Below are 225,747 nucleotides of genomic sequence, written 5' to 3' on the forward strand. Positions count from 1 at the left end.
GAGGGCTGGTACCCGCTGTTGCTCGGCGCCGCGTTCACGGTGACCTGGGTGCCGGCGGTCATCGAGTCCGGGAGCGTCGCACGTGTCTGGACCGGTCGGAGTCCGTCCACCGTGCTGCCGCTGCCGCAGAAGTTCGACGTGCCGTCGGCACACGCCACCACGGTCACGCTGACCGCAGACCCGAAGGCCACGCCACTCACCCACGAACCGTTGGCGCCGAACGACACGAGGCCGCCGCCGTTCACTGAGTACGCGAAGTGGTCGATCGATCCGTTCGGGCTCGCCTGGGCGCGCGGGTTGCGGATCCGGATCGCGTAGGTGCCGTCGTCATCGCTGAACTTCTCCACGGCGATGTCGGCGGACGCGGTACCCGGTGCCGCGTACCCCTGGACGGACGCCGCACGGCTCGGCGTGCAGAACAGCCCGTTGTCGGCCAGTGCGACGTACTGGAAGTTCCCGTTCGAGCTCAACGTGTCCGTCGCGCTGCTGCCGTCCCACTTCTTGTCCGAGCCCGTGGTCGTGCAACCGCCGGGGATGTCGACGCCCGGCGGGTAGCGGACGATCGTGAGCGTCCGACCGCTGCCGGCCCAGTCGCTCTCCGTCGCGCTCAGCGAGACCGTCGTCTTCCCCGGGGACTGGTCACGCGTCGCGTTCAGCGTCGGGACCGAGGGCGTCCCGACGGCCGTACCCGTGGCCGACGCCGAGTTCCACTGCACGACGGTGCCGTTGCGGTCGGCGTCGTTCCGGGCCGAGATCGTCACCTTGTACTGCGCGGCGCTCTGCGCTCCGGTGAACGAGGTGCTCGTCGCCGTGCCGGTGTGCCGGGTACCGGACAGCCCCGGTCCCTCGATGGTGACGATGTAGTCGTCGACCGCGCTGCCCCGGTTCGGAGCGGGAACGGCCTTCCACGCGACGTCGAGCTGGTTCGGCGTCGACCCGTTCGGCGTGACGGTGATGCCCTTCGGCGGTGCCGGCACGAAGTCGGCGCTGATCGGCGCCGAGCTGCCCGACGGCTTCGAGTCGCCGATCGCGTTGGTGGCGATGACCTGGAAGCGGTACGACGCCTTCGGGTCGAGGCCGGTCAGGGTGCAGACCGTGGCGGTGCCGCAGTTCTTCGCGACGCCGTTCGTGCCGGTGACGCGGTACCCGGTGATCGGCGAGTTGTTGCCCTGCGGGGTCGACCAGGTCAGCGTGGCCTGGCCACCGTCGTAGGACCCGGTCCGGGTGGGCGTGCCGGGGGCGTCGGGGACGTCCTGCACCGAGATCGTCACGTCGCCCCAGACGTAGCGGTCCGGGTCGTTCGTGGCGTCGGCGACCTGGTACTGCAGGTGGGCGTCCACCGGCTTGGCGCTGTCGGAGACGCGGACCTGGAGACGGGTGCGGTCGCCGCTCGGGGTCACGGAGACGCCGCTCGGCAGCCCGCCGGACAGACCACGGATGTTCACGACGCGCAGCCGCTGTCCGGGGAACGGGTTCGTCGGTTGGTCGTTCGTCAGGACGTCGATGGTGGTCGTCGCACCGCGCTTGGTGATCGACCGGTCGGCGCCGGGTTGCACGAGCGGACGCGTCGAGGCCACGACCCCGACGGTCACGGTGCCGGCACGTCCGGCGTTCGCGTCGTCCTGCACCCCGATGCCGATCGACGCCGTGGTGTTCTTCTTCGCGGTGTCGGCGACCGTGATGGTCAGCTGCTGCTTGGAGATCGTGGCGGTGGTGCCGGCCGCCGGACGACCGACGACGGAGTAGCGCAGCTCCGGCAGGTCCTTCGGGTACGGGTAGTCGGTGAGCTTCGTCAGGTCGACGGTGCGCGTCTCGCCCGGCTGCATCTCGACCGCCGAGCCGGTGAACGCCGGCGGCTGGTTCGACCGCGGCGTCACGGTGACCGGGAGCACGAGCGTCGCGACCCGGCCCTTCCCGCCGTTGGCCGCGGAGCCGTCCGTGACCTCGAACGAGATGGACGCGTTGCCGTAGTACAGCTTCGACGAGGTGAACTGCAGGGTCGACGAGTCCACGACCAGGCTCTGGCCGTTCGCGTGCGTCGCCTTCACCGTGCCGCGGTCCGTGATCTTCGCCGTCTGGCCGTTCGCGGTCACGACGTAGTCCTCGAGCGGGATCCGGACCGTCGCCTCACTCTTCACGGTGACGGCACCGGCCGAGCGGTTGATCTGCGGCAGGGCGTCGTCGAACCCGGGGACGTTGATGAAGCCGTAGGACACGATGTCGGGGTGGTCGACCCGTGCGACCGAGAACGGGATGACCTGGGACTCGTCGGTGAGCCGGACCGTGATCCGTCCGTCGTCGGTGAGCCGTGCGGTGTCGCCGTAGCCGTCGACGATCCCGACCTGCAGGTCGGCAGCGGTGCCCTCGGCGAAGAAGACGTTCTCGAGCACGTCGACGGTCACGCTCTCGCGCCGCAGGATGTCCTGCAGGTCCAGGGTGGTGTCGTCGACCTCGGGGCGGAGGGGCTGCGCGTCCGGGTCGACCGTGACGGTGAGGAACGCGGTGCTCGATCCCCCGCTGGCGTTCGCCACCGTGTAGAGCACGGCGTAGTCGCCCGACTTCGCGGTCTTCGGGGGTGTGACCCGGATCTGCTGCTTCCGCAGGATCTTCGCCGACACGTCGTCGGCGGTGGGCTCGGCCGCCGACACGGTGAGCTGGCCGCCCTCGGGGTCGGAGTCGTTCTGCAGCACACGCACGGTCACCGACCCGCCGGGGCGGATGGTCACGTGGTCGGCCTCGGCGACGGGGTTCGACGCCTGTTCGGCCCGGGGGGCGATGCCCACGCGGACGGTACCGGTGGCACGTGCGCCGAGGGCGTCGACCACCGTGTAGGTGAACTCGTCGGTGCCGGCCGAGTAGTCCCCCGCCTCGTAGGTCAGCGCGTCGGAGGCGACGTCGGTGACGGAGCCCTTGTCCGGGTTCGACCCGACGCCGACGAGCTGCACCGAGTCGCCGTCCGGGTCGATCCCGTTCAGCGGCACCGAGATCCGCACCGACGAACCCGCCACGACCCGCGCGGTCACGGTCTGCGGGACCGGCGGGTTGTTCGTCGCCGCGTCCCGTTCGCGCACCGAGATCGAGACGGCGGCGTCGGCGTACTGGCCGTCCGGACCGGCGACCCGGTAGACGGCGGTGTAGTTGCCGGGGGTCTTCGGCGCGAGGTAGCGCAGGTGGTCGCCCGAGGCGAACAGCAGACCGCCGTCGCCGGGCACGTTCTGCACGAGCTCGGGCTCGAGGGTCAGGGGCTCGCCCTCGGGCTGGGTGTCGTTGTCGAGCACGTCGATGTTCGCGACGTCGCCGACCCGGACGGTCGCGCTGTCGGGCTGGGCGACGGGCGGCTGGATCCGGTCGGGCTTGGGGATCTCGACGACGGTGATCGTGCCGGTGGACGACGCCAGGCCGTTCGTCTCGGTGTAGCCGAACGACACCGGCCCGTCGAGCGGTGCGGTCAGCGTGACGCGCACGGTGTGCTGGTCGAGGATGCTCGCCTGGACCCCGCTGCCCCGCACCGGTCCGTCGAGGGCGGTGACGAGCAGCACCCCGCCCGCCGGGTCGATGTCGGTCGCGGTGACGTCGGTGTCCTTGCTCGACAGCGTGTTGACGAAGACCGTCTTCGGGGTCGTGATGGGCGCGGTCGAGGCGTCCGGCGGCGCGAGGATCGTGACCCGGACGATGCCGCTCGACGTCTTCACACCGTCGGTCACGGTGTACTCGAGCTGGTGGTCGCCGGCACTCGCCCCTTGCACCCGGAACGTGCCCGCGTCGTAGCTCGGGGTGACCGTCAGCCCCGCCGACGACGACACACTCGTGAGGGTCACGGTGCCGTTGCCGCCGCGGACGTGGTCGAGCGGCTCCACCGTGAAGGCCTTGCCGGCGTAGCCCTGCACCGGGAACGGGTCGGCACGCAGCGGCACACTCCCCTGCTTCGCCACGCGCACCGTCACCGAGCCACGGCCGTCGGCGCGTCCGTCGCTCACGACGAGCTGCACGGCACGGTCACCCGTCCGGCCGCTGTCCGCACGGAAGTCGAGCAGGCCGTCCGGGGTGGTCGACACCCGGTCGCCGTCCGAGGCGGTGGCGGACTTCAGGTACACCGGGTCGCCGTCGGGGTCGACCCAGTCGCCGAGCACGCTGCTGACGACGTGTCCGTTCTGCACCACGTCCGCCGAGGTGTCGCGCACCTGCCGCGGGGCCTCGTTCTGCGACTCCGGCCGCACCGTGACGCGGACGGTCGCCGTGTCCGATCCGCCGTTGCCGTCGGTGATCGTGTACGGGAAGGTCACGGTGCCGGTCGCGCGCGACGACAGCGTGACCTGCAGCCGTTGGCCGTCGGCGACGATGGCGACGCGGCCGGCGGACTCCGAGATGGACCCGACCTCGCTCACGATGATCGGGTCACCGTTCGGGTCGTAGTCGTTGAGCAGGACCGGGAGGCTCGTGGTGCGTCCCGGACGAGCGCCCAGGTCGTCGTCCACCGCCACCGGCGGCTTCTGGTCCTTGTCGACCTCGGGGTCGTCGTCGGAGACCTGCTCCTGCTGCTGCTCGTCGTCCTGCTTGATGAGGTCGGCCCAGTTGTCGATGAGCTGGCCGCTGCGGTCGATCGCCCAGGAACGACCGCTCGACGGATCGTTGGCGACGACGGTCTGCCCGTTGTGCAGGATCTGAATCGTGCTGGTCCCGCCGGTGCTCGCGAGCCGCTGGAGCGCGTTGCCGTCGCAGGTGTCGATCGCCTGGCCACCGGCCCACGCCGCGTAGGTGCAGGACCCGTCGACGTAGGGGCGCGCCGCACGTCCGGACACCTGGAGCGCGGTGGCGTCGACGGACCCCGAGGCGCTGACCCGGACGAGTCCGGCGGTACCCGCGACGGTGACGTCGGACGAGGTGTCCGACGATCGCTGGAGCGCGGGTGACGCGCCGACCCGGTCGCCGAGCTCCACGGTGCGGCCGTCGATCGACAGGGCGCCGCTGGTGCGGTCGAGCACGGCCAGGTGGCCGTCGAAGGTCGCGACCTGGAAGTCGTCGGTGCGGTCCATGTCGACCTTCCACCGCTGGTCGACGGACAACGTCGACCCGACGTCGACGAGCGATGCCGTGCCGGTCTTCGCCGAGTACACCGCGACGTGTCCGTCCGAGGCGTCGAAGACGGTGTCCGCCCCGAGCGTCAGGTCGGCCTTGGTCGAGGCGTCGAACTCGGCGAGGTCGGCAGCGGGCGTCGCCCACAGCTCGCCGGTGTCCTGGTTGCCGATCACCGCGGTGTCCCCCGCGAAGAAGACCTGGGGTGTCCCCGCGGGCAGGGTCACGGCGTCGCCGACGGTGGCGTCGGCGACGTCGACCTTGGCCACGGTCCCCTTGGTCTGGTCGACGCTGTAGACCATTGACCCGCGCTGCAGCACCGCCAGGTCGTCGCTCGCGGTCTCGACGGCGGTGTTCAGCTGGAGGACCCCGGTGTTGGCCCGGCCGACCGCTCCGTACTCGGCGGAGGGCACCCAGACGGTGCCGTCCCCGAGGTCGACTCGTTGCGTGTGGTACCCGGTCGAGACGATCGCGGTCGTCGCGACGACCGCGGCGACCAGGACGGAGACCCCGGTGGTGACGGCGGCGGATCGGTGCTTCGCGACGAGCGCGCGGATCACCCGGTGCTCCCGACGGTCGCGCACTTCTGCGCGCTCGCTGCACCGGTCTTGCCGTCGCGGTTGACGGCGACCGCGATGCACTCCTCGTCGCCGCGCTGCCCGGAGACCACGAACGTGGTGCCGGTCTGCTGGCTGGACGCGCCGTTCGACGAGATGACGTAGGTGTCGCCGCTCTTGAGACCCGGGTCCGCCCACGAGAACGACACCGACTGCGCCGACGGCTGTGCGCGGACGTCGGCCACCACGGGGATCGCCCCGGCGCCGAGCCGCCCGACGACGACCACGGTCGCGATGGCGAGGGCGGCGACCACGACGACGGCGAGGGACGTCGCCCAGACGAGTGTCGACCGGGTGCGTCGACGAGCACGTGTGACCGATCCGGTGCGGTGGACGGTGCCGACGCTCTGCGAACCGCCGGCGACGACGCCGCCCTGGACCGCGCGACGGGTGCGGCGACGGGTGCCGACCCGGGACGGCGGCTGGAGCTCGCGGATCATGGTCCGGTCGCCCTCCGGGGTCGGGGTCGCGATTGCCCACGCCTCGACCGCGACGTCGGCAGCGGTCTGCGGGATCCCGAGCTCGGCCTCGACCTGCTGGAACCCGCGCACGAGTTCGAGCACGGTCGTCGGGCGCGACGGCACCTTGCGGGACAGCGCGGTGGCGAGCAGGCGCTCGAGCGACGGTGGGACGTCGGTCCGACCGGTGGGCTTGACGCCCCCCTTGTCGATCCGGCTCATGAGGTCGCTCGCACCGTTCTTGCCGCCCCGGACCTCGAACGGGCTGCGACCGGCGAGCAGGGAGTACACGGTGGCGGCGAGCGAGTACACCTCGGACTGGATCGTGCCCCGGGACTCGTCGATCAGGACCTCGGGCGCCGACCACGGGATCGACATGCCGATGGGCTCGTCCGGGTCGGTCCCGCCGATGGTGGCCGCGATGCCGAAGTCGGACAGCACGGGGTTGCCGTACGCCGTGAGCAGGATGTTCGACGGCTTGATGTCACGGTGGAGCACGCCTTCGCGGTGGGCGGTCTCGAGGGCCGACCCGATCCGGACACCGATCGAGAGCACCTCGGACACCGGGATCGGCTCCCGCCGGTACCGCTCGCTGAGCGATGAGGAGCACAGCTCCATCACCAAGTACGGACGTCCGTCAGCCGCGACGCTCGCCTGGAACACCGTCAGGATCGACGGGTGGGTGCTGAGCCGCGCCATCAGGTTGGCCTCGGCCTGGAACATCTGCCGGACGCGGTCGTCGACGACCTCGTCGAGCAGCACCTTCACCGCGACCTGACGACGCGGCATGTCCTGCTCGTAGAGGAAGACGTCGGCGAAGCCACCGGAACCGAGGACGTGCACGGGGCTGAAGCCGCCGATCACGGGCGGGTTGGACGGCAGGCGACGCGCCATCGACATCTCCTCCCCGGCCGAGCGGCCAACTCTCTCGTCGTGGCACAGTCATTGTACGAAGCGCCGGTGACCGTCGATCCGCACACCGACCACCTGTGGACGGGCGCACTCCCCCAGTTCGGGGGGTCCTGTGCCGGCGGTCAGTGCCGCGGCAGGGTGTCCTCGAGGTCGCCGTCGTCCGGGGCAGCGTCGACCTGGAGCACCACGACGGTGACGTTGTCGCGGCCCCCGGCGACGACCGCGTCGCCGACGAGGCGTTCGGCGAGTCCCTGCGCACCGGCTTCCCGCGCTGCGATGCGCGCGATGCCGGCGTCGCCGAGCTCCTTCGTCAGGCCGTCGGAGCAGACGATGTACCGGTCGCCCGCGCGGAGCGGCAGGGTCCACCAGTCGGGCGCCGGCGGTTCGCCGAAGCCGACCGCGCGGGTGATGACGTTGCTGTCCGGGTGCTGTTCGGCGTCCTCGGCCCGCAACAACCCGGCGTCGACCATCTCCTGCACCACGGAGTGGTCCACGGTGACGCGGCGCAGCACGCCGTCCTCGATCCGGTAGGTCCGGGAGTCGCCGACGTTGAAGACGAGGGCCGCCGGCTGGCCGAGTGACGCGACCAGGGCGATGCCGGTGACGGTCGTGCCCGCTCCGATCGCGTTGCCGCCGGCTGCGCGCTCGATGTCGGCCGTGGCGAGCAGCAGCGCCCGCTGGATGCCCTGCCGCGTGGTGAAGGGCTCCTGCGTCACCTGCTCGAGTCGACGCACGACGGCGTCGCTCGCGCGGTCGCCGGCGAGGTGTCCGCCCATGCCGTCGGCGACGACGAAGAACGGCGCCCCGACGATGTAGCTGTCCTCGTTGTGGTCACGGCGACGACCGACGTCGGTCGCGGCTCCCCACGAGAGCGTCAGGGTGGCGCCGTCGGCACCGGGGACGTCGATGGCGTGCGCAGTCGCTGCTCGGCCGAGTTCGGTCACGTTTCAGGATCGCTCTCTGGGGGTTCGGGGCGTGCCGTGTGCTGTCTGGTCGGTGGGCCACGGGGGAACCGGTGGGAACCCGTCCGCCGTCGGTGCGACCCGGAGGTACGGCGAGAGGACCTCGATGGCGTTGCCGTCACCGACCTCGACTACCGTACCCGTCAGCGCGACGATCGACGCACCCGATGCCATGCGGTACACCGGCGCGCCGGCCGGTCGGACGACGGTGCCGTTCGTGGACCGCAGGTCCTGCACCACCACGGCTTCGCCTTCGGCGTGGATGCGGACGTGCGAGGACGACACCTGCCCGTTGGCAGACCGCACCGTCACGAGTTCCGGTTCGGGGCCGCTGGTGATCCGCGGCAGCGACGGACGCCGTCCGATGACGACCGGGTGGTCCAGTCGGAAGGTGCGGTCGCCGATGCGGATCGACGGCACGCGCGCCGCGGGCGCGGCAGGGACGGACGGGAGGCCCGTGGCGGCTCCGGCGGGCACGCTCGGTCCGGCGGCGCTCCGGACACCGGCGCGGACGACCGTGTCCTCCGGGTCGGCTCCGTCGTCGGCGCCGTCGTCGGCACGGTCACCGACCGGTTCGGACGGCTCCGTGCGCGGCCGGATGACGGTGTCACCGAGCACGTCGTCGAAGCGATCGCCGCCCCCGGCACCGCGGGGTCGCCGGATGACGGTGTCCTCGATGTCGTCGTCGCGCAACCGGAGCCCTTCGGATGTGGTGTCCTCCACCGTAGACGATCCGGTCGACCCGTCGCACCGCACCGACGGCCGTCCGCGCCGGTCACGATCGGTGCCGGTCACGACGGGGCCCGGCCCACGTCGGCGCACTGCCGGCCAGGACCGACCGCAGGACCAGCCCGGCGAGCGGGTCGTCGGCACGGGTCTCGAGGGCGTAGCGCGCCCGTGTCTCGGCGCGGGCGGACGACCCGAGCGCCCACGCGCACCAGGCCCCGAGTGCGAGCGCACCTGCGGCTCCGGCCGTACAGTCCACCTGACCACCCTCGGCGCGCCAGACCCGCCAGGCCTCGGCACACCGGTCGCCGGCCGTGCGCAGCCGAGCACGGTCCGGTTCCGGTCCGAGGCCGTGCAACGCCGGCGGCGTCGGGTCGTCGAACGGGTCGAACCCCCGGATGGCCCGCGGATCCGGCTGGTCTCGAGCGGCGAGGAACGGGATGAGCGCCATGCGGGTCGACAGCGCACCGCAGGCGGTGACGATCGCGATCGCGCCGACGCGGGAGCCAGCGCCGACGCCGGACGTGACCAGCGCTGCGGCCGCTGCCGGGAGGGTGACCGCCGCCGCGATCTCGCGAGGGAACCGGACTGCGGTGTGGTCGGGGGTGTGTGCCGTCAAGGGGATCATGCACGCCATCGAAGCGTGATCCGGGCCTCCAGTCAGGCACGAACCGACCACCTGTGGACAGCAGCGCCCCGGCCCGACCTGTGGAGGACGGACCGGGGCGATGATCAGACGGTGACGGGTTCCAGGCTCTCGGCGACCAGGTCCCAGCCGGAGTCGCTGCGTTCGACCACGACACCGTTCGCGGCGGCCCAGTCGACCAGGTCGTCCATGGTCGCGACGACCGCTCCGGTGCGCGCGAGCAGCGCGACGAGTCGGCCCTTCGCCGTCTTGTTCCAGTGGTTCAACGCCCGCCGCCGACCGGAGCCGTCGATGCTCACGACGCGCGGGGCGACCGCGTCCGGGACGGGACCGAGCTGGCGGTAGCCCTCGGACCGGAGGTCGAGCACCAGGCCGTCCGCCCGATCGGCCAAGACCCGGGACGAGGCCGCGGGCCAGTGCGACGCCAATCGGATCGTCCCGAGCCGGGAGTCGTGCGACAGGCGGTACGCCGGGATCGGGTCACCAGCACCGATCGGTCCGAACATGGCCGACTGCACGACCACGTGGTCGTGCCACCACGCCCGCGTCGACGCGTCGGCGGTCTGCGCGCCGAGGGGGTCGTAGAGCACCCCCGTGTAGCGCTCGATCGCCGGCATCGTGCCCGACGTGTCGAGTTCGAGGTTGCGGAACCGTTCGGCGATAGATTTCGGGCCGAGCTTCAGAGCCGTCCTGGCCGAGGACTCCTCGGAACTGACAGAGCGGGCCGCGGTGATCACCGCGGCCCGCTCTTCGGCCAGTTCCGGGAACGTGAGTGCACGCAGATCGAGCGTGCGGCTCGTGTCCCCACCCTCCCGCTTCGTCTCCGAAGGCGGGAGGAGGACGGTCAGTCCGGTCAGGACGCCAGCGCGGCCTGCCGCGCGACGATCGTCACCGTGTCGTGCTCCACCGACAGGAAGCCGTCTTCGGCGTCGACCGCGACGGTCGACCCATCGGCCCGCGTGATGCGGACCTGACCCTGCGCGAGGATCGCGAGCATCGGCTCGTGTCCCGCGAGGATGCCGATCTGGCCCTCTGTCGTGCGTGCGACGACCATGGTGGTGTCGCCCGACCAGACCTCACGGTCGGCCGAGACGACGCTCACGTTGAGACCCGCCATGTCAGCGGTTCTCCTTCTGGATCTGTGCCCACTTCTCTTCCACGTCGTTGATGCCACCGACGTTGAAGAACGCCTGCGTCGCAACGTGGTCGAACTCGCCGTCGGCGATGGCGCGGAAGGACTCGATGGTGTCCTTGAGCGGCACCGTGGAGCCCTCGACGCCCGTGAACTTCTTCGCCATGTACGTGTTCTGCGAGAGGAACTGCTGGATACGACGAGCGCGCTCGACCGTGATCTTGTCCTCTTCGGAGAGCTCGTCGACACCGAGGATGGCGATGATCTCCTGCAGTTCCTTGTTCTTCTGGAGGATCTGCTTAACGCGCGTGGCCGTCTCGTAGTGGTCGGCGCCCAGGTACCGCGGGTCCATGATCCGCGACGTCGAGGTCAGCGGGTCGATCGCGGGGTACAGACCCTGCGACGCGATCTCACGCGAGAGCTCGGTGGTCGCGTCGAGGTGCGCGAACGTGGTGGCCGGAGCCGGGTCGGTGTAGTCGTCAGCCGGCACGTAGATCGCCTGCAGCGAGGTGATCGAGTGACCACGCGTCGAGGTGATGCGCTCCTGGAGCACACCCATCTCGTCGGCGAGGTTGGGCTGGTAGCCCACGGCGGACGGCATGCGACCGAGCAGCGTCGAGACCTCGGAGCCGGCCTGCGTGAAGCGGAAGATGTTGTCGATGAAGAGGAGCACGTCCTGCTTCTGGACGTCGCGGAAGTACTCCGCCATCGTCAGCGCCGACAGGGCCACGCGGAGACGCGTTCCCGGCGGCTCGTCCATCTGGCCGAACACGAGGGCCGTCTTGTCGAAGACCCCCGCCTCTTCCATCTCACCGATGAGGTCGTTGCCCTCACGGGTGCGCTCACCGACACCGGCGAACACCGACACACCGCCGTGGTCCTGCGCAACGCGCTGGATCATCTCCTGGATGAGGACCGTCTTGCCGACGCCCGCACCACCGAAGAGGCCGATCTTGCCACCCTGCACGTACGGGGTGAGGAGGTCGATGGACTTGATGCCGGTCTCGAACATCGAGGTCTTCGACTCGAGCTGGTCGAAGGCCGGGGCCTTGCGGTGGATCGGCCAGCGCTCGGTGATCTCGAGCTTCTCGTCCGTGTTGAGCACGTTCCCGAGGACGTCGAAGACCTTGCCCTTGGTGACGTCGCCGACGGGGACCGAGATCGGAGCGCCCGAGTCACGGACCTCCTGGCCACGGACCAGGCCGTCGGTCGGCTTCAGGGAGATGGCACGGACCAGGTCGTCGCCCAGGTGCTGGGCGACCTCGAGGCCGATCTCCTGCGACGAGTCACCGATGGTGATGGTCGTGAACAGGAGGTTGTACATCTCCGGGATTGCGTCGTGGGGGAACTCGATGTCGACGACGGGACCCGTGACACGGGCGATCCGGCCGACACCGGGCGCCGACGACGTCTCGACCGCGGTGGTTGCGGTGTCGGTCATGGCTGGTGCCTTCCTGAGGGTGGGTATCTGTCCGCGAACGACGCGGACTACTTCTTCTTCGACGAGAGGGCGTCGGCGCCGCCGACGATCTCGGAGATCTGCTGCGTGATCTCCGCCTGACGCGCGTTGTTCGCGAGTCGGGTGAAGTCACGGATCAGCGAGTCCGCGTTGTCGCTGGCCGCCTTCATCGCCTTCTGACGCGCGGCGTGCTCGGAAGCAGCCGACTGCAGCATGGCGTTGAAGATGCGGCTCTCGATGTAGACCGGGAGCAGCGAGTCGAGCACCGCATCGGCGTCCGGCTCGAACTCGTAGAGCGGCAGGGGCTCGTTGCCCTCGGGCTCCTCGACCCCTTCGACGACCTCGAGGGGCAGCAGGCGAACGACCTGCGGCTCCTGCGTCGCCATGCTGAGGAACCGGTTGAACACGATGTGGATCTCGTCCACGCCGCCCTCTGCGGTGTCCTGGAGGAACTTCGCCACGACGGCGTCGCCGATCTCCTTGGCCGTAGAGAACTCGGGCTGGTCGGTGTTGCCGACCCACTGCTGCTCCGACGCACGCTCACGGAACGCGAAGTACCCGACGGACTTGCGGCCGACCAGGTAGTAGATGACGTCCTTGCCCTCGCTGCGGAGCAGGGAGGCGAGCTCCTCGCCCTGCTTGAGGACGTTCGTGCTGAACGCGCCGTTCAGGCCGCGGTCCGAGGTGAAGAGCACCACGGCCGCACGGGTCGAGGACTCCGGCTCGGTGGTCAGCACGTGGTCGACGTTCGAGAACGTCGCCACGGCCGACACCGCACGCGTCACGGCTCGCGAGTACGGGCCGGACGCAGCCATGCGGGCCTGCGCCTTCTGGATCCGCGACGCCGAGATCAGTTCCATCGCGCGAGTGACCTTCTTCGTGGTCTTCGCGGACTTGATTCGCTGTCGGTAGACCCGGACCTGCGCTGCCATCTAGCGACGACCCTTGACGATCTGCTCCTGGTCGACGTCCTCGGAGTCTGCCGCGTCGAACTGCTCGGAGCCGAGGGTCTTGCCGTCGCTCGTCTGGAAGCTCTTCGTGAACTCGTCGATCTGCTTCGACATCTCGGCGACGGTCTCGTCGCTGAGCTGGTTCGTCTCGCGCAGGGTCGTGAGGACCTCGGAGCTGCGACGCAGGTGGTCGAGCAGTTCGGACTCGAAGCGCAGCACGTCCGGCACCGGGACGGTGTCGAGCTTGCCGTTGGTGCCGGCCCAGATCGAGACGACCTGCTCCTCGACCGGGTACGGCGAGTACTGCGGCTGCTTGAGGAGCTCGGTAAGACGGGCACCACGGTCCAGCTGACGACGCGACGCCTGGTCGAGGTCGGACGCGAACATCGCGAACGCCTCGAGGGAGCGGTACTGCGCCAGCTCGAGCTTCAGCGTGCCGGAGACCTTCTTGATCGACTTCACCTGGGCGTCACCACCGACGCGGGACACCGAGATGCCCACGTCGACGGCCGGACGCTGGTTCGCGTTGAAGAGGTCCGACTGCAGGAAGATCTGGCCGTCGGTGATGGAGATGACGTTGGTCGGGATGTACGCCGAGACGTCGTTCGCCTTGGTCTCGATGATCGGGAGACCCGTCATCGAACCGGCGCCGAGCTCGTCGGACAGCTTCGCGCAACGCTCCAGCAGACGGGAGTGCAGGTAGAAGACGTCACCCGGGTACGCCTCGCGCCCCGGCGGACGACGCAGGAGGAGCGACACGGCGCGGTAGGCCTCAGCCTGCTTCGACAGGTCGTCGAAGATGATGAGGACGTGCTTGCCGGAGTACATCCAGTGCTGGCCGATGGCCGAGCCGGTGTACGGGGCGAGGTACTTGAAGCCGGCCGGGTCGGACGCGGGAGCGGCGACGATGGTGGTGTACTCCATCGCGCCGGCATCCTCGAGCGCACCCTTGACGGAGGCGATCGTGGAACCCTTCTGACCGATGGCGACGTAGATGCAGCGGACCTGCTTGTCCTCGTCGCCGGACTCCCAGTTGGCCTTCTGGTTGATGATCGTGTCGATCGCGATGGCCGTCTTGCCGGTCTGGCGGTCGCCGATGATCAGCTGACGCTGACCGCGGCCGACGGGGATCATCGCGTCGATGGCCTTGATGCCGGTCTGCAGCGGCTGGTGGACCGACTTGCGGGCCATGACGCCGGGAGCCTGGAGCTCGAGGGCGCGACGGCCCTCGGCAGCGATCTCGCCGAGACCGTCGATCGGGGCGCCGAGCGGGTCGACGACGCGACCGAGGAAGGCGTCGCCGACCGGGGCGGAGAGGACCTCACCCGTGCGGGTGACCTCCATGCCCTCTTCGATGCCGGCGAACTCGCCGAGCACGATGGCGCCGATCGAGTCTTCATCGAGGTTCTGCGCGAGGCCGAGCGTGCCGTCCGCGAAGCGGATGAGCTCGTTGGCCATGACGCCGGGGAGGCCCTCGACGTGCGCGATGCCGTCGCCGGCGTCGGTGACGTGCCCGACCTCGGCCGTGGAGGCCTTCGTCGGCTCGTAGTTCGAGACGAAGTCCTTCAGGGCATCACGGATCTCATCGGGGCTGATGGTGATGTCTGCCATGGGATTTTCCTTGTGGTTTTCCGGGGCCCTTCGGCTCCGAGAGGGTGACGCTGCCGGACTCGGCAGTTCCCGTTGTGGACTTGGGAGGAGCGGCTTCGACCGTACGCCTAGCCGGCGAGCTGGAGCCGGAGCTCCGAGAGCCGCGTGGACACGGTGCCGTCGATGACGTCGCCGCCGATCTGCACCCGGACCCCGCCGACGACCGTGGGGTCGACGACCTGGTTGATGCTGATGTCCTTGCCGTAGCGCTCGGCCAGCCCGCGTGCAACGCGTGCCGACTGGGCGGTCGTGAGTGCCGTGGCGGTGACCACGGTCGCGACGAGCTTGCCGTCCTGTTCAGCCACGATGCGCGAGGCATCGCGGACGAGTTCACCGATGCGGCGGCCGCGAGGCTGCTGCACGAGCGCGGAGACGATCGTCACGGTCTGCTGCGACGCCTTGGGGCCGAGGAGCCGCTCGACGAGCGCGCCCTTCTGCGCCGGGCTGCCGAGCTTCGTGCCGAGTGCCAGCTCGAGGCCGGCGTCCGAACGGACAGCGGTCTCGAAGGCGAACAGCTCGGACTCGATCGGCGAGTCGGTACCCGCGGTGGCGGCGACGGCGCGGATGCCCGCGTCCTCGATGCCGGCGAGCAGGTCCTGGTGCGAGGACCAGCGCGAGCCGGCCACCGCGGTCAGGACCGCACGAGTCGCGTGCGACTGACCGGCGAAGACGCGGTCGATGAGGACCTTCTTGCCGGCCGGGTCGGCCGTCGGGTCGGACAGCAGCCCGAGCAGCTGCGGCGCACCGGCGATCGCACGCCCGGAGGCGAGGATCTCGGCACCCACGGCCAGGTCGGCGCTCGAACCGAGGTCCGAGAGCACCGCCCTGGTGGACGCGAGTGCTTCTCTGGTAGCGCTGCGCATGCTCAGTGCTCCCCCGTCTTCGTGGCCTGCGAGGCCTCGAGGTCGGCGAGGAAGCGGTCGACGACTGCCGACGACTTGGCGTCGTCCTTGAGCGATTCGCCGATCACACCGGACGCGAGGTCGAGGGCAAGGGTGCCCACCTCGGACCGGAGGGACTGGACGGCGCTCTGACGCTCGGCTTCGATCTGCGCCTGGGCGTTGGCCGTGATGCGTGCTGCATCGGCCGCTGCCTGCTCGCGGACCTCGTTGCCGATCGCCGTTGCGTCGGCGCGGGCCTGCTCACGGATGCGGGACGCCTCGGAGCGGGCGTCGGCGAGCTGCTTGTTGTACTCGTCGAGCGCAGCAGCGGCCTGCTCCTGAGCAGCCTCTGCCTTCTTGATGCCACCCTCGATGGCCTCAGTGCGCTCATCGAGCATCTTCGTGATGCGCGGCGTGACGACACGCCACATCACCACGAGGATGATGAGGAAGGCCACCGCGGACCACACGATGTCGTACAGCGGCGGAATGAGGGGGTTGTGCGTCTCCTCCGCCGCGATGATGAGTGCGTTGTGCATCGAGGAACCTTAGTTCGTGAAGATGAAGTACGTGGCGATGCCGATGAAGGCCAGGGCCTCGGTGAAGGCGATACCGATGTACATGAGGGTCGTCAGGCGGCCCTGGAGCTCGGGCTGGCGGGCGACGGACTCGATCGTCTTGCCGACGACGATGCCGACACCGATGGCCGGGCCGATCGCAGCGAGGCCGTAGCCAACCGTCGCGATGTTGCCGTTGATCTCCGCGAGAACGGTCGTTGCGTCCACGTGTTTTCCTTTCGAGGTGCGGGTCCGACGGTTGCCGGTCCCGTAGGGGGTCAGTGAGGAATCAGTGCTCGTCAGCCAGCGCCAGCTGGATGTAGACGGCGGTGAGGAGCATGAAGACGTAGGCCTGCAGCAGCGCGACGAGGATCTCGAAGAAGCTGAACGCGATGCCGAACGCGAGGGTCCCGACGCCGAAGGCCTTGAAGCCGAGCGAAGCGTCGAAGAAGAAGAACTGCGTGGCCGAGAAGAACAGGACGAGCAGCAGGTGCCCGACGACCATGTTCATCAGGAGTCGCAGGGTGAGCGTCACCGGACGGAGCACGAAGGTCGAGACGAGCTCGATCGGCGTCACGATGATGTAGAGGAACCACGGCACCCCGGGCGGGAAGAGCGAGTTCCGGAGGAACGTGCCCGGGTGCTTGCGGAGGCCGGCGTAGATGAACGCGACGTAGGCGACGATCGCGAGGATCATCGGCATCGCGATGCGACTGGTGCCGGCGAGGTTCATGCCCGGGATCAGACCGGTCAGGTTCATGAACAGCACGCCGAAGAAGATCGTCGCCAGGAGCGGCAGGAATCGCTTGCCGTCCTTCTCTCCGAGGTTGTCGAAGGTGTTGCGACGAACGACGTCGAACGCGTACTCGATGAACGCCTGACCGCGGTTCGGGACGAGCTTCAGCGCGCGGGTTCCCACGAAGGCGAACACCAGGAGCACGGCGACGGCGAAGAAGCGGATGAGGACGACCCGATCGATCTCGAACGGCGTCCCTGCGAAGAAGATCGCATCCGGGAAGAACTCGTTGATCGACGGACCATGGAACTCGGCGGCCTTGCTGCTCCCCGCCGCAACGGTGTCAACCGCAGCAGAGAGGGACAGGGGAAGAGCGTGGGATAGCAGCGCTGTCTCCTGTGTCGGCGCGCGCACATCATGGCACGCGATGGTGGACGTTGTGGAGGCTTGCCCGCTCCGAGCGAAAGGCTCCGGTGGCGGACTCCGAGAAGCCTATCAGGTGCGAGAGGCTTCCCGGCTTCTCAGTTGCGGGGGGTCGGGTTCTCAGCGTCTGCGGAGCCACCCGACCCGTCACCGGGCAGCTGCACGCCGATCGGGATGCGGGCCTTCGCCACCGCGACGACGTCGATGACCAGGGACCCGACGACCCCCGCGATGATCACGATCGCGAGCACCGGGAAGTCCACCCAGGTACGGTCCTTCAGCGCCACCAGCAGCACGATGAACACGATGAACTTGAGCAGCCAGGTGCCCATCACGATGCCGAAGAAGGCCCCGGAGATCATCTGCCCCTTGGACACTCGTAGCGCGACGAGGACACTGACCGCGGTGAGGCCGAGGAACACCACGCTGAGCACGGCTCCGAGCAGGCCGCCGACGAGCCCGGGAGTGTCGGCGACGAGCAGTCCCACGACTCCCCCGACGATCGCCAGGGCGACCGCGAGCACGGCGCCCCACGTGATGATGCGGCGGAACACCGGCCGGACGTGGTCGAGCGCGTTCGGTGCGGTCACGTGATGTCTCCTGGGATCGTGCGGTCGTTGGCGGCCCGGTCGAGCGGGTCGAGGCTGGCGTCCACCACGGCGGCGGAACGGTTGGCGGTCTGGGCAGCGATCTCGGTGCGCTTCCGGCCGAGCGGCGCGAACGTGGCGACGGCGCACACGGTGAAGCCGACCGCGACGAAGGCGACCACCCAGTACCAGTCCACGAACAGGAACAGGAGGCACCCGACCGCGACGGTGGCGGTCCACGCGTAGAAGATCAGCACGGCGTGGAAGTGCGAGTGCCCCATGTCGAGCAGGCGGTGGTGCAGGTGCTTGCGGTCGGCCGAGAACGGTGACTTGCCGGCGCTGAGCCGACGGGTGACCGCCAGGCCGAAGTCCAGGATCGGCACGATCAGGATCGCGAAAGGCAGCAGGATCGGGATGAACGCCGGCAGCAGCGCCTGGCGTGTCTGCACTGCGGCGGGGTCGATGTTGCCCGTGACCGACACCGCGCTCGTGGCCATCAGGAAGCCGACGAGCAGCGCTCCCGCGTCGCCCATGAACAGCTTCGCCGGGTGCCAGTTGAGGATGAGGAACCCGAAGCAGGACCCGACGAGCACCGCCGTCAGCAGTGACGGCAGGTTGAAGAAGAACTCGGTCTGCACGACCACGCGGTTGATGAAGAACGTGTAGAGGAAGAACACCCCGCCGGCGATGATCGCGACCCCGGCGACCAGGCCGTCGAGTCCGTCGATGAAGTTCACCGCGTTCATCACGAGCACCACCGCCAGCACCGTGAAGATCAGGCTCATGTACGACGAGCCCACGCCCAGGGTGTTGCCGATCGGCAGCGACACGATCGCGACGCCCTGCCAGGCGAGGATGCCCGCAGCGATGATCTGCCCGGCGAGCTTCGTCATCCAGTCGAGGTCCCAGATGTCGTCCGCGACGCCGAGCACCACGATGATCGTCGCGCCCCCGAGCACCGCCAGCACGCGGCCCGGCTCGGAGAACACCAGCCGGAAGTAGTCGGTCCCCGCGATCGACGGGAACAGGAACCACGCCGCCAACAGCGACACGATGACGCCGATGTACATCGCGATCCCGCCGAGGCGCGGAGTCGGCGTGCGGTGCACGTCGCGCTCGCGGACCTGGGGGTACCACTTGTACTTCAGCCCGAGTTTCCACACCAGCACGCTGACCAGGAAGCTCACGACCGCGGCGATCGCCCCCGCCAGCAGGTAGTACTTCATCCGACGAGGTCGGCTCCGACGACCCGGATGATCTCGTCGTCGGAGATCACCCCGTGTCGGACGATGCGGAGCTTCCCGCCGTCCGACAGCCCCGTCGCGTCGACGATCGTCGAGCCGGTGGAGGCTTCGAAGCCCTCGTGCTCCCCGATCGCGCCGCCGTCCAGGTACACGGCGACGCTGTCGCCGAGCATCCGCTCCGCGGCATCGACGTCCATCGCGGCCGGGTCGCCGGTCGAGTTCGCGGACGAGACCGCGAGCGGACCGACCTCTTGCAGGAGCTCGAGCGCGATCCGCGAGTCCGGCATCCGCAGGGCGACCGTGCCCCGCGTCTCGCCGAGGTCCCAGTCGAGCGACGGCTGCGCGCGCAGGATCACGGTCAGGCCGCCGGGCCAGAACTCGGCGACGAGGTCGCGCACCTGCTGCGGCACGTCGCTCGCGAGCGCGTCGAGCGTCGGCGGGCCGGGGATCAACACCGGCGGCGGCGACTGCCGCGTCCGGCCCTTCGCGTCGAGCAGCCGCTGGACGGCGGCCGCGTTGAAGGCGTCCGCGGCGAGGCCGTAGACGGTGTCGGTGGGGACGACGACGAGGTCTCCGCGCCCGAGGGCGGCACGTGCGAGCCGCATCCCGGTCAGGAGCCCGTCGGAGTCGGTGCAGTCGTATCGGGATGCCATGACTCGACGATGATAGTGCGACACAATGGAGGACATCGTGAACGAGACCCCTGCGCCCCACCTCCTGTTCCTCTTCGACATGGACGACGTCCTGGTCCGGTACGACTGGCAGGTGCGGATGGCCGCACTCTCCGAGTTCACCGGACACGAGTTCGAGGAGCTCCGACGCCGCTGGTGGGACTGCGGCCACGAGATGCGTGCCGAGGCCGGCGACTTCGCCGACGGCGACGAGTACCTCGCCGCGTTCGAGCGGGCGATGGAGTGCGACGTTCCGGAGGCCGAGTGGGCGCGCATCCGCGGGTCCGCGATGACCGAGCTGCCGGAGCGCATCGAGGCCGTCCGGATCGCGAGTGAGCACGGGCGTGTCGGCCTGCTCACCAACAACGGGCCGCTCGCGGGTCGGTGGATCCACCAGTGGGCACCGTCACTGCCGGGGCTGTTCGGCGAGCACCTGGACACGTCGAGCAACTTCGGCGCCCGCAAGCCCGAGCCCGAGGTCTTCCTCCGCGCGATGGAGCACCACCGCGTGCCCGCCGAGCGCACGTTCTTCGCCGACGACATGCCGGAGAACATCGCGGGTGCCCGGAGCGTCGGCATCCACGCGGTCCTGGTCGAGCGCGACACCGACCTGCGCGAGCACGTCCGCGCCTTCGTCGCGCAGCAGCGCGAGGCCTCCCCCGTCGCCTGATCCTTCCCATCACGTTCGAGATGGCAACAAGCAACGGGCGTACCTGGTCGTTCTGAACGGCCAGGTACGCCCGTTTCCGCTCGGTACGGCAACGCACGGCACGGCAGACAGCTCGGTAACGCCAAGCACGCCACACCGACCGGGAGGCCCGGGGGGCGTCCGCCTACCGGGTCGCGGTGGTCGTGCGGTCGCGACCCGTCAGGTCGACGTGCGTCTCCGGGGTCCGGAACCCCCGTCGCGCCAGGACCTCGCGGACGCCGGCGCCCTGCGGCTCGGCGTGCTCGATGACGAGCACCCCGCCGGGCACGAGCAACCGCCACGCCGTCTCGGCCAGGGCGCGCACGGCGTCGAGGCCGTCCGGTCCGCCGTACAGCGCCATCGCGGGATCGTGGTCGCGGACCTCGGGGTCGATCGGGATTGCGTCGTCCGGCACGTACGGCGGGTTCGACACCACGACGGACACGGTGCCGTCGAGTTCGGGCAGCGCGTCGGCGAGGTCTCCCTCGACGAGTCGCACCGTGCCGCCGTGGGCGTCGGTGTTCCGGCGGGTCCAGGGCAGGGCCTCGGGCGACCGTTCGACGGCGTACACGACGGCGTTCGGCACCTCGGTGTCCATGGCGATGGCGATCGCACCGCTGCCGGAGCCGAGGTCGACCGCGATCGGCGCCGGCACCGCGACGGCTCGGAGCGCGTCGATGCCGAACTGCACGACGCCCTCGGTCTCGGGACGGGGCACGAACACGCCGGGTCCGACCGCCAGGGTCAGTGCCCGGAAGTACGCCTGCCCGGTGATGTGCTGCAGCGGCTCGCGGGTGCTCCGTCGGGCGATCGCGTGCCGGAAGCGCTCGACGTGCTCCGGAGCGATCGCGCCGCCGGTCATCGCGCGGGCCTGCACGGCACCGCGCGAGGTGTCGGTCGCCCACGCGAGCAGCAGCTCGGCGTCGACCTGGGGCGTCGGGACGCCGGACGCGACGAGCGCCGCGGCCGCCTGCTCGAGCAGGCGATCCGCGGCGTACGTGAGGGGCGTGTCGGACACGAGCCGGGCCTCCAGGCGGGGTGAGCGGTTACGCGTCCTGGTCGCCGATGGCGGCCAGACGTGCCTCTTCGTCCGCCTGGATGGCGGACTGGACGACGGGCTCGAGCGCACCGTTCATGACGCGGTCCAGGTCGTACGCCTTGTAACCGGTGCGGTGGTCCGCGATCCGGTTCTCCGGGAAGTTGTACGTCCGGATGCGCTCCGAACGGTCCATCCCGCGGATCTGCGACTTGCGCGCGTCCGAGGCGATCGCGTCGAGCTCCTCCTGCTGCCGCGCGAGGATGCGTGCACGGAGAACGCGCATGCCGGCCTCACGGTTCTGCAGCTGCGACTTCTCGTTCTGCATCGCCACCGTGATGCCCGTGGGCAGGTGGGTGATGCGGACCGCGGAGTCCGTCGTGTTGACGGACTGCCCGCCGGGACCGGAGGAGCGGTACACGTCGATCTTCAGGTCGTTCTGGTTGATCGCGACCTCTTCGGGCTCGTCGACCTCGGGGAACACCAGCACGCCGGTCGTCGAGGTGTGGATGCGCCCCTGCGACTCGGTCTGCGGCACGCGCTGCACACGGTGCACGCCGCCCTCGTACTTCAGGTGCGCCCAGACACCCTGCGACGGGTCGGTCGTGTTCGACTTGATCGCGACCTGGACGTCCTTGTAGCCACCCAGGTCGGACTCGGTGCGCTCGAGGAGCTCGACCTTCCAGCCCTTGGTCTCGGCGTAGTGCGAGTACATGCGCAGGAGGTCGGCCGCGAACAGCGCCGATTCCTCGCCGCCCTCGCCGCCCTTGATCTCCATGATCACGTCGCGCCCGTCGTCGGGGTCGCGCGGGATGAGCAGCCGGCGGAGACGCTCCTGGCGCTCCGCCAACTGCTCCTCGAGCTCGGGGACCTCGTCCGCGAACGCCGAGTCCTCACGCGCGAGCTCCTGGGCGGCGGCGAGGTCGTCCCCCGCCGCCTGCCAGGACTCGTACGCGGACTTGATCTGGTTGAGCTCGGCGTAGCGCCGGTTCACCTTCTTCGCCCGGGCCGCATCGGCGTGGAGCGCGGGGTCCGACAGCTGCTGCGTCAGGTCCTCGTGTTCCGCCAGCAGCCCTGCCACCGACTCGAACACGCGTTACTCCTGGTGACCGTTGTGGTGAGCGCCGCCGGTCGTCGGGACCGACTTCTGCACCTGCACCAGGAACTCGACGTTCGACTGCGTCTCCTTGAGGTTCCGCAGCACGATCTCGAGGGCCTGCTGCGGGTCGAGCCCGGCGAGGGCTCGGCGCAGACGCCAGGTGATCTTGACCTCGTCAGCGGAGAGCAGCTGCTCCTCGCGACGGGTACCGGAGGCGTTGACGTCGACGGCCGGGAAGATCCGCTTGTCCGCCAGGTGACGGTTCAGGCGGAGCTCCATGTTGCCGGTGCCCTTGAACTCCTCGAAGATGACCTCGTCCATCTTGGAACCGGTCTCGACGAGCGCGGTGGCGAGGATGGTCAGCGAGCCGCCGTCCTCGATGTTGCGCGCGGCACCGAAGAAGCGCTTCGGCGGGTAGAGCGCCGCCGAGTCGACGCCACCGGAGAGCACGCGGCCCGACGCCGGGGTCGACAGGTTGTAGGCACGACCCAGACGGGTGATCGAGTCGAGCAGGAGCACGACGTCGTGGCCCAGCTCCACCAGGCGCTTCGCACGCTCGATGGCGAGCTCGGCGACCGTGGTGTGGTCCTCGGCCGGACGGTCGAAGGTCGAGGCGATGACCTCACCCTTCACCGTGCGCTGCATGTCGGTGACCTCTTCGGGCCGCTCGTCGACGAGGACGACCATGAGGTGCGCCTCGGGGTTGTTCTTCGCGACGGCGTTGGCGATGGCCTGCAGCACGACGGTCTTGCCGGCCTTGGGCGGCGAGACGATGAGGCCGCGCTGGCCCTTGCCGATCGGCGACACGAGGTCGATGATGCGGGTGCTGAGCTTGCCCGGCTCCGTCTCGAGGCGCAGGCGCTCGTTCGGGTACAGCGGGGTGAGGTCCGAGAAGTCGACACGGGCCGCTGCTTCTTCGGCGGTCTGGCCGTTGACCGAGTCGACGGTCACGAGCGCGTTGTACTTCTGACGGCTCTGCTGCTCGTTGTCACGGGGCTGCTTGATCGAACCGACGACGGCGTCGCCCTTGCGCAGGTGGTACTTCTTCACCTGGCCGAGGGAGACGTAGACGTCGTTCGGTCCGGGCAGGTACCCGGTGGTGCGGACGAACGCGTAGTTGTCGAGGACGTCGAGGATGCCCGCGATCGGGATCAGGACGTCGTCCTCGGTGACCTCGGGCTCGAAGTCGTCGTTCTGGCCGCCACGGCCGCGCTTGCGGTCACGCTGGCGACGGCTGCGGCCGCCCTCGGTGTCGTCGGCGTTCTGCTGGGCCTGCTGGCCCTGCTTCTGCTGACCGTTCTGCTTCTGCTGGTTGGCCGCCTGCTGCTTCTGCTCGGCGCGGTCGTCCTGCTTCGCGTCGCGCTGCTTGGAGTCGCCCTGCTTCGCGTCAGCCTGCTTGGCGTCGGCCTGCTTCTGCTGGTCGCCACCGTTCTGCTTCTGCTGGCCGCCCTGCTGGTGCTGCTGGCCGTCCTGCTGCTCGCCGTTCTGCTCGCCGTTCTCGGCGTTCTGCCCACGGCCACGACCGCGACCACGGCTGCGACGGCCGCGACGCGAACCACCCTCACCGTTCTGGTCGTTCTGGTCGTGCTGCTCGCCGGAGTCGGCGGCACCGGACTGGTCCTGCGACTCGCCGTCGGTGCTCTGCTGCTCGGTCCGTGCCTGCTGCTCGGTCCGCGCCTGCTGCTCGGTCCGCGCCTGCTGTTCGCTGCGGGCCGGCTGGTCGGGTGCCGAGGTCGGCGTCTGCTGGTCGGCCGACTCGTTCGGCTGCTGGGCCTGCTGGTCGGCACCGCGCTGGCCGCGGCCGCGACGCTGCCCACCGGTCTGCGTCTGGGCGGCTTCCTGGGCGTCCTTCTCGGCACGCACCTGGTCGAGGCCCGCGAGCAGGTCCTCGGTGCCGGTGTGGCCGGCGTTGGTGTGCTCGGCGGCCGAGGTCGGGCCGGCGTTCACGGTGCCACCGGACGACGCGCGGCGCGAACGGCGGGCACGCGACGGCGCGGCCGGCTCGGACTCGACGGCTGGTGCCTCGGGGTCGGCGACCGGAGCGGTCGGTGCCTCGGCTGCGGGCTCCGGCAGCGTCGGCTGCTCGGTCACCGGCGCCGCGGCGGGGGTCGTGGCGGGCGCTGCCGCAGCGGGGACGTCGTCCGTGACGGGGCGCTTGTCCTCGATGGAGGCGATGAGGTCGCCCTTGCGGAGCTTGGAGAGCCCGGTGATGCCGAGCGAGGAGGCGATGCGCTGGAGTTCCGGCAGGCGGAGGGCGCGCAGGTCGCTGGGGATCTCCACCTGGGCGGAGTTGTTGTCGATCAAGGTCGGTGTTTCCTTTCGAACCGCAGAACGCGGAGAGTTTCCACCGTCCCGGATGCACGGGTATGCATCGACCGCCGTTCAGACGACGGACCGGGATTCGGTGATCAGAAAGAGATGCACACCCGCGCGCCGGACCCTGCGACGTCGCAGGCGCTGTCCTTGAGGACGGGCATACCGTGCGGTTACGCGGGTTCGGCTTCGAGCGCCGAGTGCGCCACCACTGTAGCACCACCGAGATCGACGGCCAGCATGAGCGCACGCCAGTCGGATTCTCCGTGTCGGGCGACGAGATCCGCGGCCGTGAGCCGTTGTGCCGGGTCGCTGCCGAGCACGAGCAGGCTCGGTCCCGCCCCCGACACGACGGCCGCGAGGCCGTGCTGCCGGAGCAGTCCGATCAGTGCGTCGGTCTCCGGCATCGCGCTCGCCCGGTACGCCTGGTGCAGGCGGTCCTCGGTCGCGGCGAGCAGGAGCTCGGGGCTCTGGATGAGCGCGGCGACGAGCAGCGCGGAACGGGAGACGTTGAAGGCGGCGTCGGCGTGCGGGACGTTCTCGGGCTGCAGGGAGCGGGCGAGCTTCGTCGACAGCGTGGACGTCGGCACGAACACGACCGGTGCGACGCCGCGGTGCACCAGGAGGCGCTTGTACGCGGGTCCCTCGGCCGTCATCCACGCGATGGTGAGCCCACCGAAGAGTGCGGGGGCGACGTTGTCCGGGTGCCCCTCCATCTCGGTGGCCAGGCTGAGCAGGGTCGAGGCGTCCAGGTCGACGATGCCCTCGAGCAGCCCGCGGGCCGCCATCAGGCCGGCGACGATCGCGGCCGCCGAGGAACCGAGCCCGCGGCCGTGCGGGATCGCGTTCGTGGCGTGCAGCTCGAGGCCGGGCTGGTCGACGCCGGCGTGCTCGAGGCCGCGGCGGACGGCGCGCACGACCAGGTTCGTGTCGTCGGTGGCGACCTCGCCGGCACCGACGCCCTGCACCGTGACGGTGGCGCCGGCTTCCGGTCGGACCCGGACGACGACCTCGTCGTACAGCGAGAGCGCGAGACCGAGCGAGTCGAACCCCGGGCCGAGGTTCGCGGACGTCGCCGGCACGCGGACGCGCACGGCCCGTCCGGCGGGCAACACGTGGGCCGTTCGCCCGGCGGGCACAGCGTGGACCGCCCGTCCGGCCGGTACAGCACTGTGGGCGGTGACGCCCTCCCCCGGTCCGGACGAGCGGTCGGGGCTCACTGCGCCGCGACCAGTCCGAGCACGTCCGCGATCGACTTGGTGTCGACCGGCACGCTCGTCGGGGTGACCTCGCTGCCGTCCTCGGTGCGCAGGGCCCACTGCGGGTCCTTCAGGCCGTGGCCGGTGACGGTGATGACGACCTTCGCGCCCTTCGGCACGATGCCGGCATCGGCGCGCTCGAGCAGCCCGGCGACACCGATGGCCGAAGCGGGCTCGACGAAGACGCCGACCTCGGCCGACAGGATGTGGTGCGCGGCGAGGATCGCCTCGTCCGAGATCGCGCCGAAGTAGCCGTCGGTCTCGTCGCGGGCCTCGAGGGCGAACTGCCACGAGGCCGGGTTGCCGATGCGGATCGCGGAGGCGATGGTGTCGGGGTTCTTGACGACCTCGCCACGGACGATCGGTGCGGAACCGGCGGCCTGGAACCCGAACATGCGCGGGAGCTTCGTCGTGCGACCGGCGGCCACGTCCTCGCGGTAGCCACGGGAGTACGCGGTGTAGTTGCCCGCGTTGCCGACCGGCAGGAAGTGGAAGTCCGGGGCGTCGCCGAGGACGTCGACGACCTCGAACGCAGCGGTCTTCTGGCCCTCGATGCGGTCGTTGTTGACCGAGTTGACGAGGTGCACCGGGTAGTTCGCCGCCAGGTCGCGGGCGATGTCGAGGCAGTCGTCGAAGTTGCCCTGGACCTGCAGCAGCTGGGCGTCGTGCGCGACGGCCTGGCTGAGCTTGCCCATGGCGATCTTGCCCTCCGGCACGAGCACCGCGGCGGTGATGCCGGCGTGCGTGGCGTACGCGGCGGCCGAGGCGCTGGTGTTGCCGGTCGAGGCGCAGATGACGGCCTTCGCGCCGTGCTCGACGGCCTTCGAGATCGCCATCGTCATGCCGCGGTCCTTGAAGGACCCGGTCGGGTTCATGCCCTCGAACTTGACGTAGACCTCGGCGCCGGTGCGCTCGGAGAGCCGACGAGCCGGGATGAGGGGCGTGCCGCCCTCGCCGAGCGTGACGATCGGCGTCGCCTCGGTCACGTCGAGTCGGTCGGCGTACTCGCGCAGGACTCCCTGCCACTGGTGGGCCATCAGGCTTCTCTCTCTGTCCGGTGGGTCGGTCTGGTGGTGGTTCGCGGTCGGCCTGGAGGCCCGTGGTGCGTCAGGCGCCGACGAAGCGCAGGACGCTGGTCACGTCCAGGACCACGTCTTCGCCGCGGAGCGTGCGGACGGTGTCCGCCAGGTCGGCTTCGCGCGCCAGGTGCGTGCCGATGACGAGCGCTGCCGTCCCCTCGGAGGCACCTGTGGTGGTCTGCTCGACGGTCTCGACGCTCACGCCGTGCTTCGCGAGCACGCCGGCGACCGTCGACAGCACGCCGGGGGCGTCCGTGACGTGCAGGGTGATCTGGTAACGCGTGCGGACGGTGCCGATCGGGAAGACGGGCAGGTCCGACTGGGTCGACTCCGCGACGCCCGGGCCACCGATGACGTGCCGACGTGCGGCGGACACCAGGTCGCCGAGGACGGCGGACGCGGTCTCGACACCACCGGCACCGGCGCCGTAGAACATGAGGTCGCCCGCGGCCTCGGCCTCGACGAACACGGCGTTCTTCGCGCCGTGCACGCTCGCCAGGGGGTGCGACTCCGGCACGAGGGCCGGGTAGACGCGGGCGCTGACGCCCTCGCGGCCGTCCTCGTCGGTCAGTCGCTCGGCGGTCGCCAGGATCTTCACGACGTAGCCGGCCTTGCGCGCGGCGCGGACCTGCTCGATGGTGACCGAGGTGATGCCCTCGCGGTGCACGGCAGCGAGCGGCACCGAGGTGTGGAACGCCAGCGAGGCCAGGATCGCGGCCTTCTGCGCGGCGTCGTAGCCCTCGATGTCGGCGGTCGGGTCGGCCTCGGCGTACCCGAGCTCGGTCGCGGTCGCCAGGGCGTCCTCGAACGTGGCGCCCTCGCGGTCCATCAGGTCGAGGATGAAGTTCGTGGTGCCGTTGACGATGCCCATGATCCGCTCGATGCGGTCACCGGCGAGCGAGTCGTGCAGCGGTCGGATGATCGGGATGGCACCGGCGACGGCGGCCTCGTAGTACAGCTGCGCACCGACCTGCTCGGCCACCGCGAAGAGCTCCGGACCGTGGGTCGCGAGGAGCGCCTTGTTGCCGGTCACGACGTCCGCGCCGGACTGCAGCGCCTGCAGCACGAGCGTGCGCGCGGGCTCGATGCCACCGATCAGCTCGACGACGATGTCGGCACCGAGGATGAGCGACTCGGCGTCGGTCGTGTAGAGGTCCTTCGGCAGGTCGACGTCGCGCGCGGCGTCGACGTCGCGCACGGCGATCCCGACGAGTTCGAGGCCGGCACCGGCGCGCGAGGCGAGTTCGTCGGCGTGCTCGAGCAGGAGCCGCGCGACCTGGGACCCGACCGAGCCGGCCCCGAGCAGCGCGACGCGGACGTTGCGGTATTCGATCATCTGGAGTTGGTTCCTGTTCGTCGGGTCAGCGACCGGTGCCGGCGTGGGGCACGGGGCGGACCCCGGTGTCGCGGGCGAGGAGGTCGTCGATCGACTCGCCCCGCACGAGGATACGGGTTGTGCCGTCCGCCACGGCGACGACCGGCGGGCGGCCCACGTGGTTGTAGTTGCTCGACAGCGCCCAGCAGTACGCCCCGGTGGCTGCGACGGCGAGCAGGTCCCCCCGCTGGACGTCACCCGGCAGGTACTCGTCGTTGACCACGATGTCCCCGCTCTCGCAGTGCTTCCCGACGACGCGGGTGAGGACGGCCGGCGCCTCGGACGCACGGGCGAGGCGAGCGGTGTAGTCGGCGCCGTACAGGGCAGGACGGGCGTTGTCGCTCATGCCGCCGTCGACGGACACGTAGGTGCGGGTGGCGTGGCCGGTCTCCGCGTCGCCGGTCTCGAGCGTGACGGGCTTGATCGTGCCGACGCGGTAGAGCGTGATGCCCGCCGGCCCGACGATGTAGCGACCGGGCTCGACCGCGACCTCGGGCACCGGGATGTCCCGCTCGGCGCAGGCCTCGGCGATGATCGCGGCGAGGGCGTCGGCGACGTCCTCGGGAGCGAAGGCGGAGTCGGCCTCGGTGTAGTCGATGCCCCAGCCGCCGCCGAGGTTCAGCTCGGGCACCGGACCGGTCTCGACGAGGGTGGCGTGCGCGTCCATCAGGCGTCGAGCGGCTTCGCGGAACCCGGACTCGTCGAAGATCTGCGACCCGATGTGCGAGTGCAGCCCGACGAACACGAGCGACGACTCGGCGCGCACCGCCTCGGCCGCGGCGACGGCCTCGGTGAGCGGGATGCCGAACTTCTGGTCCTCGCGCGCGGTCGCCAGGTACTCGTGGGTGGACGCGTGGACGCCGCTGTTGATGCGGATCCGGACGCGCTGCACGACCCCGGCGTCGGCAGCGGCACGGGCGACGCGCTGGACCTCCTCGTGGTTGTCGAGCACGATCGTGCCCACGCCGACCTCGACGGCGCGGGCGATCTCGGCGTCGGACTTGTCGTTGCCGTGGAAGCCGAGCATCGCCGGGTCGATCCCGGCGGCCAGGGCGACCGCGAGCTCCCCGCCGGTGCAGACGTCCACGCGCAGGTCGGCCTCGGCCATCCACGCCACGACCTGCGTCGTCAGGAACGCCTTGCCGGCGTAGTAGACGTGCGCCCGGGTGCCGATGCCCTCGAACGCCTCGGTGAACGCGTTCCGCACCCGGACCGCACGGGACTGCACGTCACGCTCGTCGACGACGTACAGCGGGGTGCCGTACTGCCGGACGAGGTCCGTCGCGGTGACACCGCCGACCGCCAGGTCGCCGTCGTCGGTCCGCGTCGCGGACGCGGGCCAGATCCGGTCCACCAGCTCGGAGGCGTCCGTCGGGAACCGCAGTCGCGGCGGTGCAAGGGGGTTCTCGCTCACGGGACCCGATCCTACCGACGCGGGGCGGGCCTCCCGTCCGTGTGACGCAGCCACGGGATCAGCCGCAGCTGCCGACCGTCTGCAGGCCCTGCTCGTTGAGCGGCAGCGCGTCCGCGGTGACGCGGACCGTCGCGTCGGCCTTCGAGACGTCGAGCGAGCGCACGCGGAGCGCCTCGGGCAGGAACTGCGCCGTGCACACCTGCACCGGCACGTTCGTGACGCCGGGGATCGAGTCCACCTTGAGACCGAGGTCGGAGTTCGTGATCCGCACGCTCTTCGGGGTGATCGTGATGCCGCGGCCGTCGTCCTGCGCGACCACGTCGCCCTTCGCCGCGTAGGTGATGTCGTAGCCGAGCACCGCCGTGGAACCGGACAGCTCGACGCCGCCGTCCACCAGGGACAACCGGTCGAACAGCGGGCTGTACTTCGACAGGTCCTTCACGCTCGACGACGCCAGCGTGACCGTGCCGTCGACGTCGTGCACATCGCCCTTGCCGTCCACGGAGACGTCCTTCGCGGTGACGTCGGCGGCGAGCGGGATGCCGTCGACGGTGAGCTTCTCGGACGTGATCTCGACTTGGTCGAGGGTGCCGCCGATCAGCTGGGGGATGACGATGCCGTCGGCGTGCGCCTCGACCTGGCCCGTGGTGCCGTCGGGCAGCGACTGCTCGACCTGCTGGGCGATGATGCGGTCGACGACCCCGCGGAGCACGAACTCGGCGATCACGACGAGGGCGGCGAGCACGACGACGACCACGATCAGGACGAGGGGCCAGCGGCGGCGCTTGCGTGGGCGTTCGGTGGCGGCGGACATGCGTCCCACCCTGCCAGGTGGTCCCGTCAGCCTGCCTGGAGGCGCGGGGTGCGTCCGGTGGGCGGGCGCGGCGGGGCGATGGGTTTCTTCCACACCGTGGAACGGACACAGCACCGCGGGATTCCGCGGTGCTGTGTCCGGAACCTGGTTCCGGAGGGGGAACGGCCGCTCCGCTACATGCGGGACGGAGCGCTCACGCCGAGCAGGCCGAGGCCGTTGCGGACGACCTGGCCGGTGGCGTCGTTCAGCCACAGGCGCGTGCGGTGCAGGTCGGTGACCGGCTCGTCGCCGAGCGGGGTCACGCGGCAGGCGTCGTACCAGCGGTGGTACAGGCCGGCGAGCTGCTCGATGTAGCGGGCGATGCGGTGCGGCTCGCGGAGCTCCGCGGCGTGGCGCACCACGCGCGGGTACTCGGCGAGGGCACCGAGCAGCGCGCCCTCGGAGTCGTGCGTCAACAGCGAGGCGTCGAACGCGGACCGGTCGACCCCCGCGGCCTCGGCGTTGCGGGCCACCGACTGGGTGCGCGCGTGGGCGTACTGCACGTAGAAGACCGGGTTGTCGTTCGTCCGCTTCGTGAGCAGGTCGAGGTCGATGTCGATCGCGGTGTCGCTGGCGAACCGGACGAGCGAGTACCGGCCGGCGTCGACGCCCACCGCGTCGACGAGGTCCTCCATCGTGACGATGGTGCCGTTGCGCTTGGACATGCGCATCGGCTCGCCGTCCTTGAGCAGGTTGACCATCTGCCCGATCAGGATCTCGAGGTTCGTGCCCGGCTCGTCGCCGAACGCGGCGCACATCGCCATCATCCGGCCGACGTAGCCGTGGTGGTCCGCACCGAGCATGATCAGGTTGCGCTCGAAGCCGCGCTCGCGCTTGTCGAGGTAGTACGCCAGGTCGCCGGCGATGTACGCGGGCTCGCCGTCGGACTTGATGACGACGCGGTCGCGGTCGTCGCCGAAGTCGGTCGTGCGGAGCCACTCGGCGCCCTCGGCCTCGTACATCACGCCCGCCGAACGCAGCCGGGCGATGGCGCGCTCGACGGCCTTCGACTCGTGCAGGGCGTTCTCGTGGAAGTAGACATCGAAGTCCACGCCGAAGTCGTGCAGCGACGACTTGATGTCCGCGAACATGAAGTCGACGCCCTCGCGCCGGAAGAGTTCCTGCGCCTCGTCGCGCGGCAGGTCCTTCACGTCGACCGAGGGGTCGAGTGTCGCGATGACGCGGGCCGCGATCTCGGCGATGTACGCACCGCCGTAGCCGTCCTCCGGCGTGGGCTCACCGAGCGCCGACGCGACGAGCGACCGGGCGAAGCGGTCGATCTGCGCGCCGTGGTCGTTGAAGTAGTACTCGCGGGTGACGAGGCCGCCCTGCGCCTGGAACACGCGGGCCAGGCTGTCGCCGACCGCTGCCCAGCGCACGCCGCCCATGTGGATCGGGCCGGTCGGGTTCGCCGAGACGAACTCCAGGTTGATCCGGACGCCGTCGTACAGGTCGCCGTGCCCGAAGGCGTCACCGCCCTCGACGATCGTGCGGGCGATCTCACCGGCCGCTGCGGCCTCGAGCGTGATGTTGATGAACCCCGGGCCGGCGACCTCGACCGAGGCCACGCCGTCGAGCTCGGTCAGCTCGCCGGCGATCTCCGTCGCGAGCTCGCGCGGGTTCGTGCCGATGCGCTTCGCGAGCTGCATGGCGGCGTTCGAGGCCCAGTCGCCGTGCGCACGGTTCTTCGGACGCTCGAGCACCACGTGGGAGTCCCCGATCGTCACGGTCTCGGACGCGCCTCGTCGCTCGACGATCCCGGTCAGGATCGACAGGTACGCGGCGGAGAGTTCGGCAGGAGTCACGGCGGACGAGTCTACCGGGACACCCAGGTGCACGCCGGACGATGGGCCATCATGTCGGGATGACCACCCGAAGCCGTGCCCGGGCGTGCTCCGTCGCCGTCGTCACCGCCGCAGCAGCACTCGCCCTGTCGGCCTGCTCGGGCAGCGGGGACAGCGACCCGACGCCCAGCGCGACCCCGGTGGGCAAGACGGTGTCGCAGACCTGCGCCGAGCTCCTGCCGACCGAGGCCCTGTCCGTCTACGGGACGACCTTCGCGCTCGACGACTCCTTCACGCCGGCGAAGGGCTCCCCCGCCGCCACGATCGCGAAGCAGCGGGGCCGCGTCTGCCAGTTCGTCGCCACCGACGACGACACCGAGACGATCACCCTGGCCGTCGCCGACCTGCCTGAGAAGTCGCTCACGAACCTGAAGGACGCCCTGTACGACCGGGGCGGATCGGTCCCCACCTACCGCGTCGAGGGCTACTTCGCGCTGAACGACGGCATCGGCCGCGCGGACGCCTTCGCCGACCCGTACTGGATCACCACGCAGTCGACGCTGTTCACCGAGCCCGGCGGCGCACAGCCCGTCGTCGATGCGGTGCGCGCAGCGCTGCAGCCGTCGGCGACGGCGACGGCGACGGCGACACCCGCGGGCTGACGCGACCGCGCACGCGCCGGCACGGTGCCGGGTCCGCCGCCCGGTGCGAGGTTGCACGCTTGGTGCGCGCTCACAAAGCCGCACGGGCCCGCGACGCGCGCACGGTGCGGACGGGAGGCCCGTGGCGGGCCCGCACCGTGCCTCCCGTCCGACGGCCACCACGCACAGTGCCGGGCCCGCCGCCTGGTGCGAGGTTGCACGTTTGGTGCGCGCTTGCAGCGACGCACGGAGCGCGCAAGCCCGCACGGGCCCGCGACGCACGCACGGTGCGGACGGGAGGCCCGTGGCGGGTCCGCACCGCGCCTCCCGTCCGCCCTGCGGCCGCGCCTCGTGCGCGACACGCGCTGTCCAGGAGCCCGCGCCGGACCTGCTACGGTTATTCCACCCCTTGGCCCCCATAGCTCAGGGGATAGAGCACTGCCCTCCGGAGGCAGGGGCGGAGGTTCGAATCCTCCTGGGGGCACTGTGACATTCCCGCGCAAGCAGTTGTCTTCGCTGCGCTCAGTCAGCTGCGCGCGATGTCGTCTGCGGCGACCTTCCCCCGTTGAGACTCTCCGGGATGGGTTGCGCACGTCGTGGCGGATGTTGGCGTTCGCGCGGATGATGAGCAGGAATGGTCGGGTCGGGGGAAGCGACTCGACAGTTTCTGCTCACGAAGCGCCCGCGCGCACCGCGCTACCCCGTGTTTCCCCGCGCGTCACGCGCACCCCCTAGGATCACGGGCCGGTCGTCCTGCACGCGACCGGGAAGAGGGAACCGATGACCACCGGCACCGGGAACGCGCAGCTCGAACTCGCACGCGGCGGGCACGCCCCCGCACCACGGACCCTGTTCGACGTCCTCGCGGCGACCGCGGCCACCCACCCGACCGCGACCGCGCTCGAGGACCCCGCCGGCACCGTCGACTACGCCGCCCTGCTCGACCTGGTGCGCGCGCAGGCCGACGACCTCGCCCGCCGCGGAGTCCGACGGGGTGACCGGGTCGGCGTGCGGATCCCCTCCGGCGGGCGGGACCTGTACCTGTCGATCCTCGCGGTGCTCGCCGCCGGAGCCGCGTACGTGCCCGTCGACGCCGACGACCCCGAGGAACGCGCGACCCTCGTGTTCGGTGAGGCCGGCGTCGTCGGCGTGATCGGGGCCGGCGGCGTCCTGCGCGACCGCGACGGCGGCGAGCTGCCCGTGACGGACCCCACGGCGAGCGCCGATCTCCCCCACCTGGACGACGACGCGTGGATCATCTTCACCTCGGGGTCGACGGGGGTGCCGAAGGGCGTGGCGGTGACCCACCGCAGTGCTGCGGCGTTCGTGGACGCCGAGGCGCGGATGTTCCTGCAGGCGGCGCCGATCGGTCCCGGTGACCGGGTGCTGGCGGGGCTGAGTGTCGCGTTCGATGCGTCGTGCGAGGAGATGTGGCTGGCATGGGGGCACGGTGCTGCGTTGGTGCCGGCGCCGCGGTCGTTGGTGCGGACGGGGGTGGACCTCGGGCCGTGGTTGATCGCGCACACGATCACGGTGGTCTCGACGGTGCCGACGTTGGCGGCGCTGTGGCCGGACGATGCGTTGGAGCAGGTGCGGCTGGTCATCTTCGGTGGTGAGGCGTGCCCGCCGGAGCTGGCGGCGCGGATCGCGAGTCGCGACCGTGAGGTGTGGAACACGTACGGTCCGACGGAGGCCACGGTGGTGGCGTGCGGGTCGCTGCTCGACGGCGGGCAGCCGATCCGGATCGGGCTGCCGCTGGACGGGTGGGACCTGGCGGTCGTGGACGGTGCCGGGCAGCGGGTGGAGCCGGGCGGGGTCGGTGAGCTCGTGATCGGTGGTGTCGGGTTGGGGCGGTACCTGGACCCGGCGAAGGACGCGGAGAAGTACGCCCCGTTCCCGGAGCTCGGGTGGGACCGGGCGTACCGGAGTGGTGACCTGGTGCGCTACGACCCCGAGGGGCTCGTGTTCCAGGGGCGTGCGGACGACCAGGTGAAGCTCGGTGGTCGGCGCATCGAGCTCGGGGAGATCGACGCGGCGCTGCAGGCGCTCGACGACGTGGCGGGTGGTGCGGCCGTGGTGCAGCGGACGCCGGCGGGCAACCAGGTGCTGGTGGGGTACGTGGCGCCGGTGGCGGGTGCCACGGTGGACGTCGCGGCTGCGAACGCCCGGTTGCGGCAGGAGCTGCCCGCGGCGCTCGTCCCGCTCGTCGCCGTGGTGGACTCGTTGCCGACGCGGACGTCGGGCAAGGTCGACCGTGCCGCGCTGCCGTGGCCGTTGCCCGGGGCCACCGACGCCGCGATGCTGCCGGACACGGTGGCGTGGATCGCTGAGCGCTGGGCGGCGATCCTCGGGGTGCCGGTGTCGAGCGTCGACGACGACTTCTTCGCGCACGGTGGCGGGTCGCTGACGGCGGCGCAGCTGGTGTCGGCGATCCGGGAGCGGTTCCCGACGACGACCGTCGCCGACGTCTACGACCATCCGCGCATCGGCGCGCTGGCGGCCGCGTTGGACGAGTCCGGTCCGGTGGCGGCCGCATCACGCGACGTGAGGCCGGTCCCGCCCACGACGGGGCTCGCGATGACGCTGCTGGGCTTGCCGGTGCAGGTGCTGCGCGGGTTGCGGGTCCTGACGTGGACGGCCCTGGTCGCGGCGGTGCTGCACGCGACGACGCTGCCGTTCCTGCCGGTGCTCCCCTGGCCGGCGCTCGTGGTCGCGCTGCTGGTGTTCGTGACGCCGATCGGCAAGATGGCACTCACGGTCGTGCTGGCTCGGCTGCTGCTCGTCGGGGTCCGGCCGGGCGACCACCCCCGGGGTGGCTCGGTGCACCTGCGGGTCTGGCTGGCGGAGCGGATCGCCGAGGCGGTCGACGGTCCCTCGACCGCCGGGGCGCCGTGGATCAGCTACTACGCCCGTGCGCTCGGGGCGCGGATCGGCACGGACGTCGACCTGCACACGCTCCCGCCGGTCACCGGGATGCTCACGATCGGCAAGCGTGCGTCGATCGAGCCCGAGGTGGACCTCGCGGGGCACTGGGTGGACGGTGACGTGTTCCGGCTCGGCCGGGTCCGTGTCGACGACGACGCCGTCGTGCACAGCCGCACCACGCTGCTGCCCGGTGCGCACGTGGGCGCGGGTGCCGAGGTCGAGGCCGGCTCGGCCGTCGCCGGCCGGGTGCCCGCCGGTCAGCGCTGGGCGGGTTCGCCCGCCGAACGCGTCGGGTCGGCCAGGCACGGCCGGGAGGCCCGTCCCCCGTCGCGTCGACGCTGGCTGCTGGCGTACGGGGCCGGCTCCGTGGCCGTGGCCGGGTTGCCGGTGATCGGTGTCGCGGTCGGGCTGCTGGTCGCCGTCGCCCTGGTCGGGCGTGCGTCGACGCTCGGTGACGCGGTGCTGCGCGCCCTCGCGACCGTGCCGCTCGCGACCGTCGTCGCCGGGGCCGTGTACGCGCTGCTCGTGGTGGGGTCGGTGCGGTTGCTCAGCATCGGGCTGCACGAGGGGCGTCACCCCGTGCGTTCGCGGATCGGGTGGCAGGCGTGGTCGACGGAGCGGGTGCTGGACGCGGCGCGGACGCTGCTGTTCCCGCTGTACGCCTCGCTCGTGACGCCCGTGTGGTTGCGGCTGCTCGGGGCGAAGGTCGGCCGGAACACGGAGATCTCGACGGTCCTGCTCATCCCCGCGCTGACGCAGATCGCGTCCGGCGCCTTCCTGGCCGACGACACCATGGTCGCCACGTACGAGCTCGGTGGTGGCCGGGTGCGGATCGGCCGGTCGAAGGTCGGGCGGCGGGCGTTCCTCGGCAACAGCGGGATGACGGGCGCCGGACGCTCGGTCCCGCGCGAGGCGCTGGTGGCGGTGCTGTCCGCCGTGCCGAAGAAGGCCAAGCGCGGGTCGTCGTGGCTCGGCTCACCCCCGGTGCGGCTGCGCCGTGCGGCGACGCAGTTCGACGAGGAGCGCACCTTCCGTCCGCCCGTCCGACTCAAGGTCGCCCGCGGCTGCTGGGAGCTGCTGCGGCTCGTCGCCCCGATGGTGTCCGCCGCGATCGCCCTCGGGGTGGCGGGCACCCTGCTCGCCCTGTGGTCGGCGGTCGGCGTCGGGTGGACGGTGCTGCTCGCCGGACCGGTGCTCATCGTCGCCGGGGCCGTCGCCGCGGTGGTGTCGACGATCGCGAAGTGGGCGTTCGTCGGCCGGATCACCGCCCGGGAGCACCCGCTGTGGTCGTCGTTCGTGTGGCGCAACGAGGTGCAGGACACCTTCGTCGAGACGGTCGCCCGACCCTGGTTCGCCGAGCAGGCCACCGGCACCCCGGCCCTGGCGGCGTGGCTGCGGAGCCTCGGCGCGACGATCGGCCGCGGCACCTGGCTCGAGACCTACTGGCTGCCCGAGGCCGACCTCGTCACGATCGGGGCCGGCGCCTCGGTGGCGCGCGGGACCGTCGTGCAGACCCACCTGTTCCACGACCGGGTGATGCAGCTCGACACCGTGCGCCTCGACGCCGGCGCGACCCTCGGGCCGCACAGCGTCGTCCTGCCCGCAGCCGGCATCGGCACGGGCGCCACGGTGGGTCCGGCCTCGCTCGTGATGCGCGGCGAGCAGGTGCCCACCGGGTCCCGCTGGTCCGGCAACCCCATCGCTCCGTGGACAGCCGAACCGGCCACCGTGGCGGACTGACCGGCGCCATGGGGTTGACTGGGACCGTGCCGAACACCCCCGCTGCCGACCCGTACACCCCGCACAGCGGCGACCGACGCTGGAGCGCCGAGCACTACGACCTCCGCCTCGACTACCGCGTGGCCACGAACCGCCTCGACGGCACGGCGACGATCACCGCCCGAGCCCACGAACCCCTCGACCGGATCGTCATCGACCTGCACGGCCTGAGCGTCGAGCGTGCCGACGTCGACGGCACCCGCGCGAAGAAGGTGTCGAAGGCGGTGCACAAGGTCACCGTCACCCCGGCGTCGCCGATCGCTGCCGACACCACGTTCACCGTGCACCTGCGGTACCGCGGCAACCCGCGCCCCGTCCGCAGCGCCTGGGGCCAGGTCGGCTGGGAGGAACTCACCGACGGCGTCATCGTCGCGGCCCAGCCGACGGGGGCGCCCTCGTGGTTCCCCTGCAACGACCGACCGGACGACAAGGCGACCTACCGGTTCGAGATCGCCGCCGAGGCCGCGTACGACGTCCTGGCGAACGGTGCACTGCTCGGCAAGGAACGCGACCGCATCGGCACCCGCTGGACCTACGCCACCACCGAGCCGATGGCGACGTACCTGGCGACGGTGCAGATCGGGCGGTACCGCACGACGAGGCTCCGCGGCGCCGTCGTCCCCGTGACCCTGCACCACCCCGCCGACCTGGCTGCCGCCGCGAAGACCGACTTCGGGCAGGTACCGGAGATGCTCGCGCTGTTCTCGGACCGCTTCGGCCCGTACCCGTTCGCGGCGTACGGCGTCGTGGTCACCGACGACGAGCTCGAGATCCCCCTCGAGGCACACGGGCTCGCGGTGTTCGGCCGGAACCACGTCGACGGCGAGCACGGCACCGACCGGCTCATCGCGCACGAGCTCGCACACCAGTGGTTCGGCAACTCGGTGACGGTCACCCGCTGGCAGGACATCTGGCTGCACGAGGGGTTCGCCTGCTACGCCGAGTGGTTGTGGTCCGAGCACCACGGCGGCGACACCGCCGACGTGCTCGCGGCGCAGTACCGGCAGGGGCTCCTCGACCAGCCCGAGGACCTCGTCGTCGGTGACCCCGGCGCGAAGGACATGTTCGACGACCGGGTCTACAAGCGCGGGGCCCTCGCCCTGCACGCCGTCCGCCGCACGTTCGGCGACGACGCGTTCACCGCCGGGCTCCGCAGCATCACCGAACGGCACCGGCACGGTTCGGTGACGGTGCCCGACGTGCTCGGGGCCTTCGCGGACGCCGCCGGCCGTTCCGTCGCGGACGTCCGGGCGGTGACCGGGCCCTGGATCGACGAGGCGTCGGTACCGGCGCTGCCCGCGCCGCGCGTCGACTAGCCAGCCAGCTCGCCGTCGGCCGGGTCGCAGCTGACCTCGGACCACACCGCGTCGAGCGACAGCCCGACCACGCCGGCGACGGACGCGATGGTCGAGAACGCCGGGGTCGCGATCCGCCCGGTCTCGATCTTGCGGAGCGTCTCGGGCGAGATCCCGGCGGCGAGGGCGGTGTCGACGATCGACCGTGGGCCACGTGCGCGGCGGAGCAGTGCACCGAGACGGCGACCGCGCGCGACCTCGTCGGGGCGGAGCGGGAGACGGACCATACCCACATAGTAATACCGGTATGATCATCCGCGTGATCGAGATCCTGACGCCCGCCGAGGTCGAGAAGGCCCGTGCCACCGGAGCCCTCGTCGGCACCATCCTGCAGACCCTGCGCGAACGGACCCGCGTGGGCACCAACCTGCTCGAGATCGACCGGTGGGCGAAGCAGATGATCGAGGCCGCCGGCGCGGACTCCTGCTACGTCGACTACGCACCGTCGTTCGGCCGCGGTCCGTTCGGCCACCACATCTGCACGGCCGTGAACGACGCCGTGCTGCACGGGCTGCCGCACGACCGGGCGCTGGCCGACGGCGACCTGCTCACCCTCGACCTCGCGGTGTCGCTGGACGGCATCGCCGCCGACGCCGCCGTGAGCTTCGTCGTCGGCACCCCGCGCGACGAGGACCTCGCCCTCATCGACGCGACCGAGCGCGCCCTGGCCGCCGGGATCGCCGCCGCCGGCCCCGGGGCCCGCATCGGCGATCTGTCGCACGCCATCGGGACCGTGCTCGAGGGTGCGGGCTACCCGGTCAACGTCGAGTTCGGCGGCCACGGCATCGGCTCGACCATGCACCAGGACCCGCACGTGTCGAACACGGGCCGCGCGGGCCGTGGCTACACGCTCCGGCCGGGCCTCCTGCTCGCGCTCGAACCGTGGGTGATGGCGGACACCGACGTGCTCGTCACCGATGCCGACGGCTGGACGCTCCGCAGTGCCACGGGAGCCCGGACGGCCCACACCGAGCACACCATCGCGATCACCGAGGACGGCGCCGAGGTGCTCACACTCCCCCGCTGAGCGTCCCCTCGACCACGACGGGCAGCCCGCCGGCCGCGACGACGAGCACCAGGTCGGGCGCCGGCCGGTGGATCGTCACCGGGTGGTCTCGCCCCTCGAACCGCGCGGTGCCGGCAGCGACGTCCACGTCGACCGACAGCGGATCGACGCGCAGGCCCCGACCGTCGCGCTTCAGCACGGCCTCCTTCGCCGCCCAGCAGGCCGCGAGCAAGTCGGCATCACCGGCCGAGCGCTCGCGTTCGCCGGACGTGAAGACGTCGAGGGGCGCTGCGCCGACGCGGGACACCCGCTCGAGGTCGACGCCGACCGGGCCCGGCGCGACCGCGAGCGCGAGCACGCCGGTCGTGCGCGACAGGCTGACGCCGACCGCGGTGCCGTGCACCGTGGCCCAAGGACGACCGTGGTCGATCCCGGCGCAGTGTGGGCAGACGCGCCCCGCGCGCACGGCAGCCGACTCGACTGCCGCAGCCGCCGCGACGGCGGCGACCAGGGCCTCCCGGTCGGCGGCACGGTCCGGACCCGGCGCGCACAACGTCACCACGACCGCCTGGAGGCCCGACTCACCCACGCACGCAGCCTACGGTGCGCGGATGGCCGGCCCAGGGCGGTGGTCGCTACGCGTGCGTGAGTGCGATCAGTGCGACGTTCATCGTGCTGTAGAGACCCTCGGATCGGGTCGCCTGGCGGACGCGTCCGCGCAGCACTTCGTAGCGGCCGTCGTGCTCGCGCACGAAGCCGATCACGCCGGTCGCCGGCGTCGAGACGCGGTGGTAGCCGTCCTCGAGCGGGACGACCTCGGTACTCGTGGTTCGCTCCATTGCTGTTCCCTTCCGTTCGTCGTCGAACAGTGGCGCCAGCCTACCCCGCTCCGGGGGACAAGACACCCATGGATCGGCTTGTCCACAGTGTTCGCCGAGAGTCCGTCCGTCGCTTGCGCGCCGTGGATAGACTCCGGGCGACGGCGCTCTCAGGGCGCCGTTCGGGACGGCGTCGACGGCGCCGACCGGTGACGGACGGAGGACGGATGCGAACGGTCCAGCGCGGATCGGGCACAGGCGGGTCGAGGACGGAACGGGGGACAGCGCGGCTCTGGGGTCGCGTCACGGCAGCGGCCGTGGCGATGCTGATCGTCCTGGCTCCGGCGGCGACCGCGCAGGCCACGGCACCCGTCGACCTGGGTGGGGCGTACGTCCTCGACGAAGCCGACGCCCTCAGCTCCTCGCAGCAGGCGCAGGTCGAACAGGCGGTGCAGGACCTGTACGCCGAGACCCAGACGCAGCTGTACGTCGTGTTCGTGCCGACGTTCACCGATCCGGCGGACCACACCGCGTGGGGCTCCGCGGTCATGGAGCAGAACCAGATCGACACCGACGGCATCCTGCTGTCGGTCGCCGTCGACGACCGCAACTACGACGTGCAGCAGACGAACGAGACCGCCATCTCCGAGTCCGACGTGCAGAGCGCCGTGGACGACTCGCTGCTCCCCGAGCTGAAGCAGGGCGACTGGTCCGGCGCGGCCGTGGCGTTCGCGAACGGGCTGACGGACACCCAGGCGCCGCCGAACCTGACCTGGCTCTGGATCCTGCTGCTCGTGATCGTCGTCGGCCTGATCGTCGTCGTGCTCGTCGTCCGCACCCGCAACAAGCGGAAGACCGCCGCGGCCACCCAGGCACAGCAGGAGTCCCTCGCCGACCTCGAGCGCACCGCCGGCGGCGCGCTCGTGACGATCGACGACGAGCTCCGCACCGCCGAGCAAGAGGTCGGGTTCGCCACGGCCCAGTTCGGTCCCGACGCCGCGAAGCCCTTCGCCGACGCCGTCGCCGCTGCGCAGCAGGCCGTGCGCAAGGCCTTCACGTTCCGGCAGCAGCTCGACGACGAGATCCCGGACTCCCCCCAGCAGCGTGCCGACTGGGCGAACCAGATCATCGCGATCTGCCAGCAGGCGCACGCCTCGATCGAGGAGCAGACCGAGTCGTTCGACAAGCTCCGGTCGCTCGAGGACGGCGTCGAGGAAGCAGCCGCCGCGCTGGCCCAGGCCGTCGCGGAAGCACCGGCGTCGGTCGGCGCAGCAGCAGCCGCGCTCGACCGCGTGCGAGCCAACTACACCGGCCGTACCCTCGCGACCGTCGCCGACAACGTCGACCAGGCACACCAGGTGCTCGCCTACGCCACCGAGCGCTCGAACGCGGCCACCGCGGCGATCGCGGCCGGCGACAAGGGCGAAGCGGTGGTCGCCGTGCGCGACGCCCAGCACGCCCTGGCCCAGGTGCAGCAACTCACGAACAGCGCGGTCGCGGCCGAGGGCACCTTCACCGAGGCCACCGCACGCGCCGAGGCGATGCGCATCGACATCGAGGGCGACGTCGCCGCGGCCCGGACCCTCACCGTGGGCGGGCCCGACCTCGCCGCGGCCGTGACCCGGGCGCAGACCGTGCTGCGGCAGGGGTTCGACCCGAAGGACCCGATCACCGCGGTCGACGCCCTCACGAAGGCGAACACCGAGATCGACCAGGCCATCGCGGCCGCCCGGGGTGCCGAAGAGCAGCAGCGCCGGGCGTCCCGCGCCCTCGACGACGCCCTGCGCGACGCCCGGAACCGGATCAGCCAGGCGCGCGAGTACATCTCGCTGCACCGTGGCGGCATCGGACCGACCGCTCGCACCCGCCTGTCCGAGGCCGAACGCGCCCTCGACGACGCCGTGCAGCTCGCCACCACCGACCCCGGACAGGCACTGCAGGCAGCACGGGCGGCCGAGCAGTACGCCGCCGCGGCGATGGACTCGGCGAACGACGACATGGGCGGCTGGGGCGGCGGCGGTGGCGGCTTCGGCGGTGGGGGCGGCAACGGCGCCCAGCTCGGCGGCCTCGTCACCGGCATCGTGCTCGGCGGCCTGCTCGGCGGTCGCGGCGGCAGCTTCGGCGGCGGCTCCTTCGGGGGCGGCTTCGGCGGCGGGGGCGGTTTCGGCGGTGGCGGAGGCGGCGGCGGAGGCGGCGGCGGAGGCGGGTTCTCCGGCGGCGGCCGCTTCTGACCCCGACCCACCCGACGACCAGACCACACACCCGACAGACCAGACACACCACGTCAGACCTTCCAGGAAAGGGAACAGCAATGGCAAAGCAGACGATCTTCGGCCGCATCTCCACCCTCGTGCGGGCGAACATCAACCAGCTCATCGACAACGCCGAGGACCCGCAGAAGATGCTGGACCAGCTCGTGCGTGACTACACGAACAACATCGCCGACGCGAAGACGGCGATCGCGCAGACGATCGGCAACGTGCGGCTGCTCGAGCAGGACCACGAAGAGGACAAGCGCGCCTCGTCCGAGTGGGGCCAGAAGGCCGCCAACGCCTCCACCGCCGCGGACAAGTACCGCGCCGAGGGCAAGACGGCCGAGGCGGACAAGTTCGACAACCTCGCGAAGATCGCGATCGGCAAGCAGATCGCGGCCGAGCAGGAGGTCAAGGACGCCGAGCCGAACCTCGCCTCGCAGAACGAAGCGGTCGAGAAGCTCAAGACCGGGCTCGCCGGCATGGAGCAGAAGCTCGAGGAGCTCCGTGCGAAGCGCGACAACCTCGTCGCCCGCTCGAAGACGGCCGAGGCGCAGTCCAAGGTCAACGACGCCCTCGGCAACATCGACGTGCTCGACCCGACGAGCGACCTCGGTCGCTTCGAGGAGAAGGTCCGTCGTGAAGAGGCCAAGGTCCTCGGGCAGCAGGAACTGCAGTCGTCGAGCCTCGACGCCCAGTTCGAGAGCCTCGAGGACGTCGGCAAGGACGCCGAGGTCGAGGCGCGACTCGCCGCGCTGAAGTCCGGCGGCTCGTCGAGCCTCTGACGTTCCCGGACGACCTTCCCGGACGACGCCGGACCCCAGCTGACAGACTGAGACGATGCAGTTCCTCGTGGTCGGTCAGTGGCAGGGTTCGGCGTCGTCGCGCGCGATGCGCCTCGGGGACGGAGCGACCGCGATCGCGGCCGACCTCCCCCGTGCGTCCACCACCGTGGTCGACGTCCCCGCCGGCGCGGGCGACCGGCTCGAGACAGCCGTCGCCCGCTACACCTCCGTGCTCGCCGTCGCCGACCGTGTGGCCGAGGAGACCGGCGTCGCCAGCGAACCCGTCCTCGTCGTCGGCGGGGACGGTGCGAGCGTCCTCGGCGCGACCGTCGGCCTCGGCCCGGACACCGCGTTCGTCCGCATCGCCGGGTCCAGCGGGTACCGCGCACTCAACCGCGCCCAGCCCGTCGCCGCTGAGACCGCAGCCCTCCGGATCCTGGTCGACCGCGCCGACGAGCTGTTCCCCGCGCTGCCGGTGCTCCCCGCCTCGTCGGTCGTGGTCGCGGGCGTCCGCGGGCTCGACGACGCCGAGGACGCCGCCCTCGACCGTGCCGGGATCACCCGACTCGACGTCGACGCCGCCACCCCGGACGCCCTCGCCGCCGCCGTCGACGCCACCGGAGCGACCTCGGTGTTCGTGCACGTCGACCTCGACGTCCTCGACCCGTCCGAGGTCGACGGCCTGCTCGAGCCGGTGCCGTTCGGACTCGACGGCGCGGGACTGGTCGAGCGGATCCAGGCCGCGACCCGCGGCCGCCGCCTGGCCGGCGCCGCGCTCACCGGCTTCGCTCCCGTCGACCCGGAGCGTGCAGTGGACGACCTCGGCGTGATCCTGCGCGTCGTCGGGGCGTTGACCAGCGCCTCCCGGGTGGCCTGAGAACCGACCCGGCGCGCCGGGCGCACCCCATGCCGGTCCGCGTACGCTCGGCCTCATGACGGACTACGACCTCATCGTGATCGGCGCCGGCGCAGTCGGCGAGAACGTGGCGGACTACGCCCACAAGCGCGGCCTGGCGGTCGCGATCGTGGAGTCCGAACTGGTCGGCGGCGAGTGCTCCTACTGGGCGTGCATGCCGTCGAAGGCACTGCTGCGCAGCGGCCACGCCCTGGCAGCGGCCAAACGGCTCGACGGCGCGAAGCAGGCAGTCACCGGCGAGCTCGACGCCGCCCACGTGCTCGCCCGCCGCAACTCGTTCACCTCGGACTGGAAGGACGACGGTCAGGTCTCCTGGCTCGAGTCCGCCGACATCGCCCTGATCCGCGGCCACGCCCGCATCACCGGCGAGAAGACCATCGAGGTCGGCGGCGAGACGCACACCGCCCGCGCCGCCGTCGCCGTCGTGACCGGCTCGCTGCACGCGCTGCCCGACGTGCCGGGACTCGCCGAGGCGAAGCCGTGGGGCACCCGCGAGGGCACCAGCGCCCAGCAGGTGCCGGAGAGCCTGCTCGTGATCGGCGGCGGTGTCGCCGGCTCCGAGCTCGCCACCGCCTGGGCATCGCTCGGCGCGAAGGTCACCCTCGTCGCCCGGCACGGACTACTCGGCGGCATGGAGCCGTTCGCCGGCGAACTCGTCACCGATGCCCTCCGCGAGCTCGGCGTCGACGTCCGCACCGGCGTGAACCCCGTGCGGGTCGACCGCGACGAGCACGGGCTCGTCACCACCACACTCGACGACGACACCACCGTCATCACGAGCGAGGTGCTGGCCGCCACCGGCCGCACCCCGCACACCGCCGACCTCGGCCTCGAGTCCGTCGGGCTCACCGCCGGCGACTGGCTCGAGGTCGACGACACGATGCTCGTGCACGGCACCGACTGGCTGTACGCCGTCGGCGACGCCAACCACCGCGCCCTCCTCACCCACCAGGGCAAGTACCAGGCCCGCGCTGCCGGCGAGGCGATCGCCGCCCGGCACCAGGGCACGCCGCTGCACACCGAACCGTGGGGCGCACACGTCGCGACCGCCGACCACGCCGCGGTCCCCCAGGTCACGTTCACCGACCCCGAGGTCGCGAGCGTCGGCCTGACCGAGAAGGCCGCGCGCGAGCAGGGGCTGAACGTCCGTGCCGTGGAGTACGACCTCGGCGGCGTCGCGGGTTCCGCGCTGCAGGCCGACGGCTACACCGGCCGCGCCAAGATGGTCGTCGACGAGGACCGCGGGGTCGTCGTGGGCGTCACCTTCGTCGGCCAGGACGTCGCCGAGATGCTGCACGCGGCGACGATCGCCGTCGTCGGCGAGGTACCCGTCGACCGCCTCTGGCACGCGGTACCGGCCTACCCGACGATGAACGAGATCTGGCTCCGTCTGCTCGAGACCTACGGTCGCCCGGCCTGAGCATGCGCGGACTGGCACACCGGGCGCTGCTCGACTCCCCCGTGTCGCGGGTGGGGTGGCTGTTCGCCACGGCGGTGGGCCTGGCGATCGGCGTGCCGCTGTCGACCGGCCGCGTCCGCGTGGTCGACGGGCTCGTCGTCTGCTCGGGGCTGCCGCGGTGGGTGTTCCGTCGTGGTGGCACCTGCGTCGGTTCGGTGTACCTGACCCGGGACAACGACGGGCCCCGGGTGCTGCGGCACGAGCGGGTGCACGTCGAGCAGTGGCGGCGGTACGGCATGCTCATGCCCGTGCTGTACGCCGTCGCCGGCCGAGACCCGCTCCGCAACCGCTTCGAGGTCGAGGCGGGGCTGGAGGACGGCGGCTACCGCTGACGGGTGTCCGTGCGCGGCGCTCTTCGCCTGTGCTGCGCCGCCGCGTGCCGATCGGTCACGACACCCCGTCGGGCCGGCGCCGAGTGGTCGCAGACCGTCGGCGGCTCTGGCCGCATCCGACGGTCAGCGACCGCGCAGCGCGGCACGCGCGGCGCGGCGTGACCTCCGGTGAGGGCCGGGCGGGCGACGAGACGTGACCGAACGGCGGACGGGAGGCACGGATCGCGGCCGCCACGGGCCTCCCGTCCGCCGTGGTCCGGCCTACCTGCCCGGCTGAGCAGCGCTGATCGGTCGCGACACTCCGCCGGGGCGGCGCCGAGCGGTCGCTGACCGTCGGTCGCACCGGCCGTGGCCGACGGCACGCGGCCGCTCAGACGCCCTCCACCCCTGCCGCCGAGGTTCCACGACATGCCGCGTGCGTTGCGCCGAGGTTCCACGGGCGGCCCGGATGCGGCGCGAGATGCCGAGATTTCGGAACCTCGGGGAGTCGGCTCGGCGGCACGTGGAGCGCACTCGCGACTGGACGGGTGGGTGGGGAGCGATGCGTCTCCGCCGCCGCGAGGTTCCACGACATGCCGCGTGCGTTGCGCCGAGGTTCCACGGGCGGCCCGGAGGTGGCGCGAGATGCCGAGATTTCGGAACCTCGGGGCGCGGGGGCGGGCGGGTCAGGCGGCGGGACGACGGGGGACGATGAGGGGCGTGCCGGTCTCGGGGTCGGGGACGACCACGCACGGCAGGCCGAAGACGTCCTCGACGAGGTCGGCCGTCAGCACCGCGGCCGGGGGCCCGGCAGCGACGATCGACCCGCTGCGCATCGCGATGACGTGGGTGGCGTACCGCGCCGCCTGGTTCAGGTCGTGCAGCACCGCGACGACCGTCCGACCCGCGGCGTGCAGGGCGGAGGCCAGCTCGAGCACGTCGTACTGGTGGGCGATGTCGAGGAACGTCGTCGGCTCGTCGAGCAGCACGATGTCGGTCTCCTGCGCCAGGACCATCGCGATCCACACGCGCTGCCGCTGCCCGCCGGAGAGCTCGTCGACGCTCCGGTCCGCGAGCTCCACCGTCGACGTCTGCTCCAGGGCGGCCTGCACGGCACGCCGGTCGGACCCGGACGACGGGTGCAGCAGGTCCTGGTGCGGGAACCGCCCGCGGGACACGAGGTCGCGCACGATGATGCCGTCCGGGGCGATCGGCGTCTGGGGCAGCATGCCGACCCGCCGGGCCACGGCCTTCGGGCGGTAGGAGTCGATCGGCGCCCCGTCGAGGTACACCGTGCCGGCTCGGGGCTTGAGGGTGCGCGCGAACGACTTCAGCAGCGTCGACTTGCCGCACGCGTTCGGACCGACGATGACGGTCAGTTCACCGTCGGGGACGTCCACGTCGAGCCCGTCCACCACGATGCGGTCGTCGTACGCGAGCGTCAGCCCACGCACGCCGAGCGCGGTCGTCGGGACTCCGACCACGCTGGTCGTCAGTCCGGCTGCGGCGTTCAGTTCTCGGCCTTGCCGTGCCGCCAGTACCCCATGAACGCGACCTGCTTGCGGTCGATGCCGACCCCGCGCACCAGGTGCCGTCGGAGCTCCTTGACGCAGCCGGCCTCGCCCGCGATCCAGGCGTAGACGGGGCGCGACTCCTCGGTGGCCGGCACGTCCCAGAGGACCTGCTCGTCGACGTCGACGTCGGTGAGTTCCGCGGCGTCGCCGCAGGCGGGACCGACGGCCACCGTCGACGCCCACGCGTGCACCTGGTCGGTCATGCGGACGCCGTGGGTCGCACCGTTCCGGGCGATCCAGCGGACCTCGACCCCGGCGGGCGCGGTCACGGGCAGCCGGTCGGCGTCGGTCGGCACCTCGATGAAGACGTGTCCGACGGTCGAGACGTCGAGCGCCTCGAGGATGGCGCAGATCGCAGGGGCGGCGGTCTCGTCACCGGCGAGCAGGATGCGGTTCGCGTGCCCGGGTGCGAACTCGGCGGCACCGGTCGGCAGGTCCTCGGGCGACTCCGGCACGCGGGGTCCGACGATCCGGAGTTCGTCGCCGACCCGGCAGGACGACACCCACCGGGATGCGGGTCCGGCGTCACCGTGTGCGACGAAGTCGATGTCGAGCTCACGGGCATCGGGCCGGAACGAGCGGACCGTGTAGGTGCGCAGCGGGTTGCGTTCCGCGTCCGGCAGCGCACGCCAGGCGGCGTACCAGTCGTCGTCCTCGGGCAGTTCGGAGAACCCCACGCCGTCGAGCGGCAGGACGACCTTGATCCGCTGGTCGAGCCCGACCGAGGAGAAGTCCGCCAGGGCATCGCCCGTCAGCGTCACCCGGACGAAGTGCGGGGTGAGCGACGTGACCGCTGCCACACGGACGGAGAAGACGCGGTACCGGGTTGCCACGGATCCGAGTATGGCATGCCTTACCTAACGTCTCCAGACCCCGCAGACGGTGCGAAGATCGGTTCCGTGCCCGATGCCCCCGACGACGAATTCGCAGACCTGGCCGCCCTCGCCCGCGCGAGCGGCGTGACGGAGCCGCTCCGCGCCTCCAGGCAGGTGGTCCGCACCGATGACGGGCAGGAGACGTCCGCCATCCGGTGGGGCGACCGGGAGGCCCGGATCACCTACCTGCACGGGCTCGGCATCGACGCCCACAGCTTCGACCAGACCGCGCTCGCCGTCGGCGAGCCGGCGGTCGCCCTCGACCTGCCCGGCCACGGCCGGTCGTCGTGGCGGGACGACGCCGACTACGGGGCGTCCGTGACGGCGCCGACCGTGCTCGCCGCGCTCGACGCGCTCGAGGTGCCGCCGGGGATCGTCGTCGGGCACTCGCTCGGCGCGATCCTGTCGGCACGACTCGCGGCCACGGCTCCGGAGCGGGTGACCGGGCTCGTCCTCGTCGACATGTCGCCGGACTTCGCGCAGCGGGCGGTCGACCGGATCGCCCGGGCGCTCGAGGCCGAGGAGCCGTTCGCCACCCTGGACCAGGTCGTCGACCGGGCGATCGAGGCACGCGTCGGCGACGACCGGCACGTGCTGCTGCGTGAGGCGCGCCACACCACGCGGCTCGGTGACGACGGAGCGCTCGTGCGGCGCCACCACTTCCCGCACCTGCCCGCCGGCCGCACGTCGTCGGTGGGGCGCTTCGCCGATGCGTGGCCCGACCTCGAGGCCCTGCGCGTGCCGATCCTGCTCGTCCGCGGCGACCGCGGGTACGTGTCCCCGAAGCTGCACGCCGCGTTCGCCGAGCGGCTGCCAGAGGCCGAGATCGTGACGGTCACCGCACGGCACGCGGTGCAGAACCAGGCGCCCCTCGAACTGGCTTCGGCGATCCGGGCATGGGCCGCACGTCACGGATTGTTGCACCGGATCGATGAACCGTCGCGGGACCGTACCGGCCCCCGGTAACCTCGTGCGAGCGCGAGCTGTGACCATCGCCCTCGCGTCCGGAAGGAACCCACACCCCATGAGTCCGCTCCTGTCCCGCCGTACCGCCCGGGCTGCGCGCACCACGCGCCTCGGACGTGCTGCCCTCGCCGCCACCGCGGTCGCCGTCGTCTCCGCCCTCGCGCTGACCGGCTGCTCCGGCTCGTCGAACGAGGACGGCGGCGCCGACGCCACCGTCCGCGTCGGCCTGGTGCTCGAACCGACCAGCCTCGACATCCGCACGCAGTCCGGTGCAGCGCTCGACCAGGTGCTCATCGACAACGTGTACCAGGGGCTCGTCGGCCGGACCGCCGACGGCGACATCCGCGACGTGCTGGCCTCCGAGCACGAGGTCTCCGACGACGGCCTGACGTACACGTTCACGCTGCGCGACGGCATCACCTTCCAGGACGGCAAGGACGTCACCGCGGCCGACGTCGTGTGGTCGCTGGAGCAGGTCAAGTCGAACGAGACCTACGTCGACTCCGCCAAGCTCGCGGGCGTCACCTCGATCACGTCCCCGTCGACCGGTGTGGTCGAGCTCAAGCTGGCGAAGCCCGACTCGGACCTGCTCTGGAACCTGACCGGCCGCTCCGGCCTGGTGCTCGAGAAGGCCGCGACGAACGACCTGTCGGACACCGCGAACGGCACCGGCCCGTACGAGGTCGCGAGCTGGAAGCAGGGCGACTCACTCACCTTCGACCGCAACGACGACTACTGGGGCACGAAGGCGAAGGTCGCGAAGATCGTCTTCCGGTACATCACCGACCCGTCGACGGCCGTCAACGCCATGGCGAACGGCGACCTCGACGTCCTCAACCCGGTCGACGGAACGCTCAAGAGCCAGCTCGACGGCAACTCGGACATCGCGCTGCACTCCGGCAAGACGACCGACAAGTACACGCTCGCGTTCAACGACCAGAAGGCGCCGTTCACCGACAAGAAGGTGCGCCAGGCGATCCGGCAGGCGATCGACCCGAAGGCCCTCATCAAGGCCATCGGTGGCACGGGCGTCGAGCAGGGCGGCCCGATCCCGGAGCTCGACCCCGGGTACGAGGACCTGACCGACATCGACGCGTACGACCCCGACAACGCGAAGCAGCTCCTCGCCGCCGCCGGTCAGGAGAACCTCAAGCTCACGCTGACGTACGCGAACATCTACCCGGCGACCATCGGCGACGTGCTCAAGTCGCAGCTCGCCGACGTCGGGATCACCCTGACCGTCAAGCGTGTCGACTTCGCCACCTGGCTGTCGACGGTGTTCCAGGCGCCGAAGTCGGGTGAGCGCGACTTCGACCTGTCGATGGTGGACCACGTCGAGGCCCGCGACTTCGGCAACTGGGCGAACCCCGACTACTACTTCGGGTACGACAACGCCGAGGTGCAGTCGCTGTACGCCGAGTCGATCGCGGCCACCGACGAGGACGCCAAGGTCGACGCCCTGCGGAAGGCAGCGAAGATCGTGAGCGAGGACGCCGCCGGCGAGTGGCTCTACACGGCCACCGAGATCACCGCGGTGCGCTCCGGCGTGACGGGCTTCCCGGTCGACGGCGGCAACTCACGACTCGACCTGTCGAAGCTCGCCGTCAAGTGAGACGACCCGCGCCCGGAGCTCCGAGCACGTGACCCGGTTCCTGGTCGGCAGGCTGCTGCTGTTCGTCGTCGGGCTGCTCGTCGCGAGCGTCATCATCTTCGCGACCCTGCGGGTGCTGCCCGGCGACGTCGCACAGGTCGTCGCCGGCACCCAGTCGACCCCGGCGCAGGTCGAGCAGCTCCGGCAGCAGCTCGGCCTCGACCGGCCCGTCGTGGTGCAGTACCTCGACTGGATCGGCGGGGTGTTCCGCGGCGATCTCGGCCGGTCCCTGGTGACCAACGGGCAGGTCGCGCCGGAGATCGCGCAGAAGCTGGCGATCACGCTGCCGCTCGCGGGCATGTCACTCCTCACCGCGCTCGTGGTCGGCGTCCCCCTCGGGGTCGTCGCCGCGGTGCTCCGCCGCCGACCGGGCGGCGCCGTCATCGGGTTCGTGGCGCAGGCCGTCGCCGCGATCCCGGTCGTCTGGGCCGGCATGCTGCTCGTCGCGCTGTTCGCCGTCACGCTGCACTGGCTGCCGACGCAGGGCTTCCCCCTCGACGGCTGGTCCGAGCCGGGGCGTGCGTTCGCGTCGCTCGTGCTGCCCGCCCTGACCATCGGCGCGGTCGAGGGCGCCGTCATCCTGCGCTTCACCCGCTCCGCGACGCTGTCGGTGCTCGACGCCGACCACGTCCGCACCGCGGCCGCGATCGGGCTGACGCGCACGCAGGCGTTGCTCCGGCACGGGCTGCCCTCGGTCGCCCTCACCGTGCTCGCCGTGCTCGGGGTGCAGATCGCCGGGCTGCTGGTCGGGGCCGTCGTCGTCGAGCAGCTGTTCTCGCTGCCCGGGGTCGGGCGCATGCTCGTGACCGACGTCGGTCGCCGCGACGTCACCAAGGTGCAGTCCGAGCTGCTCGTGCTCACCGGGCTCGTGCTGCTGGTCGGCTTCGCCGTCGACGTCGTGCACCGCGCCCTCGACCCACGCCAACGCGAGGTGTCCGGATGATCCGCCGCCTGTTCTCCCGCCCCACCGGGGTCTTCGCCGTCGTCGTGCTCGGCCTGCTCGTGGTGCTCGCCGCGGTGTCGCTCGTGTGGACGCCGCAGGACCCGTTCCGCGCCGATCCGTTCCACCAGTGGGAGGGCCCGAGCGCCGCGCACTGGTTCGGCACCGACGCCGCCGGCCGCGACATCGCGAGCTACCTGCTCGCCGGCACCCGCACCACCGTGCTCGTCGCCGTCGGGGCCGGGGTGATCGCGAGCGTCGTCGGCATCGTCCTGACCGCGATCGGGTCGCTCACCGCACGCTGGGTGCGCGAGGGCACGGCCGTCCTGCTCGACATCCTGGTGGCGTTCCCGACCCTGCTGACCGCGATGCTGCTGACCGCGGTGTTCGGCGGGTCGCTCGGGGTCGTCATCGTGAGCGTCGGACTGTCCTTCGGGGTCACGATCGCCCGGGTCGCCCGCGGCGAGATCCGGCGCATCGCCCGGAGCGACTACGTCACCGCGGCCCGGGCCTCGGGTGTCGGTGGTGTCGGGGTGCTGTTCCGCCACCTGGTGCCGAACGCCGCGCCGCTGTTCACCGTGCAGCTCTCGCTCGCGATGGCCACCGCGGTCCTCGCCGAGGCCGGTCTGTCGTACCTGGGCTACGGCGCCGGGTCGGACACGGCGTCGTGGGGCAACCTGCTCTCCGACCTGCAGACCTACATCGGCGTGCACCCGTGGAGCGCCACCTGGCCGGGAGCCGCGATCGCGCTGGTCGTCGCCGCGCTCTCCCTGCTCGGTGACGCGATCCGCGACGCCACCGACCCGCGGTTGACGACGAACGACCGCGCAGCGGGCGGCGACCGTCGCACCGACCCGGCCACGACCACCCCGGGGGTGACCGCATGACCGACCGCAGCCACAGCCACAGCCACAGCGACACCGACACCGACACCGACACCGACGGGCTCGCGGTGGTGGGGCTCTCCGTCCGCATCGCGGGGCGGACGATCCTCGACGACGTGACGTTCACCGTGCCTCCCGGCGAGCGCGTGGGCGTGATCGGCGCATCCGGATCCGGCAAGTCCATGACCTCGCTCGCCCTGATGGGCCTGGAGCCCGCCGGCGCGACCGTCACCGGCAGCATCCGCCTGGACGGCACGGAACTCGTCGGCCTGCCCGATCGGGAGCGCGCAGAGCACCGCGGCTCCGGCATCGGCATGGTGTTCCAGGAGCCCGGCACCGCCCTCGACCCGCTGCGCCGCGTCGGCGCGCAGATCGCGGAGCCGCTGCGCCTGCACCGCGGACTCGACCGGCGGGCGGCACGCGCCGCCGCGACCACCCTGGCGGCGGACGTCGGACTGCCGGACCCGGAGTCGCTGCTGCGGCAGTACCCGCACCAGCTGTCCGGCGGGCAGCGTCAGCGGATCTGCATCGCGATGGCGATGGCCGGGCAGCCCGCGTACCTCGTGGCCGACGAGCCGACCACGGCGCTCGACGTCACGACCGAGGCGCGGATCCTGGATCTCTTCGAAGGGCTACCCGCGGGCATGGTCTTCGTCACGCACGACCTCGCCGTGCTCGCGCGGATCGCCGACACCGCCGTCGTGCTCGACGGCGGACGGGTCGTCGAGCAGGGCTCGGTGGCGTCGCTGCTCGCCGCGCCGCAGCACCCCGCGACCGTCGCGCTCGTCGATGCCGCGCGCGCCACCGCCCGTCGTGCCCGTCCGTCCGGAGGCTCCGCATGACCGCCGTCCTCGACGGGGTCGGGCTGCACCGCGCCTACCGGCTCCCTCGCCGCGGGCCCTTCGAACCGGGCCCCGTCCGCACCGCCGTCGACGGCGTCGACCTGACGGTCGCCCCCGGCCAGCGGCTCGGGATCGTCGGCGAATCGGGGTCCGGCAAGTCCACCCTGGTCCGGCTGCTCGCCGGCCTGGAGGCACCTTCCGCGGGTTCCGTGACCGCCTCCGGTCGTCCGGTGGTGGCGTCCGGGTCCGCGGCCGCGATGCGCTGGTTCCGTCGCGAGACCGGGGTGGTGTTCCAAGACCCGTACGCGTCCCTCGACCCGCGGATGCGCGTCGGCGCGATCGTCGGCGAACCGCTGCGGGCACTGCGGATCGACGGGGACCACCGGGCGCTGGTGCGCGACGTGCTGGAACGGGTCGACCTGCCGGCAGAGGTCGTCGACCGGTACCCGCACGAGTTCTCCGGTGGGCAGCGGCAGCGCATCGCGATCGCCCGGGCCGTGGTGCACGGGCCGCGGATCCTGTTCGGCGACGAGCCGATGAGCGCCCTCGACGTGGTGGTTCGGGCACGGGTCATCGAGCTGTTCCGCTCGCTCGCCGACGACCTCGGGCTGACCCTGGTGCTGGTGTCGCACGACATCGGTGTTGTCCAGCGGCTGTGCGACACCGTCGCGGTGATGTCGGCCGGGCGCATCGTGGAGCACGGGCCGGTGTCGCTGCTCGATGCGCCGGAGCACCCGGTGACGCGGGCGCTGGTGGAGGCTGCGCCGACGCTGCCGTAGCGGCGGGGCGGGGCGGGCGGGGCGGGCGGCTCTGACTCGGAACGACAACATCGACGTCGTACGACATCGGGAGTGTCGTTCCACGTCGCCCGCAACAGTTGCACGCGCGCACCGACGACATCGTCGACGTCGTACGACATCGTGCGTGTCGTTCGGCGTCGCGAGGGGTGTGCGACTCCTGTTCGACTGGGCGGGACTCCTTGCCCACTGAGCGGGACGCCGGGACGATCGACCTGCACCGATCGCTTCTCGAAGGGGAGAACGCATGAGCAAGTCGCACGACATCACCAGGCGCACGGCACTCGGACTCGGCATCGTCGCCACCGCATCGGCAGCGAGCGGGGTGCTCGGCAGCACACCGGCGAGCGCCCACGGCCGCGCCGGCCCCGGCCCCGGCCACCCCGGTCGCCCGCACCTCGCCGCCGCGGTCGAGCGGGAGTTCGCCGCCGACACCACCACGGTCCTGCGGAACCCGCTCAACGGCTGGGCGCTGTACGGCTCGTCGGCACCGCCCGCGAACTACTGGACGCAGTACGACGACGTCCCACTGCCCGACGGCACCACGGTCACGGTGTCCGACCACGCCTCGGTCATGTACATGCGGGTCTCGTGGACGATCCTCGAGCCGTCCGAGGGCGTGTACGGCTGGGACACGAACGCGGCGTTCGCGGGCATCCTCGCCGAGGCCCGTCGCCGTGGGCTGCGGCTGGCCTTCCGCGTCGTGGTGGACAGTCGCGACAAGTCGTCAGACTTCACGCCCGCGTGGGTGCGTGCCGCCGGGGCCGCCGGGTACGAGACGCAGACCGGCAGCAAGACCGTGTGGAGTCCGTACCCGGACGACCCGGTGTTCCAGGCGAAGTACGCCGCGTTCGTCGCGGCCTTCGGCAAGCAGTACGACGACCCGGCCACGACGGACTTCATCGACGGGTACGGGCTCGGCAAGTGGGGTGAGGGCCACTCGATGCTGTACCAGGACGCGGCGAACCGCGAGCCGGTGTTCGACTGGATCATCGACCTGTACCAGGAGCACTTCACCCGGGTGCCGCTGGCGTTGAACTACCACCGGATGATCGGGGGCCCGAAGGACTGGGGCACCCCGGACCCCGAGAGCGAGCGGATGCTCGACGGTGCGTACGAGAAGGGCTACGTCCTGCGCCACGACGCCTTCGGCATGACCACGTACTACGCGGACTGGGAGAAGTCGATGGCCGCGAAGTGGCGGTACAAACGGCCGATCATCATGGAGGGCGGGTGGGTCACCGCCCAGCACGACGTCACGCAGGACCCGCGCGGGTACGTGACGACCGCCGACGTCCGTCAGGGCGAGTTCGACGACTCGGTCGAGGCGCACGTGAACATGATGGACCTGCGGAACGGCGAGGCCCTGTCGTGGTTCGCGGCGCAGACCTCCCCGTTGACGCAGCGGTTCGACGCCGAGGGCGGCTACCGCCTGCACCCGTCGCGCGTGGTCGTGCCCGGTTCGGCGTCCGCCGGCGCGACGGTCGACGTCACGCACGAGTGGACGAACACCGGTTGGGGCTACCTGCCCGACAACCTGCCGGTGTGGAACGGCAAGTACAAGGCGGCCGTCGCGTTGCTCCGTGCGGACGGCAGCGTCGCGAAGACGTTCGTGGACAGCGCGTCCGACCCGTCGACGTGGTTGAAGGGGTCGCCGACGTCGTACGCGTTCCGTCCGTCGCTGGCCGGCGTCGCGGCTGGCGCGTACCGGTGGGGCATCGCGATCGTCGACACCACCGCCGGCAACGCCCCCGGCATCGAGCTCGGTGCGCAGGGCACGCAGCAGGCGGGCTGGCTGGTCGTCGGCGACGTCACCATCGCCTGAGACGCGACTGCCTGGAGGCCCGGTGCCGGTCCACGAGACCGGCACCGGGCCTCCAGGCGGTCACCCCCACCCCGTCAGCGCAAGTGGAACGTCAGCACAGGAGGAACGCGAGGGCGCGCGTCAGGAACGCGCGGTGCTCCGGTGACGCGAACGACGCGGCGGAGTGGCCGAGCGCGTCGTAGACGGTGGTGCCGCCGCCGGGTCGTTCGTGCACCCAGGCGAGCGGGTGCCGCTCCTCCTCGTGCTCGTGGTCGAGCAGGACCCGCACCGAGGGCGAGACCCGCAGGTGCGTGTACCGCTCGTCCTCCACCGTGAAGTCCGGCAGGCCGGCGGTGATCGGGTGCGCCGCGTCGACCACCCGGACGGCCGCGGGCCCGAACGGCGGGTGCATCGTCGTGCCGCGCTCCCACACCCCGCCGAGGGCACGCTCCCAGTGCGGGTCGTCGGCGAACGACGTCGCGGCGACGTGCAGCACGAGCAGCGGCACGTCGCTCGCGAGCAGGCGGTGGAAGCCGGCCCGGGCGTCGCTGAGCGGGACGGGGCGGTCGTCCCGGGGCAGCCCGACGTCGACGACGACGAGCGCCGGCAGGGGTCCGGTCGCGCAGGCGGCCAGGGCGGTGTCGACGTCCTCCGGTTGCTCGAGCTCGACGCCTGCCGACGCAGCGAGCGCCGTGACCGCCGCGTTCGTCTCGGCGAAGGGGTGCCACGGGTCGGTCCAGCGTCCGGAGCCGCCGAGCAGGACCGCGCTCACGGTGTCGCCCGGGTCACGGTGAGCGCGTGCTCGCCGTCGGTGGACGCGTGCCGCGCGACGAGCCGCACACGGTGCACCGCCGGGCCCCAGACCCGCTCGAGCTTCGCGTCGTCGACGTCCCGCCGCTCGACGTGCACCGCGAACCGATCGATGTCGACGGACAGGTGGGCGGGGCCGACGCGCAGCCCGCCGTCGACGGGCACGGGTTCGTCGCGGGTCATGAGCACCAGGGTCATCGTGCCGGGCTCCGCGAACGTCCAGGTGTCGCGGACGACCACGCGTGCGGCGGCGCGGTCACGGGACACCGCCCGGTCGAGCGTCGCGGTGCGGTGGAGCGATCGCAGTCCGCCGGTCGCCGGGTACGCGGCGGTCAGGTCGGCGGACCACGACGCGACGTCGCCGTCGTCCTCGAACACGGTGTCGGTCGCGCGGAACGCGGCACCCTCGTGTTGTTCGACGCCGTTCGGCAGCGGGACGGTGTGCCAGGCACTCCGCATCGTCCAGATGCCGTAGCGGTGCTCCGGCATGAACGTCTCGCGGCGGTACACGCCCACCCCGACGTCGATGAGCACCGGTTCGCCGTCGAGCGAGACGATCACCCCGCCGGCGTCGTTGTGGTTGTGGCTGACGTCGTTGTGCCCGCCCTTCACCGCGAGGACGAACCCGTCCGTCGCGCCGTCGTGGGCACGGGCGACGGCGACCTCGGTGCCGGGCAGCCACAGCGACGCGGGCATCCCGGGCTCGGCCGGGCCGTCGGTCCACGAGGGGTCCCGCAGTTCGGCGAGCGTCCGACGGAACAGCGCGGCGAGCTGCCCGTCGAACCGCAACGCGTGCTGCCGGCCCATCCACCGGGCGTGCCGCACGACCCGGTCGTCGTCGACGCGCTCCCCGAAGCGGGCGAGCAGGTTCCAGTTCGCGTTCTCGGCCAGCGCCGGGGAGCCGTCGGAGTGGTTGACCTGCGTCGCGGCACCGATCTGCATGCCCATCGGGAACCGGGCCATCGCGGCGACCGGCTCGACCGAGAAGCCGTCGAACGCGCCACCGGTGAGCTCCTCGACCAGGTCCAGGGCCTCGAACAGGGTCGCGCCGGCCCACCACCAGTACGTGGCACCCTCGTCGCAGCTGCCGTCGGCGTCGTAGCCGGCGCGGAACCGGTCGAGGATCACGAGCGCGCGGTCGATCGTCGCGGCGAGGCGATCGCGGTCGGGCTCGACCACGGCGGCGCACACGAGCACGTTCGACACGATCCACGGCGCCCAGTTGTTCGGCGGCCCGTCCACCCCGTGCCAGAAGTACACCTCCTGCTCCCACGGGTCGAGCACGCGGCGGCGGATCTCGTGGTGGACGTGCGCGCGGATGCCGGGGCGGTCCTGCTCGAGGCGCTCCCCCGCGATCGCGTCGATCGCCGCGAGCATGCCGCCGACGTAGGCGTCCGACAGGTCGAGCACGTCCCGACCGGGCAGGGGCAGGAACGGCTGGCTGCCGTCCTCGGGCAGCGCGTAGTGCGATGGCAGGCACCAGGCGCGCAGCTCCAGGATCCGCCAGACCTGGTCGCCGAGCACGTCCGCCCACTCGGCGTCGCCGGTCACGCCGAGAGCCAGGGCCGCGGTCGCGGCGGACTCGAGCAGGTTCCGCTGGGCCCGCTCGTACGGCTGGCGGTTCCCGTCGCGACTGTACGTCGCCCACAGGGCGAGGGTCGGGAAGGTGACCGCCGCGGCGGCGCGACGGTCGTGCGCGACCGTAAGCAGGGCCTCCCGGTCGGCGTCCGCGACGTGCGCCCACGCCGGGCGGTCGCTGACGGGAGGCGCGGGTCGCCACGTGCGCGGACGGAGCGCCGCGCGCGCTGCCGGGGTGAACCGGTCGGTGAAGGACGGGGCGTCGACGGTGACGGTCATGGGGTGGGTCTCCGGGTGGTGACGGTGGTGGACGGGTGGCGGGCCTCAGGCCTGGACGGCGAAGCCGTCGGGGACGATGGGGTCGGTGAACGCGCCGGTGGCCGCGAACGCGATGGTCTCGCGCACCGCGTTGTCGGCGAGCCGACGCAGCTCGTTGCCCAGGGACCCGGCGATGTGCGGCGTGATGAAGGTGTTCGGCGTCGACCGCAGTCGGGCGTCCGGTGGCAGGCGTTCCGGCTCGGTGACGTCGAGGACGGCGGCCAGGTCGCCGCGGTCCAGGCGGTCGGCGAGGGCGTCCTGGTCGACGATCGCCCCGCGCGCGGTGTTCACGAGCGTGGTGCCCGGCCGCATCCGCCCGATCACGGCACGGTCGACGAGCCCCCGCGTCGACGGCAGCAGCGGCGCGTGCAGGGTGACGACGTCGCTCGAGGCGGCGAGGGTGCCGAGGTCGACGGCGGTGACGCCGAGCAGCGCGGCCTCGTCGTCGTCCAGGTACGGGTCGCTCACGAGCACGCGGACGTCGTAGTCACGGAGCCGTTCGATGACGGCCCGCCCGACGCGCGAGGCGCCGACGACACCGACGGTCACGCCGTGCATGCCGACGACCGGCCACGAGCCCTCGACGTCGACCGGGGTCTCGTCCGAACGCAGCGCGGCGGCGCTGGCGAAGGCCCGCTTGGCGGCGAGCACGATCACCGCGACCGTGAACTCGGCGACCGGGACGGCGTTCGCCGCGGCGCTCGACGCCACGGCGATCCGTCGCGCCCACACGTCGGTGTCGACGACCGGCTTGACCGACCCGGCGGAGTGCACGACGGCGCGGAGCCGCGGCATCCGGTCCAGACGGTCCGCGGACAGCACGGGGCTGCCCCACCCGGTGACGAGCAGCTCGGCGTCGGCGAGCAGCGGGAGGTCGCACGGGTCGTCCGGGTCGAGCGGACGGTCGGCGACCAGCCGGACGGCCTCGGAGGCGTGCAGGGCGGCGAGGTCGCCGGGGTCGAACACCCGGGTGAAGGTCGCCTCGGGCATCACGAAGGCGACGGGGACGGGCGAGCGGTGCGCGTGGCCGCGTGGAGCGGGGGGCACTGGCACTGCCGGGGGCGCGGGCTGCGCTCGGGGCGCGGGCTGCGCTCGGGGCGTGACGGGGCGTGACGTCATCGTCGGACGGTTCCTCTCCGGGGGTACGGCGTCCCCATGCCAGCGTTCGGCGGTGTGCGGAGTCAAGCCGCGGGGCGCAAACGCTCACGAAGTGAACACGACGGGCGCGCGGATCGCGCGGATCGCGCGCCGGCCGCTCACGGACCGGGGACGACCGCCGCGGTCGACGCCCGCACGCTCAACGTCGGCGCCAGGGTCATGTGCCGACGGGCGAAGCCGACCTGCGCCGTCGCCGAGATGCGCTCGAAGCACATCGTGGCAGCGAACCGGCCGACGTCGTTCTTCGGGGGCGCGACCGCGGTGAGCGGCACCCCGGCGAGCGCCGCGACCTCGTCGTCGTAGGCGACCACGGACAGGTCGTCCGGGATCGACAGGCCCATCTCGGTGACGGTCTCGACGAACTCGACGGCGTACTGGTCGGAGTGCACGAAGACTGCGGTGGTCCCGGTGGCGAGGCAGCGCTCGATGAAGGCCCTGGTCGCGGCCCCCACGCCCTGGTCGTCCGGGATGACCTGGACCGGGGCGTCGGGGTCGAGGCCGAGTTGCCGGACGGCGCGGTCGTACCCGGTGCGGAGCTGCGGGGTGGTCGGGGTGCCGAACACGGCCATGCCGATGCGGCGGTGCCCGAGTTCGGCGAGGTGGCGGACCGCGATGCCGGCGCCGGACTCGTGGTCGCTGCGGACGGACTCGAGCGCGGAGCCGACGGGGGCTTCGACCACGGAGCGTTCGACCACGACGACGGGCATCGGTGCGTGGTCGAGGAGCTCGAGGGTGGTGAAGGCGTCGGCGACGGTGGTGGTGACGAGCAGCCCGTCGACGCCGGCGGCGATGAGGCGTTCGACCTGCTGGCGTTCGCGGGCGGGTTCGTAGCGGGAGACGCCGAGCACGACGCGTCCGCCCAGGGCCTCGGTGCGTTCGGCGACGCCGGCGACGATCTTCGGGAAGTAGTAGCCGGGGTCGGGGACGACGAGCCCGAGGGTGAAGAGCGCGCCGCTGCCGTCGGTGGTGTCCCGGTCGGGGCGGGGTGCGGGTCGGTGTGGCGCGCCCGCGGTGGGCAGGGTCTCGACGGAGACGGCGCCGCCGTGCACGCGCCGGAGCACGCCGCGGTCGGCGAGTTCGGACAGGTCGCGGCGGACCGTCATGGCCGAGATCCCCTCGCGCTCGGCGAAGTCCGAGGCGGACAGGGTCCCGTGCACACGGAGCTCGGCGAGGATCCGTTCGTGGCGTCTGGTCGGGTGCATCGTCGCTCCCAGTGTTCGATTCGTGTGCGGGTGAATACCGCGGCTTGACCGTCATCATACGGACGCCACAGGATGACGAAACCCCCAGCCACGTGAGCAAAGGAGCCACATGAGCGCGACGCTGGTCGATCCGACCACCGAGCCCCGGACCACCCGGTCCGGCGGCGCCCCGGCCCCGCGGAAGGTCCCGTTCCTCGCTCGGCTGCGGCGCGACTACCCGCTGCTGCTCATGGTGGCGCCGGCGGTGGTCCTGCTGCTGCTGTTCGTGTACGTGCCGATGATCGGCAACGTCATCGCGTTCATGGACTACCAGCCGTACATCCCGATCGCCCAGAGCCCGTGGGTCGGGTTCACGAACTTCCAGCTGATGTTCGCCGACCCGGAGTTCTGGCGGGCGACGGTGAACACGCTGGAGATCACGTTCCTGCAGCTCATCCTGTTCTTCCCGGTGCCGATCGCGTTGGCCATCCTCATCCACTCGCTGGTGTGGCCGTGGCTCCGGGCGACCGTGCAGTCGGTGCTCTACCTGCCGCACTTCCTGTCGTGGGTGATCGTCGTGGGCTTCTTCCAGCAGTCGCTGGGGTCCGGCGGTGTGGTCAACCACACGCTGCGGCAGCTCGACATGGGGACGATCGGGATCATGAGCGACCCGGAGACGTTCAAGCTGTTGCTGACGTCACAGGTGATCTGGAAGGACGCCGGCTGGGGCACGATCATCTTCCTGGCGGCGCTCGCGGCGATCGACGACAACCTGTACGAGGCGGCCGCGATCGACGGGTCGGGAGCGTGGAGCCGGTTCTGGCACGTCACGCTGCCGGGCATCCGTCCCATCATCGTGCTCCTGCTGATCCTGCGGCTCGGCGAGGCCCTGTCCGTCGGGTTCGAGCAGATCATCCTGCAACGGAACGCCGTGGGGGCCGATGCCGCCGAGGTCCTCGACACCTACGTCTACTACCACGGCGTCGTCGACGGGAACTGGTCCACGGGCATCGCGGTCGGTCTGGTCAAGGGCCTGGTCGGGTTCGTCCTCATCATGGCGGCGAACAAGGCCGCCCACATGCTCGGTGAGCAGGGAGTGTATTCACGGTCATGAGCACCATCGCCCGTCCGGTCTGGGCCGGAAAACCCACACCCGTCGTCCTCGCACTCAAGGCCGTCGCGATCGTCCTGATCCTCGCCGTCGTGCTGTTCCCGTTCCTCATCGTCTTCTCGACGAGCGTGTCGAGCCAGGCGGACGTCACCGCTGCCGGCGGCTACGTCGTGTGGCCGCGGTCGTTCGACCTGTCCGCGTACGTGCAGATCCTGTCCGGCGGGGTCGTCACCCGCGCCGTGGTGGTCACGTTGCTCGTCACGGTCGTGGGCACCGTCATCAGCCTGGCGTCGACGGTGCTCGCCGCGTGGGCGCTCAGCCGACAGGGCTCGCTGTTCCAGCGGCCGCTGCTGACCTTCGTGCTCATCACGTTCCTGTTCGCGCCGGGGATGATCCCGCTGTACCTGATGGTGAAGCAGCTCGGACTCCTCGACAACTACTGGGCGCTGATCCTGCCGAGCGCGTTCAGCGTGTTCAACATGGTGGTCGTCCGCGGCTTCATGATGAGCATCCCGCAGGAGCTCATCGACAGCGCGAAGATCGACGGCGCCGGCGAGTTCCGCATCCTGTGGCAGCTCGTCCTGCCGCTGTCCCGCGCGGTGATCGCCGTCGTCGGCCTGTTCTACGCCGTCGGCTACTGGAACGCGTTCTTCAACGCACTGCTCTACCTGTCGGACTCGACGAAGTGGACGCTGCAGCTGGTGCTGCGCACCTACGTCCTGCAGGGCTCCAGCCTGGTGTCCGGTGCCGGGTCCGACGCCTCGATGCAGCCGCCGGCGGAGTCGATCCAGATGGCCGTCGTGATGATCGCGATCATCCCGATCCTCGCCGCCTACCCCCTGGTGCAGCGCCACCTCACCAAGGGCGTCCTGACGGGCGCCGTCAAGGGCTGACACGGCCCCACCACCCCACTGCCACCCGACGCTTCAAGGGAGAAGCCATGACCGACACCACGACCGGCGGCCTCAGCCGCCGGACCCTCATCTCCGGCGCCGCCTTCGGCCTCGTCGCCCTCGGCGCTGCCGGCAGCCTGACCGGGTGCTCCACCGGCGGCAACGCCGCGACCATCTCGGACCAGGTGGCGGCGCTGCCGACCTACGTCCCCATCACCAAGGGGCCGAAGCCCGACCTGCCCGGCAACGGCGTCGTCCAGCCCGTGTACTACTCGTACCCGCAGGACAGCGAGCTCTTCACCTCGGTCACCGGCAAGGTCGGCGACGGCGAGAAGACCACCGGGTTCGTCGTGACCTACGCGGCGCCGCCGCCGGCGCAGAACTCGTTCCTCGACTACGTCGGGGGCCTGACGGACACCGAGTACGACCTGACGTTCGTGCCCGGCGACTCGTTCGCCGCGAAGTTCGCGACGATGACCGCCGGCAACGACATCCCGGGCATCGTCGAGTTCCTGACGTTCGCGATGCCGCCCCGGTTCCCGCAGCTGCTCGACGCGAAGTTCGCGGACCTGTCGGAGCACCTCTCCGGCGACGCCGTCACGGACTACCCGAACCTGGCGAACATCCCCACCGCGTCGTGGCGGAGCGCCCGCATCAACGGGAAGATCTACGGCGTCCCCGAGCACCGGCCGCCGTTCGGGTCGGTGATGATCTGCCGCCCCGACCTCATCGAGCAGCTGACGGGCGCAGCACCGGCCCCGAAGGACAAGGACGAGTTCACCGAGCTGTGCACGGCCGTCACCGACGCCAAGGCCGGCCGGTACGCGATCGCCGGCCAGGGCGGGGCGAGCGGCGTCGACTGGGCGTACGACTTCATCGGCGCCACCTTCGGCGTGCCGAACCAGTGGGCGATGTCGAAGGGCGGCGAACTCACCCACAAGAACGAGACCGACGCGTGGCTCGAGACCCTCGCCTACGTCAAGAAGCTCTGGAACCTCGGCGTCTTCCACCCGGACACCCCGAGCCTCGAGAGCGCGAAGGCGAAGACGTACATCAACAACGGCACCGTGCTCATGCACCTCGACGGCATCTCCGCCCTGCTCGACGTGTCGATGCCGAAGGGGATCGTCACGGGCGGCATCGTGCCCTTCGGAGCGACGGGTGGCCCCGGTGCGAACTACCAGGGCACGTCGAGCTTCTCGTTCGCCGCCCTGAAGAAGACGACGCCCGAACGCATCAAGGCCCAGCTCCGGCTCATCGACTACCTCTCCGCACCGTTCGGGTCGAAGGAGGCGTTCACGCTGACCCACGGCGAGAAGGGCGTCCACCACACCGGCAGCGGCCCGGACGCGACGCTGACGAAGGCCGGCGAGCAGACCATCAACGCCAGCGCGCTGTACCGCCTCGGCGCCGGCCCGCAGGTGCTGAACACCGCGGTCCGCATCGACGAGCAGCTGCGGCAGTCGCACCAGTACCAGACCAAGACGCAGGACATGCTCGTGAAGAACCCGGTGGACGGCTTCTACTCCCCCTCGGCCGCGGCGACGGCGTCGGCGAGCACCGCGTTCAACAGCGTGTGCAACGACTACGTGCTCGGGCGGACGAACCTGGCGAAGGTGAAGGCCGCGCGGGCGACGTGGGTGTCGGCCGCCGGGGACAAGATGCGCCGCGAGTACTCCGAGGCGATCGAGAAGCAGAGCTAGCCCGGGCGGCGGCGGGTCTGGCCGACTCGGATCGACATCATCGACGTCGTACGACGACGATGGTGTCGTTCCGCATCGGTCTCCCCCACGCGGTCAGGCGGTCCAGGCAGCCGGGTGCCGCCGCTGCCAGCGCAGCCGCCGCTCGAGCTGGGCCCCGATCGCGAGCAGCACCCGCTCGCCCCCGGGTCGCCCGATCAACTGGACGCCCATCGGCAGGCCGCCGCCGTCCGGGTGGTCGTCGGCGGTGACCCAGACCGGCAGGGTGATCGCCGGCAACCCGGCGACGTTCGCCATCGAGGTCCACGGCGAGTACGCGCACTGGCGGCGGAAGTCCTCATCCGGGTCGTCGCCGTACCAGCCGAGCGGCCGCGGGGTCAGTGCGAGGGTCGGTGACAGGACGGCGTCGAACCGGTCGAACGCACCGATCAGCGTCGCCGAGAACGTGTCGAGCGCCGTCATCGCGTCGAGCACCTGCGTGCCGGTGAGCCGCCGTCCTCGCTCCACGAGCCACGCCACCAGCGGCGTGAGCGCGGTCAGGTCGATGCCGGGGACCATCGGCAGCCGCGCCGCGGAGCTCTCCCACGCCACCCGGAACGCGTCGGCGTACGGCGCCTGCGGCATCTGCACGTCCTCGACGCCGTGCCCCAGTTCGCCGAGCACCCGCACAGCGGTCTCGACGGCGGCGCGCGCCGCGGGGTCGACCACGACGTCGACGGTGTCGTCCCACGGTGAACCGTCGAGCAGCCCGACGACGAAGCGTCCCTCACCGCGGACGGCCGCCGCGGTGAACGGACCGTCACCGCGGGACGGCGTGACCAGGGCGTACGGCGACGGTTCCGGCAGGCCGGTCGGCGCGACGAGGGCGTCGAGCAGCATCCCTGCGTCCGCGACGGACCGGGTCAGCGGCCCGGCGACGGAGAGCCCGCCGACACCGGAGCGACCGGGCATCGCCGGCACCCGCCCGCGGCTCGGCTTCAGGCCGACGAGTCCGGTCGCGGCGGCCGGGATCCGGACCGATCCCCCGCCGTCGGACCCGACGGCCGCAGGAAGCAGCCCGGCCGCCACAGCGACCGCCGCTCCGCTCGACGACCCCCCGGGCGCGCGGGTCGTGTCGTAGGGGTTCCGCGTCACGCCGAACCGCGTCTCCGACGACGAGGACATCCCGAACTCCGGCGACGCCGTCTTGCCGAGGCTCACCGTGCCGGCGGCGTCGAGCGCCGCGACGAGCGGGTGGTCGGCCCCGGCAGGGCGCTCCGGCAGACTCGCGGTGCCGGAGCGCGTGGGGACCCCGGCGCGGTCGTACAGGTCCTTGTCGGCGGACGGGAGGCCCCACAACGGTCTGGACGTCGGCACCAGGTGCCCGAGACGGTCGGCTCTCGTGCGCGCGGCGTCCGCCGTGACCGTCACGAACGCACCGAGGGCCGGGTCGAGGCGCTCGATGCGGGCGAGGTAGTGCTCCGTCACCTCGAGCGCGGTCGCCTCCCCCCGGCGGATCCAGTCCCAGAGTTCCTGCGCGGCGAGGTGGTGGAGTTCGAACACGGTTCCCGAGCCTAGGCGGCGACGGTGCCGGTCGTGCGTCAGTGCTGGTCGTACGTCAGTGCTGGTCGTACGCGTAGAAGCCGCGGCCGGTCTTCACGCCCAGGTGCACCGCGTCGACGTACTGCCGGAGCAGCTGCCGTGGGCCCTCGGGCAGGTGCGGGTCCTCCGCCGCATAGTGCTCCTCGATGTCCAGGACGACGTCGAGCCCCACCTGGTCCATCATCCGGAACGGCCCCGCGGGCGAACCGGTGTTCACCGCGAACATGGCGTCGACGTCCTCCGGCGTGGAGACCCCGTCGGCGACGACGGCCAGGGACTCGCGCTTGATGGCCGCCCAGATGCGGTTGAAGATGAACCCGGTCGACTCCTTGCGGGCGACGAACGGCCGGACGCCGTAGGTCGGCAGGACCTCGAGCAGCAGGTCGATGACCGCGAGGTCGGTCTCCCCGTCGCTCATCAGGTCGACGGCGTTCTGCGTAGGCGGCATGTAGAAGTGCATGTTCAGCACGCGCTCGGGGTGCTCGACCTCGTCGATCACGAGTCGGCTCGCGTACGACGACGAGTTGCTCGCCAGGATCGTGTCCGCCCCGACGGCGCGGTCGAGCTGCCCGAACACCGTCGTCTTGAGGTCGAGGCGCTCCGGGATCGCCTCGACGACGAGCCACGCACCGGCGACGGCCTCGTCCAGGTCGTCGAACGCGCGGACGGTGCCGACCGCGCCCCCGTCCCGCGCCGCGGCGAGCGCCGGGAGCTCGCGCTCGACGTACTCGACGGCGGCCGTGCGGACCGGCTCGGCGAGGTCGTACACGCGGGACTCGCCGCCGGCGCTGGCGAACACCAGGGCGATGCGACGACCGAGGGTCCCACCGCCGATCACGGTGACGGGTCGGTTGCGGATGTCGGTCGGCAGGGAGAAGCCCATGGTGTCCTTCGTTCTCGGGTGTACGTTCGATACACAACGTACTCAGTACGGAACGTATCGCAACTCGACAAGGAGTTCCCATGCAGGCCTCGGACGTCCTCCGCCACGCCACCACCCCCCTCACCGGGCCGGTCTACCCGCTGCGCCCGACGCGCTTCACCGATCGCGAGTACTTCAACGTCGTGTACCGGACCGACCCCGACGCCCTCCGCGCCGTCGTGCCGGAGCCGCTGCAGGTCGACGCGCCGCTGGTCCGGTTCGAGGTCATGAAGATGGGTGACGTCGACGGCTACGGCCCCTACGTCGAGTCCGGTCAGGCGATCCAGGTCACCCACGACGGCGAGGTCGGCGAGTACCTGCACGCCATGTACCTCGACAACTCCGCGGCGACGCTCGCCGGTCGCGAACTGAGCGCCTACCCGAAGGTGCTCGGGACCCCGGGGTTGCGCGTCGACCAGGGCGCCCTCGTCGGCACGCTCGACCGCGGTGCCGAGCGCGTGGCGACGGCGACCATGGCGTACCAGTGGGAACCGATGGACCCGGTCGAGGCCGCGGCGCAGATCACGGTGCCGACCTGGATGGTGAAGCTCGTCCCCGACGTGACGACCCTGGGGCTGCGCGCCGCCGATCTCGTGCGGACCGAGATCACCGACATCGTCGTGAAGGGGGCCTGGACCGGGCCCGCCCGCCTGCAGCTGTTCGAGCACGCCCTCGCGCCGATGGCCGACCTGCCGGTGCTCGAGGTCATCAGCGCCTCGCACGTCCTGACCGACCTGACGCTCGCGCCGGTGCGGTCCGTGCACGACTACCTGGCCGACCCGCGCCGGTCGGACGACGCCTCCTAGGATGAGCCGATGTCCCCACGAGTGAGCGACGACACCGCCGCACCCGCCCGCCCCACCCGGCGGCGCAGCAGCACCCGCGCGGAGCTCGTCCGCGCGGCCGAGGCGCTGTTCGACGAGACCGGCTCGGCCTCGGCCAGCGTCGAGGCGATCGTCGCGCGTGCGGGGTTCACGCGCGGCGCCTTCTACTCGAACTTCGCGACGACCGACGAGCTCTTCTTCGCGGTGTACGAAGCGCAGGAAGCCGTGGTCGTCGAGCGGCTCGAGGACGGCTTCCGGGCCGCGCTCGGCACGACCGACCCGCAGTCCGTCGACGCGATCGTCTCCGGGGTCCTCGGCGGCCTGCCCCCCGAGGGCAAGTGGTACGCGATCCGCTCGGTCCTGCTGTCCCGGGCGCGACACGAACCCGAGCTCCGGGCACTGCTCCGAGCGCACACCGACGCCTTCCACGCGGCACTCGAACCGCTGCTCGTCGAGTCGGTCACGGCACAGGGCCGGCGACTGACCGTCGCCCCGGACGTCTTCACCCGGGCGGTCGTCGCCGCGCACGTCGGCGCGGTCAGCCAGACGGTGCTCTACGACGACGCCGCGACCATCCGCGTCGCCGCGGTGCGGGGCGCACTCCTCGGACTCAGCGAGCCGGCGCGCGAGCCCGACGGTGCCGACGACACCGACGACACAGGAGGTACAGCGTGATCGTCCCCGAAGCCGCGGTCCCGCTGTTCCTGCGGGCCACGCACGCGAACGCGCCGTTCATCACCGAAGCGGGAGCGCACCGAGCGGTCCGCCGACAGGCCCTCCGCCCCGAGCCGTTCGGACCACCGAAGCGCCTCCGGCCCGACGTGCGCGTCGACGTCCACCGGCAGGGCGGCACCCCGGTGTACACCGTGACGCCGAGCCGCCAGCCACCGCTCCGCGACGTCGTGTACGTGCACGGCGGCGGGTGGGTCCACGAGATCGCCCCGCAGCACTGGGCGCTCATCGCCCAGCTCGCCGCCGAGGCGCGCGCCACCGTGACCGTCCCGATCTACCGACTCCTGCCGGACGGCAACGCACGGCAGGCGCACGACCTGGTCCTCGACGTCGCACGCCGCGTCATCGACCGGCGCGGACGGGTGCAGCTCGCCGGCGACTCCGCCGGTGGGCAGATCGCGCTCTCCGTCGCCCAGACCTTGCGCGACCAGGGCGTCCGGACGCTCCGGACCGTCCTGGTGTCACCGGCGCTCGACCTCGGCTTCTCGAACCCGCGCATCCCCCAGGTCCAACCGAGCGACCCGTGGCTCGGTCGCGACGGGGGCCGTGTCCTCGGTCACCTGTGGGCCGACGGCCTGTCGATCGACGACCCGGTCGTCAGTCCCCTGGCCGGTTCGTTCCACGGCCTCGGCCCGATGCTCCTCCACACCGGGACCCACGACGTGCTGAACCCCGACGCGCACCTGCTCGTCGCGGCCGCCCGGGCCGCGGGCGTGGGCGTCACGCTGCGCGAGCGCCCCGGCGCCCTGCACGTGTTCCCCCTGCTGCCGACGCGCAGCGGACGAGCAGCACGGCAGGAGATCGTCAGGGCCGTCCGCGGCGCCTGACCGTCAGCGCAGGACCCGGCCGGCGCGTGCCCGTGACGGCCACGGCGGCGGACCGCCGGCCGTCCTGCGCGACGCGGGGCGGGCCTCCCGGTCAGACCATCAGACGCCCAGGTGGGCGGCGAGCACGTCGCGGACGCTCGTCCACCCGTGCGGACCGAAGCGGTCGTCGTCGACGTGGTGGAGCTCCGCCTCGCCGCTGAACATGCTCACGAAGTACTGCATGCCCTGCCAGGCCGGGAACGGTTCGGCGTCGTCCTTCGACAGCCGACGGCCGATCCGTGCCATCGCCGACAGCGTGCCGGTCGTCCCCGCCCACTGCAGCCGGAACGGGGTGCCGGTCAGTCGGGACATCGTGTCGGCGATCGACCGTGCCGTCACGCGGTCACCGGCGACCTCGACCACACGGGGTGCGTCCGCGTCGACTGCGACGAGCGCCGTCACGCGCGCGACGTCGTCCTTCGTGGTGAAGTCGAGGACCTGGTCGGCCGACGACCAGTAGAGCACCCGCTGGCGGTCGAACAGGATCAGCGGCGCCTGACCGGTGAGCATGTCCGTGAACGCCCCGTTCAGCACCGAGGTCGCACGGATCGGCGCAGCGTCGAGGGCGGCGGCGAACTCGCGGCGGAGCTCGAAGTTCCGGTTCGAGCCGGGCGTGATCGAACGGTAGTCGGCGGCGTAGTCCGAGGGGATGAACCGCGGGACGCCGGCCTGGACCGCGGCGTCGAGCAGGGCGCGCTGGGCGTCCACGATCACGGCGCGGGTGCCGCTGACCGTGGACACGACGACGTCGACCCCGGCGAGCGCCGTGACCAGCGCCGGTGCGTCCGTGTAGTCCGCGGTGACGACGTCGATGCGGTCGTCGTCGGCGAACTGCCGCTGGGCGCCGGTGCTGGACGGGCGGGTGAGGACGCGGACGCGGGTGTCGTGCTGCAGGAGCTCGCGGACGATGCGTCCGCCGAGGTCTCCAGTGGCGCCGGCGACGAGGACGGTGGTGGTCATGGCGGCCACGCTACGGGTGCGGGGGTGCGGCGGGCACAGGTGCGGAGTCCACGTATCCTGCGGAGGTGGACACGACTCTCCCCTCCGGCACGACGAAGCGCCGGATCGAGCTCCGGCTCGCTCGCCCCCTGCTCACCTGGTTCGCCCGCCCGACCGTCACGATCGACGGGGTCGGGCACCCGGCGCAGTGGGGCACCGGCACGTGGGCCGTGGCCGACGACGGCCGGACCGTGATCGGGGTGTACCTGTTCAACCGGGCATGGCGCTTCGGCACGGCGACGGTGACCGTCGGCGATGCCGACGTGCTCGAGTACCGCGCGGGTGTGCTGCCCGTCGGTGCGGGGCGGTTGGCGCCCGTGCCGGTGCCGGGCCTGCCGGGCCGAGATTCGCGCTGAGCGACACTCTTCGCGGCGTGGGGCCCGAGGAATGTCGCTGAGCCCGAGACCCGGGCCCGGCGCCCGGCCCGGCCCGGCCCTACTCGTGCTCGATGTCGGAGAACAGGCCGGTGAACGTGGCACCCGTGCCGCCGAGCTGCTGGAAGAACGCCCCGGCCTCGGCGGTCGCCACTGCGTCGGAGGCATCCCCGTACGAGGCGAAGTACAGGTCGAGGGTGCGGTGCGCCGGTGTGGGCGTGCCGTCCTCCTTCGGCCAGACCTTCGCCGCCTCGAGCCGCTGCAGGCCGGGCAGCTTCGCGGCGAGTGCCTCGAGCTCCACGTAGGACTGCTCGAACGCCGACGGGTCGGCCGGGTTGTCGATGATCAGGGTGATCTTCGTGGTCATGGTGTGCTCCTGCGGGTGTCGGTGGGACGGGTGACGGTGCAGCGCCCACTCCACTCCGTTCCGCGCACCGCTGCCCGGGATCGGCTACTCGAACATCTCGGCGAGGAGTGCGTGCGGGTCACCGTCGACGACGTGTGCCGAGGGCGGCTCCGGCCAGTGCGTCGTGCCGTCGTCCGGCCAGCGCGGCACGACGTGGAAGTGCAGGTGCCGCACGCTCTGCCCGGCATCGGCGCCGGAGGCCTGCAGCACGACGGTGCCGGTGGCGCCGAGTGCGCCCCGCATCGCCCGTGCGACACGCTGCGCGAGCGCGACGGTGGCGGCCAGTGCCACCGGGGCGGCACCGAGCAGGTCGTCGGCGTGCTCGACCGGTACGACGAGCGTGTGCCCGGGTGCGAGCGCGGACCCGGGCAGCGGCGCGAACGCGACGGCGTGGTCCTCGCGCTCGACCCACACGGCCGGTTCGTCGCCGGCGATGATCGCGCAGAAGACGCAGGATGCCATCCGTCCAGTGTGCTGCACCCGGAGCACCGGGCGCTCCGAGGGCGGTGCCGTGCGCGCGCCGCCGCGTGGGACGATTGGCGCATGACCGCCACGCTCGTCGCTAAGGGCCTGTCCGGCGGGTACGCCGCTCGCACGCTGTTCGACTCCCTCGACCTCACGGTGGCACCGGGCGACGTGATCGGCGTCGTCGGCGTGAACGGTGCCGGCAAGTCCACCCTGCTCCGACTGCTGGCGGGTGTCGACGAGCCCCTGGCGGGCACGGTGTCGCTCGCACCGACCGACGCGTTCGTCGGCTGGCTCCCCCAGGAACACGAGCGGATCGCGGGCGAGACCGTCGCCGCGTACATCGCCCGACGGACCGGCTCGGCCGAGGCGACCGAGGCCATGGACGCCGCGGCTGCCGCGCTCGGCGACCCGGACGCCGGCGACGCTGCCGCGGACCGCTACTCGACGGCGCTCGACCGCTGGCTCGCCGCGGGCGCCGCTGATCTGGAGGACAGGATCCCCGCTGTCCTGGCCGACCTCGGCCTCGAGACCGGAACCGATGACGACGGCGTCGGGCCGGACTCGCTCATGACCGCGCTGTCCGGTGGGCAGGCCGCTCGCGTCGGGCTGGCGGCGCTGCTGCTGTCGCGGTTCGACATCGTCCTGCTCGACGAGCCCACGAACGACCTCGACCTCGACGGGCTGGACCGGCTCGAGGGGTTCGTCCGGGGCCTGCGCGGCGGGGTCGTGCTCGTCAGCCACGACCGGGAGTTCCTGGCACGGTCGGTGACGAGCGTGCTCGAGCTCGACCTGGCGCAGTCGTCCAACCGGCTGTTCGGCGGCGGCTACGACTCGTTCCTCGAGGAGCGCGAGATCGCCCGGCAGCACAAGCGCGACGCGTACGAGGACTACGCCTCCACCAAGGCCGACCTGGTCTCCCGCGCCCGAACACAGCGCGAGTGGTCGAGCCAGGGCGTGCGCAACGCCATGAAGAAGGCCCCGGACAACGACAAGATCCGGCGCAAGGCCGCCTCGGAGTCGAGCGAGAAGCAGGCGCAGAAGGTCCGCCAGATGGAGTCCCGCATCGCGCGGCTCGACGAGGTCGAGGAGCCCCGCAAGGAGTGGCAGCTCGAGTTCACGATCGGCAGCGCGCCCCGGTCCTCGGCCGTCGTGGCCACCCTGTCCGACGCCACCTTCACGCAGGGCGACTTCACGCTCGGCCCGGTGTCGTTGCAGGTCGACGGCGGCGACCGCATCGGCATCACCGGACCGAACGGCGCCGGCAAGTCCACGCTGCTCCGGGCACTGCTCGGCAAGCAGGCGCCGACGACCGGCACCGCCTCGCTCGGGTCGAGCGTCGCCGTCGGCGAGGTCGACCAGGCCCGTGCGGCCTTCACCGGCGACCAGTCACTCGCCGCGGCGTTCGAGGCGATCGTGCCCGAGTACACCACTGCCGACGTCCGGACGCTGCTCGCGAAGTTCGGGCTGAAGGCCGACCACGTCGGACGGCCCGCGTCGGCGCTCTCCCCCGGCGAACGGACCCGCGCCGGACTGGCGCTGCTGCAGGCCCGCGGGGTGAACGTGCTCGTGCTCGACGAACCGACGAACCACCTCGACCTGGTGGCCATCGAGCAGCTCGAACAGGCGCTGGAGTCGTACGACGGCACCCTGCTGCTCGTCACGCACGACCGGCGCATGCTGGAGACCGTCCGCCTCGACCGGCAGTGGCACGTCGACGCCGGCCGGGTCACCGAACGCTGACGACACCAGGAGCACACACCCAGACGACGAGCGCACGCTGGACCAGGAGCACAGGGGGATGCCGATGCGACGCAGGGGCTGGATCGCCGTGGTCGGGGGTGCAGCGGCGCTCGCCGTCGCGGCCGCCGTCGTCGTCGGGGTGACAGCCGACCGTCCGGACACCGACCCGACCCACGTCGCACGGGCCACCCCGACCGCGACGCCGACGCCGACCCCCACCCCGACGCTCGCGGCCGTCCCCCGAGCGCCGTCGGCCGCCACCCTCGCCGCCCTGCCGTCGGCGTTCCACGACGGCGTCGTCCCCGAACTGCTCGACGGCGGGGACGTCCGCCCCGCGGACACCTGGCAGATCGCCACCCCGCGGCACGACCTCGTGGCCCTGTACGCCAGCCCGTCCAGCCGCGCCCGCCCGGTGGCCACGCTGTCGCACCTGGTGTCGACGATCGACCTGCCCGCCGCCACCGCTGTCTGGGGCCGGTCGCCCGGCGTCGACGGCGGCATGCTCCTCGTCTCGACCCCGGCCCGGAACCGCACCCCGGGCGTCGGCGGCGACCCGGAGGCGCCGAGCGCCACGTTCGCCTGGGCACGGGCCGCCGACTTCACGGTCGCCGACACCGACCGGATGATCCGCGTCGACGTCGCCCGGAGCACGGTCTCCGTCGTCACCCGGAGCGGCCAGGTCACCGCGACCGAGGCGGCCCGGCTCGGCACCCCCGAGGACCCCACGCCGTCGGACACCGCCACCTACGTCGAAGCGGCGTACGTGGACACCCGCGTGACCTACACGCAGGGCAACCCGATCATCCTGACCGGCGCGCACTCGTCGCGGATCCCGTCGTACGGCGGCAACGCGGCACTGACGGCGCTGCACTACTACCCCGACCCGACCGGCAGTTCGCACGGGTGCGTGCGGATCTCGGCGGAGATGACCCGCACCCTCGCCGCCCTGCCCGTCGGCACCCCGATCCGGTTCAGCTGAGGAGCGACCACGTGCCCGACCTGCAACTCGCCCTGAACGGCGACACCACCCACCCGGCGATGCCGCGCACACCGGACGAGATCGCTCGTGACGCGGCAGCGTGTGTGGCGGCTGGCGCGACGCTCCTCCACCTGCACGCCTTCGACGACGACGGCGCCGAGTCGCTCGCCGCCGGACCGGTCGGCCGGATGCTCCGCGCCGTGCGGGCGGCGTGCCCGGGGATCCCGCTCAACGTCACGACCTTCGCCGCGATCGTGCCCGATCCCCGCGAACGACTCGACCTCGTGTCCACGTGGACGGAGCTGCCCGACCTGATCGCCGCGAACCAGGGCGAGGACGGGATCGACGACGTGACCGATCTCCTCGCGCGACGCGGCGTCGGGGTCGAGGCGTGCGTGCTGAGCACCGACGACGCCGAGCGGTTCGTCCGGAAGGGCGGCCACGACCGGTTCGTCCGCCTCGTCGTCGAGCCGCTCGTGGACGACGCCGACGACGCGCTCGCGCTCGACGCCGAGATGGAGTCGATCGTCGCCGCCGCGGGGGTCCGGCTCCCCCAGTTGCACCACGGCATCGGCGCAGCCTCGTGGCAGGTGAGCCGCCGCGCCCTCGCGCGGGGCCACGCGATCCGCACCGGGCTCGAGGACACGAGCGTGCTCGAGGACGGCACGGCGGTGACGTCGAACGCACAGCTCGCCGCCGCTGCAGCGCGACTGGTGGCCGAAGCCAGCCGCACCGGATCCGCCTCGGACGCCGGCGGCAGCTAGCTAGCGGCCGCCGCCGAGCCCGAGCCGCTCGACGACCTCGGCGCTCTCCTCCTCCGGAGTGCGGTCGGCCGCGATCGTGAGGTGCGCCTCGTCGTCCTGCGGCGGCTCGAGGGTCGCGAGCTGGGACTGCAGCAGCGACGTCGGCATGAAGTGGCCAGACCGCTGCGACATGCGCTGCTCGATCAACGCGCCGTCACCGGCCACGTGCACGAACACCACGCCGGGCGCCCGCAGCACGTCGCGGTACGACCGCTTCAGCGCCGAGCAGGTCACGACACCGTGGGTGCCGGCGTCGAGGTGCCCGCGGATCCAGCCGGCGACGACGTCGAGCCACGGCCAGCGGTCCTCGTCGGTGAGCGGTGTGCCGGCGTGCATCTTGTCGACGTTGGCCTGCGGGTGCATGGCGTCGCCCTCGGCGAAGTCCCACCCGAGCTGCTCGGCGACCATCGCGGCGACGGTCGACTTGCCGGAACCGGAGACCCCCATGACGACCAGGACACGCGCATCCAGAGCGGAGTCGCTGCTCATCGGATGAACACCCCGGCCAGCAGCACCCCGAGCAGACCGAGCACCGAGATGAGGCACTCGAGCACCGTCCACGTCTTGAAGGTCTGTCCCACGGTGGTGTTGAGGTAGCCCTTGACGAGCCAGAACCCGGCGTCGTTGACGTGCGACAGGAACACCGAGCCCGCACCGATCGCCAGCACGAGCAGCGAGGTCATCGGCGTGGACAGGTCGGCGGCGATCGGGGCCATGATGCCCGCCGCGGTGACGGTGGCGACCGTGGCCGACCCGGTGGCGACACGCACCAGGGCCGACACGACCCAGGCGACGAGGAGCACCGAGACGCCGGAGTCCTTCACGGCGTCGGCGATCACCCCGCCGATGCCCGTGTCGATGAGCACCTGCTTGAACCCACCGCCGGCACCGACGATGAGCAGCACCCCGGCGACCGGGGGCAGCGCGCTCTCGAGCGACTTCGCCACGGCGGACCGGTCCATGCCGCCGCCGATCGCGAAGAAGACCATCGCGTAGATCGCCGCGATGCCGATCGCGATCATCGGCGACCCGAGGAAGTCGAGCAGGCTCACCCACGAGCCAGCGGCGTCGGGCATCGTGGCCTCGCGGACGGCCTGGGCGAGCATGAGGACGACGGGCAGCAGGATGCCGATGAGCGCGACGGTGAACGACGGGCTGCGGGGCTCGCTGATGACGCGCGTGAAGTCGCTCTTGCCGTTGGGAAGGGACGCGGTGTCCTGCGTGGCGGGGCCGCGCCGGGCCTCCCGTCCGCCCGAGGCGGGGTCCTGCGGACCGGACGCCGAGCCAGAGTCCGACCCACGCGACCCGAACATGTCGGGCGCGGGGATGTCGACCCAGCGGGCCGCGAACTGGGCGAACACCGGACCGGCCAGGATGATGACCGGGATCGCCAGCACGATGCCGAAGGCGAGCGTGGTGCCGAGGTTCGCGCCGACGGTCGAGATCGCGACGAGCGGGCCGGGGTGCGGCGGAACGAACGCGTGCATCGTCGACAGGCCGACCAGGGCGGGCACGGCGATCTTCATGATCGGCACGGAGCTGCGCTTCGCGACGAGCACGATGATCGGGATGAGGAGCACGAGGCCGACCTCGAAGAACATCGGCAGGCCGATCAGCGCACCGATCAGGGCCATCGTCCACGGCAGCGCCGCCTTCGACGACCTGCGCACCAGGGTGTCGACCACGCGGTCGGCGGCGCCGGAGTCGACGAGCATCTTGCCGAACATCGACCCGAGCCCGACCAGGATGCCGACGCTCGTCATCGTCGCACCGAAGCCGTTGCCGAAGCTCACGACGGCCTTGTCCGGTGCGAGCCCCGCACCGATGCCGACGCCCAGGGCACCGATCACGAGCGCGATGAACGGGTGCACCTTGAGCCAGGTGATGAGCGCGATGATCACGACGATGCCGACGAGGGCCGCGATGATCAGCTGCGGGATCGGCCCGGACGGGTCGACGGTCTCGGTGCCGCCGCCCTCGGCCGCGAGGACCGTGCCCACGGGGTGGGCGAGCAGGTGGACTGGAGCGTGAGGCATCGGTGCCCCTTCCTGGAGCCGCTGCCGCGCGGCTCCGTCGCCTTCGTGTCGAGGGGCGGCTGGCGCTGCACGCACCGACCCTCAATAATCTGATTAATCAGACTATACGACGATCCGCCGCGCGCCATCCGCCCTCGGACGCAGTCTGCCGTTTCGATGGGACCGACGTCACGCCGACCGCGCGACCCGTACTGCACGGAGGAACGATGCCCCCAGCCCGCGGACTCCACGCCCACGTGCTCGACACCCTCGGGCAGCGCATCGTCGACGGTGCGCTCGACCCCGGCACGGTGGTCCGCCCCGAGCTCGTGGCGGACGAGTTCGGCGTGTCCCGGTCGGTCGTGCGCGAGGCGCTCCGCGTCCTGCAGTCGCTCGGACTCGTCGAACCCCGGCAGCGCGTCGGCACGCAGGTGCTCGGCATCGGGTCGTGGGAACTGCTCGCCCCGACGGTCATCCGGTGGCGTGGCGCCTCGCCCGCCTACTTCGTGCAGCAGCGGGAACTCCTCGAACTGCGGCTCGGCGTCGAACCCGTCGCAGCGTCGCTCACCGCCGGCGGCTCCGGGGCGTCCGCCGTCCTCGACGCCGCGCAGGACATGCTCGCCGCCTGCGCGCGCGAGGACAGCCGCGCGTACCTCGAGGCCGACGTCCGCTTCCACCGCGCCCTGCTCACCGGCTCCGGCAACGCCGTCTTCGCGCACTTCGCCGGCACCGTCGAGGCGCTGCTGCGCACCCGCACGTCGGAGTCGCGCGACACCATCACGCGCTGGACGCGCGAGGCAGCACTCCGCCACGAGGCCGTCGGGCACGCGCTCGTCGCGGGTGACGGGGCCGCCGCGGCGGCCGCGACGACGGCGCTCGTCGGCGTCACGCGCGACGAGTTCATCGCGGAGGCCCCGCGGCCCTGACGGGGTGTGCGGGGGCCGGCGGCGGGCGAGGGCCGGCACGCCGGGCGCTGACCGCCGGGGTTCCACAACACGCCGTGCGCTGGTCGTCGAGGTTCCAGAACGCGCGCGATCGCACGCCGAGATGCGCAGATCTCGGAACCTCGGCGCGGCCCGAGACGAGACCGAATGACGGACGGGAGGCCCGTGGCGACGCGCCTACGGGCCTCCCGTCCGACAGACGCCCGGGTTCCACAACACGCCGTGCGCTGGTCGTCGAGGTTCCACAACGCGCGCGATCGCACGCCGAGATGCGCAGATCTCGGAACCTCGGCGAGGCCCACCGCGACCAGACGACGGACGACGGACCGACTACTTGCGCGCGAACAGGCGGGGACCGCGCAACCGCAGGCGCATCGTCACCGTGCCGAGCCACCGGTCGTACTTGTAGCCGACCTTGCCCATCCGGCCGACCTCCTCGAAGCCGAGCCGCTCGTGCAGGCGGATCGAGGCCTCGGCCTGCCGGTCGGCGATCACGGCGACGACCTCGCGGACCCCGGCGGACCGGCACTCGTCGAGCAGGGCTTCCATGAGCGCACGGCCCAGCCCCTTGCCACCCGAGGCCGCTCCGAGGTAGATCGAGTCCTCGACCACCCGGTTCGACCGGTCGCGCGGGTTCCAGGCGTCCACGAGCGCGTAGCCGAGGATCTGCCCGGCGGGGTTCTCGGCCACCAGGAAGGGCAGCTTGCGCTTCCGGATGTCGTCGTAGCGCTGCTTCCACCGGGCGAAGGTGAACGCCGACGGGTCGAAGGTCACCGACGAGTTGCGGACGTAGTGCGTGTGGATCTCACGGACGTCGGGCAGGTCGCTCGCCTCGGCGGCACGGATCCGGTACTCGAACGCGGTCTCGCTCGCCGGCCGGGCACGCAGGTGTCGCGGCAGGACCCGCCGTCGCTGGTATTCCTCCTCGAGCACGTGCCGAGCCTACTGAGCGGGCAGCGACCAGTCGACCGGTGTCGCGCCCTGTTCCTGCAGCAGCGCGTTGACCTGCGAGAACGGCCGGCTGCCGAAGAAGCCCCGCGACGCACTCAACGGGCTCGGGTGCGCCGACGCCACCACCGGGGTGTCGCCGAGCAGCGGCCGGACGGACGCGGCCTGCGCGCCCCACAGCACGGCGACGAGCGGGGTCCCCCGGGCGACGAGTGCGCGGACCGCCTGGTCGGTGACGGCTTCCCAGCCCTTGCCGCGGTGACTGCCGGCGTCGCCCGCACGGACCGTGAGCACACGGTTGAGCAGCAGCACGCCCTGGTCCGACCACGCACGCAGGTCACCGTGCGCCGGTGGGGTCACGCCGACGTCGGCGCTGAGCTCCTTGTAGATGTTCGCCAGGCTGCGCGGCACCGGACGAACTGCCGGGTCGACGGCGAACGACAGCCCGATCGGGTTGCCCGGCGTCGGGTAGGGGTCCTGCCCCACCACGAGCACCTTCACGGCGTCGAACGGCGTGGTGAAGGCCCGGAGCACGTCGGCGCCGGCCGGCAGGTAGGTGCGGCCGGCCGCTGTCTCGTCACGCAGCCAGGCACCCATGCGGTGCACGTCGGCCTCCACCGGAGCGAGCGCCGACGCCCAGCCCGGGTCGACCAGGTCGGCGAGCGGTCGTGGCTCCACGACGGCTACGCGCCCATCGTGGCGACGGCCACCGACTCCTCGCCGGCCATGACCCGCCAGACGCTGCCGGTTCCGCGGACCTCAAGCGCGCCCTCGCCGACGACGAGGGCGGTGTCCTCGTCGATCGCCAGGCCGGCGGTGACGAACTCGGCCTCGGCGCTCGCGATCAGGCGGGCGAGGGTGCCGGCCTGCACCGCGTGGACGTCGATGGTCAGGTCGACCAGGCCGAGCCCTTCGCGGAGTTCGACCTCGTCGAGGCCTTCAGAGGCTGCCTCGGGGCAGATCTCGACGCCGCCGATGCGCCAGCCGCCCACGAGCGCGCGGTCGGCGGCGATCATCGCACCGGCCGAGTAGCCCAGGTAGGGCAGGCCGTCGGCGACGAGCAGCCGAAGCTGGTCGACGAGTGGGGCGATCGCGCCCAGGTAGTCGGGGGTGACGCCGCCACCGACGACGAGCGCGTCGACGTCGCTCAGGACGGTCGTGTCGAACACCTGGCCGGCCGCGACCTCGGTGACGACGACCTCGGCCACGCGGGCACCGCCGAGCACCTCGGCGATGTCGGCGGTCGACGACGGACTGCCGCCGTCCGGGCCGGCGACGGAGAGCAGGGCGATGCGCGGGACCGTCCGGCCGACGGCGGCCGAGCGTGCGGTGGCCTCGGCGAGGAAGGGCGCTGCGGCGTCCGAGGCGGCGAAGAGTCCGCCGCCGACGAGGTGGATGCTCACGACTCGGCCGTCACCGGTGCGAGGGCGCTCCACGGGAACGTGATCCAGCCGTCGACCCGGCGCCACACGTGGTCGGGCTCGAGGACGGTGCCGGGCTTCGAGTACAGGCAGGCGCTGCGGACGTCGGCACCGGCATTCCGGATGATGTCGACCACCAGGCGCAGGGTCCGACCGGAGTCCGACACGTCGTCGACGACGAGCACGCGCTTGCCGGCGAGGCTCGGGGCGTCGAGCGCGGGTGCGAGCACGACGGGCTCGTCCAGGCGCTGCTCGACGTCGGTGTAGAACTCGACGTTGATCGAGCCGCACTCCTTGGTGCCGAGCGCGTAGGCCACGGCACCGGCGATGATCAGCCCGCCGCGGGCGACGGCGACGACGACCTCGGGCTCGAAGCCGGAGGACAGCACGTCCTTCGCGAGCAGGCGTGCGGCGTCACCGAACTCCAGCCATCCGAGCACCTCGGGCCCGCTCGTCACGGTCACGGTCGACTGAGCCGGGGCCGTGGGCTCGGGTTCGCTGCTGATCGGCATCCGTCCACGGTACCGGCAGGGACCCCGCGCCCGCGACCCGTGGCCACCGCCCGGGCGCTGCGCAGGCGATCAGCGCGGCGAGAGCGTCCCGCGCGCGAGCTTGTGCTGCGCCGACTGCGCGACCGGCCGGATCGTGACGAGGTCGAGGTTCACGTGCGGCGGCAGTTCCACCGCGTGCACGATCGCCTCGGCGACGTCGTCGGCCACGAGCGGGTCCGGCACGTCGTCGTAGACCGAAGCGGCCTTCTGCTCGTCGCCGCGGAAGCGGGTGAGCGCGAACTCGTCGGTCTTCACCAGGCCGGGGGCGATCTCGACGACGCGGATCGGTTCGCCGTTCAGCTCGAGCCGGAGCGCGCCGACCAGGGCGTGCTCGGCGAACTTCGCGGCGTTGTAGCCGCCGCCGTTCTCGTACGCCACGAACCCGGCCGTGCTCGTCACCGTGACGATGTCCGCTCCCCCGGTGTCGCGTGCACGGTCCCGCAGGTGCGGCAGCAGCGCGGCGACGACGCGCTTCGTGCCGATCACGTTCACCTCGAACATGGCCCGCCAGTCGTCGACGTCGGACTCCTCGACGCTGGCCGAGCCGAACGCGCCACCGGCGTTGTTGACGAGGACGTCGGCGCCGCCGAGCTCGGCGACGCGGGCGGCGAGCGCCTCGACGTCGGCAGCGCTCGTGATGTCCGCCACCAGGACCTCGGCCCCGGTCTCCGCGGCGAGCGCCTCGAGCTTGGACGCCCGGCGGGCGACGGCGAGCACGTCCCAGCCCCGCGAGCGGAACAGTCGGACGGTGGCCGCCCCGATGCCCGAGCTCGCTCCGGTGACGACTGCGCGCCGTGCTGCCATGTGATCTGCCTCCTGCGTCGGTGTCGGGGCAACGGATCGCCCCGGTGTCGGGGCACCGGATCGCCCCGGTGTCGGGACGACTGCTCGCCCCGGTGTCGGGACGACTGCTCGCCCCGATCCCCACCGTACCGACCCTCCCAGGTCACGATCCGGTAACGTGACCGACGATGACGACGGATGCCGCCCCTCCCGCACCCTCGGCCCCGGCGACGCAGCTCGAACCCGGCCGGGCACCGCGCCGTATCCCGATGTGGGACACCGCGCGGTTCGTCGCGGTGACCCTCGTGGTGATCGGCCACGCGATCCAGCGCCAGACGACGGCGAGCGAGCACGCCCTGGCGCTCTACACGTTCATCTACGCGTTCCACATGCCCGCGTTCGGTGTGATCAGCGGCTACTTCTCGTCGGCCGACACCCCGACGGCGAAGCGCATGCGCCGGACGATCACCGACATCGTCGTGCCGTACATCATCATGCAGACGATCTGGACCGTGGTGCAGGGCATCGTCGAGGGCGGCAAGGACTTCAACCCGACGCAGCCGACCTGGACCCTGTGGTTCCTGCTGGCCCTCGGCATCTTCAAGCTGATCCTGCCGTACCTGGCGCAGCTGCGGTGGCCGTTGTTCTGGGCCGTCGTGTTCAGCATCGGCGTCGGCTACTTCGACAACGTCGACTCCACGCTCTCGTTGTCCCGTGCGATCAGCCTGCTGCCGTTCTTCCTGCTCGGGTGGCAGGTCAAGCAGTGGGGGCTCTTCGACCGCTGGTACGAGGCCTCGCGCCGCACCGTGGTCCGGGTGCGCGTCGCCGCCGGCGCCGTGTTCGCCGCGTGGGCCGTGTCGTGCGCGGTGTGGATCCCGCAGTTCAAGGAGTTCGACCTGCACCACTGGTTCTTCTACGACGACTCGTACTCGGGTCTCGGCGAGGACGCGTGGTGGGCCGGCGCCGTCCGCTTCGGCCTGATGCTGCTCGCGACACTGCTGACCGCGTCGTTCCTGGTGCTCATCCCCCGCCGGAACATCTGGCTCACGCAGTTCGGTGCGGCGACGATGTACGTGTACCTGCTGCACACGTTCGTGCTCTACCCGATCCGCGAGTCCGGCGTGCTCGCCGGTCCGCACTCCGCGTGGCCGTTCGTGCTCCTGATGGTCGCGATCGCCTGCGCGGTGAGCCTCTTCCTCGCGCAGCCCTTCGTGCGGCGCGGGATGCGCTGGCTGCTCGAACCGAACGTCGGCTGGCTGTTCCGTCGCGACAATTGACATTTCCGCGCAAGCAGTCGTCTTCGCTGCGCTCAGTCGGCAGCGCGCGACGTCGCGGCAGGCCGCGACCGATCCCCGTGGTCGCCGCCGTCAGACGAGCGCGCAGGCTCGACCGGGAGGCCCGTGGTGCGTCGGGCGTGCGCGTTACGTCCCGAGGCGGGTGCGCTGGTACCAGCGCGACCACCTGCGTACCGTGACACCCGACGCACAGACGCGCCGCGCCTCCAGGCCGAGCGCAAGGCGACCCGACGACCAGCCGCACCGGACAGGAGCACCAAGATGACCGAGCACGACGCCGCGCAGTGGCGGTTCGAGACCACGCAGGTCCACGCCGGCGCACAGCCGGACCCGACCACGGGCGCCCGCGCCACCCCGATCTACAAGACGACCTCGTACGTCTTCGCGAACTCGGACGAGGCCCGCGACCTGTTCGCCCTCGCCAAGCCGGGCAACATCTACTCCCGCATCATGAACCCGACGAACGACGTCGTGGAGCAGCGCATCGCGGCACTCGAGGGCGGCAGCGGCGCACTCCTCGTGGCGTCCGGCCAGGCGGCGGAGACCTACGCCGTGCTGAACATCGCGGGTGCTGGTGACCACATCGTGTCGTCGTCGTCGATCTACGGCGGCACGTACAACCTGTTCAAGTACACGCTGGCGAAGCTCGGCATCGAGACCACGTTCGTCGAGGACCAGGACGACCTCGAGGAGTGGCGCCGCGCCGTCCGCCCGAACACGAAGCTCTTCTTCGCCGAGACCATCGGCAACCCGCGGATCAACGTCCTCGACATCACCGGCGTCAGCGACGTCGCGCACGAGTCCGGCGTCCCGCTGATCGTCGACAACACGATCGCGACGCCGTACCTGATCCGTCCGTTCGAGCACGGGGCCGACATCGTCGTGCACTCGGCGACGAAGTTCCTCGGCGGCCACGGCACGGTCATCGGCGGCATCATCGTCGACGGCGGGAAGTTCGCCTGGTCCCAGCACCCGGACAAGTTCCCGGAGTTCAACACGCCCGACCCGTCGTACCACGGCGCGGTCTTCGCCGAGGCCGTCGGCAACGAGCTCGCCTACATCGTGAAGGCCCGCGTGCAGCTGCTCCGCGACCTCGGCGCGTCGAACTCGGCGGACACCGCGTTCGCACTCCTGCAGGGCATCGAGACGCTGTCGCTCCGCATCGAGCGCCACGTGTCGAACGCCCAGGAGATCGCCGAGTGGCTCGACCAGCACCCGGACGTCGCGACCGTCGCCTACGCCGGCCTGCCGACGTCGCCGTGGTACGCCGCGGCGAACCGGTACGCGCCGAAGGGCGTCGGCGCCGTGCTGTCGTTCGAACTCAAGGGCGGGGTGCCCGCGGGCAAGGCGTTCGTCGACAACCTGCAGCTGTTCTCGCACCTGGCGAACATCGGCGACGTGCGCTCGCTCGTGATCCACCCGGCGTCGACCACGCACTCGCAGCTCACGCCCGAGCAGCAGCTCACCACCGGGGTCACGCCGGGCCTGGTGCGCCTGTCCGTCGGCATCGAGAACATCGAGGACCTGAAGGCCGACCTCGAGGCCGGGCTCGCCGCGGCCCGTGCGGTCTCGCAGGAAGGGCAGCGCGCCTAGCGTTCGCCCGGGCACCGAGGCACGGCGCGCTCGATGCCTGTGCATGGTGCGACGTCCCACGAGTCGATCGACTCGTGGGACGTCGCTCGTTGCGCACGCATCCGGTGCGTGCGCATGGTGCGACGATCCACGAGTCGAACAACGCGCACGATGTCGGAACATGCGCACGCACGCAAACGGCGAGCGCGGCCCGGGACCCGGCCACGGGGTGGGCGTGACGTAACACGGCGGCGGCGACCCGCGCCTCCCGGCAGACTGGACGCACCATGGACTGGCAGACGACCCCCGAGGACTCCGTGCCGTCCACCCTGGTGCCCGGCGCCGAACTCGGCACCATCGGCAAGCCGCCGGTCACCGGCGCCTGGCGCCCCGGGGACCACCCGGGTGCGCGCCACTTCGCGTCCCTCGGCGAGCAGTGGGTGCGTGGCGGACGGCTCCCGGCCGTGCGGGTGGCGTACGAGTCGTGGGGCACGCTCAACGCGGCGCGCGACAACGCCGTCCTGCTGTTCCACGCGCTGACCGGGGACTCGCACGTCGCGGGCGCACCCGGTCCGGGGCACCGCACCGCCGGCTGGTGGGGCGACGTCGTCGGACCCGGCCTGGCGATCGACACCGACCGCTGGTTCGTGATCGCGCCCAACATGCTCGGCGGCTGCCAGGGCACGACCGGGCCGTCGTCGGTGGCACCCACCGGGGTCGAGTGGGGCTCGCGGTTCCCGTTCGTCACCGTGAGCGACCAGGTCGAGGTGCAGCGCCAGCTCGCCGACCGACTCGGCATCGACGTGTTCGCGGCCGTCGTCGGCGGGTCGATGGGCGGGATGCACGCCCTCGAGTTCGCGGTGTCGCACCCCGCACGCGTCCAGCGGCTGGCGGTGCTGGCCTCGACGGCGCAGACCACGGCGGACCAGATCGCGGCGAACTCCCTGCAGCGCTCGGCGATCCAGATGGACCCGGCGTTCGCGGGCGGCGACTACTACGAGGCCGACGCCGGCGAGGGCCCGCACCGCGGGCTGGCGCTCGCGCGGCGGATGGCGTTGATGACCTACCGGGCGTCCGACGAGCTGAACGGCCGGTTCGCCCGGTCGTGGCAGAGCGACGTGTCCCCGCTCGGCGACGACGGGCGGTTCTCGGTCGAGAGCTACCTCGACTTCCACGGCAACAAGTTCACCCGGCGCTTCGACGCGTCGTCGTACATCACGCTCACGCACGCGATGGACTCCCACGACGTCGGGGCCGGGCGGGGCGGTGTCGCTGCCGCGCTCGAACTCGTGACGGCCCGCACGCTCGTCGTGGGGATCTCGAGCGACCGACTGTTCCCGATCGAGGACCAGCACCGGATCGCCGCCGGGGTGCCGGACACGCTCGACGGGGACACGGCCGCGGTGATCGAGAGCGAGTTCGGGCACGACGGGTTCCTCATCGAGCACGAGCAGGTCGGCGCGCACCTGCGGCGGTTGCTCGACGGCTGAGGGCGACACGGCGCGCGGCGGGGCGGCGGCACGCACAGGGGCCGCGGCACGCACCGGGGCGGCGGCGGCACGCACGGCACCCGCGGCGGCACGCACCGGTGTGTGACGGCACGCGCGGCACGGCGCGCCGAACACCCCCCAACGGGTGTCGCCCGTGGTTGGATGGCTGCGAGCCCGGACTGAACGAGGCTCGGTTTCCCCGCACGACCCGTCACACCAGCTCGTCACCAACCAGGACATCGATGGAATTCATCGCACAGGAACGCGACCGCTTGCTGCGGGCGACGACCCGTGTCGTGGGCATCGTCTGCGCGCTCATCAGCGTCGTCGGCGTGGTCTCCGCCGCCGCGGTCTCCGCCCTGCCGCTCGTGGGCGCCCTGCTGTGCATCGCCGCGATGGTCGCCGCGTTCGTGTTCTTCGGGCGCAGTGGCACCGTGTGGTGGACCGCCGCGATCCTCGTCACGGGCCTCGCCTCGCTCGCGCTGCTGTTCTCCGGCGTGGACGAGTCGGTCCGCCCGCTCGTCGCCAGCGCCGTCATGCCGCTCGCGGGCGGCTCGCTGTCCGCCCCGCTGATGGCGCAGCGCGGCCAGCCGTTCGGCCTCGGACTCACGATCGGCACCGGCGCGATCGTCGTCGTCGTGATGGTGTGGGCCACCGGCGGGCTCCTGTCGACGCCCGTCAGCGGCGCCCTGCTCGGCTGGGTGCTCATCGCGGTCGTGGCCGTGTGGATCTCGCGCAGCATCCCCCGCGTCGCCCGACGGATCTACAGCATCGGCACCGCGCACCGCGCTGAACGCCAGGCCAGCGAGACCGAGGCGCAGCGGCGGCAGGGGGCGCGGCTGCTGCACGACACGGTCCTCGCGACGCTCACGCTCCTCGCCCACTCCGGCGTCGGGGTCTCCGAGCAGGCCATGCGCGAGCAGGCGGCCGAGGACGCCAGACTCCTGCGCCACCTGCGACTCGGCGCGACCCCGCAGCCGTCGCAGTCCGGCGACTACTCGCTCACCCGCGAGGAGGAGTCGCCGCTCGGCCAGACCCTCGAGTCGGTGAAGCAGCGCTTCGGGCGGATGGGCCTCGAGGTCAGTTGGCACGGGACCGGTCAGGTGCTGCTGCCGTCGCACGTGCTCGACGCCTTCCTGCTGGCGCTCGGTGAGTGCCTCGAGAACGTCCGCCGGCACGCCGGTGTCGGCGAGGCGCACGTCACGATCGTCCACGACAACGACATGGTGCGGGCCATGGTCACGGACTCCGGCGTCGGGTTCGACCTGACCACCGTCAGCGCCGAACGCCTCGGCTTCAAGGAGAGCGTCGTGAGCCGGCTGCGCGAGGTCGGCGGCGACGCGAAGCTGTTCTCCGCGCCGGGCTCCGGCACCACCGTCGTCCTGGAGGCACCGCGATGACCCGGGTCCCCGAGGACACCATCAGCCGCGGCCTGCCCGGCGAGTCGACCGGCCAGCAGCCGCCCCGCACCCGTCGCGAGGCGCGCGAGCGCTACCGCACCAGCGAGCGTCGGCAGGCCCGTGGGCTCCCCTCGACCTCGACCGGTGCACGGTCGCTCCGCCAGGCGGCCAAGCCCGGCGCCTCGCTCGGAGCCGGGTACCTCGGCCTCGGCGCAGCGGTGCTCACCGCCATCGAGGCCGTCTCCGGCATCGTGTACTTCCTGGTCCGCTGGTCCGACTTCTCCGACCCGTGGTTGCCCGCAGCCGCCTGGATGCTCTACATCGTCGCCGCGGTCGGGGTCGGTCTGAGCGTGCTGACCTACGGCGAGCGGTTGACCGGGCTGGCCTTCGTGCTGATCTGCGTCGTGCTGGCGTGCGTCGTGACCCTCGACTTCATCGGCATCTGGCCCGAGCACGACATCGCCCACACGGCATCGGCGTCGATCGCCGCGGGCTTCGCGCTCCTGCCGATCGCCACGCTCCGGCCCGCCCGCGAGGTCGCCGCCGCCATCGCGGTGCTCGGCCTGGCGTTCGTCGGCATGAGCGTCGCCTCGACCCCGATCACCAACGACACGCTGCCGGGCATCGTGTCCCTGCTGGCCCTGGTCGTCGTGCCGCCGTCGATCGCCCTGTACGTCGTGCAGCGGTTCCGGCAGCTCGTGCAGCGGGAACTCGACCGGGTGCTCGTGCAGAGCAACGTGCAGGCGCCGCAGTTCGCCGTCGGCATGCTCGCCTCGGACGAGCTCGCCCGACTCGACCTGGCCGCCGAGAAGCTGCTCGACGCCGTCGCGAACGGCACCGATCCCCTGCCGCTGTCGGACGCCTCGAGTTCCGTCGCGGCCTCACTCGCGACCGAGCTCCGCCTGCACCTCATCGAGGGACGGCGCGAGACCTGGCTGTACCACGCGATCACGGAGTCCGACCACCTCGGGCGTTCGGTGAGCGTCGCCGACCCGGGCGCCCTGGCCGGACACCTCTCGCCCGCCCAGCGCGACGGACTGCTGCAGGCCCTGTGGCAGATGGTCGGCGACGGCCGCACTGCCACCCCTGGCCTGCCGGTCGTCTCGGTCACGCTCGGCCCGGTCGGGTCCGACGGCCACCCCGTCACCGACGAGCGGATGGACGTGCCGGTCGTGATCGAGTCCCGCGGCGTCCAGCGCCGACGCCTCGGCCCCACCGCCTGGAGTGCCCTGCAGCGCATCGGTCCGTACACCGAGACCGTCCGCGACGGCGCGCTCCACATCGTCGCCCACTGCGTCGTGGACCGACATCCGTCGATGTAGCTGCCGGACACCCGGACAGCCTGCCCGTGCCACGTGCCCCTCCCTCCTAGGATCGGGCACGAACTGCCCCCGAGAAAGGACGCCCGCATGGCGACTCCAGAGGAACCCATCCGACTCGCACTGGTCGACGACCACAGGATGCTCCTCGGCGCGCTCACGGAGTGGATCCGGAGCGCCGCCGACGACATCACGCTGGTGGCCGCGGTCACGACCTGGCCCGAGCTCCTGACGAGCCCGGCGTTCCCGGTGGACGTGGTGCTGCTCGACCTGGACCTCAAGGACTCCATCCCGGTGTCGCTGAAGATCTCGACGCTCAAGACCGCCGGTGTGAAGACCGTCGTGATGAGCACCTACTCGGAGCCGAACGTCGTGCGCGAGGCCCTGGCGGCCGGTGCCCTCGGTTACCTGGTGAAGAGCGAGGACGCCGACATGATCGTCGAGGCGATCCGCTCCGCCCAGCGCGGTGAGCAGTACGTCTCCGCCGAGCTCGACCTGGCCATCAACAGCGGCGACGTCGGTGGCGTCCCGAAGCTCAGCGCCCAGGAGCGCCGCGTCATGGCCCTGTACGGCGGTGGCGAGCCCGTGAAGAGTGTCGCGTACCAGCTCGGCATCTCCGAGGAGACCGCGAAGAGCTACCTCAAGCGCATCCGCGAGAAGTACCGCGTCGCAGGCTTCGACGTGGGCACGAAGGTGGCGCTCCGGAAGCGGGCGATCACCGACGGCATCATCGTGCAGGACGGCGGCCCGCTGGGCCTGTAGCGCGGCGAGCGCGGGCGCTTGCCCGCTTCGTGAGCACAAATGGTCGGGTCCTGTCACGGGACCCGACCATTTCTGCTCACCATGGGCGGTCTGCCGCACACCACGTCGGACGGGAGGCCCGTGGCAGCGTCGCCACGGGCCTCCCGTCCGATGGGTGGGCGCGCCCACTGCGCGCGGTCAGTGGATGGGGACCGGCCTGCGGTCTGTCCCGCCACAGCGACACGGTGCCGCCGATGCCCGCCGTCCGTTTCGCGGAAGCGACGCTCTGCCGCGAACAGTTCGCGGCAGACTGTCGCTTTCGCGAACCGCGCTGGCGGCGCCCGCTCGCGATCAGTGGATCGGGACGGGCGCGGTGATCGGGCCGGTGCTCGGCGACGGGGAGCGCAGCGCCGCACGGCGCGTGGTGCGACGCTCGACCGAGTAGCTGAACATCGTGACGAGGACACCGAGCAGCGCGAGGACGATGCCGAGCCAGCCCGGTGCGACGAACCCGAAGCCGGCAGCGATGACCGCACCGCCGAGTGCAGCGCCGAGCGAGTTGCCGATGTTGAACGCCGAGTGGTTGAGCGCCGCGGCGATCGTCCGGGCGTCGCCGGCGACGTCCATCAGGCGGGACTGCACCGCCGGCGGGATCGCCGACGAGGTCGCACCGAGCAGGAAGGCGCCGAGCAGCATGCCCCAGAGCCACTGCGCGGTCAGCACCGTGAGCAGCAGCGCGCCGATGAGCGAGAACATGCCGAAGTAGATCGTGCGCTTCACGCTGTGGTCGGCGAGGTGTCCGCCGAGCACACCGCCGACGACCATGCCGATGCCCACGACCACCAGGACGATCGGCACGAACGACTCCGGCATGCCCGTGACGTGCTGCACGAGCGGCGAGATGTACGAGTAGACGGCGAAGAACCCACCGAACCCGACGGCGCCGAGGCCCATCACGATCCAGACCTGCGGCACGCGGAAGGCGCGGAGCTCCCGGCCGATCGTCGCGTGCTCGTCACGGGCGCTCTTCGGCACGAAGGCCGCGACGGCGAGGAACGTGAGCGCGAACAGTGCGGCGACGACGCCGTAGGCGATCCGCCAGCCGGCGAGCTGGCCGACCCAGGTGATCGCGGGGACACCGACGACGTTCGCGACCGACAGTCCGAGCAGCACCATCGCGATGCCCTTGCCGCGCTTGCCCGGGCCCATCATGTCGCCCGCGACGATCGAGGCGATGCCGAAGTAGGCGCCGTGCGGCAGACCCGCCACGAACCGGGCGACGAGCACCAGTCCGAACGACGGCAGCAGCGCACTCGCGATCGTCGCGAGCACGAACCCGACGAGCAGCACGAGGATCAGGCCCTTGCGCGGGAACTTCGCCGACATCGCCGCGATGGTGGGAGCACCGACGACGACCCCGAGGGCGTAGGCGCTGACGAGCCAGCCCGCGTGCGCGATGCCGGCATCCGGGTCGAGGCCGTACTGCTGCGGCAGCAGCGCCTGCGCGATGTTCGGCAGCAGGCCCATCGCGACGAACTCGGTCGACCCGATGGCGAAGCCGCCGAGGGCGAGCGAGATGAGCGCGGCGGTGCGACGCGCAGGCGTGAGCTGTGACATGGGGCCTGTTCTCGGACGACGTCCTGCACGGGCGGCGTCGGATCGGGGTGTCGGCTGGACGGTGTCGGCGGGGGCGACCCGCGATCGTCGCGGTCCACGTGCCGATCGGCAGCGCGGCCACGCCCGAACGGGGTGCCGGTCCGGGTTCAGCAGCGAACGGGACGGTCCGGGTGGCGACGACCATCCGGTCCGAGCAGTGTAGACCGCTCCAAAGGACGAACGGAAGTCGCCGTGCGCGGCCAGCTCGGGTCGCACCGGGCTGGCCCGGTCGTACCCGAGGAGAACCGGGTCAGGCCGCCTGACGCTCCGTGTGGGCGGGAAGCGTCGACGCAGGGGCGAGTTCGGGCAGCTCGTCGCGGTGCGTCCAGCCGGCGCCGCACTCGGCGCACGTGGCCCAGGCGTTCTCGCCCTGTTCGTCCGTGTCGATGACGACCGTTCGCAGGTCGCAGTCGGGGCACCAGCCGTCGTGGGTCATCACGCGCTCCTCGTCGTCTCGGGGCCACCGGACGTGGCTCGACAGGGGCCATGAGACACCCGACCACCGACATCCGCGGGAGGGCGTCGGCGTGTCGCGCGGGCCCTCGTTGTTCAATGAGCACGTGACCCTCGCCGCCACCGTGCTCGCCTCGTGCCGTGCCGGCGCGCCCGTGAACTGCGAGGACGCCACCGACCCGATGGGCATGGTCATCGTGCTCATCGCGGTGCTCGCCGGCATCGCGCTGCTGACGGTGTTCGTGGTGCTCGGACCGGACCCCCGCCGTCGGACCCGGGCGCGGCGACGCGACAAGCGCTGAGCGCTGAGCGCTGAGCGCGAGCGCGAGCGCCGAACGACAGCGCCGAACGCGAGCGCCGAGCGACAGCGCCAGCCGCTGAGCGCTACTCGCCGAGCGCCGCTTCGAGCCGCTCGAGCTTGCCGTCGATCTCGCCGGTGTGCCCCGGTCGGATGTCGGCCTTGAGCACGAGCGACACCCGCGTGCCGTAGACGCCCACGGCCTCGGTGGCGCGCTTGACGACGTCCATGACCTCGTCCCACTCCCCCTCGAGCTCGGTGAACATCGACGACGTGCGGTTCGGCAGGCCGCTCTCACGGACCACCCGCACGGCTGCGGCGACGGCGTCGTGCACGGAGCCGTCCGCCTGTTCGGAGGGACCACCGGACGGAGCAACGGAGAAGGCGACGATCATGCGTCCATCCTGCCCGCGCGCCGCCCCATCCGCACCAGCTCGACCACGGTCCACACCAGGACCGCCACCTCGAGCACGTTCCGCAGCGTCAGCACCACGAGCATCCACGGCTGCAGCGCGAGCACCTGGTCGTAGTACGCCGGGTAGATCAGCTGCGTCAGCACGGCGGTGGGCAGCGCGGCGATCGCGATCGGCACGAACCGGCGCACACTCGGCGTCCCGGCGGCGAGCCCCCACACGATCGGCACGGCGAGCCACCCGATGTACTGCGGCGACCCGACCTTGTTGGTGGCGATGAGCGCGGCGACGAACAGCAGCGCGAGCACGGGAGCGAGCTCGGCCCGACGGGCGCCACGGCGTGCGGCCCACAGCGCGAGCACGACACCGGCGACGACCACGAGGGCCATCAGCGGCGTCGAGACCGCGGCAGCGGCGTGCGTGCCGGCCCCGGAGACCTCGAACGTCAGGATCTGCTGGTTGTAGAACACGGCCGCACCGGGAGCCCCGAACGCTGCCGCCCACATGAACGGCGTCGCGAGCGGTGACTCGATCTGCAGCGCCCGACCGGTCTGCTCCCCGATGAACGACAGCAGGTACGGCGCTCCGCCCCAGAGCACGTCGACGAGCACGATGAGCGCGCTGAGCACGAGGGCACCGGCCAGCACACCGCGGCGGTGCCCCTTGCGCAGGAGCAGCAGCACGGCGACGAGGGCGGCCGGCCAGACCTTCGTCCACGCACCGGCGGTGAACAGCGCCGAGGCGACCGCCGGCCGCGAGGCGACGAAGGCCACCCCGACCAGCGCGAACACCGTCGCCACCGTGTCGATGCGACCGAGCGCGATCGGCCCGAGTGCGAGCAGGAACGCGAGCCACCACCACACGACCCGCACGCCACGCGACGACGAGCCGTCCGCACGCGAGCCGAACGCACCGCGCGCCCGGAACCGCCACAGGAACGCACACGCGACGGCGTCGAGCAGCACCATCAGCAGCAGCCACCCGGAGCCGATCGACGCGATCCCACCGAGTGCTGCGGCGGCCATCGGCACGATCGCCAGGATCGGGTAGACCCACTCGCCGTCGATCCCGACCCAGAAGTCCGCGCTCCGCCCGGTCTCGATCCACCGGCTGTAGGTGATGGTGACGTCGCCGAGGGGCAGGTTCGCCGAGATCACGGTCAGCCACCACAGCGCCGCGTGCACGGCGGCGAACGCCAGGACGAACCCGACGCGTTCGATCCACGGGTTCCCGGTCCTGCGCACCGGACGAGCGTACCGGCAGCGAGCGCACCCGAACCGGCAGAGAATCCCAGGCTCCCCCAACCATGACGTGTCACCGTCTCGGTCGTGACCACCGAAACCCCGCGCGGGCGCCGCAAGGCCGTCATCTGGATCTCCGTCATCGCCGCCGTCGTCGTGCTCGGCGTCATCGGGGCGATCGTCGCGACGAACGTCTACACGAGCAACGAGAACGCGAAGGCGTCGGCGGCACCGTCCGTGGCCGCCAGCCGCGAGGCCTCCACCCTCGACGACTCCGACCTGTCCGGCGCGTGGACGGTCGGCGGCGACTCCGAGGCCGGCTACCGCCTGCACGAGGTCCTCAACGGCTCCGACGTCACCGTCACCGGCCGCACCGACAGCGTCTCCGGCAGCGCCACCGTCGACGGCACGAGCATCACGAAGGCAACGATCACGGTGCAGGTCGCCGACATCGCCACCGATTCGGACCAGCGTGACTCCTACTTCCGCGACTCCGCGATGGACACCTCCGCCTTCCCCGAGGCCACGTTCGAACTCTCCGAGCCGATCGCCGACGCGGTCCCGAGCGGCTCGGACACGACGAAGGTCACCGCTGCCGGCAAGCTCACGCTGCACGGCGTCACGAAGGACGTCACCGCCGACCTGCAGGTCGGCCTGAACGGCGACGGCGTCGACATCTCCGGCTCGATCCCGGTCACCTTCTCGGACTACGGCGTGCAGGCGCCGAGCCTCGGCTTCGTGAAGGTCGACGACTCCGGCACGGTCGAGTTCCTGGTGCACGCGACCCCCGCGAGCTGACGGCCGCGACGCGCGTCACGCCCGTGACGTGCGCGACAGGCGGACGGGAGGCCCGTGGCGGCCCCGCCACGGGCCTCCCGTCCGTCCCCGCTTGCGTCTGCAACAGGCGACACGATCGATGTCGCACGACGTCGACCTTGTCGTCACCTCGCGCCCGCAACCATGCGCGTGGGCAAAGCACGACGAACTCGATGTCGTACGACACCCATGCTGTCGTCACCACGCGTGTGCAACCACCGGCGCACGCACGGAACGACTTCTTCGTCGTCGTGCGACAACGAGGAAGTCGTCACGCGGCGTCCACAACAAGCGACATCACTGATGTCGTACGACGTCGACGCTGTCGTGCTGCGTCGCCGCGCACCGACCGCTACCCGCGCGCGTCGCCGTCGACGACCAGGTCCCGCACGACCCCGGGCAGCTCGGCGATGAGCCCGGTCATCGGGAACGGCCCGCCGCCGGACGCCCGCCGCGCCGCGAGCCCGTGCACCACCGCGGCCGACACGGCCAGGTGCGCGAGGTCCGACGGCGTCAGTGACGAACCAGCAGCCTCGACGGAGCCCTGCCGCGACGCCACGAGCGCGCCGAGCACCCCGCCGAGCACGTCCCCGGCACCGGCGGCGGCGAGCCACGGCGTCGCCGACGACGCCACCAACCGGACCGACCCGTCGGGCGTGACCACGTGCGTGCGCTCGCCCTTGAGCAGGACGACGCTGCCGGTCTGCTCGGCGGCACGGAGCGCTGCTGCGGCGGGATCCTGCTCGATCGACTCGCGGGAGACGCCGAGCAACGACGCGAGCTCCCCCGCATGCGGGGTCAGGACGGCGAGCGGGCCGAGGTCGACGAGCGGGATCGCGCCCGCGTCGACCACGACCGGGACGCCGTCGTCCGAAGCGTGCGTGAAGGCCGAGGCGGTCGTGTCGTCCAGGTCACCGAGCGACGACGCCGAGATGCCCGAGCCGACGAGCCAGGCCTGCACCCGACCGACGCCGGCGACGGACTCGGGGCGACGCGCCAGGACGTGGTCCGACGCCCGCGACGGCCCGACGTACCGGACCATGCCGACACCGGTGTGGACCGCGGCGTCGACCCCGAGCACCGCGGCACCCGGGTACTGGTCGGAGCCGGTCGCGATGCCGAGCACCCCGCGGCGGTACTTGGTGGACTCCCCCGTCGGCGCGGTGACCCACGCGGCGGCATCGGACGGCTGGACGGGCACGAAGTCGTTCACCGGCCCCACGTTACGGTGGAGCGCATGAGCCTGTTCCTGCCTGGTCGCGTGGTCGTCTTCGACTACGGCGAGGTGATCAGCCGGACGCCGCACGCGTCGCGCGATGCCCTCGTCGAGTTGACCGGGGTGCCCGCCGACGAGCTGTTCCCGGTCTACCAGGAGCTCCGCCACGACCTCGACCGCGGCGACCTGTCCGTCGTGGCGTACTGGCGGGCGATCGGCGAGCGCGTCGGGCGGACCTGGAGCATCACGGACATCCACCGGTTCTGGGCGGTCGACTTCACCGGGTGGTTCGAGGTCGAACCGGAGACCCTGGCGATCGTCGAGGAGCTGCACGACGCGGGGACCCGGGTGGCGCTGCTGTCGAACGCCGGCTTCGACTTCGGTGACCCGTACCGACGCTCCCCGATGGGCTCGCTGTTCGAGACGGTGGTGGTGAGCGCCGAGGAGCACGTCCTGAAGCCCGACGCATCCATCTACCGCGACACGTGCGCGCGTCTGGGAATCGAGCCGCAGCAGATGGTGTTCGTGGACAACAGGGCCGAGAACGCCACCGGCGCGGAAGCGATCGGGGCGGTCGGCCACCACTACACGTCGTCGGCGTCACTGCGGTCGTTCCTGGCGGAACTCGCGGCCGAGCCGGCGCCCGTCCCCTGAGGAGTCCCGCGTGACGCACGCCCTGTTCGAGCCGATCACCATCCGCGACCTGACGGTCCGCAACCGCATCTGGGTCTCCCCGATGTGCCAGTACTCGGCCGAGGAGCAGGACGGCGTGCCGACCGCGTGGCACCTCGTCCACCTGGGCGGCTTCGCCAAGGGCGGTGCCGGTGCGGTGGTCGTCGAGGCGACCGGCGTGGTGCCGGAAGGCCGGATCAGCCCGCAGGACCTCGGGCTCTGGAACGACCAGCAGCGCGACGCCTTCAAGCCGATCGTCGACTTCCTGCACGCGCAGGGCGCTGCCGCCGGTGTCCAGCTCGCGCACGCCGGCCGCAAGGCATCGACGTTCCGCCCGTGGGAGTCCACGCACGGTTCGGTCCCCGCCGACCAGGGCGGCTGGTCCACCGTCGCCCCGTCCGCCGTGGCCTTCGACGGCTACGCGGTCCCGCGCGAGCTGGAGACCGAGGACATCCGGGTCGTCGCACTGGCGTTCGCGCAGTCCGCTCGCCGCGCCGTCGAGGCCGGGTTCGACCTGGTCGAGATCCACGCCGCCCACGGGTACCTGCTGCACCAGTTCCTCTCGCCGCTGAGCAACCACCGCACGGACCAGTACGGCGGGTCGCTCGAGAACCGCGCCCGGGCACTGCTCGAGGTCCTCGACGCCGTCCGTGCCGAGGTCGGCGAGGGCTTCCCGATCGTCGTGCGGTTCTCGGCGACCGACTGGGTGGACGGCGGGCTCACGCTCGACGAGACCACGGAGGTCGCTCGGTGGGCTGCGGAGCACGGCGCGGACCTGGCAGACGTCTCGACCGGCGGCAACGTCGCGAGCGCACCGATCCCGGTCGGCCCCGGCTACCAGGTGCCGCACGCCGCGGCGATCAAGCGCGACGCCGGCATCGGCACCATCGCGGTCGGCATGATCTCCGAGGGCTTCCAGGCCGAGCAGATCGTCGCGACCGGACAGGCCGACGTGGTGATGGTGGGCCGCGAGTTCCTGCGCGACCCGGGCTTCCCGCTGCGCGTGGCTGTCGAGCTCGGCGTGACCGTCGACTACGAGCCGCAGCAGTACCACCGCGCGCGGGTCACGGCGTAGACGCGCGGCCTTCCTGAACGAGTTCTCGGTCGGCCCCTCGGGCAGGCAGTACGATTGGCAGCACTGTGGACGATCCCCCGAATAGTTCTTCGCCTCACTCATCCGCCGCTCACTCGGTGAGCTGCACGTCATCCCCGTGCGCGGACGGGGGTGAATCATGAGTCCGATCGACATCGTCATGCTCGTCGGCGGCATCCTGCTGACACTCGGCACCGGCGTCTTCGTCGCGTCCGAGTTCGCGCTGGTCAACCTCGACCGCGCCGACGTCGAAGCCCGTCGCGACCGCGGTGAGCCGGGCCTGGCACCCGTCATCGGGGCGTTGAAGGTCACCTCGACGCACCTGTCGAGTGCGCAGCTCGGCATCACGCTGACCACGCTGCTCACCGGCTACCTGCTCGAGCCGTCCATCGCGAAGCTGCTCGAAGCGCCGTTCCTGGCGATGAACCTGCCCGAGGGCATCGTCGAGACCGTCGGATCGATCATCGCGCTCGTCATCGCGACTCTGCTGTCGATGATCCTCGGCGAGCTCGTGCCGAAGAACTTCGCGCTCGCGCTGCCGCTGCAGACCGCGAAGCTCGTCGTGCCGTTGCAGATCGCCTTCACGACCGTGTTCAAGCCGGCGGTCGCGGTGCTCAACGGCACCGCGAACGCCGTGCTGCGGTCGATCGGCATCGAGCCGCAAGAGGAACTCTCCGGTGCTCGCAGCGCCGAGGAGCTCACCTCGCTGCTCCGCCGTTCGGCGTCCGAGGGGTCGCTCGAACAGGACACCGCGACGCTCCTCCAGCGGACGATCTCGTTCTCGGAGCTCAGCGCCAGCGACGTCATGACACCACGCCCGCGGCTCTCCACCATCCGGGTGTCCGAGTCCGCGCAGGACGTCATCGCCCTCGCCCGCAAGACCGGCTTCAGCCGCTTCCCCGTCATCGAGGAGGACGCGGACGACGTCGTCGGCATCGTGCACGTCAAGCAGGCCGTCGCCGTCCCCCGCGAGAAGCGCCCGGAGGTCCCCGTCGGAGCGCTCATGACCGACGCCGAACGCGTGCCCGAGACGATGCCGGGCGACACCCTGCTCGCCGAGGTCCGCGGCCGCGGCTACCAGATGGTCATCGTGGTCGACGAGTACGGCGGCACCGCCGGGGTCGTCACGCTCGAGGACCTCATCGAGGAGATCGTCGGCGAGGTCTCCGACGAGCACGACCGCGCGCGCATCGACGTGGTCCGCTCCCGCGACTGGCTGACCTTCCCCGGTCTGCTGCGTCCCGACGAGCTCGAGGACCGCGCCGGCGTGAAGGTGCCGGAGGACGGCCCGTACGAGACCGTCGGCGGCTTCCTCATGTCGACGCTCGGCCGCCTGCCCGTCGTCGGTGACGAGGTCCCGCTCGACAGCGGTGTCTTCCGGGTCGAACGTCTGGACGGCCGCCGGATCGACCGCATCCGCTGGACCCCGACGCCCCCGCCGACGGACACCGCGGCGACCGCCATCATCATCCCGGCCACGAAGACCGGCACCAAGACCGCGAAGCGGTCCGAGACGAAGGAGAGCACCCGATGAGCTCCGACTGGTGGGGGATCTTCTGGCTCTTCGTGCTGCTGCTCGGCAACGCGTACTTCGTCGCCGCCGAGTTCGCCGTCATCTCCGCCCGCCGATCGCAGATCGAACCACGCGCAGAAGAGGGCTCCAAGGCCGCGCAGATGACCCTGTGGGCGATGGAGCACGCCACCCGCATGCTCGCGACCACGCAGCTCGGCATCACGGTCTGCTCGCTGCTCATCCTGAACGTCTCCGAGCCGGCGATCCACCACCTGCTCGAGGTGCCGCTGCACCTGACGGGCTGGAGCGTCGAGGTCATCGGCACCGTGGCGTTCGTGGTCACGCTGCTGCTCGTCTCGTTCCTGCACGTGGTGTTCGGCGAGATGGTCCCGAAGAACATCTCGTTCTCGATGCCGGACCGCGCAGCGCTGCTGCTCGTGCCGACGCTCTGGTACATCGGCCACGGCCTGCACTGGGTCATCGTCGGCCTGAACGAGGTCGCGAACGCCGTGCTGCGCCTGTTCCGCGTCGAGCCCAAGGACGAAGCCGTCAGCGCCTTCACGGTGGAAGAGGTGCAGACCATCGTGGAGCAGTCCCGCCGCGAGGGCACCCTGACCGACGACGGCAAGCTCGCCCTGGCGTTCGAGTTCACCGAGAAGAAGGTCCGCGACGTCGCCGTGCCGATGGCCGAGCTCGTCACCCTGCCCGAGGACGCCACCCCGGCGGACGTCGAGCGTGCGGTGGCGCAGCGCGGGTTCTCGCGGTACGTGCTCGTCGGCGAGGACGGCTCCCCCACGGGCTACGTGCACGTGAAGGACGTCATCGACCTGCGGCCGGACGAGTTCGACGACCCGGTGCCGCCGAAGCGCATCCGCCAGCTCATCTCGCTCTACACGGAGATGGACCTGGAGGACGCCCTGGCCACCATGCGGGCCGCGGGTCGCCACGTCGCGCGGGCGTTCGACGCCGATGGCCGGACCCTCGGCGTGCTCTTCCTCGAGGACATCCTCGAGGAGCTCGTCGGCGAGGTCGAGGACGCGACCCGACGCCGGTAGCCGCACCGCCAGTCCCGCCAAAGCGACAGATTCCCGCGAACGTTCCGCAGGGATCTGTCGCTTTCGCGATGGCGGACGGGAGGCACGTGGCGGTCTCACCACGGGCCTCCCGTCCGTTCGTGGTCGCGACCAGGGCCGCGCCCGCCGGCGCGCTACCAGCTGACGGGGAGCGGCTTGCCCTCTTCGTAGCCGGCGGCGGACTGGATGCCGACCAGGGCACGCTCGGAGAACTCGGCCAGCGACGCGGCGCCCGCGTAGGTGGCGGAGCTCCGGACGCCCGTGGTGATCATGTCGAGCAGGTCCTCGACGCTCGGGCGCTCCGGGTCGAGGTAGATCGTCGACGACGAGATCCCCTCGGCGAAGAGCTCCTTGCGGGCCCGCTCGTACGGGTCGAGCCGCTCGAACCGCTCGCGGACGGCCTTGGCGGACGCCATCCCCCAGCTCTCCTTGTAGGCCTTGCCGGCGGCGTCGCGACGGAGCACGCCCGGCGCTTCGAGGGTGCCGGCGAACCACGAGCCGATCATCACGGCCGAGGCGCCGGCCGCCAGTGCGAGGGCGACGTCGCGGGGGTACCGGACCCCGCCGTCGGCCCACACGTGCGCACCGAGGGACCGGGCTGCGGCGGCGGTCTCGAGGACGGCGGAGAACTGCGGCCGACCGACGGCGGTCATCATGCGCGTGGTGCACATGGCGCCGGGTCCGACACCGACCTTGATGATGTCCGCACCCGCGTCGACGAGGTGGGCCACGGCGTCGGCGGTGACGACGTTGCCGGCGACGAGCGGGATGCCGAGCCGGAGCCCCGCGACGGTGCGGAGCGCGCGGAGCATGCTCTCCTGGTGTCCGTGCGCCGTGTCGAGCACGAGCACGTCGACCCCGGCGGCGGCGAGGGCCTGCGCCTTGGCGGCGACGTCGCCGTTGATGCCGATCGCGGCCGCGACGCGCAGGCGACCCGAGACGTCGACGGCCGGCGTGTAGATGTCCGAGCGGATGGCGCTGGTCCGGCTCGTGGTGCCGACGACCTTGCCGTGCCGCACCACGGGCGCGAAGTCGACCTCGGCGCCGCTCAGCACGTCGTAGACGTGGCGGGGCGTACCGGCGTCCTCGGCGTCGATCGCGGTCGACGCGCCGTGCAGCAGGTCGCCGAGCGTCGCGTCGGGACCGGCGTCGCCGAGCCGGCTGGCGGGGACGCACCCGAGGTACTCCCCGGCGGCGTCGCGGACCACGACGCCCCGACCGGCGACGGGCAGCAGCTGCTCGAGCGCCTCGGCGACAGTGGTGGACGAGCCCATGTCGTAGGCGGTGTCGTAGTCGACCGGCTGGTCCTTCACCCAGCGGATCGCGGCGTCGAGGTCCTGCAGGTGCATGTCCTGCGGCAGGACGCCGAGGCCCCCGCGCCGGGCCAGGGTCGCGGCGAGGCGCGGACCCGTGACCGAGTTCATGTTGGCGCTCACGATCGGGATCGTCGCACCGCTGCCGTCGTTCGACGCGAGGTCGACGTCGAAGCGGCTCGTCACGCCGGAACGGCTCGGGACGAGGAAGACGTCGGAGTAGGTCAGGTCGTGTGTCGGCCGCGTCTCGTAGAACCTCATGGGCCCCACTGTACGGCTCCGCCCGGAGGCCGGACCGGGCCCCGACTCGCGCCGCGGCTGACACCGAACGGACATGTGCGAGCGGCTAGGCTTGGCACCTGTGCGGGGCAGGGTTGCACCGCACGACACACACGAGCATCTATCGACGGAGAGTGGGCGATCGGCTGTGTCGAGCCATCTGACCGGAACGGACGAGACCGCGGGCGAATTCGGGGCGAACGAGTGGCTCGTCGACGAGCTCTACGAGCAGTTCGTCGCGGACAAGGAGTCGGTCGACAAGTCCTGGTGGCCGGTCCTCGAGAGCTACCACCGCACGCAGGTCGGCGGCGCTCCGGCAGCTGACCAGCAGTCCTCGACGCCCGCGCAGTCGACCACGCAGCAGCCCGCGACCGGCGACGCGCCGGCCCCGCAGCAGGCAGCGCAGGGTGGTCCGATCCAGGCGAAGACCACGTCGCGCCAGCCGACCCCGCCGCCGATCCCGGCCGAGGCCAACGACGCCGCCGACGACCACGAGGAGACCCACGAGGACGTGGCGACCCCGCTCCGGGGCATGGCGAAGACCCTGGCGTCGAACATGGACGCCTCGCTGACCGTCCCGACGGCAACGAGTGTCCGGACGATCCCGGCGAAGCTGATGATCGACAACCGGATCGTCATCAACAACCACCTGCGCCGTGCCCGCGGCGGCAAGATCTCCTTCACCCACCTCATCGGGTGGGCGATGGTGCAGGCGCTCAAGGACTTCCCGAGCCAGAACGTGTTCTACGAGGAGCGCGACGGCAAGCCGTTCGTCGTCGCCCCGGCGCACGTGGGCCTCGGCATCGCGATCGACGTCCCGAAGAAGGACGGCACCCGGTCGCTCCTCGTGCCGAGCATCAAGCGTGCGGAGACCCTGACCTTCGGCCAGTTCCTGTCGGCCTACGAAGACCTCGTCAAGCGGGCCCGCGACAACAAGCTGACGCCGGCCGACTTCCAGGGCACCACGATCTCGCTCACGAACCCGGGCGGCATCGGCACCGTGCACTCGGTCCCCCGCCTGACCAAGGGGCAGGGCGCGATCATCGGTGCCGGCGCCCTCGAGTACCCGGCGCAGTTCCAGGGCTCGGCGTCGAAGACCCTGGTCGAGCTCGGCATCGGCAAGACCATCACCCTGACCAGCACCTACGACCACCGCGTCATCCAGGGCGCCGGTTCGGGCGAGTACCTCAAGCACGTGCACGAGCGCCTCATCGGCGAGCACGGCTTCTACGACGGCATCTTCGCGGCGCTCCGGATCCCGTACAAGCCGATCCAGTGGGCGAACGACATCAACGTCGACCTGGCGCACCGGGTCAACAAGACCGCCCGCGTGCAGGAGCTCATCAACAGTTACCGCGTCCGCGGGCACCTGATGGCCGACATCGACCCGCTCGAGTACCGCCAGCGCACGCACCCCGACCTCGAGATCGAGAGCCACGGGCTGACGTTCTGGGACCTCGACCGCGAGTTCGTCACCGGTGGGCTGGCCGGCACGACGAGTGCTCCGCTGCGCGACGTCCTCGGGATCCTGCGCGACGCCTACTGCCGCACCGTCGGCATCGAGTACATGCACATCCAGGACCCGGAGCAGCGCCGCTGGGTGCAGGAACGCATCGAGGTCCCGTACTCGAAGCCGTCGAAGGACGAGCAGCTGCGCGTCCTCGGCAAGCTCAACGAGGCCGAGGCGTTCGAGACCTTCCTGCAGACCAAGTACGTCGGGCAGAAGCGCTTCTCGCTCGAGGGCGGCGAGTCCACCATCGCCTTCCTCGACACGCTCATCCAGCACGCCGCCGGTGTCGGCCTGGCCGAGGTCGCGATCGGCATGGCCCACCGCGGTCGCCTGAACGTCCTGACGAACATCGCCGGCAAGACCTACGGCCAGATCTTCCGTGAGTTCGAGGGCTCTTCCCTGCCGGGCTCGGTGTCCGGTCAGGGTTCCGGCGACGTGAAGTACCACGTCGGCACCGAGGGGCTGTTCCGCACCTCGGACGGCTCGAGCATCCCCGTGACGATCGCGGCGAACCCGTCCCACCTCGAGGCCGTCGACGGCGTGCTCGAGGGCATCGTCCGCGCCAAGCAGGACAAGCAGGGCCCCGGTTCGACGAACGTCCTGCCGGTGCTCGTGCACGGCGACGCGGCGATGGCCGGCCAGGGCGTGGTCGTCGAGACGCTGCAGATGTCGCAGCTCCGCGGCTACCGCACGGGCGGCACCGTGCACCTGGTCATCAACAACCAGGTCGGGTTCACCACCCCGCCCGAGTCGGCGCGCAGCTCGGTGTACTCCACCGACGTCGCCAAGACGATCCAGGCGCCGATCTTCCACGTGAACGGCGACGACCCCGAAGCCGTCGCACGCGTCGCCGACCTGGCGTTCGCGTACCGCGAGGCGTTCCACCGTGACGTCGTCATCGACCTCATCTGCTACCGCCGCCGCGGTCACAACGAGGGCGACGACCCCTCGATGACCCAGCCGCTCATGTACAACCTGATCGAGGCGAAGCGGTCCGTCCGCACGCTGTACACCGAGGCCCTCGTCGGCCGCGGGGACATCACGCAGGAAGAGTACGACGAGGCGCACCGCGACTTCCAGGACCGCCTGGAGCGGGCCTTCGCCGAGACGCACGAAGCCCAGACCGGCACCATCCCGGTGATCCAGGTTGACGACGACGGCGCCGTGCAGGGGCTCGAACGCCCGGCGGCGCAGCAGGACGACTCCGAGGTCGAGGTCCGCGAGACCGCAGTGTCGGAAGAGCTCGTTCGCTCCATCGGTGACGCGCACAGCAACCCGCCGGCCGGCTTCTCGATCCACCCGAAGCTGCAGCAGTTGCTGTCGAAGCGCACCGACATGACGCGCAACGGCGGCGTGGACTGGGCGATGGCCGAGCTCATGGCGATCGGTTCGCTGCTGGTGGAGGGCAAGCCCGTCCGGTTCGCCGGCCAGGACGCCCGCCGTGGCACCTTCGTCCAGCGCCAGGCGGTGTTCCACGACCGGTCGAACGGCCAGGAGTGGCTGCCGCTGTCGAACCTCACCGAGGACCAGGCCCGGTTCACCATCTACGACTCGCTGCTCAGCGAGTACGCGGCGATGGCGTTCGAGTACGGCTACTCGGTCGAGCGGCCCGAGGCACTCGTGCTGTGGGAGGCGCAGTTCGGCGACTTCGCGAACGGTGCCCAGACCGTCATCGACGAGTTCATCTCGTCCGCCGAGCAGAAGTGGGGGCAGCGCTCCGGCCTCGTCCTGCTGCTGCCGCACGGCTACGAGGGCCAGGGACCGGACCACTCGTCCGCCCGCATCGAGCGCTACCTGCAGCTGTGCGCCGAGGACAACATGGTCGTCGCCCGCCCGTCCACTCCGGCGTCGTACTTCCACCTGCTGCGCCGCCAGGCGTGGGAGCGTCCGCAGAAGCCGCTGATCGTGTTCTCCCCGAAGGCCATGCTCCGCCTGCGCCAAGCGACGAGCGCGGTCGAGGCCTTCACGAACGGCACCTTCGAGGAAGTCATCGACGACGACCGCGTGGCCGACAAGGCGGCGGTGCGTCGCGTGGTCCTGCACTCCGGCAAGGTGCACCACGACCTGCGCGCCGAGGCGGACAAGCGCGGGGTCACCGACGTCGCCCTCGTCCGGCTCGAGCAGCTCGCACCGCTCCCCCTCGAGCGGATCCTCGAGGTGCTGGCCGGCTACCCGGACGCCGACGTCGTGTGGGCGCAGGAGGAGCCGGAGAACCAGGGCGCCTGGCCGTTCGTCTGCATGAACCTGTCGCCGCACCTCGACGGTCGACCGCTGTCGGTCGCCGCCCGTGCCGCGAGTGCAGCGCCGGCCACCGGGTCGTCGAAGCGCTCCGCGCAGGAAGCCACCGAGGTCATCGAGAAGGCGTTGAGCGCGTCGGCCTGAGTGTCAAGAAGCGCCCCGTGCGGGAGTCCGAGGGGCTCCTGCACGGGGCGCCTCGACGTTCGCGAGGAACGTGACGGCTACGCGATCTTCGTGTAGCGCACACCTGCGTCGTGGTACCCGCGCTTCTGGTAAAACCGGTGCGCGCTGTCCGTCGCGGCCGCACTGACGGCGCTCAGGCGACGCGCGCCCTGCTCGACGGCCCACGCTTCGAAGGTGCCGATGAGCGCCGAACCGGTGCCGAGCCTCCTGGCCGTGTCGTCGACCACCAGCAGCAGGAGCTGCGCCGTCGGCTCGTCGCTCGCGTACGCCCAGGTGACCTGCGCGCCCGCGACGGCGACCGGCCGTCCGTCGTCCCCACGCACCACCCAGGTGCGGTGTCCGGCCTCGGGCGTGAGCCGTTCGAGGCGTGCGCGCATCGCCGCGTCGTCGACCTCGTGGCCGAGCAGGCGGACGAGGGCAGCGACGTCGGAGACGTCCGTGTCGGACCAGGTGGTGATCGACTCGACGAGGAGGGTCATGTCCGTGACACTACCGACCCGACCCGTCGTGTGACGACGGAGCGGAGGACCTCAGTGGGTCGACTGCTCCAGCCGGATGCGCGCGAGGATCTCGCCACGCAGTTCTTCCGGAGCGGTCTCCTTGCACGCGCGGCGCACGGTCTCGATCAGGACGACGCCGACGCGGTGTTCGGTCGTGCAGTCCTCGCAGTCGTCCATGTGCTCACGGATGTCCGCCGCGTCCTCGCGGCAGAGCTCCCCGTGCAGGAACTCCTCGAGCTCGGCCTTCGCCTTGGAGCAGTCGCAGCCGCTCATCGTGCTTCCTTCCCATCGACGCGACCCTCGGTCGCGGCAGTCTTCCGGCCTCGTCCGCGCATCGTCGCCGTCGACGCTGCGTCCGGGACGATGCCGGTCTCACGGGCGTGGTCCGCCAGGAGCCCCCGGAGGAGCCGGCGACCACGGTGCAGACGGCTCATGACCGTCCCCACGGGGGTCTTCATGATGTCGGCGATCTCCTGGTACGAGAAGCCCTCGACATCGGCGAAGTACACGGCCATCCGGAAGTCCTCGGGGATGGCCTGCAGGGCGTCCTTGACGGCGGACGACGGCAGGTGGTCGATCGCGTCGGCCTCGGCGGACCGTGCGGAGATCGACTGGGTGACGCTCTCGGCGCCGCCGAGCTGCCAGTCCTCGAGCTCGTCGATGGTGCCCTGGTAGGGGTTCCGCTGGTTCTTGCGGTACGTGTTGATGAACGTGTTCGTCAGGATCCGGTACAGCCAGGCCTTCAGGTTCGTGCCCTGCTTGAACTGGCGGAACGCGGCGAACGCCTTGACGAAGGTCTCCTGCACCAGGTCCGAGGCGTCGGCCGGGTTGCGGGTCATCCGCATCGCCGCGCCGTACAGCTGGTCCATGAAGGGCAGTGCCTGGGTCTCGAAGAGGGCCCGGAGCTCGTCGGCCGACACGGTCTTGGCGTCGACGAAGGACTCGTCGTCCGCTTCTTCCGCCTCGACCGCGTCGAGCTGCTCCTCGGTCTCCTCGACCAGGTCGTGCGGTGCTGCCTGCGGCTCGTCGGTCGTCATCGCGGGCCAGTCTAGAGCGAGCGACGTGGACACGCCGGGCAGGCGCGTCCGCGAGGGTGCGAGTGCTGTCGCCAAGGGTCCTCCCGATCGTTTCAGTAGTCTTGTGAACCGATGGCAGACACGACGCATTCCCAGAGCGGTGCACAGGCCGCCGCGGACCCGGCCCCCTGGATCGCCCCGCTCGCGCGCGGTCCCCTGCGTGGCGACGTCGCGCTGCCCGGCTCGAAGTCGCTGACGAACCGCGAGCTCGTGCTCGCCGCCCTCGCCGACGGCCCCTCCGTCATCCGCCTGCCGCTGCACTCGCGCGACTCGGCGCTCATGATCGCGGCGCTCCGGCAGCTCGGCGTCGGGATCGACGAGGTCGAGCCGGCACCGGGCACGCAGCCGAACCCCTACGGGCCCGACCTCCGGATCACCCCGGCACCGATGCACGGCGACGTCCGCGTCGACTGCGGCCTCGCCGGCACCGTGATGCGGTTCCTGCCGCCGCTGGCCGCCCTGGCGGTCGGCCCGGTCGTCGTCGACGGCGACCCCTACGCCCGCAAGCGTCCGATGCACGCGATCATCGGGGCGCTCGTCGACCTGGGCGTCGACGTCACCGACGACGGCGACGGCTCGATGCCGTTCGCGTTCACCGGCACCGGTTCGGTGCGCGGTGGCGCCCTGTCGATCGACGCGTCGGCGTCGTCGCAGTTCGTGTCGGGCCTGCTGCTCTCCGCGCCCCGCTTCGACGAGGGCCTGCACCTCACCCACGTCGGGGAGCGCCTGCCGAGCCTGCCGCACATCGAGATGACCGTCGCCGCGCTCCGTGCCCGCGGCGTGACCGTCGACGAACCCGCGGTCGGCGAGTGGGTCGTCCACCCCGGTCCGATCGCCGCGCGCGACGTCACCATCGAGCCCGACCTGTCGAACGCCGCGCCGTTCGCGGTCGCCGCGCTCGTCGCGGGTGGCACGGTCCGCATCCGCACCTGGCCGCGCGAGACCACGCAGGTCGGCGCCGACCTCGAGACGCTCCTGCCCCTGTGGGGCGCGACCGTGGCCCGTGACGGCGACGACCTGGTCGTCGACGGCGGCGTCGGGATCCGGGGTGGGGCCTCCTTGCCGGGTCTCGACCTGGACCTCAGCCGCGGCGGCGAGCTCGCACCGGCGCTCGTCGCGCTGGCCGCGCTGGCCGGCGGGCCGACCGAGATCACCGGGATCGGCCACCTGCGTGGGCACGAGACGGACCGTCTCGCCGCGCTCGCGGCGGACGTGAACCGGTCGGGAGGCGCGGTGCACGAACTCGACGACGGCCTGCACATCGAGCCTGCCGCGCTCCACGGCGGCGACTGGGCCGCGTACGACGACCACCGGATGGCGACCGCTGGCGCCGTCGTGGGCCTCGTCGTCGACGGCGTCGCCGTCGACGACATCGGGTGCACGGCCAAGACGCTGCCGCAGTTCCCCGAGCTGTGGGCGGCGCTTGTCTCGACCGGGGACGCGGGGGCCTGACGCATGAGCTGGTGGGACGACGTCGACGGTGACGACTCCGACGCGGACGAACCGTACGGACAGTACGACGAGTCGAGCGTGCGGGTGCGTCCGAACCCGAAGGGCAACCGGCCCCGCACGAAGACCCGGCCGACGTACGACGACGCGCCCGTGGGGTGGGTCACGAACGTCGATCGTGGGCGGTTCGGCGTGCTGGTGGGGACGGGGTCCGGCTCCGATCCCGAGCACGTCATCACGGCGACGAAGGCGCGCGAGCTCGGCAAGAAGTCCGTCGTCACCGGCGACCACGTGTCGCTCGTCGGCGACGTCTCGGGTGACCCCGGATCACTGGCGCGCATCGTGAAGGTCGCTGAGCGCACCACGCTGCTCCGCCGCAGTGCCGACGACTCCGACGAGGTCGAGCGCGTCATCGTGGCGAACGCCGACCAGATGCTCATCGTCGTGGCGGCCGCCGACCCCGAGCCCCGCACCCGGCTCATCGACCGGTACCTGGTCGCCGCGTTCGACGCCGGGCTCGACCCGATCCTCTGCATCACGAAGACGGACCTCGCCGACCCGGCACCGTTCCTGGCGCACTTCGCCTGCCTCTCCTTGCGGATCGTGACGAGCCGGTCCGACGACGTCCCGTTCGAGGCCCTGCACGACCTGCTCGACGACAAGGTCACCGTGACCGTGGGGCACTCCGGGGTCGGCAAGTCGACGCTCGTGAACGCCCTGACCGGGTCGACGCGGGCGATCGGCGTCGTCAACTCGGTGACTGGTCGTGGGCGGCACACCTCGTCGTCGTCGATCGCGCTGCGGGTCCGTGACGGCGGGTGGATCATCGACACCCCCGGCGTGCGGTCGTTCGGCCTCGGGCACGTCGACCCCGCGAACGTGTTCCGCGCGTTCGCCTCGCACGCGATCCCGGTGCGCCCTGCGCGGGACGGCATCCCCCTGGCGCAGGCGCACGACTGGGAGATCGTCGACCGGGTGCAGGACGGCGAGCTCGGTGCCACCGGCGTCGAACGGCTCGACTCGTTCCGCGCACTCCTGACGGGCATGGGCGCCTCCGACCCCGGCCTGGAGTAGCCCGCGGCGCGCTCGCGCGTCGCGCCCGCCGGCGTGCGCCGATGGGTCACGAACTGTCGCCTGACAGAGCAGCATTCAACGGTTCGTGGCCGCTCGAGCTCCGACGCACGGCGTGTCGTGACCACTCCGGCGCCCCGTCCCGCCCCATCGAGGTTCCGAAATCTGCACATCTCGGCGGTGGTTCGGGCCGTTCTTGGAACCTCGGTGGACAGCGCGCGGCATGTTGTGGAACGTCGGCGGAGAGCGCTCGGGCGTGGCACCTCGTCCCACCGCGCCCGGCCCGACCGCACCCCCACCCAGCACGCGTCGACAAGTGTGCAGCAGTGTTGTACAGTGGACCCTCGTGTCTGAAGTTGCAAAGTACAACTTTGCGCCGACCCCCGCCGTCGACGCCCCGTCCTCGAGCACGACAACGACGTCGCACGCGCACCACTCCCCCACCCACAAGTCCTCCCGAGCACCGCGACCGCAGCGCACCGACAGCGTCCTGCGCCCGGCCGGCCTCGGACGGGTGCTCCTGACCTTCGCCACGCACATCCTCGTGCCGCTGTTCCTCGCCGCCGGCATGGGCCTCGCGTACCTCGGCGCCTTCCACGCCCCCGCGCCGAAGGAACTGCCGGTCGGCATCGTCGGGCAGTCCGCCGCGACCCAGGTGTTCGCACAGACCGTCACCGACGAGTCCGACGGTGCCCTCGTCGCCCACGTCGTCGCGTCGGCCAAGGACGCCGAGCGGCAGATCCGCGACCGCGACCTGGCCGCCGTGTACGCCCCGACCACCACGGGCGCGACGCTCTACGTGTCGACCGCGGCATCGGAGACGACCGCGAGCGCCGCACAGAAGGTCTTCCTGCCGATCGCGTACGAGCAGCACGTGCCGTTCCGGGTCGTCGACGTCGTCCCCACGGGCGAACAGGACAGCACCGGGCAGGGGCTGTTCTTCCTGCTCGTCGCCCTGAGCGTCGGCGGCTACGCATCGGCCATCGCCGTGGCGTCCGTCGCGACGAAGCTCCGCGCGGTGTGGACCGCGGTGGTCGGCCTCGCCACCGCCGGGGTCGTCGCCGGCATCGGGATCATCGTCGCCGGGCCGATCTACGGCGTCATCACCACGCACCACTGGCAGGTGTTCCTGTTCGCCTGGCTGTACGACGCGATCATCGTCGCGATCGGCGTCGGCCTGCACCCGGTCCTCGGGCGGTGGACGACGCCCGTGCTCACCATGCTGTTCGTGATGCTCAACTTCACGTCGTCCGGCGGCATCTTCCAGGCGTCGTTCGTGCCCGGGTTCTTCTCCGCGCTCCACTCCTTCTGGAGTGGCGCCGCGTGGCTGCAGGCGGCACAGGACCTGCAGTACTTCCCGGACGCCTCGCTCGGCCGGTCGTCCCTCGTGCTCGCGCTCTGGCTCGCAGCAGCCGTCCTGCTCTGCGTGGTCGTGCACGGCCTCGTCGCCCGCCGCACCCGCATCGCCCGCGAGCGTGAGGTCACCCGGCTCGAAGAGGAAGAGGTCGTCGCCGCGTAGCCCCGCTACGCTCGACCCGTGGACCTCAGCGCCGACCTGGACTTCGCCCGCTCGCTCGCCGACATCGCCGACACGATCAGCCTCGAGCGGTTCCGCGCCGCCGACCTGCACGTGTCGAAGAAGGCCGACAGCACGCACGTGACCGACGCCGACCAGGCCGTCGAACACGCCCTGCGCGAGCGGATCGCGACGGAACGCCCCGACGACGCGTTCCTCGGCGAGGAGACCACGGCGGACACCGGTGCCGAGGCGACCAGCGAGGGGCATCGTCAGTGGGTCATCGACCCGATCGACGGCACCGCGAACTACCTGCGCGGTGTGCCGGTGTGGGCGACGCTCATCGCCCTGGCGGTCGACGGCCGCCCCGTGCTCGGCGTCGTGAGCGCCCCCGCGCTCGGCAAGCGCTGGTGGGCGGCCGAGGGCCTCGGCGCGCACTCGTTCGACGGCGACCTCCGCGTCTCCGGTGTCGCGGACCTGTCCGATGCGAGCCTGAGCTACAACAGCATCCAGCAGTGGGACGACGACGACCGGCTCGAGTCCCTCGTCGACCTGTCCCGCAAGGTCTGGCGGACACGCGCCTACGGCGACATGTGGTCGTACATGCTGGTCGCCGAGGGGGTCATCGACATCGCGGGCGAACCCGACCTGAAGCCGTGGGACATCGCGGCCCTCGTGCCCATCGTGGAGGAAGCCGGCGGGCGCTTCAGTTCACTCGACGGCGACCCCGGGGCCTGGCACGGCAGTGCACTCGCAACGAACGGCCTGGTGCACGACGCCGTCGTCGAGGTCATCCGCCGCTAGCACGACCCCGAACGACACGCTCGACGTCGGATGACGTCGCGGGTGTCGTTCCGAGTCGATCAGGCAGCCGCAGCCGCGGCCTCACGCCGGGCAGCACGCCGCCGCACCACCAGGTCCCCCACCGCCAGCACGAGCGCGAGCGCCATCAGCGACACCGTGAACGTCGTGCCGCTCCGGAATGCGTCGTGGTACGCAGCGAGCCGACTCTCGCCGGAGCCGCCCGAGCCGCCGCCTGCAGCGGCACCCCGCACGATCCCGTAGAAGATGCTCGTCGCCACCGCGGTCCCGATCGCGGTCCCGACGCGCTGCCCGAGCTGCTGCATCGACCCGGCGACCCCGGACTGCTCCACGGGGATCTCGGCCAGGGTGAGCGTCTGGTTCGGCGACACCACGAACCCGCCGCCGAGGCCGCCGACCAGGAACGCCCCGGCCATCGCCCACGGCGTGACCTCCGGTGGGGTCAGCACCGCGGCGAGCATGAGGAGCACGAAGCCGACGACGACCATGAAGAGCCCGAAGACCACCAGGGCCCGTCCGACCCGGTCGACGATCCGTCCGCCGATGTAGGACCCCACGGCGCTCGTGGCCGCGAACGGGATGCTCACCATGCCGGCGAATAGCGGTGACAGCCCGAGCCCCTCCTGCAGGAACAGCGTCACCATCAGGAAAGACGCCGGGATCGCCGCGAAGTAGACGGCCACGATCGACAGCCCGTTGCGGTACGACGACAGCCGGAACAGCTCGAAGTGCACCACCGGCGACTTGCCCTGCTGCTTGTACCGGACCTCCCAGCGCACGAACAGGCCGAGGAACACGACGAAGGCGATCAGCCAGAGCCACCGGGCACCGGAGTCGCCGGCGCCCGTGGTGAGCACGAACGGCAGCATCAGCGTGATGATGGCGGCACCGAGCAGCAGGATGCCGACGATGTCCAGCTCGCGGTCCTTCGCCTGTCCCTGCACCCCCTTGGGCAGCAGCCGCATCGCGAAGAACAGCGCGACGAGCCCGAGCGGCACGTTCATCCAGAACAGCAGCCGCCACCCGTTCTCCTCACCGCCGATCGCGATGAGGCCACCGCCGATCGTCGGGCCGAGCGCCGTCGAGATGCCGATCATGGCGCCGAACAGCCCGAAGGCCCGTCCGCGCTCCGGGCCCCGGAACAACTGCTGCACGAGTCCGATCACCTGCGGCACCTGGGTGCCGGCGGCGAAGCCCTGCAGGATCCGCGTGACCATGAGCACCTCGATGGTCGGCGCCACGGCGCAGAGCAGGCTCGACACGGTGAACGCCACGAGCCCGATGATGAACAGGGCACGGCGGCTCTTCAGGTCGCCGAGCCGACCGGCGGGCACGAGGGCGAGGCCGAACGCCAGCGCGTACCCCGCCACGATGAGCTGCAGGGATGAACTGGTGGCGTCGAGGGACTTCTCGATCGACGGCAGCCCGACGTTGACCTTCGACAGGTCGAGGATCGTCAGGGCGGCCACCGCGACGCACACGGCGAAGGCCCTCCAACGCGTGCGGTCGTCGAGGCGGGCGTCGGTCGGGTCAGCGCTGGACATCACCATCGTTCGTACACCGACCGGCCTCCGGGCGGGCGAGACCCACCCCCCGGGTGGGTGACACCCCCTCGTCGTAGCCCCCCGGACTGGGGGCACCGTTGCCGGATACGCGGTGCGCGGGGCGGCTCAGATGGTCAGGACCTGAGTTATCGTGCTCGTACGGAAGGTCACGCAAGCACCTGGATTCCCTAGATCCGAGTGCACGTGCACGGCCTCCCGTGTTCGTCCGAAGACCCTAACCCGAGGGGTGATACAGACGATGACATCATCGTTCCCGAGCGGAACCGAGTGCACCCTCACTCGTCGACCGCATTCAATCCACGACAGCTCCGGCGCGCGCGCAGTCGCCGCCATCCGTCCGCACTCCGACACGGCCACCCACCGTGCAGCAGTCCGGTCCGCCTCACGGCGCCCCGTCGCAGCGCTCGCAGCGTTCGCCGACGACCTCTCCGCAGGATCCGCTTCCGGGCCCGGAGGCCGGTGAGTCATGGCACTCACCGGTCGACGTCTCGAGGTCGACCGGATCGCGACCCTCGCTGTACTCCCTCGGGAGTCCGCGATGGTCGTGGTCGGCGACCCTGGTTCCGGACGCAGCAGCGTCCTCGACGCGGTCTCGAACCGCGTTTCCCTCCCCGTCGTGCGGGTCGGTGTCAACGGGAGTGAATCCCGTTGGCCGCTGGCCGGCGTGACCTCCTTGTTCACCGCGCTCGACGACCCTCGTGCGACGGCCCACATCGCCCATCTCCTGCAGACGGGTGAGACGGCGGTCCCCGTGACCGCCGGACTGGCGGCGGCGCACGACTTCCTCGACGCCGTGCACGCCCTCACCCTGCCGCCGACGCTCGTGCTGATCGACGACCTCGACCGCATGGACGTCGAGAGCCAGGAGCTCATCGCGTTCCTCGCCGGCCGACTCGCAGGCACCGCCCTGCGCGTCGTGGCGACGGTCCGTTCGGTGCCGTCGGACGGTCCGCTCGCGGCCCTGCCGGCGCTCCGCATCGAGCCGCTGCCGTCCGACGAGGCACTCATCCTTGCCCGGACCATGGCACCGGAAGAAGCGAACGACGGCGTCCTCGCCGTCCTCGCCGCGGAGACCGGTGGCAACCCCGGCGCGCTCCGCGAACAACTCGCGGTGCTCAGCCGCGAGCAGCTCACCGGCGCGGAGCCGATCGTGCTCCCGCTCCGACCCACTCCGACGACCGAGGCCCTCGCAGCCCTCGCACTCGGGCCCGCCGCGGGACGAGATCTGGACGTCCTCGCGAAACTCGCCCTGGTGCCGGTCGCGAAGACCACGGCCTGGGACCGCGACGAGTTGGACGACCTGGTCGGAGCAGGCCTCGCCACCGTGCGGGGCCAGAGCGTGACGGTCCGCGACCCCCTGGTCCGGTCCGCGCTGTACTGGCGGATGCCCGCCCGTGACCGCCGCGCGGCGCACGCCGCGCTGGCCACGGCGAGCGCCGAGTCCGACCCGCGGGCAGCCGCGTGGCACCGGAGCTTCGTCGACGACGTCCCCGACGTGGTCGCGTTGCTCAGCGCCGCACGGTCCTACGTGGTGGACGGCAACGTGCACGCCGCGATCGCCCTCACCGAGCGTGCCCTGCACGTCGGTGGTGGCACCGAGGACGAGCTCGTCGCGCTGCTCGGGGTCGCTGAGGCCCTGCTCGGCAACCGGCTGCTCGGCTTCGCCGCGCGGTACCTCGCCGCGCTCCGTCCGTTCCGGACGACGGCGCACGAGGTCCGCCGGCTGCGCCTGCAGTACTCGGCGCAGTACCTCAGCGGCGACGCCGTGCACGCGGACGAACTCCTCGTGTCGGTGGACGCGACCGAGCCGGCCGACGTGGACGCGGTCGCCGGGCTGATGGCCATGGTCGCGTGCTTCCGTGCCGAGGCGTGGGAGCTCGACCAGGCGAAGGACCTGCTGCACCGCGTCGAGCCCCTCGAGGCGTCGGCGTCTCCGCACACGTTGGAGATCACGACGACCGCGCGGGAGCTCATCGCCGCGATCGACGGCACCCTGCCGTCGGACACCGACCTGCACGACGGACTCGCGACGTCGGTGCTGCTGGCGATGTCCGACCCGGCCCTGCTGCTGCTCGCCCACGCGCTGAGCATCGCCGAGCGGTACCGGAGCGCGCGACGGGTGTTCGCACTCGTCCTCGCCCGTGGCCCGCAGACGGCGCCGGTGTGGACCGAGGCAGCCCGCTACCTGACCGCCGAGAACGAGGTGCGCTCCGGGAACTTCCGGCAGGCGCTCCGCGCGATCGACGTGTGGGAGGCCGGTTCCTCGGTGGTCGAACGGCTCCGTGAGCCGTCGCGAGCCATCGCCATCGCCTGGCGGCACTTCGCCGAGGGGCGCTCCGCCGATGCCCTGGCGGTCGTGGACCGGTGCCTCGAGCACCGTTCGACGAGCCGCCTGTGGGGTGCGACGGCGAAGCTGCACGCGCTCCGCGGTCGGGTCCTGCTGCTCGATGGCCGACTGGAGGAGGCAGCCGCCGCACTCGAAGCGGCGGACGCCATCGGTCGGTCCCTGCGGAACCCCGCGGTGCTCCGGCACCTCGGCGACCTGGTCGAGGCGTACGCACGCCTCGGACGGATCGACGACGCCCGCACCATCACCGCGCGGCTCGCTGCGGACCACCACGCCCGACCGGGTCGCTGGGGTGCGCTCGTGCTGGCGAGGAGCCTCGCGCTCGTCGCCGACGACACCACCCGGGACACCGCCCGTCGCCGCGCGTTGGAGCTGTTCCAGCCGCACGACTCGCAGTTCGAGCGGGCACGGACGTTCGCGGCCCTCGCGACGGTCGGCAACCCCGCCGAGCGTCCGCGTCTCGGTGCGGCAGCAGCGGCGGCGTACGAGGCGGCCGGCATGCGCCGTCCCCTCGTCACCCCCGCACCGGCAGCGGCCATGCCGCCGTTCGGCACGGGTCCGTCGCTCCGGTCCGCACCGGTGCTGTCCGCGTCGATGCCGGGGACGCCCCGGAGCGCTCCGGACGCCTCCGCGGTGCTCACCTCGCTCACGGCCGAGGAGCGCGCCGTGGTGCAGAAGGTGACGGAGGGCTACCGCAACCGCGAGATCGCGTCGTCGCTGTTCATGTCGCAGCGCACGGTGGAGCTGCGGCTCACGCAGATCTACCGCAAGGTGGGCGCGCGGTCGCGCTCCCACCTGGTCGCGCTGCTCACCTAGTCGACGCGAGCACAAGGCGGACGGGAGGCCCGGTACCAGCTGGTACCGGGCCTCCCGTCCGCCTTTTCCCTTTCCAGGACGCGGCGCGCCTTGCGGGAGTCCGCACGCGACCGCACCGCGGCGTCCCCCGCACGCGGGGAACCGCAAGAGCAGCCGACGACTGTTGCCGTGGCGGCGTCGCCGGGTGAGGCTTCTCATGCACCGACCGCCGTGCCCCTCCCGAGGGGCCAGACCGCGGTACCCCGTCCGGTACCCGAACCTCGTGGCCCACCCACTCCGTCGTCCGTCCTCGCCTGATCCGAGGACGGGCGCCGGTCAGGACCGCGAGGGCCCGGACGCGCGGCAGACCCGACGGCGGTCGGTGCCGAACCCCGCTCCACTCCCCCACCCCGTTCCCCCGAAGGGACAGCCGATGTGCGGCATCATCGCGGCCCGCGTGTCTGACGACGCGACGCCCTACCTGCTCGACGGACTCGAACGACTCGAGTACCGCGGCTACGACTCCGCCGGCATCGCCGTCCGGACCGCCGCCGGACGCACCGAGACGATCCGCTCGGTCTCCCGCGTCGGGGACCTGCGCACGCTCGTCGCCGCCCGGTCCGGCGACGCCCTGACCGGCGTCGGCATCGGCCACACCCGCTGGGCCACGCACGGTGCCGTGCGCGAGGCGAACGCCCACCCGCACGCCGACTGCTCGCGCCGGATCAGCATCGTGCACAACGGCATCATCGAGAACGCCGACCGCCTGCGCGACATGCTCACGGCGCAGGGCCACCGGTTCCGCTCCGAGGTCGACTCCGAGGTCATCGCGCACCTCGTCGAGCGTGCCCTGGCCGTCGACCCGGACCTGATGCTCGCCGTGCAGATCGCGACCGCGCAGCTCGAGGGGTCGTGGGCGATCGTCGTCCTCGACGCCCGCGACGGCCGGATGGTCGTGGCCGCTGACCGTTCCCCGCTCGTCGTCGCCCGGTCCGCCCGCGGCGACTTCGTGGCGAGCGACATCGGTGCGATCGCCGAGTGGTGCGAGACCTTCGTGGCGCTCCGCGACGGTGACGTCGTCGAGCTCGGCGAGGCCTGGACCTGGTCGTCGAACGGGATCACCGTGCCCGTGCCGTTCCCCACCCCGTCGCCGTTCGCCGCCACCGCACTGGACCTCGGCGACCACCCCGACCACATGGCGAAGGAGATCGGCGAGCAGGCCGACGTCGTCAGCACGATCCTGGACCGCATCGCCCGCCGCACCGCGGACGGCAGCATGTGGGTCGGCCTCGGGCTGCCCGCCTTCCAGCGCCTGGCGATCGTCGCCTGCGGCACCTCGCTCAACGCCGGCCAGGTGATCGCCACCGCGCTGCGCGGCATCGGCGGCGTCCCCACCGACATCGTCGTCGCCAGCGAGGCCGACCAGGCCGTCCTCGGCCCCGACACCCTGGTCGTCGCGATCAGCCAGTCCGGCGAGACCGCCGACGTCCTCCGCGCGCTCGACCGCTTCGAGGACCGCCACCCGGTGCTCGCGCTCACGAACAACATGCACTCCTCGCTGGCCCGTCGCGCCGACGCCGTGCTCGACTGCCACGCCGGTCCGGAGATCGGCGTCGCCGCGACGAAGACGTTCACCGCGCAGGTCGTCGTCGGAGTCGCCGCGGTGATCTCCGCGCTCGTGGCGTCCGGCCGCATCGAGGTCGCACGTGCCCACGCGCTCGTCGACGAACTGCTCGACCTGCCGGCACGCATCGAGCACGCCACGCAGGTGTCCGCCGACCGGATGCCGCTCCTGGTGTCGAGCGTGAAGGAGGCCACCGGCTTCCTGTTCCTCGGCCGCGGTGCGGGCCTGCCGTACGCCGCCGAGGGCGCACTCAAGCTCAAGGAGCTCAGCTACCGCTGGGCCGAGGCGTACCCCGCGGGCGAGCTGAAGCACGGCCCGCTCGCCCTCGTCGACGAGGGCACCCCCGTCGTCGTGATCGACCACGGCGAGCCGAAGATCCAGTCGGCGATCGCCGAGGTCCGGGCCCGCGGCGGGTTCGTCATCACCATCGGCGGCGAAGGCTCCGACATCCCGGCGCTCGGCAGCCGCGGCACCGGCGGACTCGCCTGGGGCGCCATGGCGGCGCCCTGGGGTCCGCTCGAGGCCGTCGTGCCGCTGCAGATGCTCGCCCGCGAACTCGCGCTGCAGCTCGGCTGCGACGTCGACAAGCCGCGCAACCTGGCGAAGTCGGTGACGGTCGAGTGATGCGCGGTCGGATGAACCACCTGACGACGTTCCTGGTCGTGCTCACGGCGTTCGCGATCGCCATGACGACGGTGCTCGTCGTCGTGGTGGCCGGGCCGACCGTCCTGGGCTGACCGGCGCGCGCGGGCCGGGCGGGCCGGGCGGGCCGGGCGTCGACTCGGATCGACGTTCTCGATGTCGTACGACGTCGAGGATGTCGTTCCACATCGTCCTCGCCGCCGGGTCTCGGGCAGTTCGCGGGACACGGCTGCGATGCTGGTCCCTTGACCACCGCAGCCCCGCCCCTCGTGTTCGTCGCGCTCGTCGTCGGCGCGCTCCTGCCGTTCCTGCCGCTCGTCGGACGGGTCGCCCGGATCGCCGCGACCATCGCCCACGAGGTCGGGCACTGCATCGTCGTCGTCCCGTTCGGCGGCCGCATCCAGCGCATCGACCTGCACCCGGACGGCTCCGGCGAGGCCTGGGTCCAGCTCGGCCGGGTCCCCGGCGGCATCCGCTGGCTCGTCCGGATCCTCAACCTCTACGCCGGGTACAGCGCGCCGCTCTGGGCCGGGGTGCTGCTGGTGACCGGGGTGCTGCACGGCTCGCGGTGGCTCCCCGTCGCCGTGCTCGGTGTGATCGGGCTCGTGGCGCTGGTGTTCGTGCGGAACTGGTTCGGGCTGCTCGTCGTGCTCGGCTTCGACGTCCTGGCGCTGTGGGTGGCACTGCGTCCGTCCGAGACCACGGTGCTCGTGGTCGCCGCGGTCGGGGCGTTCTTCGTCGTCGACGGACTGCGGTCCGTCGTGCAGGTCGCACGGTGGCTGCTCACCGGCGCCCGCGTGCAGACAGACTTCCACATCGCCGCAGCCGAGATGCGCGTGCCGGCGGGAGTCTGGTTCGTGCTGTTCGTGCTGGTGAACGGCCTCGCGGTGTGGCTCGCGCGGGTCCCGTTGCTCGAGGTCTGGGACACCGTGGTGGCGGGCGTGCGCGCACTCTTCTGACGGTGCCAGACCCTGCTCGCACCACGTCCGCGACGATCCACGCGGTGATCGACTGGTGCAATGACGCAGAACGGGTGCGCAGCCCCGCGCTTACTCCCAGGGGCGCTGCGCGAGCTCGGCGGGGTCGAACACCCGGCCGCCGCCGGCGACGAGCGACCGCGGCACCCGCCGCACCAGGGCGTCCATCGGGTTCTCGGCGTCGAGCAGCACCACGTCGGCACGCGCCCCCGCCACGAGGTCGTGCGCCTCGTCGGTGACGAACCGGGCACCGTCGCGCGTGGCGAGCTCCACCACGCGGGTCAGGTCCTCGTCCCGCACCACACCGCCGGCCCGCGCGTACTGCCACGCGATGCCGAGCAGGTCGCCGTCGCCGTAGGGGCTCCACAGGTCACGGATGCCGTCGGTGCCGAAGCCGAACCGCACGCCGGCCTCGTCGAACTCGTGCAGGGGAAGCTGCCGCATCCGCACCGGGGCGACGGTGGTCATCGTGACGCCGAGCGACGCCATCCGGGCGAGCAGGTCGCGGCGACGCACGGGATCGACGTCGACGATCGCGAACCCGTGGGCGATGTTGACCCTGCCCGGTGCGATGCCGAGCCGCTCCACCCGGTCGAGCACCAGGTCGAACGCGAACGCACCGAGCTCGGCGGGCTCGTGCAGGTGGATGTCGATGCCGCACCCGGTGTCGGCGGCGATGGCGAACAGGCCGTCGAGCTGTCCGACCGGGTCGCGGTCGATGAGCGACGGGTCGAGCCCGCCGATGTGGTCGGCTCCGGCCGTCGCCGCCTGCCGCAGCAGGTCGAGCACACCGGGCCGCCGCAGCACGCCGTCCTGCGGGAACGCGACGATCGACACCTCGACCGCACCGTCGAGCGCGTCGGCCGCCGCACGCACGGCCTCGATCCCCCGCAGCCCGACGCCGGGGTCGACGTCGACGTGTGTGCGGACCCGGGTGGTGCCGGTGCGCAGCCCTTCGCGCAGCACCCGGGTGGCGACGGGTTCGCTCGGGATCCCGAGGGCGTCACGCCGAGCTCGTTCGTGCGCGATGCGCCCCTGCGTGCCGGGCTCGCCGCCGTACGACTCCCACTCGTGCCCCCACCAGCTCTTGTCGACGTGGGCGTGCGTGTTGACGAACCCCGGCAGCGCGAGCTGGCCGCGCCCGTCGACGACCCGAGCACCAGCACCGGCACCGGCACCGGCACCGCCACTGGCACTGGCACTGGCACCGCCCGCGACGCCGTCGCCCGCTCCGGTCGCGGTGACCGAGACGATGCGGCCGTCCGCCACCCGGATGTCCGACCGTGCACCACCCCACGGACGGACATCGCGGATGATCAGGGTCGCTTCGTCGGTCGCCATGCCCCCATCGTGGCAGTCGCCGGGGCGCCGCCGCGACCCCACCGCACCCCGGTTCCGCGTAACGGAACGCCGCAATCGCCTGTCCACGCAGCGAAGGCTGCGAGGCTACCGCCAGACGACTCCCGGAGGTGTCCCATGGCGAACGACGATCACGGTTTCTCGACCGAACAGGTGCACGGCGGCTTCGTGCCCGACGCAGGGCACGGCGCACGGATCCCGGCCATCCACATGTCCTCCGGCTTCCTCTTCGACGACTTCGACCAGGCGCGCGACCGCTTCGCCGGCACCGAGGACGGCTACACTTACACCCGCCTCGGCAACCCGACGAACGCCGACGTCGAGCGCCGCGTCGCCCTGCTCGAGCGGGGCGTCGAGGCGATCCTCGTCGGCAGCGGCCAGGCGGCGGCCACCATCGCGTTCCTCGGGCTCCTGCAGGCGGGCGACCACGTCGTCGCCGCCCGCAGCATCTACGAGGGCACCAAGGGGCTGCTCGTGCAGAACCTCGGTCGCCTCGGCATCGAGGTCGACTTCGTCGCCGACCAGCGCGACCTCGACGAGTGGGCACGGCTCGTCCGCCCGAACACGAAGGCGTTCTTCGCCGAGACGATCCCGAACCCGAAGAACGACGTCCTCGACATCACCGGCGTCGCCGACACCGCGCACCGTGCCGGGGTCCCCCTGATCGTGGACAACACCCTGGCGACGCCGTACCTGGTCCGGCCGGTCGAGCACGGCGCCGACATCGTCATCCACTCGGCATCGAAGTTCCTGTCCGGCCACGGCGCGGGCCTCGGCGGCGTGGTCGTCGACGGCGGCACGTTCGACTGGTCCGCCTCCCCCGAGCGCTGGCAGCACCTCACCAGCCCGGAGCGGTCGCTCGGCGGCGACAGCTACATCGAGCGCTACGGCAACCGGGCGTTCGTCGTCTTCGCGCGTGACGTCGTCGCCTCGCGCATCGGCCCGACCCCGTCGCCGTTCAACGCGTTCCTGATCCGCCAGGGCATCGAGACGCTGAGCCTGCGCGTGGAACGCCACAGCGCGAACGCGCTGGCGGTGGCGCAGTGGTTGGAAGCACAGCCGGAGGTGACGAGCGTCGACCACGCGGGTCTGGCCTCCAGTCCGTTCCACGACCTCGCCCAGCGCTACCTGCCGCGCGGAGCCGGCTCCGTCTTCGCGTTCACGCTGGCGGGCGGCGAAGCCGCCGCGCACACCTTCATCGACAGCGTCCAGCTGTTCAGCCGGATGACCCACCTGGGCGACGTCCGCTCGCTGATCCTGCACCCCGCGACGACGACGCACGCCGGCAAGACCGCCGCTGAACGCGCCGACCAGGGAATCGACGACGGCCTGATCCGACTGTCGGTCGGCATCGAGGAGGTCGCGGACCTGCTCCGCGACCTGGGACGCGGGTTCGCCGCGTTGCGTTCCGCAGACGGCAGTGCTGACCGGGAGGCCCGTGGCCCGTCCGACGCGGAGCGTGCGTCCCTGGAACACTCGGTCCCGGGCACGCACGTGATCTCGGAGGAGCTCTAGACGATGGCACGACCGCAACACTTCGGGTACTTCTTCTCACGCGGGTTCGGCCCGCAGGCGTGGGGGCGCTCGGACTGGGACTGGGGCCACGACTGGACCAAGCCCGACCTGTACCAGCAGTCCGTCCGCACGCTCGAACAGGCCGGCATGGACCTGGTGATCGCGGAGGACGCCATCTCGCTCGGCAACCCGTCGACGCTCGACCTGCGCATCCGCCAGGCCTACGGCGGCCCGAAGCACGACCCCCTGCTGCTCGCGCCGTACCTGTTCGCGGCGACCTCGCACATCGGCATCGCGCCGACCGTCAACGCCGGGTTCACGCCGCCGTACCTGGCTGCACGACAGTTCGCCACACTGGCACACCTGTCCTCCGAGCGGCTCGGCATCAACGTCGTGACCGACGTCGGCAGTGCCCGGCACGCCGGTCTGCCGCCGCTGCCGCACGACCAGGCGTACGACCGGGCCGAGGAGTGGATCACGCTGCTCCGCCGACTCTGGGGGTCGTGGGGGTCGTCCGGGTACGTCGGGGACCCCTCCGACTGGAGTTTCGCTGACGGGGAAGCGCTCGATGCCTTCCACCACGAGGGCGCGTACTTCACCGCCGACGGCCCGCTCAACGCGCTGCCGCTCGACTCGGACCCGGTGGTCGTCTCCCCCGGTGGCTCCGGTCGGGGCCTCGCGTTCGCCGGCACCCACTCGGACGTGCAACTCGCGCTCGCGCCGCTGTCGGCGGCGGCTGTGCGGGACTACCGCGCTCGGGTGGTCTCCGCGGCCGCCGTCGCCGGGCGTTCCGCGGACTCCCTGCGGATCCTGTTCGTCCTGAAGCCCGAGATCGTGTCGTCCCCCGAGGAAGCCGACCGGATCGTGTCCGCTTCGAGGCACCCGTCCGACGACGACCTGCGGACCGCGGCGATCGCGTGGTCGAGCGACTCCGAGACGGACCTGCTCGCGCTCGACCTCGACGCGCCCGTGCCGGACGGGACCTTCGGCGACCACGTCTCCGCCGGCACGATCCGCGGGCTGCTCGGCGACACCCCGGACGCCCCGCTGCGCTCGCTGCTGGAACGCAAGGCCCGCAAGGGGCGGGTGTCCTCACGCGAGGGCTTCGTCGGGACCGCCGATGAGTTCGCGGACTTCATCGAGGAGCTCGGGTCGGACGCGGACAACGACGGCATCATCTTCTCGGGCGACCTGCACCCGGCGCAGATCCACCGGATGTTCGGCGACCTGGTGCCGGTGCTCCGGCGCCGTGGGCTCCTGCGGCGGGAGTACGGCGCCGGGGGCATCCGGGCGAACCTGTTCGACTTCTAGTGGTGGACCGGCTCGACCAATGGTGGACCGGCTCGACTAGTGGTGGACCGGCTCGACCACGCCTGATTCCTCGACGTCACGGACGTCGTCGGCCGTGCGGAGGATCTCCGCACGGTCCGAGGCGGAGTTGATCGCCCAGTAGTAGATCACCAGCGAGAACAGCGCGACGACGACGATGTCGATCCACAGCGGGAACACCGGGTGCGTCAGCGGACCGAAGTCGCTGAGGAACACGATGAGCCCCATGCCGATCAGGTACGGCAGCAGCCACTGCGCCGCCTTCCAGTCCCAGCGCGGCCGGACGCTCGAGGCACCGCGGAACACGTTGTTCAGGATGATCACCACGGCACCGATGAGGATCGCGACGCCGAGCTTCCAGTCGGTGTCCCACCCGGTCCACAGGATGATGAGGTTCGCGACGATGAACGCGATCGGTGACAGCACCGCTGCGGCGGGCATCCGGTAGGGGCGCTCGATCTCCGGGATCCGCTTCCGGAACGCACCGAGCGCCAACGGGGCACCGGCGTACATCAGGACCGACGCGCTCGTGATGAGGCTCACCAGCCCCTGCCACGAGGGGAACGGTGCGAAGCACGCGCAACCGACGACGAACGCCGCGACGAGCCCGACCCACGGCACGCCCTGCTTCGTCGTCCACTCGAACGCCTTCGGGAAGTACCCGTTGCGACTGAGTCCGTAGGAGATGCGGCTCGTCGCCGTCACGTAGATCAGCCCGGTCCCCGCGGGCGAGATGATCGCGTCGATGAAGATGACCACCGCCAGCCACGTGATGCCCGCGGCCATCGCGATGTCGGCGAACGGCCCCGTGTACTTCGTGAAGTCGGCGGTGGCCCAGGACCCCTGGATCGCATCCGACCGGAGCACCCCGAGGAACACGACCTGCAGCAGCAGGTAGATCACCAGCCCGATGAGCACCGAGCCGATGACGGCGCGCGGGATGTCCCGCCGCGGGTTCTTCGCTTCACCCGCGAGCTGGTCGGCCTGCTCGAAGCCCAGGAAGGCGAAGATGATGCCGGAGGTGGACACCGCCGCCAGGACCCCCTTGGCACCCTCGGGCATGAAGCCGTCAGCCGCCGTGAAGTTCGAGCCGTGGAACCCGCTGAACGCCAGCACGATGATGACCAGCAGCGGGATGGCGACCTTCCACCACGTCGCCGCCGAGTTCGTGTTCGCGAGGATCCGGACGCTGAGCAGGTTGATCACGGTGACCACCGCCATGAGGACGACGGCGACCGCGATGCCCGCGCCGGTGAGCAGCTGCTGCGTCTCCCCGTCCACCGGCGTCGTGTGCAGCCACGGGTGCGCGAACTGCCAGTGCTGCGCGTACTTGATCATCGCCTCGACCTCGATCGGGGCGACGGTCACGGACTGCAACCAGGAGAACCAGCCGAACGACGCGCCGGCGATGCCACCGAACGCGATGTGCGGGAACCGTGCCGTCCCGCCCGCGATCGGGAACATGCCGCCGAGTTCGGCGTGTACGAGGGCGAGGACGAGGATCGCCACACCACCGATGAGCCACGAGATGATCGCGGCCGGGCCTGCGGTCTTCAGGGCCTCCTGCGACCCGAAGAGCCAACCGGAGCCGATGATCGACCCCGTCGAGGCCCAGATGAGCCCGATGAAGCCCACGTTCCGCTTGAGGCCGGAGTCCGGCAACGCCGGCGTCGTCGTTGTAGCCACTGCTGCTCCCGTCGAGTGAGCGGGCCCCACGAACGGGGGTCGCGCTCATCGACTCTGGCACCGGGACAGCGGCTTGGCCGGATTCTTTAACATGCCGGAAACAATTGTGCTGTATAAGCGCTCAGGCTGCTACTTCTTGGACTTCTTCTTCTTGCCGTCGTCCTTCTTGTCCGACTTCTTCTTGTCGGACTTCTTCTTGCCGTCGTCCTTCTTGTCCGACTTCTTCTTGTCGGACTTCTTCTTGCCGTCGTCCTGCTTCTTGGACGGCTTCTTGTCCGACTTCTTCGGCTTCGCTTCCCCCGAAGGCAACGGCAGGACCGGTGCCTGCTCCGGCGACTCGACCCCGTCGATCGGCTCGACGACCACGGCGGAACCCGTGTCCAGCGCGACGTCGACCGCGTGTTCCTCGAGCACGGGCGCGAGCGCGTCCGTCACCCGCTCCACGGTGAGCACCGCGTCGTCCTCGGCGAGCCGCAACAGCGCCTGCGCGGTCCGCACCCGGGTCGTGGTCTTGCGTGCCAGGACGTCGGCGCGCGCACCCTCGAGGAACGTGCGGAGCGTGCGCTCGACGACCGACCGTCCGCGCGGTGCAGCGCGGTCCAGGCGGTCCAGCTCACCGGCGACCCCGGCCACGTCATCGGCGACGTGCTCGTGCCGCACCGACTCGATCAGCGCCGCGATCGCTGCTGCACCCCGTTCGACAGCAGCCGAACGCTGGTCGAGCACGACGAGCATCTCGACGACCGAACCGTAGGTGACGGTCTCGAGGCGGACGGGCTCGGCACCCCGGCCGCGGACGACCAGGCGGGCGTCGGGCGTGGGCAGCCAGGCAGCGAGGGCGGCAACCGTGGCGACGGACCCCACGATCCGCTCGTAGTCGGCGAGCACCACTCGCTCCTGCTCGCGCAGACGGACTCGGATCGCGATCTCCTGCACCACGTGGGGGCCTTCCGTTCGGGGTCGGCGCGGGCGTTTCCCTGCGCCTCCTCCGGAGCGTAGTCCCCTGACGTGGCGAGACAGCGAACGCCCCGGCATCGTCCAGGGACGGTGACGGGGCGTTCGGGCAACACGTGGTGACAGCGGCTCGACGACCGGCGAATGGTGGAGATGGGGGGAATCGAACCCCCGTCCATCGCTGCAATTCGACGTCTTCTACGGGCGTATCCGGATAGTTCGTTCTGCTCGGCCCCGTCCTTTGCTACCGGCTTCTAGGACGACGGGCCCAGTCTCAGTGCAAGTCCCGCACGGCCCTGAGGCGCAACCGTGCAGCAAGTCCTCTGGATGACGCCGGGATCAGGTTAGGGGACGGTCACCTGGCCGACGGACTTCATGTGCTGGGCTGCTTACGCAGCGAGAGCGAAGTCAGTGCGCTTGGAATTGGCACTTGTTGTTTTCCACGGATCGTTCACGAGATAACCGTGGGTCCTCGGCCCGCTTCCCGTCGGCACACAGGCAATGTCGAAACCGATCATCCCCATGCGGGCCGGACGTGCGAGCCACTGTCACGCTGTTGAGTTGTGTTGCCACTGCTCCGATCGGAGCAGTCCCTCAGTCTAGCTGACCGAGGTGCGAGGCCGCTACTCGCCGACGCGGTTCTTCGTGCGCATGGCCCGCTCGGCCTCACGCTTGTCGGTCTTCTCCCGCATGGCCTGACGCTTGTCGAACTCGCGCTTGCCCTTGGCGACCGCGATCTCGATCTTGGCCCGACCGTCGTGGAAGTAGATCTGCAGCGGCACGAGGGTGTAGCCGCCCTGGGCCGTCTTGTGCGAGATCTTCACGATCTGCTGCTTGTGGAGGAGCAGCTTGCGCTTGCGCCGAGGTGCGTGGTTGTTCCAGGTGCCCTCGGTGTACTCGGGGATGTGCACGGCATCGATCCAGGCTTCGCCCCGGTCGATGTAGGCGTACCCGTCGACCAACGAGGCGCGTCCCATGCGCAGGGACTTCACCTCGGTGCCGGACAGGACCATGCCAGCCTCGTACGTGTCCTCGATGAGGTAGTCGTGTCGGGCACGACGGTTCGTCGCGACGACCTTCTCACCGCGTTCCTTCGCCATGACGACTCCTCTCGTACCGGGCACTGCGCTGCGCAGCCCTACAGACTACCCAACAGCAGGCGCCGCACGCACCTTCCCGGCGCGGCGGATCAGACCTTGAGGTAGCGGCGGATGGCGATCGACGCCGACACCGCGGCGAGCAACACCCCGATGACGATCACCGACGGCACCACGATGGCCGCGTCACCCATGCCGATGAAGGCTGTGCCGGTGAAGCGCTCGGCCAGGAAGTTCCGGACGAAGAACCACACCACCGCGGTGATGGCGCCACCCGCCAGGACGGCTCCGATGGCGGCGGCGATCACCCCCTCGAGCACGAACGGCGTCTGGATGAACCGGTTCGACGCACCGACCAGCCGCATGATGCCGAGCTCTCGCCTGCGGCTGAAGGCGGACAACCGGATCGTGGTCGCGATGAGGAGCACGGCGGCGACGAGCATGAGCGCCGCGATGCCGATCGCCGTGTACGACGACGCGTTGAGCAGGTTGAAGATCGGTTGCAGGTAGCCGCGTTGGTCGACGACGCTCTGCACGCCGGCGACCTTCGACAGGCTCTCGACGAGGACGTCGGCCTGCGACGGGTTCTTCAGGTTCACCCAGAAGGTCTCGTTGAGGTACTCGGGCTTGACGAACTCGGTCGCCGCGGAGTCCTTGAACTGCTCCTTGAAGCGGGTGAACGCCTGGTCCTGGTCCTCGTAGTACGTCTTCTCGATGTACGGCTTGAGCGTGGACGACTCGAGCTGGGCCTGGACCTGCTTCCGCTGGTCCTCGGTGGCCTTGGCACCCGTGCAGTTGCCGGTGGTGTCGGTGTCGGTGCACAGGTAGACGGCGACCTGCGCCCGGTCGTACCAGTACCCCTTCATCTGGTTGATCTGCATCTGGAGCAGGATCGCGGTCCCGACGAAGGTGAGCGAGATGAAGGTCACGAGGACGACGGAGACGACCATCGACGCGTTGCGCCGCAGGCCCGAGCCGACCTCGGACATGACGAGCCCGAGCCTCATCGGATGAGCCCCGGGATGGTCTGGATGCCGGTCGTGTTCGACACGGTGCCGCGCTGGATCGGGACCGCCTGGGTCTGGTAGCCGCCGGACTGCTCGTCCCGGAGGACCGTGCCGTTCGACAGCTCGATGACCCGACGCTGCATCTGGTTCACGATGCTGGCGTCGTGGGTCGCCATGAGCACGGTGGTGCCTCCCTGGTTGATGCGTTCGAGGAGCGCCATGATGCCGGCGGACGTGGTGGGGTCCAGGTTGCCGGTGGGCTCGTCGGCCAGCAGGATCGCCGGCTTGTTGACGACGGCGCGGGCGATCGCCACGCGCTGCTGCTCACCACCGGAGAGCTCGTGCGGCATGCGGGTCGCCTTGCCCGCGAGTCCGACGAGCTTCAGCACGTCGGTGACGGCCTCGCTGATGAAGCCCTTGCTCTTGCCGATCACCTGCAGCGAGAACGCGACGTTGTCGAAGACGTTCTTGTTGGGCAGGAGTCGGAAGTCCTGGAACACGACGCCGAGGTTGCGCCGGAAGTACGGGACCTTCCGCGACGCCAGGGACCCGAGGCGCTGCCCGAGCACGTGGATCTGGCCGCGGGAGGGCTTCTCCTCCTTGAGCACGAGGCGCAGGAAGCTGGACTTGCCGGAACCCGAGGCGCCCACGAGGAACACGAACTCGCCCTTGAGGATCTCGAGGGTGAGGTTGTCGAGCGCCGGACTCGGGTTGCCCGAGTAGACCTTGGTGACCTGGTCGAATTTGATCATGACCGGATCAGGGTAGGTCGCCCCGCTTGGAAAGCAAGCGAGGCGCGCGGCTCACGAACCCCTACGCGTCGACGGATTGCTTGCGCCAGCGGATGCCGGCGTTGATGAAGCCGTCCAGGTCGCCGTCGAACACGGCTGAGGGGTTGTTCACCTCGTGCTCGCTCCGCAGGTCCTTGACCATCTGGTACGGCGCCAGCACGTAGGACCGGATCTGGTCGCCCCAGCTCGCCGTGATGTTGCCGGCGAGCTCCTTCTTCTTCGCGTTCTCCTCTTCCTTCTTCAGGAGGAGCAGGCGCGACTGCAGCACGCGCATGGCGGCCGCACGGTTCTGGATCTGCGACTTCTCGTTCTGCATGGAGACGACGGTGCCGGTCGGGATGTGCGTCAGGCGCACCGCGGAGTCGGTCGTGTTGACGGACTGCCCGCCGGGGCCCGACGAACGGAAGACGTCGACGCGGATGTCGTTCTCGGGGATGTCGATGACCATCGTCTCCGGCATGAGCGGGATGACCTCGACCGCGGCGAACGAGGTCTGCCGCTTGCCCGCTGCGCCGAACGGCGACATGCGGACGAGTCGGTGGGTGCCGGCCTCGATCGACAGGGTGCCGAAGGCGTGGGGGGCGTCGACCTCGAACGTGGCGGACTTGATGCCCGCTTCTTCGGCGTAGGACGTCTCCATCACGGTGGTCTTGAAGCCGTGCTGTTCGGCGTACCGCAGGTACATGCGCATGAGCATCTCGGCGAAGTCCGCGGCGTCGACGCCGCCGGCCCCGGCGCGGATGGTGATCACGGCGGGGCGGTCGTCGTACTCGCCGTCGAGGAGCGTCTGCACCTCGAGGTCGCCCATGGTCTTCTGGACCGCCTTGAGCTCGGCGACGGCTTCGTCGGCCGAGTCCTGGTCGTCGCCTTCGTTCGCCATCTCGACCAGCACCTCGAGGTCGTCGATGCGTCGCTCGGTGTCGGTGATCTTCTTGAGCTCCGACTGCCGGTGCGAGAGCGCGCTCGTCACCTGCTGCGCGTGCTCGACGTCGTCCCAGAGGTCCTGGGCACCCGCCTGCTCGCTGAGGTCGGCGATCTCACGCTGCAGGCGGTCGACGTCGACCACCGAGCGGATGTTGCCGAAGGTCTCTCGGAGGGCGGAGAGCTGCTCGGTGAAGTCCAGTTCGACCATGGTCACCGATCCTACCGGCGCGGCAGGCCGGTCGGCGTCGCACCCCCGCCGGAGGGCGCGCTACCGCCCCAGCAGCGGCTCCCGCGACGCCATGCCCGCAGCGCCGGCCCGCGCGACCGCGTCCGGCAGCGCCGCCAGGAAGGCGTCGACGTCCGCATCGGTCGAGGTGTGTCCGAGCGTGATCCGGAGCGCGCCGCGGGCGTCCTGCTCCGACAGCCCCATCGCGAGCAGCACGTGCGACGCCTCGGGCACGCCGGCCTGGCATGCAGACCCGGTCGAGACGGCGACCCCGGCGGCGTCGAGCAGGAACAGGAGCGAATCGCCCTCGCAGCCCGGGAACGTGAAGTGCGCGTTGCCGGGCAGCCGGTCGACGGGGTCCCCCATCAGCACGGCGGACGGCACGGCCGCGCGGACACCGGCGACGAGCCGGTCGCGCAGGGCGACGAGCGACGGGTGCGGCATCGGTTCGGCGGCGACCATCGTGGCCGCGACGCCGAACGAGGCCGCAGCGGGGGCGTCCTGGGTGCCGCTCCGCACCTGGCGCTGCTGCCCGCCGCCGTGGATGAGGGGCTCGACGGTGGCCTTCCGCCCGAGCACCAGCGCACCGATGCCGACCGGTCCGCCGACCTTGTGCGCGGAGACGCTCAGGGCGTCGAGGCCGGACGCGGCGAACGACACCGGCACCTGGCCGTAGGCGGCGACGGCGTCGCTGTGCACGGGCACGCCGGCGGCGTGCGCGAGCTCCACGATCCGTGCCACGGGCTGGATGGTGCCCACCTCGTTGTTCGCCCACAGGAACGTGACCAGGGCGACGTCGTCGGCGGAGGCGAGCCGTGCCTCCAGTCCGACGAGGTCGACGCGGCCCTGCGCGTCCAACGGGACCACGTCGACGACGGCGCCCTCGTGCGTCTCCAGCCAGGTCAGGGTGTCGACGGTGGCGTGGTGCTCGCCCCCCGGCACGACGATGCGGGGGCGGGCACGGTCGCGCTGACGTGCCCAGAACAGGCCCTTCACGGCGAGGTTGATGCTCTCCGTGCCGCCGGAGGTGAAGACGACCTCGACGGTGTCGGCGTCGAGCGACCGGGCGACGGCGGCGCGGCCGTCCTCGAGCAGCATCTTGGCGTGCTGCCCGGCGCTGTGGATCGACGACGGGTTGCCGACGGTGCCGAGCGCATCGGTGAACGCGGCGAGCGCCTCCGGCAGGATCGGCGTCGTCGCGGCGTGGTCGAGGTAGACCGGCATCTGCACCCCCTGGAACGAGCGGTGTCCAGGATACGCGCCGGTCCTCGTACCCTTGTCGGGTGCACGAGACAGCGATCGACCACACCCCGGGGTTCGACCTCGGGGCCGACGTCCCGCGGTTCTCCCTGCGGTCCGCCACCGCCACGGCCGTCGTCGTGGTCGTCGAGCGAGCGGACGGGCAGCCGGTCCGGTACCCGCTCGAGCGGCTGCCGGCGACCGACCTGTGGACGGCCGAGACCCCCGGCGCCGCCCCGGGTGACCGGTACCACCTGCTCGTCGACGGGCCCGTCGGACCGCGGAACGAGTTCGAGCCGACACGGCCCCTGCTCGACCCGTACGCCCGCGGCATCGCCCCGACCGGACTCGGCACGCCCCGCTGGACGAGCGTCGTCGTGGACGACGCCTTCGACTGGGGCGGCGTCGTCAAGCCCACGGTCCCGCTCGACCGCGCCGTGGTCTACGAGGCGAACGTCCGCACCCTGACCGCCGCGAACCCGCACCTGCCGGAGCACCTGCGCGGCACGTACGCCGGGGTGGCGCACGAGAGCACCATCGCGCACCTGCACCGGATCGGTGTCACGACGCTCGAGCTCCTGCCGGTGCACGCGTTCGACACCGAGAACTGGTTGCGGGACGCCGGCCGCGAGAACGCCTGGGGCTACAACACCCTCGGGTTCTTCGCGCCGCACGCCGCGCACGCCTCGGCTCCCGCACGGGCCGAGGGCGCGTCCGCGGTGCTGCGCGAGTTCAAGGGCATGGTCCGGCTGCTGCACGAAGCGGGCATCCAGGTGGTGCTCGACGTCGTCTACAACCACACGGCGGAAGAGGGCATCGGCGGGCCCACCACCAGCCTGCGCGGCATCGACGGTGCGGAGCGGTACCGGTGGACCCAGGCCGCGCCGCCGTTCCGGGACACCTACTACGACACCACCGGCTGCGGGAACACCCTGGACACCTCGGTGGAGTCCACGGCGGACCTGATCGTCGACAGCCTGGTGTACTGGGCGCGCGAGGTGCAGGTCGACGGCTTCCGCTTCGACCTGATGGCCGCGCTCGCCCGCGACGCCGACCACGTCTTCGACCCGTCGCACCCGCTGCTCGAGCGGATCCGGAACCACCCCGACCTGCAGGACACCCTGGTCATCGCCGAACCGTGGGACGTCGGACCCGACGGTTGGAAGACCGGCTCGTTCGGGGCGGCCGGCGACCGCACCAGTGAGTGGAACGACGGCTTCCGCAACACGGTCCGCCAGTTCTGGCTGACGGACATCGCCGAGGAACGCCGCAACGGCATGCCCCGCACCGGCATCGGCGCCCTCGCCGGCGCCCTGACCGGCTCGCGCCACGTCTTCGGCGTCGACCGCGGTCCGCTCGCGAGCGTCAACTTCGTCACCGCTCACGACGGCTTCACGCTGCTCGACCTGGTGTCGTACGACGGCAAGCACAACGAGGCGAACGGCGAGGAGAACCGCGACGGTTCGAACGACAACCGCTCGTTCAACCACGGTATCGAGGGCGACACCGCCGACCGCGGCGTCCGGGCAGCGCGCGGCCGCTCGATGCGGAACCTCGCGGCGACGCTGCTGCTCTCCGCCGGGGTGCCGATGCTCACCGCGGGTGACGAGCGGAGCCGCACGCAGCACGGCAACAACAACGCGTACGTCGTGTCCGACGACCTCACCCCGGTGGACTGGTCCGACGACGAGGACGCCGAGTCGATGACCGAGGCCGTCGCCGCGCTCGCCCGGTTCCGGCAGGCGCACCCTGCACTCCGGCCGACGCGCTTCGGCGTCGAGGGGCAGGAGACCCCGGGTGCCTCGCGGATGTCCTGGTACGGGCCGGACGGGCACCCGATGACCATCGAGGGCTGGGACCAGCCGGTGCACCGCGTCCTGCAGTACTTCGCCGAGTCGACGCCCGAGCACGAGCCGTACGACCGCGTGCTGGTCGTGGTGCACGGCAGCGGGCGCACTCGTGACCTGACGCTGCCGGTGCGCGAGGACGTGCTCGGCTACCGCCTCGCGTGGTCGAGCGAGAAGCACCGTGACCACGAGCGGCTCCGCCCCGCCGGTCAGGTGTTCACCGCCTACGGCCCCGGCATCCACCTGTTCGAGCCGGCGTAGCGCGCGATCCGGCCCGCGCCCGGCACGTGACCGGCGGGCGGACGGGAGGCCCGTGGCGGCCCCGCCACGGGCCTCCCGTCCGGTTCCTCCACAGGCCCACGGCGCGCCCGACCGTCCACAGCGGGCGGATTCCGGGGAACGCGGAGGCGCTCGCCGGGTAGCGTCGGCTCCGTGGCCACCGCAGACCGACCCCGCCGACCGAAGATCGGGCGCATCCCGATCACCGAACTCGCCCCGAGGACGCCGAACGGGTTCCCCGGCAAGGCGTTCGACGGCGAGGTGATCACGTTCGGTGCGACCGTCTTCCGAGAAGGACACGGCATCATCGGCGCCGACCTCGTCCTCGAACGCCCGGACGGGGGCACCAGGACCGTCCCCCTGGCCCTCGGCGCGCCCGGGACCGACCGGTACGAGGCGACCGTCCAGGTCGACCACGTCGGCGTCTGGACCTGGCACGTCGAGTCCTACTCCGACGACTGGGCCACGTGGCTGCACGCTGCACGGCTGAAGATCGCGGCCGGGGTGGACACCGAGGCGACGCTCCTCGACGGCGCCCTGCTGCTCGACCGGCTCGCCGACGAGACCGACTCCCCCGCCGCCACCCGTGCGGCAGCGAAGGTGCGCGACACCGACCTCGACCCGGCCGAGCGCCTGGCCGCCGTCGACGACCCGCGCATCGTGGCCGAGGTCGAGGAAGCCCCGCTCACCTCGCTCCGGACGCACTCCCCGACGCAGCTGCTCGACGTCGAACGCACCCGTGCCGGCGTCGGTGCCTGGTACGAGTTCTTCCCCCGCAGCGAAGGCGCGAAGAAGAACCCGGACGGCTCGTGGAAGAGCGGCGACTTCCGGACTTCGGCTCGCCGTCTGCCCGCCGTCGCCCGGATGGGCTTCGACGTCGTCTACCTGCCGCCGATCCACCCGGTCGGCACGACCGCGCGCAAGGGCCCGAACAACACGCTCACCCCGGGGCCGCACGACCCCGGCAGCCCGTGGGCGATCGGCTCCCCCGAGGGCGGGCACGACGCGATCCACCCCGACCTCGGGTCGGAAGACGACTTCCGCGACTTCGTCGAGACCGCCAAGAACACCGGCATGGAAGTGGCGCTCGACTTCGCGCTGCAGTGCTCCCCCGACCACCCCTGGGTCACCGAGCACCCGAACTGGTTCACGCAGCGCGCCGACGGCTCGATCGCCACGGCCGAGAACCCGCCGAAGCGCTACCAGGACATCTACCCGATCCAGTTCGACTCCGACCCCGAGGGCCTGGTCGCCGAGGTCTTGCGCGTCCTGCGGCACTGGATCGACTTCGGCATCCGGATCTTCCGGGTCGACAACCCGCACACCAAGCCGCTCTGGTTCTGGGAGCGTGTCATCCGCGAAGTCCGCGACGAGCACCCGGACACCGTGTTCCTGGCCGAGGCGTTCACCCGGCCGGCGATGATGCGCGCACTGGCCGAGGTCGGGTTCCAGCAGTCGTACTCGTACTTCACGTGGCGGAACACGAAGGAAGAGATCGAGTCCTACTTCGAGGAGCTGTCACACGAGACGAGCGACTACCTGCGCCCGAACCTGTTCGTGAACACGCCGGACATCCTCACCGAGTACCTGCAGTTCGGCGGCCGCGCCGGCTACAAGGTGCGTGCCGCGCTCGCTGCGACGGGCGCCCCAACGTGGGGCATGTACTCCGGGTACGAGCTGTTCGAGGACGTCGCCCGACCCGGCTCGGAAGAGAACATCGACAACGAGAAGTACGAGTACAAGCCGCGTGACTTCGCCCTGGCTGAGGCCGAGGGCGCGTCGCTCGCCCCGTACGTGACGATGCTCAACCGGCTCCGTGCCGCGCACCCCGCGCTCCGCCAGCTGCGGAACCTGCACGTGCACGCCGCCGACGACCCGGCGACCGTCGTGTACTCGAAGCACCTGTCCGGCGAGTTCATCCGCTCCGGGCACGCCGACACCGTGATCGTCGTCGCGAACGTCGACCCGCACTCGGCGCGTGAGACCACCGTGCACCTGGACCTCGCTGCGCTCGGCCTGCCGGCCGACAGCCGGTTCGACGTCCGTGACGTCGTGACCGGGCAGCGCTGGGTCTGGGGCGCGTCGAACTACGTCCGCCTGGACGCCTTCCAGGAACCCGTGCACCTGCTCGTCGTGGAAGGACTGCACCGATGACGAACGACCCGACCGCACCCCAGCCGACCCCGCCGTCGCGCCGCGGCCCCGCCGTACCGCCGGTCCCGCCCCCGCCGCCGCCTGTGCCCGCGCAGACACCGTCCGACGCGAAGCCGGAGCCGCGCTACGAGCCGCGGGTCTCCGCCCCCGACGAGGACCTGCCCGGCGCTCCCGCTGCACCGCGTGAGGCGCCCGACCGCGGGGTCGCCGAGTCCGCCACCCTGGCGGGGCACCCCGCCGACGCGACGCACCCGCGGGTACCGTCCGTCGACGCCGTCGCGTCCTCGAGCACTCCGACCGGAGGCCCGTCCACCGTTGCACCGTCGACCGCCCTCCCGACGCCGCCGGCTCCCGAGCCCGCCACCGCCGACAGCACGGGCCCGCGCCCGGCTCCGGTCGAGCAGTGGCTGCGCCAACAGGTCGCCGAGGGCCGCTGGTCCCAGCCCCACGACGTCCTCGGCCCGCACGCCGTCGACGGTGGCACGAGCGTCCGCGTGGTGCGCCACCTGGCGCAGGCGGTCCGGCTCGTCCGGCTCGACGGCGACGACGTCGAGCTGACCCACGAGGGCGACGGTCTCTGGGCCGGTGCCACCGCCGAGGAGCTCGGGCGCTACCGGGTCGAGGCCGACTACGACTTCGACGAGTCATCGGAAGACGACGACGCCACCTGGACGACCGACGACGCGTACCGGTTCGCCCCGACGCTCGGCGAGCTCGACCTGCACCTGTTCGGTGAGGGCCGCGACGAGCAGCTCTGGCACCACCTCGGCGCGCACGTCCGCACGATCGACGGCGTCGACGGCGTCGCGTTCTCCGTGTGGGCACCCCGAGCGACCGCCGTGCGCGTGATCGGCGACTTCGAGGGCTGGGAAGGCCGCACCACCGCGATGCGCCGCCTGAGCGACCTCGGCGTCTGGGAGCTGTTCTGGCCCGGAGCCGTCGCCGGACAGCGGTACAAGTTCCAGATCCTCACCGACTCCGGCTGGGTCGAGCGCGCGGACCCGTTCGCCCGCGAGGCCGAGATCGCCCCGGCCACCGCCTCGGTCATCACCGAGTCGAGCTACACGTGGTCCGAGGGCGATCGTGCCTGGATGGAGCGCCGCGCCGAGACCACCACGCACGACCAGCCGATGAGCGTCTACGAGGTGCACCTCGGCTCGTGGCGCCCGGGCTTGTCGTACCGCGAGGTCGCCGATCAGCTCATCGGCCACATGGAGTACACGGGCTTCACGCACGTGGAGTTCCTGCCGCTCGCCGAGCACCCGTTCGGCGGCTCGTGGGGCTACCAGGTCACCGGGTACTACGCGCCGACCGCGCGGTACGGCTCCCCCGACGACCTGCGGTACCTGATCGACCGGCTGCACTCGGCCGGCATCGGCGTGATCATGGACTGGGTCCCCGGACACTTCCCGAAGGACGAGTGGGCACTCGGACGCTTCGACGGCCACGCGCTGTTCGAGCACCCGGACCCCCGCCGCGGCGAGCAGCTCGACTGGGGCACCTACGTGTTCGACTTCGGGCAGCCGCAGGTCCGGAACTTCCTGGTCGCCAACGCCCTGTACTGGCTCGAGGAGTTCCACATCGACGGGCTGCGCGTCGACGCCGTCGCCTCGATCCTGTACCTCGACTACTCCCGCACCGACTGGCTGCCGAACATCCACGGCGGCCGCGAGAACCTCGACGCCGTCGCGTTCCTGCAGGAGACGAACGCCACCGCCTACAAGCGCTACCCGGGCATCGTGATGATCGCCGAGGAGAGCACCTCGTGGCCCGGCGTGACCCAGCCGACCAGCGCCGGTGGTCTCGGGTTCGGCCAGAAGTGGAACATGGGCTGGATGCACGATTCACTCGAGTACGTGCAGCGCGACCCCGCGTACCGCAGCTACCACCACGACGAGATCACGTTCTCGCTCGTCTACGCCTTCAGTGAGCAGTTCACCCTGCCGATCAGCCACGACGAGGTCGTGCACGGCAAGGGTTCCCTCTACGGCAAGATGCCCGGCGACGAGTGGCAGAAGCTCGCGAACGTCCGGGCCTACCTGGCGTTCATGTGGGCGCACCCCGGCAAGCAGCTGCTCTTCATGGGGCAGGAGTTCGCCCAGCCCGCAGAGTGGTCCGAGGCGAAGGGGCTCGACTGGTGGCTCCTCGACCAGCCCGGGCACCGCGGCGTGCAGGACCTCGTCGCCGCCCTGAACCGGGTCTACAAGGACACGCCCGCGCTCTGGACGCACGACAGCACGGCCGACGGCTTCGAGTGGATCGAGGGCGGCGACGCACCCCACTCGACGCTCGGGTTCCTGCGCAAGGACGGCGACGACCGGCTGGCGGTGTTCGTGAACTTCTCGGGCGTGCCCGTGGAGCGTCGGTTCGGCCTGCCGAGCGCCGGCGAGTGGCACGAGGTGCTCAACACCGACGCCGCGGAGTACGGCGGCTCCGGTGTCGGCAACCTCGGAGTCGTCACCGCCGAGGACACCCCGTGGGCTGGCCGACCCGCGTCGGCGCACCTCGTGGTGCCGCCGCTCGGGGCCGTCTGGCTCAAGCTCGAGCGCTAGCTGTGGCCCGCGTCCTGGACGCGGCCGCAGACGGACGGGAGGCCCGGTGCCAGCTGGCACCGGGCCTCCCGTTCGTCGGTTGCGGACCGCTAGTACAGGGCGCTCGCCAGGCGACGGCGGGCCGCGACCACGCGCGGGTCGTCGGTCCCGATGAGCTCGAAGTACTCGACCAGGCGGACACGCAGCGCCTCACGGTCCTCGCCGAACACCGTCGGCACCAGGTCGAGCAGGCGCCCGAAGGCGTCCTCGACGTGGCCACCGGAGATGTCGAGATCGGCGACCGCGAGCTGCGCCTGGACGTCCTGCGGACCCGCACCGGCGGCGGCACGGATGTCGTCCGCGGTGTGGCCGTTCAACCGGTCCAGGAGCGACACCTGCGCGAGCCCCGCGACGGCCATCTGGTCGTGCGGGTCCTGCAGGATCGCGGTCTTGTACTCGGTGATCGCCGTGGCGTAGTCGCCCTGCTCGATCGCGTCGTACGCAGCCTGGTGGTGCGGCGGCAGTGCTTCCGGCTCCGGCTCACCCTGCTCGGCGGTGTCGTCCGGCGCGGCGGCACCGTCCACGGTGACGCGACCGGAGACGCCGTTCTGCTCGGCTGCCTGGAGCACCTGCTCGTAGACGTCGCGGACCTGCGCCTCGGGCAGCGCGCCGACGAAGAGCCCGAGCGGGCGTCCGCCGATCAGCGCGGCCACGGTCGGGATCGACTGCGCCTGGAACGCCTGCACGAGCTGCGGGTTCGTGTCGGCGTCCACCTTGGCGAGCAGCACGCGCCCGCCGTACTCGGCGGTCAGCTGCTCGAGGATCGGCGAGAGCTGCTTGCACGGCCCGCACCACTCGGCCCAGATGTCGACGATGACCGGCACCACGGACGACAGCTCCAGGACGTCCTGGAATGTGTCGTCGGTGACGTCGAGCACGAGCGACGGGACGGTCAGGTCACCGCCGGTCTCGGTGCCCGGCGCTGCTGCACCGGTCGGGCTTCCCGCCTGCGCCGGAGCACCGGCGGGCGGCTGGGGCGGCCGCTGTGCGCGGTCGACGAGGGACGACAGGTCCACGGCTCCGCGGAGCCCGGACGGGGTCGGGGGGATGTTGCTCATTGCACCTCACTCGCTGCGGTCAGGCCCTGCGTGAACCCGAGCAGGACCACTTTGTCATCCGAGGCGACCGGCGGCACGTAGAAGAGCAGCTGGACGCCATACGTGGCGCTGATGCCCTTCTTGCTCGTGTCGACCCCGGACAGTGCCTTGACGGCACCCTCGGTGTTGACCTCGGCGCCGGAGGCGGTCGGGGTCACCTTCTCGATCTCGTTGAGGTCGGCGGAGACGAGCGCGCCGGCGTCGTCGGTCGCGATCGCGACGGCGGAGTCCTCCGGGGCCTCGGACGAGTACTCGATCTTCGCCGTGTCCGGCAGGGACTTCGCCTTCTTGTCCTTGTACGCCTTGCCGATGGTGGTGCGGAGGCCGTCACCCTCGGTGGCGAACAGGTCGGCGTACTCGCTCTTCGAGTCCTTGGACAGGATGTCGCCGTAGGCGGTCGCGACCTGGTCCGGGGCGATCGCGAGGAGCTTCGACTGCGGAGCCAGGAGCGCCGCGCCGATCGACGTCGGCGCGAGGCTCGGGATCTTGGCGTCGGCCTCGAGCGAGACGTCGTAGGCGACCTTGTACGGGTCGCGCGCGGTGTCCTGCACGAGCGTCAGGGCCTGCGGTGCCGACTTGGCGTCGCAGTCCTCGGCGACGATCACGAAGACGGTGCGCGGCCACGTGTCGGTCTGCTGGGGCAACGCGACGCACACCTGACCGGCCGAGATCGCCGGCGGTGCCTTGGCGTCGGAGTCCTTGCCGCGGATGGAGTAGTTCGCCAGGCGCAGGTCGAGCGCGGCACCGGTGAAGCGGGTCTTCGCCAGGTCACGGTCGCGGGCGCCGTCGGACTGCTTCGCCACCGTGGCGATCCGCTCGACGACCCGGGTGATCTGCTGCTTGGTCGCCGCCGTGGGCTCGGTGGTCTCCGCTGCGCCGGTCGCGCTGGCCGTGGGGGTCGGGGTCGCGAGCGAGGGGTCCCCGCCCTGCGGCCAGTAGTCGGAGGAGCAGCCGGCCAGGGCGAGCGTGCCGACGAGCACCACGGGGACCGCGATGAACGCGCGCGATCCGCGGCGGCCCCGGGTCGGGACCTGTGCGCCGGCGGCGGCGGCGCGACGCGAGGCCCGTACGCGCGGCGGTCGGGTGCCACCGCTGCGACGACGCGGCCCACGACCGCGGCGCTGGTGCAGGAACGCCAGGATCAACAGCACGATGCCGCCGAGTGCGAAGACGCCACCGGCGACCAGCAGGGGCCCGACGGACGGCGTCGCGGTGTCCTTCGGCCAGGTGACCGAGACGTCGCTCGGCGCCGCGGCGGTGCCGTCGCTGACGATGAGGACCGAGACGTCCTGCGGCAGGCGGACCGTGAACTGCCCGGAGCCGTCGTACTCCTGGTACCAGAGGTCACTGCCCTTCGGCGACGGGACGGACGCCTCGGAGCCGGTGGTCTTGCCCACCAGCTTCGCGCTCTCGGCGTCGAACCGGAGCGTGGTGTGCTCGGCGTCACCGACCCACGCGTCGACGTCGGCCGTCTTGCCGTACGCCGCGAAGACCTTGCCGGAGCCGGACACGTTGATGCGCTGGTAGCCGGGGTTCGCGTTGAGCGTCGACCCGGGGATCACGGTGACCGGAACGGAGCTGCTGGTCGAGCTGTCCGCGACGAGCGAGGACGGCGGAGCGAACACGGTCCGCTGTCCGACCGCCAACGCGACGAGCAGCAGGCCGATGACGAAACTGACGATCGCCAGGACGAATCGCACGAACACTCTCCCTACCGCGCCGGGGTGGGGATGTCGGCGCGCGAATCAGCGACTCAGGATAGCGAGCATGGCTGAGCAGCGCATCCATCCGGGCTGTCGTCGGACTCAGACGACCCCGTCGGGCCACCACTACAATCGACCGCGGGCCGGATCGGGCCCTCCGCCGAGCACCCAGGAGCGACACGTGGCGAACGACGAGGCAGAGTTCGGGACCGAGCTGCGCGGGTACCGCCGCGACGACGTCGACCGCTCACTGAACGACCTGCGCCGTGAGCTCATCAAGTCGAACACCGACCGTGCCGACGCCGCGAAGGAGATCCGTCTCCTGCAGTCCCGCGTCTCCGAGCTCCAGGGCGAACTCGACGAGGCCGGCACCCCCACCTACAGCGGCCTGGGCACACGTCTCGAGTCGACCCTGCGCGTGGCGGAGGAGCAGTCCACCCGTCTCATCAGCCAGGCGGACATCGACGCACAGCGCCTGCGGGCGTCGAGCCGGGCCGAGGCCGACCGCACCGTGCGCGAGGCACAGGAAGAAGCCCGCGACACCCTCGAGGACGCGCGCACCCGCTCCACCAACGAACTCACCCGTGCTCGTGCCGAGGCCGCCGACACCGTCGAGCGTGCCCGTGCCGAAGCCGGCCTGCTGACCCAGGACGCCCGCAACGAGGCCGCGGCCATCCGGGGTGCCGCGGTGACCGAGGCCGCAGAGGTCCGCTCCGTCGCCATCCGTGAGACGAACGCCCTGCGCGCCCAGGTCGAGCACGAGGTCGCCGAGCTGCGCGAGATCGCCCAGCGCGAGTCGGCCGACTCCCGCACCGCCGCGGCCGACCTCGACCGCGAGACCGAGCACCGCCGCTCGGTGTTCGAGGCCGACCACGCCCGCCGGGTCGAGGACCTCGACCACGAGGAGTCCACCCGCCGTCAGGCACTCGAACGCGAGGTCGCCGAGGGGCGTGCTGCGTGGCACCGCGAGCGCGACGAGCAGCAGCAGGCGCACGCCCTGGCGATCGAGACCGGCCGCTCCGAGCTGCAGGCCGAGGTCGACCGACGTCGCGCCGAGATCGACGGCGAGTTCGCCGACCGCCGCCGGGTCGTGGACGAGGAACTCGCTGCAGCCCGTGCCGAGTGGGACCGGGAGCTCGCCTCGGCGCGCACCGCCCTGGCACAGGAGGCCGAGGCGTCGCGTGCGCAGCTGCGCGTCGACGAGGAACAGACGCGCGTCGAGAACGAGCGGCTCGTGCAGGAGACCGCCGACCGCATCGCACGCGAGCTCGAGGAGCACGACACCCGCATCGAGCGGGAGCGCGCCGAGGCCGACGCCGCCGCCGAACGCGCGGACCGCGAGCACGAGAACGCGCTCGCCGCCCGCCGCGAGCGCGAGCACGCCGAGGTCGACACCGAGATCGCCGACCGTCGCTCCGCCGAACTCGACACCCTCGAGTCCGAGCGCACCGCCCTCCGTCAGGAGATCGACACCGCCCGCGCGGACCTGGCGAAGGAACGTGACGAGGCCCGTGCCGAGGTCGCCCGCGAGCGTGACGAGGCCCGCACGACGCTCGAGTCCGAGCTCGCCTCACGCCGGGACGACGCCGAGCAGGACTACCTGCAGAAGCACCACGAGACCGTCACCGAGACGCAGAAGTACCTCGACGAGGCGAACCTGCAGCTCGCCGAGGCCACGCGCCGTGCCACCGAGGCCCGCGAGCGAGCCGAGCGGCTCCAGCAGGAAGCCGACGACCTCGAGCGCACCAGCACCGCCGACGCGCAGGAGCACGCCCGCACCATCGTCGCCGATGCCCAGGACCGCGTGCACCGGATGGTCTCCGATGCCGAGGAGCGCACGGCTGCCATCACCGCCGAGGCCGAGGACCGACTGTCGGCGATCCGCACCGAGCGCGAAGCCGTGGCGGGCTACCTGGAGAACCTGCGCGGCGTGCTCACGCACGCGACCGGCCTGCTCGGGACCGCACCCGGTACCGCGCCCGGAGCGGCCGACGACGCAGTGGACGCGACCGAACGCTGACGCGAGCCGACCGGGAGGCGCGGGTCGCGCCTCCCGGTCGGCCCACCGCACCGAGGTGGGCACGCACCGTGCGTCGGACCGGCGAGTGCCGTCAGACCGGCCAGTGCGTCGGCAGCGGCGCGCTGCCCGGCACGACGAGGTCGGCGACGGCGTCGAGGACGATCCGGACGTAGCGCTCCCCCACCCACAGGTGCTTCGCGCCCTCGATCGGGACGACCCGGACGTTCGGGGCGACGGCGAACCGGGCGATCGCTTCGTCGGGCTGCAGGAAGTCGTCGTGCTCGGGCACCAGGGCCACCACCGGGACGTCCACGGCTGCCCAGCGCGCGAGCTCGTCCTCCGTGGTGCGGTGCAGTGGCGGCGAGAGCAGGACCACGCCCGCCACGGTGCCGGCCTCGACGTGTTCCAGCGCGTGCTTGAGGATCACCTCGGTGCCGAAGGACCACCCGACCAACCACGGCGTCGGCAGGCCACGGTCGACCACCGCGGCGACGGCGGCGCGCAGGTCGAAGCCCTCGGAGACACCCTCGCCGAACACACCCTCGGACGTGCCGCGTGGTGACGTCACCGACCGGAAGTTGAAGCGCAGGACCGCGATGTCCGCCAGGGCCGGCAGACGCGCCGCGGCCTTCTTGAGCACGTGCGAGTCCATGAAGCCGTGCGCGGTCGGCAGTGGGTGCAGGGTCACGACGGTGCCCCGTGCCGAGCGCGACTCCGGTTCGGCGAGCTCCCCGACCAGGGTGAGGTGGTCGTCGGTGACGAGCTCGACGTCGGTGCGGCGAGCGGGCAGCTGCGTGGCGGAGCGGATCTCGCCGTCGGGCTCGGTGTGCTCGCTCATGCAATGCTCCAGCAGTGGTTGTGCCAGTGTCGGCGTGATGCCAGGTCGGCAGCGTCGCCGAGGACCCCGTCGGAACGCCAGACCACCACGTGTGCGGTGCCGGGCAGGACCGTACCGCCGCAGCCGGGGCAGACGTACTCCTTCTGCGCCGAGGCCGCGGAGACGGGCTGGACGAGGTACTCCCGCCCGCGGCGCACCTCGGTGCGCTTCCACGAGCTCATCATCCGATCGAGGCCGGTGTCCTCGTCAGGCTCGACGTCGCGACCACGGGGACGCCGCGGCCGGTTGCTGCGCGGCACCCCAACTGCCGATCAGTACCAGTTGTTCGCCTGGCTGTGGCCCCAGGCGCCGCAGGGCGTGCCGTAGACACCGGCGATGTAGTTGAGACCCCACGTGATCTGCGTCGCGGGGTTCGTCTGCCAGTCGGCACCGGCGGTCGCCATCTTGCTGCCCGGGAGCGCCTGCGGGATGCCGTACGCACCGCTGGGGTTGTAGGCGTTCACCCGCCAGCCGGACTCCTTGTTCCACAGCGAGACGAGGCAGTTGTACTGGTCGGTGCCCCAACCCCGGGCCGTGACGAGCTGCAGGGCGATGGCCTGTGCGCTGCCCGCGTCGGGCGTCGCGGCGACGGCGGCCAGCGTGTTCGCGGCGGAGACGGTCTCGGTCTCGGTCGCGGCGGCGTCGGTCGTCTCGTCGGTGGTGGCGTCGTCGGCTTCTTCCTCGACGACGGGCTTGACGACCTTGGGCGCCGGCACGGTCACGCCGTAGCCGTCACGGTCGGCAGCGGCGTCGCCGTAGGTGCCGTGCGCGGTGTACTGCTGCGGGGCCTGCGGCGTCTTCACGAGCACCGGGGTGTCGACCGCGGCCTGCGCGACGTCGGCCTGGAGCGGGTTGAAGAGCGACGCCCCGACGAAGAGGAAGACCCCGACGAACGAGAACGCCGGAACCGAGGAACGCTTCCGTGCGAAGGCGTTGACCGCGGCGGCTGCGCCACGGCTCGGCTGCTGCGCCGTCGCGGTGCGCTGCTTGGCGGCGCGCGTGTCCACCCGGGCCGCGGGGGCCTCGTGCGCGAACGCGGCGATGCGTTCGTCGGACACGCGGTTCGCTGCGACGGACTTCGGCGTCGCGACGGGACCGGTCTCCGGCAGGACCTGCGGGTTCGCCTGGAGCACCGAGGTGTCCGCCGTACGGGTTCGGTTCAGTGCCGCGCGGCGCTCACCCGAAGCCTGGAGGCTGAGGTGCTCGCGGGGATCGCGGTCGGAGCTGTGGTCTGCCGTGTGCCTGCCCATGAGTAGGACCAGGGTAACGGAACGATCACGGAAAGCGAAGCACCTGGGTGCAGCGCGTCGTCAGCGGACGGCGAGCATGACCTCGACGACGGCGTCGAGCAGCGCGTCCACCTGGCCCTCGCGGTAGCCGCCGTGCTTCGGGCGGAACACGATCGACCGCACCTCGGTGAGGCTCAGCGGCTTGCCCTCGCGGAAGTAGCCACCGAGGCGGGCCGCGAACGCGTCGACGTCCTTCGGGTGGTAGCCGGTGCCGAGCACGCTCACCCGGTTGAACCGCTGTCCGTCCGGGCGCTCGAGGCGGGCCACGACGTCGGAGGCCTTCGTGCGGGCCTCGGCGTACCAGGCCTTCTGTCCGGCGTCGCCGATCTCCCGCTCGCGCTCCCGGGCCGCGAAGGCGTCCTCGAGGCGCTCCAGCGCTGCGTCGACGTGCGAGGTGGAGTAGCCGCCCTTGCGCATCGAGAACGCGGTGGCGCGGATCTTCGCAGCCTCGATGCCGGGGGCGCTGTCGTCGGCGGAGTACGCACGACGGGCGTCCTCGAGGAAACGCTCGACTTCGTCGATGTCGTATCCGAGGGCGGAGCGGGCTGCGGTCGGGAAGGTGGTGGCCACGGCGTCATTCTGCCAGTCCCGACCCGTGGCACAACCTGGACGCGCTGAGGGCGGCGCTCAGGGTGGGCCGACGAGGTCGATCGAGGTCGGTCAGTGGTTGACGATCAGGTACAGCACGTAGGCGACGGCAGCCGACGGCAGGATGCTGTCGATGCGGTCGAGCAGTCCGCCGTGCCCGGGCAGGAAGGACGAGATGTCCTTGATGCCGAGGTCGCGCTTGATCATCGACTCGGTGAGGTCGCCCAGGGTCGCGGACCCGGAGATCAGCACGCCGAGCACGACGCCGGTCCACCACGGCAGGCCGAGCATGAGCCAGGCGACCAGGATGCCGACGATGATGCTCGCGGCGACCGATCCGGCGAAGCCCTCCCACGTCTTCTTCGGGCTGATCCGCGGCGCCATCGGGTGCTTGCCGAGGTTCAACCCGGTGGCGTAGGCACCGGTGTCGACAGCGACGACGACCAGGATGAAGCCGATCACCCACAGGTTGCCCTCTGACTGCGCGGAGAGCAGGACGACACAGGCGCCGAGCAGCGAGATGTACGCCTGCACGAACAGGCCGTTCGTGACGTCGCGGAACACGTCGCCGGCCGACGGCTTCTGCCGCGAGAGCGCGACCTCGATCAGACGCCAGAGGCTGATCAGGACGATGCCACCGAGCAGTGTGAAGAGTGCCGCGACCTGCCCGAGCAGGAACGCCGCCGGCACGATCGCGATCGCGACGGCGACGCTCGGGATCCGCGGGACGTCCCGGCCCGCGAAGCGCATGGCGCTCGTGAGCTCGTAGACGCCCACGCCGAGCAGGAACGCCGCCACGACCATGAACGACGGTGGCCAGATGAGGAGCGTGCCGAGCATGACGACGGCGAACGCGAGCGCGATGCCGATCGCCGCCGGCAGGTTGCGCCCGGTGCGCGCCGTCAGGGCCTCGTTGCGCGCACCGAAGTCGGCCTTGCGCTGCCGGAGCTGCGCCTCGAAGTCGGTGCGGGCCGCTCGGGCACGCGCATCGAAGTCCTGGCGGAGCCCCCTCTTCACGGGCCCGGTGTGGTCGGGTCCGTGCTCTGCTGTGGGGCGTTCACCGCCCTGGTCCGGGCGGCGCATCAGACCTCGAGGAGTTCGGCTTCCTTCTTCTTCAGCGACTCGTCGATCTGGTCGACGTGCTTCTTCGTCAGGGCCTCGAGGTCCTTGTCGCCGCGCGAGATCTCGTCGTCCGAGATCTCACCCTTGAGCGCGTCGAGGTCGTCCTTGGCCTTGCGGCGGATGTTCCGGATGACGACCTTGTGGTCCTCGCCCTTCGTCCGCACGAGCTTGACGAACTCCTTGCGGCGGTCCTTGGTGAGCTCCGGGATCGTCACGCGGACGATGTCGCCGTCGTTCGTCGGGCTGGCGCCGAGGTTCGGGAACGTCGCGATGGCGCGCTCGATCTCCTTGAGCGCCGTCTTGTCGTACGGCGTCACGATGAGCGTGCGGGCCTCGGGCGTCTGCAGCGACGCGAGCTGCGCGAGCGGCGTCGGCGTGCCGTAGTACTCGACCGGGATCTTCTGGAAGAGCGCCGCGTTGATGCGGCCGGTGCGGACGGTCGAGAAGTCGTCCTTGGCGACCTCGACAGCCTTCGCCATCTTCTCGGTGGCTTCGGTCAGGACATCACTGATCACGGTGTTACTCCTTCGGTACTGGCGTCGAGTCTAGTCAGCGGTGCGGGTCAGTTGCTGACCACGGTGCCGATGCGCTCGCCACGGATGGCGGCCTGGACGTTGCCGTCGCCCTCCATGCCGAAGACGTGCATCGGCATGCCGTTGTCCATGCAGAGCGAGAACGCGGTGGCGTCGACGACCTTCAGACCCTTCAGGAGCGCGTCCTGGTAGGTCACGTGGTGCAGCTTCTCGGCCGTGGCGTCCTTCTTCGGGTCCGCCGTGTACACGCCGTCGACACCGTTCTTCGCGACGAGGACCTCGTCGGCCTTGATCTCGAGTGCTCGCTGCGCGGCCACCGTGTCGGTTGAGAAGTACGGCAGACCGGCGCCGGCGCCGAAGATGACGACGCGGGCCTTCTCGAGGTGCCGCTCGGCGCGCCGCGGGATGTACGGCTCGGCGACCTGGGTCATCGCGATGGCCGACTGCACGCGCGTGGCGGCCCCGGCCTGCTCGAGGAAGTCCTGCAGCGCCAGCGCGTTCATCACGGTGCCGAGCATGCCCATGTAGTCGGCACGGCCGCGGTCCATCCCGCGCTGCGAGAGCTCGGCGCCGCGGAAGAAGTTGCCCCCGCCGACGACGATCGCGATCTCGACCTCGCGCGCGGCGACGGCGATCTCCTTGGCGATGGCCCCGATCACGTCGGGGTTCACGCCGAGCGATCCGGCCCCGAAGGCCTCTCCCGACAGCTTCAGCAGTACGCGGCGTCGTCCGGTCTTCTCGTCGGTCATCTGATCGCACCCTTCGTCGTGGTCTCGTGGAAATGTACTCGCGGATGTGTCGCGTGTGTGTCGCGCCCGGAGGCGCGAAAAACGGGGCCAGGAACCTGGTTGGTTCCTGACCCCGTCACGGGTTCGTTACGCGCCGACCTTGACGCGGGCGAAGCCCTGGATCGTGATGCCGGCGTTCTCGGCGGCCTTCGCGACGGAGATCTTGTTGTCCTTCGCGTAGTCCTGGTCGAGGAGCGACACCTGCTTGATGTAGGCGTTCACCCGACCCTCGACGATCTTCGGGAGCGCAGCCTCGGGCTTGCCCTCCTCGCGCGTGATCGCCTCGACGGTCGCACGCTCCTTGGCGATCTCGTCGGCCGGGACCTCGTCGCGGGTCAGGTACGTCGGGTTCGCGAACGCGACGTGCTGGGCGATCGAGCGGGCCTCGGCAGCGTTGTCACCCTCGTACGCGATGACGACGGCGATCTGCGGCGGCAGGTCCTGGCTGGTCTTGTGCAGGTAGATCTCGAAGGCCGAGCCCTCGACACGGCGGACCGTGCGGACCTCGAGCTTCTCGCCCAGTGCGGCGGCCGACTCGTTGACGACCTCGAGGACGGTCTTGCCGTCGACGGGGGCGGCGTTCGCGGCGGCGACGTCAGCTGCACCGGCGGCCGCGACGGCCCCGAGCACCTTGTCGGCCAGCGTCGTGAACTTCTCGTTCTTCGCGACGAAGTCGGTCTCGCTCGCGAGCTCGACGACCGTGGCGGCGCCGTTCTCGGAGCTCGCGACGACGACGCCCTCGGAGGTGGCACGGTCGTCGCGCTTGGCGACGGCCTTCGCACCCTTGATGCGGAGCAGCTCGACGGCCTTGTCGTAGTCGCCGTCGGCCTCGACGAGCGCGTTCTTCGCGTCCATCATGCCGGCGCCGAGGTCCTCGCGGAGCTTCTTCACGTCAGCAGCGGTGAAGTTTGCCATTGACTGTCCTTTCTGGACGGTACGTGTGTGGAGAGTGGTGACGCAGGCGCCGGACCCGATCGGGTCCGGCGCCTGCGACAGGTCACTCGGCGGGGGTGGTCTCCGCGGCTGCCTCGGCCTCGGCCGTCGGCTCCGCGTTCTTCGCGTCGTCGGCGATCGGCTCGCCGATCTCCTTCGCGGCGACCTGCGCGTCAGCGTTGTTCTCCTCGACGGTCGCACCCTCAGGAGCGGCGTCGGCGGACGGCGTCGCGGCGTCGCCACCGAGGAGCTCCTGCTCCCACTCGGCGAGGGGCTCTGCGGCCTCTTCGTCGTCGCCACCGTTGTGGCGGGTCTTCAGGCCCTCGGCCGCGGCGTCGGCGACGATGCGGGTGAGGAGACCGACGGAGCGGATCGCGTCGTCGTTGCCCGGGATCGGGTACGTGATCTCGTCGGGGTCGCAGTTGGTGTCGAGGATGCCGATGATCGGGATACCGAGCTTCTGCGCCTCGTCGACGGCGAGGTGCTCCTTCTTGGTGTCGACGATCCAGAGCGCGCTCGGGGTCCGCGTGAGGTTGCGGATACCACCGAGGGTCTTGTGGAGCTTGTCCAGCTCGCGCTTCTTGATGAGGAGCTCCTTCTTGGTGAAGCCCTTCGTCGTGTCGTCGAAGTCGATCTCCTCGAGCTCCTTCATGCGCGCGAGGCGCTTGGAGACCGTCTGGAAGTTCGTGAGCAGACCGCCGAGCCAACGCTGGTTGACGTACGGCTGGCCGACGCGGGTCGCCTGCTCGGCGATGGAGCCCTGCGCCTGCTTCTTGGTGCCCACGAAGAGGATCGTGCCACCGTGCGCGACCGTCTCCTTGACGAAGTCGTACGCGCGGTCGATGAAGGCCAGCGACTGCTGCAGGTCGATGATGTGGATGCCCGAGCGCTCGGCGAGGATGAAGCGCTTCACCTTCGGGTTCCACCGACGGGTCTGGTGTCCGAAGTGGACGCCGCTGTCGAGCAGCTGGCGGATGGTGACGACGGCCATGTGCCGTCCTCCTTCTGTGTTCTCGGAGCGCAGCTGTGCTGTGCCCCTGTTGCGGTTGTGTCGAGCACGACCGGAGGTCGTGATCCCTGGTGTCCTGGCACGCGACCGCCCGCTCGTGAGAGCGGGACCGGTGGTCGGGTGCCGGGTCGGAGACGGCGAACCGTTGACGACCCTGTGGACACGCGAAGTCAGCGCGCATCAGCGCACTGCTGGAGAAATGCTAGCAGACAGGAGGCCCGGATCACGCGCGCCGACCGGCTGACGTGATCCGGGCCTCCTGTCCGGTGTTCTGGGTGTCTCAGACGCGACTGATCACGCCTTCGCGTTCACCGTGTCGCCCTCGGCGGAGATGCCCATCTCCTCGAGCGAGCGACCCTTGGTCTCCGGGATCTTCGCGATGACGAAGAAGAACGAGATCAGCGCGAACAGCGCGTAGATGCCGTACGTGACCGTCAGGTTGAAGCCGGACAGCACCGGGAAGGTGATCGTGACGATGAAGTTCGCGACCCAGTTGGCGGCCGAGCCGATGCCGAGCGCCGTGGCGCGGATGCGGTTCGGGAACATCTCGCCGAGCAGCACCCACATGAGCGGACCCCACGTCGCACCGAACGACACGACGAACAGGTTCGCGAAGACGAGGGCGATGACGCCCCACGCGCCGGGCAGGCTCGGGTTGCCGTCCACGATCGTCGACTGCGAGAACGCGATCGCGACCATCGCCAGCGACACGAACATGCCGGCGGAACCGGTGACGAGCAGCGGCTTCCGACCGACCTTGTCGACCAGGAAGATCGCGATGAACGTGACCGCGACGTTGACCACCGACGTGATCGTGGAGATGAGGAAGGAGTCGCTCTCCTTGAACCCGACGGCCTGCCAGAGCGTCGTCGAGTAGTAGAAGATCACGTTGATGCCGACGAACTGCTGCAGGACGGCCAGGATGATGCCGACCCAGACGATGGGCTGCAGGCCGAAGCGGTTGCCCCGGATGGAGCCCTTCTTCTCGTTGGCTTCCTTCTTGATGCCGTCCTGGATCTCCTCCAGGCTCGTGTTCACCGTGTCGCGCGGGACGATCTTCGTCATGACCGCGCGGGCGTCCTCCGTCCGCCCCTTGGCGAGCAGGTAGCGCGGCGACTCCGGCAGCGTGATCGCCAGGATGCCGTAGACCACCGACGGGATCACGCCGACCAGGAACATCCAGCGCCAGGCCGGCAGGCCGAAGACCTCGGCGGACGCGCTGCCTGCCGTGACGGCGAAGAACTGGTCGGAGAGCAGCGCGGCGAAGATACCGAGCGTGATGGCGAGCTGCTGGAACGAGGCCAGGCGCCCGCGGATCGCCTTCGGCGACACCTCGGAGATGTACGCCGGCGCGATCACCGAGGCCGTACCGATGCCGAGGCCGCCGACGAGGCGCCACAGGACGAAGTCCCACGTGGCGAACGCGAAGCCCGAGCCGATCGAGCTCACGAGGAACAGCACCGCGGCCCAGAACATCACCCGGGTGCGACCCCAGCGGTCAGCGAGTCGACCAGCGAAGTAGGCGCCGAACGCACAGCCGATGAGCGCGGACGCGACGGCGAAGCCGCTCGCCGCCTCGGACAGGCCGAACTCGCCCTTGATGGCCTCGACGGCGCCGTTGATGACCGACGAGTCGAAGCCGAAGAGGAAACCGCCCACCGCTGCTGCGATGGCGAACGCGGTGACCTTCCCCTTGAACGCACGGTCCTCGCCGTGCCCGGTGGCTGTGTTGGACACGATGCTCCTGGGTTCTGCCGGCCGTGCTGCTGTGGGCACGGTGCCCCGGCGGTCGGCTCGTTCGCCGTCCGTGCGGCGTTGCGTGGTCCGGAGCGGCCCCGACTGTACTCCTCGTGGTGGATGTGGTCATAACCGGGTGCGCTCGGTGCGCGGGGCGGGGCGGTCGGGGCGCGGGCGGGTCGGGAGTCGCCTCGACTCGGAACGACACCGTCGATGTCGTGCGACATCGAGGACGTCGTTCGTTGCGGTCGCTTCGTCCCTCCACAGGCCGGGAGGCCCGCCCCACCCTCCACGGACCGCCTCACCTCGGTCGTGTGGCCGGTCGGTGGCGGACAGAGTGACGGCATGCTCCTGTTCCCCGGCTCCGGCACTCGGCTCCCTCCGGTCGCCGCGATGGTGGTGGTGATCGGGATGCTCGGGGCGTTCTGGACGGCCACCGCGTCGTTGCCCGCACCCGTGCCCGCGCCGGAGGACCTGCGCGACCACCGGTATGGCACGGCGGCGACTCGTGCTGCCGAACCGTGGGTCTGGCCGACCGGCACGCGGGTGGTCGAGCGCGGGTGGGAGCCACCGTCCGACGACTACGCCGCCGGTCACCGCGGGCTCGACGTCCCGGCACCGCTCGGCACGACCGCGGCGGCGGTCGACGACGGCACGGTGGCGTTCGCCGGACCGGTGGGCGGCAGGAGCGTCGTGACGATCGACCACGGCGGCGGGCTCGTCAGCACCCTCGACTCGGTGCAGCCGCTCGTCGCCACTGGGGACGACGTCCGACAGGGTGATCCGGTCGGCTTGGTGTCCGTGGGGCACTGCCCGGCCTCGGCCCCGTGTCTGCACCTCGGCGCGCGGATCGACGGCCGCTACGTGGACCCGACGCCGTACCTTCCCGCGGCCGAGTGGCCCGTGCTGTTGCCGGAGTCCGCCTGGCCGGGGTGAGCGTCGGCGACGAGCGGTGGGCGACGTGCAACTTCGACGTGCGACGTCACGGTCGCGCCGTTCCAACGTTCCGGCGCCGCGCAGCCGCACGAGTGCGCGGCGCCGGTCCGGCGGTCGCTCGGCGCCGGTCCGACGGTCGCTCGCGGGGCACGGCGCCGGTCCGGCGGTCGCGCCGTCAGGCGCGCGGGTGGGCCGTCCGGTAGACCTCGCGCAGCCGTGCTGAGGACACGTGCGTGTAGATCTGCGTCGTCCCGAGGCTCGCGTGCCCGAGCAGTTCCTGGACCGCCCGCAGGTCCGCTCCCCCGTCGAGCAGGTGCGTCGCCGCGGTGTGCCGGAAGGTGTGCGGTCCGCTCGGCCCTTCGCCGGGAAGGTCCCCGAGCAGCCGAGCCACCACGCGGTACGCACTCCGCACCCCGAGCCGGCCACCCTGGTCGCCGAGGAACAGTGCCGTGCTCGGTACGTCGGCCCGCGCCGCGAGGGTCGGACGCCCCCGCGACGTCCACGCCTCGAGTGCGTCACGGGCCGGGACGCCGAACGGCACGACCCGCTCCTTCCCGCCCTTCCCGAGCACGCGGACCGTGAGCCGCCCGCGATCGACGTCGGCGACGTCGATGCCGACGAGCTCGCTCACCCGGATGGCCGCGGCGTACAGCAGCTCCACGAGCGCGAGGTCCCGCAGCGCACCGGGATCGTCGGTCGCTGCACGGGCCGCGAGGCCGTCGAGCAACCAACGGACCTGGTCGGCCGACACCACCCGCGGCAGGTGCGAGCCGCCCTTCGGTGCACGGAGCCGCACACCAGCGTCCGTCGCGGTCACCCCGGTCTCGCTCGCCCACCGGGTGAACGCCCGCACCGACGACGACCGGCGGGCGATCGTCGACCGTGCGAGCCCCCGCTGGTCGGCTTCCCACAACCAGTCACGGAGGAGTTCGAGGTCGACCCCGTCGATGCCGACGACGCCGCGTTGCGCGGCGAACCCGACGAACTGCTCGAGGTCGTTCGCGTACGCGCGGAGCGTCTGGTCGCTGAGTCCCCTGGCGTGTCGAGCGTGCCCGAGGAATGAGTCGACCGCTGCCACGAGTCGGTCTTCCTTCTGCTCTGCTCGGTCCGCCACGTCGTCAGCGTACGGCTGGCCGACGTCATGCGCGGCCCCACCCGCCGCTGCTGTGCGCCACGAGCCCCTGCAACTGCGCGAGCGCGAGGGCGTCCGCCACCGCCGCTCCGGACAGCCCGGACCGTCGAGCGATCTCGGCTTCTGGCAGGGCACGACGGCCGAGCGCGTCGAGGACCCGGACGACCTCGGGATCGCGCTGGACCGACACGAGGGGTTCGTCCGCCGCCGCGGTCGCACCGGATGGGGGCACGGGACGCATCGCGGCGACCGGGTCCCCCGGGTGCACGACGAGCTGCGCCCGGCCCTGCGCCACGAGCCGGTGGCACCCGACCGACGCCGAGGACGCGAACGCTCCCGGGACGGCGAACACCGGGCGACCGAGCTGCCCGGCGTGGTGTGCGGTGTTGAGCGCACCGGACCGCGCACCGGCCTCCACGACGACAGCGGCATCGGCGAGGGCGGCGATCAACCGGTTCCGGGCCAGGAAACGCCACCGGGTCGGGCGGGTCCCCGGCGCCGACTCCGCCACCAGGGCGCCCTGCCGAGCGACGTTGTGGAGCAGCTGGACGTTGCCGGCGGGGTAGAGCTGGTCGATCCCCCCGGCCAGGACCGCGATCGTCGGGGCCCCTGCGGCGATCGCCACCCGGTGTGCGACCGCGTCGATCCCGTAGGCGCCGCCGCTGACGATCGTGCAGCCGGCGTCCGCGGCGGACGAGGTGATCTCGGCGGCTGCTTCGGCCCCGGCGATGGTGTTCGCCCGCGACCCGACCACGGCCAGGGCGGGTGCCCCGTCGCCGACACCCGCCGTGGCGCTGCGAGTCCAGAGCACGAGTGGTGCGTGGGGGCCGAGGTCGTCGATCGCCGTCGGCCACCCAGCGGACCCGGGCACGAGCAGTCGTGCCCCGACGGCTTCGGCCGAGGCGACGACGTCGGCCACGTCGGACCGGACCAAGCGCGGTCGCCACCGGTCGATGGCCGTGTGCAGGACACCGGCGAACGCATCGGGATCCTCCGCACCGGGTACGCCGGCCTCCACACACCCGTCGAGCAGATCCTCGAACGCACCGTCGGCTGCCAGCAGGACCGAGCCGAGGGCGCGCTCCGACCCGAGGGCCGCCATGAGCTCACCGGCGACGGAGTCCCCGGGCTCCACGATCACGGACCACGCGACCCGAGCGGCGGTCTGGACCGGGTCCGACGCCCCGTCAGTCCCGAGGACCCGCCGGATCGCGGCGAGCAGTTCGCTGCCGTGGCCGGGCCCCACGCCGCTCACAGCGCGCTCCGCAGGGCAAGAGCACCCCGGACGTGTGCTCTGCTCGGACGGTTGACCGCTTCGAGGTCGGCGAGGGTCCACGCGAGCCGCATCACCCGGTCCCACCCCCGCATGGTCAAGGTGCCGAGGTCGAGCGCCCGGTCGAGCTCGGTGGTCGAACCGGGTTCGATCCGACCGTCCGCCCGCAGCCAGGCTCCGGTGACCTCGGCGTTCTTCGTCCACCCGGTGTCCCGGAGGCGTTCGGCCATCCGAGCGCGGGCCGCAGCGACGCCGGCGCGGGCCTCGGCCGTCGTCGGCGTGCTCCCGTCGGTACCACGCATCTTCCCGGTCGTCACCCGGGGCACGAGCACCCGGATGTCCATCCGGTCGAGCAGCGGTCCGGACATCCGCCCGAGGTAGCGCCGGACCGCACTCGGCGGACACTCACACGGTTGGCCGTGCGCTCCGCCGGCGTTGCCGCACGGGCAGGGATTGGCAGCGAGCACGACCTGGCACCGCGCGGGGAACTCGGCGGCGCCTGCAGCCCGGTGGATGGTGATCCGACCGGACTCGAGCGGCTGGCGGAGCGCGTCGAGCACCGCACGGGGGAACTCCGGTGCTTCGTCGAGGAACAGGATGCCGCCGGTCGCCCGCGACACTGCTCCGGGTCGCAGCACACCGGAGCCGCCGCCGATCAGGGAGATCGCCGACGCGGAGTGGTGCGGGGCCTCCCACGGGGGCTTCGTGCTCCACGACGCCGGCCCGAGTCCGGCGACGGACCGGACGGCGGCGACCTCGAGCGCGGTCGCGTCGTCGAGGTCGGGCAGGAGCCCGGGCAGGCGCTCCGCGAGCATCGTCTTGCCGGCACCGGGTGGACCGAGCAGGAGCACATGGTGCCCACCGGCCGCCGCGGCGACGACGGCGCGCACCCCGATCGGGTTCCCGACGACATCCGCCAGTTCGGCCACCGGGCGTTGGACCGAGGGCACCGGCACCGGCAGCACCGCGTCGACCTCGACCGGCGGCAGCAGCGCGCCGGCGTCGATCGCAGCCGCACGGAGTGAGTCGACCCCGGTGGTGCGCACGCCGTCGACCACGCGGGCCTCGGGCAGGTTGCCGATCGGCAGCACGACTCGGTCGGCCCCGGCGTCGCGGGCGGCGAGCAACATCGGGATGACTCCGGCGACCGGTCGGACCCGACCGTCCAGACCGAGCTCCCCGATGTAGACGATCCGCTCACTGACGTCGGGTGCGAGTCCGGCGCCGGCGAGCACGGCCATCGCGATCGCCAGGTCGAACCCGGAACCCCGTTTCGGGATCGCCGCGGGCGTGAGGTTCACCGTGATCCGACGAGCCGGCAACGGACACCCGGCGTTCGCAGCGGCGGCACGGACTCGCTCGCGCGCCTCGCCGAGCGAAGTGTCCGGCAGTCCGATGATGCTGAAGGCGGGCAGCTGGCTGGTCAGGTGGGCCTCGACCTCGATCCGGCGCCCGGTCACGCCGAGCAGGGCGACGGCCGCAGCACGGCCGATGCCCGTCACAGCACACCCGCCACGTGTTGCACGGCCGTCCGCGGGCCGTCGACGTGGACCGCGACCACGTCGATGCGGATAGCGCGTGCCGACACCTCCGGATGGGCGTCGAACCACTCGGCCACGAGTCGTCGCATCCGCGTGAGCTTCGTCGCCGTGATCGCCTCGAACGGATGCCCCGTCGTCGTACCGGATCGCGTCTTCACCTCGATGAACGCGAGTGTGCAGGAATCCCACGCGACGATGTCGATCTCGCCCCGGGCGCACCGCCAATTCCGCTCGAGGACCCGGAAACCCCGTTCGTGCAACCACGCCACGGCCTGGTCCTCGCCGAACCGCCCCAGGCGGCCGTTCCGGAGTGTTCGTCCAGGGCGATCGTGCAGCTTCTGTTCCATGTCATTGCCTCCACGGCAACGATCGCGGGAACGGCAGCGAGGATGTGCACCGACGAAGACTCTGTGGAATCAGACGACGACGATCGCCCTTGGGGAGGAATGACGAAGGACCCGGGTGATCGCGATCATCCGGGTCCTTCGTCGACAGCGGCTCAGTGTGCGGCTGCGTACGCTTCCTGCACCTGGGTCGAGATACGACCGCGGGTCGAGACCTCGTAGCCGTTCTCCTTCGCCCACTCGCGGATCTTGCCGAGCTCTTCGGAGTTGCCACGCTTCGGGGCCGACTTCGGCGCCGTGCTGCCGGTGCGACGACCGGAGACCTTGCGCGCTGCGGCGATGTAGTCGGAGATCGCTTCGCGGAACTTGTCGACGTTGTCGTTCGTCAGGTCGATCTCGTACGACGAGCCGTCGAAACCGAATTCGACCGTGCGACCTTCACCGGTGGTGATGGGGGAATCGTCGAGGTCGTCGACGAGCTGGACGGTGACCTTCTGTGCCATGCGCGGCTCCTGTTCATTGGACGGGAAATCCCGACCAGAATAGCGCGTGGAATTCCGGCACGTCACCGATCACCGGCGATTCACCGAATGCACCGGAATTGACGATCACTCGTCGAGTGCGAGTTCCTTCGGCAGTTCGAGTTCTCGCGATGTCAGTTCTTCGACATTCACGTCCTTGAACGTGAGGACGCGGACGCCCTTGACGAACCGGTCGGAACGGTAGACGTCCCACACCCAGACGTCGTTCATCGTCAGTTCGAAGTAGAAATCGTGTTCGGTGTCCCGGCGCACGAGTTCGACCTCGTTCGCCAGGTAGAAACGCCGCTCGGTCTCGACCACGTAGCGGAACTGCGACACGACGTCGCGGTACTCGCGGTACAGGGCCAGCTCGACCTCGCGGTCGTAGTCGTCGAATTCGTCCTCATCCATTGCGCCCACAGTCTACGGCGGCAGCCGCACCAGTGCGCGACAGCAGCTCGAGGGATGCACCCGAAGACGGAAGTGCGAGCAAGCTCGGCGTCCGCTCCCGATCCGAGCCCACCGAGGTTCCACAACACGCCGTGTGCGCTCCGCTGAGGTTCCGCTGCTGCACCGGGCATGGGCCGAGATGCCGAGATTTCGGAACCTCGCGCGCCACAGGCACGGCAGGGCGGGCGACCGCAGCGCGTCAGCTGACGAGCGCGTCGAAGCCCTCGAGTGACACGCTCGACGCCTGGTGCAGCCATGACTTGCGGTGCAGTGCGTGTGCTCCGACCGCGCGGATGGCGTCGTAGTGCGCGGTCGAGCCGTAGCCCTTGTTCGACGCCCAGGCGTAGTGCGGTGCCTCGTCGTGGGCCGCGATCATCAGGGCGTCCCGCGCGACCTTCGCCACAATCGACGCCGCGGCGACCGAGGCGCAGTCCCGGTCGGCCTTGACCTGCACGACGACCTCGAGCGGGTCCGTCGTCGGACGGAGCGAAGCGGGGACGGCACGGGTCAGCCAGTCGAAGGACCCGTCCAGCACGACGACGGCGCCGTCGAGCGACAGGCCACCGGCGACCAGCGACTCGAGCGCCTGCGCCCCTGCGGCTCCGAGCGCCGGGACGATCCCCTGCCGGTCGACGTACTCGGCGGACGCCATGCCGACGGCGGTGCGCGCCCACCGGGTCACCACGGGGACCAGGTCCGTCCGGCGGGTGGCGGACAGCAGCTTCGAGTCGGCCAGACCCTGCGGGACCCGCCCGACGTCGATCGTCACGGCCGCGACGCCCACGCCGACGGGACCGGCGATCGCACCGCGTCCGACCTCGTCCATCCCGATGACCGTGACACGGCCTTCGGCCAGCAGCCGCTTCTCGACGCGGAGGGAGGGGCGGACGGGGGTCACTGGTCGCGCTCCTCCACCCCGGCGAACACCTCGGGGTGGTCGTCGAGCCACATCCAGCGGCTCGTCGGCCAGGAGATCACGAAGGCGCGGCCGGTCACGTCGGACAACGGCACGAACCCCTTCGACGGCGTGTCCCCGTTGTAGCGGGAGTCCTTGGAGTCGTTGCGGTTGTCGCCCATCACCCAGATGGTGCCCTTCGGCACGGTGACGGAGAAGTCGGTCGCTGAAGCAGGGGCGCCGGCCGGCAGCTTGAGGTACGGCTCCTTGATCGGGACGCCGTTCACCGACATCTGCCCGAGGTCGTTGCAGCAGGAGACCTTGTCCCCTGGCAGACCGATCACACGCTTGATGAGGTGGTCGTCGCTGTCGCCCGTCCCGAGGCCGATCTGCGTGAGGACCCAGTCGATCGCCTTGGCGGGCTGGGTGTCCGGCGTGACGCTCGGCACCTCGGACCCGGCGAGCCATCCACCCGGGTCCTTGAACACCACGACGTCGCCGCGTTTCAGTGCCACGACACCCGGGACGAGTTCGTTGACGATCACGCGGTCGTTGATCTGCAGCGTGTTCTCCATCGACGCCGACGGGATGTAGAACGAGCGGATCAGGAACGTCTTGACCAAGAACGACACGAGCAGCGCCGCGATGAAGATGATGACGAGGTCGCGGAGGAATGTGAGGATCCCGTTGCGCTGCTTCTCGGGCCGGGGCCTGCGCCCGGATTCCTCAGTCGTGTCCGTCATTTCCGCTCTCGTTCACACCGTGCCCGCCCGGGTTCAGCGGGCGCAAAGGGAAAGCCCCCCGTCGATGCACAACCGTACATCGGCGAGGGGCCAGCAGCGGCGTCCGGCTCGCGGGCGCTCACTGTGAAGGCGATCAGGCGTCGCGCTTCTCCTTGATCTTGCGGCGGGCCGCCTTGCCGCGCAGTTCGCGCAGGTAGTAGAGCTTCGCGCGACGGACGTCACCCTTGGTGACGATCTCGATGTGGTCGATGATCGGCGAGTGCACCGGGAACCAGCGCTCGACGCCGACCTGGAAGCTCACCTTGCGGACCTTGAAGGTCTCGCCGATGCCGTGGCCCTGGCGGCCGATGACGACACCCTGGAAGACCTGGATACGCGAGCGCGTGCCTTCGACGATGTTCACGTGCACCTTGATGGTGTCACCGGCGCGGAAGTCCGGGACGTCGGTCCGCAGCGATGCTGCGTCGACGTTGTCGAGGAGCTGGCTCATGGCTGTTCTACTCTCTGCGGACGCACACGGGTCGCCGCGGATCGATGTCTGATGAAGTGGTGGTGCGTGCCCGGTGTCGGCGACTCCCCCGTGGCAGAGTCCAGCCAGGGCACCGCGATCCATACTGCCACACAGAACGCCGGGGGCAAAACAGCGAGGATGGACCCATGATCGAACTGCGCACCCCCACGGAACTCGACGGACTGCGCGTCGCCGGTCGGTTCGTGGCCGACGTCCTCGACGAACTGCTCGCCACGGTCGACGTCGGCGTGAACCTGCTCGAGCTCGACCGCGTCGCCGCGCGGATGATCGCCGACCGGGGCGCCGAGAGCTGCTACGTCGACTACCACCCCTCGTTCGGCAAGTCGCCGTTCGGCAAGAACCTGTGCACCTCGGTGAACGACGCGGCGCTGCACGGTCTGCCGTTCGACCACGTGCTGCAGGACGGCGACCTCCTCAGCCTCGACTTCGCCGCGAGCGTCGACGGCTGGGTGGCGGACTCCGCCGTGTCGGTGCAGGTCGGGACGCCCCGCGACGAGGACCAGACGCTCATCTCGACCGTCGAGCGCGCCCTGGCTGCCGGCATCGCGCAGGCTGCTCCGGGCAACAAGCTCGGCGACGTCTCGCACGCGATCGGGCACGTGGCGAAGGAGGCGGGCTACAGCGTCAACCTGCAGTTCGGCGGGCACGGTGTCGGTCACACGATGCACGGCGACCCGCACGTGCCGAACGACGGGCGACCCGGGCGCGGTCTGAAGCTCCGGCCGGGCCTGGTGGTCGCGATCGAGCCGTGGCTGATGCAGGGCACCGACGAGCTGTACCAGGACGACGACGGCTGGACGCTCCGGAGCGTCGACGGCTCACGTGCTGCGCACGTCGAGCACACGGTGGCGGTCACCGAGGCCGGACCCGAGGTCCTGACCCTGCGTCGCGCCCAGCGCGCCGACCCGACCGCCTGACGGACGGGAGGCGCGGTGCGGTCCCGCCCCGCGCCTCCCGTCCGTCACTGGTCGCGACCAGTGCCCCAAAGCGACAGATCTCGGCTGTGGCCGCCGTCATGTGCGCGACAGCGACAGTTGTCCGCGGATGTTCCGCGGCAGACTGTCGCTTTCGCGAAAGCGACCAAACAGGCGGCAGGCCGCCGCCGGCCGGCAGCCGGACGCGCGCCCGTCAGGCAGGCGGCAGCAGGTCCGGCCGGACGCGCCGCGTCCGCTCCACCTGCTGCTCGTGCCGCCACGCAGCGACCTTGCCGTGGTGGCCGCTGAGCAGCACCTCGGGCACGTCGTGGTCGCGCCAGGACGCGGGCTTCGTGTACGAGGGGTACTCGAGCAGGCCGTCCTCGTGGGACTCCTCGACCAGGGACTCGGGGTTGCCGACGACGCCGGGGACGAGTCGCCCGACGGCCTCGATCATGGCCATCGCCGCGACCTCGCCGCCGTTCAGCACGTAGTCGCCGAGCGAGAGCTCGACGACCGAGCAGCGTGACGCCGCCCACTCGAAGACGCGGGCGTCGATGCCCTCGTACCGCCCGCAGGCGAACACGAGGTGGTCGGAGGTCGACGCGAGCGAGCGCGCGATGGACTGCTTGAACGGCGTGCCGGCTGGCGTCGGGACCACGAGGGTCGACGAGCCGTCCGGCCGCAGCAGGGCGTCCAGCGCCTGCGCCCACGGTTCCGGCTTCATCACCATGCCGGCGCCGCCGCCGTACGGCGTGTCGTCGACGGTGCGGTGCCGGTCGGTCGTCCAGGAGCGCAGGTCGTGCACGTGCAGGTCGAGCAGCCCACCGGAGCGGGCCTTGCCGAGCAGGGACACGTCCAGCACGGAGAAGAACTCCGGGAAGATCGTGACGATGTCGATCCGCACGGCAGCTAGTCCGTGACCGTCTCGGGCCGGGAGGTGTCCTCGGGGTCCTCGAACAGACCCTGCGGCGGCGTGACCGTGACGGTGCCGGACGCGATGTCGACCGCGGGCACGATCGCCGCGACGAACGGCACGAGGACCTCGCCGCGCGACGGGGTGTCGATCGCGAGCAGGTCCTGCGCCGGCATGTGGTCGACCCGGGCGACGGTGCCGACCTCGACGCCGTCGCGCAGCACCTTCAGCCCGACCAGCTGGTGGTCGTACCAGGCGTCGTCCTCGCCGGTCTCGGCGTCGGCGTCCTGCTCGACCCAGAGGATGATCCGGGCGAGCGACTCGGCGCCGGTGCGGTCGTCGATCCCCGCGAAGAACGCGACGGGGTGACCGTTGTACCAGCGGAGCTCGTCCAGCTCGAGGGTCTTGCCCGACCACGGTGAGTCGTCGGGGACCTGGAGCGTGAACGTGGCACCGGGGGTGAACCGACGATCCGGGTCGTCGGTGTAGAGCTCGAGCTTGATGCCGCCCTTGAGCCCGTGTGCCTTCGTGATTCGACCCACCCGGAGCTGGGTCGTCTCCCTAGGAATCGGTGTCGACCACGTCGACCCGCACACGCTTGCCGTCGGCCAGGGCCGAGACGAGGGTGCGGAGTGCCTTGGCGGTCCGCCCGGCACGACCGATCACGCGGCCGAGGTCCTCGGGGTGCACGCGCACCTCGAGGACCTCGCCCCGCGGGGAGGTGGAGCTGGCGACGCGCACGTCGTCAGGGTGATCGACGATCCCCTTGACGAGGTGCGTCAGCGCGGATTCGAGCAAGGACTACGCCTCGGTCGTCTCGTCGGCGGTCTCGGCGTCGTCGGTCTTGGCGGCGGGAGCCGTCTTCTCCGACTTCGGCTTGAGGACGGCCTTCTTCGAGGAGTCGACCTGGAAGGCCTGCTTCGGCTCGGCGACCTTGACCTTGGACGCGGTGTCCTTCTCGCCCTTGAACTTGGCCCAGTCGCCGGTCAGCTTGAGGAGGGCCGCGACCTGCTCGGTCGGCTGCGCGCCGACGCCGAGCCAGTAGAGCGCACGCTCGGACTCGATCTTGATGACCGAGGGCTCCTCGGTCGGGTGGTACTGACCGATCTCCTCGAGGACACGACCATCGCGCTTGGTGCGCGAGTCGGCCACGACGATGCGGTAGTAGGGCGCACGGATCTTACCGAGACGCTTCAGACGGATCTTGACAGCCACAATTGCTCCTGTTTGCTTACGTTGTGGTTGAACTGGAACCGCGGGCGTGGGGGCACACACGGTGAAAGCTCGAGAGAGATCGCTCACAGCTGGATAGAGGGTCGAGCTGCGGCGATTCGACCGTTCATTCTTACAGATTCCGGGCCGTGATGCGAGCCGACGCGCTACGGCGCGAGTCGCCGGACCGCTTCGAGGGCCTCGGACGTCGCGCGGACCGCGTCCACGCTCCGTGCGTCGCGTGCGCCGCCGACGACGGCGAACGGCACACCGGCGGCCTGGAGGCCCGTCACGAGTCCGTCACGCACGTCACCCTCGGTGTCGATCGCGCGTTCCTGCCCGGCGCAGACCACGACGGTGTCCGCCGGGATCGCACGCTCCTCGCCGTGCTCGTCGCGGATCCAGAGGGCACCGGGCTCGATGCGCAGGTACTCCTGCACGCCACCGACCATGCGCACCCCCGCGTCACGGAGGCGACCGATGGCGACCCAGCGCGAGGTGATCCCGACTCCCTGCCCGAACTTGCCCGATCGGCGGAGCACGGTGACGTCGGAGCCCGGCCGGATCGTGCGCGACGCCGCGGGCAGCCGCTGGGGGACGTCGCCGACGAGTTCCTCGGAGACGTCGAGGTCCCAGCGCGCGGCGAACTCGGTGGCGCGGACCGACTCGTCCGGCGACTCGGTCAGGAACGCTGCGGTGTCGACGCCGATGCCGCCGCCGCCGATGATCGCGACGGTGCCGGCCGGCACGCCCTCGCGCAGTGCCCGCTCGTACGACAGGACGTGCGGCAGGTGTGCTCCGGGGACGTCGACGTCGCGCGGGACCACCCCGGCGGCGAGCACCACGGCGTCGCTGTCGGCCAGGTCCGCAGTCGTGGCCGGGCGGCCGAGGTGCACCGTGGCTCCTCGTTCGTCGAGCTCGGCGCGGGCGGCCCGCACGGTGGCGGCGTAGTCCTCCTTGCCGGGGACGAGCGCGGCGAGGCCGAACTGGCCGCCGAGCCGGTCGGCGGCTTCCCACACGGTGACGTGGTGGCCGCGTCGGGCGGCGTCGACGGCTGCGGCGAGACCGGCCGGTCCTCCGCCGACGACGTCGACGCGCTTCGGGTCGGTGGTCGGACGCGCGGGGAAGGCGACCTCGCGGGCGGCGCGCGGGTTCACCAGGCAGGACACCGGCGCGCCGATGATCGAGCGGTCGAGGCAGGCCTGGTTGCAGCCGATGCAGGTGTTCACCAGCGCGAACCGGACCGCCAACGACCGGTTCACGAGCGCGGGGTCGGCGAGGAACGGTCGGGCCAAGGCGACGGCGTCGATGGTCCCGTCGGCGAGGACGGTCTCACCGTCGCGCAGGTCGGTCATCCGGTTCGACGCGATCACCCGGACGTCGGGGTACGACGAGGCGCGCACGACTCCGGCGATGCGCGCGGCGTAGGCGAGCCAGGCCCCGTGCGGCACGGCGGCCTGCACGGTCGGGGTGCGGGACTCGTGCCAGCCGATCCCCACCGAGATGCCGTCGAGCCCGAGCGGCAGCAGGTCGTGCACCAGGGCGTCGACGTCGTCCTCGGTCGACGAACCGGGCATCAGGTCAGCGCCGGAGAGCCGGATCGTCACGGCCAGGTCGGGCACCGCCGCACGGACGGCCTCGACGACCGCCACAGTGAAGCGCCGTCGACGCTCCGGCGAACCGCCCCACTCGTCGTCACGCAGGTTCGTCAGCGGCGACTGGAACTGGTTGATGAGGTAGCCCTCGGACGCCATGATCTCGACGCCGTCGAACCCGATGTCGCGCGCGGACCGGGCCGCGGCGGCGAAGTCCTCGATGGTGCGCTCGATCTCGGCCGGCGTCAGCTCGGTCGGCACCACGCCACGGGCGGCCGCCCAGGGCAGGGCCGACGGTGCCACCACGCGCTGGGGGTCCCCGTGCCGGTCGACCATCCCCGCGGCGAGCGCGTACCGCCCGGCGTGGAACAGCTGCGCGAGGATCGTGGAGCCCTCCTCGTGCACGGCGTCGACCGCGGCGCGGAACCGCTCGTCCGCTCCCCCGACACCGAACACGGCGAAGTCGGGGCCACCACGGGCCTCGTCGTTCACCGCGATGCCGCCGGTGATGATGCAGGCGGCGCCGCCGGCGGCACGTTCGCGGTAGAACGCCGCCATGCCGGCCCCACCGTCGTCGTGCACCTCGAGTCCGGTGTGCATCGACCCCATGACCACCCGGTTCGGCAGGGTCAGGGGGCCGAGTGTCCACGGCGAGGAGACGACGGCGAGCTCGGGCATGGCGACGGTGCTCATGCCCCTACTCTGCCGCGTCGACAGCCGCGTCGTCAGCAGGGAGCACCGCGTCGCGCAGCGGCGACGTCGTGTCCGCCCAGAACGGCGGGGCGATCACGGTCAGGCCACCGTCGACCGACAGCACCTGCCCGGTGATGTACCCGGCCTTGTCGGACAGCAGGAAGTCCACCGCGTCGGCCATGTCGTCGGCGGTGCCGGGGCGCTGCAGCGGGAGCTTCTCGAACACCGAGTCGATCGGCGCCTGGCCGGGGACCTTCGTGTAGAAGTACTCGAGCGAGTCGGTGTCGATCAGGCCACCGTTGACCGCGTTCACCGTGATCTGGCGCGGACCGAACTCGACCGCCATGTACTTCATATACGACTCGCTCATGGCCTTCGCCGCGCCGAGCGCGGCGTAGGTCGGGAACGCGCGGAGCGATCCGTACGAGGTCACGACGACGATGCGCCCACCGCGGTCCATCAGCTCGGCCGCACGCTGCGCCCCGAGCACGAACGAGCGGGCGTTGGTGGCGTAGCTGCGGTCCAGGTGGTGCAGCTTCAGTTCCTTGACCGGCTTGAACGCGCTGGCAGCGGCGTTCGCGACGAAGTGGTCGAGGCGACCGTAGGTGTCCCGTACCAGGTCGAACAGGGCGTCGATCGACTCCGGCTGCTCGATGTCGACCTGCGCGGTGATCCCGTCGCCGCCGGCGGCCTTGACGTCGGCGAGCGACTCCTCGGCCAGGTCGGCGTTGCCCTTGTACGTGACCACGACGGTCACGCCGCGCTGGCCGAGCTTCTGCGCGAGCAGGCGGCCGATGCCGCGCGAAGCGCCCGTGATCAGTGCGATGGGTGCGTTGGTGTTGTCGGTCACTGCGGTCCTCTACGTGCGTGGGGAGGGACGGGAGGCGCGTGGCGGGCCCCGCCACGGGCCTCCCGTCCGGTGGGTGGTTGCTGTCTAGAACCCGGCCTTGCCGGTGACGACGGCGCGGCCGACGACCAGCTTCTGGATCTCGTTGGTGCCCTCTTCGAAGCGCTGCGCGCGCGCGTCGCGGTAGACGCGCTCGATCGCGTTGCGCTTCCAGTAGCCCTGGCCGCCGTGCACCTGCAGGGCCTTGTCGGTGACGCGGGCGAGCATGTCGACCGCGACCATCTTCGAGGCGCTGGACAACGTGCCCGCGTCGGGGCGGTCCTCCTCGTAGGCGCGGGCGGCCTCGAGCACCAGGGCGCGGGCGGCGGCGATGTCGGCGTAGTTCTCGGCCAGGTAGAACTGGATCGCCTGGCGGCTGGACAGCTGCTTGCCGAAGGTCTCCCGCTTGTTCGCGTACTCGACCGCGAGCTCGTTCGCACGCTCGGCGAGGCCGACGGCGCTCATCGCGACGGACACGCGACTCGGCAGCAGAAAGCCGCCGAGCGCGACCTCGAGCCCCTGCCCCTCGGCGCCGAGCAGCGCACTGGCCGGCACGGGCACGTCGGTGAAGCGCAGGATCGCGTGGTCGGTACCGCGGATGCCCATGGTGTCGGAGTCGTCGATCACCTCGGCACCCGGCAGCCCGCTGTTCGGCATGAGGAACGCGACCGTGCCGTCCTGGCCGCTGGTGCCCTCGAGGCGGGCGGCGATGAGCCAGTAGTCGGCCTGCACGCCGAACGTGATGAGGTGCTTCTCACCGTTCATGACGTAGGTGTCGCCCTCACGGCGGACGGTGGTGCGGATGTCCGCGCCGGTGCCGGCCGTGGCCTCGGTCAGGGTGAACGCGACGAGCTTGTCGCCCGCGACGCTCGGCTTCACGACCTGCTCGATCTGCTCCGGCGTCGCGTAGGGGGCCATCGCGCGCCAGGTGCCGTTGATGACGTGCACGAGCATCCGGATCGACGCGTGCGAACGCGAGACGATCTCCATGATCTCGAGGTAGCGCGAGAACGGGATGGCCCGCCCGCCGAGCTCGGTCGGGGCGGCGAGGCTCAGCCACCCGTTGTCCTTGAGCTCCTGGAACAGCTCCGGGGCGACCCGGCCGGTGCGCTCGATCTCGTCCGCCCACTCCTCGCCGGGGCCGCGGACCCACTCGGTGACCTCGGCCTTGAGCTGCTGGAAGGCGGATTCGGTGGCGGTTTCCATGACCAGCGTCATCGTGTCTCGTTCTCCTTCGTGGTGCTCGCGGCGACGAGCGCGGCTGCCTGCTCACGCAGGACGTTCTTCTGGACCTTGCCGACGGCGTTGCGCGGCAGTTCGTCGATGGACTCGAGCCGCTCTGGCCAGTAGTACTTGCTCACGCCCGCCTTGTCGAGCGCCTGCTGCATCGCCGCGAAGTCGAGCCGCTCCACGCCGGCGGCCGGCACGACGAACGCGCACGCACGCTCACCGAGTCGGGCGTCCGGCATCGCGACGATCGCCACGTCGGTGACCAGGGGGTGCTGGTAGAGCAGGTTCTCGATCTCGACGACCGGGATCTTCTCGCCACCGCGGTTGATGACGTCCTTGATCCGGCCGGTGATCGACAGGAAGCCGTTCACGTCGACCTTCGCCAGGTCGCCGGTCTTGTACCAGCCGTCCTCGGTGAAGACGTCGTCGGTCAGGTCCTGGCGGTCGAGGTACCCGTCGAACATCGTCGGCGAGTGCAGCTCGAAGTTGCCCTCGGTGTCGGCGGGGAGCTCGTGGCCCTCGTCGTCGACGATCCGGATCCGGATGCCCGGCAGCGCACGACCGTCGTGCCCGTACGCTGCCGCCGGGTCGTCGATCGGGCTGGACAGGGCGCCGAGGCAGGTCTCGCTCGTACCGAACGCGCCGAGGATGGCCGTGCCGAGCACCGTCGCGGCCCGCTGGGCGAGGGCCCGGGGCACCGCGGCACCGGTCGGCACGAAGATCCGCAGCGACTCGGGCTGGGCGGCACCAGCTTCGACCAGGTCGACGAGGTCGGTCAGGAACGGGGTCGCACACTGCACGAACGACGCCTTCGCGACGCCGAACGCCTGCTCGAGCGCGACGGTGCCGTCCCACACCGGCTGGATGACCTGCGGCGCACCGAGCCGGAACGCCAGCAGCATGCCGTACAGGAACCCGGTCTGGTGCGCGAGCGGCGACGGGATGTAGATCCGGTCCGCGCTCGTCAAGCCCGACTGCGCGACGTGCATGGCCGTGGCCAGCCCGAGGGTGCGGTGCGGGTGCTGCACGCCCTTCGGCTCCCCCGTCGTGCCGCTCGTGAACAGCAGCTGGCAGACGTCGTCGGGGCCCGGCGCGCGCGAGGTGATCTCGTCGACGTCCACGTGCACGGCGTCGAGGGCGTTGTCGAAGTAGCGCCAGTGCCAGTCGCTCGTGGCCACCCGGTCCAGGGCGTCGGCCGGCAGCGGCGGCTGGTTGGTCGGGGCGTCGACCTGGCCGCGCGCCTCGGACCGGAGCACGATCACGTGCTCGACCGACAGCCGGCGCTGCTGGGCCTTCGCCTCGTCGATGACGTCGAGGAGCTCGAGCGCGGGCCGGCGCTTGCGGAACACGTTCGGCAGGAACACCACACGGGCGCGGGACCGGGCGAGCGTCATCGTCGTCTCACGCGGACCGAACACCGGCATGATCGGCGTCGCAACCGCCCCGATCTGGATCGCGCCGAGGGTGATGGAGACGAACTCGCGCCAGTTCGGCAGCTGCATGGCGACCGACTCGCCCGTGCGGACCCCGAGCTCGAGCAGGAGCGCGGAGACCTTGTCGGCCTCGTCCTGCAGTTCCCACCACGTGGTGTTCACGGGTGCTGCGCCGCCGACCTCGATGACCGCGAGGCCGTCGGGATCGGTGGTCGCGAGCGCGCGGACCTTCTCGCTCAGCACGAGGGGGTCCGCGTCGACACCGGCGAGCGCGAGCGGCTCCGGGGTCGTGGGCGTGACCGGGCGCTGTTCGCCGTCGGCGCGCTCGCCGTCGGCGCGCTCGCCGACGGTGCGCTCGCCGAGGTCGGTGCGCTCGTCGGCGATCGCGGCGGCCTCGGCCGCGTCGGCCCGGTCGTCGCGGGCGATCTGCGCGGCGAGGGCGTCGCCGACCTCCATGTCGAGGCCGACGGAGTTCATCGCCTCGAGGAACGTCGGGTACGAGATCCGGTAGGCCCGCGGGTAGGTCAGCCCCGAGGTACCGCGCGCCTTCGAGGCGGCGACGGCGAGTGACATCAGGACCCGGTGGTCGTTGAACGACGACATCTGCGCGCCGTGGAGTCCCTCGGCCCCGACACCGGTGACGCGGAGTTCGTCGGCACCCTGCTCGGCCCGGCCACCCATGCGGTTGAGCTGCAGCATCGCCGCGACGCGGTCGGACTCCTTCAACCGGATGTGGGCAACGTTCCACAGCCGGGTGGTGCCCTCGGCGAAGGTGGCCATGGTCGACAGGACCGGCAGCAGGTCGGGGATCGGCTGGCAGTCGATGTCGAGCGGTCGCAGCGGGGAACCGTCGTGTTCGATGCGCACGAACCCGGTCTCCTCGTCGATCCGCATCGGGACGCCCATCGCCGTCGCGAGGTCGAGGAACTCGCTCTCCGGGTGGTCGGTCTCGGCGGTGGTGAAGGCCGTCATGCCGCGCAGGAGCAGGTTCGACTCGCGGATGCCGGCCGCGGCGATGCCGAACGCGGCGGAGCCGATGTCCGGCGGGATGACGTAGTCGTGCGGGGTGGCCTGCTGGTTCGCCGGGATCCGGTACTCGAGCCAGTCGTCGGAGACCTCGACCGTCAGGCCGAACTCCCGCATCATCCGGACGGTCAGTTCGACGTAGGGCTGCTCGTTGAGCCGGTCGCCGGTGATGTGGATCCGGGTCTCCTGCTCGGCGAACGGGGCCACGAGGAGCAGGCCGGAGACCCACTGCGACAGGGTGCCGGCGATCGTGACGTCGCCGCCGCGGGGGCGCCTCGGCTGGACGGTCACGGGCGGGCAGTCGTTCGTCGCCTCGAGCTCGATGCCCATCTGGGTCAGCGAGGTCAGCAGCGCCTTGATGGGCCGGCGCTGGAAGTACTTCATGCCCACGAGCGTCATCGGCTTGTCGGCGAGCGACGCCAGACCCGTCATGAAGTAGAGCGTGGTGCCGGAGGACCCCATGTTCAGGATGCCGTCGGCGCCACGGGACCCGTGGTCGACGACGTCGGTGGCCTCGTACCGGCCGCCGAGCCCGGTGACGTGGTACTCGTCCCCGCGACGCTTCACGTCGACGCCGAGGGCGCGGAGCGTGCCGACGGTCCACTCGACCTGGCGGGTGGCGCTGATGCCGGAGACGATGCTCGTCCCCTTCGCCAGCGATGCGAGGACCAGCGCGCGGTGCGCGTGGTACTTCGAGACGGGGACGTCGAGTTCCCCGACGAGGGGTGCGGACGTGCCGCGCACGACCAACTGCATGCGTACCTCTTCCTGCTCTGTACATATCAACGGTACGCCCGGTGTGGAACTACTGTGAATCGGATCCGCACGACCAGAAGCCGCCGTCGTTGTGCGTGTCCGACAACCTTCCGGGCAGGATGTACAGCATGGACATCCGCTTCACCGAGTCCCCTCCGTCGACCATCGGCGTCGAGTGGGAGCTCCCGCTGGTCGATCTGTCGACCGGCGACCTCGCGCCCCGTGCCCCTGCCGTCATCGCGGCCGTGCACGAACGACTCGGCGACCGTGAGCGGGTGACCGAGGAACTCCTGACGAACACCGTCGAGGTCGTCTCCAGCGTGCACTCACGGGTCCGCGACGCCACGAGCGAGCTGTCCGGCATCATCGGCGAGGTCATCGACGCCGCCGAGCCGCTCGACGCCCAGGTCATGTGCTCCGGCACGCATCCGTTCGCCGTCTGGGACCAGCAGGAGATCACCCCGGACAGCGAGCACTACACGACACTGATCGACCGGACGCGCTGGTGGGGTCGGCAGATGCTCATCTGGGGCGTCCACGTGCACGTCGGCATCGACGACCGCGACAAGGCCCTGCCGATCCTCGGCGCGATGCTCGCGTACGTCCCGCACCTGCAGGCCTTCACCGCATCGAGCCCCTTCTGGGCCGGCATCGACACCGGGTACGCCTCGAACCGGGCCCTCATGTTCCAGCAGCTGCCGACCGGTGGCCTGCCGCCCGCACTCGGTGCCTGGGCGAACTTCGAAGAGGTCGTGAGCGACCTCACGCACACGGGCGTCATCGACAGCGTGAAGGACCTGCGGTGGGACATCCGCCCCTCACCGAAGTGGGGCACGCTCGAGAACCGCGTGTCCGACGGCATCTCGACCCTGCACGAGGTCGGCGCCGTGACCGCGCTCGTGCAGTGCCTGGTCACCGCGATGTCCGACCGGCTCGACGCCGGCGAGACCCTGCCGACGATGCAGCCGTGGTTCATCCGCGAGAACAAGTGGCGCGCCGCCCGCTACGGCATGGAGGCCGAGATCATCACGAACGCCGCCGGCGACGAGCGGCTCGTGACCGACGAGGTGCACGACCTGGTGCAGCGGCTCGACCCGGTGGCCGAGCGGCTCGGCTGCCAGCAGGAACTGCACCACCTCGACACGATGATCGCGAACGGGGCCTCGTACCAGCGGCAGCTCCGGGTCGCGCAGGAGCACGGCGGTGACCTGCGCGAGGTCGTCCGCCACCTGGTCACGGAGTTCCGCGAGTCCCTGTGACCCCGGGCCGTTCCGCGTAGCTGGTCGAATCGGGCGTACCGGGTCGTTTTTTCCGACCAGGTACGCCCGATTCCGCTTTCCATCGCGCCCGTTCTGGGAAGGAACGTCACGAGCCCGCCCCGCGCCTCCAGACCGCGCCCACCGACCTGGTCGCTCCGGGCACACCTGGTCGATCCGGGCATACCTGGTCGATCCGGGCGTACCTGGTCGCTCCGGGCACACCTGGTCGATCCGGGCATACCTGGTCGTTTCTTTCGACCAGGTACGCCCGATTCCGCTTTCCATCGCGGCTGCTCTGGGAAGGAACGTCGCGACGTGCGCGCAGACGGACGGGAGGCCCGTGGCTGATCCGCCACGGGCCTCCCGTCCGTCAGGGGGTCGCGACTAGCGACCCAGGAACTTTTGCAGGCTCGCGAGCTCTTCCTCGGTCGGCGCCTTGCCGCCCTTGGCGGCACCGCCGAGGCCGAGGCCGGAGCCCTTCGGCGCCTGCTGCGGAGCGGCAGCGGTCCCGGCGGCGATCGCCGCACGCTTGGCTGGGTTGCCGACCTTCGACTTCTTCTTGCCGCCCTGCTGCTGCTTCTTGCCGCCGTGCATGCCCGGGATCGGACCCATGCCCGGCATCTGCGGCACGCCACCACGGGCGACGGTCTTCATCATCTTCGCGGCCTGCTCGAACCGGTTGACGAGGGCGTTGACCTCGGTGACCGTGGAGCCGGCACCCTTGGCGATGCGGAGTCGGCGCGATCCGTTCAGGAGCTTCGGGAGTTCGCGCTCCTTCGGCGTCATCGACTGGATGATCGCCTCGGTGCGCACGATCTCGCGCTCGTCGAAGTTGTCGAGCGCCTCGCGCATGCCCTTGGCGCCCGGGAGCATGCCGAGCATGCCCTTGATCGAGCCGGCCTTGCGGAGCTGCTGCATCTGCTGCAGGAAGTCGTTCAGCGTGAACGAGTCGGACGCGATCTTCTCGGCGACCGCGCGGGCTTCGTCCTCGTCGAAGGCCGACTGGGCCTGCTCGATGAGCGACATGATGTCGCCGAGGTCGAGGATGCGGCTCGCCATGCGGTCCGGGTGGAACGGCTCGAAGTCGTCGAGGCCCTCACCCGTGGAGGCGAACATGATCGGGCGACCGGTGACGCTGGCGACCGACAGGGCCGCACCACCGCGGGCGTCGCCGTCGAGCTTCGACAGCACGACTCCGGTGAAGTCGACGCCCTCTTGGAAGGCACGGGCGGTGACGACGGCGTCCTGACCGATCATCGCGTCGATGACGAACAGGACCTCGTCGGGGTCGACGGCCTTGCGGATGTTCGCGGCCTGCTTCATCAGCTCGGCATCGACACCGAGACGACCGGCGGTGTCCACGATGACGGTGTCGTACTGCTGGTCGACCGCGGCCTTGATGGCGTTCTTGGCGACCTTGACCGGGTCGCCGACGCCGTTGCCGGGCTCCGGAGCGAAGACGTGGACGCCGGCCTGCTCGCCGACGACCTGCAGCTGCTGCACGGCGTTCGGACGCTGGAGGTCCGCCGCGACGAGCATCGGGGTGTGGCCGTCCTTCTTGAGCCACTTGCCGAGCTTGCCGGCGAGGGTGGTCTTACCGGCACCCTGCAGACCCGCGAGCATGATGACCGTCGGCGGCTTCTTCGCGAATTCGAGGCGACGCTGCTGCCCGCCCAGGATGCCGACGAGTTCCTCGTTGACGATCTGGACGACCTGCTGCGCCGGGTTCAGCGCGCGGTTGACCTCGTCGGAGAGGGCACGCTCGCGCACGGAAGCGGTGAACGCCTTGACGACCTCGAGCGCGACGTCGGCGTCGAGGAGCGCCCGCCGGATCTCGCGGACGGTGCCGTCGACGTCGGACGGAGTCAGCCGACCCTTGCTCCGCAGATTGCGGAAGGTCTCGGTCAGCCGATCGGAGAGTGAACCGAATTGCGCCATGATCCGTCGATTCTACAAGGCTCGGAGCTCGGGTCCCGGTCGGTCAGCGGAGCAGCACGCCGGGCGTGAGCTCGACCGGGGTGTCCAGCCCGACGTCGAGGACCACCGGCGCGGTCGACGGCAGGCGGTCAGCGGTCGGGAACCAGCGCCGCTCCGGCGACACCAGGATGACGAGACCGTCGACGTCGCCGACCGCGGCGAAGCCCTCGCCTGCTGGGTTGGCGTAGGGCTCGAGTCCGGCGCGGCGCAGTGTCCCGACGGCCCCGAGGACGTCGGGCACGACGATGCCGACCTCGCTGACGGACAGGAGCGGAACAGCGGACGCGGGTGCGGCCGCGGCGAGGTCCCGCCGCTCGATCAGCTCGAGCAGCTGCTGGTCCGGACCGTCGAAGTACACCGATCGCGAGTTCCAGTTCGGCGGGCCCTCGAACTCGTCACGGCCGTCGGCGTCGACCAGCACCGTCGCGATGCCGGCGATCCACTCGGCAGCCGCGGCGAACGTGCCCGTCGGGATCGTGATCGCGAGGTGCAGCGCACCGGTCATCCCCGGCAGCTCCCGGAACAGGAGCCGCGTCGACCCCACCACGACCTCGACCACTCCGTCGACGCGGTCGACCGGGCAGCCGAGCCGTTCCCAGAACCGGGCGGTGTCGTCGAGCGAGCGGGTGGCGAGCTGTGCCTGGCGGATGTCCATGTCCGCCATCCGAAGCCCTCAACCACGGTTCAGGTCAAGGTCGTCCGCGTTGTTGTACTCCGTCCAGAAACCGTCGTAGGCTCGCCAGCATGCCGGAACTCGAGATCGTGCGGCCTGCCGGGCTGCTCGACTACGCCGAGGGACTCGCGCTGCAGCGGGACCTCCACGCCGACGTCATCGCCGGCCGCTCCCCCAGGGTTCTCGTGCTGTGCGAGCACCCGTCCGTGTACACCGCTGGCCGCCGCACCGAGCCGTCCGACCTGCCGACGAACGGCGCGCCGGTGGTCGAGGTCGACCGCGGCGGACGCATCACCTGGCACGGCCCCGGGCAGCTCGTGGCCTACCCGATCGTCCGACTGGCCGTTCCGATCGACGTCGTGGCGTGGGTGCGTGACCTCGAGCAGGTCATCGTCGACGCTGCGGCCTCCGTGGGGGTGCACGCCGAGCGGGTCGACGGCCGGAGCGGCGCCTGGGTCAGCGGAGCGGACGGCACTCCGCCCGCCAAGGTCGGCGCCATCGGCCTGCACGTCGCCGAGGGCGTGACGACCCACGGCATCGCGATCAACTGCGACAACGCACTCGACGCCTACGCCGCGATCGTGCCGTGCGGCATCGCCGACGCCGGCGTGACGACGCTGAGCGCCGCCGCCGGGCGCCCCGTCACGGTCGCCGACCTCGCCGACGTCGTGGTCGACCGCATCCGCGCCGCCGAGCACGGCATGCGGACCGGCCACCGGATAGGCAGCGCCGCCCAGAGCACCACGACCGCCCGCGTCACGACCGCCGACACCACGTTCCCCAGCACCGCGCCCGCACGACAGGAGACCCTCGTATGACCCTCGCCCCCGAAGGCCGCCGGATGCTCCGCGTCGAGGCCCGCAACGCCGAGACCCCGATCGAGACGAAGCCCGGGTGGATCAAGACCCGTGCCACCCAGGGCCCGGAGTTCCGCGAGCTGTCCGCCCTGGTCAAGGACAAGCAGCTGCACACCGTCTGCCAGGAGGCCGGCTGCCCGAACATCTTCGAGTGCTGGGAGGACCGCGAGGCCACGTTCCTGATCGGCGGCTCGCAGTGCACCCGCCGGTGCGACTTCTGCCAGATCGACACCGGCAAGCCCGAGCCGCTCGACCGTGACGAGCCCCGCCGGGTCGCCGACTCGGTCGTGTCGATGGGCCTCAAGTACGCCACGGTGACCGGAGTTGCCCGCGACGACCTGCCCGACGGCGGAGCCTGGCTCTACGCCGAGACCATCCGCCAGATCCACGAGCGCTCCCCCGGCACCGGCGTCGAGATCCTGGTGCCGGACTTCAACGGCCGCCCGGATCAGCTCGGCCAGGTGTTCGACGCCCGCCCCGAGGTCTTCGCCCACAACGTCGAGACCGTGCCGCGGATCTTCAAGCGGATCCGACCGGCGTTCACGTTCGAGCGCTCCCTCGACGTCATCACGCAGGGCCGCGACGCCGGACTCGTCACGAAGTCGAACCTGATCCTCGGCATGGGCGAGGAGCGCATCGAGATCGAGGACGCCCTGCAGCGCCTGTTCGACGCCGGCACGGACATCATCACGTTGACGCAGTACCTCCGCCCGTCGCCGCGGCACCTGCCGGTGGCGCGCTGGGTCAAGCCGGAGGAGTTCGTCGCGCTGCGTGAGGTCGCCGAGGAGATGGGCTTCGCCGGGGTCCTCGCCGGCCCGCTCGTCCGGTCGTCGTACCGCGCCGGACGCCTGTGGGCACGCGCCACGGTCGCGCGCGGCGGCTCGGTTCCCGAGCACCTGTCGCACCTGCTCGACGCGGCGCCGGGTCGCCAGGCCGTCTGAAGCCGGCCACCGGTCCGCGAAAGCGACAGATACCCGCCGACAGTTCGCGGCAGTCTGTCGCTTTGGCGGCACTGGTCGCGACCACGGACAGACGGGAGGCACGGTGCCAGCTGGCACCGTGCCTCCCGTTCGTCCATCCGCCCGTTCAGGGCGACGCGAGCGCTATGCGCGACCGCGGATGCTCCTGAGGAGCCAGCCGATGACGGCCAGGATGATGAGGACGATCCCGACCCACAGCAGGAACTTCAGCGCACCGACGAAGATGCCGCTGAAGAGCAGGACGAGGCCGACGATGATCGCGATGATCAGGAGTGCTGGCATTGAAAGGGCTCCTTCCGGTGTACCTGGACGATCCCTGTACTGCGGAGACAGTACCCGGAATCAGCCGACGAGGTTCTGCACGAACACGTGCGGGGTGAAACCGGTCAGGTCGTTGATGCCCTCGCCCTGCCCGATGAGCTTGATCGGGATGCCCGTCTTCTCCTGCACGCTGAGCACGAACCCGGCCTTCGCGGAGCCGTCGAGCTTGGTGATGACGAGGCCGGTGACCCCGGCGCCCTCGATGAACGCCTGCGCCTGGGCCAGGCCGTTCTGCCCGGTGGTGGCGTCGAGGACGAGCAGTACCTCGCTGATCTCGGTCTGCTTCTCGACGACGCGCTTGATCTTCGTCAGCTCGTCCATCAGGCCTGCCTTCGTGTGCAGGCGGCCGGCGGTGTCGATGACCACGATCTCGGTGTTGTCGCGGATCGCCTTCTCGACGGTCTGGTACGCCACCGAGGCCGGGTCCTGCCCGGGCTGCGAGGGGCGGACGACGTCGACGCCGGCGCGCTCGGCCCAGGTCGCGACCTGCTCGACCGCGGCAGCACGGAAGGTGTCGGCCGCACCGACGAGGACCGTGCGGTCGTAGGTCTTCAGGAACTTGGCGAACTTGCCGATCGTCGTGGTCTTGCCGACGCCGTTCACCCCGACGACGAGCACGACGGCGGGCCGCGCGCTGAGCTTGAGCGTGGTGTCGAGCTTCGACAGCCGTTCCTCGAGCACCTCACGCAGCATGCGCTGCAGGTCGGCCGGGTCGGTCGTGCCGTAGCGGTCGACGCGCGCGTGCAGGTCCTCGATGATCGCCTCGGAGATGTCCGGACCGAAGTCGGCGCCGATCAGCGCGGTCTCGAGGTCCTCCCACGTGGTCTCGTCGATCGTCTTGCGCTGGAAGAGGCCGCGCAGCCGTGAGGACAGTGACCAGGAACTCGCCATGCTCCCAGCTTAGAGCGCGGCGCATGTCCGCTGTGCCCGGTATGCTCGGTCTCACGAAGGGGAGTATTCCCTCTCGGTGACCCCGTCAGTACGGCCCGGAACGATCCGGACCCGGGGCGCCGGTCGTGGTCGGTTGCAGCAGATCGCGGCGGAAGAGACCTTCAGGCCTCGGCGTACCCACGTGTCGTCACACGACATGCACTCGTACGTCGCCTACCTGAAGGAAACCGTGGACGTCCCACTCTTCGTCTGGCTCCTCACCATCGCAGGCATCCTCGCCCTGCTGGTGTTCGACTTCTACTCGCACGTGCGCACCCCGCACGTGCCGCACATCCGCGAATCCGCGTTCTGGTCGGTGTTCTACATCGGACTCGCGATCCTGTTCGGCTTCGGCATCCTGGTCTTCGGCGGCGGACAGGCCGGCGGTGAGTACTTCGCCGGGTGGCTCACCGAGAAGGCGTTGTCGGTCGACAACCTGTTCGTCTTCCTCATCATCATGACGAGCTTCGCCGTGCCGAAGGAGTTCCAGCAGAAGGTCCTGCTGGTCGGCGTCGCGATCGCCCTCGTCGCCCGAGGCATCTTCATCGCCCTCGGCGTCACGATCATCGAGAACTTCTCGTGGGTGTTCTACCTGTTCGGTGCGCTGCTGTTCTGGCTTGCGTGGTCGCAGGCCCGCAGCGGCAACGACCACGGTGGCGACGAGGGCGACTCCCGCCTGATCCGCATCCTGAAGCGCATCATCCCGACGTCGGACCACTACGACGGCGACCGCCTGACCACCAAGGTCGACGGCAAGCGCCTGTTCACGCCGATGCTGCTCGTCATGGTCGCGATCGGTCTGACCGACGTGCTGTTCGCGCTCGACTCGATCCCCGCGATCTTCGGGCTGACCCAGGACGCCTTCATCGTGTTCACCGCGAACGCGTTCTCGTTGCTCGGGCTGCGGCAGCTGTACTTCCTGATCGCCGGACTGCTCGAGCGCCTGATCTACCTCGGCCAGGGCCTCGCGGTCATCCTCGGCTTCATCGGTGTGAAGCTCGTCTTCCACGCCATGCACGTCAACGAGCTGCCGTTCATCAACGGTGGCGAGCACATCGAGTGGGCGCCGGAGATCCCGATCTGGTTCTCGCTGGGCTTCATCCTGCTGACCATCGCGGTCGCGACGACCGCCTCGCTGGTCGTCTCGAAGAAGCGCCAGGAGCGCGGGCTCACCCCGACGGGCGAGCCGAAGGAGTCGGTCGCGGCCGACGCGGAGTAAGCGTCACGCCCTGGACGGGCGGCAACACAGACGGGAGGCACGGTGCCAGCTGGCACCGTGCCTCCCGTCTGTCCGTGGTCGCGGCCAGAGCCGCGAAAGCGACAGATCTCGTCGCAGACCCACGATCCTCGCCGCGAAAGCGACAGATTGCCGCGAACTGTTGGCGGAGATCTGTCGCTTTCGCGGCGCGCGACTGCGACCAGCCAGCCGGCCGGCTACGCGACCGCGTCGGCGGGCTCGCGCTTCTGCACCCGCTGCCCGACGACGGCGGAAACGCCGTCCTGCCGCATCGACACCCCGTACAGGGCGTCGGCGATCTCCATCGTGCGCTTCTGGTGCGTGATGACGATGAGCTGCGACGACTCGCGGAGCCGCTCGAACACCGTCAGCAGGCGGCCGAGGTTGGCGTCGTCGAGGGCGGCCTCGACCTCGTCCATGATGTAGAACGGCGACGGCCTGGCGGTGAAGATCGCGACGAGCAGCGCCACTGCGGCCAGGGACCGCTCGCCACCGGACAGCAGCGTCAGGCGGTCGATCTTCTTGCCGGCGGGCTTCACCTGCACGTCGATCCCGGTGCCGAGCAGGTCGGTCGGGTCGGTGAGGTTGATCGAGCCGGAGCCGCCCGGGAACAGGATCGGGAAGATGACGTCGAAGGCGTCCTTCGTGTCGTTGAACGCCGACTCGAAGATCGTCTGCATCTTCGTGTCGAGCTCGTCGATGATCGTCATCAGGTCGGTGCGGGTCTTCTGCAGGTCCTCGAGCTGCTCGGCGAGGAACGCGTGCCGCTGCTCGAGCGCCTGGAACTCCTCGAGCGCGAGCGGGTTCACCTTGCCGAGCCGGCCGAGGTCGCGTTCGGCGGCCTGCAGGCGGCGTTCCTGCTCGGCGCGGACGTACGGCACGGTCTCGACGTCGTCGGGGTCGACCTCGTCGGTGACGTCGAACTCGGGCAGGGCGGGGCCGCCGGGCAGGGTCGATTCGGCGTCGACGAGCGCCACCGAGTCGTCACCGGGGCTGGTGTCGAGGTCCGCCGTGCCGTCGTCGGGGGCGATGTCGGTGTCGGCATCGTCGACCGGCACCGTGTCGCTGTCGACCGGCACCGTGTCGCCGTCCGCCGGCACCGTGTCGCCGTCCGCCGGCTCGTCGAGGCCCGCCGCGGCAGCCGCCGCGCGCTCGGCGTCGCGATGCTTCCGCGCCAGCACCCGCGGGTCCACCAGCACGTCGACCGGCACCGGCACGGTCGGCCCGTACTCGGTGACGAGCACGGCCTCGGTCAGCCCGAGGTCGCTCAACGCCCGGTCGAGCACGCCCGACACGTGCAGCTTCTTCTCGTAGATCTCCATCTCGAGCGAGTGCACGCCGTCGGTGATGGTCTGCAGCCGGTCGCGGAGCTCGCGCTCCTCGTTCCGGATCGCCTGCAGTTCGGTGTTGCGCTTCGACCGTTCGGACTCCTCGGTCGCGAGCTGCACGCGTGCCTCGGCCAGCGAGCGGTCGACGGCGCCCAGCACACCCGGCAGGTCGGCGAGGACGGCTTCGGCGGTCTCGATCTGCCCGCGGCGGATCACCGCGCGACGCGCTGCCTCCTCCGCCGCCGCGCGCTCGGCCTCGAGCTGCCGTTCGAGCTGGTCGGTACGGTGCCGTTCGGCGCGGACGCGCTCGCGCACGGTCTGCACCTGGATGCGCTGCTCGACCTCGGCGGCGCGTGCGGCCTCGAGTGCGTCCTGCAGGCCCGGACGTTCAGAGGCGTCGACGACGGGACGCTCCTGCTCGGTGAACGCGCGGTGCGCCGTCTCGGCCTCTGCCAGGGCGGCGTCGACGACCTCGACGGCGCCGTCGGTCTCGGCGAGGGCGGCACGCAGGCGCTCCACCTCGGCCGCCGCGTTCTCGGCCTTCGCCCGCGTCGAGGCGCTGGCCCGGTCGTACTCGGCCGTCGCCTTCGCGTGCGCGCGGGATGCCGCGTCGGCTTCATCCGCACGGCGGCGTGCGTCCTCGACGGCGGTGCGTGCTGCCTGGAGGCCCGTGGCTGCGTCCTCGGCGTCCGCCCTGATGGCGTCGCGTCGCGTCACGGCGTCGTCGCGCTCCGCGACGAGCTCGATCCGCGAGGTCACGCGTTCCCCGCCGCCGGTGACGCGGACGGCGCGCACGAGGTCACCGGACCGGGTGACGACCGTCGCGTGCGGGGCGGCGGCGAGCACGGCCTCCAGGTCGAGCGTGCCGGAGTGCGCGTCCGCGTGCCCGTCCGCGTGCCCGCCCTCGCTCTCCGGGACGTCCGCGATCAGGGTGTTCCGCAGGATCGCGGCGATCGCCGGCGGGCCCTGCACCAGGTCGAGGGCCCGGCGGACGCCGGCCGGCAGCGTGTCCGGCAGGTCCGTGGGGAGACCCTCGGCGTCCGCGACGACGACGTCGATGCGTCCGATGTCCGCGGAGCGGGCGTGGTCGACGGCATCGAGCGCGACCGACCGGTCGTCGGCGAGGACAGCGTCCGCGAGCCCGTCGAGCGCGACGGCGACGGCGCCCTCGAACCCGGGCGCCACCGTGAGCGCGTCGGCCAGACGCCCGACGATGCCCGCGCGTCCGGCGTCGATGAGCGCCTGCGAACCGTCGCGGACGTCGATCGACATGCCGAGCGCCGCGACCCGCGCGTCGAGGGCGTCCCGCTCGCGCTCGAGGGCGTGCAGCCGGTCGCGCTGCTCGTCGCGGGCGGCCTGCGCGGTCTCCAGCTGCGCACGAGCCGCCTGGAGCGTGGCGGCGAGGGCTTCGTCGTCGACGCCCTCGGACGGATCGGTGCCGAGTTCGGCGAGGGCCGCCGTCGCACGCTCGGCGCGTTCGCCCGCCTCGGCGAGGGCCCGCTGGCGACGCTCACGGTCCGCCACCGTGGACCCGCGCTTCGACCGGGCCACGTCGACGGCGTTCGCCAGCCGCTGCGTCTCGAGGTTGTGCTGCGAGACGCGGGCGGCCTGCGCGGCGATGCGTTCGTCGAGGGCGTCGAGCGCGTCACGGGCGGCCTGCACCGCACGGGCGGTCTCCGCGGAGCCGCCCTGCATCTCGTCGGCGCGGGCGGCGAGCCGATCGGCCTCGGCACGGACACCGGCCACCCGCTCCGGGGTGATCGAGGGGCCCTGCTGCGGGACGTCGGCCTGCTGCGCCAGGAACATCAGCCGCTGGTTCGCCAGGCTGGACAGCCCGCGCAGGCGCTCCTGCACGCTCTCCAGGCGGTGCACCACGGTCCGGGCGCGATCGACGTCGTCGCCGACCATGCTCTGCTCGACGTGCTGCTGGCGGACCCGGGTCTGGTCGAGTCGCTCGGTCAGGACGATTCGCTCGGACTTGCGGCCTGCCTCGACCTCTTGGTGGTCGTGCAGTTCGCGGCGCAGCCGGACGACGTCGTCGGCGAGGATGCGGGCCTTGGCGTCCCGCGCGACGGCGGCGACGGACTGGGCCTTGCGGGCGACCTCGGCCTGGCGGCCGAGCGGCTTCAGCTGGCGTCGGATCTCGCCCGCGAGGTCGGACAGGCGGGTCAGGTTCGTCTGCATCGCGTCGAGCTTCCGGAGGGTCTTCTCCTTGCGGCGACGGTGCTTCAGGATGCCGGCGGCTTCCTCGATGAAGCCGCGGCGGTCCTCCGGGGTGGCGTGCAGGACCTTGTCGAGCTGCCCCTGCCCGACGATGACGTGCATCTCGCGGCCGAGGCCGGTGTCACTCAGGAGCTCCTGCACGTCGAGCAGCCGGCAGTTCTCGCCGTTGATGGCGTACTCGCTGCCGCCGTTGCGGAACAGCGTGCGCGCGATCGTCACCTCGGAGTAGTCGATCGGCAGCAGCCCGTCGGTGTTGTCGATCGTCAGCAGCACCTGGGCGCGGCCGAGCGGCCCGCGGGTCGAGGTGCCTGCGAAGATGACGTCCTCCATCTTGCCGCCGCGCAGGGTCTTCGCCCCCTGCTCCCCCATCACCCAGGCCAGGGCGTCGACGACGTTGGACTTGCCCGAGCCGTTCGGGCCGACGATGCACGTGACGCCCGGCTCGAACGCGAACGTCGTCGGCTGCGCGAAGGACTTGAACCCCTTGATGGTCAGGCTCTTCAAGTACATGCGGTCTCCGGGTGTGCTCACGCGTGCTGCGGCGGGGCCGCTGCTGGGCTGTGCTGCTGGGCGTCAGGCTAACGCGTCCGGGCGCGGGGACGCGGTTGGCACACGGGGCAGATGTGGCTCGACCGGTTCATGAAGGCCTCGCGCACGATCGTGGTGCCGCAGCGGGGGCACGGCTTGCCCTGCTGGCCGTACACGTTCAGGCGCTGCGAGAAGTACCCGGACTGCCCGTTGACGTTGACGTACTGGGCGTCGAAGCTCGTCCCGCCGTCCTCGAGCGCACGCCGGAGGACACTGCGCACCTCGTGGAGCAGGCGTGCGAGGTCGGCACGGGTCAGCCGCTCGGCCGGTCGGTCGTAGTGCAGCTTCGCAGCCCAGAGGGACTCGTCGGCGTAGATGTTCCCGATGCCGCTCACGACGCCCTGGTCGAGCAGGATCCGCTTGATGCCGCTCGAACGCTTCCGGGCGATGGCGGTGAAGCGGTCGTCGTCGAACGCGGGGTCGAGCGGGTCGCGGGCGATGTGCGACACCTGCTGCGGCACGCTCCGGCGCCACACGGCGTCGGGGACCGATGCGTCGACGTGCCCGGCGAACCCGGCCGGGGCGCCGTCCACCGTCGGCACCATCGCGTCGATCGCCATCGAGCCGAAGGTACGTTGGTCGACGAACTCGAGCTCGACCGCGGGTTCGGCGGTGCCGTCGCGGTCGGTGCCGACGGGTTGCACGTCGATGAGGATGCGGCGGTGCTTCGCCGCCGGTCGACCGCGGCCGAGCAGGATCTGGCCGCTCATGCCGAGGTGGGCGACGAGCGCTTCGGGCCGGTCGCCCTCGTGCTCGGGCTGCAACGGCATCCAGAGGAACTTGCCCCGACGGACCGCTGCGGCGATGGTGCGACCGGTCAGGCGGTCGGCGAAGTCCTCGGCCGGGCCGTCGTGCCGGGTGAGCGCTCGCTCGTCCACGACGTCGACGTGCAGCACCCGAGCGCCGCTGACCGCGGGTTCGAGGCCGGCGCGGACGACCTCGACCTCGGGGAGTTCGGGCACGCGGTCAGGCCGCTCGGCCGGACAGCCGGGTCCAGGCGTCGAGCGCCGCGGACATCTCGGCGGCCTTCTTGCTCGAGCCGGTGCCGACGGCGATGTCCTCGCCCTGCAGGACGACGGTCGCGCTGAAGGTCTTGTCGTGGTCCGGGCCGGTCTCGGTGACGCGGTAGGCCGGGTTGCCGAGCGACAGGCTCGCCGCGAGCTCCTGCAGGCTCGTCTTCGGGTCCATCGCAGCGCCGAAGCGGTCGGGGTCGATCATCAGCGGCTCGACCAGGCGGAGCACCAGGTCGGTCGCCGGGTCGGGGCCCGCGGACAGGTAGGTGGCACCGATGACGGCTTCGACGGTGTCGGCGAGGATCGACGACTTGTCGCGGCCGCCGGTCTGTTCCTCGCCCTTGCCGAGGCGCAGGTACTGGCCGAGCCCGATCATCCGGGCGATCTCGGCCAGCGCGACCGTCGACACCAGGCTGGCGCGACGCTTCGCGAGGTCACCCTCGTCGAGGTCGGGGAAGGACCGGTAGAGCTTCACGGTCACGGCCTGGCCGAGGATCGAGTCGCCGAGGAACTCGAGGCGCTCGTTGTGCTTGATGCCCCCGTGCTCGTAGGCGTAGGAGCGGTGTGTCAGGGCGAGCTGGAGCAGCTCGAGGTCGATGTCGACCCCGAGCTGGCCCTGCAGACGAACGACGTCCGGCCCAACGGGGCGGGACCCCGTGGCGCCGGACGTCGTCGTCATGCGTTCGGTCCGATCAGACGTCAGCGACCTTGCGGCCCTTGTACTCCATGTACAGGGGGGTGCCGGCCGAGTCCTCGACGACCTTCGCGCGGTGCGGGAGGCTGTAGGTGACCTGACCGTTCTCGATCGTCTTGACGAGCTGGATCGGCGTGGCCTTCCACTGCGAACGACGGGCGTGCGTGTTCGCACGGGACTGCTTGCGCTTGGGAACGGCCATGGTGAATCTCTTTCGGTTGGTCGGTGGTCGGTACGGGGGCTGGCGGTGTCGGGGCCTACTCGGCCTCGGCCCGCTCCTCGCCCTCGGTGGTCTTCGTGTCGGTGGTGTCGCCGTGGGCGGCACGCTCGGCTGCTTCGAGCTGGATGCCGGTCAGGGCTGCCCAGCGCGGGTCCAGGGTCTCGTGAACGGGCTGCTCATCGAGGTCGGCCAGTCGCTCGCCCGTCACCGGGTCGAGGCCTGGGCAGTCCGGTCGGCAGACCGGCTGGAACGGCAGCGCCAGCACCACCGCATCTCGAACGACCTGTTCGCAGTCCACGTGGTCATCGCGAACGAAGAAGTCGAAATCCTCCGAGGCATCATACGCGAACAGCTCGGCGAAATCGACCTCGACGGGTTCGCTGATGTCGATGAGGCAGCGCGAGCACTCCCCCGTCGCGTCGGCCGAGGCGTGACCGGACACGAGGACACCCTCGTGCAGGCCCTCGAGCCGCAGGTCGATGCGCAGCGGAGCACCTTCGCGCACCGCGATCACACCGGCTCCCAGCGCGTCCGGCACCACGATGTCGAGCGAGTGCTCGCGCATCTCGCCCGGACGGTGCGCCAGGTCGCGCACGCGCAGGGCGTAGGGGCTGTTCACGTGGGAAGACACGATCGTCAACCCTAGCGTGAACGCAGCCGAGAGTCGAGGCAGGCGGGGGTGTGTCCGCGCGTCGGCCGGCCGTGCCTCCGGCTCGGCGCGCGGCTCGGCGTGCGGCTCAGCGTGCGGCGAGGGCTGCCGCCACGGCCTTCGGCACGTAGGGGGTGACGTCGCCGCCGAGCGTCGACACCTGGCGGATGAGCGAGCTCGACACGTGGGAGCGCGAGGCGTCGGGCAGCAGGAACACGGTCTCGACGTCGGCGAGGTGCCGGTTCATGATCGCCATCGGGGTCTCGTAGGCGACGTCCTCGCCCGACCGCACGCCCTTGACGAGCACCTTCGCCCCGACCTGCCGGCAGTAGTCGACGAGGAGCCCGGAGGTCCACTCCCCGACCCGGACCGTTCCCGGCGTGCCGACCTCGGCCAAGGACTCCTCGATGAGCCGGACGCGGTCGACCGCCTCGAACATCGCGGGCTTCTTGTCCGGGTTGTGCACCACGAGCACGTGCACCTCGTCGAACAGCCCAGCAGCTCGACCGATGACGTCGAGGTGCCCGAGCGTGACGGGGTCGAAGGAACCGGGGACCACCGCGATCTGCGCCATGGCAGCGACGATACCGGTCCGTGCCGGGGCGTCCGGCTCCGGGTCAGTTCTTGCCGAGGAACGCCGCGTCGGACTCGTCGAGGCGGCGTGCCAGTGCCTCGCGCAGGGCCGGGGACCCGTCGAGCTCGGGATCGGGCTCGAGGACCCGCTCGGCTTCACCACGGGCGTCCACGATGAGGTCGGCGTGCTCGACCACGCGCAGCAGGTTGAGCGACGACCGGCCGCCCGACTGCCGCTCGCCGAGCACGTCGCCCTCGCGCCGGAGCTCGAGGTCGACCCGGGCGAGCTCGAAGCCGTCGTCCGAGGCGGACACCGCGTCGACGCGCTCCCGCGAGGTGGTCTCGAGCTCGGCGGTGGTGACGAGCAGGCAGACGCCCGCCCACTGCCCACGGCCGATGCGTCCGCGCAGCTGGTGCAGCTGGGAGACGCCGAAGCGATCGGCGTCGAGCACGGCCATCATCGCGGCGTTCGGCACGTCGACACCGACCTCGATCACGGTCGTGGCGACGAGGACGTCCAGGTCGCCGGCGGCGAAGGACGTCATCACGCGGTCCTTCTCCTCCGCCGTCATCCGGCCGTGCAGCACCGCGATCCGCCGGCCGTCGAGCACGGGCATCGTGCGCATCCGCTCGGCGGTGGCGAGCACGGTCGCCGGGGCGCGCTTGGGGGCGTCGTCCTCGGACTCGGCGGGCGCGGGCTCGCCGTCGTCCTCGGCGTGGGCGTCGTCGATCGCGGGGCAGACCACGAAGGCCTGACGCCCCTTGTCGAGCTCCTCCGCCATCCGGGACCAGATGCGGGACTCCCACCCGGGGTGCTCCGCCAGCGGGACCGTGAAGGTCTCGACGCCGGCACGGCCGGAGGGCAGCCCGGTGATCGTCGAGACGTCGAGGTCGCCGAACACCGTCATCGCGACGGTGCGTGGGATCGGCGTGGCGGTGAGCACCAGGACGTGCGGCGGGGTGGCGCCCTTGGTCCGGAGCGCTTCACGTTGCTCGACGCCGAAGCGGTGCTGCTCGTCGACGACCACGAGCCCGAGCTCGGCGAAGTCGACGCGGTCGCCGAGCAGGGCGTGGGTGCCGACCACGAGCCTCGAGCTGCCCGACGCCGCGGCGAGCAGCGCCCGTCGGCGTTCGTCGGTGGACTGCGACCCGGTCAGGATCACCGGACGGAGCTCGGCCGCCAGGTCCGGTCCGAGGAACTTCACGATGGACCGCAGGTGCTGCGCGGCCAGCACCTCGGTCGGGGCGATGAGGGCGGACTGCCCACCGGACTCGGCCACCGTGAGCATGGCGCGGATGGCCACGAGGGTCTTGCCGGAACCGACCTCGCCCTGCACCAGCCGGTGCATCGGCCAGGTGCGGGCGATGTCGGTGTCGATCTCGGCACCGACGGCACGCTGGTCGTCGGTCAGGGTGAACGGCAGGGTGGCGTCGAAGCGCTCGAGGATGCCACCGGGAGCCGCCACCCGCGGGGTCGCCGCGGTGCGTCGGGCGCGGATCCGGCGCTGCACCAGGGCGGTCTGCAGCACGAACGCCTCGCGGTAGCGCAGGGCGTCCTGCGCGCGCTTGAAGTCCGCGACCTTCTCGGGGCGGTGGAGCAGCTCGAGCGCCCGGCGGAACGGGACGAGGTCGAGCCGGCTGCGCGCCGAGGCCGGCACCGGGTCGGGCAGGTCCGGCAGGGTGTCGAGCACGATGCCCATCGACTTCGCGATCTGCCACGAGGTGAGGGAGGCCGTCGCCGGGTAGATCGGGATCGGCTGCCGCGACCACCGGATCGCTTCGTTCGAACCCGGGTCGGCCGTGGCGCGGGGGTCGTCGGGGTCGAAGAGCTCGTAGTCCGGGTGGGCGAGCTGGCGGGCACCGCGGTAGTCGCTGACCTTGCCGGAGAAGATGCCGCGGGCACCGGGCACCAGGTCCTTGGTGCGCCAGCCCTGGTTGAAGAACGTCAGGGTGAGCAGCCCCTTGCCGTCGCCGATCTTGGCTTCGAGGATCGATCCGCGGCGGGCACGCATCGTGCGCTCGCGGACGTCGACCACCTCGGCCACGATGGTGACCGGCTCGCCGATCGCCAGGGAGTCGAGCGCCGTCAGGGCCCCGCGCTCGGCGTAGCGCCGGGGCGCGTGCTCGAGGAACTCACCCACCGTGCGGTGGCCGAACGCCTTCTGGATCGCGGACGCGGTCCGACCACCGAGCACGTTCGCGAGCCGCGCGTCGAGGGGCGCCGGACCGAGGTCGGGCGCGGCCGGCGCAGCGGGGGTTCCGGTGGTGACCACGGACACCACGGTACCGGGCACGACCGACGTGCCACGTGCCTCCCGTCCGGCCTGTGGACGACGCCGCCGGCCGATACGGTGGCTGCATGACCCGCATCATCGCCGGCGCCGCCGGCAACACGACGCTCCGTGTGCCGAAGTCCGGCACGCGGCCGACGAGCGACCGGGTGCGCGAGGCGCTGTTCTCGTCGCTCGAGGCCCGTGGGCTCGTCGACGACACCTCCGTCGCGGACCTCTACGCCGGCACCGGTGCCCTCGGGCTCGAAGCGGCGTCGCGCGGTGCGGTCGAGGTCGTGTTGGTCGACCGCGCGTCGGCCGCGGCGCAGGCGTGCCGGGCGAACGCGAAGGCCGTGCAGCAGCGGATCCCCGGGGTGCGGATCGACGTGCAGCCGCAGCCGGTGCTCGGGTACCTGCGCGGGACGGTGCGCACGTTCGACCTGGTCTTCATCGATCCGCCGTACGACGTGACCGAGCACGAGATCGCCGAGGTGCTCGAGACGCTCGTGCCGCGGTTGACCGCCGGTGCCGTGGTGGTCGTCGAGCGGAGCAAGCGCTCCGCCGAACCGACGTGGCCCGCCGGGCTCGAGCCGTTCAGCAAGCGCAGCTACGGCGAGACCGTGGCGTGGGAGGCCGTGGCCGCCGCCGCGTCCTGAGCCGCGCCGGCGTCGCTGGGTGGGCGCGTTTCGCGACGATCCACGAGTCGATCGACGCGTGCCGTGTCGCAAGATGCGCATGCATCGGATGCGTGCGCATCTTCCGACAGGACGCCAGGTGATCAACGCGTGTTCCGTCGACCGATGCGCGCGCACTGACCGGGAGGCCCGGCTCGGCTCCGCCACGTTGCCGCCGTCCGACGTCGGGCAGGGCGGGTCAGCCGGCGGCGCCGTCCCAGTCGGCGTAGGGGTCCCAGCCGGTCGTCGGCACCGGAGACCCGGCGCGCAGCAGGTCCCCGTCGCCGCGGTCGCGCACGACGCCGATGCGGCGGAAGCCATCCGGCAGCGCAGCCTCGGTGGGGAAGGTCGCGAGCAGGCCGTGGTCCTCGCCACCGTGCAGCGCGACCTCGTCGAGCGGGGCGTCGGCATCGAGGTCGAGCGTCACCCGGCTCGCACGGGCCAGCCGCCCGGCGTCGATCGCCAGGCCGTCGGACAGGTCGAGCATCGCCGTCGCCCCGGCGACAGCAGCGAGGGGCCCGTCGCCGATCGGGGGCACGGGTCGGCGCTGGCGGTCGACGTCGGGATCGGCGTCCGCACCGCTCGCCACCGTCGCTGCACGGTCCGGCTCGCCCTGCGCGTCCACGCCGTCACGGAAGAGCCGTGCGAGCCCGCGGGCAGCACGGCCGAGTTCGCCGGAGACCGCCACGACGTCGCCCACACGAGCGCCTGACCGGAGCACCGGGGCGCGACCACCGAGGTCGCCGAACGCCGTCACCGCCACCGTGAAGGTCGCCGAGGTGGAGAGGTCGCCGCCGACCACACCGCAGCCGGGCGCGAGGGCGTCGACAGCGAGGCGGAACCCGTCCGCGATGCCCTCGAGCACCGCCACGGGGGTGTCCTGCGGTGCAGCGAGGGCGATGACGAGGCCACTCGGCGCCGCACCCATCGCCGCGACGTCCGACAGGTTCGTCGCGGCGGCCTTCCAGCCGACGTCCTCGGGCGAGGACCACGCCCACCGGAAGTCCGGGCCGTGCACCATCATGTCCGTCGTCACGACGAACCGGCCGTCGGGAGCGGCGACCACGGCGCAGTCGTCCCCGGGCCCCACGAGCGGTGAGCCCGCCGGCAGCCGACTCGTGATCCGGTCGAGGACGACCAGCTCACCGAGCTCCCCCACGGTCGGTCCGGCCCAGGCGTCGTACGTCGCGTCCACACGAGAACGGTAGCCTGGACCGCGATGGACACCGCGCGCCGCACCCCTCGCACCCTCGCGATCGCGGGGGTCGTGATCGCCCTCGCGGCAGGGCTGACCGGGTGCACCAACTCCGTCGGCATGAGCGCGGCACCCTCCGCGAACGCGGCGGCGTGCGCGGCCGCACAGGTGCGGTTGCCCGCGACCGTCGACTCGACGTACGACCTGCGGAACACCAACGCGCAGTCCACCGCGGCCTGGGGCGACCCGGAGGCCGCGCTCTACCACTGCGGCGTGGCCGTGCCCACCGTGTCCGACCTGCCGTGCTTCACGCTCGGGTCGGTCGACTGGATCCGCGACGACCGCGGCAAGCAGATCGTCTACACGACGTTCGGACGGTCCCCCGCGGTGCAGGTCGTCGTCGACACGTCGAAGACCGGCAGCGCGGTGCTGCAGGACATCGCGACGGCGGTGTCGACGCTGCCGGAGGACGGGCACAAGTGCCTGGACCCGTCCGACGTGCAGGGCTGACGCGGGCCGACCCCGTCGCCCCGCCCAGCGTCACCGGACGGCGGCGCGCCCCAGCTCGATGAGCTCGGTGACCAGCTCGCCGTAGGACACACCGGATGCCGCCCAGCAGCGCGGGTACATCGACAGCGGGGTGAACCCGGGCATCGTGTTGACCTCGTTCACGACGAAGCCGTCGTCGGTCAGGAAGCAGTCGACGCGGGCGAGCCCGGAACCACCGATGGCCTCGAACGCACGAGCACCGATCGACCGGATCTCGTCGGTCTGCGCCTCGGTGAGCGGCGCCGGGCACAGCAGGGACTCATCGCCACCGAGGTACTTCGACGCGAAGTCGTAGAAGCCGTCCTCGGCCACGACGATCTCGCCGGGCAGGCTCGTGCGCGGCGCACCGTCACGGCCCTCGAGCACGGCGACCTCGACCTCGCGGCCGACGACGCGGGGTTCGACGATCACCTTGGAGTCGTGCTCGAACGCCAGGTCCATCGCGGCGCCGAGCTCGTCGGACCCGTCGACGCGCGAGACGCCCATGCTCGACCCGGCGCGTGCCGGCTTCACGAACAGCGGCCAGCCGTGCGCCGCGATCGCCTCGGCGACGTCGACCGGGGCGGCCGCCCATTCACGGCGGAGCACAGTCGTCCAGGGAGCGACCCGCAGACCGGCGTGCTCGAGGACGGCCTTCGCGACGTGCTTGTCCATCGCCAGGGCGCTCGCGAGCACGCCGTCACCGACGTACGGCAGACCAGCGATCTCGAGCAGGCCCTGGATCGTGCCGTCCTCGCCGAACGGACCGTGCAGGATCGGGAACACCACGTCGACGGCGACGGTCGTGACCGAGCCGTCCGGGTGCGAGACGACGAGTTCGTTCGTCGCCGGCGACGTCGGGAACGCCACACGCGTGCCGTTGTCGGGCACGGTCGGCAGGGAGCCGTCGCGGATCGCCCACTGCGAGGGGTCGTCGGACTGCAGCGTGAACGCGCCGTCCTTCGTGATGCCGATCGGGACGATCTGGTACTCGGTGCGGTCGACGACGTCCATGATGCCGCCGGCGGTCACGCAGCTGATCTCGTGCTCGCTCGAGCGCCCGCCGAACAGGACGGCGACGGTGGTCGTGGGAACGACGGTTCCCTCGGGGATCGTGGGCACGGGAGTCCCTTCGTGACTCGGTGCGGGACCGGTCACTCGCCCTGGGGCTCGTCGGTCTCGGTGAGGTGCGGCGCGATGTTGCGCGGATCGAGCCTACCGGCGAGGACCTCGCCGACCTGGCTGACGATGGGCATGTCGACGCCGTTCGCGGCGGCGAGCTCGAGGATCGGTGCGACGGACGCCAGGCCCTCGGCGGTCTGGTTCATCTGCCGCACGACCTCGTCGAACCGGTACCCCTGCCCGAGCAGGCGCCCGGCGGTGTTGTTCCGGGACAGCGGCGACTGGCAGGTGGCGATGAGGTCACCGAGGCCCGCGAGGCCCGACAGGGTCGACGGCTGCGCGCCGAGCGACACCGCGAACTCGGTCATCTCGGCGAGGCCGCGGGTGATGATCGACGCCTTGGTGTTCTCGCCGTAGCCGACACCGTCGACGATGCCGATCGCCACGGCGATGAGGTTCTTCAGCACGCCGCCGAACTCGGTGCCGATGACGTCGGTGTTGATGAACGACCGGAAGTACGGGTTCGTCGCGACCGCGGCGACAGCGGTCGCGGTCTCCACGCTCGACGAGGACACCACGGCGGCGGTCGGCTGCCGACGGGCGATCTCGAGCGCCAGGTTCGGTCCGCTCGCGACGGCGATGCGGTCCTGGTCGATGCCGAGTCCCTGGAGCAGGACCTCGCTCATCCGCAGGCCGGTGCTCTTCTCGACGCCCTTCATCAGGCTGACGACGGGGACACCGGCGGGCAGGAGCTCGCGGATCGCGTCGAGGTTCGAGCGCAGCGTCTGCGACGGCACCGACACGTACACCTGGGTGGCGCCGTCGAGCACCTGCTCGAGCGACGTCGACGCCGTGAGGGTGCGGGGCAGGTTGATGCCGGGCAGGTAGTCGGAGTTCCGCTTCGTCTCGGTGATCTCGCGGGCGACCTCGGGACGGCGGGCCCACACGACCGTGGAGGCACCGCCCTCGGCGAGCACCTTCGCGAACGTGGTGCCCCAGCTGCCGGCACCGATGACCGCCACGCGGGGCTTGTCGGTCGACTGCATCACCACCCGGATCGCGGCGGTGTCGAAGGCACCCGGCGCTGCTGCGACGGGGTCGGGACGATCGTCGTGCGGGCGGAGGTCACTCAAACCGGCCGGTCTCCTTCTGGTTGTTCGCCGCCGGGTCCCAGCGGGTCGTCGGGGCCTGCTCGCCACGGAGCTGCTCGAGCAGCTGCGTGATGCGCTGCATGAGCAGCTCGGTGGCCTCGGTCAGCATCTGCTGGTCGATCGGCCGGCCACGGTAGGCGGACAGGTCGACGGGGTCGCCGACGATGACGTCCACGCGCGACCGCGGGAACAGGCGGAGCTTGTTCGAGTAGCGCGCCATGATGCCCTGCGTGCCCCAGTGGGCCATCGGGATCAGCGGCACGTCGTTCTCGAGCGCGATGCGGACGGCCCCGGTCTTGCCGCGCATCGGCCACAGGTCGGGGTCGCGGGTGAGCGTGCCCTCGGGGTAGACGATGATCGCCCCACCCTGCTCGATGAGCGACCGCCCGCCGCCGAGTGGGTCGCTCAACCGGGTGCGGCCGGAGCGCTCGACCGGGATCTGCCCCATGCCGGACATGAGCTTGCCGAAGACGGGCACCTTGAACAGCGAGGCCTTGGCCAGGAACCGCGGGGCCCGCCGACTGATGTAGACGGCGGTGCCGACGACCAGCGGGTCGATGTTCGTGAAGTGGTTCGGGGCGAGCACGAAGGCACCGTCCGCCGGCAGGCGGTTCGGGCCGTACCAGTGGTAGTTCGACGAGAACCGGAACGTCGGGATGACGATCGACGCCACGATGCGGAACGCGGGGTTGAGCTCCCCACGCTTCCAACGCCGTCCACGCACCGGCAGGCCGGTCGCGACCTGCACGGCGGACGCACCACGGGCCTCCCGGCCATCGCCCTGGCCCGACGGGCCGTCACCCGGACGCGACGGACCGTCACCCGGCTGCGGAACCGACACCGCGACTAACCCGCGAAGTCGAAGTCGGCGCCCAGCTTCCGCAGCTTCGGGATGAAGTGCTCGTAGCCGCGGCTGATGATGCCGACGTTGGTGATGTGGGACTCGCCGTCGGCGGTCAGGGCCGCGATGAGGTGGCTGAAGCCACCGCGGAGGTCGGGGACCCGGACGTTCGCCGCGTGCAGCGTCGTCGGACCGGTGATGACCGCGGCCTGCTCGAACGGACGGCGGGCGACACGGCGGTCGTGCCCGGGCAGCCCCTCCTTGTGGACGACGATGTCGGCGCCCATCTCGTTCAGCGCATCGGTGAAGCCGAAGCGGTTCTCGTACACGGTCTCGTGCACGATGCTCTGCCCCTCGGCCTGGGTCAGCGCCACGACGAGCGGCTGCTGCCAGTCGGTCATGAAGCCGGGGTGCACGTCGGTCTCGATGACGACGGGCTTGAGGGTGTCGCGCTCACGGTAGAAGCGGATGCCGTCCTCTTGCACGTCGAAACCGCCGCCGACCTTGCGGAAGACGTTGAGGAACGTCATGAGCTCCTGCTGGTTCGCCCCCTCGACGAAGATGTCGCCATCGGTGGCGAGCGCGGCGGAGGCCCAGCTGGCGGCCTCGTTGCGGTCGTTGATCGCACGGTGCGTGTAGCCGCGCAGCGACTCGACGCCCTCGATGAAGATCACGCGGTTCGGCTCGACGGACACGATCGCGCCCATCTTCTGCAGGATCGCGATGAGGTCCATGATCTCGGGCTCGATCGCCGCGTTGCGCAGCTCCGTGACGCCGGTCGCCAGCACGGACGACAACAGGACCTGCTCGGTCGCGCCGACGCTCGGGTACGGCAGCTCGATCGACGCGCCCTTCAGCCCGTCCGGGGCCGTCAGGTGGATGCCGTTGACCTGCTTGTCGACGACCGCACCCATGGCGCGGAGCGCGTCGAGGTGGAAGTCGATCGGGCGGTCGCCGATGCGGCAGCCGCCGAGGTCGGGGATGAACGCCTCGCCGAGCTTGTGCAGCAGCGGGCCGCAGAACAGGATCGGGATGCGGCTCGAGCCAGCGTGGGCGTCGATCTCGGCGAAGTGCGCCGACTCGACGTTGGCCGGGTCGAGGATGAGCTCGCCTCGTGCAGGATCGGTGATGCGCACGCCGTGCACCTCGAGCAGCCCACGGACGACCTTGACGTCGGAGATGTCCGGGACGTCCTTGAGGATCGACGGGGTGTCACCGAGCAGCGACGCCACCATGGCCTTGGTCGCGAGGTTCTTCGCCCCGCGGACCTCGATGCGCCCCACGAGCGGCTTGCCCCCGCGGATGACGATCTCGTCCGACTTGAGGCCCACGCGCGCCCCTGCGGCCGCTGCGTCCTGTACGAGAGAGTTCACTACTTCACCGGCAATGTCTTCGGCCGCCAACTGGAGCGGCGGGATTCGAACTCCGTGATCGAGGTCTCGTCACGGAGGGTGAGCCCGATGTCGTCGAGCCCTTCCATCAACCGCCAACGAGTGTAAGCGTCGATCTCGAAGGGGACGTCCACATCCCCGAGCGACACGCGCTGCGCCACCAGGTCCACGGTCGCCGACACACCCGGGTTCCGCTCGATCTCGGCCCAGAGCCGCTCGACTTCCGATTCGGTCACGATCGCGGTGACCAGTCCCTGCTTGCCCGCGTTGCCCTTGAAGATGTCGGCGAACCGGGGCGAGATGACGACCGCGAAGCCGAAGTCACGCAGTGCCCATACCGCGTGCTCGCGGGACGAGCCGGTGCCGAAGTCCGGACCGGCCACCAGGACCTTCGCGCCCTGGTACTCGGGCTGGTTCAGCACGAAGTCGGGGTCCTGGCGCCAGCCGGAGAACAGCGCGTCCTCGAAGCCGGTCTTCGTCACGCGCTTGAGGTAGACCGCGGGGATGATCTGGTCGGTGTCGACGTTCGACCGCTTGAGCGGGGCGGCGATGCCGGTGACGGTGGTGATCTTGTCCATCAGAAGGTCCCCTCGGTGGTCGTGCTGGTCGCGGCGGTCGTCGTGCTGGTCGCGGCGGCGCTCGTCGCGGCGGCGATCTCGTCGTCGGTCGCCAGGTCCCACGGGCTGGACAGCGTGCCGCGGATCGCGGTGGCGGCGGCGACGAGCGGCGACACCAGGTGGGTGCGCCCGCCCTTGCCCTGGCGCCCCTCGAAGTTCCGGTTCGAGGTGCTCGCGCAGCGCTCCCCCGGTGCGAGCTGGTCGGGGTTCATGCCGAGGCACATCGAGCACCCGGCGAACCGCCACTCGGCGCCGAACTCCTTGATCACGACGTCGAGCCCCTCGGCCTCGGCCTCGAGCCGCACCCGGGCGGACCCCGGCACGACCATGACCCGGACGCCGTCGGCCTTCTTGCGGCCCTGGATGATCGACGCGAAGGCCCGCAGGTCCTCGATGCGCGAGTTCGTGCACGAGCCCATGAAGACCGCGTCGACGGCGATGTCCTTCATCGGGGTGCCGGCGGCGATGTCCATGTAGTCGAGGGCCCGCTGCGCAGCGGCCTGGTCGTTCGGGTCTTCGAAGTCGAGAGGCGAAGGCACGTTCTCCGACAGCGAGACGCCCTGGCCGGGGTTGGTGCCCCAGGTGACGAAGGGCTCGAGGTCGTCGGCGTCGATGAAGACCTCGGCGTCGAACACGGCGTCGTCGTCGGTCGCCAGGGTGTCCCAGTACGCGACGGCGTCGTCCCAGTCGGAACCGGTCGGGGCGTGGTCGCGGCCCTGGACGTAGTCGTAGGTGATCTGGTCGGGGGCGACCATGCCGGCGCGGGCTCCGGCCTCGATCGACATGTTGCAGATCGTCATCCGGCCCTCCATGGAGAGGGCGCGGATCGCGGAACCGCGGTACTCGAGCACGTAGCCCTGTCCGCCGCCGGTGCCGATCTTGGCGATGACCGCCAGGATGATGTCCTTCGCGGTCACGCCCGGACGCAACGTGCCCTCGACCGTGATCGCCATCGTCTTGAAGGGCTTCAGCGGCAGGGTCTGCGTCGCCAGCACGTGCTCGACCTCGGAGGTGCCGATGCCGAACGCCATGGCCCCGAACGCCCCGTGGGTGCTGGTGTGCGAGTCGCCGCAGACGACGGTGATGCCGGGCATCGTCAGGCCGAGCTGCGGGCCGACGACGTGCACGATCCCCTGCTCCTTGTCGCCGAGGGAGTGCAGGCGGACCCCGAACTCCTCGCAGTTGCGGCGCAGGGTCTCGATCTGGATCCGGCTCGTCGGGTCCGCGATGGGGCGGTCGATGGCGAGCGTCGGGGTGTTGTGGTCCTCGGTCGCGATCGTCAGGTCGAGCCGGCGCACCGGGCGCCCGGCCTGGCGGAGGCCGTCGAACGCCTGCGGGCTCGTGACCTCGTGCACGAGGTGGAGGTCGATGTAGAGGAGGTCCGGGTTCCCGTCCTCACCCTTGACCACGACGTGGTCGTCCCACACCTTCTCGGCGAGCGTCCTACCCATGAGCTCGACTCCCTCGTTCTCGTCGTTGCGCCGCGACCGCGGCACGATCAGGCGACTCTACCATTGGTATACCAACGCGTCGTCGCGTTCTCCACGTGGTGCGGCGGTCGACCGGGAGGCCCGTGGCGACTCCGCGACACCCGTCGCGGTGGGAAGATGGTCGGGACATGACGACACCTGCGCACTCGACCCGGACGATCAACCTCGAGGGCGCGGCACGCGCAGCGATCGCGGGCGGTGCACCACTGGCGCTGCTCATCGCCCTCGGGATGCCGGGCTACGCCGCGTTCGCGATGTTCGCCGGGTTCACCGCGATCTTCGGGGCGACCGAGCCGTACCGGCAGCGCGCCGTCACCACCGGCGTCGCGGGTGCGCTGCAGACCCTGTGCATGTTCGCGGGCATCGGTGTCGCCCTGCTCGGCTCCCCGCTCTGGCTGCAGGCGACCGGGCTCGTCGTCGTGCTCGTCGTCGCGGTCTGCACCCTGTCGACCCTGCGGACGATCCCCGCGCAGCCGATCTTCCCCGTGTTCGCGTTCGTGGTGTCCGCACTCGTGCCGCTCAGGCCCGCGGACGTCCCGCTCGTCGCGACGATCATCGTCTGCTCGGTCGTCTGGGCGTGGCTCGTCGCGATGTCCGGGTTCGTCATCCGGCACGTGTGGCACCCGCGCGCCCCGCACCGGTTCCGGCCGCTGGCGCCGCTCAAGGAGCGCGGCTTCGGCATCCTCCGCACGGCCGCGCTGTGGGAGACCGTGGCGCTCAACGTCGTGGGGTCGCTCGTCGCCGGCGCGGTGGCGTCGACCATCCCCTGGCTCGGGCACCCGTACTGGGCCGTCATCGCGGTGGTGTCGACCCTGCCCGCCCTCCGCCAGCGGCACACCGTGATCCGGGCGTTCCAGCGCTTCATCGGCACGATCGGCGGCACCGTGATCGCCGTCGGGATCCTGCTGCTCGAGCCGTCGGCGTGGTGGATCGTCGTCATCGCCGTCGTGGGGCAGTTCTTCGCGGAGATCTTCGTCGCCCGGAACTACGCCGTCTGCCTGCTGTTCCTGACGCCGCTCGCCCTCGCCGTGTCGTGGCTGAGCCTGCCCGAGGCCCCGGAGCTCCTCGCGCTCGACCGGGTCGCGCAGACCACCCTCGGTGCGCTCGTCAGCGTCGGGCTTTTGTTCGTGGGGCGCGCGATCGAGCGGCGGCGCGGCCGAGCCCTGGGTGCCACGAGCGCGATCCGTACCATCTGAGTACCTGGTCGTTCCGGGCATACCTGGTCGTTTCTTCTGACCAGGTGTGCCCGATCCCACCGACCATCGCGCGCGTTCGGGGAAAGAACGGGCGCGTCAGTCGCGGGGCTGGATGTTCCAGGCGTCGATGACCGGGCGGCCGTGCTCGTACCCGAGGACGCTGACCGATGCGGTGCCGAGCTTCAGCACGGCACCGTCCTGCGGCGCGAGCCGGATCCACGCGGCGCCGAGGGCACGCAGCACGTGGCCGTGGGCGATGAACACGGCGTCCTGTCCCTCGGCGAGCACCGGACGAGCGCGGTTCAGGATGCGCTCGACGCGGACCCGGACCTCGGCGGCGTTCTCACCGGGGGTGTCACCGGCAGGTACTCCGTCGGTCCAGAGGTCCCACGGCCCGTGGCGCAGCACCTTGATCTGCGGAGTGGTGAGCCCTTCGTACGCGCCGTAGTCCCACTCGTACAGGTCCTCGTCGAGCTCCGGGTCGACGCCGATCAGGTGCGCGGTGTCGCGGGCACGCTGCAGCGGACTCGACAGGGCCAACGCGAACGAGCGGTCGGCCAGGTACCGGCCGGCGCGCTTCGCCTGCTCGACACCGTTGTCCGTCAGCGGGATGTCGGTGCGGCCGGTGTGCTGCCCGCTCTTCGACCACTCCGTCTCTCCGTGACGGACGAGGACGAGTTCGCCGGGGCGTTCCGAGGTCATGAGTTCCTTCCGATCCAGAGGCCGAGCGCAGCTGCGCCGACCGAGACGACGAGCATCCCGAGGCCGTGCAGGACGGCGAGCCGGGGCTTGCCGGATCGGAGGAGCTGGACGGTCTCGACGCTCGCCGTCGAGAACGTCGTGTACCCACCCATCATGCCCGTCCCGAGCACCGCGACCGCCGGGAGCGGGATCGTCCCGGCCTGCCCGAGGCCGGTGAGCAGGCCGAGGACGAGCGATCCGGACACGTTGATCAGCACGGTCCCGAGCGGGAACCCGGCAGTCCGCGAGCGGGACGTGCGCGTCTTGACGAGGCCGTCGAGCAGGAACCGGAGCGCGGCTCCGACTCCCCCGCCGACGGCGACGAGCAGCAGTTCGAGCGGGTTCACGACGCGCCTCCGTCCGGGCCGGTCGGACGCGGTCGGAGCCGCCCGGCGATCAACACCCCGAGCGCGACGGCGCCGAGCCCGAGGACCACGGACAGCAGTGCGTACCCGCTGCCCGCACCCCACCGACCGACGTCGATCAGCTGCGCGGTGTCGTCCGCGAGCGTGCTGTACGTCGTGAAGCCGCCGAGCACGCCGGTGCCGACGAACAGCCGGAGCGTGCGGCGCCCCTCGACGTCGGGCCCACGCATCGCAAGCGCCTCGAGCAGGAGCCCGAGACAGAAGGCCCCGACGACGTTGATCGCGAGGATCGCCCAGCTGATGCCGTCGTGGCCGGGGAACGCCTCGGCGAGCAGTGCGCGGATCGCGGTCCCGATCGCGCCGCCGAGCGCGACGAGGGCGAGGAAGCGCCAGCGGAGGTGCGGCGGTCGCGCATCGGTCATCGGTACTCCTATCGCCGAGCACGCCGGATCGTCTCCGCGCGTGCGGTGTTCTCGGGATAGGGACCGTTGGCGCTTTGTGCGCGGTTGGGTCCGGCAGGCCCCACTGCCGGGTCTGACGACCCGTCCAGCGTACTGCTCAGTCGGCGACGGCGGCGATCGCCTCGACCTCGACGAGCTGGTCGTCGTAGCCGAGGACGGTCACGCCGAGCAGCGTGCTCGGCACGTCGTGGTCTCCCATCGCGGCGCGGACGACGTCCCAGGCGGAGACGAGGTCCTGCTGCTCGGTCGTCGCGACGAGCACCCGCGTCTGGACGAGGTCGTCGACCCCCGCGCCGGCGGCTGCGAGCGCCGTCCGCAGGTTCGCGATGCACTGCGCGGCTTGCCCGGCCACATCACCGACGGCGACCGTCGCGCCGTGCTCGTCGAGCGGACACGCCCCCGCGAGGAACACGAGCCGTGTCCCGGCCGCCACGGTGGACGCGTAGGCGTACTCCGCGACATCGCTGAGCGCTGCGGACCGGATGAGCTGGACGGCACTGGACACGGAAGCAGCCTGGCACACGACGACGAAACCCCCGGCGAGCCGGAGCTCATCGGGGGTTTCGTGGTGCTGGTGACCCCAGCGGGATTCGAACCCGCGTTACCGCCGTGAGAGGGCAGCGTACTAGGCCGCTATACGATGGGGCCGCGGCTGTTGTCGGACTCGGAGCATGTCACCTGTGGTGACCCCAGCGGGATTCGAACCCGCGTTACCGCCGTGAGAGGGCAGCGTACTAGGCCGCTATACGATGGGGCCGTTCCGACAACTCGACAAGTATTGCACAAGCCGCGCATCGCGCCAAAACGAGGCGTGTCGCCCGGGTGTGCCGCCATGCCGCGCCCGGCATACGGCGCTCGCTGCGCGTGCAGATTCCGACAGAACACCGGTTGAACGACGCGCGTTCTGTCGCAACGTGCACACGCATCCGTTGCGTGCGCATCGAGCGACGAAACACCCGTCGAACGACGCGCGTTCTGTCGCAACATGCACACGCATCGGTCGCACGGCCGTGGACGCGACCGCCCATCGGACGGGAGGCGCGGGGCGGGCCCGCCACGGGCCTCCCGTCCGACCGCGCGCACGTCCGGAGCCGCGCTTCGTGAGCAGGAATGGTCGCGTCGGTCGGTCCCACCCGACCATTTCTGCTCACGAAACGACGACGGCGCGGTCCTGCGCGGCCCCGCGCGGTCAGATCGTGAGCGACTCCCCCGGCCGCAGGATCTCGAGCACGCCGCTCGGGGCGAGCGCCTCGCGGAGCCGACCGGTGTGCATGCCGTAGCCGATGTCGGAGAGTGTGGCCTCGTGGATCGGGTAGGCACGGGCCGGGGCGAGCGCGGCGACGTAGTCCATCATCTCGGCGACCTTGAGCCACGGGGCACCGACGGGTGCGGCGAGGACCTCGACGGGCACGCCCGGGTCGGTGTACGAGTCGCCGGGGTGGAAGAGCGTGCGGTTCACGAGCACGCCGGTGTTGTCGACGATCGGCACCGAGGAGTGGATGAGCTGGTGCCGCGTGCCGTGGAAGTCGAGCTCGAACGGGCCGACGGTGCGGTGGTCGCCGTCGGTGACTACCTCGACCGCGATGCCGGAGTCGGCGAGCGCCGCGCGGACGCCCTCGGGGCCGAACACCACGGCGTCGGGGTTGGCGGCGAGGATCCGTTGCAGCTGCTCGGGCGTGACGTGGTCGGGGTGTTCGTGGGTGACGACGACCGCGACGACCCCGGTCGCGTCGACGGGGCGGGTGAAGTCGCCCGGGTCGAGCACCAGGCGGGCATCGCCGTCCGACAGGATCTGGCAGGCGTGTTCGAGCTTCGTGACCTCCATGCGGGCGACGCTACCCGCGGCGGGCCGGGCGGGCTCGGGCGGGGGCCGACTCGGAACGACGTTCCTGTTGTCGTGCGACATCGGGATCGTCGTCCCGAGTCGATCCCGCCCACGCCCCACACACCCTCACCCCGGCGGCGGCCCCGTCGTCCCCCGCACCACCAGGTGCGCCGGCGCCGCGACGATCGTTCCGGCAGCGCCGCCGTCGACCTCGGCGAGCACGGCCCGCGCCGCTGCGCGCCCCTGCGCCTCCGGGTCCTGTGCCACGGTCGTCAGGCCCACGGTGGCGCCGTACTCGTGGCCGTCGATCCCGATCACGGAGACGTCCCCCGGCACCGACAGCCCGGCCTGCCCAGCGGCGAGGAGCACCCCGAGCGCCATCTCGTCCGAGGCGCACAACACGGCAGTCGGACGATCGGGCCCGGCGCCAGCACCGGCGCCGGCACCAGCGCGCCCGCCGAACAGCGCGTTCCCCGCCGCCAGCCCGCCGGCGAACGAGAACCGCCCGTCGAGCAGCCACCGGTCCGGCACCGCGTGTCCGGCGGCCCGCATCGCGTCGACGAACCCGTCCCGCCGCAAGTGCGGCACCGCCACGTTCATGCCGGCCTCGTCCTGCCCGCCGACGTAGGCGACCCGTCGGTGTCCGAGTCCGCACAGGTGGTCGACCGCGATCCGGGTGACGGCTCGGTCGTCGACCCCGATGTTCCGCAGGCCCGGTGCGGGTCCGCCGATGACGATCATCGGGTGCCGGGTGAGTTCGAGCTCGGCACGCTCGGTCGCGTCCAGCACCAGGGACAGCAGGACCAGAGCGTCCACACGGTGCCGCAGCATCGAACGCCGGAACGCCCGGTCGCGGTCGCCGCCCGGCCCGCCCAGGTTGTAGAGCACGAGGTCGTACCCGGCCCGCCGGAGTTCTGCGTCGACGCCGCCGAGCGCCTTGACGTAGAACCACCGGTCGATCACCGGGACGACGACGCCGACGGCGCGCTGCCGCCCGGTGGCGAGGCCGGCCGCCGCCGAGCTCGGGACGTACCCGAGCTCGTCGGCGACCCGTCGGACCTCGTCGATCGTGGTCTCCGCCACGTTCTCCATGCCGCGCAGCGCTCGCGACACCGTGGACTTCGACAGTCCCGTGACGGTCGCGATCTCCTGGATCCCCATCGATGCGACCCGGGAGGCCCGTCAGCCGTCCGTACCGTGTGTCACGCCCGCCGGACGGTCGGCTGCAGTGCCGGGGACTGCTTGCGCGACGGCCGCTGCGGTCCGGTGCGCTCGGTGCGGTGCACGACGACCCGCTGGTGCGAGCTCGTCCCACCCGCTGTGCTGGTGCACCCGCCCGTCCGCCGAGGGCCGTGGCTGACGACGGGTGTCGTCGCCGCGAGCGGTGCGGACGGGGGCGACGGCAGGAGCGGCACCGATGCCGTCGGTGGCCCCGTCGACGACCGCGTGGCGGCGGAGTACCCGCACCCGCCACCGGTCGAGCGCCACGACCCCGAGCACGCACACCAGCAGGGTGAGTGCCCAGCCGAGTGCCGGTCGACCGGTGACCTCGCAGAACACCGTGGCGCCGAGGAACAGGATGCCGAACATGCCGACGAAGCCGATCGCCTCTTCGATCCGGGCCGTGGGCCGGGTGGGTCCGCGCTGTGCCATGGTCGTCAACCCTTCACGCCACCGGCGGTGAGACCGGCCACGATGCGTCGCTGGAAGATGAGGACCAGGATGACGAGCGGGATCGTGACGATCGTGCCCGCGGCCATGACCGCCGTGTACGGCTCCTGGTGCGGCTGCGACCCGGCGAACGAGGCGATCGCCACGGTCACCGGCTGCGTCGCGTCGCTCGAGAGCTGCGAGGAGATCAGGTACTCGTTCCAGCTGGAGATGAACGCCAGGATCGCTGTCGTGAACACCGCGGGGGCGGCGAGCGGCAGGATGATCCGCCGGAACGCCTGCACGCGGGTGCAGCCGTCGATGCGCGCTGCTTCCTCGAGGTCCCACGGCATCTCGCGGAAGAACGACGCGAGCGTGTAGACCGTCAGCGGCAGCACGAACGAGATGCTCGGCAGGATGAGCGCCTGGTAGGTCCCCATCCACCCGATGTCCGTGAAGAGCTGGAACAGCGGGGAGATGAGCGCGACCCCCGGGAACATCGAGGCCGCCAGGATCGCGCCGGCGATGAGCGACTTGCCGCCGAACTCGAGGCGGGCGAGGGCGTACGCCGCCGTGGTGCCGACGAGCAGGGCGATGATCGTCACGACGCCGCCGATGAGCAGGCTGTTGGCGAGCGCCCGCCCGAGGTGGTTGCCGAGCGACGTGGAGAACGCCGTCGCGTAGTTGTCGAGCGTGACGTGCGTCGGCCACGGGGTGGCGTCGAACGTGAACCCGACGTCGCGGAAGCTCGTCACCACCATCCAGTAGAACGGCAGGAGGCACCACACGGCGATGACGATCGCCTGCACGGCCGTGCGGATCCGGGGGCCGGTGTCGCGGCGGACCCGGACGTCGGCGCGGTCAACGGCGCGGTCGCGTGCTGCTGCGGTGGACCGGGGGCGGTCTGCTGCGAGGGTCACTTGAGTTCACCCTTCTGCTGGGCGGCCTGCGTCTGCACGACGTTGGCGCCGAGGAACCGGACGAAGACGAACGCCACGATGAAGATCACCAGGAAGGTGATGGTCGACAGGGCCGACGCGGAGTTGAAGCCCTGCCGGATCTGTTCGACGACCAGGATCGACAGGGTCGTGGTGGCGTTGCCGGAACCACCGCCACCGCCGGTGAGGATCGCGGGCAGGTCGTACATGCGCAGCGCGTCGAGCACGCGGAACAGGATCGCGACCATCAGCGCGGGCTTGATGAGCGGCAGGGTGATGAGCACGAAGCGCTGGAACGTCGACGCGCCGTCCATCTTGCCGGCCTCGTAGACCTCCTCCGGGATCAGCTGCAGCCCGGCCAGGATGAGCAGCGCCATGAACGGTGTGGTCTTCCAGGTGTCGGCGATGATGACCGCCCACCGGGACGCCCACTCGCCGCTCGTCCACAGGATCTGCTGCCCGAGGACGTGGTTCAGGACGCCGTTCGCGTCGAAGATGAAGTACCAGAGCTTCGCGGTGACGGCCGTCGGGATCGCCCACGGCACCAGGATCGCGGCACGGACGAGCGCGCGGCCCTTGAAGTTGCGGTTCATGATGATCGCCATCCACACGCCGATGGCCGTCTCGAACGCCACGGTGACGACCGTGAAGAAGAACGTGTTGCCCATCGACACCCAGAACTGGGAGCCGAGGCTGCCAGGCGGGCACGTGACGTTGCCGCACTGCTGGCCGAGCCAGTGCGCGTAGTTCGTGATGCCGGCGAACCCGCCCTGCACGAACAGGCCGGTGGCCTTGTCGAGGCCCTGGTCGAGCTGGAACGACTGGATGATCGCACTGATGACCGGGTAGCCGATGACGATCGCGAGGAGCAGGATCGTCGGGCCGATGAGGTACACGGCCCACCGGCCGTGCTCGGCGTTGAGTCCGCCCTTGCGCCGTTGGCGCTTCGGTTCCATGCCCGTCGGGTTGGGGATGGCTGCGGGGATCTCGGTTGCTGCTGACACGGGTCGGCCTCCTTGCCGGGGGTGTCGGAACGCAAGTAGGGGCGGACTGGAGGCACGTGCCGGGATGGCACCGTGCCTCCAGTCCGATGCGGCGTGAGCCGCGTGTCGCTAGCTGCTGGTCGCCGCCTTGAGGGCGTCCTGCATGTCCTTCATGGCTTCGTCGACCGACTTCGATCCCTTGAGCGCCGCGTAGGTGTTGTCCTGGATCGCCTTCGTCACCGCCGGGTAGAACGGCGTGACCGGGCGCGGCTCCGCCGACTCGATCGACTTGAGCAGCGTCGGCAGGTACGGCAGCTTCCCCGTCAGCTCGGAGTCGGTGTAGAGGTCACCGACGACCGGGGCGAGCGACCCCTGCGTCGCGAAGAACTTCTGCGTGTCGTTCGAGATGAGGAACTCGAGGAAGTCGTGCGCCGTCGCCTTGTGCTTCGAGTACACGCTGATCGCGGCGTTGTGGCCGCCGAGCGTCGAGGCACCGGTGCCGTCCGCACCCGGGATCGGCGCGATGCCGAACGTGTCCTTGACCTTGCTCGACCCGTCGGTCTTCGCCAGGTTGTAGACGTACGGCCAGTTGCGCAGGAACAGCAGCTTGCCGGCTTCGAACGCCGTGCGACCCTGCTCCTCCTGGTACGTGATCGCCTCGGCCGGGATGTTCCCGTCCTTGAACGCGTCGACCAGGTTCTGCAGGCCGGCCTTGGCGTCCGAGGTGTCGACGTCCGGGTCCCCGCTCTTGCTGAGCACCGAACCACCGGAGCCGTTGATCGCCTCGGAGGCGTTCACCGTCAGGCCCTCGTACTTCGCGAACTGCCCGGCGTAGCAGCCGATGCCCTTGTCCTTCGCGATCTGGCAGTCGGCCATCATCTCCTTCCACGTGGTCGGAGGCGTCTTGACGAGGTCCTTGCGGTAGTAGAGCAGCGCGCCGTCCGAGGTCTGCGGGGCGGCGTAGAGGGTGTCGTTGTACGTCGCGGTCTTCACCGTGGCCGGCAGCAGCTTCGAGGTGTCGATCTTCATGTCACCGGTCAGCGGCGTCAGCCAGCTCTTCGCGGCGAACTCGGCGGTCCAGACGACGTCCACGTCGACGACGTCGTAGTTGGCGTCCTTGGCCTGGAAGTGCTGCACGAGGTCGTCGTGCTGCTGGTCGGCCTGGTCGGACTGCTCCTTGAAGGTGACCTTCTCGTCGGGGTGGGCCTTGTTCCACTTCGCGATCAGCGGGCGGACGACGTTCGAGTTGTCCTTGCCCTGCACGTACGTGATGGGTCCGCGGCTGTCCTGGCCGCTCTTGGCGTCGTCCGAACCGGCGCCGGAGCTCCCGCTCGAGCAGCCGGTGAGCACGAGGCCGATGACGGCGACCCCGGCAACGGATGCGAACCGCACCCTGGAGCGTGTTGTCTTCACAGCGTTGTCTCCTCATTGAGATCACCAGGGGGCATCGATCGGGTTCGACGACACTGCCCTGGAGCAGGCGCCGCTGCCTGCTGGTGGAGGAAGCTACGCCCGCCGCAGGGGTTCCGCAACCGGTTGCATCGGTTCCGTGACCTGAGCGTGACCTTGGAAGTCCCGGAGACTTCCTGGGTGAGCGCTCACCCTCGTTCGAGGGACCCCTGCGCGCCACTGCGGAACTCCGCATGAACACCGCCACCGGTGTCCCGCACCGTTGTCCGCACCCACGGCCCCACGTAGCGTCCACGACATGGCCACCCTCCACCCCGCCGACACCGTGCCCGCACCGCGCCGTGTCATCGGCGTCGACCTCGACGCCCCGCTCCCCCGTCTCGTCGCCGACGAGACCGGCGAGTCCGCCATGGTGATCGGCTACCGCGGCGGCCACCCCACCGGCACCCTCGACGTACTGCTCACCGACGACCCCGCAGACGCGGCCCGCGCCCTCGAGGCGCTGCAGGAGACCGTCCTGGCCGACGTCCCTGCGGTGTCCGACGACGACCTGCCGACCATCTCGGTCGTCGTGTCCACGATCGTCGACCGCGTCGAGGACCTCGGCAAGCTGCTCGACGTCCTCGAGCACCTCGACTACCCGCGGCACGAGGTCATCCTCGTCGACAACCGCGTCCGCGTCCCCGCCGGCGACGCGCTGCCCGCGATGCTCGCCGGGCGGAACGTCCGCCTCGTCGAGGAACGCCGCCCCGGTCTGTCCGCCGGACGGAACGCCGGTGTCGCCGCCGCGACCGGCGACGTCATCGCCTTCACCGACGACGACGTCCGCGTCGACCCGCAGTGGCTCCGCGCCATCGGGTCCCGGTTCGTCAGCGAGCCCGGCTTGGACGCCGTCACCGGCGTGATCCTGCCGAGCGAGCTCACCACCCCCGCCCAGATCTGGTACGAGGCGTACTACGGCGGGTTCAGCGCCGAGCGCACCTTCTCGCCCGTGACGATCGTCCCGGACGACGTGCAGGGCACCATGCGGCACGCCCGCGTCTCGGCGGTCACCCCGTCCGGCGAGGTCCTCAAGCACTTCGCCGTCTACGGCATCGGCGCGTACGGCGCCGGCGCGAACATGGCCTACCGTCGCACCCTGATCGAGGCCGTCGGCGGCTTCGACCACACCCTCGGCGCCGGCTCCCCCGCCCGTGGTGGCGAGGACCTGGCGATGTTCATCGAGACGCTGTGGCGCGGCGGGAAGATCGGCTTCGAGCCCCGCGCGGTCGTGCACCACCGGCACCGCCAGACCATCGAGGACCTGCACAAGCAGCTGCACGGCAACGGCGTCGGCTTCACCGCGCTGATGTTCGCGCTCGCCGCGAAGGACAAGCGGCACGTCGCCGTCCTCGCACGCCTGATGCCGCTCGCGGCGAAGGTCAAGTCGAAGCAGATGCTCTCCCGCCTGGCCGGACGCCGGGACGCCGCGACCGAGGTCACCAACGACGCCTCGACCACGCGCATCCCGAAGACCCTGGCGTACCACGAGCTGCGCGGGTTCCCCGCCGGCCCGGCCGCCTGGTTCCGCAGCCGACGCCGCTGGCGCGACGTCGAGGCCGGCCGCTTCCGGCCGTAGTCGCGCAGCGTGACGGACGGGAGGCCCGTGGCAGTGTCGCCACGGGCCTCCCGTCCGTTCGTTGTCGGGTCCGACCGACGCGGTACGACACTCGCGATGTCGCACGACGTCGAGGACGTCGCCCCCACGCGCACGCAACCGTTGCGCACGCAACAAGCGACAAGACACGTGTCGTACGACGACCGTCTTGTCGCAAACCGGGTGCGGCGACCCCGCCCAGCCGCGCCCGGCGCCCGGCGCCTCAGCGCGCGGTCAGCCGCCCGGCCAGGTACCGCCACGGCCCACCCAGCGCGGCCGTCAGCTCGGCGCGCTTGAGCCCGCGCGTCGCCTCGGTGAACTCGGCGTCGACGGGCCAGCCGCCGCTCGCGTCGACGGGGCGCTCGTCGGCACCCTGCCCGAGCGCACCGAGCCGGCGGAGCGCGCCGGCCGCACGCCGCAGCACCGCGAACGCCGTCGAGGGCCGCAGCACGAGCTTCGTCACCCAGGCGCCGAGCCCGGTGCCGTAGCCGATCGCCTGCGAGCGCAACGCGGCACGGTCCTTGCGGTGCTCGTGCCAGACGACGGCCGAGGGCTCCACGGCGAGCGCCCCACCGGCGAGCAGGACGCGGGTGAACAGGTCGGGGTCCTCACCGGCTCGGGCGCGGGTGCCGGGGCCGAGGGCGACGTCGAAGCCGCCGAGCTGGCGGACGGCGTCGCGGCGCACGGACATGTTCGCGCCGGTGCCGAACGCGCCGACGGTGAAGGGGAACAGGGGCTCGTCGACCGGCGGGGCGGACGTGCGGTACACCCGGCGCTCGAGGTTCCGCGCCCAGGTCACCCGCTCGTCGAAGAAGCGCTGCGTGGGGGTGCGGAGTTCGCCGCTGGGGACGAGTCCGGTGACGCACCAGACGTCGGCGTCGCGGTCGTAGGCGGCGGCGATGGCGGCCATCCAGTGGCGGTCGACGACGACGTCGTCGTCGATGAACGCGACGATGCCGCCGGTGGCCAGTGCGAGTCCGGCGTTGCGGGCCCGGGAGACGCCGGCACGTGCCTCGAGGACGTAGTGCACGCGCGGGTCGTCGACGGCGGCCACGACGTCGCGGGTGCCGCTGGTGACGGGGGCGTTGTCGACGACGAACAGCTCGAAGTCGTCGTAGGCGGAGTCGAGGACGGAGCGCACGGCGCGCGCGAGCGCCACGGGGCGCTCGCGGGTGCCGATGACGACGGAGACGCGTGCGCCGTCCGCAGGGGCGTCGACCGGGAGGCCCGGGGCCGGCAACCGGCGCAGGGCCGGTCCCAGCTCGGCCGGGTCCACCGCCCCGCGGTCGTCGACGCGCACGTCGACGAACCCGGCGACGTCGCGGCCGTCGCGCACCATGAGGCGGGCGCGGCGGAAGCCGTCGGCGCCGGCGAGGTGCACGGTGTCGGCGGCGAGCGCTGCGGACCGGTCGACGGCGCCGACCCAGGCAGCTCCGACCCAGGTGGGGGCGTCGGGCGAGGGCATCGCGGGGTCGAGCGTGAGGGCTCGTTCCGCGGTGGTGGTGTGGTCGGTCATGTTCGTCCCGTCGGGCCGGTCTGGTCGGGTGGACGTGGCAATGCTCCGCGCGCGTCGACAGGGGGTCAACCGCGATGCTCGGAGGATGCGGGGAGGCTGCGGTTTGCCGCCACTAGACTCGCGGGAGACGCCGGTCGACCCGCCGGTGCGACCCCGGTCCCCGCCGGACACGAGGAGGACGCATGCCGCTGGCCCGAACGATGGACCGGCTCGGCCTGACCAGGCGTCCACGCCCGACGTTGCACCTGGTTCCGGACCCCGAAGCGTCCGACCTCGTCGTGGTGCACCTCGATGCCGACGACGCCGCGTGCAGCACGTGCGGGCACGCCCAGGCGGCACACGAGCACTACCGTCCGGGCACGGACTGCGCGCTCTGCGACTGCCCGAAGTTCCGCCGCGCCCGCTGACGAGATCCCCCTGACGCGATCCCCCTCGCGACCCCCCTCGATCGGGGGGCGCCTGCGGGAAACCGCCGTTCCCCCGCAGGTGGTCCCGACCTCCCTTGTCGGTGCTGCCGGGCCCGCTTAGCGTCGCGGACATGGCCATCACTCCCACGCCACTCGCGTGCATCGTCCTCGCCCACGAGGACCCGACGCACGTCCGTCGGCTCGTGGCGGCGCTCGACCCGTTCCCGGTGTTCCTGCACTGCGACGCGAGCACCGACGACGACGTCTTCGAGGCGATGACCGCCGGCCTGCCCGAACGGGTGCACGTGCTGCCGCGGATGCGCACCGGGTGGGCGAAGTGGGAGAACGTCGCGGCCGAGGTCGCCGGCTACCGTGCTGCCCTGGCGCAGACGGACGCCACGCACGTGGCGCTGCTGACCGGCAGCGACTACCCGCTGGCCGACGCCGACGAGATCTCGGCGCTCCTGACCGCGAACCCCGGGCGGTCGTTCGTCGAGGCGAAGCCGCTCCCGCACCCCGCGTGGGGTCGCGACGGCGGTCGGTCGCGCGTGCGGTTCCGGCACTGGGCGTGGCGGAAGCACATGCTGCGCCTGCCGGTCCCCCGTCGGGTCCCGCGGGACGTCGTGTTCGGCGGCGGCTCGCAGCTCAAGGTCCTGGCCCGCCACCACGCGCAGGGGGTCGTCGACGTGTTCGACGGGCGCCCCGACCTGGTGGCGTTCTGGGAGCGGGTGTGGATCGGCGACGAGACCTTCGTGCCGTCGGTCCTGCTGACCCCGGCGTTCACCCCGGACTTCGCGGACGCCCACGCGGTGCAGCCGCTCTGGTGGATCGGGTGGGACGGCACGAAGCAGAAGAGCCCGCCGTGGCTCGGGATCGAGGACGCCGGCCGGGTGCTGGAGCGTCGTACCGCGGCTGACCAGTCGACCCCGTACGTGTTCGCCCGGAAGTTCTCGACGTCCCGGAGCACCGACCTGCTCGACGTGGTCGACGCGACCTTCGGGCTCCGCACGTCAGCCGACGACCAGCCGGTGGTGGTGGCACAGTGACCGTCCCCCAGACCCGACGCGAGGCGCGTGCGGCCGAGGCGGCTGCGCTGGCGGCACAGCCCGACGACGACGAGCTCGAGGCGTCCGTGCAGCCGGCGGCCCCCGGCGCGCTGTCCACCGACACGGACTCGATCGCCGTCGCACGCGGCTCGTCCGTCCTGTTCGGCCGGGGCCTGCTCTACGTGGTCGTCTGGTCGATGCAGCTCGTCGTGAGCTCGTTGATCTCCCCCGTGCTCGCGCACCTGATGCCACCGGCCGAGTTCGGCGTGCTGGCCTCGGCGATCGCGCTGTACCAGGCCCTGGTGGTCGTGGCCGTCTGCGGCATCGACCAGGCGTCGGTGCTGCAGCGCGCCGAGGACGGCGACGACCGGCGTGCCCGGGGCCTGATGTTCGTCGGCATGGTCACCGCGGTCACCGTCACCGTGTTCGCCCTGGTGTCGATCCCGCTCTGGGGCGACGCCGCGGGCTTCGTCGACCAGCACCCCCTGCTGCTGGTCGCCGTGCTCTGGACCGGGCCCGCCGCGATCGTGCAGCTGTCCCTCGCGCTGCTCGTCGCCCAGGACCGCATCCGCGTGTTCGCCGTGACGAGCCTGCTGTCGTCCGTCGGCGGGTCGATCATCGGTCTCGGGCTCCTCGCCGCCGTGCACGCTGACGCGACCACGTACGCGTGGGGTGGGGTCGTGGCGCAGGGTGCCGCGATGGTCATCGGCATCATCGCCACGAAGCCGCGCGTCCGCGGTCTGTTCGACCACCGCACCACGGTCCGGGCGTTCAAGCTCGGTGTCCCGATCGCGCTCGGCAGCCTGTCGTACTTCGTCCTGAACGCCGGTGACCGGCTCGTCGTGCAGCGTCTGCTCGGTGCCGACGAGGTCGCCCGCTACCAGATCGCCTACGTCGTCGGCTCCGCGGTCATCCTGCTGTTGACCTTCACGAACCAGGCCTGGGCGCCGCACTTCGCCGCCCTCCGCGACGCCGTGGCCCGCCGCCGGCTCGCCATGCACGCCCGGGACGAGCTCTACATGCTCCTCGCCCCCGTGCTCGTCGCCGTCACCCTCGTGTCGCCGGTGGCGCTGCCGATCCTGGCCCCGGCGTCGTACCGGGTCGAGTCCCTCACCGTCGTCGTCTTCGTGGTCGCCCTGACCGCGTTCCCGGTGGTCGCGAGCGGTGCGACCGGCCGGCTCCTGCTGGTCGAGCGCCGCGGCGTGACGGTCGGCGTCATCGGCGCCGTCGCCGGTGTCGTGAACATCGCGGCGAACCTGGTGCTGGTGCCCCTGACGGGCATCGTCGGCGCGGGCATCGCCACGGTCATCGCCTACGCCATCCTCGCCGCGCTGCAGCAGGCCTCCCTGCCGGACCGCCGTGAGTGGCGCGGCCCTCGACGCCGGGTGCTGCTCGCCATCGCGATCGCGATCGTCGTCGCTGCGGCCTCGCTCCTCCCGCCGCAGGACCTGGCGTGGAACATCGTGCGCATCGTCGGCGTCGCCGCGTGCCTGCCCTGGTTCTTCCGCCGCCTGAAACTCGCTCGCGGAGGATCCGCATGACCCGTTCCACCCCCCGTCCGCTGCGTGTCGTCGTCGCCACCAACGGACTCGCCATCACCGGCGGTGTCGAACGCTGCGTCGTCGAGGACGTCGGCGAGCTCGTCGCAGCCGGCCACGACGTCGAGGTGTGGCACCGCGCCGGTCCGGACGGCGACCCGGACGAGGGCCGCGCGGTGTTCGACCGGCTCGGTGTCCGACTGCGCCACGCCCGCGACTACCGCTTCGGCATCCGGACCGCCCCGACGGACGTGTTCCGCTTCGTCCGTGAGGGCCTGCGCCTCCGCCGGTCACGCCCGGACGTGCTGTGGCTGAACCGTCCGGAGTTCCTGCCGTGGGGCCGCGTCGTGTCCTTCGTGTCCGGCGTCCCCCTGGCCGTGCACCTGCACCACGCCCCGAACTACCGTCGGCTCGGCCCGTTCGCCGGCGGCCGGACCCGGTACCTCGCGGTCTCGGCGGCGATGGCCCGTGCGTGGACCGCCGTCGGTGCCCCGCCGGACCGCGTCGACGTGGTCCCGAACGGCGTCGACACCGCGGCGTTCCCCGCCGCCACGCCGGCGAGCACACGCCGAGCACGCGCTGCGCTCGGCCTCGACCAGGACCGCCCCGTGGTGCTCTACTACGGACGGCTCACGCGGTCGAAGGGCGTCCTGGCCCTCCTGGAGGCGTGGGGTCGCGTCCACGCGTCGGCCCGCGTCCTCGTCGGGCCCGGCACACCGCCCGCCCCGGCTCCGGTGCTCGTCCTGGCGGGTGCGCTGTACCCACAGGACGCCCCCGCCGTGCACCGCGCGATCGCCGCGTTGCCCGAGGGATCCGTGGTCGTGGTGCCCGAGCGCGACGACGTCGTCCCCCTGCTGCACGCCGCCGACGTCGTGGTGGCACCCTCCATCGAGCCCGAGGGGTTCGGCCGCGTGGTCGTCGAGGCGATGTCCACCGGACGCCCCGTCGTCGCGGCGGCGTCGGGCGGCACCGCCGAGATCCTCAGCGGCGAGTGGACGCGCTTCACCGTCGACCCCACCGAGACCGCCGCGCTGGCCGACAAGGTCCTCGAGGCGCTGCACGCGGCCGGGACCGAACCGGGACTCGCGGACCGGTGCCGCGCCTGGGTGCGGGACCGCTACGGCCGGGAGCGGCACGTCGCGGCGCTGCTCCGGGCGCTCGAGGCGCACGCAAAGCACTGATGGACGAAGACCGAGCGGTGCCGACGACGACGTCGGCACCGCTCAGTCGTTCGGGTCCGTCGTCGCGGTGTCGTCCGGCAGCGACGCGCTCGGCGCGGCACCGTCCGCCGGCACGTCGATCGTCATCCAGTCGATGAGGAGCGACCCGGCGGCGTCCGCCGGTGGGTTCCCGTCGTTCGACCCGGCCTGCACCACGAGGTGCATCCGAGCGGTCGGGATGTTCTCCGTGGTCGTGCCGACGACCTCGTCGTCGACCAGGAACGACATCCGGTCGGCGGTCCACTCGATCGTGTAGGTGTGCCAGTCCTGCAGCGACGCCTCGGTCTGCTGGTGGATGCACTTCTCGGCGGGGTCGGCCAGGCAGTGCACGTTCAGCCAGGCGGGCGCACCGAGCGCCCCCTCGGGGAAGTCGATCTCACCGTCCGACCACAGGTTCTCGTCGCTCCACAGCAGCACGGCGACGCCGTAGCCGTCGACCTCGTCGCTGCGCATCCGGATGCTGTACCGGCCGGCGGTCTGCCCGCCCCACTCGCCGTCGACGAGCGGCACGACACCGCCCGCCAGCGGCACCCCGGCGCGCGTGGTCCGCAGACGCACGTCGAGCACGCCGTCGTGCGCCGACAGGGTGGACGCCTGGTAGCGCCCCGTCCCCGCGGTGTCGGCGAACCCGTGGTACGCGACGAACCGGTCCGAGTACCGGGACTCGAAGGTCCGGTTCGTGGCGGCGTCCGCGAAGTCCTCGCCGAACACCCGGGTCCACCCCTCGGGCTCGGAGCTCGGCATCGAGACGCCGCTCGGGTCGTCGAGGGTCACGTCGTCACCGTTCGCCGTGGTGGTCGCGGTCGTGGTGCCGGCGACGATGCCGGCAACCACGAGCAGGGCGCCGGCCGCGAGCGCGGTCCGGCGGGTGCCGGGGCGCCGCGGCGGCCGGTGCCGGGACAGGCCGCGACCGTGTGCCGGTGGGGCGCCGTGGGCGGATGCCGCGTCGTCGGCGACGTGTTCCGACCAGGTGGGGCGGGCCTCCTGGCCGTCGCCCTGCTCGTCGGTCACCCGGTCGTCCACGCGCGGATCTCGGAGAGACCGACGTTGCCGGTGCTGTTCGAGACGCCCGTCACCGTGAACCGCACCCAGGTGACGTCACGCGGGGTGAAGTCGACCGTCAGGGCGTCGCCGCCGTTCGGCAGTGTGCCCACCGCGACCTGGCTGCCGTCCGAGAACGTCAGGGTGCCGCTGGTGACCTGGTCCGAGCTGTTCGGGCGGTCGTTCAGGACGATCCGACCGAGGTGCTGCGAGGCGGCCCAGTCCAGCTGGATCCACACCCCGGTCCGGCCCCACGGGGCGACCCACTCGGCCGTCGGGTTGTCGGGGTAGCCCGACACGACGCCGTCGACGGCCTTCGCGACGGTCTGCCCGGTGGACTGGTCGTCCCACGCGGCGGTCGGGGTGGCCGACCCGGTGACGTCCGACAGCGTCGGCGTCGGGGTGGGCGTGGGGGTCGGCGTCGGGGTGGGCGTGGGGGTCGGCGTCGGCGTGGGCGTCGGCGTGGTGTCCGCCGGCCGGAACGCCCGGATCTCGGCGAGGCCGACGTTCCGGGTCGTGCTGCTCACGGAACCGACCGTGAACCGCACCCAGGTGACCTGGCGGGCGCTGAACGCGACACGCTGCACGGCTCCCCCGTTGTCGAGCGACGGGACGGCGACGCTGGTGCCGTCGGAGAACGTCAGCGTGCCGCCGGTCACCTGGTCGTCGCTGTTCGGCCGGTCGGCCAGGTCGATCTCGTGCAGGGTGGTTCCCGCCGACCAGTTCAGCTGGATCCACGTGCCCGCCCGGCCGCCGGGCGCCGCCCACTCGGCCGTCGGAGCGTCCGGGTAGCCGCTCACGACGCCGTCGACGGCCTTCACGGCGGTCTGACCGTCGGCCGGGTTCTCGGCGCTCGCGGTGACGGTCGCGCCGGCGGTGACGTCGGTGCCCTGCGAGGTCGGCGGGTCCGTCGGGGGCTGGGCCGACGAGCCGACGGCGTACTGCCGGCTCAGCCAGGAGCCCTCCGGGCGCGACGCGCAGGCGGAGGTGGACCCGCAGGTCTCACCGTCGTACGCGGCGTACGCGAAGAAGGCGGCGGCCTTCGCGGCCGTCTGCGCGGAACTCAGGTTCGACGGGCGGTCCGCGATCGGGTACCCGAGGTAGCCCGTGAACGTGTGCGCCGCAGTGTAGGCGGACTGCGCCTGGTCGGCGAGGTACGCGACGGTGTGGTGGTCGCTGTGGTCGCCGTCGCCGTACGTGCCGCCGTGGTCGAGCGTGTGGATCTCGGTCGGCGCGTACCCGGTGACGAGCCCGGAGAACGTCGCGCGCAGGTCGGTCAGCGAGAAGGACGTCGGTTGGGCTGCCCCGGCGACGGTGTGGATCGTGCTGATCTGGCCCTCGTAGAGCTTCTCCAGGCTCTCGCTGCCCGTGGCCGCGAAGCCGGAGCCGTCGATGTTGCCGTCCGGCAGCTCGAGGAACACCAGGCTGAGCCGCGGGGCCGTCGCCAGGGTCGCCGTGCGGAGCGTGTGGCCGGCGACCGAGAGCTGCCCGGCGGTCCAGTTCGACGAGACGCCGGCGATCGACGCGTACGACGCCATCAACCCGTTCTCGCGGGACTGCCAGTACCAGGCGGGCTTGCCGGCGTCACCGGCGGTGACGATGACCGAGCGGACGCACTTGCCGGCGTCGATGTCGGCGCGGAGCTCGGTTCCGGAGAACAGCAGGTCGTCGTCGGCGTGCGCCACCATCGTGAGGACCCGGCCGGCGCTGCAGTCGGCGTTCGCGGCGGCCGTGCCACCCGTCGGTGTGCTGCTGGGCGTCGGCGTCGGCGTCGGTGTGGGCGTCGGCGTACTGGTCGGCGTGCTCGGCGGCGGTGTCTTCCGACCTCGTGCGTCGGCAGACATCGCACCGCCGGGTCCGGCGATGACGGCGACGACGACCGCCAGGACCCCCAGGACCGCCGCGGCGGACGCGGCGCGCGTGCGCCACGTCCGCCGGGAGGCCCGGGCCGTGCGTTCCTCAGTTCGTCGCATGCGCCAGCCCAGCCGGGGTCAGTTCGTAGACGGCGGTGGTGCCGGAGCCGAAGACGCGCTTCCAGTAGGGCGAGTCGGCCATCGCGGCCGCGAGCTCCTGGTAGTCGGCGTCGGTCTGGTACCCGTACCGCTCGTCGTAGGCGCCGAAGGGCTCGGCGACCAGTGCGTAGTACTTCGTCGCCGGCCAGTCCAGGACGAGCTGGCGGGTCATCGTGGACACGTCGGCCTCGGCGTCGTAGCCCTCCGGCTCCGGGTACGCCCCGAGGACCTCGCGGGACAGCGCCCCGACGTCGAAGTAGCGTGCGCCGGTGTTGCTCGGGACGGCGTTCGCCGAACCGGTCAGCAGCATCATGGAGCCCTTCGGCGCGGTCGCGTCGTAGAACTGCGTCGCCGCCGACTGGCTGCGCGTCGGGACGCGGTTCCAGTCGAGGGCGGTCTGACCGAACGCGCCGATGCCGACCATCGCGGCGACCGCGGCCGCAGCGACGACGACCTTGACCGCCGTGGGCTGCACCGCACGGGTGACGAGTCGACCGACGGGAGCCAGCCGGCCGCTGGGCATCGGGAGCCCCGCCGCCAGGATCGCGATCCACGGTGTCGCGAACAGCACGACGCGGAAGATGCCCTCCTGGCCGTAGTTCGTCGCGACGAGCAGCGAGATCGGGCTCGCTGCCGTGGCCAGCAGTCCCCAGTGCACGCGGTCGCGGCGCATCAGCACGGTGATCACGGCGACGAGGCCGAGGACCACGAGGGCCGCCGCGGGGATGTCGAACGCGAGCCGTGTGACGAGCGGCTTCGGCAGGACCGTCATGTCGTGCGACGGCGGCTGCACGTTGTCGAGCACCTTGCCGACGGCTCCCAGGGACAGGAACTTGCCGAGGATGTCGTCGTTCAGCAGGGCGAAGCCGACGGCGGGGACGAGCACCACGACGGGGAGCCACCAGGGGCGGAGCAGTCGGAACACGATGAGCGTCACGAGTGCGGCGACCGTCAGGTACGGGGAGATCTGGTGGGTGACGACCAGCACGATGCCGATCAGGGTGATCGCGATGATCCGGGACAGGCCGACGCGGCGGGCCCGCAGGATCGTCGAGCGGACGCCGTCGGCGGCGGTCACCGCGGTGCGTCGCAGCGGGCCGACGGCCAGCACGAGGATCACCAGGGACATCAGGATGCCCACCGACTGCGGCGAGAAGTACGTCGTGTTGAGCGAGCCGGTCATCGCGGTCAGGAACGCGGCGATCCAGGGGCGACGGTTGCCCGGCAGCCAGTTGGCGGCCAGGACCCCGACGGCGATCGTCGTGCTGAAGGCCAGCAGGACGGGGACCCACGCGGCGATGGTCATCGCGTTGTCGATCCCGCCGACGTCCGCGACCCAGGCGCCGCCGGCGAACAGGCCGGACCACGTCTGGAAGATGTCGGCGGCCGGGTTCGTCGAACCCCAGCGGCGGATGTACTCGAGCACGCCGATGTGACGGGCGGCCGCCATCACGGTGGGCATGCCGTAGGTGATGGCCTGTGCGAGCTGGATCGACCCGCCGAGCACGACGACCGGGATCGCGAGTCCGCGACCGCGCACCAGGGCGACGACGGCAGCGGCGACGACGATCGCCAGTCCGATGACCAGGCCCGGGCCGAGCGACCCGAACAGCCCGTCCGGCACCGGGTCGCCGATGTGCGTGAGCGCGGCGACGACGATGACGAGCAGGCCGACGACCGAGCCGGCGGTGACGGTGTCGGTGGTGGTCCAGCGACGGGCCGTGGCGCCCACGGCGGCCGGCTCGAGGCGGGCGCGCTGCAGTTCGGCGACGTCACGCGGCACGGCGATCGCGAGGGCGACGGCGGTGAGCACGACGACCCCGACGAACGGCACCGTGGGGTTCCAGAGCTGGAACGTCGCCATCGTGTAGCCGATGCCGATCGTGCCGACGAGCGACGCCGTGACCGCGAAGACGCTGAAGCGTGCCAGCGGCATCGGGCGGACGAGCAGCAGGGGTGCGACGCCGAGCAGCGCGAACAGGTACACGCCGATCGCACTCCCCCGCAGTACCGGGAGTCCGGCGATCGCGGCGACCCCGGCGACGAGGAGCGTCAGGACGACGATCGCCGCTGCGGTGAGTCGTGCGATCGGGCTCATCGCGTCCACCGCGAGCGGGCGGGCGGGACCGGCCGAGGCCAGACCGTGCCGGAGCTCGTGGCGACCGCGGGCGTTCCGGTCGATCGTGCCACCACCACGCAGTCGTTCGACGAGCGCCAGGAACGGCGCCGTCAGGACCGAGCGCTGCTCGACCCCGCGCAGCCGCCGCTGGGTGGCGGCGAACTCGGCGTCGACCGCGTCGGGCACGCGGTCCGCGTCCCCGGGCTGGTCGCCGGCGATGTCCGTCGCACGGTCGCCCTGCTCGAGGCCGAGTCGTGCGAAGGCGCTGAGCGCCTCGGGCGCTGCGTCCACCGATGCGGTGAGCGACTCGCGGTCGATGGCGTTCTTGGTCATCCAGGCTCCGAGTCCGTGGCCGTGCGCGGCTGCAGCGGCGCGGAGCGACGCGACGTCGTCCGCCGATCGCTGCCACGCGATGGCGGCCGGTTCGACGGCGATCGCGGATCCGGCGAACAGCAGTCGTGTGAAGAGGTCGAGGTCGTCGCCGGCACCGACGCGGGTGCCCGGTCCGAAGGCGGTGTCGAAGCCGCCGATCCGGAGCGCGGTCGCGCGGTGCACGGCGAGGTTGTCACCGGTGCCGTAGGCAGCGGCGGCGAAGGGGTGGTGCGGGGGCGCGTCGTCGGTGCCGTCGAGGCGGAACACCCGACGGCGGACGGTGCGGCCAGCTGCGGTGCGGTCGTCGTGCCAGCGCTGCGCGGGGGTGCGCAGTTCGGCGCTCGGGACGAGCCCGGTGACGCAGGCGACGTCGGGGTCCGCGGCGAAGGCGGTGGCCAACGCGGCGACCCAGTCACCGTCCACGACGGCGCCCTCGGCGACGAACGCGACGACCTCGCCGCTCGCGGCGAGGAGTCCGGCGTTGCGGGCGGCGGCGAGGCCACCGGTCGGCGCGGCGATCGTGGTGACGCGCCGACCGCCGATCTCGACCGTCGCGGTGCCGCTGTCGTCGGCGCCGTGCGAGACGACGACGACGTCGAAGTCGGGGTACTCGTTGGCGAGCACCGACCGCATGGTGGTGCCAGCGGCCCCGTCCGTGCAGAGCACCACGGTGACGGACGGCAGCACCAGACCTGCTGCCGGCCGACGCTCGGGCACCGGCATCGGCCGGATCGCGCGCTGGAGGGTGCGGACGTCGATGGTCCCGCCGATGCGGCGACGCTCGGTGATGTCCGCCTCGACGAAGCCGAGCGGCTCGCCGTGGTCGCGGACGAGCAGTCGGGCGCGCCGGTAGCCCGCGGCGCCCTCGAGTGCGACCACGTCACGGTGGCTGGACGCGTGCACGTCGGCGCGGTCGACCTCGCCGACCCACAGGGCGCCGTCCCACGTCGGGGACAGCGGCCCGGTCACGATCGGCGAGATGACCATCGCCAGGGTCGCGCGGGTCACCGCGTCCCCACCGGCTGGGGGACGGGGGCGGCCGCCGGGGTGCGGACGACGACGCCACCGAGGACACGCCCGACGGCGTAGCCCGTGACGGTCGACGCGACGGAGAGCACGATCGCGAAGGCACGCAGGGCACCGCCGCGACCGATGTGGCGCAGTTCGCGCAGCACCGCTCCGGGGATGACCTTCGTCAGGTACGTCGACTCGCTGGCGAGCGAGTCACCCGTGCCGACGCGACGGCTCAGGACGGCCTTCGAGATGCCCTCGTAGTAGCTGCGACGGCGCAGGTAGCGCATCGTCACGCGGTCCGGGGAGACCCGGTGCGAGACGTTCGAGCGCGGTTCGTGGCGGATGCGCGCACCCGGACGGGCCTGGGCGATGCGGATGCAGAGTTCGGTCTCCTCGCAGCCGAGCGGCTGGTTGCCGACGCGGCCGATGCCGGAGCGGAACCCGCCGGCGAGCATGATCGCGTCACGGCGGAACGCCATGCTCGAGCCGATGACGTTGCGCACGTCGCCGGGGGTCTCGGGCAGGCCGCGGTAGGAGCAGCCGACGATCCAGAGGAGTTCGTCGGCGTACGGGCCGGCACCGGTGGCGGTGGGCCAGGACGGTGTGGCCCGGCCGCCGACGCCGACGACGTCCGGGTCCTCGAGGGCGGTGAGCATGTGGCCGAGCCAGTCCGGGTCGGCGGTCGCGTCGTCGTCCAGGAACGCGACGACGTCGGCGTCGGTGAGGGCGACGCCCGTGTTGCGGGCACCGGACAGGCCGCGGTCCTCGGTGTTCGGGACGACGCGGAGCTCGGGCCAGCGCGCCGCGGCGCGGGCGAGGAGCTCGGGTTCGTGGTCGATCACGACGACGACCTCGGGGGCCTCGGGCTGGCGCTTGGCGGACTCGACGCTGTCCTGCAGGTCGCCCCAGCGCTGCTGGGTGTAGGCGCAGATGACGACCGCGACGGTCGTCACGCGACTTCCTCCTCGAGGCTGGCGACGGCCGCGACGGGGGCGCCGTGCGGGGCGTGCGCGCCGAGCGGGGCGTGCCCGGCCGCGTGGACCGGAGCGTGCGGAGCGGAAGCGTGCGGTGCGGCGGCGTGCGGTACGGCGGCCAGCTGCTCGGCCGGCGGCACGACGCTCATCGCGGCACGACGGACCTCGGAGCGGCCGATCGCTGCGCGACGACGCTCGTGCATGATCGACTTCAGCACGCGGATGCCGTCGGTCACGGCGTTCAGGTTGCTCGAGCCGTGCACGCGGAGCTTCTCGTGGCTGGGGACCTCGGTGATCGCGAGCTCGGCGGCCGACCAGCGGCAGGTGAGCACGGTCTCGATCTCGAACCCGTCGCCCCAGAGCATCGAGCCGTCGGACGGCTTCGGCAGCTCGGAGGACAGCAGGCCGATCTCCGGCAGGACGTCGGCCCAGAAGGCGTTGTAGCCGTAGCAGAGGTCGCTGTAGCGGGTGCCGAGGATGATGTTGCAGAGCATGTTCAGGCCACGGTTGCCCAGGTTGCGGACGATCGTGATGTCGTCACTGCCGCCGCCGAGCGAGTAGCGGGTGCCCTTCGCGACGTCGGCGCCCTCGACGAGCGCCTGCACGAAGCGCGGGATCTCGTCCGGGTCGGCGGAGCAGTCGGCGTCGAACATGACGACGACGTCGCCGGTGACGGCCTCGAACCCGCAGGCGAGGGCGTTGCCCTTGCCCTTGCGGGTCTGGTGCACGACGCGGATGTCGGGCATCACGCGCTGCGCGGTGGCGATGGTGTCGTCGACGGAGTTGCCGTCGACCAGGATCACCTCGTACACCGGCGGGAGCTTCGGCAGGATGATCTCGAGGTTTCGGGCCTCGTTCCGCGCCGGGATGACGACGGAGACCCTCGGGTCTGCAGGGCGAACGGTACGTGCGGGCATGGGCGCGGTCCTGTCGGGTCAGGGTTGCTGTCGGGTTGTGGCTCGTGTGACGAGCGGCGCGTCCTCGGATGACGCATCGACGACGGTGACCGTCGTCGGTCGAGCAGCGGGACGCGGGTACGACGCCGCCGGCTTCGCAGGTGAGTGGGTACTCTCCCCCGCGTGTCCAACCATCGTCGCGGGCTGGCAGGCGGTCAATGCGCGGTGCGGTCCATTGCGGACACTCGGCCGCGGATACGGAAACCCGCAACACCGCGTGCCGGCCACGTGCCCTGGACGCAGGGGCAGACGTGACGGGAGGCGCGGTGCCAGTGAACTGGTCCCGGTTTATTGGACCGTGAAGTCAGATTAGGCCGCGAGGGCGTGAGCTCGGTATTGAACCGGGCTCATGCCCTCGAGTCGTGCC

General features: G+C 71.4%; 197 protein-coding genes, 3 tRNA genes and 1 other RNA gene (1 of these 201 only partly in view). 70 read left to right on the forward strand and 131 right to left on the reverse strand.

Annotated elements, in window-relative coordinates; genetic code table 11:
* From ACIPV1_RS04160 to ACIPV1_RS04240, 17 genes are all read right to left on the reverse strand, one after another.
* Window positions 1–5,633 carry the 5' portion of an Ig-like domain-containing protein gene (locus tag ACIPV1_RS04160; protein WP_123937775.1) on the reverse strand. It extends 244 nt beyond the left edge of the window, so the window shows 5,633 of its 5,877 coding nt (coding positions 1–5,633); the start codon lies at window positions 5,631–5,633; its stop codon lies off the left edge, out of view.
* Window positions 5,630–7,042 (reverse strand): serine/threonine-protein kinase, encoded by a 1,413-nt coding sequence (locus tag ACIPV1_RS04165; protein WP_123937774.1) that lies wholly within the window; start codon window positions 7,040–7,042, stop codon window positions 5,630–5,632. Before ACIPV1_RS04165 ends, ACIPV1_RS04160 begins: the two co-directional genes overlap by 4 nt.
* Before the next feature lie 140 nt (window positions 7,043–7,182).
* Window positions 7,183–8,004 carry a PP2C family serine/threonine-protein phosphatase gene (locus ACIPV1_RS04170; RefSeq protein WP_123294286.1) on the reverse strand — a complete coding sequence of 274 codons (822 nt, stop codon included), beginning with the start codon at window positions 8,002–8,004 and terminating at the stop codon, window positions 7,183–7,185.
* 3 nt (window positions 8,005–8,007) lie between these two features.
* Window positions 8,008–8,745, reverse strand: a complete 738-nt coding sequence (locus tag ACIPV1_RS04175; RefSeq protein ID WP_260154707.1) for an FHA domain-containing protein — start codon at window positions 8,743–8,745, stop codon at window positions 8,008–8,010.
* Between the two features lie 52 nt (window positions 8,746–8,797).
* Window positions 8,798–9,376, reverse strand: coding sequence for a hypothetical protein (locus tag ACIPV1_RS04180; RefSeq protein ID WP_165900971.1), 579 nt, complete (start codon window positions 9,374–9,376; stop codon window positions 8,798–8,800).
* Between the two features lie 104 nt (window positions 9,377–9,480).
* On the reverse strand, window positions 9,481–10,251 hold the full coding sequence (locus tag ACIPV1_RS04185; protein WP_402725873.1) for a YaaA family protein: 771 nt from the start codon (window positions 10,249–10,251) through the stop codon (window positions 9,481–9,483).
* Complete coding sequence (locus ACIPV1_RS04190; RefSeq protein ID WP_017885743.1) at window positions 10,248–10,511, reverse strand: F0F1 ATP synthase subunit epsilon; 264 nt, start codon at window positions 10,509–10,511, stop codon at window positions 10,248–10,250. The genes ACIPV1_RS04185 and ACIPV1_RS04190 overlap by 4 nt, the downstream gene beginning before the upstream one ends.
* A 1-nt stretch (window position 10,512) precedes the next feature.
* A complete protein-coding gene (gene atpD / locus ACIPV1_RS04195; protein WP_065959250.1) occupies window positions 10,513–11,967 on the reverse strand; it encodes a F0F1 ATP synthase subunit beta in 1,455 nt (484 codons plus the stop codon).
* A gap of 47 nt (window positions 11,968–12,014) precedes the next feature.
* Window positions 12,015–12,917, reverse strand: a complete 903-nt coding sequence (locus ACIPV1_RS04200) for a F0F1 ATP synthase subunit gamma (RefSeq protein WP_123937771.1) — start codon at window positions 12,915–12,917, stop codon at window positions 12,015–12,017.
* Window positions 12,918–14,546, reverse strand: a complete 1,629-nt coding sequence (gene atpA, locus ACIPV1_RS04205; RefSeq protein WP_123937770.1) for a F0F1 ATP synthase subunit alpha — start codon at window positions 14,544–14,546, stop codon at window positions 12,918–12,920.
* A 107-nt stretch (window positions 14,547–14,653) separates the two neighbouring features.
* Window positions 14,654–15,448 carry a F0F1 ATP synthase subunit delta gene (locus ACIPV1_RS04210; RefSeq protein ID WP_123937769.1) on the reverse strand — a complete coding sequence of 265 codons (795 nt, stop codon included), beginning with the start codon at window positions 15,446–15,448 and terminating at the stop codon, window positions 14,654–14,656.
* Between the two features lie 2 nt (window positions 15,449–15,450).
* Window positions 15,451–16,005, reverse strand: a complete 555-nt coding sequence (locus ACIPV1_RS04215; RefSeq protein WP_123937768.1) for a F0F1 ATP synthase subunit B — start codon at window positions 16,003–16,005, stop codon at window positions 15,451–15,453.
* Between the two features lie 9 nt (window positions 16,006–16,014).
* Window positions 16,015–16,251, reverse strand: a complete 237-nt coding sequence (atpE, locus tag ACIPV1_RS04220; protein WP_027465781.1) for an ATP synthase F0 subunit C — start codon at window positions 16,249–16,251, stop codon at window positions 16,015–16,017.
* 61 nt (window positions 16,252–16,312) lie between these two features.
* Window positions 16,313–17,173 carry a F0F1 ATP synthase subunit A gene (gene atpB / locus ACIPV1_RS04225; protein ID WP_333925860.1) on the reverse strand — a complete coding sequence of 287 codons (861 nt, stop codon included), beginning with the start codon at window positions 17,171–17,173 and terminating at the stop codon, window positions 16,313–16,315.
* Window positions 17,174–17,280: 107 nt separating this feature from the next.
* Entirely contained in the window at window positions 17,281–17,772 is a 492-nt protein-coding gene (locus ACIPV1_RS04230) for a hypothetical protein (protein WP_123294279.1), read from the reverse strand.
* Entirely contained in the window at window positions 17,769–18,995 is a 1,227-nt protein-coding gene (locus ACIPV1_RS04235; RefSeq protein WP_111083866.1) for an MraY family glycosyltransferase, read from the reverse strand. The genes ACIPV1_RS04230 and ACIPV1_RS04235 overlap by 4 nt, the downstream gene beginning before the upstream one ends.
* A complete protein-coding gene (locus tag ACIPV1_RS04240) occupies window positions 18,992–19,666 on the reverse strand; it encodes an L-threonylcarbamoyladenylate synthase (RefSeq protein WP_123294277.1) in 675 nt (224 codons plus the stop codon). The genes ACIPV1_RS04235 and ACIPV1_RS04240 overlap by 4 nt, the downstream gene beginning before the upstream one ends.
* A 37-nt stretch (window positions 19,667–19,703) precedes the next feature.
* On the opposite strand from ACIPV1_RS04240, the gene ACIPV1_RS04245 reads away from it, so the two are divergent.
* Window positions 19,704–20,354, forward strand: a complete 651-nt coding sequence (locus ACIPV1_RS04245) for an HAD family phosphatase (protein ID WP_165900970.1) — start codon at window positions 19,704–19,706, stop codon at window positions 20,352–20,354.
* 163 nt (window positions 20,355–20,517) lie between these two features.
* Here the strand turns inward: ACIPV1_RS04245 and prmC are convergent, their stop codons facing one another.
* The 9 genes from prmC to argS all read right to left on the reverse strand — a co-directional run bounded on the left by prmC (window position 20,518) and on the right by argS (window position 32,605).
* Window positions 20,518–21,390 (reverse strand): peptide chain release factor N(5)-glutamine methyltransferase, encoded by an 873-nt coding sequence (gene prmC, locus ACIPV1_RS04250; RefSeq protein ID WP_123294275.1) that lies wholly within the window; start codon window positions 21,388–21,390, stop codon window positions 20,518–20,520.
* Between the two features lie 28 nt (window positions 21,391–21,418).
* Complete coding sequence (gene prfA, locus ACIPV1_RS04255) at window positions 21,419–22,501, reverse strand: peptide chain release factor 1 (RefSeq protein WP_123294274.1); 1,083 nt, start codon at window positions 22,499–22,501, stop codon at window positions 21,419–21,421.
* Window positions 22,502–22,504: 3 nt separating this feature from the next.
* Complete coding sequence (rho, locus tag ACIPV1_RS04260) at window positions 22,505–24,811, reverse strand: transcription termination factor Rho (protein ID WP_123937765.1); 2,307 nt, start codon at window positions 24,809–24,811, stop codon at window positions 22,505–22,507.
* Window positions 24,812–24,993: 182 nt separating this feature from the next.
* Entirely contained in the window at window positions 24,994–25,935 is a 942-nt protein-coding gene (gene thrB / locus ACIPV1_RS04265) for a homoserine kinase (RefSeq protein WP_123294435.1), read from the reverse strand.
* A 101-nt stretch (window positions 25,936–26,036) separates the two neighbouring features.
* Window positions 26,037–27,116 carry a threonine synthase gene (gene thrC / locus ACIPV1_RS04270; RefSeq protein WP_111083860.1) on the reverse strand — a complete coding sequence of 360 codons (1,080 nt, stop codon included), beginning with the start codon at window positions 27,114–27,116 and terminating at the stop codon, window positions 26,037–26,039.
* A 70-nt stretch (window positions 27,117–27,186) separates the two neighbouring features.
* Window positions 27,187–28,494, reverse strand: coding sequence for a homoserine dehydrogenase (locus ACIPV1_RS04275; RefSeq protein ID WP_123339754.1), 1,308 nt, complete (start codon window positions 28,492–28,494; stop codon window positions 27,187–27,189).
* Between the two features lie 25 nt (window positions 28,495–28,519).
* A complete protein-coding gene (gene lysA / locus ACIPV1_RS04280; RefSeq protein WP_402725796.1) occupies window positions 28,520–29,947 on the reverse strand; it encodes a diaminopimelate decarboxylase in 1,428 nt (475 codons plus the stop codon).
* 58 nt (window positions 29,948–30,005) lie between these two features.
* Window positions 30,006–30,761 (reverse strand): hypothetical protein, encoded by a 756-nt coding sequence (locus ACIPV1_RS04285; RefSeq protein ID WP_402725797.1) that lies wholly within the window; start codon window positions 30,759–30,761, stop codon window positions 30,006–30,008.
* Window positions 30,762–30,934: 173 nt separating this feature from the next.
* Window positions 30,935–32,605, reverse strand: coding sequence for an arginine--tRNA ligase (gene argS, locus ACIPV1_RS04290; RefSeq protein ID WP_402725798.1), 1,671 nt, complete (start codon window positions 32,603–32,605; stop codon window positions 30,935–30,937).
* Between the two features lie 59 nt (window positions 32,606–32,664).
* On the opposite strand from argS, the gene ACIPV1_RS04295 reads away from it, so the two are divergent.
* From ACIPV1_RS04295 to ACIPV1_RS04310, 4 genes are all read left to right on the forward strand, one after another.
* Complete coding sequence (locus ACIPV1_RS04295) at window positions 32,665–33,246, forward strand: hypothetical protein (RefSeq protein ID WP_402725799.1); 582 nt, start codon at window positions 32,665–32,667, stop codon at window positions 33,244–33,246.
* A 391-nt stretch (window positions 33,247–33,637) separates the two neighbouring features.
* A tRNA-Arg gene (locus ACIPV1_RS04300) sits at window positions 33,638–33,709 on the forward strand.
* Window positions 33,710–34,005: 296 nt separating this feature from the next.
* Window positions 34,006–37,890, forward strand: coding sequence for a Pls/PosA family non-ribosomal peptide synthetase (locus ACIPV1_RS04305; protein ID WP_402725800.1), 3,885 nt, complete (start codon window positions 34,006–34,008; stop codon window positions 37,888–37,890).
* A gap of 26 nt (window positions 37,891–37,916) precedes the next feature.
* Window positions 37,917–39,245: a M1 family metallopeptidase gene (locus ACIPV1_RS04310; RefSeq protein WP_402725801.1), complete on the forward strand. Its 1,329-nt coding sequence runs from the start codon at window positions 37,917–37,919 to the stop codon at window positions 39,243–39,245.
* On the opposite strand, the gene ACIPV1_RS04315 is transcribed toward ACIPV1_RS04310, so the two are convergent.
* Window positions 39,242–39,511, reverse strand: a complete 270-nt coding sequence (locus tag ACIPV1_RS04315; RefSeq protein WP_027465796.1) for a helix-turn-helix domain-containing protein — start codon at window positions 39,509–39,511, stop codon at window positions 39,242–39,244. The two genes, ACIPV1_RS04310 and ACIPV1_RS04315, sit on opposite strands and share 4 nt — an antisense overlap.
* A 32-nt stretch (window positions 39,512–39,543) precedes the next feature.
* Between ACIPV1_RS04315 and map (ACIPV1_RS04320) the strand changes: the two genes are divergently transcribed.
* Window positions 39,544–40,311, forward strand: coding sequence for a type I methionyl aminopeptidase (gene map / locus ACIPV1_RS04320; RefSeq protein ID WP_402725802.1), 768 nt, complete (start codon window positions 39,544–39,546; stop codon window positions 40,309–40,311).
* Here map (ACIPV1_RS04320) and ACIPV1_RS04325 read toward each other — a convergent pair.
* Window positions 40,295–40,879, reverse strand: a complete 585-nt coding sequence (locus tag ACIPV1_RS04325; RefSeq protein ID WP_402725803.1) for a 4'-phosphopantetheinyl transferase family protein — start codon at window positions 40,877–40,879, stop codon at window positions 40,295–40,297. The genes map (ACIPV1_RS04320) and ACIPV1_RS04325 overlap by 17 nt on opposite strands.
* 46 nt (window positions 40,880–40,925) lie before the next feature.
* Window positions 40,926–41,129: a hypothetical protein gene (locus ACIPV1_RS04330; RefSeq protein WP_071255966.1), complete on the reverse strand. Its 204-nt coding sequence runs from the start codon at window positions 41,127–41,129 to the stop codon at window positions 40,926–40,928.
* Between the two features lie 302 nt (window positions 41,130–41,431).
* On the opposite strand from ACIPV1_RS04330, the gene ACIPV1_RS04335 reads away from it, so the two are divergent.
* From ACIPV1_RS04335 to ACIPV1_RS04355, 5 genes are all read left to right on the forward strand, one after another.
* The gene (locus ACIPV1_RS04335) at window positions 41,432–43,339 is read left to right on the forward strand and encodes a TPM domain-containing protein (RefSeq protein WP_402725874.1); all 1,908 of its coding nucleotides are present in this window, start codon (window positions 41,432–41,434) and stop codon (window positions 43,337–43,339) included.
* 80 nt (window positions 43,340–43,419) lie between these two features.
* Window positions 43,420–44,145 carry a PspA/IM30 family protein gene (locus ACIPV1_RS04340; RefSeq protein ID WP_123294264.1) on the forward strand — a complete coding sequence of 242 codons (726 nt, stop codon included), beginning with the start codon at window positions 43,420–43,422 and terminating at the stop codon, window positions 44,143–44,145.
* A 55-nt stretch (window positions 44,146–44,200) separates the two neighbouring features.
* Window positions 44,201–45,022 (forward strand): arginase family protein, encoded by an 822-nt coding sequence (locus ACIPV1_RS04345; protein ID WP_123339765.1) that lies wholly within the window; start codon window positions 44,201–44,203, stop codon window positions 45,020–45,022.
* 55 nt (window positions 45,023–45,077) lie between these two features.
* Window positions 45,078–46,481: an NAD(P)/FAD-dependent oxidoreductase gene (locus ACIPV1_RS04350; protein ID WP_123671673.1), complete on the forward strand. Its 1,404-nt coding sequence runs from the start codon at window positions 45,078–45,080 to the stop codon at window positions 46,479–46,481.
* A 2-nt stretch (window positions 46,482–46,483) separates the two neighbouring features.
* Window positions 46,484–46,852 (forward strand): Fe-S oxidoreductase, encoded by a 369-nt coding sequence (locus ACIPV1_RS04355; protein WP_123937756.1) that lies wholly within the window; start codon window positions 46,484–46,486, stop codon window positions 46,850–46,852.
* A gap of 665 nt (window positions 46,853–47,517) precedes the next feature.
* On the opposite strand, the gene ACIPV1_RS04360 is transcribed toward ACIPV1_RS04355, so the two are convergent.
* The gene (locus ACIPV1_RS04360; RefSeq protein WP_402725804.1) at window positions 47,518–48,315 is read right to left on the reverse strand and encodes an ABC transporter ATP-binding protein; all 798 of its coding nucleotides are present in this window, start codon (window positions 48,313–48,315) and stop codon (window positions 47,518–47,520) included.
* A gap of 26 nt (window positions 48,316–48,341) precedes the next feature.
* The gene (locus ACIPV1_RS04365) at window positions 48,342–49,238 is read right to left on the reverse strand and encodes a siderophore-interacting protein (protein WP_402725805.1); all 897 of its coding nucleotides are present in this window, start codon (window positions 49,236–49,238) and stop codon (window positions 48,342–48,344) included.
* A 66-nt stretch (window positions 49,239–49,304) separates the two neighbouring features.
* On the opposite strand from ACIPV1_RS04365, the gene ACIPV1_RS04370 reads away from it, so the two are divergent.
* The 7 genes from ACIPV1_RS04370 (at window position 49,305) to ACIPV1_RS04400 (ending at window position 57,185) form a co-directional block, all read left to right on the forward strand.
* Window positions 49,305–50,246 (forward strand): alpha/beta fold hydrolase, encoded by a 942-nt coding sequence (locus tag ACIPV1_RS04370; protein WP_166673227.1) that lies wholly within the window; start codon window positions 49,305–49,307, stop codon window positions 50,244–50,246.
* A 58-nt stretch (window positions 50,247–50,304) separates the two neighbouring features.
* Window positions 50,305–51,858 carry an ABC transporter substrate-binding protein gene (locus ACIPV1_RS04375; protein WP_131879706.1) on the forward strand — a complete coding sequence of 518 codons (1,554 nt, stop codon included), beginning with the start codon at window positions 50,305–50,307 and terminating at the stop codon, window positions 51,856–51,858.
* 28 nt (window positions 51,859–51,886) lie between these two features.
* The gene (locus ACIPV1_RS04380) at window positions 51,887–52,840 is read left to right on the forward strand and encodes an ABC transporter permease (RefSeq protein ID WP_402725806.1); all 954 of its coding nucleotides are present in this window, start codon (window positions 51,887–51,889) and stop codon (window positions 52,838–52,840) included.
* Window positions 52,837–53,724, forward strand: coding sequence for an ABC transporter permease (locus tag ACIPV1_RS04385; protein WP_402725807.1), 888 nt, complete (start codon window positions 52,837–52,839; stop codon window positions 53,722–53,724). The genes ACIPV1_RS04380 and ACIPV1_RS04385 overlap by 4 nt, the downstream gene beginning before the upstream one ends.
* Entirely contained in the window at window positions 53,721–54,563 is an 843-nt protein-coding gene (locus ACIPV1_RS04390; protein ID WP_402725808.1) for an ABC transporter ATP-binding protein, read from the forward strand. Before ACIPV1_RS04385 ends, ACIPV1_RS04390 begins: the two co-directional genes overlap by 4 nt.
* Window positions 54,560–55,342, forward strand: a complete 783-nt coding sequence (locus ACIPV1_RS04395; RefSeq protein WP_402725809.1) for an ABC transporter ATP-binding protein — start codon at window positions 54,560–54,562, stop codon at window positions 55,340–55,342. The genes ACIPV1_RS04390 and ACIPV1_RS04395 overlap by 4 nt, the downstream gene beginning before the upstream one ends.
* Before the next feature lie 265 nt (window positions 55,343–55,607).
* Window positions 55,608–57,185, forward strand: coding sequence for a DUF4832 domain-containing protein (locus ACIPV1_RS04400; protein WP_402725810.1), 1,578 nt, complete (start codon window positions 55,608–55,610; stop codon window positions 57,183–57,185).
* Between the two features lie 91 nt (window positions 57,186–57,276).
* On the opposite strand, the gene ACIPV1_RS04405 is transcribed toward ACIPV1_RS04400, so the two are convergent.
* The 4 genes from ACIPV1_RS04405 to ACIPV1_RS04420 form a co-directional block, all read right to left on the reverse strand.
* Complete coding sequence (locus ACIPV1_RS04405) at window positions 57,277–57,936, reverse strand: ThuA domain-containing protein (protein ID WP_185094177.1); 660 nt, start codon at window positions 57,934–57,936, stop codon at window positions 57,277–57,279.
* On the reverse strand, window positions 57,933–59,831 hold the full coding sequence (locus ACIPV1_RS04410) for a hypothetical protein (protein WP_402725811.1): 1,899 nt from the start codon (window positions 59,829–59,831) through the stop codon (window positions 57,933–57,935). Before ACIPV1_RS04410 ends, ACIPV1_RS04405 begins: the two co-directional genes overlap by 4 nt.
* Window positions 59,832–59,876: 45 nt before the next feature.
* A complete protein-coding gene (locus ACIPV1_RS04415) occupies window positions 59,877–60,860 on the reverse strand; it encodes a hydroxyacid dehydrogenase (RefSeq protein ID WP_402725812.1) in 984 nt (327 codons plus the stop codon).
* A 266-nt stretch (window positions 60,861–61,126) separates the two neighbouring features.
* The gene (locus tag ACIPV1_RS04420) at window positions 61,127–62,230 is read right to left on the reverse strand and encodes a substrate-binding domain-containing protein (RefSeq protein WP_402725813.1); all 1,104 of its coding nucleotides are present in this window, start codon (window positions 62,228–62,230) and stop codon (window positions 61,127–61,129) included.
* 109 nt (window positions 62,231–62,339) lie between these two features.
* Here ACIPV1_RS04420 and ACIPV1_RS04425 point away from each other — a divergent pair, with 109 nt between their 5' ends.
* The 3 genes from ACIPV1_RS04425 to ACIPV1_RS04435 are packed head-to-tail and all read left to right on the forward strand — an operon-like array spanning window position 62,340 to window position 65,916.
* Window positions 62,340–63,323, forward strand: coding sequence for a sugar ABC transporter permease (locus ACIPV1_RS04425; protein WP_123294248.1), 984 nt, complete (start codon window positions 62,340–62,342; stop codon window positions 63,321–63,323).
* Complete coding sequence (locus ACIPV1_RS04430; RefSeq protein WP_123294247.1) at window positions 63,320–64,213, forward strand: carbohydrate ABC transporter permease; 894 nt, start codon at window positions 63,320–63,322, stop codon at window positions 64,211–64,213. Before ACIPV1_RS04425 ends, ACIPV1_RS04430 begins: the two co-directional genes overlap by 4 nt.
* A 47-nt stretch (window positions 64,214–64,260) precedes the next feature.
* The gene (locus ACIPV1_RS04435) at window positions 64,261–65,916 is read left to right on the forward strand and encodes an extracellular solute-binding protein (protein WP_402725814.1); all 1,656 of its coding nucleotides are present in this window, start codon (window positions 64,261–64,263) and stop codon (window positions 65,914–65,916) included.
* A gap of 93 nt (window positions 65,917–66,009) precedes the next feature.
* On the opposite strand, the gene ACIPV1_RS04440 is transcribed toward ACIPV1_RS04435, so the two are convergent.
* Together ACIPV1_RS04440 and ACIPV1_RS04445 are read right to left on the reverse strand one after the other, a co-directional pair.
* Window positions 66,010–67,455, reverse strand: coding sequence for an amidase (locus tag ACIPV1_RS04440; protein ID WP_123937743.1), 1,446 nt, complete (start codon window positions 67,453–67,455; stop codon window positions 66,010–66,012).
* A gap of 55 nt (window positions 67,456–67,510) precedes the next feature.
* Complete coding sequence (locus ACIPV1_RS04445) at window positions 67,511–68,377, reverse strand: 3-hydroxyacyl-CoA dehydrogenase family protein (protein WP_123937742.1); 867 nt, start codon at window positions 68,375–68,377, stop codon at window positions 67,511–67,513.
* A gap of 80 nt (window positions 68,378–68,457) precedes the next feature.
* Here ACIPV1_RS04445 and ACIPV1_RS04450 point away from each other — a divergent pair, with 80 nt between their 5' ends.
* From ACIPV1_RS04450 to ACIPV1_RS04460, 3 genes are read left to right on the forward strand one after another with little or no spacing between them, the layout of a single operon-like run.
* A complete protein-coding gene (locus tag ACIPV1_RS04450; RefSeq protein ID WP_123294243.1) occupies window positions 68,458–69,222 on the forward strand; it encodes an acetoacetate decarboxylase in 765 nt (254 codons plus the stop codon).
* Window positions 69,223–69,231: 9 nt separating this feature from the next.
* Window positions 69,232–69,915 (forward strand): TetR/AcrR family transcriptional regulator, encoded by a 684-nt coding sequence (locus ACIPV1_RS04455; protein WP_123937741.1) that lies wholly within the window; start codon window positions 69,232–69,234, stop codon window positions 69,913–69,915.
* The gene (locus ACIPV1_RS04460; protein WP_123937740.1) at window positions 69,912–70,799 is read left to right on the forward strand and encodes an alpha/beta hydrolase fold domain-containing protein; all 888 of its coding nucleotides are present in this window, start codon (window positions 69,912–69,914) and stop codon (window positions 70,797–70,799) included. Before ACIPV1_RS04455 ends, ACIPV1_RS04460 begins: the two co-directional genes overlap by 4 nt.
* A 99-nt stretch (window positions 70,800–70,898) precedes the next feature.
* Here ACIPV1_RS04460 and ACIPV1_RS04465 read toward each other — a convergent pair whose 3' ends face one another.
* Window positions 70,899–71,798 carry an NmrA family NAD(P)-binding protein gene (locus ACIPV1_RS04465; RefSeq protein ID WP_123937739.1) on the reverse strand — a complete coding sequence of 300 codons (900 nt, stop codon included), beginning with the start codon at window positions 71,796–71,798 and terminating at the stop codon, window positions 70,899–70,901.
* Window positions 71,799–71,863: 65 nt separating this feature from the next.
* Here ACIPV1_RS04465 and ACIPV1_RS04470 point away from each other — a divergent pair, with 65 nt between their 5' ends.
* The gene (locus tag ACIPV1_RS04470) at window positions 71,864–72,193 is read left to right on the forward strand and encodes a hypothetical protein (protein ID WP_402725815.1); all 330 of its coding nucleotides are present in this window, start codon (window positions 71,864–71,866) and stop codon (window positions 72,191–72,193) included.
* Window positions 72,194–72,272: 79 nt separating this feature from the next.
* Here ACIPV1_RS04470 and ACIPV1_RS04475 read toward each other — a convergent pair whose 3' ends face one another.
* Both ACIPV1_RS04475 and ACIPV1_RS04480 read right to left on the reverse strand, forming a co-directional pair.
* A complete protein-coding gene (locus ACIPV1_RS04475; RefSeq protein ID WP_123294430.1) occupies window positions 72,273–72,578 on the reverse strand; it encodes an EthD family reductase in 306 nt (101 codons plus the stop codon).
* An 84-nt stretch (window positions 72,579–72,662) separates the two neighbouring features.
* Window positions 72,663–73,079 carry an HIT family protein gene (locus ACIPV1_RS04480; RefSeq protein ID WP_402725816.1) on the reverse strand — a complete coding sequence of 139 codons (417 nt, stop codon included), beginning with the start codon at window positions 73,077–73,079 and terminating at the stop codon, window positions 72,663–72,665.
* Window positions 73,080–73,160: 81 nt separating this feature from the next.
* Between ACIPV1_RS04480 and ACIPV1_RS04485 the strand changes: the two genes are divergently transcribed.
* The 3 genes from ACIPV1_RS04485 to ACIPV1_RS04495 all read left to right on the forward strand — a co-directional run bounded on the left by ACIPV1_RS04485 (window position 73,161) and on the right by ACIPV1_RS04495 (window position 76,568).
* Entirely contained in the window at window positions 73,161–74,825 is a 1,665-nt protein-coding gene (locus ACIPV1_RS04485; protein WP_173168680.1) for an ABC-F family ATP-binding cassette domain-containing protein, read from the forward strand.
* Between the two features lie 64 nt (window positions 74,826–74,889).
* Window positions 74,890–75,804: a L,D-transpeptidase gene (locus ACIPV1_RS04490; RefSeq protein WP_131879740.1), complete on the forward strand. Its 915-nt coding sequence runs from the start codon at window positions 74,890–74,892 to the stop codon at window positions 75,802–75,804.
* A gap of 11 nt (window positions 75,805–75,815) precedes the next feature.
* Complete coding sequence (locus ACIPV1_RS04495) at window positions 75,816–76,568, forward strand: 3-keto-5-aminohexanoate cleavage protein (RefSeq protein ID WP_402725817.1); 753 nt, start codon at window positions 75,816–75,818, stop codon at window positions 76,566–76,568.
* On the opposite strand, the gene ACIPV1_RS04500 is transcribed toward ACIPV1_RS04495, so the two are convergent.
* The gene (locus tag ACIPV1_RS04500) at window positions 76,569–77,096 is read right to left on the reverse strand and encodes a gluconokinase (protein ID WP_123937732.1); all 528 of its coding nucleotides are present in this window, start codon (window positions 77,094–77,096) and stop codon (window positions 76,569–76,571) included.
* Window positions 77,093–78,643, reverse strand: a complete 1,551-nt coding sequence (locus ACIPV1_RS04505) for a GntP family permease (protein WP_208320946.1) — start codon at window positions 78,641–78,643, stop codon at window positions 77,093–77,095. The genes ACIPV1_RS04500 and ACIPV1_RS04505 overlap by 4 nt, the downstream gene beginning before the upstream one ends.
* A gap of 206 nt (window positions 78,644–78,849) precedes the next feature.
* Between ACIPV1_RS04505 and ACIPV1_RS04510 the strand changes: the two genes are divergently transcribed.
* Window positions 78,850–79,548 (forward strand): FadR/GntR family transcriptional regulator, encoded by a 699-nt coding sequence (locus tag ACIPV1_RS04510; RefSeq protein ID WP_131846445.1) that lies wholly within the window; start codon window positions 78,850–78,852, stop codon window positions 79,546–79,548.
* Between the two features lie 348 nt (window positions 79,549–79,896).
* Here the strand turns inward: ACIPV1_RS04510 and ACIPV1_RS04515 are convergent, their stop codons facing one another.
* The 5 genes from ACIPV1_RS04515 to ACIPV1_RS04535 all read right to left on the reverse strand — a co-directional run bounded on the left by ACIPV1_RS04515 (window position 79,897) and on the right by ACIPV1_RS04535 (window position 83,290).
* A complete protein-coding gene (locus tag ACIPV1_RS04515) occupies window positions 79,897–80,499 on the reverse strand; it encodes a GNAT family N-acetyltransferase (protein ID WP_123294233.1) in 603 nt (200 codons plus the stop codon).
* Window positions 80,500–80,508: 9 nt separating this feature from the next.
* Window positions 80,509–81,192, reverse strand: coding sequence for a uracil-DNA glycosylase (locus ACIPV1_RS04520; protein WP_123294232.1), 684 nt, complete (start codon window positions 81,190–81,192; stop codon window positions 80,509–80,511).
* A gap of 5 nt (window positions 81,193–81,197) precedes the next feature.
* Window positions 81,198–81,917: a Type 1 glutamine amidotransferase-like domain-containing protein gene (locus ACIPV1_RS04525; protein ID WP_123294231.1), complete on the reverse strand. Its 720-nt coding sequence runs from the start codon at window positions 81,915–81,917 to the stop codon at window positions 81,198–81,200.
* Window positions 81,914–82,447 carry a phosphoribosyltransferase gene (locus ACIPV1_RS04530; protein ID WP_173168683.1) on the reverse strand — a complete coding sequence of 178 codons (534 nt, stop codon included), beginning with the start codon at window positions 82,445–82,447 and terminating at the stop codon, window positions 81,914–81,916. The genes ACIPV1_RS04525 and ACIPV1_RS04530 overlap by 4 nt, the downstream gene beginning before the upstream one ends.
* A gap of 69 nt (window positions 82,448–82,516) precedes the next feature.
* On the reverse strand, window positions 82,517–83,290 hold the full coding sequence (locus tag ACIPV1_RS04535; protein WP_123937730.1) for an SDR family oxidoreductase: 774 nt from the start codon (window positions 83,288–83,290) through the stop codon (window positions 82,517–82,519).
* 167 nt (window positions 83,291–83,457) lie between these two features.
* Here ACIPV1_RS04535 and ACIPV1_RS04540 point away from each other — a divergent pair, with 167 nt between their 5' ends.
* The 6 genes from ACIPV1_RS04540 (at window position 83,458) to ACIPV1_RS04565 (ending at window position 91,107) form a co-directional block, all read left to right on the forward strand.
* A complete protein-coding gene (locus tag ACIPV1_RS04540; protein ID WP_123937729.1) occupies window positions 83,458–84,546 on the forward strand; it encodes an acyltransferase family protein in 1,089 nt (362 codons plus the stop codon).
* A gap of 279 nt (window positions 84,547–84,825) precedes the next feature.
* Window positions 84,826–86,157: a bifunctional o-acetylhomoserine/o-acetylserine sulfhydrylase gene (locus ACIPV1_RS04545; RefSeq protein ID WP_111086406.1), complete on the forward strand. Its 1,332-nt coding sequence runs from the start codon at window positions 84,826–84,828 to the stop codon at window positions 86,155–86,157.
* Between the two features lie 266 nt (window positions 86,158–86,423).
* Window positions 86,424–87,626 carry a homoserine O-acetyltransferase gene (locus tag ACIPV1_RS04550; RefSeq protein ID WP_402725818.1) on the forward strand — a complete coding sequence of 401 codons (1,203 nt, stop codon included), beginning with the start codon at window positions 86,424–86,426 and terminating at the stop codon, window positions 87,624–87,626.
* Between the two features lie 242 nt (window positions 87,627–87,868).
* On the forward strand, window positions 87,869–89,026 hold the full coding sequence (locus ACIPV1_RS04555; RefSeq protein WP_123294227.1) for a sensor histidine kinase: 1,158 nt from the start codon (window positions 87,869–87,871) through the stop codon (window positions 89,024–89,026).
* On the forward strand, window positions 89,023–90,348 hold the full coding sequence (locus tag ACIPV1_RS04560) for a hypothetical protein (RefSeq protein ID WP_123339799.1): 1,326 nt from the start codon (window positions 89,023–89,025) through the stop codon (window positions 90,346–90,348). Before ACIPV1_RS04555 ends, ACIPV1_RS04560 begins: the two co-directional genes overlap by 4 nt.
* 87 nt (window positions 90,349–90,435) lie before the next feature.
* Entirely contained in the window at window positions 90,436–91,107 is a 672-nt protein-coding gene (locus tag ACIPV1_RS04565; protein WP_111086410.1) for a response regulator transcription factor, read from the forward strand.
* 330 nt (window positions 91,108–91,437) lie between these two features.
* On the opposite strand, the gene ACIPV1_RS04570 is transcribed toward ACIPV1_RS04565, so the two are convergent.
* Complete coding sequence (locus tag ACIPV1_RS04570; RefSeq protein ID WP_123312344.1) at window positions 91,438–92,703, reverse strand: MFS transporter; 1,266 nt, start codon at window positions 92,701–92,703, stop codon at window positions 91,438–91,440.
* Window positions 92,704–92,992: 289 nt separating this feature from the next.
* Window positions 92,993–93,178 (reverse strand): hypothetical protein, encoded by a 186-nt coding sequence (locus ACIPV1_RS04575; protein ID WP_402725819.1) that lies wholly within the window; start codon window positions 93,176–93,178, stop codon window positions 92,993–92,995.
* A 124-nt stretch (window positions 93,179–93,302) separates the two neighbouring features.
* On the opposite strand from ACIPV1_RS04575, the gene ACIPV1_RS04580 reads away from it, so the two are divergent.
* Window positions 93,303–93,497: a hypothetical protein gene (locus ACIPV1_RS04580; RefSeq protein ID WP_123294223.1), complete on the forward strand. Its 195-nt coding sequence runs from the start codon at window positions 93,303–93,305 to the stop codon at window positions 93,495–93,497.
* Window positions 93,498–93,579: 82 nt separating this feature from the next.
* Here the strand turns inward: ACIPV1_RS04580 and ACIPV1_RS04585 are convergent, their stop codons facing one another.
* Both ACIPV1_RS04585 and ACIPV1_RS04590 read right to left on the reverse strand, forming a co-directional pair.
* On the reverse strand, window positions 93,580–93,888 hold the full coding sequence (locus tag ACIPV1_RS04585; RefSeq protein WP_123294222.1) for a thiamine-binding protein: 309 nt from the start codon (window positions 93,886–93,888) through the stop codon (window positions 93,580–93,582).
* The gene (locus tag ACIPV1_RS04590) at window positions 93,885–95,150 is read right to left on the reverse strand and encodes a hypothetical protein (protein WP_402725820.1); all 1,266 of its coding nucleotides are present in this window, start codon (window positions 95,148–95,150) and stop codon (window positions 93,885–93,887) included. The genes ACIPV1_RS04585 and ACIPV1_RS04590 overlap by 4 nt, the downstream gene beginning before the upstream one ends.
* A gap of 84 nt (window positions 95,151–95,234) precedes the next feature.
* On the opposite strand from ACIPV1_RS04590, the gene ACIPV1_RS04595 reads away from it, so the two are divergent.
* The gene (locus tag ACIPV1_RS04595) at window positions 95,235–95,945 is read left to right on the forward strand and encodes a YceI family protein (RefSeq protein ID WP_402725821.1); all 711 of its coding nucleotides are present in this window, start codon (window positions 95,235–95,237) and stop codon (window positions 95,943–95,945) included.
* A 370-nt stretch (window positions 95,946–96,315) separates the two neighbouring features.
* On the opposite strand, the gene ACIPV1_RS04600 is transcribed toward ACIPV1_RS04595, so the two are convergent.
* The gene (locus tag ACIPV1_RS04600) at window positions 96,316–97,176 is read right to left on the reverse strand and encodes an NAD(P)H-hydrate dehydratase (RefSeq protein ID WP_402725822.1); all 861 of its coding nucleotides are present in this window, start codon (window positions 97,174–97,176) and stop codon (window positions 96,316–96,318) included.
* Between the two features lie 24 nt (window positions 97,177–97,200).
* Between ACIPV1_RS04600 and ACIPV1_RS04605 the strand changes: the two genes are divergently transcribed.
* The 4 genes from ACIPV1_RS04605 (at window position 97,201) to ACIPV1_RS04620 (ending at window position 101,512) form a co-directional block, all read left to right on the forward strand.
* A complete protein-coding gene (locus ACIPV1_RS04605; RefSeq protein ID WP_123937723.1) occupies window positions 97,201–97,833 on the forward strand; it encodes an HAD family phosphatase in 633 nt (210 codons plus the stop codon).
* A 10-nt stretch (window positions 97,834–97,843) separates the two neighbouring features.
* Entirely contained in the window at window positions 97,844–98,926 is a 1,083-nt protein-coding gene (locus tag ACIPV1_RS04610) for an NADH:flavin oxidoreductase/NADH oxidase (RefSeq protein WP_132100233.1), read from the forward strand.
* A gap of 157 nt (window positions 98,927–99,083) precedes the next feature.
* Window positions 99,084–100,478 carry a hemolysin family protein gene (locus tag ACIPV1_RS04615; protein WP_123294217.1) on the forward strand — a complete coding sequence of 465 codons (1,395 nt, stop codon included), beginning with the start codon at window positions 99,084–99,086 and terminating at the stop codon, window positions 100,476–100,478.
* Window positions 100,475–101,512: a hemolysin family protein gene (locus ACIPV1_RS04620; protein WP_123294216.1), complete on the forward strand. Its 1,038-nt coding sequence runs from the start codon at window positions 100,475–100,477 to the stop codon at window positions 101,510–101,512. The genes ACIPV1_RS04615 and ACIPV1_RS04620 overlap by 4 nt, the downstream gene beginning before the upstream one ends.
* Before the next feature lie 152 nt (window positions 101,513–101,664).
* Here the strand turns inward: ACIPV1_RS04620 and ACIPV1_RS04625 are convergent, their stop codons facing one another.
* Entirely contained in the window at window positions 101,665–103,104 is a 1,440-nt protein-coding gene (locus ACIPV1_RS04625; RefSeq protein ID WP_131846431.1) for a GuaB1 family IMP dehydrogenase-related protein, read from the reverse strand.
* A gap of 166 nt (window positions 103,105–103,270) precedes the next feature.
* Between ACIPV1_RS04625 and ACIPV1_RS04630 the strand changes: the two genes are divergently transcribed.
* Window positions 103,271–107,014, forward strand: a complete 3,744-nt coding sequence (locus ACIPV1_RS04630; protein WP_402725823.1) for a multifunctional oxoglutarate decarboxylase/oxoglutarate dehydrogenase thiamine pyrophosphate-binding subunit/dihydrolipoyllysine-residue succinyltransferase subunit — start codon at window positions 103,271–103,273, stop codon at window positions 107,012–107,014.
* Window positions 107,015–107,091: 77 nt separating this feature from the next.
* On the opposite strand, the gene ACIPV1_RS04635 is transcribed toward ACIPV1_RS04630, so the two are convergent.
* From ACIPV1_RS04635 to ACIPV1_RS04645, 3 genes are read right to left on the reverse strand one after another with little or no spacing between them, the layout of a single operon-like run.
* On the reverse strand, window positions 107,092–107,532 hold the full coding sequence (locus ACIPV1_RS04635) for a GNAT family N-acetyltransferase (protein ID WP_111086422.1): 441 nt from the start codon (window positions 107,530–107,532) through the stop codon (window positions 107,092–107,094).
* A gap of 51 nt (window positions 107,533–107,583) precedes the next feature.
* Entirely contained in the window at window positions 107,584–107,826 is a 243-nt protein-coding gene (locus ACIPV1_RS04640) for a zf-HC2 domain-containing protein (protein ID WP_111086426.1), read from the reverse strand.
* The gene (locus ACIPV1_RS04645) at window positions 107,823–108,590 is read right to left on the reverse strand and encodes a sigma-70 family RNA polymerase sigma factor (protein ID WP_123294769.1); all 768 of its coding nucleotides are present in this window, start codon (window positions 108,588–108,590) and stop codon (window positions 107,823–107,825) included. The genes ACIPV1_RS04640 and ACIPV1_RS04645 overlap by 4 nt, the downstream gene beginning before the upstream one ends.
* Before the next feature lie 111 nt (window positions 108,591–108,701).
* Between ACIPV1_RS04645 and aroA (ACIPV1_RS04650) the strand changes: the two genes are divergently transcribed.
* The 4 genes from aroA (ACIPV1_RS04650) to hisN all read left to right on the forward strand — a co-directional run bounded on the left by aroA (ACIPV1_RS04650) (window position 108,702) and on the right by hisN (window position 113,469).
* Window positions 108,702–110,081: a 3-phosphoshikimate 1-carboxyvinyltransferase gene (gene aroA, locus ACIPV1_RS04650; protein WP_402725824.1), complete on the forward strand. Its 1,380-nt coding sequence runs from the start codon at window positions 108,702–108,704 to the stop codon at window positions 110,079–110,081.
* A gap of 3 nt (window positions 110,082–110,084) precedes the next feature.
* Complete coding sequence (gene rsgA, locus ACIPV1_RS04655; protein ID WP_402725825.1) at window positions 110,085–111,152, forward strand: ribosome small subunit-dependent GTPase A; 1,068 nt, start codon at window positions 110,085–110,087, stop codon at window positions 111,150–111,152.
* Window positions 111,153–111,495: 343 nt separating this feature from the next.
* Window positions 111,496–112,668, forward strand: a complete 1,173-nt coding sequence (locus tag ACIPV1_RS04660; protein ID WP_402725826.1) for a hypothetical protein — start codon at window positions 111,496–111,498, stop codon at window positions 112,666–112,668.
* 18 nt (window positions 112,669–112,686) lie between these two features.
* The gene (gene hisN, locus ACIPV1_RS04665) at window positions 112,687–113,469 is read left to right on the forward strand and encodes a histidinol-phosphatase (protein WP_123294773.1); all 783 of its coding nucleotides are present in this window, start codon (window positions 112,687–112,689) and stop codon (window positions 113,467–113,469) included.
* A gap of 59 nt (window positions 113,470–113,528) precedes the next feature.
* Here hisN and ACIPV1_RS04670 read toward each other — a convergent pair whose 3' ends face one another.
* A complete protein-coding gene (locus tag ACIPV1_RS04670; protein ID WP_402725827.1) occupies window positions 113,529–115,031 on the reverse strand; it encodes an MFS transporter in 1,503 nt (500 codons plus the stop codon).
* 487 nt (window positions 115,032–115,518) lie between these two features.
* On the opposite strand from ACIPV1_RS04670, the gene ACIPV1_RS04675 reads away from it, so the two are divergent.
* From ACIPV1_RS04675 to ACIPV1_RS04690, 4 genes are all read left to right on the forward strand, one after another.
* On the forward strand, window positions 115,519–118,215 hold the full coding sequence (locus tag ACIPV1_RS04675) for a LuxR C-terminal-related transcriptional regulator (RefSeq protein ID WP_402725828.1): 2,697 nt from the start codon (window positions 115,519–115,521) through the stop codon (window positions 118,213–118,215).
* Window positions 118,216–118,627: 412 nt separating this feature from the next.
* The gene (glmS, locus tag ACIPV1_RS04680) at window positions 118,628–120,442 is read left to right on the forward strand and encodes a glutamine--fructose-6-phosphate transaminase (isomerizing) (protein WP_123294776.1); all 1,815 of its coding nucleotides are present in this window, start codon (window positions 118,628–118,630) and stop codon (window positions 120,440–120,442) included.
* Window positions 120,442–120,555 (forward strand): Rax2 family protein, encoded by a 114-nt coding sequence (locus ACIPV1_RS04685; RefSeq protein WP_240347339.1) that lies wholly within the window; start codon window positions 120,442–120,444, stop codon window positions 120,553–120,555. The genes glmS and ACIPV1_RS04685 overlap by 1 nt, the downstream gene beginning before the upstream one ends.
* Window positions 120,556–120,705: 150 nt before the next feature.
* Window positions 120,706–121,419, forward strand: a complete 714-nt coding sequence (locus ACIPV1_RS04690) for a M50 family metallopeptidase (protein ID WP_165900965.1) — start codon at window positions 120,706–120,708, stop codon at window positions 121,417–121,419.
* A 90-nt stretch (window positions 121,420–121,509) separates the two neighbouring features.
* Here the strand turns inward: ACIPV1_RS04690 and ACIPV1_RS04695 are convergent, their stop codons facing one another.
* The gene (locus ACIPV1_RS04695; protein ID WP_402725829.1) at window positions 121,510–122,778 is read right to left on the reverse strand and encodes an amidohydrolase family protein; all 1,269 of its coding nucleotides are present in this window, start codon (window positions 122,776–122,778) and stop codon (window positions 121,510–121,512) included.
* A 135-nt stretch (window positions 122,779–122,913) separates the two neighbouring features.
* Here ACIPV1_RS04695 and ACIPV1_RS04700 point away from each other — a divergent pair, with 135 nt between their 5' ends.
* Window positions 122,914–124,311 carry an O-acetylhomoserine aminocarboxypropyltransferase/cysteine synthase family protein gene (locus ACIPV1_RS04700; RefSeq protein WP_402725830.1) on the forward strand — a complete coding sequence of 466 codons (1,398 nt, stop codon included), beginning with the start codon at window positions 122,914–122,916 and terminating at the stop codon, window positions 124,309–124,311.
* A gap of 3 nt (window positions 124,312–124,314) precedes the next feature.
* Entirely contained in the window at window positions 124,315–125,622 is a 1,308-nt protein-coding gene (locus tag ACIPV1_RS04705; RefSeq protein ID WP_402725831.1) for an LLM class flavin-dependent oxidoreductase, read from the forward strand.
* Between the two features lie 36 nt (window positions 125,623–125,658).
* Here the strand turns inward: ACIPV1_RS04705 and ACIPV1_RS04710 are convergent, their stop codons facing one another.
* The 8 genes from ACIPV1_RS04710 to ACIPV1_RS04745 all read right to left on the reverse strand — a co-directional run bounded on the left by ACIPV1_RS04710 (window position 125,659) and on the right by ACIPV1_RS04745 (window position 133,549).
* Window positions 125,659–127,326 carry an APC family permease gene (locus ACIPV1_RS04710; protein ID WP_402725832.1) on the reverse strand — a complete coding sequence of 556 codons (1,668 nt, stop codon included), beginning with the start codon at window positions 127,324–127,326 and terminating at the stop codon, window positions 125,659–125,661.
* 129 nt (window positions 127,327–127,455) lie between these two features.
* A complete protein-coding gene (locus ACIPV1_RS04715; RefSeq protein ID WP_402725833.1) occupies window positions 127,456–128,265 on the reverse strand; it encodes a hypothetical protein in 810 nt (269 codons plus the stop codon).
* A 160-nt stretch (window positions 128,266–128,425) separates the two neighbouring features.
* Window positions 128,426–128,802, reverse strand: a transfer-messenger RNA (tmRNA) gene (gene ssrA / locus ACIPV1_RS04720).
* Between the two features lie 101 nt (window positions 128,803–128,903).
* Entirely contained in the window at window positions 128,904–129,380 is a 477-nt protein-coding gene (gene smpB, locus ACIPV1_RS04725) for an SsrA-binding protein SmpB (protein ID WP_402725834.1), read from the reverse strand.
* A gap of 89 nt (window positions 129,381–129,469) precedes the next feature.
* Window positions 129,470–130,384, reverse strand: coding sequence for a permease-like cell division protein FtsX (gene ftsX, locus ACIPV1_RS04730; RefSeq protein WP_111086440.1), 915 nt, complete (start codon window positions 130,382–130,384; stop codon window positions 129,470–129,472).
* Window positions 130,381–131,136 carry a cell division ATP-binding protein FtsE gene (gene ftsE, locus ACIPV1_RS04735; protein ID WP_111086441.1) on the reverse strand — a complete coding sequence of 252 codons (756 nt, stop codon included), beginning with the start codon at window positions 131,134–131,136 and terminating at the stop codon, window positions 130,381–130,383. The genes ftsX and ftsE overlap by 4 nt, the downstream gene beginning before the upstream one ends.
* A 61-nt stretch (window positions 131,137–131,197) precedes the next feature.
* Window positions 131,198–132,307 carry a peptide chain release factor 2 gene (gene prfB / locus ACIPV1_RS04740; protein WP_132100217.1) on the reverse strand — a complete coding sequence of 370 codons (1,110 nt, stop codon included), beginning with the start codon at window positions 132,305–132,307 and terminating at the stop codon, window positions 131,198–131,200.
* A gap of 60 nt (window positions 132,308–132,367) precedes the next feature.
* Window positions 132,368–133,549 (reverse strand): cysteine desulfurase family protein, encoded by a 1,182-nt coding sequence (locus ACIPV1_RS04745; RefSeq protein ID WP_402725835.1) that lies wholly within the window; start codon window positions 133,547–133,549, stop codon window positions 132,368–132,370.
* A gap of 59 nt (window positions 133,550–133,608) precedes the next feature.
* Here ACIPV1_RS04745 and ACIPV1_RS04750 point away from each other — a divergent pair, with 59 nt between their 5' ends.
* The 3 genes from ACIPV1_RS04750 to glgB all read left to right on the forward strand — a co-directional run bounded on the left by ACIPV1_RS04750 (window position 133,609) and on the right by glgB (window position 140,396).
* A complete protein-coding gene (locus tag ACIPV1_RS04750; protein WP_402725836.1) occupies window positions 133,609–135,672 on the forward strand; it encodes a glycogen debranching protein in 2,064 nt (687 codons plus the stop codon).
* A gap of 171 nt (window positions 135,673–135,843) precedes the next feature.
* Entirely contained in the window at window positions 135,844–137,844 is a 2,001-nt protein-coding gene (locus ACIPV1_RS04755; RefSeq protein ID WP_402725837.1) for a maltotransferase domain-containing protein, read from the forward strand.
* The gene (gene glgB / locus ACIPV1_RS04760) at window positions 137,841–140,396 is read left to right on the forward strand and encodes a 1,4-alpha-glucan branching protein GlgB (protein WP_402725838.1); all 2,556 of its coding nucleotides are present in this window, start codon (window positions 137,841–137,843) and stop codon (window positions 140,394–140,396) included. Before ACIPV1_RS04755 ends, glgB begins: the two co-directional genes overlap by 4 nt.
* A gap of 89 nt (window positions 140,397–140,485) precedes the next feature.
* Here the strand turns inward: glgB and ACIPV1_RS04765 are convergent, their stop codons facing one another.
* Entirely contained in the window at window positions 140,486–141,493 is a 1,008-nt protein-coding gene (locus tag ACIPV1_RS04765; RefSeq protein ID WP_402725839.1) for a tetratricopeptide repeat protein, read from the reverse strand.
* Window positions 141,490–143,232 (reverse strand): hypothetical protein, encoded by a 1,743-nt coding sequence (locus ACIPV1_RS04770; protein ID WP_402725840.1) that lies wholly within the window; start codon window positions 143,230–143,232, stop codon window positions 141,490–141,492. Before ACIPV1_RS04770 ends, ACIPV1_RS04765 begins: the two co-directional genes overlap by 4 nt.
* Window positions 143,233–143,416: 184 nt before the next feature.
* Between ACIPV1_RS04770 and ACIPV1_RS04775 the strand changes: the two genes are divergently transcribed.
* A complete protein-coding gene (locus ACIPV1_RS04775; RefSeq protein ID WP_402725841.1) occupies window positions 143,417–145,255 on the forward strand; it encodes a hypothetical protein in 1,839 nt (612 codons plus the stop codon).
* 91 nt (window positions 145,256–145,346) lie between these two features.
* Here the strand turns inward: ACIPV1_RS04775 and ACIPV1_RS04780 are convergent, their stop codons facing one another.
* The 10 genes from ACIPV1_RS04780 to ACIPV1_RS04825 all read right to left on the reverse strand — a co-directional run bounded on the left by ACIPV1_RS04780 (window position 145,347) and on the right by ACIPV1_RS04825 (window position 154,131).
* Window positions 145,347–146,093, reverse strand: coding sequence for an alpha/beta hydrolase (locus tag ACIPV1_RS04780; protein ID WP_402725842.1), 747 nt, complete (start codon window positions 146,091–146,093; stop codon window positions 145,347–145,349).
* Window positions 146,090–146,392, reverse strand: a complete 303-nt coding sequence (locus ACIPV1_RS04785; RefSeq protein WP_402725843.1) for a hypothetical protein — start codon at window positions 146,390–146,392, stop codon at window positions 146,090–146,092. The genes ACIPV1_RS04780 and ACIPV1_RS04785 overlap by 4 nt, the downstream gene beginning before the upstream one ends.
* 12 nt (window positions 146,393–146,404) lie before the next feature.
* Window positions 146,405–147,382, reverse strand: coding sequence for a transglycosylase SLT domain-containing protein (locus ACIPV1_RS04790; protein ID WP_402725844.1), 978 nt, complete (start codon window positions 147,380–147,382; stop codon window positions 146,405–146,407).
* 60 nt (window positions 147,383–147,442) lie between these two features.
* On the reverse strand, window positions 147,443–147,991 hold the full coding sequence (locus ACIPV1_RS04795) for a DivIVA domain-containing protein (protein WP_402725845.1): 549 nt from the start codon (window positions 147,989–147,991) through the stop codon (window positions 147,443–147,445).
* A gap of 90 nt (window positions 147,992–148,081) precedes the next feature.
* Window positions 148,082–149,026: a phosphatidate cytidylyltransferase gene (locus tag ACIPV1_RS04800; RefSeq protein ID WP_402725846.1), complete on the reverse strand. Its 945-nt coding sequence runs from the start codon at window positions 149,024–149,026 to the stop codon at window positions 148,082–148,084.
* Window positions 149,027–149,091: 65 nt separating this feature from the next.
* Window positions 149,092–149,646, reverse strand: a complete 555-nt coding sequence (gene frr / locus ACIPV1_RS04805; RefSeq protein ID WP_111086089.1) for a ribosome recycling factor — start codon at window positions 149,644–149,646, stop codon at window positions 149,092–149,094.
* 47 nt (window positions 149,647–149,693) lie between these two features.
* Window positions 149,694–150,413 (reverse strand): UMP kinase, encoded by a 720-nt coding sequence (gene pyrH, locus ACIPV1_RS04810; protein ID WP_402725847.1) that lies wholly within the window; start codon window positions 150,411–150,413, stop codon window positions 149,694–149,696.
* Between the two features lie 126 nt (window positions 150,414–150,539).
* Window positions 150,540–151,367 (reverse strand): translation elongation factor Ts, encoded by an 828-nt coding sequence (tsf, locus tag ACIPV1_RS04815; protein ID WP_111086087.1) that lies wholly within the window; start codon window positions 151,365–151,367, stop codon window positions 150,540–150,542.
* Window positions 151,368–151,449: 82 nt separating this feature from the next.
* Complete coding sequence (gene rpsB / locus ACIPV1_RS04820; protein ID WP_111086086.1) at window positions 151,450–152,376, reverse strand: 30S ribosomal protein S2; 927 nt, start codon at window positions 152,374–152,376, stop codon at window positions 151,450–151,452.
* 312 nt (window positions 152,377–152,688) lie between these two features.
* The gene (locus ACIPV1_RS04825) at window positions 152,689–154,131 is read right to left on the reverse strand and encodes a sugar porter family MFS transporter (RefSeq protein WP_402725848.1); all 1,443 of its coding nucleotides are present in this window, start codon (window positions 154,129–154,131) and stop codon (window positions 152,689–152,691) included.
* A 345-nt stretch (window positions 154,132–154,476) separates the two neighbouring features.
* Here ACIPV1_RS04825 and ACIPV1_RS04830 point away from each other — a divergent pair, with 345 nt between their 5' ends.
* Entirely contained in the window at window positions 154,477–155,067 is a 591-nt protein-coding gene (locus ACIPV1_RS04830) for a M23 family metallopeptidase (protein WP_402725849.1), read from the forward strand.
* Window positions 155,068–155,242: 175 nt separating this feature from the next.
* On the opposite strand, the gene ACIPV1_RS04835 is transcribed toward ACIPV1_RS04830, so the two are convergent.
* The 9 genes from ACIPV1_RS04835 to rplS form a co-directional block, all read right to left on the reverse strand.
* Window positions 155,243–156,181 (reverse strand): tyrosine recombinase XerC, encoded by a 939-nt coding sequence (locus ACIPV1_RS04835; RefSeq protein WP_402725850.1) that lies wholly within the window; start codon window positions 156,179–156,181, stop codon window positions 155,243–155,245.
* Window positions 156,182–156,206: 25 nt separating this feature from the next.
* Complete coding sequence (dprA, locus tag ACIPV1_RS04840) at window positions 156,207–157,454, reverse strand: DNA-processing protein DprA (RefSeq protein WP_402725851.1); 1,248 nt, start codon at window positions 157,452–157,454, stop codon at window positions 156,207–156,209.
* Window positions 157,451–158,974, reverse strand: coding sequence for a YifB family Mg chelatase-like AAA ATPase (locus ACIPV1_RS04845; RefSeq protein ID WP_402725852.1), 1,524 nt, complete (start codon window positions 158,972–158,974; stop codon window positions 157,451–157,453). The genes dprA and ACIPV1_RS04845 overlap by 4 nt, the downstream gene beginning before the upstream one ends.
* A complete protein-coding gene (locus ACIPV1_RS04850) occupies window positions 158,971–159,360 on the reverse strand; it encodes a YraN family protein (RefSeq protein WP_123294793.1) in 390 nt (129 codons plus the stop codon). Before ACIPV1_RS04850 ends, ACIPV1_RS04845 begins: the two co-directional genes overlap by 4 nt.
* A 152-nt stretch (window positions 159,361–159,512) precedes the next feature.
* Window positions 159,513–159,860 carry an Lsr2 family protein gene (locus ACIPV1_RS04855; protein WP_111086073.1) on the reverse strand — a complete coding sequence of 116 codons (348 nt, stop codon included), beginning with the start codon at window positions 159,858–159,860 and terminating at the stop codon, window positions 159,513–159,515.
* A 105-nt stretch (window positions 159,861–159,965) separates the two neighbouring features.
* A complete protein-coding gene (locus ACIPV1_RS04860; RefSeq protein ID WP_111086072.1) occupies window positions 159,966–160,289 on the reverse strand; it encodes a DUF2469 family protein in 324 nt (107 codons plus the stop codon).
* 238 nt (window positions 160,290–160,527) lie between these two features.
* A complete protein-coding gene (locus ACIPV1_RS04865; RefSeq protein ID WP_123937691.1) occupies window positions 160,528–161,226 on the reverse strand; it encodes a ribonuclease HII in 699 nt (232 codons plus the stop codon).
* Window positions 161,223–161,966: a signal peptidase I gene (gene lepB, locus ACIPV1_RS04870; RefSeq protein ID WP_402725853.1), complete on the reverse strand. Its 744-nt coding sequence runs from the start codon at window positions 161,964–161,966 to the stop codon at window positions 161,223–161,225. The genes ACIPV1_RS04865 and lepB overlap by 4 nt, the downstream gene beginning before the upstream one ends.
* Window positions 161,967–162,099: 133 nt before the next feature.
* Entirely contained in the window at window positions 162,100–162,456 is a 357-nt protein-coding gene (gene rplS / locus ACIPV1_RS04875; RefSeq protein WP_123339832.1) for a 50S ribosomal protein L19, read from the reverse strand.
* Between the two features lie 167 nt (window positions 162,457–162,623).
* On the opposite strand from rplS, the gene map (ACIPV1_RS04880) reads away from it, so the two are divergent.
* Window positions 162,624–163,415 (forward strand): type I methionyl aminopeptidase, encoded by a 792-nt coding sequence (gene map / locus ACIPV1_RS04880; RefSeq protein ID WP_123937690.1) that lies wholly within the window; start codon window positions 162,624–162,626, stop codon window positions 163,413–163,415.
* Between the two features lie 211 nt (window positions 163,416–163,626).
* On the opposite strand, the gene trmD is transcribed toward map (ACIPV1_RS04880), so the two are convergent.
* The 8 genes from trmD to aroA (ACIPV1_RS04920) all read right to left on the reverse strand — a co-directional run bounded on the left by trmD (window position 163,627) and on the right by aroA (ACIPV1_RS04920) (window position 173,159).
* Window positions 163,627–164,319, reverse strand: a complete 693-nt coding sequence (trmD, locus tag ACIPV1_RS04885) for a tRNA (guanosine(37)-N1)-methyltransferase TrmD (RefSeq protein ID WP_123937689.1) — start codon at window positions 164,317–164,319, stop codon at window positions 163,627–163,629.
* A gap of 5 nt (window positions 164,320–164,324) precedes the next feature.
* Window positions 164,325–164,870, reverse strand: a complete 546-nt coding sequence (gene rimM / locus ACIPV1_RS04890) for a ribosome maturation factor RimM (RefSeq protein WP_123294799.1) — start codon at window positions 164,868–164,870, stop codon at window positions 164,325–164,327.
* 19 nt (window positions 164,871–164,889) lie between these two features.
* Entirely contained in the window at window positions 164,890–165,126 is a 237-nt protein-coding gene (locus ACIPV1_RS04895; RefSeq protein WP_111086067.1) for an RNA-binding protein, read from the reverse strand.
* A 3-nt stretch (window positions 165,127–165,129) separates the two neighbouring features.
* A complete protein-coding gene (gene rpsP / locus ACIPV1_RS04900) occupies window positions 165,130–165,543 on the reverse strand; it encodes a 30S ribosomal protein S16 (RefSeq protein WP_111086066.1) in 414 nt (137 codons plus the stop codon).
* Between the two features lie 164 nt (window positions 165,544–165,707).
* Complete coding sequence (locus ACIPV1_RS04905; RefSeq protein ID WP_402725854.1) at window positions 165,708–167,828, reverse strand: FAD-dependent oxidoreductase; 2,121 nt, start codon at window positions 167,826–167,828, stop codon at window positions 165,708–165,710.
* Between the two features lie 4 nt (window positions 167,829–167,832).
* Window positions 167,833–168,678, reverse strand: a complete 846-nt coding sequence (locus ACIPV1_RS04910; protein ID WP_131879825.1) for an SDR family oxidoreductase — start codon at window positions 168,676–168,678, stop codon at window positions 167,833–167,835.
* An 84-nt stretch (window positions 168,679–168,762) separates the two neighbouring features.
* A complete protein-coding gene (locus tag ACIPV1_RS04915) occupies window positions 168,763–169,932 on the reverse strand; it encodes an acyl-CoA dehydrogenase family protein (protein ID WP_402725855.1) in 1,170 nt (389 codons plus the stop codon).
* Window positions 169,929–173,159, reverse strand: coding sequence for a 3-phosphoshikimate 1-carboxyvinyltransferase (gene aroA / locus ACIPV1_RS04920; protein ID WP_402725856.1), 3,231 nt, complete (start codon window positions 173,157–173,159; stop codon window positions 169,929–169,931). Before aroA (ACIPV1_RS04920) ends, ACIPV1_RS04915 begins: the two co-directional genes overlap by 4 nt.
* A 119-nt stretch (window positions 173,160–173,278) precedes the next feature.
* Here aroA (ACIPV1_RS04920) and ACIPV1_RS04925 point away from each other — a divergent pair, with 119 nt between their 5' ends.
* Window positions 173,279–174,418, forward strand: a complete 1,140-nt coding sequence (locus ACIPV1_RS04925) for a glutamate--cysteine ligase (protein WP_200849175.1) — start codon at window positions 173,279–173,281, stop codon at window positions 174,416–174,418.
* Window positions 174,419–174,802: 384 nt separating this feature from the next.
* Here the strand turns inward: ACIPV1_RS04925 and ffh are convergent, their stop codons facing one another.
* A complete protein-coding gene (gene ffh / locus ACIPV1_RS04930; RefSeq protein WP_111086061.1) occupies window positions 174,803–176,356 on the reverse strand; it encodes a signal recognition particle protein in 1,554 nt (517 codons plus the stop codon).
* 43 nt (window positions 176,357–176,399) lie between these two features.
* Entirely contained in the window at window positions 176,400–177,050 is a 651-nt protein-coding gene (locus ACIPV1_RS04935; protein ID WP_133937154.1) for a hypothetical protein, read from the reverse strand.
* Between the two features lie 89 nt (window positions 177,051–177,139).
* On the opposite strand from ACIPV1_RS04935, the gene lipB reads away from it, so the two are divergent.
* Window positions 177,140–177,886 (forward strand): lipoyl(octanoyl) transferase LipB, encoded by a 747-nt coding sequence (gene lipB / locus ACIPV1_RS04940; protein ID WP_402725857.1) that lies wholly within the window; start codon window positions 177,140–177,142, stop codon window positions 177,884–177,886.
* Complete coding sequence (gene lipA / locus ACIPV1_RS04945; RefSeq protein WP_402725858.1) at window positions 177,883–178,866, forward strand: lipoyl synthase; 984 nt, start codon at window positions 177,883–177,885, stop codon at window positions 178,864–178,866. Before lipB ends, lipA begins: the two co-directional genes overlap by 4 nt.
* A gap of 162 nt (window positions 178,867–179,028) precedes the next feature.
* Here lipA and ACIPV1_RS04950 read toward each other — a convergent pair whose 3' ends face one another.
* Together ACIPV1_RS04950 and ftsY are read right to left on the reverse strand one after the other, a co-directional pair.
* On the reverse strand, window positions 179,029–179,187 hold the full coding sequence (locus tag ACIPV1_RS04950) for a DUF4175 domain-containing protein (RefSeq protein WP_139199230.1): 159 nt from the start codon (window positions 179,185–179,187) through the stop codon (window positions 179,029–179,031).
* Window positions 179,188–179,247: 60 nt separating this feature from the next.
* Window positions 179,248–180,117, reverse strand: coding sequence for a signal recognition particle-docking protein FtsY (ftsY, locus tag ACIPV1_RS04955; protein ID WP_111086057.1), 870 nt, complete (start codon window positions 180,115–180,117; stop codon window positions 179,248–179,250).
* A 229-nt stretch (window positions 180,118–180,346) separates the two neighbouring features.
* Between ftsY and ACIPV1_RS04960 the strand changes: the two genes are divergently transcribed.
* A complete protein-coding gene (locus tag ACIPV1_RS04960) occupies window positions 180,347–181,375 on the forward strand; it encodes a TerC family protein (protein WP_111086101.1) in 1,029 nt (342 codons plus the stop codon).
* Between the two features lie 215 nt (window positions 181,376–181,590).
* Here ACIPV1_RS04960 and ACIPV1_RS04965 read toward each other — a convergent pair whose 3' ends face one another.
* From ACIPV1_RS04965 to ACIPV1_RS04995, 7 genes are all read right to left on the reverse strand, one after another.
* Window positions 181,591–185,454: an AAA family ATPase gene (locus ACIPV1_RS04965; RefSeq protein ID WP_402725875.1), complete on the reverse strand. Its 3,864-nt coding sequence runs from the start codon at window positions 185,452–185,454 to the stop codon at window positions 181,591–181,593.
* Between the two features lie 68 nt (window positions 185,455–185,522).
* A complete protein-coding gene (mutM, locus tag ACIPV1_RS04970) occupies window positions 185,523–186,494 on the reverse strand; it encodes a bifunctional DNA-formamidopyrimidine glycosylase/DNA-(apurinic or apyrimidinic site) lyase (RefSeq protein WP_402725859.1) in 972 nt (323 codons plus the stop codon).
* Between the two features lie 4 nt (window positions 186,495–186,498).
* A complete protein-coding gene (gene rnc, locus ACIPV1_RS04975) occupies window positions 186,499–187,224 on the reverse strand; it encodes a ribonuclease III (protein ID WP_228506018.1) in 726 nt (241 codons plus the stop codon).
* 13 nt (window positions 187,225–187,237) lie between these two features.
* On the reverse strand, window positions 187,238–187,441 hold the full coding sequence (rpmF, locus tag ACIPV1_RS04980) for a 50S ribosomal protein L32 (RefSeq protein ID WP_017888273.1): 204 nt from the start codon (window positions 187,439–187,441) through the stop codon (window positions 187,238–187,240).
* Window positions 187,442–187,496: 55 nt separating this feature from the next.
* Complete coding sequence (locus ACIPV1_RS04985; protein ID WP_111086054.1) at window positions 187,497–188,078, reverse strand: DUF177 domain-containing protein; 582 nt, start codon at window positions 188,076–188,078, stop codon at window positions 187,497–187,499.
* Between the two features lie 118 nt (window positions 188,079–188,196).
* Window positions 188,197–188,682: a pantetheine-phosphate adenylyltransferase gene (gene coaD / locus ACIPV1_RS04990; RefSeq protein WP_111086053.1), complete on the reverse strand. Its 486-nt coding sequence runs from the start codon at window positions 188,680–188,682 to the stop codon at window positions 188,197–188,199.
* 43 nt (window positions 188,683–188,725) lie between these two features.
* Window positions 188,726–190,954 (reverse strand): ATP-dependent DNA helicase RecG, encoded by a 2,229-nt coding sequence (locus tag ACIPV1_RS04995; protein ID WP_402725860.1) that lies wholly within the window; start codon window positions 190,952–190,954, stop codon window positions 188,726–188,728.
* Window positions 190,955–191,040: 86 nt separating this feature from the next.
* Here ACIPV1_RS04995 and ACIPV1_RS05000 point away from each other — a divergent pair, with 86 nt between their 5' ends.
* Window positions 191,041–191,607, forward strand: coding sequence for an RsmD family RNA methyltransferase (locus tag ACIPV1_RS05000; protein WP_402725861.1), 567 nt, complete (start codon window positions 191,041–191,043; stop codon window positions 191,605–191,607).
* 217 nt (window positions 191,608–191,824) lie between these two features.
* On the opposite strand, the gene thiL is transcribed toward ACIPV1_RS05000, so the two are convergent.
* Window positions 191,825–192,820 (reverse strand): thiamine-phosphate kinase, encoded by a 996-nt coding sequence (gene thiL / locus ACIPV1_RS05005; protein WP_402725862.1) that lies wholly within the window; start codon window positions 192,818–192,820, stop codon window positions 191,825–191,827.
* Window positions 192,821–192,844: 24 nt separating this feature from the next.
* On the opposite strand from thiL, the gene ACIPV1_RS05010 reads away from it, so the two are divergent.
* Window positions 192,845–193,330, forward strand: coding sequence for a DUF3515 family protein (locus ACIPV1_RS05010; protein WP_123937673.1), 486 nt, complete (start codon window positions 192,845–192,847; stop codon window positions 193,328–193,330).
* A gap of 30 nt (window positions 193,331–193,360) precedes the next feature.
* Here ACIPV1_RS05010 and ACIPV1_RS05015 read toward each other — a convergent pair whose 3' ends face one another.
* From ACIPV1_RS05015 to leuC, 6 genes are all read right to left on the reverse strand, one after another.
* Window positions 193,361–194,470, reverse strand: coding sequence for a D-alanine--D-alanine ligase family protein (locus tag ACIPV1_RS05015; protein WP_402725863.1), 1,110 nt, complete (start codon window positions 194,468–194,470; stop codon window positions 193,361–193,363).
* Between the two features lie 32 nt (window positions 194,471–194,502).
* A complete protein-coding gene (locus ACIPV1_RS05020; RefSeq protein WP_111086095.1) occupies window positions 194,503–195,516 on the reverse strand; it encodes an NAD(P)H-dependent glycerol-3-phosphate dehydrogenase in 1,014 nt (337 codons plus the stop codon).
* A gap of 79 nt (window positions 195,517–195,595) precedes the next feature.
* On the reverse strand, window positions 195,596–196,369 hold the full coding sequence (locus ACIPV1_RS05025) for a lysophospholipid acyltransferase family protein (RefSeq protein WP_402725864.1): 774 nt from the start codon (window positions 196,367–196,369) through the stop codon (window positions 195,596–195,598).
* A gap of 98 nt (window positions 196,370–196,467) precedes the next feature.
* The gene (murA, locus tag ACIPV1_RS05030) at window positions 196,468–197,835 is read right to left on the reverse strand and encodes a UDP-N-acetylglucosamine 1-carboxyvinyltransferase (RefSeq protein ID WP_111086050.1); all 1,368 of its coding nucleotides are present in this window, start codon (window positions 197,833–197,835) and stop codon (window positions 196,468–196,470) included.
* A complete protein-coding gene (leuD, locus tag ACIPV1_RS05035) occupies window positions 197,835–198,431 on the reverse strand; it encodes a 3-isopropylmalate dehydratase small subunit (protein ID WP_111086049.1) in 597 nt (198 codons plus the stop codon). The genes murA and leuD overlap by 1 nt, the downstream gene beginning before the upstream one ends.
* Window positions 198,431–199,921 (reverse strand): 3-isopropylmalate dehydratase large subunit, encoded by a 1,491-nt coding sequence (gene leuC, locus ACIPV1_RS05040; protein WP_131846387.1) that lies wholly within the window; start codon window positions 199,919–199,921, stop codon window positions 198,431–198,433. Before leuC ends, leuD begins: the two co-directional genes overlap by 1 nt.
* Before the next feature lie 167 nt (window positions 199,922–200,088).
* Between leuC and ACIPV1_RS05045 the strand changes: the two genes are divergently transcribed.
* The gene (locus ACIPV1_RS05045) at window positions 200,089–201,156 is read left to right on the forward strand and encodes an FUSC family protein (protein ID WP_402725865.1); all 1,068 of its coding nucleotides are present in this window, start codon (window positions 200,089–200,091) and stop codon (window positions 201,154–201,156) included.
* Window positions 201,157–201,252: 96 nt separating this feature from the next.
* Here the strand turns inward: ACIPV1_RS05045 and ACIPV1_RS05050 are convergent, their stop codons facing one another.
* From ACIPV1_RS05050 to ACIPV1_RS05105, 12 genes are all read right to left on the reverse strand, one after another.
* Window positions 201,253–201,858 (reverse strand): histidine phosphatase family protein, encoded by a 606-nt coding sequence (locus tag ACIPV1_RS05050; RefSeq protein ID WP_123339850.1) that lies wholly within the window; start codon window positions 201,856–201,858, stop codon window positions 201,253–201,255.
* Complete coding sequence (crcB, locus tag ACIPV1_RS05055; RefSeq protein ID WP_173168736.1) at window positions 201,855–202,244, reverse strand: fluoride efflux transporter CrcB; 390 nt, start codon at window positions 202,242–202,244, stop codon at window positions 201,855–201,857. The genes ACIPV1_RS05050 and crcB overlap by 4 nt, the downstream gene beginning before the upstream one ends.
* On the reverse strand, window positions 202,241–202,684 hold the full coding sequence (locus ACIPV1_RS05060) for a fluoride efflux transporter FluC (protein ID WP_402725866.1): 444 nt from the start codon (window positions 202,682–202,684) through the stop codon (window positions 202,241–202,243). Before ACIPV1_RS05060 ends, crcB begins: the two co-directional genes overlap by 4 nt.
* 136 nt (window positions 202,685–202,820) lie before the next feature.
* Complete coding sequence (locus ACIPV1_RS05065; RefSeq protein ID WP_123937667.1) at window positions 202,821–203,228, reverse strand: RidA family protein; 408 nt, start codon at window positions 203,226–203,228, stop codon at window positions 202,821–202,823.
* 67 nt (window positions 203,229–203,295) lie between these two features.
* Window positions 203,296–203,371, reverse strand: a tRNA-Glu gene (locus ACIPV1_RS05070).
* Between the two features lie 33 nt (window positions 203,372–203,404).
* A tRNA-Glu gene (locus tag ACIPV1_RS05075) sits at window positions 203,405–203,480 on the reverse strand.
* Window positions 203,481–203,912: 432 nt separating this feature from the next.
* On the reverse strand, window positions 203,913–204,548 hold the full coding sequence (locus ACIPV1_RS05080) for an MBL fold metallo-hydrolase (RefSeq protein ID WP_402725867.1): 636 nt from the start codon (window positions 204,546–204,548) through the stop codon (window positions 203,913–203,915).
* A gap of 126 nt (window positions 204,549–204,674) precedes the next feature.
* Window positions 204,675–205,709: a LacI family DNA-binding transcriptional regulator gene (locus ACIPV1_RS05085; protein ID WP_123937665.1), complete on the reverse strand. Its 1,035-nt coding sequence runs from the start codon at window positions 205,707–205,709 to the stop codon at window positions 204,675–204,677.
* Window positions 205,710–205,730: 21 nt separating this feature from the next.
* Entirely contained in the window at window positions 205,731–206,201 is a 471-nt protein-coding gene (locus tag ACIPV1_RS05090) for a hypothetical protein (RefSeq protein WP_185021104.1), read from the reverse strand.
* Window positions 206,202–206,206: 5 nt separating this feature from the next.
* The gene (locus ACIPV1_RS05095) at window positions 206,207–207,118 is read right to left on the reverse strand and encodes a carbohydrate ABC transporter permease (RefSeq protein WP_123339855.1); all 912 of its coding nucleotides are present in this window, start codon (window positions 207,116–207,118) and stop codon (window positions 206,207–206,209) included.
* The gene (locus ACIPV1_RS05100; protein WP_131879923.1) at window positions 207,115–208,092 is read right to left on the reverse strand and encodes a carbohydrate ABC transporter permease; all 978 of its coding nucleotides are present in this window, start codon (window positions 208,090–208,092) and stop codon (window positions 207,115–207,117) included. Before ACIPV1_RS05100 ends, ACIPV1_RS05095 begins: the two co-directional genes overlap by 4 nt.
* A gap of 156 nt (window positions 208,093–208,248) precedes the next feature.
* Window positions 208,249–209,532 carry an ABC transporter substrate-binding protein gene (locus ACIPV1_RS05105; protein ID WP_132100189.1) on the reverse strand — a complete coding sequence of 428 codons (1,284 nt, stop codon included), beginning with the start codon at window positions 209,530–209,532 and terminating at the stop codon, window positions 208,249–208,251.
* A gap of 295 nt (window positions 209,533–209,827) precedes the next feature.
* Here ACIPV1_RS05105 and ACIPV1_RS05110 point away from each other — a divergent pair, with 295 nt between their 5' ends.
* The gene (locus ACIPV1_RS05110; RefSeq protein ID WP_131846380.1) at window positions 209,828–211,147 is read left to right on the forward strand and encodes a glycosyltransferase; all 1,320 of its coding nucleotides are present in this window, start codon (window positions 209,828–209,830) and stop codon (window positions 211,145–211,147) included.
* 241 nt (window positions 211,148–211,388) lie between these two features.
* On the opposite strand, the gene ACIPV1_RS05115 is transcribed toward ACIPV1_RS05110, so the two are convergent.
* Window positions 211,389–212,681, reverse strand: coding sequence for a glycosyltransferase family 2 protein (locus tag ACIPV1_RS05115; RefSeq protein ID WP_402725868.1), 1,293 nt, complete (start codon window positions 212,679–212,681; stop codon window positions 211,389–211,391).
* Between the two features lie 182 nt (window positions 212,682–212,863).
* On the opposite strand from ACIPV1_RS05115, the gene ACIPV1_RS05120 reads away from it, so the two are divergent.
* The 4 genes from ACIPV1_RS05120 (at window position 212,864) to ACIPV1_RS05135 (ending at window position 216,853) form a co-directional block, all read left to right on the forward strand.
* A complete protein-coding gene (locus ACIPV1_RS05120) occupies window positions 212,864–213,088 on the forward strand; it encodes a hypothetical protein (protein WP_123937660.1) in 225 nt (74 codons plus the stop codon).
* A 131-nt stretch (window positions 213,089–213,219) separates the two neighbouring features.
* Complete coding sequence (locus ACIPV1_RS05125) at window positions 213,220–214,134, forward strand: beta-1,6-N-acetylglucosaminyltransferase (RefSeq protein WP_111086034.1); 915 nt, start codon at window positions 213,220–213,222, stop codon at window positions 214,132–214,134.
* Window positions 214,131–215,675, forward strand: a complete 1,545-nt coding sequence (locus ACIPV1_RS05130; RefSeq protein WP_123294825.1) for a lipopolysaccharide biosynthesis protein — start codon at window positions 214,131–214,133, stop codon at window positions 215,673–215,675. Before ACIPV1_RS05125 ends, ACIPV1_RS05130 begins: the two co-directional genes overlap by 4 nt.
* Window positions 215,672–216,853: a glycosyltransferase family 4 protein gene (locus tag ACIPV1_RS05135; protein ID WP_123937659.1), complete on the forward strand. Its 1,182-nt coding sequence runs from the start codon at window positions 215,672–215,674 to the stop codon at window positions 216,851–216,853. Before ACIPV1_RS05130 ends, ACIPV1_RS05135 begins: the two co-directional genes overlap by 4 nt.
* A gap of 42 nt (window positions 216,854–216,895) precedes the next feature.
* On the opposite strand, the gene ACIPV1_RS05140 is transcribed toward ACIPV1_RS05135, so the two are convergent.
* The 5 genes from ACIPV1_RS05140 to ACIPV1_RS05160 are packed head-to-tail and all read right to left on the reverse strand — an operon-like array spanning window position 216,896 to window position 225,341.
* Window positions 216,896–217,903, reverse strand: coding sequence for a glycoside hydrolase family 16 protein (locus ACIPV1_RS05140; protein ID WP_123937658.1), 1,008 nt, complete (start codon window positions 217,901–217,903; stop codon window positions 216,896–216,898).
* Complete coding sequence (locus ACIPV1_RS05145) at window positions 217,900–219,906, reverse strand: PIG-L family deacetylase (RefSeq protein ID WP_123937657.1); 2,007 nt, start codon at window positions 219,904–219,906, stop codon at window positions 217,900–217,902. Before ACIPV1_RS05145 ends, ACIPV1_RS05140 begins: the two co-directional genes overlap by 4 nt.
* Window positions 219,893–223,444: a glycosyltransferase gene (locus ACIPV1_RS05150; RefSeq protein ID WP_123937656.1), complete on the reverse strand. Its 3,552-nt coding sequence runs from the start codon at window positions 223,442–223,444 to the stop codon at window positions 219,893–219,895. The genes ACIPV1_RS05145 and ACIPV1_RS05150 overlap by 14 nt, the downstream gene beginning before the upstream one ends.
* Window positions 223,441–224,403 (reverse strand): glycosyltransferase family 2 protein, encoded by a 963-nt coding sequence (locus tag ACIPV1_RS05155; protein WP_123294830.1) that lies wholly within the window; start codon window positions 224,401–224,403, stop codon window positions 223,441–223,443. The genes ACIPV1_RS05150 and ACIPV1_RS05155 overlap by 4 nt, the downstream gene beginning before the upstream one ends.
* Window positions 224,400–225,341, reverse strand: coding sequence for a glycosyltransferase family 2 protein (locus tag ACIPV1_RS05160; protein ID WP_123937655.1), 942 nt, complete (start codon window positions 225,339–225,341; stop codon window positions 224,400–224,402). The genes ACIPV1_RS05155 and ACIPV1_RS05160 overlap by 4 nt, the downstream gene beginning before the upstream one ends.
* Window positions 225,342–225,747: the final 406 nt, after the last annotated feature.

Source organism: Curtobacterium sp. NPDC089991 (assembly GCF_044748425.1).
GTDB lineage: Bacteria > Actinomycetota > Actinomycetes > Actinomycetales > Microbacteriaceae > Curtobacterium.

Excerpts from the sequence above, each read along its gene's own strand:
- ACIPV1_RS04165 (WP_123937774.1), bottom strand. The coding sequence starts at position 7,042 with ATGGCGCGTCGCCTGCCGTCCAACCCGCCCGTGATCGGCGGCTTCAGC.
- ACIPV1_RS04180 (WP_165900971.1), bottom strand. The coding sequence starts at position 9,376 with ATGATCCCCTTGACGGCACACACCCCCGACCACACCGCAGTCCGGTTC.
- ACIPV1_RS04190 (WP_017885743.1), bottom strand. The coding sequence starts at position 10,511 with ATGGCGGGTCTCAACGTGAGCGTCGTCTCGGCCGACCGTGAGGTCTGG.
- atpD (WP_065959250.1), bottom strand. The coding sequence starts at position 11,967 with ATGACCGACACCGCAACCACCGCGGTCGAGACGTCGTCGGCGCCCGGT.
- ACIPV1_RS04200 (WP_123937771.1), bottom strand. The coding sequence starts at position 12,917 with ATGGCAGCGCAGGTCCGGGTCTACCGACAGCGAATCAAGTCCGCGAAG.
- atpA (WP_123937770.1), bottom strand. The coding sequence starts at position 14,546 with ATGGCAGACATCACCATCAGCCCCGATGAGATCCGTGATGCCCTGAAG.
- ACIPV1_RS04210 (WP_123937769.1), bottom strand. The coding sequence starts at position 15,448 with ATGCGCAGCGCTACCAGAGAAGCACTCGCGTCCACCAGGGCGGTGCTC.
- ACIPV1_RS04215 (WP_123937768.1), bottom strand. The coding sequence starts at position 16,005 with ATGCACAACGCACTCATCATCGCGGCGGAGGAGACGCACAACCCCCTC.
- ACIPV1_RS04235 (WP_111083866.1), bottom strand. The coding sequence starts at position 18,995 with ATGAAGTACTACCTGCTGGCGGGGGCGATCGCCGCGGTCGTGAGCTTC.
- ACIPV1_RS04240 (WP_123294277.1), bottom strand. The coding sequence starts at position 19,666 with ATGGCATCCCGATACGACTGCACCGACTCCGACGGGCTCCTGACCGGG.
- thrC (WP_111083860.1), bottom strand. The coding sequence starts at position 27,116 with ATGGCCCACCAGTGGCAGGGAGTCCTGCGCGAGTACGCCGACCGACTC.
- ACIPV1_RS04275 (WP_123339754.1), bottom strand. The coding sequence starts at position 28,494 with ATGATCGAATACCGCAACGTCCGCGTCGCGCTGCTCGGGGCCGGCTCG.
- ACIPV1_RS04285 (WP_402725797.1), bottom strand. The coding sequence starts at position 30,761 with ATGTCCGCCGCCACCGAACGCCCACGCAAGCGCCGCCGCTGGCCCCTC.
- ACIPV1_RS04295 (WP_402725799.1), top strand. The coding sequence starts at position 32,665 with ATGACCACCCGAAGCCGTGCCCGGGCGTGCTCCGTCGCCGTCGTCACC.
- ACIPV1_RS04305 (WP_402725800.1), top strand. The coding sequence starts at position 34,006 with ATGACCACCGGCACCGGGAACGCGCAGCTCGAACTCGCACGCGGCGGG.
- ACIPV1_RS04315 (WP_027465796.1), bottom strand. The coding sequence starts at position 39,511 with ATGGTCCGTCTCCCGCTCCGCCCCGACGAGGTCGCGCGCGGTCGCCGT.
- ACIPV1_RS04330 (WP_071255966.1), bottom strand. The coding sequence starts at position 41,129 with ATGGAGCGAACCACGAGTACCGAGGTCGTCCCGCTCGAGGACGGCTAC.
- ACIPV1_RS04335 (WP_402725874.1), top strand. The coding sequence starts at position 41,432 with ATGCTGATCGTCCTGGCTCCGGCGGCGACCGCGCAGGCCACGGCACCC.
- ACIPV1_RS04340 (WP_123294264.1), top strand. The coding sequence starts at position 43,420 with ATGGCAAAGCAGACGATCTTCGGCCGCATCTCCACCCTCGTGCGGGCG.
- ACIPV1_RS04345 (WP_123339765.1), top strand. The coding sequence starts at position 44,201 with ATGCAGTTCCTCGTGGTCGGTCAGTGGCAGGGTTCGGCGTCGTCGCGC.
- ACIPV1_RS04350 (WP_123671673.1), top strand. The coding sequence starts at position 45,078 with ATGACGGACTACGACCTCATCGTGATCGGCGCCGGCGCAGTCGGCGAG.
- ACIPV1_RS04355 (WP_123937756.1), top strand. The coding sequence starts at position 46,484 with ATGCGCGGACTGGCACACCGGGCGCTGCTCGACTCCCCCGTGTCGCGG.
- ACIPV1_RS04375 (WP_131879706.1), top strand. The coding sequence starts at position 50,305 with ATGAGTCCGCTCCTGTCCCGCCGTACCGCCCGGGCTGCGCGCACCACG.
- ACIPV1_RS04385 (WP_402725807.1), top strand. The coding sequence starts at position 52,837 with ATGATCCGCCGCCTGTTCTCCCGCCCCACCGGGGTCTTCGCCGTCGTC.
- ACIPV1_RS04390 (WP_402725808.1), top strand. The coding sequence starts at position 53,721 with ATGACCGACCGCAGCCACAGCCACAGCCACAGCGACACCGACACCGAC.
- ACIPV1_RS04395 (WP_402725809.1), top strand. The coding sequence starts at position 54,560 with ATGACCGCCGTCCTCGACGGGGTCGGGCTGCACCGCGCCTACCGGCTC.
- ACIPV1_RS04400 (WP_402725810.1), top strand. The coding sequence starts at position 55,608 with ATGAGCAAGTCGCACGACATCACCAGGCGCACGGCACTCGGACTCGGC.
- ACIPV1_RS04410 (WP_402725811.1), bottom strand. The coding sequence starts at position 59,831 with ATGACCGTCACCGTCGACGCCCCGTCCTTCACCGACCGGTTCACCCCG.
- ACIPV1_RS04415 (WP_402725812.1), bottom strand. The coding sequence starts at position 60,860 with ATGCCCGAGGCGACCTTCACCCGGGTGTTCGACCCCGGCGACCTCGCC.
- ACIPV1_RS04420 (WP_402725813.1), bottom strand. The coding sequence starts at position 62,230 with ATGCACCCGACCAGACGCCACGAACGGATCCTCGCCGAGCTCCGTGTG.
- ACIPV1_RS04425 (WP_123294248.1), top strand. The coding sequence starts at position 62,340 with ATGAGCGCGACGCTGGTCGATCCGACCACCGAGCCCCGGACCACCCGG.
- ACIPV1_RS04430 (WP_123294247.1), top strand. The coding sequence starts at position 63,320 with ATGAGCACCATCGCCCGTCCGGTCTGGGCCGGAAAACCCACACCCGTC.
- ACIPV1_RS04435 (WP_402725814.1), top strand. The coding sequence starts at position 64,261 with ATGACCGACACCACGACCGGCGGCCTCAGCCGCCGGACCCTCATCTCC.
- ACIPV1_RS04445 (WP_123937742.1), bottom strand. The coding sequence starts at position 68,377 with ATGGGCTTCTCCCTGCCGACCGACATCCGCAACCGACCCGTCACCGTG.
- ACIPV1_RS04450 (WP_123294243.1), top strand. The coding sequence starts at position 68,458 with ATGCAGGCCTCGGACGTCCTCCGCCACGCCACCACCCCCCTCACCGGG.
- ACIPV1_RS04455 (WP_123937741.1), top strand. The coding sequence starts at position 69,232 with ATGTCCCCACGAGTGAGCGACGACACCGCCGCACCCGCCCGCCCCACC.
- ACIPV1_RS04465 (WP_123937739.1), bottom strand. The coding sequence starts at position 71,798 with ATGACCACCACCGTCCTCGTCGCCGGCGCCACTGGAGACCTCGGCGGA.
- ACIPV1_RS04475 (WP_123294430.1), bottom strand. The coding sequence starts at position 72,578 with ATGACCACGAAGATCACCCTGATCATCGACAACCCGGCCGACCCGTCG.
- ACIPV1_RS04480 (WP_402725816.1), bottom strand. The coding sequence starts at position 73,079 with ATGGCATCCTGCGTCTTCTGCGCGATCATCGCCGGCGACGAACCGGCC.
- ACIPV1_RS04485 (WP_173168680.1), top strand. The coding sequence starts at position 73,161 with ATGACCGCCACGCTCGTCGCTAAGGGCCTGTCCGGCGGGTACGCCGCT.
- ACIPV1_RS04490 (WP_131879740.1), top strand. The coding sequence starts at position 74,890 with ATGCGACGCAGGGGCTGGATCGCCGTGGTCGGGGGTGCAGCGGCGCTC.
- ACIPV1_RS04500 (WP_123937732.1), bottom strand. The coding sequence starts at position 77,096 with ATGAGCAGCGACTCCGCTCTGGATGCGCGTGTCCTGGTCGTCATGGGG.
- ACIPV1_RS04505 (WP_208320946.1), bottom strand. The coding sequence starts at position 78,643 with ATGCCTCACGCTCCAGTCCACCTGCTCGCCCACCCCGTGGGCACGGTC.
- ACIPV1_RS04510 (WP_131846445.1), top strand. The coding sequence starts at position 78,850 with ATGCCCCCAGCCCGCGGACTCCACGCCCACGTGCTCGACACCCTCGGG.
- ACIPV1_RS04530 (WP_173168683.1), bottom strand. The coding sequence starts at position 82,447 with ATGCCGATCAGCAGCGAACCCGAGCCCACGGCCCCGGCTCAGTCGACC.
- ACIPV1_RS04535 (WP_123937730.1), bottom strand. The coding sequence starts at position 83,290 with ATGGCAGCACGGCGCGCAGTCGTCACCGGAGCGAGCTCGGGCATCGGG.
- ACIPV1_RS04540 (WP_123937729.1), top strand. The coding sequence starts at position 83,458 with ATGACGACGGATGCCGCCCCTCCCGCACCCTCGGCCCCGGCGACGCAG.
- ACIPV1_RS04545 (WP_111086406.1), top strand. The coding sequence starts at position 84,826 with ATGACCGAGCACGACGCCGCGCAGTGGCGGTTCGAGACCACGCAGGTC.
- ACIPV1_RS04550 (WP_402725818.1), top strand. The coding sequence starts at position 86,424 with ATGGACTGGCAGACGACCCCCGAGGACTCCGTGCCGTCCACCCTGGTG.
- ACIPV1_RS04555 (WP_123294227.1), top strand. The coding sequence starts at position 87,869 with ATGGAATTCATCGCACAGGAACGCGACCGCTTGCTGCGGGCGACGACC.
- ACIPV1_RS04560 (WP_123339799.1), top strand. The coding sequence starts at position 89,023 with ATGACCCGGGTCCCCGAGGACACCATCAGCCGCGGCCTGCCCGGCGAG.
- ACIPV1_RS04565 (WP_111086410.1), top strand. The coding sequence starts at position 90,436 with ATGGCGACTCCAGAGGAACCCATCCGACTCGCACTGGTCGACGACCAC.
- ACIPV1_RS04570 (WP_123312344.1), bottom strand. The coding sequence starts at position 92,703 with ATGTCACAGCTCACGCCTGCGCGTCGCACCGCCGCGCTCATCTCGCTC.
- ACIPV1_RS04575 (WP_402725819.1), bottom strand. The coding sequence starts at position 93,178 with ATGACCCACGACGGCTGGTGCCCCGACTGCGACCTGCGAACGGTCGTC.
- ACIPV1_RS04585 (WP_123294222.1), bottom strand. The coding sequence starts at position 93,888 with ATGATCGTCGCCTTCTCCGTTGCTCCGTCCGGTGGTCCCTCCGAACAG.
- ACIPV1_RS04605 (WP_123937723.1), top strand. The coding sequence starts at position 97,201 with ATGAGCCTGTTCCTGCCTGGTCGCGTGGTCGTCTTCGACTACGGCGAG.
- ACIPV1_RS04615 (WP_123294217.1), top strand. The coding sequence starts at position 99,084 with ATGAGTCCGATCGACATCGTCATGCTCGTCGGCGGCATCCTGCTGACA.
- ACIPV1_RS04620 (WP_123294216.1), top strand. The coding sequence starts at position 100,475 with ATGAGCTCCGACTGGTGGGGGATCTTCTGGCTCTTCGTGCTGCTGCTC.
- ACIPV1_RS04625 (WP_131846431.1), bottom strand. The coding sequence starts at position 103,104 with ATGAGGTTCTACGAGACGCGGCCGACACACGACCTGACCTACTCCGAC.
- ACIPV1_RS04635 (WP_111086422.1), bottom strand. The coding sequence starts at position 107,532 with ATGACCCTCCTCGTCGAGTCGATCACCACCTGGTCCGACACGGACGTC.
- ACIPV1_RS04640 (WP_111086426.1), bottom strand. The coding sequence starts at position 107,826 with ATGAGCGGCTGCGACTGCTCCAAGGCGAAGGCCGAGCTCGAGGAGTTC.
- ACIPV1_RS04645 (WP_123294769.1), bottom strand. The coding sequence starts at position 108,590 with ATGACGACCGACGAGCCGCAGGCAGCACCGCACGACCTGGTCGAGGAG.
- aroA (WP_402725824.1), top strand. The coding sequence starts at position 108,702 with ATGGCAGACACGACGCATTCCCAGAGCGGTGCACAGGCCGCCGCGGAC.
- rsgA (WP_402725825.1), top strand. The coding sequence starts at position 110,085 with ATGAGCTGGTGGGACGACGTCGACGGTGACGACTCCGACGCGGACGAA.
- ACIPV1_RS04670 (WP_402725827.1), bottom strand. The coding sequence starts at position 115,031 with ATGTCCAGCGCTGACCCGACCGACGCCCGCCTCGACGACCGCACGCGT.
- ACIPV1_RS04675 (WP_402725828.1), top strand. The coding sequence starts at position 115,519 with ATGGCACTCACCGGTCGACGTCTCGAGGTCGACCGGATCGCGACCCTC.
- glmS (WP_123294776.1), top strand. The coding sequence starts at position 118,628 with ATGTGCGGCATCATCGCGGCCCGCGTGTCTGACGACGCGACGCCCTAC.
- ACIPV1_RS04685 (WP_240347339.1), top strand. The coding sequence starts at position 120,442 with ATGCGCGGTCGGATGAACCACCTGACGACGTTCCTGGTCGTGCTCACG.
- ACIPV1_RS04695 (WP_402725829.1), bottom strand. The coding sequence starts at position 122,778 with ATGGCGACCGACGAAGCGACCCTGATCATCCGCGATGTCCGTCCGTGG.
- ACIPV1_RS04700 (WP_402725830.1), top strand. The coding sequence starts at position 122,914 with ATGGCGAACGACGATCACGGTTTCTCGACCGAACAGGTGCACGGCGGC.
- ACIPV1_RS04705 (WP_402725831.1), top strand. The coding sequence starts at position 124,315 with ATGGCACGACCGCAACACTTCGGGTACTTCTTCTCACGCGGGTTCGGC.
- smpB (WP_402725834.1), bottom strand. The coding sequence starts at position 129,380 with ATGGCGAAGGAACGCGGTGAGAAGGTCGTCGCGACGAACCGTCGTGCC.
- ftsX (WP_111086440.1), bottom strand. The coding sequence starts at position 130,384 with ATGAGGCTCGGGCTCGTCATGTCCGAGGTCGGCTCGGGCCTGCGGCGC.
- ftsE (WP_111086441.1), bottom strand. The coding sequence starts at position 131,136 with ATGATCAAATTCGACCAGGTCACCAAGGTCTACTCGGGCAACCCGAGT.
- prfB (WP_132100217.1), bottom strand. The coding sequence starts at position 132,307 with ATGGTCGAACTGGACTTCACCGAGCAGCTCTCCGCCCTCCGAGAGACC.
- ACIPV1_RS04745 (WP_402725835.1), bottom strand. The coding sequence starts at position 133,549 with ATGCCGGTCTACCTCGACCACGCCGCGACGACGCCGATCCTGCCGGAG.
- glgB (WP_402725838.1), top strand. The coding sequence starts at position 137,841 with ATGACGAACGACCCGACCGCACCCCAGCCGACCCCGCCGTCGCGCCGC.
- ACIPV1_RS04765 (WP_402725839.1), bottom strand. The coding sequence starts at position 141,493 with ATGAGCAACATCCCCCCGACCCCGTCCGGGCTCCGCGGAGCCGTGGAC.
- ACIPV1_RS04780 (WP_402725842.1), bottom strand. The coding sequence starts at position 146,093 with ATGAGCGAGCACACCGAGCCCGACGGCGAGATCCGCTCCGCCACGCAG.
- ACIPV1_RS04790 (WP_402725844.1), bottom strand. The coding sequence starts at position 147,382 with ATGGGCAGGCACACGGCAGACCACAGCTCCGACCGCGATCCCCGCGAG.
- pyrH (WP_402725847.1), bottom strand. The coding sequence starts at position 150,413 with ATGACCGACGAGAAGACCGGACGACGCCGCGTACTGCTGAAGCTGTCG.
- tsf (WP_111086087.1), bottom strand. The coding sequence starts at position 151,367 with ATGGCAAACTTCACCGCTGCTGACGTGAAGAAGCTCCGCGAGGACCTC.
- rpsB (WP_111086086.1), bottom strand. The coding sequence starts at position 152,376 with ATGGCCGTCGTCACCATCCGCCAGCTGCTCGACAGCGGCGTCCACTTC.
- ACIPV1_RS04830 (WP_402725849.1), top strand. The coding sequence starts at position 154,477 with ATGCTCCTGTTCCCCGGCTCCGGCACTCGGCTCCCTCCGGTCGCCGCG.
- ACIPV1_RS04850 (WP_123294793.1), bottom strand. The coding sequence starts at position 159,360 with ATGGAACAGAAGCTGCACGATCGCCCTGGACGAACACTCCGGAACGGC.
- ACIPV1_RS04855 (WP_111086073.1), bottom strand. The coding sequence starts at position 159,860 with ATGGCACAGAAGGTCACCGTCCAGCTCGTCGACGACCTCGACGATTCC.
- ACIPV1_RS04860 (WP_111086072.1), bottom strand. The coding sequence starts at position 160,289 with ATGGATGAGGACGAATTCGACGACTACGACCGCGAGGTCGAGCTGGCC.
- lepB (WP_402725853.1), bottom strand. The coding sequence starts at position 161,966 with ATGACGGACACGACTGAGGAATCCGGGCGCAGGCCCCGGCCCGAGAAG.
- rplS (WP_123339832.1), bottom strand. The coding sequence starts at position 162,456 with ATGAGCCAGCTCCTCGACAACGTCGACGCAGCATCGCTGCGGACCGAC.
- map (WP_123937690.1), top strand. The coding sequence starts at position 162,624 with ATGATCGAACTGCGCACCCCCACGGAACTCGACGGACTGCGCGTCGCC.
- ACIPV1_RS04905 (WP_402725854.1), bottom strand. The coding sequence starts at position 167,828 with ATGAGCACCGTCGCCATGCCCGAGCTCGCCGTCGTCTCCTCGCCGTGG.
- ACIPV1_RS04915 (WP_402725855.1), bottom strand. The coding sequence starts at position 169,932 with ATGACGCTGGTCATGGAAACCGCCACCGAATCCGCCTTCCAGCAGCTC.
- aroA (WP_402725856.1), bottom strand. The coding sequence starts at position 173,159 with ATGCAGTTGGTCGTGCGCGGCACGTCCGCACCCCTCGTCGGGGAACTC.
- ACIPV1_RS04925 (WP_200849175.1), top strand. The coding sequence starts at position 173,279 with ATGTACAGCATGGACATCCGCTTCACCGAGTCCCCTCCGTCGACCATC.
- ffh (WP_111086061.1), bottom strand. The coding sequence starts at position 176,356 with ATGGCGCAATTCGGTTCACTCTCCGATCGGCTGACCGAGACCTTCCGC.
- ACIPV1_RS04935 (WP_133937154.1), bottom strand. The coding sequence starts at position 177,050 with ATGGACATCCGCCAGGCACAGCTCGCCACCCGCTCGCTCGACGACACC.
- lipB (WP_402725857.1), top strand. The coding sequence starts at position 177,140 with ATGCCGGAACTCGAGATCGTGCGGCCTGCCGGGCTGCTCGACTACGCC.
- lipA (WP_402725858.1), top strand. The coding sequence starts at position 177,883 with ATGACCCTCGCCCCCGAAGGCCGCCGGATGCTCCGCGTCGAGGCCCGC.
- ACIPV1_RS04950 (WP_139199230.1), bottom strand. The coding sequence starts at position 179,187 with ATGCCAGCACTCCTGATCATCGCGATCATCGTCGGCCTCGTCCTGCTC.
- ftsY (WP_111086057.1), bottom strand. The coding sequence starts at position 180,117 with ATGGCGAGTTCCTGGTCACTGTCCTCACGGCTGCGCGGCCTCTTCCAG.
- ACIPV1_RS04965 (WP_402725875.1), bottom strand. The coding sequence starts at position 185,454 with ATGTACTTGAAGAGCCTGACCATCAAGGGGTTCAAGTCCTTCGCGCAG.
- rnc (WP_228506018.1), bottom strand. The coding sequence starts at position 187,224 with ATGACGACGACGTCCGGCGCCACGGGGTCCCGCCCCGTTGGGCCGGAC.
- rpmF (WP_017888273.1), bottom strand. The coding sequence starts at position 187,441 with ATGGCCGTTCCCAAGCGCAAGCAGTCCCGTGCGAACACGCACGCCCGT.
- coaD (WP_111086053.1), bottom strand. The coding sequence starts at position 188,682 with ATGGCGCAGATCGCGGTGGTCCCCGGTTCCTTCGACCCCGTCACGCTC.
- ACIPV1_RS05000 (WP_402725861.1), top strand. The coding sequence starts at position 191,041 with ATGACCCGCATCATCGCCGGCGCCGCCGGCAACACGACGCTCCGTGTG.
- ACIPV1_RS05010 (WP_123937673.1), top strand. The coding sequence starts at position 192,845 with ATGGACACCGCGCGCCGCACCCCTCGCACCCTCGCGATCGCGGGGGTC.
- ACIPV1_RS05020 (WP_111086095.1), bottom strand. The coding sequence starts at position 195,516 with ATGCAGTCGACCGACAAGCCCCGCGTGGCGGTCATCGGTGCCGGCAGC.
- leuD (WP_111086049.1), bottom strand. The coding sequence starts at position 198,431 with ATGGACAAGATCACCACCGTCACCGGCATCGCCGCCCCGCTCAAGCGG.
- leuC (WP_131846387.1), bottom strand. The coding sequence starts at position 199,921 with ATGGGTAGGACGCTCGCCGAGAAGGTGTGGGACGACCACGTCGTGGTC.
- ACIPV1_RS05045 (WP_402725865.1), top strand. The coding sequence starts at position 200,089 with ATGACGACACCTGCGCACTCGACCCGGACGATCAACCTCGAGGGCGCG.
- ACIPV1_RS05050 (WP_123339850.1), bottom strand. The coding sequence starts at position 201,858 with ATGACCTCGGAACGCCCCGGCGAACTCGTCCTCGTCCGTCACGGAGAG.
- ACIPV1_RS05060 (WP_402725866.1), bottom strand. The coding sequence starts at position 202,684 with ATGACCGATGCGCGACCGCCGCACCTCCGCTGGCGCTTCCTCGCCCTC.
- ACIPV1_RS05080 (WP_402725867.1), bottom strand. The coding sequence starts at position 204,548 with ATGGAGGTCACGAAGCTCGAACACGCCTGCCAGATCCTGTCGGACGGC.
- ACIPV1_RS05085 (WP_123937665.1), bottom strand. The coding sequence starts at position 205,709 with ATGGGGATCCAGGAGATCGCGACCGTCACGGGACTGTCGAAGTCCACG.
- ACIPV1_RS05090 (WP_185021104.1), bottom strand. The coding sequence starts at position 206,201 with ATGGCACAGCGCGGACCCACCCGGCCCACGGCCCGGATCGAAGAGGCG.
- ACIPV1_RS05100 (WP_131879923.1), bottom strand. The coding sequence starts at position 208,092 with ATGGAACCGAAGCGCCAACGGCGCAAGGGCGGACTCAACGCCGAGCAC.
- ACIPV1_RS05110 (WP_131846380.1), top strand. The coding sequence starts at position 209,828 with ATGGCCACCCTCCACCCCGCCGACACCGTGCCCGCACCGCGCCGTGTC.
- ACIPV1_RS05115 (WP_402725868.1), bottom strand. The coding sequence starts at position 212,681 with ATGACCGACCACACCACCACCGCGGAACGAGCCCTCACGCTCGACCCC.
- ACIPV1_RS05120 (WP_123937660.1), top strand. The coding sequence starts at position 212,864 with ATGCCGCTGGCCCGAACGATGGACCGGCTCGGCCTGACCAGGCGTCCA.
- ACIPV1_RS05125 (WP_111086034.1), top strand. The coding sequence starts at position 213,220 with ATGGCCATCACTCCCACGCCACTCGCGTGCATCGTCCTCGCCCACGAG.
- ACIPV1_RS05135 (WP_123937659.1), top strand. The coding sequence starts at position 215,672 with ATGACCCGTTCCACCCCCCGTCCGCTGCGTGTCGTCGTCGCCACCAAC.
- ACIPV1_RS05145 (WP_123937657.1), bottom strand. The coding sequence starts at position 219,906 with ATGCGACGAACTGAGGAACGCACGGCCCGGGCCTCCCGGCGGACGTGG.
- ACIPV1_RS05160 (WP_123937655.1), bottom strand. The coding sequence starts at position 225,341 with ATGCCCGCACGTACCGTTCGCCCTGCAGACCCGAGGGTCTCCGTCGTC.